Source organism: Mesorhizobium sp. M1334 (assembly GCF_040317995.1).
Taxonomy (GTDB): Bacteria; Pseudomonadota; Alphaproteobacteria; order Rhizobiales; family Rhizobiaceae; genus Mesorhizobium.
Window position 1 is genome coordinate 280,016 of record NZ_JAMYLM010000001.1, and the last position, 229,038, is coordinate 509,053.

Consider the following 229,038-nt stretch of genomic DNA (forward strand, 5'->3'; position numbering starts at 1 on the left):
GGCTGACAATCAACACACGGTTGGCGAAACGCCGACCCAGCATGACCATTGGTACTTCAATGCCGGCGACGACGCGCAGGTCCCGCCCGGGGCGGCTGCGTCCGGTAAAGCCGAGACCAGCCCGGACGCTTCGCAGGCCGGCGCGGATACTTCGCCGGAAAGCGCCGCAAAAGCCACCAAAGCCGCCTCCCCGGCCGAACGCCGCGCTTCCGCGATCGATCGCACCGCCGCACCCATGCGTTTCGTCTGGCGTACCGACGCGGAGGGCCGGTTCAGCGCCCTGTCGCCGGAATTTGCCGAGCTCGTCGGCAAGCCTGCCGCCGACGTGATCGGGCGCCGCTTCGAGGATGTTTCGGCCGCCTATCGCCTCGATGCTTCTGGCGAGATTGCCGGCCTGCTCGAACGGCGCGACACCTGGTCCGGCCGCTCCGTGCTGTGGCCGGTCGCCGGCACCGATCTGAAGATACCCGTCGATCTGGCGGCGCTCCCGGTTTACAGCCGCAGCCGGGTTTTCGAAGGTTTTCGCGGTTTTGGCGTCGCCAGGAGCGGCGATGCGGTGGTCGATCCGGATGCCGTCGGCATGGCCCTTGTCGCCGAGGAGAAGCCCGCCGCGAGCGTTGGGCCGGAAGCCGTCGAACCTGCCCCGGCGACACCGAAACCCGCCGATCCGTTCAGGGGCGAAGTGCCGGCGTTGACCATCGTGCCAAAGCCGGAGCGGCGCTTTGCCGACAAGGTGATCCGGCTGGCCGAGCACCGGCAGCCGGCCAACGACAAGGGCCTGTCGACGCTGGAACGCAGCGCGTTTCGCGAGATTGGCGAGCGTCTCAAGAAGGACAGCACCCCGGCCGAAGAACAGCCCAGCGCCGGAAAGCAGAAGCCGGTTGAGAAAGTCGAGGCAGCCGGCAATGCCGACGAGCCAAAGCTGAAAGGAGCCGGCCCGACGGACAAGGGTGAGATGCCGGAACCAGGTCCGGAAAGCGAGGCGGCTGCCGCCGAACCACCCGAGGCCGATGCCGAGGACCAGAAGGACCTCGCCCGGCTCGACAGCGAGCAGCCGGATGAGGCGGTAGCAGAGGCGCAAGCCGGCGAACCCGTCACTCGCCCTGTTTCCGGATCGCTGCTCGACTATGCCGACCGCGAACCCGGCGATGAAGCGCAGGAAGGCGACGAGCCCAGCACGGACCGTCGAACGATCGTCGCCGAAGCGCCGCGGGATGGCGACAACGATAGCATGACGGCCGAAGATTTCCGTGACGCCGAGGACAGCGAGGATTGGTCCGAGGACAGCGCAGCCGACGCTGCCGGCCAGGTGCCGCCCGTCGAGCGGCCGCAGGCACCACCGCTCAAACTCGACGGCTTCGTGCCGTCGGCGTTTGCCGGAGCGGACAACAAGGGGCCGGATACATCGATCCTCGGCAAGCTGCCAGTGCCGGTGCTTATCCATTCCGGCGATCAACTGCACTACGCGAACGACGAATTCCTCGGCTTGACAGGCTATGCGACGCTCAACGCCCTGGACGAGGCGGGCGGGCTCGGCGCGCTGTTTGCCGACCCTTATGCCGACGACGGCAGTTCGGAGGGCGGCGACCGCGCATTACGGCTGAAGACGCGCGACGGTCAGGAGTTTCCGATCGACGCAATTTTGCGTTCCGTCCCGTGGGGGAACGGCAAGGCACTGATGCTGGTCGTACGCCGTTCCGGCGACGACGAAGCAGCAGCCATTCCGCATGGCGCTGCCGACGACCAAACGCAGCCGGATGTTTCCGAGCTCAAGGCGCGCATTGCCGAAATGCGCACCATCATCGACACCGCCACCGACGGCGTCGTGCTGATCGGCCGTAACGGAACGATCCGTTCAATTAGCCGTCCGGCGGAAGCGCTGTTCGGCTTCGACAGCGACGAGGTGACCGGCAAGCCGTTCGTCTCGCTGTTTGCGATCGAAAGCCAGCGCGCGGCGCGTGACTATCTCGAGGGGTTGTCGGAGCCCGGCGTTGCAAGCGTGATGAACGATGGCCGCGAGGTGATCGGGCGCGAGGCGCAGGGGCGTTTCATTCCGCTGTTCATGACCATCGGCAGGCTGCCCAACGACAGCGGCTTCTGCGCGGTGGTGCGCGATATCACCCAGTGGAAGCGGGCCGAAGAGGACTTGACCGAGGCGCGCGCGGTCGCCGAACGCGCCTCGTCGCAGAAGACCGATTTTCTGGCCCGCATCAGCCACGAGATCCGCACGCCGCTCAACGCCATCATCGGCTTTTCCGAGCTGATGGTCGACGAGAAATTCGGACCGGTGGCCAATGACCGCTATCGCGACTATCTGCGCGACATCAACCGTTCGGGCAACCACGTGCTCGATCTGGTCAACGACCTGCTCGATATTTCGAAAATCGAGGCCGGCCAGCAGGAGATGGCCTATGAGGCGGTGTCGCTTAACGACACGCTGGCGGAAACCGTGGCGATGATGCAGCCGCAAGCCAACCGGGAACGCGTCATCATCCGCTCCAGCTTCGCCTCGCGGCTGCCGGAAGTGGTGGCCGATCTGCGCAGCGTTCGGCAGATCGCGCTCAACATCCTGTCGAACGCCGTCCGCTACACGCAGGCCGGCGGCCAGGTGATCGTGTCGACGGCCTACGAGCTCTCCGGCGATGTCGTCATGCGCGTGCGCGATACCGGCATCGGCATGAGCCCGTCCGAGATCGAGCAGGCGCTGAAGCCGTTCAAGCAGATCAATGCGCTGAAGCGCGGCCGCGGCGACGGCACCGGTCTTGGGCTGCCGCTGACCAAGGCGATGGTCGAAGCGAACCGGGCCCGGTTCACCATCAACTCGACGCCCGGCGAGGGAACCCTGGTCGAAGTAGCCTTTCCGTCGACCCGTGTGCTCGCCGGTTAGCTATAGTTGCGCAAAGAAAAAAGGCGTCCAACAGGACGCCTTGAATGATAGGATTGCTGTCACAACGGGGCTTGAGCGAATCAGATCCTCTCGGGGCTAAGAGGAACGGGATTTCTCCCTCAAGTTACGCACGACTATCGATGCCGGGCCTTAACAAATCCTTACCGGCACGCCGGAAAATTTACCAATGTGTACCACTCATGAAATCTAGGTAAATTCCGAAGAAATATTTCGTTAACGATACCGGAGACCTCAAAACAGCTCCCACCTTGGGCCCGGCTCAGTCGGCAAGCTGCGGCAGGTTGCGGAACAGCTCGAGCGCTTCGGGATTGGCGAGCGCTTCCTTGTTCTTGATGGCGCGGCCATGCACCATGTCGCGTACCGCGAGCTCGGTGATCTTGCCCGATTTGGTGCGCGGAATATCGCTGACGGCGACGATCTTGGCCGGCACGTGGCGCGGGCTCGCCCCGATGCGGATTTTCGCGCGGATGCGTTTTTCCAGCTCGGCATCGAGCTCGACGCCTGCCGCCAGCCGCACGAACAGCACGACGCGAACATCATTGTCGAAATCCTGGCCGATGCATAGTGCTTCGAGGATTTCCGGCATTTGCTCGACCTGATTGTAGATCTCCGCCGTGCCGATCCTGACACCGCCCGGATTGAGCGTGGCGTCGGAACGGCCATGGATGATCAGGCCGCCATGGGCGGTCCATTCGGCGAAATCGCCGTGGCACCAGACATTGTCGAAACGTTCGAAATAGGCGGCTCGGTATTTCCTTCCGTCAGGGTCGTTCCAGAAGCCGAGCGGCATCGCGGGAAAGGCCTTGGTGCAGACGAGCTCGCCCTTCTCCTGGCGGAGCGGCCGGCCGTCATCGTCCCAGACATCGACGGCAAGACCGAGCCCAGGCCCCTGGATCTCGCCGGTCCATACCGGTTCGATCGGCACGCCGAGCACGAAGCAGGAGACGATATCGGTGCCGCCGGAAATCGAAGCCAGATGCACGTCCTTCTTGATGCCTTCGTAGACGAAGCGGAAATCTTCCGGCGATAGCGGCGAGCCGGTCGAGGAGATGGTGCGCACGCTGGAAAGATCATGCGTGCGGATCGGCTTGAGGCCGGCCTTGCGCACGGAATCTATGAATTTGGCCGAGGTGCCGAAATACGTCATCTTCTCGGCATCGGCGAAGTCGAACAGCGTATTGCCGTCCGGGTAGAAGGGTGAGCCGTCGTAGAGCAGCAAGGTGGCGCCCGACGCCAGGCCCGACACCAGCCAGTTCCACATCATCCAGCCGCAGGTGGTGAAGTAGAAGAAGCGGTCGCCGTCGAGCAGGCCGGCATGCAGCCGTTCTTCCTTGACGTGTTGGATCAGCGTTCCGCCGGCCGAATGGACAATGCATTTGGGGATGCCGGTCGTGCCGGACGAAAACAGGATGTACAGTGGATGCGAAAACGGCAGCCTCTCGTAGCTGACAGACCTGGCGGCAAAGGGTGACAGCGCCTCTTCCAGCGCGGCCGCCTTGCCGATGGTCGCGGCGACGTCGAGCGAGGTGCCGAGATAGTCGACAATGAGGATCTTGCGGACGGTGGCGAGCTTGCCCGCCACGGCCGCGACCTTGTCGGCGACTTCGATCGCCTTGCCATTGTACCAGTAGCCGTCCGGCGCGATGAATATGACCGGCTCGATCTGGCCGAACCGGTCGAGAACGCCCTGCTCACCAAAATCTGGGGAGCAGGACGACCAGACGGCGCCGATCGAGGCGGCTGCCAGCATCGCAGCAACGGTCTCCGGCATGTTGGGCATCATCGCGGCGATGCGGTCGCCCTTCTTCACCTTGAGCGACAGGAAAAGCTGCTGCAGGCGCGAGGTCAGCGCATGCAGCTCGTTCCAGGACAGCCGCCGTTCGACCTTGTCCTCGCCGCGAAAAACGATTGCGTCGCCAAGCCCGGTTTTCTTGAGGAGATTCTCGGCGAAGTTCAGCTTCGCATCAAGGAAGAAGGTCGCGCCGGGCATCTTGTCGCCATCGATCAGCACGCGTTCGCCCTTGTCGCCGACGATGCCACAAAAGTCCCAGACCAAGCTCCAGAAGGTCTCGCGGTCATCGATCGACCAGCGATGCAGGTCGGCATAGGAGGAGAAAGACTCGCCGGCCATGCTCGCCGCGGCGTTCATGAAGGCGGTCATCGGCGCCGCGTCGATCTGCTCTTGCGTCGGGATCCAGAGCGGTGCGTCGTCAGCCATCATTGTTCCTCCGCAGGCTGCATCGCTTATGCAATATCGCGATGCAGCAGAGCAAGATTTTGTTGGACCGCGCCGGTCAGGGTGTGCGCAAATGCCATCGCCGGGCCATAAAGACTTGAAATGCGTCAGCCGTCGGTTACACCCGTCGGCGGTTTTGTCGGAATGGAAGCATACAGGGCGATATGCCATCACCTTTGATCCGACGCGGAATATGGGCGATCGGCGCAGCCGTCATCGTCATCGCGCTGGTCGTCGCAGCCTTGCCGTTGATCGCCTCGACCCGCATCGTGCGCGACCGCATCGCATGGGAAATGAGCGCCTGGAGCGGTTTCCGGGTCACCATCGACGGCGCGCCGCGCATCGAGGTCTGGCCGAATTTCCGGGCGATCCTGAGCGACGTGACGCTGTCGCAATGGACAGAGACGGATGCGCCGCCCGTGGTCGAAGCCGAACGGGTCGAGGTCGACCTTTCGGCGATGGCGGCGCTGCGTGGCGACGTGGTGTTTTCGACGGCGCGGCTGGTACGACCGACGATCCGGGTTCAGCGTACCGCGACCGGGTTTTTCCTGCCTGCGATTCCCAGCGGCGGGCGCATTACGCGTTCGATCGATGCTGCCCGCGCGGTGATCAACACAAATCCCGCCAAGCCGGATCTCGGCAAGCTGCCAACAGATCCGTTCGGCACAGTCGAGTTCAGGGACGGCCGCGTGGTGGCTGCCATCGGCGGCAAGGACCAGGAGATATTGAGCAGCCTGAGCGGCCAGGCGAACTGGGCCGCGATGAACAGCAATGCGACGCTATCGGCGACCGGGATATGGCGCGGCGAAAGTGTTGCCATCGACGCCGCATCGCCGAACCCGCTTGTGTTGTTTGGTGGCGGCACAGCACCGGTCACGTTTTCCTTCAAGGCGGCGCCGGCCAGTTTTTCGTTCGACGGCCGCGCCAGCATGTCGGAAAACGGCTATTTCGACGGCCAGGCAAAATTCGCCGCACCTTCGCTCCGACGCGTGCTCGAATGGTCGCAGGCCGGCATCGCGCCCGGTGCGGCAATCGGCTCGCTCTCGGTTTCAAGCAAGATCACGGCGACGGCCGGGCGCGTCAAATTCGAAAACACCGCCCTGACCCTCGACAACAACCCCGGAATGGGCGCGCTGGACTTCACCTACGGCGAGGCATTGCCGGTGATCTCCGGCACACTTGCCTTCGATACGCTCGACCTCAGATCATTTCTTTCCGCCTTTGCCCCGGTGCCATCGGCCGGCGGCACCGATCCGGGCGAAATCGATACGAGCTTCGCCGACCGGATCAATCTCGATCTCAGGCTGTCGGCGGCGCATGCCACGGCCGGCGCCATCCAGCTTGCCGACGTTGCCGCCACCGCCCAGGTCAAGAACGGCCTTGCCGTCTTCGACATCTCGGATGCATCCGCCTTTGGCGGCAACGTCCAGAGCAGCGTCCGTTTCGACCGCAAGCCCGCCGGCACCGAAGTCGAGATCCGGCTGCTTGCTTCCGATATCGACGGCGGCGCTTTCGGCACCGCGGCCGGGATGACACGGCTGGTGCCGATCGGCACTGGAACCGTTTCGGTCATCCTCAAGGGGCCTGGCAGAACCTGGGACTCCATTTTCGAAAACGCCAATGGCTCGCTGTCCGCGACGTTCGGCGCGGGCGCGCTGAGCCGGCTTAATCTGCCGGCGTTCCTCAAGCACACCGAACAGGGCGGATTCTTCGCGCTGGACGACGTCTCGGACGGAACGCTGCCGATCGACGGGGCCGAGCTCAAGGCGAGCATTTCGAACGGCGTGGCGCGCATCGACAAGGCCGAGGTGAATTCCGCGCAATACAAGATCTGGCTTTCCGGCATTGCATCCTATGCCGGACGCGGGCTAGCACTGTCCGGCGGCATCGTCCGGCCGAGCCAGGCTGCCACGCAGACGAACGGCCAGGGACCCAATCAGTCGTCGTTCTTCGTCGGCGGCACGTGGAGCACGCCGTTCATCTCGCCGGTAAGCCGCGGCGTTTCAGGAGAGTAAGCAGCAGCAGCTTTAACCGCGCTGCGCGGCCTGCTCGTCGCGCTGGCGCTGCACTTCGCGGCTCTTGTTGACAAGCGAAGCGATGATCACACCGACGGCGACAACGGCGATCAGGATGGTACAGGCGGCGTTGATTTCCGGCGTCACGCCGAGGCGAACTTGGCTGTAGATCTTCATTGGCAGTGTCGTGGCGCCGGGACCTGAGGTGAAGCTGGCAATAACCAGGTCGTCGAGCGAGAGCGTGAAGGCCAGCATCCAGCCGGAGACGATCGCCGGCATGATGACCGGCAGCGTGATCTGAAAGAAGGTCCTTACCGGCGGTGCACCGAGGTCCATCGCGGCTTCTTCCAGTGAACGATCGAAGGTGATCAGGCGCGACTGCACCACCACCGCGACGAAGCACATGGTCAGCGTGGTGTGGGCAAGCGTCACCGTCAGAAAGCCGCGGTCGAGGCCGACGGCGACGAAGAGCAGCAGCAGCGACAGGCCGGTGATGACTTCGGGCATGACCAGCGGCGCAAACACCATGCCCGAAAACAGAAGCCGGCCGCGAAAGCGCGTGTAGCGTGTCAAGGTGAGCGCCGCCAGCGTGCCGAGCACGGTCGCCACGGTTGCCGAGATAACGCCGACCCGGGCCGTCACCCAGGTGGCGTCCATCAGGCCCCGGTTGTGGAACAGCGAGACGTACCATTTCGTCGAGAAGCCGCCCCAGACGGTGACCAGCTTCGACTCGTTGAAAGAGAACACGACGAGCAGGACGATCGGCAGGTAAAGAAAGGCAAAGCCGAGCAGGATCGAAATGACGTTGAAGCGGCTCCAGGTGGCGTTCATTGGTCCTGCTCCTGAGCACGCGCCTGGGCCCGCTGGAAAATCATGATCGGCACGATCAGCAGCAGCAGCAGGATGACGGCAACGGCGGACGACACGGGCCAGTCACGGTTGGCGAAGAACTCGTTCCACAGCGTCCTGCCGATCATCAGCGTCTGCGAGCCGCCGAGCAGGTCGGGAATGACGAACTCACCGACGGCGGGAATGAACACCAGGAGGCAGCCGGCGATGACGCCGGGCAGCGACAACGGAAAGGTGATCTTCCAGAAGGCGCTGGTCGGCGGGCACCCGAGATCCTTCGCCGCCTCGATCAGCGTATGGTCCATCTTCTCCAACGACGAATAGAGCGGCAGCACCATGAACGGCAGATAGGAGTAGACGATACCGATGAAGATAGCCGTATAGGTGTTGAGGATGATCAGCGGCTGGCTGATGATGCCGCTGGCGAGCAGCAGCTGGTTGAGCAGGCCCTCGGGCTTGAGGATGCCGATCCAGGCATAGACACGGATCAGGAACGAGGTCCAGAACGGCAGGATCACCAGCATCAGCAAGGTCGGGCGGATCGTCGCCGGAGCGCGCGCCATGCCATAGGCAATGGGATAGCCGACAAGCAATGTCAGGACTGTCGAGATGGCGGCGACGACGACGCTCGTCACATAGGCGTTGAAGTAAAGCGCATCCTGCGTCAGCCACGTGTAGTTGTCGAAATTGAGCGCGCCAACCCCCGAGATGAACCCCGAAATGCCGCCGCGGAAATCGAGCACCGGAGTATAGGGCGGCATGGCGATCGCCGTCTGCGACAGCGAAATCTTGAAGACGATGATGAAGGGGACGAGAAAGAAGAACAGCAGCCAGAGATAGGGGACGATAATGACGAGACGGTTGACGAAAGCCGCGCTCAGCCTGGCCGGGGCGGATTTGCCGGCAGCATTTGCCGGAGAGCTTGTTGCGGCAGTGACAGCGGACATGATCAATCCCTACCGTGTCAGCACGACGCCGGCGTCAGGGCGGAAGGAAATCCAGGCGCGGTCGTTCCAGCTCAGCGGATCCTCGGTGAGGCGTGCCGCGTTCATGGTGCTTGCCCGCACCACCTGACCATCATCCAGCCTGACGTGATAGACGGTCATGTCACCGAGATAGGCGATATCGTAGACCTCGCCCTGGATGGCATTGACGGCACCGGCGGGTTTCGTCGAGGACACCTTGATCTTCTCCGGCCTGATGGCGAAGGTGACGGATGTCCCGGCGGCGGCACTGCCGGCGTTTTCGGTTCGGATGGTGATGCCGTTGCCGGCATCGATGCTTGCGCTGCCGGCCTCGCCAGCCGCGATCCTCCCGTCGAACATATTCACGTTGCCGACGAAGCCGGCGACGAAGCGCGAGCCCGGCGCTTCGTAGACCTCGGCCGGTGTCGCCACCTGCATCACTTCGCCCTTGTCGATGATGGCGATGCGGTCGGCCATCGTCATCGCCTCTTCCTGGTCATGGGTGACGACGACGAAGGTGAGGCCGAGATTCTGCTGCAGGTCCATCAGCTCAAACTGGGTTTCCTCGCGCAGCTTCTTGTCCAGCGCGCCAAGCGGCTCGTCGAGCAGCAAGACTTTCGGGCGCTTTGCCACCGAGCGCGCGAGCGCGACGCGCTGGCGCTGGCCGCCCGACAATTGGTGCGGTTTGCGCTTGGCGAACTGCTCGAGCTTGACCAGCTTCAGCATCTCGGCGACGCGCTTTTCGATATCGGCCTTGACCATACCTTCCTGCTTGAGGCCGAACGCGATGTTGTTCTCGACCGTCATATGCGGAAACAAGGCGTAGGACTGGAACATCATGTTGACCGGCCGCCGGTAGGGCGGAATGCCGCGCAGATCCTGGCCATCGAGCAGGATGCGGCCGGCGGTCGGCTCCTCGAAGCCGGCAAGCATCCTGAGCAGCGTCGATTTCCCGCAGCCTGAGGCGCCGAGCAAGGCAAAGAATTCGCGTTCGAAGATGGTCAGCGACAGGTTGTTGACCGCCGTGAACTCACCGAATTTCTTGGTGACGTTGTCGAACTGGATGTATGGCTTGGCGTTCGGATCGTTCCATGGCGCGAAATCCCTGCGGATACTGCCAAGCGATTTCATGTCCCACTCCGTCCTGCTGCTTGCCCCATGAGAAAGCGGCCCCGGCAGCCGGCTGCCGGGGCCTGGCTCAGATTGTTATTGGCCAGTGACGATCTTGGTCCAGGTGCGGGTGATGATGCGCTGGGTCTTGGGATCGTAAGGCGAGACGGTGTAGAGCTTCTGCAAGGTGGCGGCGTCTGGATAGATCGCCGGATCTTCCAGGATCGCCTTGTCGATGAACTGCTGCGAAGCCTTGTTGCCGTTGGCGTAGAGCACATAGTTCGACGATTTGGCGATCACTTCGGGCTTCATCATGTAGTTCAGGAACTCATGCGCTTCGGCGACATGCTGCGCGTCGGCCGGGATCGCCATCTGGTCGAACCACATCTGCGCACCTTCCTTCGGCACGGAGTAGCCGATCTCGACGCCCTGCTTGGCTTCGTCGGCGCGGTTGCGGGCCTGGAAGACGTCACCCGACCAGCCAACCGCCAGGCAGATGTCACCATTGGCAAGAGCGTTGATGTATTCGGACGAGTGGAACTTGCGGATATAGGGCCGGACCTTCAGCAATGTTTCTTCGGCCTTGGCGATCTCATCGGGCGATGTGCTGTTCGGGTCGAGGCCCAGATATTTCAATGCCGCCGGTATGATGTCGGCCGGCGAATCCAGCACATAGACGCCGCAGTCCTTCAATTTGGCCAGGCTTTCGGGATTGAAGAACACGTCCCAGCTGTCGATCTTGTCGGTGCCGAGCGCTGCCTGCACCTTCTTGATGTTGTAGCCGATGCCGACAGTACCCCACATGTAGTTGATCGAATATTCGTTGCCGGGATCATATTTGGCGGTCCGTTCCATGACCGTGTCCCACATATTGGAAATGTTCGGCAGTTTCGACTTGTCGAGCTTCTGGAACACACCCGCCTGGATCTGACGTGCAAGGAAATTGCCGCTCGGCACGACGACATCGTAGCCGCTGCCGCCGGCGAGCAGCTTCGTTTCCAGGATCTCGTTGGAATCGAAAGTGTCGTAGACGACCTTGATGCCGGTTTCCTTGGTGAAGTCGTCGATGATCGAACTGTCGATATAGTCCGACCAGTTGAACACGTTGACGACGCGATCCTCGGCATGCGCGCCCAAGGTGAAAACTGCCAGAAACGCCGAAGTCGCCGAAAGCCAGAGCGCTTTGCGGGTCATGCTATTCTCCTTTGCTGAGTGTTCCGTCGCCAGCTCGTCGCGGCGTCCGCGCGGCTGGGCATTTGCTTCAGGGTATTGGGCTTGCAGGCAGGCGACAAGCGCGAATTGCCGGCGCCATTATGGTTCGGCGACGAGGCGACAGCGAAGACTTGGCGTGGCGTTGCTGGTGTTCCGGCGCCGTCGGAAGCTTTCGCTACGGCGCGGGCAGGAAGACGACGATGTTGTCCGGCCTCGATGCGGCCGGCATGGAGACTTGGCAAGATACGCCTGTCTTGTTGTTGCCGTGATCGCAGCCTGCCCGCGCGGCCGCGACATTGTCAATGGTTCATCTCGCTTTGACGCGTGCGCTGCATCAATTAGGCGACGGCACACCGGTGACGCCCGCTCGCGCGGGCCGCGTCTGACGCTTGAATTCGAGCCCGATATGGACGAGCAGCGCGGTGACGACGACCGCACCGCCGACGATGGTGCGCGCCGACGGCACCTCGGAATGGATGAGCCAGACCCAGATCGGGCCAAGGATCGGTTCGAACGTGCCGAGCAGCGCCGCGACGGCGGCCGGAACAAGCCGGGCGCCGGTGGCGAAGAAGGCGAGGCCGAGTCCCAGATTGATCACACCAAAGGCAAAGAGAAAGCCCATGTCGTGGCTCGAGACGCCGAGGGCCGACGCTTGCGATGCCGCAAAGGCGGCCGCCAGCATCGTGCCGAGGCAAGTCGCCGGGGTCATGCGCACATGGGCAAAGCGGCGCGTGATGACGGTGGCGACCGAAAACATGACGGCGATGAGCAGCGCCAGCCCGTCGCCGATCGGCGATACCGCGCCATCGAGCGATTCCGACACCATGATGGCGACGCCGGCAATGACGGCGGCAATCGCCAACCAGGTCGCCACCGCCACCCGTTCGCGAAACAGCGCCCAGGCAAACAGCGCCGCCAGAAGCGGCACGCCGGCCTGCATCAACAGGATGTTGGCGACGGTGGTATAGGCAAGCGCGACGACGAAAGAGGTCGAGGCCGTGGCGAAGCAGAACGCCACCGCAAGGCCAGCCAGGCCCATGCCACGAAACAGCTTCAGCGTGCCACGCCAGCCGTCGCGCCAGACCATGAAGCAGAGCAGGAAGGCGGCGGCCCAGACCGAGCGCCAGAACACCACCGTCCAGCTGTCAGTGTTGTCGATGAAGCGCGCAATTGTGCCGCCAAAACTCCACATCAGCGCCGACAGGAATACCAGCAGGAAACCGACGCGTTCCCCTTGCGGCGACACGATCGGCGAGGCGGCAACCGGAGATGATGCGGTATCGGTCATGGGTGCGACTGTCGGCGAATTCGGAGCAGCACGACGTGCAATGGACGACAGAGACGTGCCTCATCCGCGTAATGCAAAGCAGAAGGCCGGGCGTGATCCAGTTCAATGTTCCGTTTGGCGCACCGATGAGGGCCCTCGCCCTCGCCCGGCGATGATCCGAGACGACCTGTCGACGATGGCTTTAGGAGGTGCCCCTGTTGCCGCGGATAAAGCGCCAGAGACCGGCCAGCGGAACCAGCAGGAGCAGGCCAAACTTTTTCAGCGCGATCAGCGCCACGACCAGAAAACCTGCTTTCGCCGCCAGCTTTCCGGCAATCAGGCCACCGACGCCAATCGCCGCAACGGTATCGACGCCCGGCACGAAATCGGCGTATGTCTTGCCGGTATTGAAGTCCGCGAGGCCAAGCACTTCATCCAGGCTTTGCCTTATCTCCGGCAATTGTTCCCCCGTCGCGATATAGCTCATCACGAAGACGCCCTCCCTGCCAAGGAAACGGACGTCGTAGTTGAGCGTATGGGCGGCATCGTTCCCAAATTGCAGCTCCTTGGCCCAGTGCAAGCGCTTGTGGGCCGCGTCATAAACCGGCGGCGACGCCCAGCCGATCAGCGTAATGGGCGCGTAGCCGTCCTTTACCCCTCTGATCGTTGCCGGACAGAGTGTCTGATTGCATATTGCGCAGCAGTTCATTGTAATCGATGGACGCGGCGTCACTGTCGTCGACGTAACCAATCTTTTCCCAGCGCAGCTCTATCCCCCAATGGCCGGCAGCTGCGAACCAGCTTACTGGTTGCCGCCGCAGGAACAGATGAGGTTCTCCGGTCGAAGATTCAGCCGCAATATTGCTGGAGCCGAATCACTGAAAATCGAATGCCGACAGCCCCGTCACCATCTCATCGAGGCCGAGCGGGCGTGTAACGGGTGGCTCGGCGCGGGCGAGGCAGCCGATGCGCTCGCACAGCCGGCAGGCAGGGCCGACCGGCGTCGCCGTCGCCGTGGCGCTCTGTCCGGTCTTGCCGATGGCGGCGGGCCTCGGCAACGCCGCTCCATAGACGACCTCGTCGCTAAAACCGATGTCGCAGCCGAGCAGCAGCGCGGTGCGGCGCGGCCGCTCGGCAAACGAGCCCTGCGGCCCCTCGAGCGTGCGGGCAATGCAGAGAAACGCTGCGCCGTCGGGCATTTCCACCGCCTCGACCAGGATCTGGCCGGGCTGGGCGAAGGCGGCATGGACCGGCAGCCTCGGACAGCCGCCGCCGAAGCGGCTTTGCGGAAAGCCGTGGCTGCCCGCCTTGCGGAAGCGATTGCCGGCACTGTCGACCTCGAGCATGAAGAACGGCACACCTGACGCACCCGGCCGCTGCAGCGTGGCCAGCCGGTTCGCCGCCTGCTCGAAGGAAACGCCGAAGCGCGACCGCAACATGTCTATGTCGTAGCGGGTGCGGACCGCAGCGGCGTGAAAAGGCTGATAGGGCATCATCAGCGCGTGCGCGGCATAGCGGCCGAGCTCGAAACGCGCCAGCCGGCGGGCTTCGTCCGTGGTCAGCTTCAGCGCCTGGATCTCGGCGGCGACAGCGACGCTCATGCGGATCAGGCAGGCCTCCATAGCCACCTCGCGCAACTGATCGAATGGCGACAGGCGCTCGGACAGGAACAGGCGTTGCGAGTGCCGGTCGTAGCGACGGCGCCAGTTGGGCATGGTGGCGACCGGCAGTACCTTGACGACGATGCCGAATTCACGCCGCAGCCAAGCCTTCAATGCACTGAACAGATCGTCGCCGGGATCGAGCACCGACGTGAATGCCTCGGCTTCCTCTTCGAGCGCGGCGAAATGATTCGGCCGGCGTTCGAAAATCTCATGCACCTCGTCGATCGGCAGCCGGGCACCGGAGAGTGCGGTGGCCTTGCCCTCACGCGCGAGCAGCTCGTTGATATCCGATAATCGCTTGGCCTGCTCGCGATAGGCGCGAAACAGTTTTATCACAGCGGCGGAAGCGTTGGGCGCCGCCTCGGCAAGCTCGATGAGTTCCTGGTCGCCCGGCAGTTCGCCGGCCAGCAACGGATCTGAAAACACTTCCTTCAAATCGGCCACGGATCCCCGCGCCTCGCCTTGCAGTTCGTGCGGGTCGACCTTGTAGACGGATGCCAGCCTCAGGATCAGCTGCACCGTCAGCGGCCGCTGGTTGCGCTCGATGAGATTGAGATAGGACGGCGAGATGCCGAGCCCTTCGGCCATCGCCGTCTGGGTTAGCCCTTTGGCGTTGCGGATGCGACGAATGCGCGGCCCGGCGAAGATTTTATGGTCGGCCAATCGACTGCCCTTGACAGAAATTTACATCCGCCGATGGCATGGCGGCCTTTACAATCATGACAGATTTACAGCTCTCATTAGTCAAACACAACACAGGTTTTCCCTTATTTTCTGGCTAGCCTGGAAGTTTACCTCGCTTGCGTCGAGCCGGCGTGTAAATGATGTCACACATGGCGCACACATTTTTCCCTCTGCGACGCCATCCGAAAACCGGCATCAAACCCGCCTGGAGTGACCAATGACCGACTTTTACAACCTTGTCCCGTCGGCGCCGCAAGGCCGCTTTGATGGCATCGAACGGCCCTATTCGCCGGAGGAGGTGAAGCGGCTGCGCGGCTCGGTGCAGATCCGGCAGAGCCTCGCCGAAATGGGGGCAAACCGGCTGTGGCAGCTCATCCATGAAGAGGATTTCGTCAACGCGCTGGGTGCCATGTCCGGCAACCAGGCGATGCAGCAGGTGCGGGCCGGGCTGAAGGCGATCTATCTGTCGGGATGGCAGGTCGCCGCAGATGCCAACACCGCTTCCGCCATGTACCCGGACCAGTCGCTCTATCCCGCCAATGCGGCGCCCGAACTGGTCAAGCGCATCAACCGCACCCTGCAGCGCGCCGACCAGATCGAGACGTCCGAAGGCAAGGGGCTGTCGGTCGACACCTGGTTCGCGCCGATCGTCGCCGATGCCGAAGCCGGCTTCGGCGGGCCGCTCAACGCCTTCGAGATCATGAAGGCATTCATCGAGGCGGGTGCGGCCGGCGTCCATTACGAGGACCAGCTGGCTTCGGAGAAGAAATGCGGCCATCTCGGCGGCAAAGTGCTGATCCCAACCGCCGCACACATCCGCAATCTCAACGCGGCGCGCCTTGCCGCCGACGTCATGGGCACGCCGACACTGGTCGTGGCGCGCACCGACGCGGAAGCGGCAAAGCTCCTGACCTCCGACATCGACGAACGCGACCGGCCCTTCGTCGATTATGGCGCTGGCCGTACGGCGGAGGGCTTCTACCATGTCAGCAACGGCATCGAGCCCTGCATCGCCCGTGCCGTCGCCTATGCGCCCTATGCGGACCTGATCTGGTGCGAGACCTCCAGGCCCGATCTAGCGCAGGCCAGGACGTTTGCCGAGGGCGTGCGCAAGCATCATCCAGGCAAGCTGCTTGCCTATAATTGCTCGCCGTCTTTCAACTGGAAGAAGAATCTCGACGACGCGACGATTGCGAAGTTCCAGAAGGAACTCGGCGCCATGGGTTACAAGTTCCAGTTCATTACGCTGGCCGGTTTCCACCAGCTCAATTTCGGCATGTTCGAGCTCGCCCGCGGCTACAAGGAGCGGCAGATGGCAGCCTATTCGGAACTGCAGGAGGCGGAATTCGCCGCGGAAGCCAATGGCTACACCGCCACCAAGCACCAGCGTGAGGTCGGCACCGGCTATTTCGACGCCGTCTCGATGGCGATCACCGGTGGCCAGTCTTCGACCACGGCCATGCATGGATCGACCGAGCACGCCCAATTCAGGCCGGCGGCGGAATAACGGAATAGCAGACAAACAGAGGGAACGCCCAAACGGGCATGGCAACACAACAGGCATGGCAACACAGGGAGAAGACCAATGGCATCGATCAGCCGCGTCAAGGAACGGGCCGAAGAGCAGGCCACCAGCATGAATGTCGACCAGCAGGCGACCATCCGAATGCTAGCGAACGATCTGCACAGGCTCAATCAGTCGGTAATGAAGGCGGTCGAGGCCGGCGTCTCGGTCGAACTGGTGCGCTCGGCACGGCACCATGGCGGCGACGGCAACTGGGGCGACCTGCTGATCCCGGTCATCGTCACGCAACGGAGCCACGACTGATGAATTCTACCGCACCGCGCCTTTTTTGAGCGCATGTTATCGCACCCCGCACGCCGCGGCTCTGCCTAGTCCGGCAGAGCCGCTAGTGCAACGATTTCAATGACAAGATCAGGCTGCGCAAGTGCTGCAACGCCGATAACTTCCGAGGGCGGCGGGTTGTTGTAGCTGCAGTGCTTCGGGCAGTGCTCGGCAAAGAATTCGTCCAGGACGTCCAGGCGAAAATTGGGAGAGCTCAGAACGCCGCCATCGGGAAATGGCCCCTTAACAAAGAAGGTCAGTCTGATGAGATGGTCGAGCGCAGTGCCAAGCTCTTCCAGGTCTGATTTGATGTTGGTGAGAATTTCGCGCCACTGCGCCGCCGCACCGCCGACGGCGCCGCCGCCGCTTTTGCCGATCGGATCGTAGTCCTCGACGGTCGCGGTGTTTCCGGAAAGATAGACAAACCCCTTTGCGCCGGTAACGACCGTACCCTTTCCCCACGGCATCAACCGGCCATTTTTGAATTTCTTGTGAGTCACGAGTTCCATTGTCATCTCCCGTCGATCAAAGAGACGTGCTTAGCCACGAGGAAGGGTAGTCCGCCGAGGCGATACGACAAGCTCGCGACAGACCTGCCTCGCCTTCATCCAATCTTTCGTCAACCCGGCTACGGCTGCGAGTTGGTCGTTCGCGCTGCAAAGCTAAAGTTCACTGGAGCCTGCCCGGTTGTGGTGCAACTTCTCCTTCGGGCGGCGACAAAGAAAGCACTTAATTTTAATTTTAATGTTTCTTGCGATATTCTCCTGATATGCCATTTGAGCTTGACATGAGCAGTGATCTCACGCCAATTACCGCTCGAGTTTCAACCCTGCATTGAAATGTTGAACAACGGCCTGCCCCGCCATGTGCCCAGCGAATCGCGATATCGAGCCTGCAAAACAGCCGCCTTTCGTTAGCCGGGACATGGAGACGCGGATGCTGCCGGATTTCTCGCGGGTGCTGGTGGTCGGAAAATCACCGATCAACCGCGTCGTGGTTTCAAAAATCGTGGAGCGGTCCGGCCTCAAACCGATCTCGGAAACTCCCGAAACCGCGGCAAAGGCCTTGCACGCGCTGATACCCGGCACTGTCGTTCTCGACGGCGGCGCGCAGAACGGGGACTGCGACGCCTTGCTGTCGGGTATCGATGCACTGCGAAGGGCGTCAGGCAGATCGCTTCCGTCGGTGATCCTGCTTTCAGTCAAGACCGGCACTCCGGAGAGCCTGGGCCTGTCGAGCGTCGTCGATGCGGTGGTCGTCAAGCCGATCACCACCGAACGGCTGCAGCCGGTGATTGACCGGCTGGTCGGGGTCGGCCGCAACTGACCTCTACAGCGACGCGCCGACCGCAGACCTGATCAATCAATCTCGCCGATACGCTCGATCAGGCCTGGTAGTTCACCGAGATTGGCTATCTGGCGAAAGCGCGGTGCTGAGACCGGCGGCTCGACATGCTCCAGCACCCAGGTCAGTTCATGCGGCACGTGGATGCCCCAACTGCCGGCTTCGATGGCCGGCACGACGTCCGATTTGAGCGAGTTGCCGACCATCATGCCCTTTTCCGGGCCATCGCCGTGGCGGCTGAAGATGCGGCTATAGGTGGCAGCGCTCTTGTCGCTGACGATTTCGACCGCATGGAACAGCGCTCCCAGTCCGGATTGCGCCAGCTTGCGTTCCTGGTCGAACAGGTCGCCCTTGGTGATCAGCACCAGGCGGTAGGCGCCGGCCAGCTTTTCCACGGTCTCGCGCGCATACGGAAGCGGCTCGATCGGATGGCTGAGCATCTCGCGGCCCGCGTCGAGAATTTCGGCTATGGTTGAGGCCGGCACCTGGCCCTCGGTGACCTCGATAGCCGTCTCGATCATCGACAGCGTAAATCCCTTGATGCCGAAGCCGTAGAGCGCGAGGTTGCGCTTCTCGGCCTCCAACAACCTTGCCGAAATCCGGTCCTCCTCGGCGTGATCGGCGAGCAGTGCGGCAAAGCGCTTCTCGGTCATGCGGAAGAACTGTTCATTCTGCCACAGCGTGTCATCGGCGTCGAAGCCGATCGTCGTCAGTTTGCGGCTGTGTTGCATGCGGCCCATTAATTGCAGCGTTGCGGGAGGCCGACCCTAAACCAGGAGGCTTTTATCCGGAAGTCGTTGTGTTTCCCCGATTATCGAGGCGCATGCCAGCCGGCTCCCCTTCCCTTCCGTCGTCGGCAACGGCTATACTCCACAATCTGCAACAAATCTGGTGATTGATGCCGCCTGCAAAAAAGGAAGTCCGTCCGTCGAGCCGCGGAGGACGTGCCCGCACGCCTGCCTTCGTGAAAAACCAACGTGGCGTCAAGAACTGGAAGGAAGTCAGCGCCTGGCTGGAATGGCGCGGCATCGAAGACATCGAATGCATCACGCCCGACCAGGCCGGGGTTGCGCGCGGCAAGATGATGCCATCGAAGAAATTCACCTCCAATACCTCGCTGGCACTGCCTTCGGCGGTGTTCATGACGACGATTTCCGGCGGCTATCCGGAGGACGGCAACGGCTTCCACTATCCGGAGGACGATGGCGACCTCAAGCTGATGCCTGACCTCTCGACGCTGACCGTGGTGCCGTGGGAGGAGGACCCGACGGCGGCGGTTATCTGCGACCTCGTCCACCAGGACGGCCGCTCGGTCGAGTTCACGCCGCGCAACGTGCTGAAGCGCGTGCTCGCCGCTTATGACAGACGCGGGCTGAGACCGGTCGTGGCGCCCGAGATCGAGTTCTACCTGGTGCGCAAGAACCCCGATCCGGACTACCCGCTCACCCCGCCTGTCGGGCGCTCCGGGCGGCCGATCGGCGGCGGCGCCGGCTATTCGATCGCCGGGGTCAACGAATTCGACGAACTGATCGACGACATCTATCATTTCTCCGAAAGCCAGGGCCTGGAGATCGACACGCTGATCCACGAGGAGGGCGCCGGCCAGCTCGAAATCAATCTGCGTCACGGCGACCCGATCGAGCTCGCCGACCAGGTGTTCATGTTCAAGCGCACAATCCGCGAGGCGGCGCTGAAGCACGAAATCTACGCCACCTTCATGGCCAAGCCGATCCAGGGCCAGCCCGGTTCCGCCATGCATATCCATCAGTCGATCATCGACAAGAAGACCGGCAAGAACGTCTTTTCGGCGGAGGACGGCTCGGAGACCGACGCCTTCTTCCACTTCATCGGCGGCATGCAGAAACATGTGCCGAACGCGCTGGTGATGTTTGCGCCCTACGTCAATTCCTACCGGCGGCTGACGCAGTCGGCCTCGGCGCCGGTCAACAACAAATGGGGCTACGATAACCGGACCACGGCCTTCCGCGTGCCCCGCTCCGACCCGACGGCGCGGCGCGTCGAAAACCGCATTCCCTCCTCTGACGCCAACCCCTATCTGGCGCTGGCGGCATCGCTCGCCTGCGGGCTGATCGGCATGACCAACAAGATCCAGGCCGAGCCGCCGGTTCTGACGACCGCCAACGAGGACCAGATCGACCTGCCGCGCAGCCTGCTCGAAGCCGTCGACCTGTTCGAGGCCGACGAGGAACTCTGCGCCCTGCTCGGCAAATCCTTCGCAGCGACCTATGCGGCGATCAAGCGAGCGGAATTCGAGACCTTCATGGAAGTGATCAGCCCGTGGGAGAGGGAGTATTTGCTGCTGAATGTGTGAGTAGTGAGTAGTCATTAGTGAGTAGTGAACGGGGCTGGATCGCACCAAGACCGTTACTGTCCGTTCCTATTCACTAACTACTACTCACCACTGACTATTTCTCTCCGCCTCTGCAAAAATCTCCGAGTCTTGGCTGCATCATGCCCTACCAATCCCCAATCTCCCCCGGCCGCTCCTGGTACGAAGACACCGCCGGGCCAAGGCCCGAATATCCGGCGCTCGACGGCGACCGGACATGCGATGTGGTGATCGTCGGCGGCGGCTTTACCGGCCTGTCGGCGGCGGCTCACCTCGCCAAGACAGGCGCGAATGTCGTGCTTATCGAAACGCATCGTTTCGGTGATGGCGCATCCGGCCGCAATGGTGGCCAGCTCGGCACCGGACAGCGGGCCTGGGCAGAGGAGCTGGAAGCGGAATACGGCTTTTCCCGCGCCAAGGCGCTGTTCGACCTGGCCGAAGAGGCCAAGGCGCATCTGCTCGACTTCGCCGCGGTGAACCAGATCGAGATCGACTATATGCCCGGCCAAATGTCGGTGGCGCACAAGAAGCGCTATGTCGACGACTACAAGGCTCATGCCGAGATCATGGCAAACCGGTTCGGTTATCCGCACATCTCATTCATGGATGCCGCGGAGACTGCCGAGCGGCTCGGCTCGACGCATTATTTCGGCGGCACCCGCGATACCGGCACCGGTCACATCCATCCGCTGAAGCTGGTGATCGGCACCGCGAAAGTCGCGACACAGGCCGGCGCAAAGCTTTTCGAGCAGACGCCGTCGACCGGCATCACCTCCGGCGGCGGCAAGGTCAATGTTGCGACGCCGAAGGGCACGATCACCGCCGCTAAATGCCTGATCGGGGTCAATGCCCATGGCGGCACGCTCGAACCCGTGAGTGCCGCGCATATCATGCCGATCGGCTCCTTCATCGGTGCAACGGTGCCGCTGGGAGCCGATTCCAAAGTGTTGCCGGGTGGCGAGGCGGTCGACGATTCGCGCTTCGTCGTGCGCTATTTCCGCAAATCGAAGGGCGGGCGGCTGCTGTTTGGCGGGCGCGAGATTTACGCGGTCAACGATCCCAAGGACATCCACATCCACATCCGCCGGCAGATCGCCGAGATCTATCCCTCATTGAAGGACGTCGAGATCACCCATGGCTGGGGCGGCTATGTCGGCATCACCGTGCCGAGAAAGCCGTTCGTGCGCGAAGTGATGCCCAATGTGATCTCGATCGGCGGTTATTCCGGCCATGGCGTCATGCTGTCGAACTTTTTCGGCAAGCTTTATGCGGAGACGGTCGCCGGCAACCGCGACCGGCTGAAGCTGATCGAGGACCTGAAAATTCCTCCCTTCCCCGGCGGCCGGCGTTTGCGCGCGCCATTGCTCTTTCTTGCGCTCAACTGGTACGCGTTGCGGGACAGGATTTAACCAGACGTTGCAGAATCCTTAACCTGGGCGCAGAATTCCCGCCAAGGGCGCAGTGATGCCACAATCGCGGGCGAAAGATGATGCTCGTGGGCAGCTGAACGGGGAATTTTGCGGGCTTGCCCGCTTTGGTTTGGGACCGATGCCGATCGAAATGCCGGCTCTCCGGCATGGGGTCGTAAGAACATCGGCCCGCAAATGGAGGTGGCAAGAGTGAGAGAGCCCTTCAGTTTCGGTGCGCCGGAACGACGGCGCCTTGCGATGCAATTCGGTTACGATATGCGGCCGACGTTCTGGCATGGGGTCCGGTCGAACGCGCATCTGGTAATCGCCGCGCTTGGCACGGCCGCACTGCTCGGCGTTGCCGCGGTGGCACTATGGCTGGCATTGCCGGCAAATGAGCGACAAGCGGCCGCAAGCCCGGAGCAGATCGTTCCGACCATCCCGGTCAAGACGACGAAGATCATGCCTGCCAAGGTCACTGCGGCGCCGCGGACGACGGGCAAGGCAGATGCGGTTTCCACAGCGGTTGCCGCTGCGGAAGCCGAGATACCAGCGCTGGCTCCCAATGATCCGCGCTGGACGGGGCCAAAGACGGCATCGGCCGCCGCCACGGCAGCATCCGACCAACTGGCAAGCCAGACCGAGCAGGCGGCCAATAAATCGTCCGCCGCGGTGGCGTTTGCTAACCCGGCAGCGAAGCCCGACGCTGCGGCACTGTTTGCCAAAGTGGCGGCTCCCGGCAGCTCGACGAAAAACACAGGGCCAGACGGTGCTCAGACCGCCGCCATCCCCACACCCAAGCCGCAACTGCCGGCGGCGCAGTCCGCGAGTGAGGACGCCGACGGTACCAAGGCAAAATCCGGAAAAGCCAATACTGCGGGTACCGGACGCATCCTGAGATCCGTCACCATGCGGATCGGCCCGAAGAAGAATGCTGCCGCCATTCTCACCGTGCCTGCCAAGACCTCGGTGCAGGTGATGAGCTGCAAGCAATGGTGCCAGATCGTCTACAACGGCAAGCGCGGCTGGGTGTACAAGAGCTACGTCAAAACCGGGGCGTAAGGCCGGCACAGCGATCGCGGGTGGCTTGCCATCAGCCAGTCCTGCGCCTGAGGACCCGGGCGTTCAAATACAACGTCCGCCGTCGACTTCCAGCGCCACGCCAGTGATGAAAGCCGCTTCGTCCGAAGCAAGCCAAAGCGCGGCATTGGCAATGTCGAGCGGCGTCGAAAGCCGGCCGAGCGGGATCGATGCGCGGAACTTCTCGCGGATCTCGGGTGTGTCGGCGCCCATGAATTTCACAAGCATGCCGGTCTCGCCGGCAACTGGGCAGAGGCAGTTGACGCGGATGTTCTTCGGCGCGAGTTCCACTGCCATCGATTTGGTCGCGGTGATCGCCCAGCCTTTCGATGCGTTGTACCAGGTGAGGCCAGGTCGCGGCCTGATACCGGCCGTGGAGGCCGTCGTCAGGATGACGCCACCGCCTTGCCGGTCCATGACCGGCACTACGGCAAGCGCTGCGTGGTAGATCGCCTTCATGTTGACAGATGTGATCAGGTCGAAGGTCGCTTCGTCGACTTCCAGCATGTCACCGTTGCGATGGGTGTAACCGGCATTGTTGACCATGATGTCGATGCGGCCGAAGGCGCTCATTGCGGCATGGACCATGTCGTCGAATTCGGACCGCAGCGAGACGTCGGTCTGGGTCCAGATCGCCTTTTCGCCGATCTCCCCGGCAACGCGCTCCGCGCCCTTGGCGTTCAGATCGGCGACGACTACCCGCGCGCCCTCCTCGGCAAAGCGCCTGGCCATGCCCTCGCCAAAGCCCGAGGCAGCGCCGGTGATGATGGCAACTTTGTTTTGCAGGCGCATGCTTTTCTCACTCATCGTTGAAGGCGAGCGGCGACGCCTTTGGCCGGGCCATCGAAAAGATGTGCGTCCATCGCCGATTTCTCCTTTGGCTTTCGCTGCCATCCGGCACTATGCTGCACCTGCGAAGGCTCCGGAAGCATCGCTTGCCGACAAGCCTCCGGCTAGCGCCCGTGTCAAGAGCACACGCGGATGTGACGCAATGGCACTGGCAAGTTTAAATCGATTAGATTATATCAGCCGCGTTATCGCGACCGGCGTCACAGCGGACAGACCATGACCAGCCAGATCATTCCCGTCGACCCCTTCGACTTCATCATTTTCGGCGGCACCGGCGACCTGTCAGAACGTAAGCTTCTGCCGTCGCTGTACCACCGGCAGCGCGACCACCAGTTTTCCGAGCCGACGCGCATCATCGGCACATCACGTTCGAAGATGACCGACGAGGAATTCCAGTCGTTCGCCAGGCAGGCGATTGCCGATCATGTGAAGCCGGAGGATATCGACGCCACGGAACTGAAGACGTTCCTCGCGCGGCTCTCCTATATCCCGGCAGATGCAACCACAGGTGCGGGCTTCGACAGGCTGAAGAAGGCGATCGGCGACAGCGAACACATCCGCGCTTTCTATCTGGCGGTGGCGCCGGCGCTGTTCGGCGACATCTCGCACAAGCTGAAGGAGCACGGGCTGATCACGCCGAATTCGCGCATCGTGCTGGAAAAGCCGATCGGCCGCGATCTCGCTTCGGCGCGCGCGCTCAACGACCTGGTCGGCGACGACTTCCATGAAAGCCAGATTTTCCGCATCGACCACTATCTCGGCAAGGAGACGGTTCAGAATTTGATGGCGCTGCGCTTTGCCAACGCGCTCTACGAGCCGCTTTGGAATTCCGCCAATGTCGATCATGTGCAGATCACCGTGGCCGAGACGGTCGGCCTGGAAGACCGCGTCACCTATTACGACAAGGCCGGCGCATTGCGCGACATGGTGCAGAACCACATGCTGCAGCTGCTCTGCCTGGTCGCGATGGAGGCGCCGTCGTCGATGGACGCCGATGCTGTCCGTGACGAAAAGCTGAAGGTGCTGCGGGCGCTGAAGCGCATCAACGGCAACGAAGCGCCGAAGCACACGGTGCGCGGGCAATATCGTGCCGGCGCCTCGGCCGGCGGGCCGGTGAAAGGCTATGTCGAGGAACTCGGCAAGAACAGCAACACCGAGACTTTCGTTGCGCTCAAGGCCGAGATCGGCAACTGGCGCTGGGCGGGCGTGCCGTTCTACCTCCGAACCGGCAAGCGGCTTGCGACCCGCGTTTCGGAGATCGTCATCGAATTCAAGCCGATCCCGCACTCGATCTTCGGCGAGAGCGCCGGGCCGATCTCCGCCAACCAGCTGGTCATCAGGCTGCAGCCCGACGAAGGCGTCAAGCAGTTCATCATGATCAAGGATCCGGGGCCGGGCGGCATGCGGCTGCGCCAGATTCCGCTCGACATGAGTTTTGCGCAATCCTTCGACGGCCGCGCCCCCGATGCCTATGAGCGGCTGATCATGGACGTCATCCGTGGCAACCAGACGCTGTTCATGCGCCGCGACGAGGTCGAGGCGGCGTGGAAATGGATCGACCCGATCCAGGACGCCTGGGAAAGCGGCAGGCAAGAGGCGCAAGGCTACACCGCCGGCACGTGGGGCCCCTCGGCCTCGATTGCGCTGATCGAACGCGACGGGCGGACATGGCACGAGAGCAATTAGGCGGCGCCTACAACTGGCACGAATTTGCCGGACGCCAGGAGCTGGCGACAGCGCTTGCGGGCCACGTCGCCGGCCGTCTGTCAAAGGCGATCGCCGAGCGCGGCACGGCACTGCTCGCGGTCTCGGGCGGCACGACGCCGGCGAAATTCTTCGCGGCGCTTTCGACCGTTCCGATCGCCTGGGAAAAGGTGACGATAACATTGGTCGACGAGCGCTTCGTGCCGCCCTCATCGCCGCGCTCCAATGCCGGCCTGGTTGCCGCCAACCTGCTGCAGAACGCGGCCGCGGCCGCGAATTTCGTGCCGCTCTACCGCGCAGCGGCAAGTATCGAGGGCGCAGCGGTCTCCGACAGTGAGGCGCTGCAAGTGCTGCCCTGGCCACTCGACGTCGTTGTGCTCGGCATGGGAACTGATGGCCACACCGCCTCGTTCTTTCCGGATGCCGACAACCTGGCAAGATTGCTCGATCCGTCGTCGCAAAGGATCGTGCTTCCGGTTCACGCGGCAAGCGCCGGCGAGCCACGGCTGACGCTGTCATTGGCGCGGATCATCGATGCCGCCTTCATCGCGCTGCATATCGAGGGCGCGGAAAAACGCACCGCATTCGAGGCCGCGCTTGGAACTGGAACACGAAAGCCCATTCGCGCCGTGCTCGATGCCACTCAAAAGCCCGTAGAGGTTTTCTGGGCACCCTGATCTCAACTTGGCTGCAGGTCCCGGCAACAGCCGGAAGGTATTTGCGGGACCTCGCCTGAAAGGACCGACCGCCATGACCGCAAGACGCGACATCGAAGCCATCACCCAGCGCATCCGTGAGCGCTCCAAGCCCGGTCGCGAGGCCTATCTCGGCCGCATCGCCGAAGCCTCGAACCGCACGGCCAACCGGGCCGTGCTGTCCTGCGGCAACCTGGCCCACGGCTTTGCCGTCTGCAGCCCTTCCGAAAAGGTGGCGCTTGGCGGCGACCGGGTGCCGAACCTCGGTATCATCACCTCCTATAACGACATGCTGTCGGCGCATCAGCCTTTCGAGACATTTCCGGCGCTGATCAAGGACGCGGCGCGCGAGGCCGGCGGCATCGCCCAGGTGGCCGGCGGCGTGCCGGCGATGTGTGACGGCGTCACCCAGGGCCAACCCGGAATGGAGCTGTCGCTGTTCTCGCGCGACGTGATCGCCATGGCCGCGGCAATCGGCCTGTCGCACAACATGTTCGATGCCGCCGTCTATCTCGGCGTCTGCGACAAGATCGTGCCGGGGCTGGTGATCGCGGCGCTGACCTTCGGCCATCTGCCGGCGGTCTTCATCCCGGCCGGGCCGATGACGACCGGCATTCCGAACGACGAAAAAGCCAAGATCCGCCAGCTCTATGCCGAGGGCAAGGCGGGGCGGGCCGAACTGCTCGAAGCGGAATCAAAATCCTATCACGGGCCGGGAACCTGCACTTTCTACGGTACCGCCAATTCCAACCAGATGCTGATGGAGATCATGGGCCTGCACACGCCTGGCGCTTCCTTCGTCAATCCCGGCACGCCGTTGCGCGACGCGCTAACCAGGGAAGCGACGAAGCGGGCGCTGGCGATCACCGCGCTCGGCAACGCCTACACGCCAGTCGGGCGGATGATCGACGAGCGCTCGATCGTCAATGGCATCGTCGGCCTGCACGCCACCGGCGGTTCGACCAACCACACCATCCACCTGATCGCCATGGCAGCGGCGGCCGGCATCGCCGTTACCTGGCAGGACATCTCCGATATCTCGGAAGCGGTGCCGCTGCTGGCGCGGGTCTATCCGAACGGCCTTGCCGATGTGAACCATTTCCACGCCGCCGGCGGGCTCGGCTTCCTGATCCGCGAACTGCTCGACGCAGGCGTCTTGCATGAGGATGTGCAGACTGTGTGGGGCGAAGGGCTGCGCCCCTACGCGGTCGAGGCCAAGCTCGGTGCAGACGGCGGCGTCGTGCGCGAGGCCTCCCCGCGCCAAAGCGGCGACGAGAAGGTGCTGGCACCGTTCAAGAAGGCGTTCCAGCCGAGCGGCGGGCTGAAAGTGCTTTCAGGCAATCTCGGCCACGCCGTCATCAAGACATCGGCGGTCAAGCCGGAGCGGCGCATCATCGAGGCGCCGGCCAAGGTGTTCGATAGCCAGCAAGGGCTGAACGAGGCGTTCAAGGCGGGGTCGCTGACCGGCGACTTCATCGCCGTCATTCGGTTCCAGGGTCCGAAGGCCAACGGCATGCCGGAATTGCACAGGCTGACCACCGTGCTCGGCATCCTGCAGGACCGCGGCCAGCATGTGGCGCTGGTCACCGACGGCCGCATGTCGGGCGCTTCAGGCAAGGTGCCGGCGGCGATCCACGTGACGCCGGAAGCGGCGGAGGACGGGCCGATCGCCAGGATCCATGACGGCGATATCATCAGGCTCGACGCCGAGGCCGGGACTCTCGAAGTGCTGGTGCCGGCCGGCGACTTTGCCCTGCGCCGGCCCGCCGACAGCGACCTCATAGGCAATGAATTCGGCTTCGGCCGCGAGCTTTTCGCCGGGTTCCGGCAGTTGGTGGGCCGCGCCGACCATGGCGCCAGCGCCTTCGGTACAGCGTGATCTTTTTTCGGCAATAAGGAAGAGCGGCTGACGGCTGCTCTCCCCTGGATCTATTGAACCGTCAGTTCGGCTCGCACGCCGGCCCTGACCGTTACCGTGCCTTCCTTCGAGCTGTTGTCCGATTTCTCCGAAACCACCGCGTAGTCACCGGCCGACAGGGTGGCTTCATACTTCTGGTCATAGGCGTAGCCGACCGACTTGCGGGTTCCGTCGATGTTCTTCCTGGCCTCGAATATCTCGATCTTCGAGGCCCCTGGCGCGGTTATCGTCAGCATGCCGGCGTTCATCGCGATCTTCAGATCCTGATGGTCGCCGACCTTGACGCTGAACGGCTGCTCGGCAACCGCAAGGTCGACCGTCGCGACCAGCACATAATCGTCGGGCGGCAGATCGAACTTGCTGTCCGGACCGTAGGCATAAGTCACCTCCCGCCTGGTTCCGTCGACGCTCTTTTTCGCCTGGAGCACCTTGAAGCCGACGCCCGAACCCTCGGCCTTGTCGCCGCCGGCAGCATAATAGGCGTTGGCGACGATACGCCCGACGCCGACGATGACGTCCTTGTCGATGACCCTGCCGGCGGCAAGCGGGATCGTCTCGGTAACCATGCCCTGGCCGATCGTGACGGTCACCTTCTGGTCGCCGGCCGGCAGCACGACTTTCGTGTCGCCGTAATAGGTCGGCGGGGTGTCGACGCCGGGATAGCCGACTACGACAGCCGCGCCGCCGTCAACGTCCGCTCCTTCGCTTGGCCTGGGGTGGATGACCAGCGTGCCGGCATTCAGGTTGAAGTGCGGCTTGGCGACCTGGCCAGGCTCGATCTTGATCTTCTGTTCGGCCCTGGCCTCGCCGGCGCGTGCGACGACGATATAGTCGCCCGGCTCAAGATTGCCCTTGTAGGCGCCATATTCAGTGGTGACGGGATCGCCGCGCGTGCCGTCGGAATTTGCCTTGTAGATCTCCCAGGCATTGCCGTCGGTGACGGGATCGCCACCCTCGGCAAGCACGACGGTGGGCACGAAATTGGACTCCGCCGGCTGCGCGGGCGCCGGCTGGGGAGCAGGCTGCGGGGCGGGAGCCGGTTCAGGGGCGGGCGGCGGAGGCGCGACGGTCTCGACGAGGGCGTCCTGCAATGCCTTTTCATCCGACGCTTCGATATATTTGCCGCCGGTGTTGTCGGCGAGGCAAGCGACCTGCTTGCCCTCGGCCGCCGTCAGGCCGAAGCCGACGACATTGACGGTGAAGTCGACGCCGGCAGCCTCCAGTTCCTTGCCGAGCGCACAGGGGTCGCCGTTGCATGTCTCGATGCCATCGGTGATGAGAACGACCGTCGCCTTGCCCTCGGTGTATTTCAACGCCTCCGCCGCTTGTTTGACGGCGGCGGTCAGCGGCGTTTTGCCCTGAAATTTCAGGCTGTCGGCCGCGGCTGAGATCGCACTGGCCGAGCCGGCCTGCGGTGGCACGATGAGTTCGATGTCGTCACAACTGGCCTTCTCGCGATGGCCATAGGCCATGAGGCCGATTTCCTCGTCGTCCGGGACCGATTGCAGTACGTTCCGCAGCGATTGACGGGCGATTTCGAGCTTGGGCTTGCCGTCGATCTGCGCCCACATCGAGCCGGAGGCATCGAGAACGATAATGACGCGATCGGCGGCGAAGCCGAACCCCGTCATCCACAGCAGCAGGGTCGCCGCCGCGGCGCTCCGCACAAATCCCACCATCGAATATTTCCCCATCAGTCGCCGCCGCTCGGCGCCGGAAAGCTATTTGACGCCGCGTCGCGACACAAGCCCGGCTCGAGCACGAAGCTGCGCCGCCGCTGTACAAAACCCTCAATAGGTCGTGCGGCGTTCCTCGGAAGGCGGCCGGCCGAACTGCAGCCGATAGCTCTGGGCAAAGTAGGAATGCGAGGTGAAGCCGGTGGCGATCGCCACGTCGAGGATCGGCATGTTGGTCTGGCGCAGCAGTTCGCGCGCCCGCTCGAGCCTAAGCCGCATATAGTAGCGCCCGGGCGTCACGCTGAGATGGCGCAGGAACAGGCGCTCGACCTGGCGCACCGACAGGCCCGCCGACTTGGCAAGCTGCACCGCCGACAGCGGCTCGTCGAGATGGTCGGCCATCAGCTCGACGATGCGGCGCAGCTTCTCCGACTTGCCGGTCAGGTCGCGCTCCGGGCCGACGCGCTGGCGGTCACCGGCCGAGCGGATGCGCTCATGCTGGAACTGGTTGGCGACGCCATTGGCGAGGCTCGAGCCGAAATCACCGCGCACGATCTCCAGCATCAGGTCGATCGAGGTGGTGCCGCCGGCGCAAGTGTAGCGCTTGCGGTCGATCTCGAAGACATTGCCGGTGCAGTTGATATCCGGAAAGCGTTCGAGGAAACCGGCGCGGTTTTCCCAATGGATGGTGCAGCGATAGCCATCGAGCTGGCCTGCCTCGGCAAGCAGATAGGAGCCGACCGAAAGCGCGCCGAGCGCATTACCGCGCCGGCCCCAGCTGCGCAGCGCTGCCAGCACCTTGCTCTTGCCGGGAAATTCCGTCGTCAGCCCGACCGAGACGAACAGGATATCGACCGGCGGCAGATCGGCGACGGCGTAGTCGATCTTGAGCGGCAGGCCGTTGGACGCCATGACGGCATCGCCGTCGGCCGACACCGTCGTCCAGCCATAGAAATCGCGGCCGAGCAGCCGGTTCGCCGACCGGAACGTGTCGATTGCCGCGGCCAGCGAGAACATGGAGAACTTGTCGACCAGCAGAAACCCGAACTGCCGGCCGCCCTGAACGGGATCATTGGTGACCGGCCGTTCTAAGGGAACAGTGAGGTTCGGCAAGGACGCTGCTTTCTGGTCAGAAGGAAGGCCGTTTCAACCCGGCCGCGAGATAGGCGGAAGCTAGCGTGTTGGCCATCAGCATGGCAATGGTCATCGGTCCGACGCCGCCAGGCACCGGCGTGATGGCGCCGGCCGCCGTCGCCGCGTCGGCAAAGGCGACATCGCCGACGAGGCGGGTCTTGCCTTCACCCTTCTCAGGTGCGGCGATGCGGTTGATGCCGACGTCGATGACGGTTGCGCCAGGCTTGACCCAGTCGCCCCGGATCATTTCGGGCCGGCCAACGGCGGCAACCAGGATATCGGCGGTGCGGGCAAGCGCCGGCAGGTCCCTGGTGCGGCTGTGTGCGATGGTGACGGTGCAGTTGGCGGCAAGCAGAAGATTGGCCATCGGTTTGCCGACGATGTTCGAACGCCCGACGACGACCGCATTGAGGCCGGACAGGTCCTTGCCGCGCACCCGTTCGATCAGCAGCATCGAGCCGGCCGGCGTGCAAGGCACGAAGGCGGTCTCGAGCTCGCCGGTGCCGAGCTTGCCGACATTGATGAAGTGGAAGCCGTCGACATCCTTCTCCGGCGCTATGGTCTGGATGATCTTGCCGGCGTCGATATGGCCGGGAAGCGGAAGCTGCACCAGGATGCCGTTGATGGTCGGATCGGCATTGAGCTGGCCGATGATCTTCAAAAGGTCCGGCTCGGAGGTTTCGGCCGGCAGCGTGTGCTGAACCGAATGGAAGCCGCATTCCTTGGCGGTGCGGGATTTCGAGGCGACATAGACCTGGCTCGCCGGATCCTCGCCGACGATGACCACCGCGAGACCGGGCGGCTGCCCGCCGTTTTCCGCTAGTTCGGCGGTCAGTGTCTTGACCCGCCGCACCACGTCTTCGGCGACGCTTTTTCCGTCAATCAACTCAGCCATGAACCACCCTCGACGCCTATTGCTAAGCCTGCCGCATCCATGCGGCGTGCTCCAGATATGTTTTTATGCAGGTCGTTGCCCAGAACCATGCGCGGGCGGGCGGACATGCAGCGCGGCATTTTCACGAAAATCGAGCCGGGCAATCCCGTCAATGCGCCGTCCCATGCCGTTAACTCGAAACCGGCATGTTTTATTCGACGCTCAGAAATAGCGGCGATGCGTGCGGTTTTCGGTGAGCTCGCGAACCGCCTCGCGGAATTCGCGCAGGCTGGCGCGGATTTCCTCGATCTGGCTTTGCAGATCGGCGGCTTCCGAGGCCTGAATTGCGTCCCTCGACCAGGCCTGAGTATGGGCCGAATGCGGCGGCGTGGGTTGCTGTGGATACGGTGCCCGACCGGCATAGAGCGGCTGCGGGTAGAAGGCAGGCGACATGGCTGCGCTTGAATTTGTCGCGGTGGAAGTCTCACCCGACGTCATCTCCTCCGGCGCTCCGCCAGGCATGAGCCGGCTCAGCGCCGACAACACGGCACTGATCGGACCAGGACGTTTGGTGCGCGCGACCTCGACCGGCAGAGCGGGAGGCGGCGCTGCCGGGTATGCGGCGCGATCGGCGGAGCCGGCATCGGAGCCGCCAAGGGAGCCAGCGGGGTCGAAAAACCGATCGGCAGCTGTAGCCTCTTCCATCAGCATGGTGCCGGCCTTTGGCTCATCAGGATGGGGCTGGCTTATGCCGGCAGCTGCCAACAGGATCGGGCTGGCACGCGCTTCGCGGCGCGAGCGGGCCAGACGATGGCGTGTGGCAGCATCCTCGCGCCATGACGGGGCTGTACGGTCCTCCAGGGAAACCAGCGCTGCTTCGTCTTCGTCGCGCGCTGCCTCGACGAACGACAGCAGGGACTGCTCGTTCCTCCAGTGTTCACGATTATTCCTATAAGCCATGGTTTCTGAAGCTTCCCCCTCGGGCTGGGACGTCGCGACCGCCACTGGTTAAGCGATGCTAAACACGCATAGAAAATAAAAGGTTAATGTGATCGCCGCGCGCCTGCGCGACTACATGCGCATCCAACCGCACGGTCCGGGTTTCCGCCTGATCACGGTCCCAACGGGGCTTCCCCGCCCTGCCGCGAACGGCTATGGGAAGCCATCTCTATGGGAGGCTTTCGATGACGATCAGGCTTGTTCTCGCCGGTTGCGGCAATATGGGCTCCGCCATGCTTTCGGGCTGGCTGAAAGCCGGCAAGCTCGCTCCGGCTGCGGTGTTCGTGGTCGAGCCCAATGCCGAGTTGCGCAAGCGTGCCGAAGCACTGGGCTGCTCTGCTGCCGCGGACGCCGGCGCCATCCCGGCGGACGCCGTGCCGGCCCTCGTCGTGATAGCGGTCAAGCCGCAGGTGATCCGCGACGTCACGGCTGGCTACATCCGCTTCAACGATGGCCGAACCACTTTCCTCAGCATCGCCGCCGGGACGCCGGTCGCTACGTTCGAAGGCATTCTCGGCGATCGCGCGCCGATCCTGCGCTGCATGCCCAACACGCCGGCGGCGATCGGCAAGGGCATGATGGTGGTGTTTTCCAACAGGCTGGTTTCCGAGGACACCAAACGCCTTGTCGCCGACCTGCTTTCGGCAAACGGGCAAGTGGCCGATATCGCCGACGAGGGCCTGATGGACGCGGTGACGGCGGTCTCCGGGTCGGGGCCGGCGTATATCTTCCACTTCATCGAGGCGCTGACCGTGGCCGCCGAGAAGGCCGGCCTGCCTGGCAAGATCGCGAAGCTCCTGGCCATGCAAACGGTCTACGGCGCCGCCTCGCTGGCCGCCGAAAGCGGCGAGGAGCCCGGCGTGCTTAGACAGCAGGTGACCAGCCCCAACGGCACCACGGCTGCCGCGCTTGCCGTGCTGATGGGCGAGGACCGTCTGACGCGCCTGCTCACGGAGGCGGTGGAAGCGGCGCGGCTGCGGTCGATCGAGCTGGGGAAGTAACAGCCGATTGCGGATTACGCGAGATCGGTATGCGAAAAGTCGTTGCCCTTGTAGAGCAGTGCGGAGCCATGACTTTTTGCGCAAGCGTAAGAAAGGCAGTCGGCTAAGTTGAGCTGGGCGGGATGTCCGCGCCCCTTTCCGTAATCTGAAAATGCATGGATCGCGAGCTTGGCATCGCTGGCGTCGATAGGCACAATTTCGATTTCAGCCTCGCGAAGAAACGCCTCTATCGCATCTCCGGCGACAACCGGCGGCACGGCAAGCATCGTCGAAAGCCGCATCGCCGCTTCAAGCACTGCCAACGCCGAAGTCATTCTTGCGGGCGCTGCCTCGATGCGGTTGCTCCACTCGCCGGCATCCTCTTCGCCTGAAAGAATCGCGACAACCACGGAGGTGTCGACGAACATCAGGAATGGCCCCACATCTCATCGATCTCATCCTTCGTCATAGCCCGACCGTCTTGGCCTGCCTTGGCCTTGAAGTCGTTGGCAATGGCAGCAAGCCGCTCGGCCAAGGGAATGCGTCCGCTCTCCCGCTTCAACTCGGATTCAAGCGCTTCGATGACCGCTTCCGTCATCGAAATCTTGCGTTTGGCAGCAAGCTCTCGCGCCAGTTCGCGTGCGCGCGGATCCCTGATCTGAAGATTCATGTAATCGCCTCCGCCTTCATCGTCACTACAATATAGAGAATTCGTCATGACAACGCCAGTGCTCGGCCGGAGGCGATTGCGACGGCTCACCGGTCGAGAGCCTTACGCTCCATACAGCATCCCGTCCTGCAGCCGGCGCAAGGCGAACAGCCTGGTCGTCGGGTCGGGCGCGGCATTGTCGGCGGTGAGCAATTCGCCTTTCCGCACCTGTTTCAGCACCTTGCCGCCTTCGAGCAGGCCGACGGGCACGGCGCGATGGGCGCGGGCTTCTTCGACGGTCATGGCCCAGGAGCGGTAGCAGGTCTCGCCGATCGCATCGAACGTCTCGCCCGTCGCCAGATCGCGCTTGGCCACGGCGCAGACCTCGGCCACCGGCCGTGGCAGCGGCACCATGTCGGGCTTGCCATAAAGCGCGATGCGAGCGGCCGTCAGCGGCACTTCCAGCGAGGTCAGATGGTAGGGCCTGAAGAAGCTGTAATAGGGGCCGTGGCCGATATGCAGATCGTCCATGCGCTCGATGATACGCGGATGCGTCGCCTCGACGACTACGAAGACGCCGGGCGCCACGCCCTTGCCGACGGTGTAGTCGACGACGCCCTTCTTCGACAGGATGCCGCCCTGCTCGCGCGGGATCAGCACCTTGACCAGCTCGTCGCGATCGGCCTTGGGGCCGTGCATGCCGGGAACGTCGGGCACCAGCCCGGTGGCGTTGGCAATGGCGCACATCTCGACCATGGTTTTCGAGCCGTCGACGAACTCGACCAGCATGCGCGGATTCATGTTGCGGCGTAGCGCTTCCTCGCGATAGTCGTCGGGAACGGCGTCGTGGTTGAGCGGGTTGTTCTTGCCCTTGCCGGCGGAAACGATGGTGTAGCCGAGCGCCGAAGCGAACTCGATCAGCTCCATGCAGCTCGACGGCTCGTCGCCGGCGCCGACCGAATAGACGACGCCGAGCCGGTCGGCCTGCTGCTTCAGATAGCAGCCGATAGTGACGTCGGCCTCGACATTCATCATCACCAGATGCTTGCCGTGCTGCATCGCCATCAGGTCGAAATCGGCGGCGACGCCGGGCTTGCCGGTAGCATCGATGACGACATCGATAAGCGGATTGGTGACCAGCATTTCGTTCGAGGTGATGGCGATCTTGCCGCTTTCGATCACCTGGCTGAGCTTCGACGGCGTATCGGCCTCCCGTGCCATCGCCTCGTCGCCATAGGCGATGCGGATGGCATCACGCGCCGTATGCGGGCGGCGCGTCGAGATCGCGCAAACCGAAATGCCCGGCATCAGCATGCCTTGCGTCACCAGGTCGGTTCCCATCTCGCCGGAACCGATGACGCCGATGCGCACCGGGCGGCCTTGTGCGGCGCGCTTGGCAAGATCGCGGGCAAGCCCGGTCAAGGCGACATTGGTCATGCGATAGCGTCCATTGCTTTAAGTCTTTGTTTTGTGCATGTCGCTGTCCCAAAACCGCGGCACACTTGGGCAACATGCATCAGGACGCGGGAATAGCAGGGAACGGTAACGGTTTGCCAACGAAACCGGCCGCCGGCGGTGTTTTCTTGCGCTTGGCCCCAAAATCGGATTGCTTTCTGTGAAGACAATGCACCCGGCCAAAGTGTTACCGACGGTCCTGTGGGCCCAACGTCCGCGTTCTCAGATCTTAGAAAATGCCTCTCAGGGTACAACCGGCGAACGGGTGCAGCAGAACCGCTAAGCGCCGTTTGAATGGATCACAGCCAAGAAATGGACGGAAATTCTTAGTCATTCCTTTATGCATCCCGGCTTAAATGAGGAATGGACTGGCGTGCCCGTATCTTCAGGCGTTTTTTCTGCATGCGACGAACCGGCAAGAGTGGCAACGTTGCCACCATTTTTGCCCTGTCGTTGCCGATCGTCGTCGGCGGCGCGGGTCTCGGCGTTGAGACTTCTTACTGGTATTACAGCGGCCTGAAGCTACAAGCGGTGGCGGATGCGGCAGCCTATGCTGGAGCTTTGGAAAAGGTTTCAGGATCCGACAAACCAACGATAGTCTCCGCCGCGACATTGTCTGCGACAACGAATGGCTGGGACCCGTCGACAGGCACAATCGAAATCTTCACGCCCCCGTCCTCCGGCCCGAATGTGGCCCAAAAGGCTGTCGAGGTCATCGTTCATCAGACCCTCGATCGGTTTTTTACATCGATATTCACGCAAAATGCGGTCGGCGCACAGGCAAGGGCGGTGGCTCTTATCACCGACGCCTCAAAGGCCTGCGCTCTAGCTCTCAATCATTCCGCTCCGAAAGCGGCGCTCTTTTCCGGCAGTTCGAATCTCAAACTGAACGGCTGCGTCGTGATGTCGAATTCGATAGCCGCGGACGCCATCAAGCTTCAGGGATCGGCAAGCCTTCAGGTCGATTGCCTGGTATCGGCAGGCGGTGTTTCGTTGAGCAACCCCGTGACGACCGTGTGCGCCAGGCCGATGACCCAGGCGTTGCCCGCTGCCGATCCTTTTGCCGACTTGCCGGCGCCACCGGCCACGAACCCCTGTCGAAACAGCAATCAGTCGGTGTTGCAACCTGGAACATACTGCAGGGGGCTCAGCTTGAGCGGCAATGTAACGCTTTCGCCCGGGATATACGTCATTCAAGGCGGTGATTTCAAAGCGAACTCGAACGCGAATATTTCCGGCGACGGAGTCATCATTTATCTGGCCGGCAGCTCCGGCGTCAGCATGAACGGCACGGCCACCGTCAAGCTCAGCGCACCAACGTCGGGCACCTATTCGGGGGTGCTGTTTTACGGCGACAAAGCCAACCTGACTGGATCGAACACGGTTAATGGCACGGCAGATTCGCTTTTGACCGGCGCTTTGTATTTTCCAACGCAAGACGTTAATTATCTCGGCAATTTCTCGGGCAAAGGCGGTTGCACTCAGGTCGTCGCCAATACCGTGCAGTGGTCCGGCAACGCGAACGTCAATCAGGACTGCACGAGCCTTGGAATGCGAGACATTCCGGCCACGCAATCCATAAAGCTTGTCGAGTAATCTTCGTGACAGGGTCAGCAGTCCGGATGTTCCGCAGCGATTCGGGTGCTGCCGCGGTAGAGTTTGCGCTGATTGTGCCGATCCTTTGCCTGGTACTCCTTGGCATCATTGACGGCTGGTCCTTTGTGTCGAACGCGTTGTCGATGCGTGCAGGCGTCAAAACGGCGGCGAATCTCGTGATGCAAGGAGCAGCCGAGGATGCGACTATCCAAGCTGTCGCTCTTTCAGGCTGGGAAAACCATCCCGGCGACGCGCAGGTGACGCTGAGCCGGAAATATATGTGCGGGACCACCGTGGTCGATCCATCTGTCCTGTGCGACAGTTTGAAAGCTCCCGCGGTTTTCGTCGAAATCCAAGCGACAGCCACTTGGTCACCGCCCTTCAGTTTCGGCGCGTTTTCGCTCTCGCGCGAGCTCACTCACCAACAGGTGATCCGTGTTCGCTAAGGCGAGGGCCTTCATACGGGGAGCATCAGGCGGAGCTGCGTTGGAGTTCGCGCTGATCGCCCCTGTTCTGATAATGGTCTTGATCGGCGTCTTCGCATTCGGCTGGGCCTTGAATGCCATGTCCAGTGTTCGGTATACGCTGGAAACGTCCGCGCGTGCGCTGCAGATGAAGAACTCGCTGACGCAGGCCGAGATAGAAGCCATAGCCACGGCAAAATTGCTGACTTTGGGATTGAAAGACGTAGACGTAACAATAGCAATCGACGCCCCCAACGGCGGCTTTCGAATGGCACATCTCACGGCCAGGTATGCTTTCGTTATCGAGTTCCCGTACTTCGATCGGTATCCGATAAATTATGGGACGACTGTCGCAGTTCCATTGGTTGGGTCATGAGCGCGTCCAATTTCCTTAGGCAATAAGGGGTGAGCGGCCCAACGAAAGTGGCTGCGTCGGTTTCTCACGGGCTACCGCAATTCGGCCAGCAACACCTGCGCCTCCGCGAGGTTTTTTTCAGAGCCGGCGGCCAGGTCGTCCACTACCCCTCGCCCACTTCTATCTCGCCGCTACTTGTTTAATGACAAGTATGCGAGGCCCACATGTGGAACTTGGCGACGGAGGGCTGGGTACTCCTCAGGCAAAGCATCCTCGGCTTCGTCAACGACAATGCGCTGAGCCATGGGGCGGCGATAGCGTTTTATGCCACGACTTCGCTTGCGCCGATCCTGCTCATCGTTGTCGCTATCGCCGGCATGGCCTTCGGGCACGAGGCGGCGCAACTCGCCCTTTCGGCACAGATCGCCGGCCTGATGGGGCCGCAAAGTGCCGAGCTGCTGCAGGCGACGATCGAGAACGCCTCGCAGAAGGAAGCGGGAACCCTTGCCAGCATTCTGGGGCTGGTCACGCTGTTCGTCGCCGCATCCGGCGTGTTCGGCGAAATGCAGCTGGCGCTGAACGAAATCTGGAAAGTCAAACCGAGCGGGGCAACGATCTCGCGGCTGGTTCGGGCACGCATTGCAAGCCTGGGCCTGGTCGCCGCGCTTGGTTTCCTGCTTCTGGTGTCGCTGGTCGTAAGCGCTGCAATTTCGGCGCTCGGAGAGGTCATCAACGCCTATCTGCCGTTCGGCACCATCATCCTCAGCGCCATCAACGGGATCGTCTCGTTTGCCCTGATCACGCTGCTGTTTGCCGCGATCTACAAGGTGCTGCCCGACCGCAGCCTGCAATGGCGCGATGTCGGCCTCGGCGCTGTGGTCACCGGGTTTCTGTTCACCATCGGCAAGTCGCTGATTGGCTGGTATATCGGAACTAGCGCCATCTCATCGTCATACGGCGCGGCCGGCGCCCTGCTCGTCGTGCTGTTATGGGTCTATTATTCGGCGGAGATATTTCTGCTGGGCGCAGAATTCACGCGAGCCTATTCGGTCCGACACGGCAGCCGGACCGATCTGAAGAACAAGGTGGAATTGCATGGCAAATGAGTTCACGCCGAAATTCCATCTCGCCGGCAAGGTGGTGCTGGTCACCGGCGCCTCGCGCGGCAGCGGCCGCGCCAGGACAACCGCACTGGGTGAAACCTGGTTGTCCGGCTTCCTCATTCATCGCCGGCGAGCCAACGGACCATGTTCGCCATCAGTCTTCCGTAGAACGGCCATGCAAGGAAATCCTGCGAGAGCCAATGCGGGCCGATATCGGTTGCCCAGGCAATCGTGCGGCCGCGGCTGTAGCTGCCGACCGCAAGGAGCGGCCAGTCGGTGCCGCGATAGTGGCAGGTCGCCAGAAGCCGAGACGAACCGTCGCGCCTGAATTCCAGCTTGTTCATGCCGAGGATCGGCGGCAAAGGCCCCTCCACCCCGGAAAAAATCGGATGTGACGACTGCAGGATGGAGGCCTGCAGGCCTTGCGGCACCTCCATACCGTCGCAGTAGGGTAGGCAACGGACCGGCAGAACGTCCTCGACCGGGGTGTCGTGGAAACGCGCCGTCCCGAACATGCCCTGAAAGCCCATGTAACCGCCGGCCAGCATCAGCCCGCCGCCAGCTTCGACATAGGCCTTGAGCACATCGAGGCGGTTGACGCCGACACGCCCGGCGCGGGCATCCGGCGTGACCAGCAATGTCAGGGCGCCGACGTCGGAGATCACCACCGCCTGATATTGGGCGAGCCCATCGAGGTCATAAGGAAACTCCGCGCTGCAACGCTCGCCGCCGATCTGCGTGACGGCGATGCCTTCAGTGGCCAGCGCGGCATTGAAGGCCATAGCGCCATTGGTCGAGGCCGCACTTGTAAGCACGTCGCTGCCGATGGCAACCGACGTCGTCGCTGCAAAGGTTTCGCCTGCAAGCAAGATCTTCATTGCCGCCCCGCACTGTTTTCATTCGAGATGTTTTAGGAAGGGCGCCGGATCGACCGGCGCCCCTCTGGAGCTTGAGCTCCATGGAATCAGAATTTGAACTCGGCCAGATTTTCGGGGGTCACGATCTTGGCCGGACCAAGGATCAGTTCGCCGCCGGCGCCAATCGTGTATTCGCCGAGCCTGCCTGCCGTGAACTTCTCACCCTCCTTGCCGGTGATCTTGCACTGCGCAAGCGCCTGGGCTGTCTGATAGGTAAGATAGCCAAGATCGGTGACGTTCCACCAGATATCCTGAGCTGCCTTGTCCTTGATGTATTTCGAGATCAGGGTGGCCGGCGCCAGGCCGGTCAGCTTGACCTTGCCGATCATGCCCGCTTCCTCGAGTGCACGCGCGGCCGCCGGAAGGCCTATGCCTGCCGGGACGATGATCACCTTGAGATCGGGAAACGCCTGGACCAACGCCAATGCCTGCTGCTGGTTGATCTGTTCGCTTTCTTCACCATAGGCCACCTGCACCAGCTTCATCTTGGAGAACTTCGGCTCGGCCGCCATCTTCGCCTTCATGAAGTCGATCCACGCATTCTGGTTGGTCGCCGTCGGCGTCGACGACAGGATCGCGAATTCGCCTTCACCGCCGCTGAGGGCGAATGCACTTTCCAGCATCATTTCTGCCAGACTGTCGCCCTTGACCTGATTGACAAACACCGCGCGGGCATCGGCAGCCACATCGGAGTCGTACGAAATCACCCTGACGCCCTGCTGAACGGCGCGCTTCAGCGCAGGCGCGACCGCATTGGCGTCGTTACCTGCAATTGCGATGACCCCGACCTTCTGCGAGACGAGGCTGTTGATGAATTCGATCTGCGCCTCGGCAGTCGCCTGCGACGGAGCCACCTGGGTGGCGGTGCCGCCAATTTCCTTGGCCGCCTCTTGTGCGCCTCCGAAGGCCACTTTGAAATAGGGATCTGTGTCGAGCTTGGGCAGGAAACCGACCGTTACGGGTTCCTTGGCGCATTCCTGGCTGAAAGCCAGCGACGTTGGCGCAAGCAGAACCGCGGATGCGAGCAGGGCTAATCTAAACGCTTTCATTGTGACTCCTCCGTCAAAATTCGGGCTTGAAGGAAGGGGCCCGAGATCACCCCTTTGTCTCGCGCATCGCGCGGGATCTGCTGAGCATCTCCTGTGTGGAGCGCCAGTAATTGCCGACCAGCAGCGAACCGATCAGAAGCAGGCCGATGATCATGCCCTGGGCGTCGCCACCGATCTGGTTCAGCGCCAGCACGTTGCGGATGATGGCGATGAGGACCAGTGCCAGCATGACGCCGGTCAGGCGGCCCTTGCCGCCAAAGACGCTGACGCCGCCGAGCAGCACGATGGTGATGACGTCGAGTTCCATGCCGAGCGCATTGTTGGCGCGGGCGTTGGAGAGGCGCGCGGTATAGACGATGCCGGCTATGGCGGCGACGACGCCCGAGACGACGAACAGGTTCAGCACCATCCGCCGCGTGTTTATGCCCGAATAGCGCGCCACTTCGGGGCTGCCGCCGAGCGCGTAGATGCGCTTGCCGGTCGGCGTCTTCTGCAGCACGACCGCAAACACCGGCGCTAGCACCAGGAAGGGCACGATGGTCCACGGTATCTCGGTGCCAGGCAGGTTGTTGATGCCGAAATCGACGACCGCGGGCGGCAGGATGTTGACCGAGCCGGTGCCGAGCAGGATGTAGCCAATGCCTCGATAGAGCGCCATGGTGCCGAGCGTCACAACCAACGACTGCAGTCCAAGGCCCGAGACCAGATAGCCGTTGAAGGCGCCGAGCAGGCCGCCGCCGACGAGTGTCAGCGGGATTGCGGCAAGCGTCGGCACACCGGCCTGGACCAGCAAGCCAAAGACGACGGATGTCAGCGCCAGCACCGAGGCGATCGACAGGTCGATCTCGCGGGTGATGATGAGCAGCGTCATCGGCAGGATCAGCAATGCCTTTTCCGAGGCGCTGGCGGCCAGTTGCGAGAGATTGAAGCCGGAAACGAAATTCGGCACGAAGATCGCGGCATAGAGGAAGATGGCTACACAGGAGGTCGCCAGCAGCAGATCCCAGAGGTCGATCGAACGGACGAACTTTTTCACCGCGCCCTCGCCTGTCTTGCCTGCTCGGCGCGCCGTACGATGAAGGTGTCGATGCCGATGGCGACCAGGATCACCAGGCCGTAGACGCCCTGCAGCCACAGCGGATCGACGCGCACCAGCGTCAGCCCGTTCTTGATGACCAGCAGCGTGAGGGCTCCGAGGATGATACCGAGCAGCGTGCCCGAACCACCGCGGATGGCGACGCCGCCGACCACCGCTGACGCGATCACCGTGAGTTCGAAGCCGAGCGCAACGCGGGCGTCGATGGTCGCATAGCGCGATGCCCACAGCGCGCCGCACAGGCCGCCGAGCAGGCCGGCCATGCCAAAGGCCAGCAGAATGCGCCGGTCGACGGGGATGCCGATCAGACGCGCGCCGTCGGGATTGGAGCCGGCGGCGAACAGTTCGCGCCCGAAGGCGGTGCGATAGAGCAGCACGTAGCCCAGGCACAGGATGACGATTGCGATGACGACGATCAGCGGCACGCCGGCGATCTTCAGGCCGGTCATGTCGAGCCAGGCTTGCGTGACTTCGTCGGCGCTGATCTGGTCGCCGGCTGCCCAGATCGAGTTGAAGCCGCGGAAGATAGACATCGAGGCCAGCGTGACGACGATCGCCGGGATCTTTCCCCTGGTGACGACGAGGCCGTTGATCAGGCCGGCGACGCCACCGACGGCGCATGCGGTCATCAGCCCGATGCCGATGTCGAGCCCTGGATAGGCCTGGACCATGCTGGCCGCCATGTAGGCCGACAGGCCAATCACCGCGGCGATCGAAAGGTCGATGTTGCGGGTGATCAGCACCAGCATCTGCGCGAGCGCTGCAACCACGAGCAGCGCGGCATCCATCGACACGGCGGTCAGGTTTGCAGCGCTCACCATGCGCGGGTTGATGATGGTGACCGGGATCGCGACCGCCAGCATCGCGGCGAGCAGGCCGAACTCCCGCCGCTTCAGTATGTCGAGCGGCCCTTTTCTCTTCTCCTCGCCGGCGGCCTGTGCCGCCGCATCGGCGCTTTCGCCGGCTTTCGTCGCTGCTTCCAGCACCTTTTCCTGGGTGGCTTCGCCCCTGGCAAATTCGGCCGTCCGATGGCCTTCGCGCAGGACGATAATGCGGTCGCACATGCCGATGAGTTCGGGCATTTCGGAGGAGATCAGGATGATGGCCATGCCCTGCGCGGCAAGGTCGGCGATCATCGCATGCACTTCCGCCTTGGTGCCGACATCGATGCCTTGCGTCGGCTCGTCGAGGATGAGGACGCGCGGTTCGGTGCGCAGCCATTTGGCCAACACCACCTTCTGCTGGTTGCCGCCGGACAGTTCCTTCACCGGCTGCGCGTAGCCGGAAAAGCGAAGCTTCATGCGGTTCAGCCAGTCCGAAACCAGGTTGATCGCGCGGTTCGTGCCGTAGAAGCCGGAGCGGGCTGCCTTGTCGAGGACGGGCAGCACCGCGTTGTCGAGGATGGAAAAATCCATCACCAGGCTCTGGCCCATGCGGTCTTCCGAGACATAGGCGATGCGCGCATCCATGGCGTCGCGTGCCGAGGCGAAGCGCACAGCTTCGCCGTCGATCAGGATTTCGCCGGCATCGGGCTGGTCGATGCCGAACAGCACGCGCGCGATCTCGGTCCGACCGCTGCCGACCAGGCCGCCGAGCCCGAGCACCTCGCCGGCATGGAGCTTGAGGTCGATATTGGAAAAGCCACCGGCGTGCGAAAGCCCCCTCGCCTCCAGCACCAGTGCGCCGGTGGCGTGGCTTCGTTGCGGATAGAGGTCGGTCACCTCGCGGCCGACCATCATGCCGATGGCGGCGGCGCGGCCAAGCTCGGCCTTCGGCTTGACGCCAATGAGACGTCCGTCGCGCAGCACCGCGATGCGGTCGGCGATGCGGAAGATCTCGTCCATGCGGTGGCCGACGAACATCATCGCCACGCCGTGCAGCCGCAGGTCGGCGACGACAGTGAACAGCCGCTCGACCTCGCGCTGCGACAGGGCGGCCGTCGGCTCGTCCATGATCAGCACCCGCGCGTCGAGCGACAGGGCACGGGCGATCTCGACCAGTTGCTGTTCGGAGGTGCGCAACGTTCCGAGCCGGGTTTCGGCCGGCACGTCGAGGCCGACTGTCGCCAGCACCCTGCGCGCGCCGGTAAGCATGGCGGCGTTGTCGATGCCGCCGAAGCGGTCGCGCGGCATATGGCCGAGATAGATGTTCTCCGCCACCGAAAGATCAGGGAAAAGACCGGGGTGCTGGTGCATGACCGAGATGCCGGCAGCCTGGGCGTCGTGCGGTGAATGGAAGACCACAGGCTTGCCATCGACTTCGACATGGCCGCCGGTCGGGAGATACACGCCGGCCAGCAGCTTTACGCAGGTGCTCTTGCCGGCGCCGTTTTCGCCAAGCAGAGCCAGCACCTCGCCTGAGCGCAAGTCGAAGGACGCGTCCTTGAGGGCAATCGTGCCGCCGAAGGCTTTTGTCGCCTGAACCAGGGCAACGGGGACAGCCGCGTCGTTCTTCACCATGGCGTCGGCTTCGCCTAATGCGCCCAAGTGCAGCACCCTTCCTCCCTGGTCCTGTTTTTTCAATTTGCTATATTAAATGGTCGAATGCCGCAACTGGAAAATTGACTTCCATGGCCGCGAAGGGCACTGTCGCGTCGCGCACGGGTGCGATTGGAGTGCTCGACCCCGCGGCAGCCTCAAAGCTGCAAGCGGCTGGAGTGGCTCTGCGGGAATGATGGGGAGGCGCCGGTTTTGTCCGGAAAAGGCAGCAATTCGGTCAAGGTTCGGCATTATAACGAGCGCTTCGTGCTTGATGCCATTCGCCGCCTGAAGGAGGCATCCAAGTCCGATCTGGCGCGCGCCGCAAATCTGACGCCGGCCGCGGTCGCCACCATTGTCGACGGGCTGGAATCGTCAGGATTTGTAAAGCAAGTGGGAAAAAGGTTCGGACAACGCGGATCGCCGTCCACTCTCTACCGACTTGCGCCGGAGCGCATCTACAGCGTCGGCATCAAGATCGGCCGGCGCGCGCTGGACGCCGTGCTCGTCGACTTCGCCGGCGAGGTCCGCTCGCGCGAGTCGCACGAATATCGCTTTCCGGATCCCGACATGGTGCTCAAGGCCGGCAACATGTCGCTGGCCAATTTCGACAAGTTGATCGAGGGGCTTGGCGATGCCAGCATCGTCGGCGTCGGCATCGCCTCGCCGTATTTCCTCGGCGGCTGGAGCGAGGAGCTCGGCTTTCCCGATGACCTTGGCAGCCGCTGGGAAGCAATCGATCTGACGACGTTCTTCGCCACAAAGCCGAAGACCCCGGTCTTCGTGGAAAACGACGCGTCATCGGCTGCACTCGCAGAGCTCATCCAGGGGACCGGCGCGCGGTTCCGCGACTTCATGCATATCTCGATCGACACCTTTGTCGGCGGCGGACTGGTGCAAGGCGGCAAGGTCCACACCGGGCCGCACGGCAACAGCGCCGCGCTCGGTCCTTTGCCGGTCTCGCCTTCAAGCCTCGATTCGGTGGCGGCCAAGCCGGCGCGCTACCAGAGCCTGCTGCATCGCGCTTCGATCTATGTGCTGGTCAATCATCTCAAATCGCGCGGCATCGAAATCAATCGCGTGCGCGAACTCGACCCCTTGCCGCCGGGGGCGCGCGAACCGCTGTCCGAATGGATCGACGATTGTGCCAATGCGCTGGTCGAGGCGATCATCGCCATCACCTCCGTCATCGACATCGAGGCGATCGTTCTCGACAGCATCCTGCCGCGGCCGATCCATATCGAGCTGCTGGCAAAGGTGCAGACCCAGTTCAACAGGATCAGCGCCATCGGCATCGTGGCGCCGGAAATCGTCTCGGGACAATTCGGCCCCGAGGCCTCGCCGATCGGCGCGGCGATGCTGCCGTTCTCGGCACTGTTGGCGCCCGACAGCGGCGTGCTGATGATCGGCAAGGACAGAACGATGCTGCTGGGCAGCCTGTCGAGACTCGTCAGCCAAAGCCAACCAGGGAGAAGCTCAGCGACTTCAACGGGATAGGGTGGCGCTGCAAGGAGCATCAAGCTCCAGGCATCATCAACATCAGCTCGCAGTCCGGCACGGGCACGGCAGGCTTTTTGCGCCGGCACCGGAACTTTTAGCGGCCGCTAATCTTCATTCGTCACCGACATTGAAATGCCGATCGGTCCGCGCTCCGCTTCAGTGCGGGCCCAGGAAGCAAGGAGGAACATATGAACTGGGATCAAATCAAGGGAAAATGGACGCAGTTCAAAGGCAAGGCGAAAGAGCAGTGGGGTGACTTAACCGACGATGATCTTGATCGGATCGAGGGCAACCGGGACCAGCTCTTGGGGCGTATCCAGGAGCGATATGGCATCGCCAAGGAAGAGGCGGAGCGCCAGGTTGATGACTGGTCCAGAAGCATCAGCTGAGCCTTGGACGCAACGCCGTCTTCTCCGACCGGGGTGAACTCGCGTCGCCCGCCGTGCCGACTGGTGCGGTGGGCTCTTTCGACAGCGAGGCCCCGCGAGGAACCTTTAGCCGTATCTAATGTTCTACTTGCGTGGCGGGCTTCGCCCCGGCGTGCGCCCCGCCCGGAGGCGAAGGAGTGCAATCATGAACAACATTATCTGGCTGGTCGGCGCGATAGTGATCGTAATAGCCATTTTGAGTTTTTTGGGTCTGCGATAGCATCTGAACCCTCTCTTCGAGCTGGCGACCGTCCCCGCGCGGCATGGCCTCAGCACGCCCAAGCTGGTCAGACTTAGGTCCCAAGCAAGACACTCTGGGGTTGGACCGAAGCCTCGGCTGAGGAACGTAGCCGGCTGGCTCACGTTGTGGTGAGCTTTGGCGCGACGAAGATGCGTCCGGGCGGAAGAGCTCAAAGCCAGGGAGGAGAGGCCCGACGCTGCTAACGAGCGTCGGGCGTGGGCGTAAATGCAAACAATCAGCAGACTGTTCAATTCCCATGCCCAGGCAGCACGTGCCGTTGCCGCGCTTCAGGCTGCCGGGATTCGCCGTCGCCAGATCAGCGTGGTCGGATCTTACAACGACAACGATGAACCGATCAGCGTTGCTGGATATTACGACGATGAGATGAGCGCTCTCTGGCGGAGCGCCGTCGCCGGTGCCGCACTTGGCGCCACGGCTGGTCTGTTAGCCGGTTTCAGCGCTTTTGGAGCTCAAGACGTTGATCCTGCGGGGATGACCGGCATGGCTCTGGTCGGTGCGGCGTGGGGCGGCTTTGCCGGCGTGCTTCTCGGAACTTTCGCCAATTTCGCCCAGAAGCCGCGCAAGCCGAAGATCGCAGAAGGTGTCATACTGGTGATGGCCCGGGTCGATGAAAGGCAGGCCGGCGCCGCGCATACGGTGCTCCGGAGTTTCGCGGAGATGCCTTCCGGGCCGATGAAGAGGAGCGCTTTGCCAAATTCAAGCCGGCTCCGCGTCCGATCTGGTGCCCGATGAAGTTTGGTTCGCGAAACAGCAATTCAAACCGGAGGCGCCCGACGAAAGCTTGGCAAACCAACACTTTGGAAGCATGCGGGCTACTTACCGTCGTGTTGTCCTTTATTCTTACCGTTCTGTTGGCTGGTCTCATCCTTGGCTGAACCGAACCCATGCCCTAGCCACCGGCGACACTATGCCCGGCAATTGGCGAAGGTTGTGGCCAGTTCGAAGGATTAAACCATTCGTGCTAAGCGTTAATAGCTTGTAGCCATAGGAGAGGACGCCGACGTGGACAAACGGGCTGAAGGAGACAGGGAGAAGTTGGCCCGAGGCGAGTTCGAGCTCAGAGCCGAACGATATGGTGTGAACGCCTTTCTTCTCGTTGTCGAACTTGTAAATCTGCTGGAAAAGCGCGGATTGATCAGCAGCGACGACGTCGCGAAAATAGCCGAGGCCGCCGCACTTGCCGTCGCCGCATCCAGTCAACCTGACGTGAACAGCATCAATCTGTTGCAGACCATCGCTGCCGCACGCCGGCCCAAATAGGCTTATATCAAATCCGCCGGCAATCAGCGCCAACCAAACGCTATGGATTGACCTGATCTCGGTCGAGCGTACGGAGCCTTTCCATGTGCAATGACTACGAGCAGCACATCGCCTGGGCTGAATACTGCCGGATGATGGAATCGCTGGCGCTAAAAATCCCCAGCCATGAAACCGAACTGGATCTGCCGCAGGCGGATGACATCCACATCAACGACCCCGGGCCTGTAATGCGCGCCGCCGGCGACGCAATCGAACTGGCGTCGATGACGTTCGGCTTTCCCCCGGCCGGGCCAAAAGGCGGACCTGTATTCAACTTTCGCTCGGAGGGCCGACAGTTCGGCAACAGCAAGCGCTGTCTCGTTCCGGCGTCGGCATTCTTCGAATTCACTGGAACGAAATATCCAAAAACCAAGCACAGGTTCACGCTGAATGGCCATTCGTTCATGGCGATTGCCGGGTTGTGGCGCGAGGCTATCGGCAACAAGCCGCCGACGTTCACGATGCTGACGAGCGAGCCGGGGCCGGACGTGGCGCCATATCACAACCGGCAAGTGGTTGTGCTGCGGCCATCGGACTGGGCGGCCTGGATCCACTTGACGAGGTCCGAGGCTGAACTCCTGCGCCCGTTGCCGGAAGGGTCGCTCAGAGTGGAGACAGCTCGGGTGGGTTCGGAGTAGGAACCATGGGAAAATTGCTCGCTGAGCTGCGGCCGCGCCGCATAGCCACGGCGCCGCGCCCCATGCTCAGAACGAATGCCCGCGCGATATAAGCGCTTCAGCCCGGCTTGACGTAGCCGGCGGTGACCTCGTCCTTGTGAGCGGCGAAAGCTTCCAGGACTTCGGTTTTCTCAGGCTTCGGAATTTTGAAATGATCCAAGGTCCGCCCGAGTTCCGCTGCGACCTCATCGAATTCCGCGGGGGAAATCCGCAGGTCGCGATGCGCCTCCTCGAGGCCGAGCGGCGTCGTGCCGGGCTTGGTGGCGACGAACTTGAAGGGCCCGCCAGAAACGTCGCAGACCCACAGCGTCCGCATGAACTTGAGGCCGGGCAACCTTTCAAGGTTCTTGGTGTGCCATTTGCGCAATTGTGGGTTCTTGGACTTCTTGCCGACAATCGGGTTCATCACGACGGCGTCGCTGAAATGATCGATCACCGCTGCGATGGCGAACACACCACCCAGGCGCTCATATAGAGTCTTCCCCGATGTGGCTTTCTTAGCCTGGGCGAGTGCGTTGTCGGCAGGCAATACCGACGTCGATGCGGCGGCCAGCGCCAGCCCGGCGACAACACTTCGTCTTGTCAAAGAGGTCGAAATTTTCATCCCTGGTTCCCTTCGAGGTTAGGCCAGAGCAAGCCGCAGCCTGTCTGGCGGGCTTCATGAAGTGACATTCGGACACGTTGCCGTATTTTTAGCATCGTCTAATGAACTAACGCGCCCTTCGCCCGAATTATTCCGATGGACGGCATTGCCGTGGTCAACATGCGTGAAGGTCGCGCGGATGAGGAAGGCTTAAGCACGCGTCGCCGCGCGCGGCAGCGGTCGCGAAGCCACTTCGGCCGCATCGGCGGCCCGATCGATGTTGTTGCGGGCACCGTAGTGTTCCTGGCCTTGCTGGCGGCGGTCGCCTGCGGCCAATAGCCTGTGCTTTTCGAAGATCGCTAGCTTCTGCGGGTAGGTGATCCGCACCTTTGCGTTGCACCCGTCGCATTTGAAGTGCGCGATTGTTCTTAGTGCAGAGCCCTTTCTTACCGCCGGATGCAAGCAATCCGGACATTCGAATGTGAGCGCGACATCTGATAAGTCTTCGGCTAAGCCCATTTCCATCCCCTTCGCAAGCTCGGTGGCTACACTCTGGCGATTCTCAATGAGCAATTCAGATACCAAATGGCTGTGCCAAAGCGGGACTAGGCCAATTCGCCCCAGAACGTTGCGAAGCTAGTGCGCCTTCTCTGTGCCTTTTGAGCCACGAAGAGACCTAACTTCCTCCAGCAGTTCGCGCTCATTGGTAGTCACGTTTCGGAAGATTGCGACAATCATCACCGCCAAGGCTTCAGCAGCCAGGCTTAGAGGGTCAATGTGCTCATCTGCGCAAACCTGATCGAACACGCGTTCACAAATAGCCAAATCGTGAGGGCTGAGGCGGGTGCGATTGAAACGCCGGCGCGACATTTGCGAGCCTTCGAGGCCGCTGCCCGTGCAAAAGAAGCGGGTCTTCGCAAGAAACGCGAGTCATTGAGCGATTGTTCCCGGCTACAAGCTTTGTTAAGCCGCCTGCGGCGGGGGCAGATCAGAACGCTTCCCCACTGCGCATCATGCCGCGTGCGAGCGCGAGCTGTGGCTCGACCTTGGCATTTTCTATCATGGCGAGATGCTTGGCATTCAGGCATTTTCGGACGTCCGCCCGAACGGCGCTGGCCGCCATGCGCGGGCCGATTTTGGACGGCTGGACCGTTGGGCTCACGTCAGACGCAGTAGCCTGGGGGCAAAGACTGCTTCGAACCCTAAACGGGGCCGTCGGCTATCCATTTGACGACGCTGAGGAGCCACGCCTTCCGCCCCTGACAATCGCCATCGCAGCCAGTGCCACCGCGACGACCGAGTTCCAATATTTGAAAACTATTTGAAAACTCTCCCTAGACGGTTTGGCATCATGAACAGTCTTCTTTGGCGGCAGGCGCTCTAGGGTGACCCGAAACTTGGTCAGTGCTGTAAGGCGGTACATATGCTATAGCTAATATTGGGTCGAGGGGGCGACCATGAAAGGGAGGACCAACCATGAAGCCGCATTCCCTCAGCGCCCGCCGTATTGGCCTGCTTATATTCTCGGTGTGTGCTTTCGGGCTGATAACGTCAGCCGCAATGCCCGCAGACAGCAAATTCGCCGTCGAGCCGGTGGTTGAGAAAAGGGTGAAGGAACTGCCCTCCGGACCGTTGTACTGGCGGCTGGAAAATTTCCCAACGCTGGCGCAGGCCCAAAGCGCTGCGGGCCCGACCTCGCTTGCGGCGGAGGTCGCAGGCAAGGTCTGGCTGTTCACGCTTGGACCGAAGGATGGCTCTACGACCGGCGGAACCAAGGTCGTCGAGATCGGACCGGTCCCTCCGATCAGCGCAAGCGAGTATTTGCTGCGCGTGAACCGCGCCGGTGGAGCGCCCGGCGTCAAGACGAAGATCCATACGCATCCGGGACCGGAGGCCTTCTATGTGCTGACCGGCAAGCTCGGCCAGAGAACGCCCCACGGAGTGACCTATGCTGAAGCTGGTACGGCCATGATCGGACACGGGGCCAACACGCCGATGGAGGTGTTCAGCGCCGGCACAACCGATCTCGATGAGCTGGCGATCTTCGTGGTCGACGCCAATCAGCCGTTCTCGTCGCCGGCCAGCCTCGACTGAGGCGACATTTCCCAGGGTGGTACTTCCGCTCTGTTGCAGACAATCGGTCAACAAGCTGAGAATGTCTGCCCTGGGGTCGAACTCGGGTCCTTCAGGGTGTTGGGTCTTGGCCCCAACGCCATCGGATTGGGTTCGCCTGACCCATAGCCGTCCACTTCCCGCTCGGGGGCGTCGCCACTCCCATGCCAGCGAGCGTTGCCGCGCGATCTGACTGGGGTTCCGACCGGCCCCTTCAGCGGCCCAATGACGGCCGTGAGCTGCTTGACCTCCACAACGGCCTTGGCCTTGGTCGCCTCAGCCCTGGCCATGGTCCCTGGCCTCAGACCCCGCATCGAGATTGCGCTGGGTCGCGGCCACCTAAGCCAATGGCAAAGACAACTCCTCGTCGGCATTCACGGTCGTCTGGTGAAGTACGGCCCAAACACGAGAAGCGCACCAGGGTGCGATTGTCATCGATCGCTTCAGTGTGGTTCGAATGATGCGGGAGTCTGCCCAGGATACTAGCGACCAGTTGACGCTGACAGGTGCATGCTGAATTCGATGGTGCTGCGAGAGAGGATTGAACTCTCGACCTCTCCCTTACCAAGGGAGTGCTCTACCACTGAGCTACCGCAGCCGCCGATGGCGGGGCTTCTGCCATATCGAACCGGCAAGCGCAAGGCCAAGACAAGGGGCACAAACGGGGGCCGGGTTGAAAGGCCGCACCAGGCGATCGTTGCGGACATGGCCGTGCCACAATGTTGGCTATCCCTTGATCCGTACCGGCGGGTCGCCGGGCCGGGGACGGAACGATGAACGACAAGGCAGTTTCTCCGAACAAGCCACCGAAGAAGGATGGTTCCGCGAAAAAGGCAGGAACTGGCCGCAAGGACCGGCTGGCCGAGCAGTTGCGCGCCAATCTGCAGAAGCGCAAGGCGCAATTGCGCTCACGAAGGACCGGCGACGCCGACCAGCGGCCGGACGGGCTGCAGGCGGCGATGAAAAAAGATTAACGCGAATCGGCTATGTTGGTCGCCGGTACTTTGGCCAAATCAGCGTGGGCCAAAGTGGGGAATAGCCTGTTTCTTGAACCAAGCCGGCCAATGGTCTAGATGGCGGCAACAGACTCAACCGATTTAAACCGGCCTTTTAGCCGAGGGGACGCTCTTCATGGATCGCATCAGAATTGTCGGCGGCAACAAGCTTGCCGGAAGCATCCCGATCTCGGGCGCGAAAAACGCCGCGCTGCCGCTGATGATCGCTTCGCTTTTGACCGACGACACGCTGACGCTGGAAAACGTGCCGCATCTGGCCGATGTCGAACAGCTCATCCGCATCCTCGGCAATCACGGCGTCGACTACTCGGTCAATGGCCGCCGCGAAAAGCAGCAGGAAGGCTATTCGCGCACCATCACTTTCTCCGCCCGCAACATTGTCGACACGACGGCGCCTTACGAGCTGGTGTCGAAGATGCGGGCCTCGTTCTGGGTGATCGGGCCGCTGCTGGCCCGCATGGGCGAAGCCAAGGTGTCGCTGCCCGGCGGCTGCGCCATCGGCACGCGCCCAGTCGACCTCTTCCTCGAAGGCCTGCAGGCGCTGGGCGCCGATATCGACGTCGACACCGGCTACGTCATCGCCAAGACCAGGAACGGCCGGCTTGTCGGCAACCGTTATGTGTTCCCGAAAGTCTCGGTCGGCGCCACCCATGTGCTGATGATGGCGGCCTCGCTGGCCAAGGGCGAGACGGTGCTCGAAAACGCCGCCCGCGAGCCGGAGATCGTCAACCTCGCCGAATGCCTCAACGCCATGGGCGCGAAGATCTCGGGCGCCGGCACGGCGACCATCACCATCGACGGCGTCGAGGCGCTGTCGGGCGCCCGCGTCAGGGTGATCCCCGACCGTATCGAGACCGGCACCTATGCTATGGCGGTGGCGATGACCGGCGGCGACGTCGTGCTGGAAGGCGCGCGGCCCGACCTGTTGCAGACGGTGCTGGACATCATTTCGCAGACCGGCGCCGAGATCACGCAGACCAATTCCGGCATCCGCGTCAGGCGCAATGGCGCCGGCATTTCACCGGTTGACGTGACGACGGCGCCCTTCCCGGCTTTCCCGACCGATCTGCAGGCGCAGTTCATGGGGCTGATGACGATGGCCAAGGGCAAGTCGCGCATCACCGAGACGATCTTCGAAAACCGCTTCATGCACGTCCAGGAACTCGCCCGGCTCGGCGCCCACATCACGCTGTCCGGCCAGACCGCGATCGTCGACGGGGTGGCGAAGCTGAAGGGCGCGCCGGTCATGGCGACCGATCTTCGCGCCTCGGTGTCGCTGGTCATCGCCGGCCTCGCGGCCGAAGGCGAAACCACGGTCAACCGTGTCTACCATCTCGACCGCGGCTTCGAGCGGCTGGAGGAAAAGCTGTCCGGCTGCGGCGCGGAGATCGAGCGCATTTCGGGCTAGAGCCTTTCCGCAGGGCTTGTGGCGCGGTTGCACGGACCGGAAAGACCGCCTAACAGAAGGCTGAATAGTCCAACCTTCAGGTGTGAAATCCGCATGGCCCTCAAGCTTGTCGCGCTCGACGATCAGGATCTGAGCATCATCTCGGCGCATGTCCAGGATGCCGTCATGAAGGTCAGCGATCTCGAATACCTGCCTTCGGTAAAGCGCTTCGTGCTGACCATGAATCGCTTCGTCTGGGAGGCCAAATCCGGCTTCTTTCGCCAGCACAACGAGCGGCGGCAGGCTGTGCTGCATTTCGACCGGGTGCTCGGCGCCAAGACCAGCGGCATTGCCCGCGACAAGCCCGACGAAGTGCTGTCGCTGCTGGCGATCAGCTTTCTCGCGCTCGACAAGCCGGCCGGCATCGTCGAGCTGATCTTTTCGGGCGGCGGCGCGATCATGCTCGATGTCGAATGCATCGAGGCGCGGCTTGCCGATGTCGGCGGCGCCTGGGAAGCGACGTCGCGCCCGGCCCACAGGGTTTGAGCCGATGGCCATCACGCTTCGCCAGTCCGACGCCGATTTCGAGCAGCGCTTTGCCGCGTTCCTGCTGACCAAGCGGGAAGTCTCGGCCGATGTCGACGCCGTGGTGCGCGAGATCATCGCCAAGGTGCGCGCCGAGGGCGACGCCGCGCTGGTCGAGTACACGCAGAAATTCGGCGGCGGCGACCTGGCCGAGCTCGGCATCGCCGTCTCCAGGAACGACATTGCCAAGGCTTACGATGCAGCCGACCCGCAAACGGTCGAGGCGCTGAAATTCGCCCGCGAGCGCATCCGCGCCCATCACCAGCGGCAGCTGCCGCAGGACGACCGCTACACCGATGCCGCCGGCGTCGAGCTCGGCTCGCGCTGGACGGCGATCGAGGCCGTGGGGCTCTATGTGCCGGGCGGCACGGCGAGCTATCCGAGCTCGGTGCTGATGAACGCGGTGCCGGCCAAGGTCGCCGGCGTCGAGCGCATCGCCATGGTGGTGCCGGCCTCCGGCGGCGACGTGCCGCCGCTGGTGCTGGTGGCAGCGGACCTTGCCGGCGTCTCAGAAATCTACCGCGTCGGTGGCGCCCAGGCGATCGCCGCCCTTGCCTTTGGCACCGAAACGATAAAGCCTGTCGCCAAGATCGTCGGCCCCGGCAATGCCTATGTCGCGGCGGCCAAGCGCCAGGTGTTCGGAACGGTCGGCATCGACATGATCGCCGGGCCTTCGGAAGTGCTGGTTGTGGCGGACGGCAGCAACGATCCGGACTGGATCGCCGCCGACCTGCTCGCCCAGGCCGAGCACGACGTATCGTCGCAGTCGATCCTGATCACCGACGATTCTGCGTTTGGCGAGGCGGTCGAACAGGCGGTGGAGCGGCAGTTGCAGAACCTGCCGCGCGGAGAAACGGCGGCGGCGAGCTGGCGCGATTTCGGCGCGGTGATCCTGGTGCCGACGATCGAGGCGGCACCGCCGCTGGTCGACCGCATCGCCGCCGAACATGTCGAGCTTGCCATCGACGACCCCGAAGCTTTCCTGGCGCGAATGCGCAATGCCGGTGCGGTGTTTCTCGGCCGCCACACGCCGGAGGCCATCGGCGACTATGTCGCCGGCTCCAACCACGTGCTGCCGACAGCGCGCTCGGCGCGCTTCTCGTCCGGACTTTCGGTGCTCGATTTCGTCAAGCGCACTTCGGTCCTGAAGCTCGGGCCGGAGCAGTTGCGGGCGCTGGCGCCGGCGGCGATTACGCTCGCCAAGGCGGAAGGCCTCGATGCGCATGGACGCTCCGTCGGCATCCGGCTGAACATGTAGACATGTCCGACTACGACCAAACCCGCGCCAGGCTGATCGATGTCGAGCTCGACGAGACGATCGGCCGCTCGACGCCCGATGTCGAGCATGAGCGGGCGGTGGCGATCTTCGACCTGATCGAGGAGAACCGTTTTCAACCGGTCAATGACGATGGCGCCGGGCCGTACCGACTAAAACTGTCGCTGGCCCAATCCCGGCTGGTTTTCGCCGTGACGCGCGAGGACGGCGCAGCCGTGGTCACCCACATTCTGTCGCTGACGCCGCTCAGGCGCATCGTCAAGGATTACTACATGATCTGCGAAAGCTATTATGATGCCATCCGAACCGCGACGCCCAGCCATATCGAGGCGATCGACATGGGCCGGCGCGGCCTGCACAATGAAGGCTCGCAAACGCTGATGGACCGGCTTGCCGGCAAGATCGAGATTGACTTCGACACGGCGCGCCGGCTGTTCACGCTGGTTTGCGTGCTGCACTGGCGAGGCTGAACTGGCCGCCCCGCTGCCCCGCCCGATCCTGCCCCGCTCGATCCTGTTTGTCTGCGGCATGAACGCAGTGCGCTCGCCGATGGCCGAATTGCTGGCACGCAAGGTGCTCCCGCCCACCACCTTCGTCGCCTCGGCCGGGGTGCGCGGCGGGGAACGCGATCCGTTCGTCGATGCCGTGCTGGCCGAAGAGGGCCTTTCACTGGGCGAACGGCACCCGAGAACGATGGACGACCTCGAGGACGATTATTTCGACCTGATCGTGACGCTGGCGCCGGAAGCCCACCACACCGCGCTCGAGCTCACCCGTTCGCTGGCCGTCGAAGTCGAATATTGGCCGATGCCCGACCCGACCGGCGTCAGCGGCACGCGCGAGCAGATCATGGCTGCCTATCGCGACGTGCGCGAGCGGCTGAAGGCGCGGATCGGCCGCCGTTTTCTCGGCAACGGGGCTGAAAACGCCGCGGATTAAGCATGTTCACAAGCGGACGTTTATCATATAGGTTCCGCGCAACTTTCCGGCCGGGGCGCTGGAAGTACCCATCCAAGCAAAGGTATCGAATGCCGAAGGAAGAAGTCCTCGAGTTTCCGGGTGTCGTCACGGAACTGCTGCCCAACGCGATGTTCAGGGTCAAGCTCGAAAACGAACATGAAATCATCGCCCATACGGCCGGCCGCATGCGCAAGAACCGCATCCGCGTTCTGACCGGCGACAAGGTCCTGGTCGAGATGACGCCCTACGACCTGACCAAGGGCCGCATCACCTACCGCTTCAAGTAAGTTCAAGGACCCGGCCGGGATCGCGATGGGCATTTTGCAGAAGCTCGTGCTTGCCTCGGGTTCGCCACGCCGGATCGAGCTGCTGCAGCAGGCCGGCATCGAGCCGGACCGTGTGTTGCCGGCCGATGTCGACGAGACGCCGCTGCGTGCCGAGCATCCGCGCTCGCTGGCCAAGCGGTTGGCGACGCAGAAGGCCGAGAAGGCGCTGGCCTCGCTGAAGACCGAGACCGACTACGTGCCGACATTCGTGCTGGCCGCCGACACGGTGGTCGCCGTCGGGCGGCGCATCCTGCCCAAGGCCGAGACGCTCGACGACGCCGCCAACTGCCTCGGGCTTTTGTCCGGCCGTTCGCACCGCGTCTATTCCGGCATCTGCCTGATCACGCCAGGCGGCAAGCAGCGCTTGCGGCTGGTCGAAACCAGGGTGCGCTTCAAGCGGCTGCCGCGCGAGGAGATCGAGGCCTACATCGCGTCGGGAGAATGGCGCGGCAAGGCAGGCGGCTATGCCGTCCAAGGGCTTGCCGGTGCCTTCGTCGTCAAGCTTGTCGGCTCCTACACCAACGTGGTCGGCCTGCCTCTCTACGAGACGGTGGCGCTGCTCAGCGGCGAAGGCTTCAAGGTGCAGGCCAACTGGCTGTCGGGTACGCGGCTATGAGCCCGGACGACAAGGTCACGCCGTTGCGGCCCAAGCGGCCATGCCCGGAATGCGGCAAGCCATCGGCGCGCGAAACTTACCCGTTCTGCTCGACGCGCTGCAAGGACATCGACCTCAACCGCTGGCTGAAGGGGGTCTACGTCATCCCGGGCCGCGACGAGGATGAGAACGACGACCAGAAATAGCACCGTCCACCTGCGGTTTTGCACAGGCTTGGGACGGTTTCGCAGCCGCGATCGTGACCGGTGATCGGCCTTGCGGACTGCCTGTCGCTTCCCGACTGAAATCAATGTCCAGAACCTATTCCATTCCGGGTAGTATCGGACAGAACAGGTTCCGGCGTTTTGTCTGAGCATGATCTTTTCCGAAAACCGGATTCCACTTTTCGGGATCATGCTTTTTGTCTGAGCATAATCTTTTTTCCGAAAACCGGATTCCACTTTTCGGGATCATGCTTTTTGTCTGAGCATAATCTTTTTTCCGAAAACCGGATTCCACTTTTCGGGATCATGCTCTAAGCGCTGGACAGGCCGAATTCCCGTGCTATAACCCACGCGCTTTCAAGGGGTGCCGACGGCGCTTTCATGAACCCGGTGTGCAGATTGCCGCCCACTGGGGCAGGCCCAGATAGCTCAGTTGGTAGAGCAGCGGACTGAAAATCCGCGTGTCGGTGGTTCGAATCCGCCTCTGGGCACCATCCACCTCGGTCCATTCTGGACACATAGGTTACGGTTTATACCAGAGACATAGGTAACCCTTTGGCCCGAAAGGGTTTTTGGGGTGGTTCGGGCCTACATGTCTCATCATCGAAATAGCCCAGATCGTGTCCACGAAGCTGACCAGCCAGATATGGTCCTCGCCCTGTTTGGTGCCCGACGGTCTGGCCGGCGAAGACCTGGCTGAGGTTGATCTTTTTGTCCAAAAACCTCATCCGACTTTTTCGGCTGGCATCCAGAAGGCCCGCTTCTGCACTCAGCTCGACCGACAGGGAAACCTTTGCCGAAGTTGACTGTTGTAGCTCCAAGACAGAGGAGAAGGTTGAATGGCTTCCGTCCGATACATCGTTGCGGACGTCGATGAGGCGGTCGCATTCTATCGAGACTATCTCGATTTCAAGATCGAAATGCACAATCCGGGCAAGTTCGCCGCGCTGCTGCGTGACGACTTGACGCTGTATCTCAGCGCCCCAGGTGCGGGGAGCGGTGGTCAGGCGGGCGGCGATCCGAAGCCGGGCGGGTGGAACCGGTTTATGATCGTTACGAAGGGACTCGATGTGCTCATTGAGCGGTTGCGCCGGGCTGATGCAAGATTCCGCGGCGACGTCAGCGACGGCGGTGCCGGTCGCGCCATCTTGCTCGAGGATCCATCGGGCAACGTGATCGAGCTATTCGAGTTCAAGAAGGACTGAGCTTGAACAAATAGCCGGTGGTTGAGGGAATACGAATTCCCGCGATAAATGTGGATTGCCGCGCGTTTGCGAGTTGTTACGCCATAGTTCGACTCAGAACCACGCAGAGGAGCGCGAGCCCGAGCACGACCGTTGTCACGACGTTGACCCTTTCGGCTTTGGCGATTGCTGTCGCCACGTCGCTGCCCTGGTCTCCTGTTGCAGAGCCCCGGATGGTCCCGACCAGGTGGACCCACTTCCTCTCGGCGATCCGATTGGCCGATGCACCGAGAAACAGCGCCAGTATTGCCAAGCCTACGCTCAGCGTTGTCCACACGCCGCGGGCACCGGCCACGTACATCCACATGCCGGTCGCAACCGTCAGAAAGGCCAAGACGGCATAGAAGGGGCCGGTGCCGTAGCGTCGCGCGAGCGTCTGCAGGAATCCGACGCCGGACGGCCCCGCTTGAACGACGGCGGGGGCTATAACCACCACATAAAACACGGCTGCGCCGAACCAAGTCCCGAGCAAGGCAACAAGATCGGAATCAGTGGGTTGGTCGGTTCCATGATGATATCTCCTTTGTCTCACCCCAGGCCGTTGAAATGGAGTTGTCACATCGGATGAGCCTCCTCCGTCATCACTGTGACGGACAGCGATGGGAAAATGTGACAGATGGAACCGGATGAATGGCTGGCAGAGCGCTTCGAAGCTGATCGCACGCGTCTGCGGAAGGTTGCATACCGCCTGCTCGGTTCATCGACAGAGGCCGACGATGCAGTGCAAGAAGCGTGGCTGCGCCTCAGCCGCTCAGATGCCCGGAGCGTCGACAATCTTACCGCTTGGCTCACTACAGTCGTTGCGCGCGTCTGCCTCGACATGCTGCGGGCGCGCAAATCACGCGCGGAGACTCTGCAGGCGCTCTCCGAGTGGGGCGCGGATTCGGGAGACGCCGCGGACCTCGACAAGGAATTAGCGATTGCCGATTCGGTCGGCCTTGCGCTGAGTGTCGTACTCGAAAAGCTTGCTCCTGCCGAACGTGTCGCCTTCGTGCTGCACGACGTCTTTGATGTGCCCTTCGAAGAGATTGCCCCTATCGTCGGCCGCACCCCGGTCATGGCGCGGCAACTGGCAAGCCGAGCTCGTCGTCGCATACGGGGTCAGCCCACTGTTTCCGCTGCTGAATTGAACGGGCGGCGGCGGCTCGTGGATGAGTTTCTTAACGCAGTTCGTTCCGGCAACATTGATGCGATCGTGGCCCTCCTCGACCCGGACGTCGTTATCCGTGTTGATTCGTCTGCGGCTCCTGACGGAAGAGCGGTGGAAGCACATGGGTCCACAACAGTTGCGAGGGGGGCTCTTGCCTTCGCGGCACGTACGCAATTCGCGACGCCAATGCTTCTGAACGGGGCGCCAGGGATTGTTGTGGCGCCGACCGGACGTGCGCGATATGCACTGACGATAGACGCGGCAGGGGAGAAAATCCGAGCCATTGAAGTGATCGGCGATCCCGCTCGCCTGAGTCAGATCGATTTTGCCACGCTCAATTCACCAGATTAGCACAAGTCGCGACTTATGATTTGTCGCTACATCCAGCTGCCTGCCGTTGTCGATGGCGTGCGAGAATTATCTGGACCATGGCCAGCGACGCCGGTCAAATGTCGATGAAAAACGGCTTCGGCATCTCGGATCCCGCTCTGGCCACAACCTACAGACCGAGGGCGCAGCCGTCCTTGCGCGGTTCAGAACCGCCCAGCAGGGTCCCGTTTGCCCAATCGATGCGGATAGCCTGCGCACCGCCGATCGGGTCCGTGGCAGGAATGATTTCGAAACCGCGTCGGCTAAGTTCAGCTAGGGTCTCGCCAGCGAGCCCGTGTTCGGCCTGGACCTTCATCGTGCCGCTGACGGGGGCGATCCGCGGCAGATCGATCGCCTCCTGCAGATCCATCCCGAAGTCGAGCACTTTCGTCAGCAGGTGCGCGTGGCCCATTGCCTGGTAGTAGCCACCCATGACGCCGAAAGGCATTTCTGCCCGACCGCCTCTCGCAAGCATCCCGGGTATGATGGTATGCAAAGGTCGCTTGTTCGGCGCCACTGCATTAGGGTGCCTGGGGTCAAGCGAAAAGCTTTGCCCGCGATTGTGCAAGACGACACCGGAGCGTGGCGAGACAAGGCCCGAGCCAAAGCTGTCGAAGACCGAGTTGATGAAACTGACCGCATTGCGATCCTTGTCGACAACCGAAATATAGACCGTGTCGCTGTGCAGCGGCATATCGAACGCCGGCAGATCCGCGCGGGCGCGCTTTAGGTCAATCATACCTGCCAGACGATCGGCCCAGGCATTCGACAACATGTCGGCCACCGGGACCTCGGACATGTCGGGATCGGCGACGAGCAGGTCACGCGCGGCGTAAGCGAGGCGTGTTGCCTCAATTTCCAGGTGGAGCCGGTCCGCGGATTGCGGATCGCCGTGGGCTTCGAAGCGCGAGAGGATGTTTAGAATCAGCAGCGCGATCACACCCTGGCCATTCGGCGGACATTCGAACACATCGTAGCCTCGAAACGCCGCGCTGATCGGGGTCACGTACTCGCCTGTTGCCGCGGCGAAATCTTCGAGTGTGTGCAATCCGCCGAGCCCACGAAGATAGGCGACCATGTCTTCGGCCACAGGGCCAGTGTAGAAGGCCTCTCGTCCCTTCTTGGCGATCAGCCGCAGCGTTGCAGCCAACTCAGGCTGGCGATGCACTTCGCCAACGTCTGGCGCGCGGCCGTTTGGCAGGAAAATCCGTTTCGCCGTAACATCAGAGGCCAGAAGTTCTTCCTCCAACGCCCAGTCACGATGGACCCGCGGTGAAATGGCGTAGCCTTCCTCGGCGAAACGTATAGCGGGGGCCAGGATTTGATCGAAGGGCATATGCCCGTGATCAGCGTGCAATCTGGTCCAGGCATCGATCGCCCCCGGGATGGTGACGGAGCCAGGAGAATTACGGGCCACCTCCGCCATGCCACGTTCAAGGAACCAGTCAATTGTCAGGGCGGCGGGTGTCCTGCCCGATCCGTTGTAGGCGATGACCTCGCCGGATCCGTTTCGCGACAGAAGAGCGAAGCAGTCGCCTCCAATGCCGGTCGAGGCTGGCTCGACGACACATTGCACCGCGCAGGCTGCGATGGCGGCATCCATGGCGTTGCCGCCGGCCGCCATGATCTCCACCGCCGTCAGGGTCGCCGACGGATGAGAGGTGGCGGCCATGGCCTCGCGTGAAACGACAACCGAGCGCGTTGGTTTCTCAAAATTTCGCATGCTATGCCCTTCTGGTCGTGCTCAAGAGGCGGCGTCGCTCATCGTCGAGGGCCGGTGCCGCAGATGCCGCGACATCCAGTATTCGAGTGCCGCCAAGGCACGGATGATCGCGAAGTTCAACGTGAGATAAATGGCGCCCGCGCAGATGAAGACTTCAAAGGCGCGGTAGGTCTGGGAGATCAATCCCTGGGCAATTCCAGTCACCTCCATCAAGGTCACGATGGAAGCCAGAGACGTGCCCTTGATCATGAGGATGATTTCATTGCCGTAACTCGGCAGTGCCTGGCGAAAGGCCAGCGGCAGGATAACGTGCCGATAGGTCAAACAGGTGGACAGGCCGACAGACCGGGCCGCCTCGACAACGCCGCGTGGCACCGATTGAATCGCGCCGCGGAGGATTTCGCTGCCATAGGCGGTGGTGTTGAGTGTCAGCGCGATGATTGCGCACCAGTAGGGTTCGCGGAAAACGGCCCATAATCCAATTGCCGACAGTTGGTGCCGGAACTGACCAAGGCCATAATAGGTCAGAAAAATCTGCACCAGCAGGGGCGTCCCCCTGAACACGGCAACGAAGCCACGGATCGGCAGGACGACGAAGGGCGATTCCGATTGCTGGGCAAGCGCCAATGTGACGGCAAGAACGAAGCCGGCAACGATGGAAGTCAGGGCCAGTTCCATCGTAAGCGGCAGGCCGGCGAGTAGTTTCGGCAGGATTTCGAGGAAAAACCTGAAATCTATCATGCCGACCGGACGCGCCACGGCGCCTTTCGTTCCAGACGGTAAAAGGCATTGCCCGTGACGGAAGCGATAGCCAGATAGAGCAAGGCTGCAGCAATGTAGAAGATGAACGGTTCACGGGTCGAACCTGCGGCGATCTGTGCCTGGCGCATCAGTTCAACGAGGCCGATTACCGATATCAGCGACGAGTCCTTCAGAACCAATTGCCACACATTGCCGAGGCCTGGCAGCGCGTATCTCAGGAGCTGGGGAAAAATAATCTGGCGCAGCCGCTGCAGCCGGTTGAGACCAAGCGCGCAAGCGGCATCGTGCTGTCCCTGGTCGATGGCGACGTAAGCCCCTCGATAGACCTCGGCTTGATAGGCGCCCGAGATGATTGCGATAGCCAAGGTTCCAGTGGCAAAGGCCGGAACGCCAACGAATCCGGACCCGCCCAGGCTATGACCAAGCGAGGTCAGGGCGACACTACCTCCATAGTAAAGCAGATAAATGGTCAGAAGGTCGGGCACGCCCCTGAAAACCGTGCAATAGCCAAGGGCCAAGAACCTTAGCAGTTGGGAGTTGTGGAGACGCCCGGCCGCTGCCAGCCCGCCAAATACAGCGCCAAGCGCAAAGCCCAGCACAGACAGGAGCACTGTGATCGAGGCCGCCATGAGAAGAGCAGCCCCCCAACCTCCGTTCTGGAAACCAAGCAGCCGGAATGCGTCAACCATTAATACCCCCGGCAGGACGAACGGCTCAGCTCCGAAACGGGTCAGGAATGGCTGTTCGCCGGCAAGCGCCTACTTGACTGGAGTGACGTCGCTCTTGAGCCATTTAAGCGACAGGGTTTTGATCGTGCCGTCGGCGGTCGCGGCGTCGATGGCGCCGTTGAGCATGTCTTTCAGCTTGGTGTCCTCTTTGCGGATACCGGCCCCGGAGCCAAGACCGAAGAGACCCCCGACAAATCCTGGTCCTGCAAGCGTATAGTCGCTGAACTCCGGTTTGCTCAGCGTGGCAGCCAGCGCTGTCTGCTGTGCGAAGAGCGCGTCGATGCGACCCGCGGCGAGATCGAGATCGTGTTGCTCGGTGGTCTTGTATTCGCGAATCTCGGCGACGTCCGAGAAGTATTTTTTCACAAATTCGAGGTTTGCCGTCGCAGCCTGAACTCCAATGATCTTTCCCTTCAGCAATGGCTTGAGCCTGTCGATTGCCGCCTGCGCAGAGGCTTCATTGTCCAGCTTGAACCGCTCGTTGGAAATGCCGAGCTTGCCCAGTTCGCTATCCTTGGCGACCGCGAAACCTGAGGGATCCACGGCATATGGCTGGGTAAAATCGATGACCTTCAGACGTTTTTCAGTGATGAACATGCTCGCCATGATCACGTCGAACTTGCCGACGGTCAGCGCGGGGATCATGCCGTCCCAGTCCTGTGCGACGATCTTGCACTCGATCTTCATTCGCCCGCACAGATCATTGGCCAGATCGACCTCGAAGCCGTCCAGTTTGCCGTCGGCCGTTGTGAAGTTCCAAGGCGCGTAGGCTCCTTCGGTGGCAATGGTAATTGCCTTTGGCGTTTCTTGTGCGACAGCGGCCTGGACCAGGCCGAACAGGACCGACGCAATGGCTGCGATGCGGCTAATTTTCATGTCAATCTCCTCTTTTGCCGGTATGGCAGTTCCCTTCCGTCGTGCCGGATTATCTTCCGGCTTCAACGATTTAGATGGTATTCCTAGCGGCGGCCGGGACTTGCAAAGTTAGCCAGAAGCGGCGCTGTCTCGACGATATGATCCCGCATGACGATCTCTGCCTTGCCGGCATCACCTGACCGCAACACCTCGATCAGGATCTCGTGCTCGGCGCGCGCGCTGGCGGGTTTGTCGACATAGTCGAACCAGATGCGCAGGTAGGGCTCGATCACGACGTGCAGGCTGGCAATCTGCCGGACCAGCTTGGGTCTGTTGCTCAATTGGCAAATCTGCAGATGGAAGGCCTGATGGCGCACGACCCAGTCGCTGCTGCCGGTCTGGCTGGCGCGCTCCATCCGGTCGAGCTGGCGTTCCAGTTCTTCAAGCACTTCGACGTCGATGTGCGGCATGGCAAGCCTCACCGCCAACCCTTCGAGCACGGAGCGTATTTCAAAGGTTTCGTAGATCTCATCGAGGGTAAGCCCGGCGACGATGCAGCCACGGTTCGGGCGAATGACCACAAGACCTTCCGCGGCCAGTTGGCGGAATGCTTCGCGAACCGGCATGCGGCTCATGCCGATTTCCGTCGCGATCTCTTCCGGGATCAGCCGGTCCCCGGCCCGGTAACGCCCCATCCTCAGGGCCCGCTGAATGTGGCGATAAGCCTCCTCCTCGGCGGTCGTGATACCCAACGGCTCGATTGCGTCTGCTGCCAAGTCCTTGGTCCGGTCAAAGCGTATCTGTGTATCCACTTATCCAGTTGTCGAGACCTGTGTCAAGCACAGAAGCTTGCGCAGTTAGAATTTCTGTTGTGAGAATAAGCACTTGATCGGGGAAATCGGGCAAGCGCACCGTGGTCAGCTAAGCCGCTGATCGGCCGCTTTTCGCCGCCCACGCGTCGGAAACCTTCGACGCCACCGAACTTTACAAAAAGGCCCGCCGCTCCATTTGCGAAGCGGCGAGGCCCCATATTCGGGGACGATCGCCGGAGTGTTCCCCGGCATTGCTTACAGTGCAATTCAGGTGCCAGAATTGTTGACCCAAAACGGGTCACCGCACCGGAGGCGCGAGCGCGGACATTCCGCGATCACGCTACTGCCGCGCATTGCCATTCCTGCTACGTTATTTTGCGGCGGACCTGATTTTTCCGCCTGGCCGGCGCTCGATCAGGCAACTTACCCCAACGCGCCCCCCAGGGGCGCCGGCCATTTTTCACAACCTTGGAGCGCGGGTGGGCCGGCGCCGTTAGGCTCTCAGCACCTATGACAATCCGCCAGCGAGCCGCTTTGTCCAGCCTGCAACCATCAGTCCGCACGCAATTCCCACGCAGTCGGCGATCCAGTCGAACAGATCCGGGTCGCGCCCTATCAGTTGCACGGCCTGAAGTCCCTCGATCGCTGCGCCCGTGAGAACGAGCAGTACGATCAGCTTCGCCTTGCGTTCCGGCCAGCCGAGACTTCCGAGAGCCGCCAGGACGACGAAGGCGGCGGCGTGATTGAACTTGTCGTGATCAAACGTGAAAGCCAGGCCAAGACCCAGCAGGAGCTGCTCCGGCAAAAGGGCGAACAGCAGAACGCCGGCAAACGCGGCCGGAAAGGCAATCCTTGCCACGATCTGATAGGAATCCAGGCGCAACAAGGATAAAATGGCCTTTCGTCCGAAATCTGCGGGGGTAACACCACTGGCCAGAGCGAGCGCGGCGTCCAATTTCCGCCGTCAGGGCGTCCGGTGCATCGTCAGAATGAATGAATGCCTCGGGTCAGCCGCCGCACAGGCCGGGCTCGTGGCGAGTGCAACAGGCCAGCGGTAGCTTCCGCGATCACGCAATTCCCTGCCGCGCTGACCCGGCTACTATCTGGCTGCGGCGGACCTGATTTCCGCTTGGCCGGCGCTGCGTCGGGGCACCTTACCCATGCCACACGAATTCGGCGCCGGCCAGAATTCCACCGATTGCGCAAAGGGGTTAAAAGCCCGCCGCCCTGTCGGACGACGGGCTCCGTTGCCTGGGCGCCAGGGCGCCGCGGTAGCGACCGATGGTACGAATGCTCCCGCAGGTCTCCAATATGCTGCTGCCGAACGGCGTTGCGCATCGGCTAAACAAACGAAGCCCGCGCCTCTGGCGGAGGGCGCGGGCCGACCGGGTTTGCACCCGATCTGCAGCAGAAACCCGGGAGGTTCCCGCTGCTTAGGATAACAATTAGAGACTACTAATGTTCCGGTCTAGGGAAGATGCGGCTGCGCCAGAAACCTCATGGTCGGCGCGATGACGATCGAGGCGTCAGTTCGTGCGCAAGTCGATCTGGAAAATACGCTCGTCGAAATGCCGCGTTTCGACGGCAAAGGTCAAAGCCACTTCAAGGATCAGGCCGCCACGGTCGTCCCGGACCTTGACTGCAATCCTGCGGTGAGGAAGGCCATCCCTGGCCATCTCGGCCAATGTGCGAAGGGCTTCTTTCCTGACCAGCGGGAAATCGTCATATAACGTTCCCTGATCGTCGGAATAGACGATTCCGTCTTCATCGGAATCAAAGAAGCAGTGGGGCATTGCGCTTGGCCGAAGCTCGGCATCCGGGAACGTTGTCGGCAGATCGCCGCGATCTCGGCCAATCGCGATCAGTGCCTCTCCACCGTTGGCTTCGCCACCATCTCACTTGCGCTCGCGCAATGCCTTCACCGCCTGCGAGAGGATCATCCGGTCGCCGCCGGTCCTTTTGATCAGCTTGCTCACCTGGCTGGGCGAAACACCATTTTCCCGCGCGAAATATTCGACCTCGTAATACTCATCCACCGAAACACGCTTGCGGTCGCTGAAGTCTCGCTTGCTCTTGTCGTCGGCCATTTCTGTTCTCCTCGCCCCTTCTCTTCGCTTCAGGGGGTCAGCTTTGATGCACGCAGCAATTTGAGGGTTCGCTCGCCACAAGGTGACGGGCGAACCTATCGGCGCAGGAAGGGACAGGCTGCGCAGCTGCCGGGTTGGATCGGAATGGAAACAGCCAAGATCCGTGCGAGCAACCGTCGACTTTTCCATGGAATCCTCCCGGAACGTGCAGCCAGCAACGGCTACGCGCCGCCACGGTTCCGGGTCACGCGGCAAACCCACCCTTTGCGCGCAAGGATCAGACTTAGGTCCTGCGGCAACACGTCGGTTGGTCCCTGCCGGGCGGGACCGAAGCCCCGTCGACGGAACGTTTTCAGCTGCCTTACGTTCGAGTGAGCCTTGGCGCGAAGAGCGGACCGAGTTCGCAAAGGAGACGACCATGAGAATGCATTTATCCACCGCAGTGGCGGGATTTCTGCTACTGGCAGGCGTCGGAGCCGTTGCGGCGCAAGACGTCGTCATCGAGCCGGAGCAGGAAACGGTCATCAAGGAGTATGTGAAGAAGCAGCCGCTGGCCTCGGTGAAAATCCCTGGGGTGGAGCTCAATATCGGCTCAACGCTTCCCGATACCGTCGAGCTTCATGAGGTCCCCAACGTCAAATACCGCTATGTCGTCATCGACAACCGCACCGTCGTCGTCGACCCCGGCACGCGCAAGATCGTCAAGATCGTCGAGTGACGTGAAAACTCGGGCAGCCGTCACCCGCCGCTCAGAATGAGCGGCGGGTGACGTTTGCGTTAGGCGGCTCCGCGGCGTCGTCGCTCGGCAGGAACCCGCCGTACCGTGGACGGCCGGGGGGCCTCACAGGCAGTTTCAATGCGAACAATCAGCAGACTTTTCGATTCCCATGACCAGGCAGCGCGTGCCGTCGAAACGCTTCAGGCAGCAGGAATTGCGCGCCACCAGATCAGCGTCATCGGACCCTACGATGATGAAATCGGCGTCGTCTTGCGCGGTCCAGGCAGCGGTTCCGCCCTTGGCGCAGCGGCGGGTTTGTTGGCCGGCCTCGGCGCCTTTGATATCCCAGGCATCGATCCCGTCGGCGCGGGATGGCTGGCATCGGCCCTCGTCGGCGCAGCCTTGGGCTGCGTTGCCGGCAGGCTTTTCGACACATCGTCCGCTAGCGGCAAGCAGCCAGGCCGGCGGGATGCCGAACAGGGTGTGATCCTGGTGCTGGCGCATGTCGATGAAAGACAGGCCGACGCCGCACAGGCGGTGCTTGGAGCTTCCGTTCAGGCGATGCAGTCTTTGGCCAGGGCGGCCTGAAGATTCAACTCCTGCAAAGCGCTTGACCAGACCGCACAGCGGGGCGATCAAGGCACGCACCCAAAAATCTCTGGCAAGCCGCCGCGAGAAAGTGTTGAACACCGTGCCAATCACATTCGGCGAGCGGTTGCGCTCGGCGAGGCTTGATGATTTGCTGTCGGTTTGCGGAGAACGAATGATGCATGAGCCTGTCGGTCAAGACGAATATGGGTCGACCAGCCCGTTCGATCCGGACGATCTGTCGAGGTTGAACGCAATCGGCCCGAGCGCCGGCAGCAACGATTTCGAAAAATACGCAGTCGCCGTGATCATCGTGTTCGGCGCCCTGATCATCGGCGGCCTGATGGCTGCCGGCTTGAGCTTCGGGCGCCGCAGCACCTTCTTTTTCGCGCTTGGCGGCGCCACCGCGGCATGGATCTCCGGCAATGCGCTTCTGCTCGACCGGCCGCGCCTCTACGCGCTGTTCGTCGGCATCGCGGCGCTGATGCTGATTGCGTCGACGATCGCGTTGGTCACCTGAAGCAAGGCGCAATCTTCTTGTTGACCATGATCTTATCCGAAACCGGTTCCCACTTTTTGCCGCGCTGACCTTCGGTTCGGGATCATCGTCTAATACCCGATGGCCTCGCCGGCTGCGGCGCGGCTGTCGATGGCGCCGTTGTAGCGGGCGCCGCCACCCTTCTCGATTTCCGCCAGGCTCTTGCCGCCGACAAGGATGCCGGCCGCCTGGCCCCAGGTCGTGTCGGCAAGATCGAGGCGGTAGCCCATGCCGGTAAGCAGCTTTTCAGTATCCGGCGACAGGCCGAAGGGTTCGATATAGACCGTGTCGGGCAGCCATTGGTGGTGGATGCGCGGCGCGTCGATCGCCTCCTGGATATTCATGCCGTGATCGATGACGTTAACGATCGCCTCCAGCGTGATGGTGATGATGCGTGAACCGCCGGGGCTGCCGATGACCATGAACGGCTTGCCGTCTTTGGCGAGGATGGTCGGGCTCATCGACGACAGCGGCGTCTTTTTCGGCGCGATCGCATTCGCCTCGCCCTGGACCAGGCCATAGAGATTGGGGACGCCGGGTTTCTGGGTGAAGTCGTCCATCTCGTTGTTGAGCAGGAAGCCGGTGCCAGCGGCGACAACGCCGGCGCCGAAAGAGCCGTTCAGCGTGTAGGTCACCGCGACGGCGTTGCCGTCATTGTCGATGATCGAATAGTGCGTCGTCTCGCTGCTTTCGCCAAAGCCCTTCGGCATCAGTTCCTGCGACACCCCGGCCCGGAACGGATCGATCTTTTCGCGGATTTCCCTGGCGTAATTCTTGTCGAGCAGTTTTGCGACCGGATTGTCCACGAAGCCGGGATCGCCGAGCGCCGAATTGCGGTCGACATAGGCGTGGCGCATCGCCTCGACCATGACGTGAACCGTCTCGGCCGAACCGGCACCTAGATAGGACAGCGGGTAGAACTCAAGCACGTTGAGGATCTCGCAGATGATGACGCCGCCGGAGCTTGGCGGCGGCGAGGAAATGATCTCGTAGCCGCGATAATTGCAGGTCACCGGCTGGAGCTCGCGCACGGCATAATTTTCGAAATCCGCCTTGGCCAGAATGCCGCCCTTCTCGCCGCTCGCCTTGACGATGGCGTCGGCGATCGCACCTTTGTAGAAGGCATCCACGCCGCGTTCCGAAATCGCGGCAAGCGAGGCCGCGAGATCGGCCTGGATGAGGCGCTCGCCGACGGCATAGGGCTTGCCGTCCGGCTTGAGGAAAATGGCGGCCGCCGCTGGGTCCCTGGCCAGCCGCTCGGCGCCGCCCAGGAGCGAGGCCACATCGCCCTGCTCCAGCACGAAACCGTCCTTGGCATAGCGGATAGCCGGCGCCAGCAAATCCTGCCGCGTCAGCGTGCCGTATTTCTCCCGCGCCATCTCGAAGCCGGCCACCGAACCGGGCACGCCGACCGCCAGATAGCCGTCGAGACTGGCGCCCTTTACCGGCTTGCCGTCCTTGTCGAGATACATGGTTTTGGTCGCGGCGAGCGGCGCGCGCTCGCGGAAATCGAGGAAGGTCGAACGGCCGTCCTTGAAGCGGATGGTCATGAAGCCGCCGCCGCCGATGTTGCCGGCGGTCGGGTAGACGACAGCCAGAGCGTAGCCGACAGCGACCGCTGCATCGACCGCGTTGCCGCCCTTCTTCAGCACCTCGACGCCGACTTGCGACGCCAGATGCTGGGCGGTCACCACCATGCCGTGCTCGCCCTTCGCCGGCTGCGGCGAGGCGGCAAAGGCGAGGAACGGCACGAAGGTCAGGGTGAGGGAAAGGGTGACGGCGATTAGGGTTCGGCGGGTGTTGTGCATGGCCGTTCTCCGAGGCGTGGGTAGGCCTAGGAAACGCGCTTGGAGAGGTTGAGTCTACTGACATTAATGGGAAGATATGGCGAGGCTTGCGCCTTTATCGACACCTGGGGTTCCTCGCCCCCATTCATGGCGGAAAGGAACCCAAGCTGAAATGAAGCCACGATCCAACGCTGACAAGCAATTTTGTTCTTGCTTTGTGCCGGCAGCTATGCTACTAATCCAACTATGGTGCTGAATCGCACCGCGACCCGCCTCAGGCGGGTTTTTCTTTTTCGACCCGTTCCTTCAAACAATCCCGCCGCCGACGCTCGCCACCGCCGGCCGTTCCGCTGCAACCTTCGCCCGGTAGCCGGCGGCGCGGTAGGCGGCGACCGGATCGATGGCGCCGCCTGTCTTCAGCCGTGCCGTGGCAAGTATCGGCTCGACATCGGTGCGATAGGCTATCTTCAGCGTCTGCGTCGCCATCAGCGCGTCGTTGGTATCCTGGAAGCCTTCGAGCGCCCTGCGGTCGACCAGCAGCGCCTGCGCATAGGCGCGCTGCACTTCTATCGCCGACAGCATCAGGCTTTCGATCGGATCGGTGACGTTGTGGCTCTGGTCGAGCATGTGGGCCGGATCGAAGCCTTCGGCGCCTGAAAGCTCGGCATCGACCAGTTCGTTGAAGACCAGAAAGAGGCGGTAGGGATCGATCGAGCCGGCGTCGAGGTCGTCGTCGCCATATTTCGAATCGTTGAAGTGGAAGCCTCCGAGTTTTTTGAACTGGATCAGCCGCGACACGATCATCTCGATATTGACGTTGGGGGCGTGATGGCCGAGGTCGACCAGGCAGAACGCCTTGTCGCCAAGCTCTTTGGCGATGATGTAGTTGGTGCCCCAATCCTGCACGACGGTCGAATAGAAGGCCGGCTCGTACATCTTGTGCTCGGTGAACAGCTTCCAGTCGTCCGGCAGCCCGGCATAGATCTCCTTCATCGCGTCGAGATAGCGCTCGAATGCCTTGGCGAAGTTGACCTGGCCGGGGAAGTTCGAGCCGTCGCCGATCCACACCGTCAGCGCTTTCGAGCCCAGCGTCCTGCCGATCTCGATGCATTCGAGGTTGTGCTCGACCGCCTGCCGGCGTGTTGCTGCATCGGCATGCGACAGCGAGCCGAATTTATAGGAAAGCCTCTGGTCGCTGGCGTCGGAGAAGGTGTTGGAGTTGATGGCGTCGAAGCCGAGACCGAAGCGGGATGCCGCCTGCTTCAGCCGGTTCGGATCGGCCTTGTCCCAGGGAATATGCAGCGAGACGGTCGGCGTCGCCTGCGTCAGTTGCCGGATGACGGCGCAGTCCTCGATCTTATCGAAAATGTCGCGCGGCTCGCCGGCGCCGGGAAAACGGGCAAAGCGGGTGCCGCCGGTGCCGACGCCCCAGGACGGGATCGCCACGGCGAATTTCTCGACCTTGTCTCTGACAGCGTCGATGGCGATGCCGCGGCGGTCGAGACGCTCGCCGAGAGAGTCGTAATCGCGCTTGAGGTCGGCGTTGCGCGCGGCATTATGCTTGTCGACGAGGTCGACGGAGATGATGGTTTCGGACATGGTTCCTCCCAAATGCGTTCGGTTGGCGCTGCCCCTTACCCGCCTGCCGGCACCTTCTCCCCGGGGAGAAGGGTAACGCTCCGGCCTCGGCGCCAACCCCTCAAAGACGGTCGCTTATCGCGTAAAACTCTGCGCGTTGCCGGCGTCGACGTTGATGATGTTGCCGGTCGATTTTGCCGACATGTCGGAGGCGAAGAAATAGATCGCCTCGGCGATGTCCTCTGGGAATACCGAGCGCTTCAGCATCGAACGCGAGCGGTAATGCTCCTCGAGATCGTCGGTCGACATCTTGTAGGCGGCGGCGCGCTGTTCCTTCCACTCGCCACTCCAGATCTTCGAGCCGCGCAGCACGGCGTCGGGATTGACGACATTGACCCTGATCTGTGCTTCCGCGCCTTCCAGCGCCAGACAGCGTGCCAGATGGATCTCGGCGGCCTTGGCCGTGCAATAGGCGGCGGCGTTGGGCGATGCGGCAAGCCCGTTCTTGGAAGCGACGAAGACGACGTTACCGCCGATCTTCTGCGCCCGGAACAGCCGGAACGCTTCGCGCGAAACGAGGAAGTAGCCGGTCGACAAGATGTCCATGTTCTTATTCCACAGCGCCAGCGTGGTGTCCTCGATCGGCGCCGAGGAAGCCAGGCCGGCATTCGACACGAGGATATCGATGCCGCCGAATTCGACCGCCGTCTCGGCAAAACCGGCGATCACCTGATCCTCGGACGTGACGTTGATGGCGACGGGCCGCACGAAATCCTTGCCATAGGCATTGGCAAGCTCGTCATTGGCGCTGGCAAGGGCTGCTTCGTCGATGTCGGCCAGCACGACGCAGGCGCCTTCGCGCAGCAGCCGGTTGGCGGTGGCCCGGCCGATGCCGCCGGCGCCGCCGGTGACGAGCGCGATCTGGCCGGCAAGAGCCTTTGGTTTCGGCAGGCGCTGCAGCTTTGCCTCTTCGAGCAGCCAGTATTCGATGTCGAAGGCTTCCTGGTCGGGCAGGCCGACATAGGCCGACACCGTCGAAGCGCCGCGCATGACGTTGATGGCGTTGACGTAGAATTCGCCTGAAATGCGCGCCGTCGCCTTGTCGCCGGCGAAGGTGAACATGCCGACGCCGGGCACCAGATAGACGACGGCGTTGGGATCGCGCGCCGGCGGCGAATCCGGGTGCTTGCAGCGGTCATAATAAGCCTGATAGCCGACGCGATACTCCGCCACGTCATCGGCAAGACGGGCAATGACGGCATCGACGTCGGGATTTTGAGGGTCGAACTCGATGACCATCGGCCGGATCTTGGTGCGCAGGAAATGGTCCGGGCAGGACGTGCCGAGTGCCGCCAGCGGCCGCAAATCCCTGGAATTGACGAATTCGAGCACGGCAGGGGAATCATCGAAATGGCCGAGCTTGTGGCTGTTCTGGGAGATCAGGCCGCGGATCCTCGGCATCAGTTTTGCGGCCACGGCGCGACGCGCCGGCGCATCGAGGGATTTGACGACTTCGCCGCCGAAGATCGGCTTGCCCTGGCTCTTGCGCTCGAACCAGTCGATTGCCTGATTGATCACCGAGATCGTCGTCTCGTAGCATTCCTTCGGCGTGTCGCCCCAGCTGAACAGACCATGGCTGGCCAGCACGACGCCCTTGGCGTCGGGGTTCTCGAGGCAGAATTTCTCCAGCCACAGGCCGAGTTCGAAGCCCGGACGTTTCCATGGCAGCCAGCCGATCGTGTCGCCGAAGATCTCCTTGGTCAGCGCCTGCGAATCCTTGGCAGCGGCAATGGCGATGATGGCGTCGGGATGCATATGATCGACATAAGGCTTCGGCACGAAGGCATGCAGCGGCGTGTCGATCGAGGCCGCGCGTGGATTGAGATTGAAGGTGCAGTGAGGCAGATAGCCGACCATCTCGTCTTCATGTTCGAGGCCGCGATAAAGACCTTTCAGCGCACGCAGTTTGTCCATGTAGAGCGTGGCGAAGCCGTCTGTCTTAATCGAGGCGCTGTCGCCGCCCGAGCCCTTGACCCACAGCACTTCCACGCTCTCGCCGGTGAGCGGATCGTTTTGCCAGATCTTGGAGGAGGTGTTGCCGCCGCCATAATTGGTGACGCGCTTGTCGGAGCCAAGGACGTTCGAGCGATAGACCAGACGTTCCGGTTCGCTCATTGCTTGCGCTTTTGCGTTATCCCAAAGATTGGCGAGGCGCGTGCCGGAGCGCTTGTCGAGCATAGGTATCCTCCCTTTGGGACACGCAAACGGCGCCGGTCCCTTTTGTACGAATTTCTACGCAAGCGGCTGTCTTGTCAATCACAAACGATCAATATCAGTCATATTGCATTGCACAATGAAATTATCTGATCGGAAATGATTGACACTGCGCGCTTTGGGTGCCTAGATGCTCAAGCAGGGAGGAACCATGCACGAGAAAGAGCGCCACAGGATCATTTTGTCCGCCGTCCAGGAAAAACCTGTGGTGACGGTGCAGGAGATGGTCGACCTGACGGAGTCGTCCGAGGCGACGATTCGGCGCGACATCGCGGCATTGCACGTGCAAAAACGCCTGCGCCGGGTGCGCGGCGGTGCAGAGGCGCTTTCGCCGCCGCAGTTCATCGGCCTTGCCGGCCGGCCCTTTTCCGTCAACGAGACCATCAACGCTGCGCAGAAACGGGCAATCGCGCGGGAAGCCGTGGAACTCTGCAAGGATGGCGAGCCGATCATCATCAATGGCGGCACCACCACCTTCCAGATGGTGCATTTCCTGACCGGCCGGCGCATGCCGATCTTCACCAATTCCTTTCCGATCGCCGAGCACCTGCTCAGACATTCCAAGAACACGGTAATGCTGTCGGGCGGCACGATCTACCGCGAGCAGAACATCATCCTGTCGCCCTTTGACAATGACGTGACACGCAATTTTTACGCGCGCCGCATGTTCATGGGCGCGCAGGGACTGGGACCACTCGGTCTGATGGAAGGCGACCCGCTGCTGATCCAGGCCGAGCAGAAGCTGATCGACCAGGCAGACGAGTTGGTGGTGCTGGTCGATTCCTCGAAGTTCCGCAAACGCTCGAGCCTGATCCTGTGCGGCCTGTCGCGCATCGCCACGGTGATCACCGACGACGGCATCGAGGATCGCGAAGCCAAGATGCTGGAGACCGCCGGCGTGACGCTGATCATCGCCCGCACAACGGTAGGCAATAAGGAAGAATCTTCGCTGCAGGCCTGAGACAACTCACGCCCGCAGCGGCGATGGAATGCAACGCTCAAGGGAGGATATTCGATGAGCTTCTTTAGGAAATTGATGGTTACGGCGGCGTTCTCCGCCGCCATGTTCGTGAATGCCGCCTATGCCGAGAACGTCAAGATCGCGCTGGTGGTGAAGTCGCTCGGCAACGGCTTCTTCGACGCCGCCAACAAAGGCGCCGAAGAGGCGGCCAAGGAACTAGGCGATGTCGACATCATCTACACCGGCCCGACCAAGGCGACCGCCGAAGCGCAGATCGAAGTGGTCAATTCGCTGATCGCACAGAAGGTCAACGCCATCGCCATTTCGGCGAACGACGCCGACGCGCTGGTGCCGGTGCTCAAGAAGGCGATGGAGCGCGGCATCACCGTCATCTCGTGGGATTCGGGCGTCGCGCCGGAAGGACGCCAGCTTCACCTCAACCCCTCCGACACCAACCTGATCGGCGAGACCATCATCAAGCTTGCCGCCGACTACCTGCCTGAAGGCGGCGACGTCGCCCTCCTGTCGGCTTCGTCGACGGCGACCAACCAGAATGCCTGGATCGACGCGGCCAAGAAGGTGCTGCCGGAGAAGTTCCCCAAGATCAAGCTCGTCGCCACCGTCTATGGCGACGACGACTCGGCCAAGAGCACGGATGAAGCCAAGGGTCTTTTGAAGTCCTATCCGAACCTCAAGGCGATCATCGCACCGACCACGGTCGGCGTCGTTGCCGCCGCGCAGGTGGTTACCGACGAAGGCCTGATCGGCAAAGTCAACGTCACCGGCCTGGCGCTGCCGTCGGAGTTCAAGAAGTTCATCGACAATGGCGCCAGCCAAGCGGTTGCGCTGTGGAACCCGATCGATCTCGGCTACTCCGCCGTCTACCTCGCCCACGACCTGGCGGTGAAGAAGGAAGAAGCCAAGCCCGGTGCTACGCTCTCGATCGGCCGCGTCGGCAAGGTCACGCTCGACGATACCAACTCGGCTGCTATGGCTCCGCCCTTCCAGTTCGACAAGTCGAACATCGAAAAGTTCTCCAAGATCTATTGATCCTGGAGCCTTCGAAACCGTGCGGCGGGGCTCAGGGCCCGCCGCGCTTTCAAACGAACCTTGTTTCAGGGCTTGATACGATTATGGACACGACAGCCCAACACGAAATGGCGAAGGAAGCGCCTTTGTCTTCCGGACCGCGCCTGACGCTGTCCGGCATCTCGAAAAGCTTTCCCGGCGTACGCGCGCTGCACGACGTCGGCCTGTCGCTATATCCCGGCCAGGTAACCGCGCTGATCGGCGAAAACGGCGCCGGCAAGTCGACGCTGGTCAAAATAATGACCGGCATCTACCAGCCGGATGCTGGCACCATCAGCATCGACGGCCAGCCGGTCACACTGCCCAGCGCGCACGCCGCGTTCGGGCACGGCATCACCGCCATCCACCAGGAAACAGTGCTGTTCGACGATCTGACGGTGGCCGAAAACATCTTCCTCGGCCATGCGCCGCGCACGCGTTTCAAAACCATCGACTGGCGCACCATGCGCAAGAATGCCCGCGAGGTGCTCGACACGATGGGCGCCGGCCATATCGAAGCCGACGCCAGGCTGAAGGATCTCGGTATCGCCAACAAGCACCTTGTGGCGGTTGCCCGCGCCATGTCGATCGACGCCCGGATCGTCATCATGGACGAGCCGACGGCAGCGCTTTCGATGAAGGAGATCGAAGAGCTTTTCCTGCTGATCGAATTCCTCAAGAACGACGGCAAGGCGATCCTGTTCATCAGCCACAAATTCGATGAGATCTACCGCATCGCCGACCGCTATACCGTGTTCCGTGACGGCGAGATGGTCGGCGAAGGCCTGATCAAGGACGCCGGCCAGAGCCAGATCGTGCGTATGATGGTCGGCCGCTCGGTCGATCACATCTTTCCGCAGCGCAAGGCCGAGATCGGCGCGCCGGTGCTGGCCGTCTCCGGCCTGTCGCACCCGACCGAGTTCGACGACATAGGCTTCGAGCTGCACAGGGGCGAAATCCTTGGCTTCTACGGCCTTGTCGGCGCCGGGCGCAGCGAGGTGATGCAGGCGATATCGGGCATCACCCGCACCAGCCGCGGCACGATCACGCTGGAAGGCAAGGCGATCGCGCCGAAATCGGCGGCGGATTCGATCGATGCCGGCATCGTCTATGTGCCGGAGGAACGCGGCAAGCAAGGTGTGGTGATCGGCCTGCCGATCTTCCAGAACGTTTCGCTGCCTTCGCTCAAACGGACATCCAAATCCGGCATATTGCGGCTGGCCGAAGAGTTCGCGCTGGCCCGCTCCTACACCGAGCGGCTCGATCTGCGCGCCTCTTCGCTCAGCCAGGACGTCGGCACGCTGTCGGGCGGCAACCAGCAGAAGATCGTCATCGCCAAATGGCTGGCGACCGCGCCCAGGGTGATCATCCTGGACGAGCCGACGAAGGGCATCGACATCGGCTCCAAGGCGGCCGTGCACGGCTTCATGGCCGAGCTCGTCGCGCAAGGCCTGTCGGTGATCATGGTGTCGTCCGAACTGCCGGAAATCCTCGGCATGTCCGACCGCGTCGTCGTCATGCGCGAGGGCCGTATTGCCGCGGTCTACGAAAATAAGGGGCTCGACGCCGAAACCTTGGTCAGGACGGCAGCGGGGATCGCGTCATGAAGGCTTTTCTCAGATATCGCGAGGTCTGGCTGCTGGCGGCAATCGTCGTGCTGATCGGGCTGATCTCAACGCGGTTTCCAGGTTTTGCCGATCCGGCCAATCTGCGCCAGGTGTTCAACGACACGTCGATCCTGATGATCCTGGCGCTCGGCCAGATGGTCGTCATCCTGACCCGCTCGATCGACCTGTCGATGGCTTCCAACCTCTGCTTCACCGGCATGGTGGTGGCGATGCTGAACGCCGCGCATCCGGCGATCCCGATCCCGCTGCTGATCGTCATCGCACTTCTGGTCGGCCTCGTGCTCGGCGCCATCAACGGCTTGCTGGTATGGCGGCTGAACATTCCCTCGATCGTGGTTACGCTCGGCACCCTCACCATCTACCGCGGCGCCACCTTTGTCATATCAGGCGGCGCCTGGGTCAATGCCGACCAGATGAGCGCTGATTTCATCGGCCTGCAGCGCGCGGCTTTCCTCGGCATTCCGGTGCTGTCCTGGATTGCGATACTGGTTATCGCCCTGTTCTTCCTCGTGATGACGCGCACCGCGCTCGGCCGCTCGATCTATGCCATCGGCGTCAACCCGACCGCATCGGTCTATGCCGGCATCGATGTCGGCCGGACGAAATTCATCGTCTTCTGCATCTCGGGGATGATCGGCGGCCTCTGCGGCTATCTCTGGATTTCGCGCTACGTCATCGCCTCGGTCGAGGTCGCCAATGGCTATGAGCTCAACATCATCGCCGCCTGCGTCATCGGCGGCATTTCGATTGCCGGTGGCATCGGCTCGGTCGGCGGCGCGGTGCTCGGTGCGCTGTTCCTCGGCATCATCTCCAACGCGCTGCCGGTGATCAACATCTCGCCCTTCTGGCAAATGGCGATTTCGGGCAGCGCCATCATCCTGGCCGTGGTGCTCAACGCACGCGGCGAACGCCGGCAAGGCCGCATCATTCTCAAAAAGGCGGAAGCAGCATGATGGACGCCTCGCTTCATTTCTCTGGGACGATTGGAATGTTGCCGTCAGCAACAGTCCTGTTGTCAAAGTGGACGCTGCCCCTCACCCTTGCCCTCTCCCCGTGCAGATACAAGGGGCAGCGCCAAGTTTCGGATGGTGTTGCCACATGACCGATATCGCCAACGCCCCTGCCCCACGCCATATTCCTGACCGGCTCGACAAGCCTTTCACTGCGGCGATTTTTTCATGGGAAGCGCTGCTCGTCGCCGTCGCGGTGGCCATCTTCGCCGTCAACAGCTTTGCCTCGCCCTACTTCCTCGACGCGTGGTCGCTCTCGGACCTGACCTTCAACTTCACGGAAAAGGCGCTGATCGCGCTGGCCATGGCGCTGCTGATCATCTCCGGCGAAATCGACCTGTCGGTCGCCGCCATCATTGCGCTGGCGTCAACGATGATGGGCATGGCGGTGCAGGCCGGCGCCGGCACACCTGCGCTGGTGGCAATCGGCCTCGTCGTTGGGCTCGGCTGCGGCGCCTTCAACGGGCTGCTCGTCACCAGGCTCGGCCTACCGTCGATCGTCGTCACCATCGGCACGATGAGCCTGTTTCGCGGCATTGCCTTCATCATCCTGGGCGACCAGGCCTACAAGGGCTATCCCGCGAGCTTCGCCTTCTTCGGCCAGGGCTATGTCTGGTGGGTGGTGTCGTTCGAACTGACGCTGTTCCTGATCGCGGCAGTCGTCTACTGGTTCCTTCTGCACCGGACGAGCTTCGGCCGCCGGGTCTTTGCCATCGGCAACAACCCGGTCGCGGCGCAGTTTTCCGGCGTACGTGTCGGCCGCATCAAATTCATCCTGTTTTGCCTGACCGGCCTGATGGCGGGCATCGCCTCGGTGCTGATCACATCGCGGCTCGGCTCGACCCGGCCGTCCATCGCGCAGGGCTACGAGCTGGAAGTCATCACCATGGTGGTGCTCGGCGGCGTCAGCATCCTTGGTGGCGCCGGCAGCATTCTGGGTGTGGTGCTGGCGGCGTTCATCATGGGACTGGTGACCTTCGGCCTCGGCCTGCTCAACGTGCCGGGGATCGTCATGTCGATCTTCATCGGCCTGCTGCTGATCATCGTCATCGCACTGCCGATCCTGTGGCGGCGCGTACGGCGGGAGCGCTTTGCCTGATGCCCGAAAAATATGCGTTCAAGATGAAGCTCAATCCGGGCATGAAGGCCGAATACAAGAGGCGCCACGACGACATCTGGCCGTCACTCGTAGCGTTGCTGAAACAGGCCGGTATCTCCGATTATTCGATCCATCTCGACGAGGAGACCAACATACTGTTCGGCGTGCTGTGGCGACGCGATGGCCACGGCATGGACGAATTGCCGAAGCATCCGGTGATGCAGCGCTGGTGGGCCGAAATGACCGACATCATGGAGACGAAGACAAACAACGAGCCGGTGGCGGTGCCGCTGGAAACAATGTTCCATATGGAATGACCCGCAACGTCGCCATCATCGATATCGGCAAGACCAACGCCAAGGTGGCGCTGGTCGATCTTGCCGCAGCAAGCGAAGTCGCGCTGCGCAGGATGGTGAACGAGCCAGTTCGGCAAGGCCCGTACCCGCACGATGACGTCGAGCGGTTATGGGCGTTTATCCTCGGCAGCCTGGCCGAAATCGATCGCGAGCAGCGCATCCATGCGATATCGATCACCACCCATGGCGCAACGGCGGTGCTGGTCGACGCATCTGGCGAACTGGCGCTGCCGGTGCTCGATTACGAATTCGACGGGCCGGATGCCCTTGCCGGGGACTATGACACGATCCGTCCGGCGTTCTCCGAAACCGGCACGCCGCGCCTGCCGGCCGGCCTCAATCTCGGCGCGCAGCTGTTCTGGCAGCAGAAGCGCTTTCCGGCGGATTTCGCCAGAACCGCCGCGATGCTGATGTATCCGCAATACTGGGCCTTGCGCCTGACCGGCATCGCCGCCAGCGAAGTGACGTCACTCGGCTGCCACACTGATCTATGGAACCCGTGGAAAGCGGATTTTTCCTCGCTGGTCGACCGGCTGCAATGGCGCCGGCTAATGGCGCCGGTGCGGCAGGCCAAGGACCGCCTGGGCCCGATCCTGCCCGCCCTCGCGCGGCAAACCGGCCTCGACCCGCAAACGCCGGTATTTTGCGGCCTGCACGATTCCAACGCCTCGCTGCTGCCGCATCTCCTATCCAGCAAGCCGCCTTTCTCCGTCGTCTCGACCGGCACCTGGGTGGTGTCGATGGCGGTCGGCGGCAGCAAGGTCACGCTCGATCCGGCACGCGACACGCTGGTCAATGTCAACGCACTCGGCGATCCCGTGCCGTCGGCGCGCTTCATGGGCGGCCGTGAGTTCTCCCTGCTGACCGAGGGCCAATCGGAGAACTGGACGGAAGACGATGTTGCTACGGTGCTGGCGCGCAAGACGTCCCTATTGCCTTCCACGCAACAGGGTTCGGGGCCGTTTCCGCATCGTACCGCATCATGGTTTAACGCGGACGGTATGAGCGCCGGCCAGCGCTTTGTCGCCATCTCGTTCTACCTGGCGCTGATGACCGCGACCTGCCTCGACCTGATCGGCGCCGAGGGGTCAACCATCGTCGAAGGACCCTTCGCCCGCAACCGGCTGTTCACCCGCATGCTGGCTGCGGCGACAGCACGCGCCGCCATTGCCTCCGAGGCTGCGACAGGCACCAGCATCGGCGCCGCCTTGCTGGCGTCGGACCAGGGGACACCGCAAGGCAGAGGCGAAAGGACCGAACCGTCGGCCGATCCGGTCTGGACAAGTTACGTGCGCTCCTGGCGTTCGGCGGTCGACGAACGAGCCTGACCGCCGAGCTCATGGCGTCCTGATGTTCGGAGATGCCTAAAGCGCATCGCGTTCGATCGGCCTCATGCGATGCGCTTTAGGTTCTTGTTTTTAATGCATGTCGTTATCGCAAAACCGCTGCACACTTTTGCGCGACATGCATTAGCCCGCGTAGAGCAATCCCTGCGGATCGATCTCCGGCTTGCGGCCGGCAATGAGGTCGGCGAGGAACTTTCCCGAACCGCAGGCCATGGTCCAGCCGAGATGGCCGTGGCCGGTGTCGAGGTAGAGATTGTCGTACCGCGCCCGGCCGATGACCGGCACGGAGTTCGGCATCATCGGGCGAAGTCCAGCCCAGAGCTCGGCCTTGCTCTCGTCGAAAGCGCCGGGGAACAGGTCCTTGCCGGTGTTCAGGATCGAGTTGAAATCGCGCGGCTTGAACGTGCGGTCGAAACCGGTGAACTCGGCCGTCGAGGACATCCGCAGCCGATTTCCCAGCCTGGAATAGCCGATCAGCCGGTCCTCGTCGGCGCCGCCCATGATCGGCCCCTTGCTTTCATCTTCCAGCGGAACAGTCACGGTATAGCCCTTCACGGGATAGACGGGCAGGTCGATGCCGTAGCGGCGGCCGAGCAGGCCGCTCTCCGGCCCCATCGAGATGACCACCGCATCGCCGGCCACCGGGCCGGCCGACGTCATCACCGCGCGCACTCGGCCGCCGTCGATGTCGAGGCCTGCGACAGTGGTGCCGTAGAGGAACTGGACACCGAGTTTCTCGGCGGCATAGGCAGCGAGGCGCTGCGTGAATTGGCTGGAGTCGCCGGTCTGGTCGATCGGCGAATAGACGCCGCCGGCTATCTTGTCCTTGGCGGCGGCAAGGCCGGGCTCGAGCTCAACCAGCCGGTCGCGGCCGACGATCTCGATCGGCAGGCCGTGTTCGCCGAGATAACGATAATTGTCGGTGCCGGTATCAAAGCTTTGCTGCGAGCGGAAGAAATAGAGAATGCCTTTCTTGCGCTCGTCATAGTGGATGCCGGTTTCGGCGGAGACGGCGTTGATGCAGTCGCGCGAATAGAGCGCCAGACGCAGCTTGACGTCGGTGTTGGCGCGCATGCGCTTATGCGTGCACTGGCGCAGGAAGCGCAGGCTCCAGGCGAAAAAATACGGATCAAAGCGCAGCCGCACCTTGATGCCGAGATCGTGGTTGTAGAGGCCGCGCAGGAACGTCTTCAGCGCGGCTGGCGAGGCCCAGGCGGTGGCGTCTCCGGGCGACACCAGGCCGGCATTCGACCGGCTGGTGCCGCGTGCTGCCGCCGGATGGCGCTCGATCACCGTCACCTCATGGCCGTCGCTGGCCAGATAATAGGCCGCCGCCGTACCAACGACGCCGGCCCCAAGCACCAGTATTTTCATTCCGCCCCCAGCGCGCTGAACCAAACTTTGCGGAGAGCCCACTTCACCCCAGAGCCGAATTCTTGCTGGTCAGGATGCGCTCCCAGGCAAGCGCATCGGCAACGATCTGGTCGAGGTTGTCGCGCTGCGGGGTCCAGCCGAGCTCGCCGCGCGCCAGCTCCGAATTGGCGACGACCGCGGCGGCGTCGCCGGCGCGGCGATCGCCCATCCGTACCTCGAAATCATGGCCGAAGACGCGGCGGACGCTGTCGATGACCTCGAGCACCGAATAGCCGTGGCTGTAGCCGCAATTGGCGACCAGGCTCGATCCGCCGGCACGCAGCCGCTGCAGCGCCAGCCGATGCGCCGCCGCCAGGTCGCTGACGTGGATATAGTCGCGCATGCAGGTGCCGTCCGGCGTCGGATAGTCGGTGCCGAACACCTGCATGAAGGAGCGCTTGCCGAGCGCCGTCTCGCAGGCGACCTTGATCAGATGCGTGGCACCGGGCGTCGACTGGCCGGTGCGGCCCTTCGGATCGGCGCCGGCGACGTTGAAATAGCGCAGCGCCGTATAGCGCAACCCATGGGCAATCGCCGCGTCGCGCAGCATCCATTCGCTCATCAGCTTGGACAGGCCGTAGGGCGATTCCGGCGCAAGCCGGGCATCCTCGCGCACCGGCTCCAGGCCGGCGCCGCCATAGACGGCGGCGGTCGAGGAAAAGATGAAATTGGGCACGCCTTCGCGCACCGCGGTCTCGATCAAGGTGCGCGTCTTGCAGGTGTTGTTCTCGTAATAGGCAAGCGGGTCGGCGACCGATTCGGGGACCACGATCGAGCCGGCGAAATGGATGATCGCGTCGACCTTATTGTCGCGGATGATCGAGGCAACCAGTTCCCTGTCGGCGACATCGCCGACAACGAGCTTTGCTTCCGGAGCCACTGCCCATTCAAAGCCGGTGGAAAGCCGGTCGAGGACGACGACGCTGTCACCCCTGTCCAGCAATTCCCAGACCATATGGCTACCGATATAGCCGGCCCCGCCTGTCACCAAAACCTTCATCCGCATCCTCGCTATTCATGATTTATCGGAACTGTCTCAATCGTCGCCTTACTGGAAAACCTGCCGCCGAGCCATTAGAACCTGCGGTAACCGGTCTCATCGGCGCGTGGCATTGTCCTGAAACAAGATTGATCCACATCAAGGGAATAGGCCACGTTCCGTGGTCGTTAGGAACAGGCTCGGGGCGTGGCATTTTGACCAAAAAGGCCAAGTGGACGACGAATGGCCCAATGACTATGATCGCGCGCAAAATTGGGAAGGCGACATGAACTACCAGCGGTTTTTCGAGGAAGCGATCGACCAGCTCCATGCAGAGCGTCGCTACCGCGTCTTCGCCGACCTTGAGCGTATCGTCGGGAAATTCCCGCGCGCCATCTGGCGCGCCAATGGCCGCGCCGAGGAAATCACCGTCTGGTGCTCCAACGATTATCTCGGCATGGGCCAGCATCCCGACGTCATTGCCGCGTTCCAGAAGGCGGCAGGCAAGATGGGGTCGGGCGCCGGCGGCACCCGCAACATCTCCGGCACCAGCAACCCGCTGGTCGAGCTCGAACTGGAGCTTGCCGACCTGCACGACAAGGAAGCGGCACTGGTTTTCACCTCCGGCTTCGTTTCAAACGAGGCGTCGATCTCGACCATTGCAAAGCTGCTTCCCAATTGTCTGATCATCTCGGACGAGCTCAACCACGCTTCGATGATCGAGGGCGTGCGGCGCTCGGGCGCCGAGAAGAAGATCTTCCGCCATAATGATGTCACGCATCTCGAAAGCCTGCTGCAGACGGCCGGCCGCGAGCGCGCTAAGCTGATCGTCTTCGAGAGCGTCTATTCGATGGACGGCGACATCGCGCCGATCAAGCAGATCGTCGAGCTCGCCGAGCGTTACAACGCCATGACCTACATCGACGAGGTCCACGCCGTCGGCATGTACGGGCCGCGCGGCGGCGGCATCACCGAGCGCGAAGGGCTGGCCGACCGCATCGACATCATCGAGGGCACGCTGGCCAAGGCGTTCGGCACGCTTGGCGGCTACATCGCCGGCAACACTGCGGTGATCGACGCGGTGCGTTCCTATGCGCCGGGCTTCATCTTCACCACGGCGTTGCCGCCGGCGATCGCTGCAGCGGCAACCACCTCGATCCGCCACCTCAAGCGTTCGCAGGCCGAGCGCGACGCGCAGCTGCGTCAGGCGACACGGACCAAGCAAGTGCTGGCCGCAGCCGGCCTGCCGGTGATGGAATCGCCTACCCACATCGTGCCGCTTCTGGTGGGCGATCCCGAGCTCTGCAAGATGGCCAGCGACCGCCTGCTCGGTGTGCACGGCATCTATATCCAGCCGATCAACTACCCGACAGTGCCGCGCGGCACCGAGCGGCTGCGCATCACGCCTACGCCGTTCCATTCGGACGCGCTGATTGCTTCCCTGCAGGACGCGCTGGTCGAGACATGGGACGCGTTGGGGATTCCCTACGGTTCGGCCGGCCGGCCTTCAGTAGCCAAGAGCGACCGCGTCATTCCGTTGCTGGTGCCGAAGTCGGGCGGGTGAAGCCCGTTTGAAACTCTACTCGGGCTTCGAGGCAGCTCATACACTCGTCATCCATTTCGCCAGCCGGTGCGCGGCTTCTTCGAGCTGGTCGAGGCGGCGGTGGAAGCATAGCCTGAGGAAGGCTTCGCCGCCGGCGCCGAAGGCGGTGCCGGGGGCCAGGCCGACATTGGCGCGGTCAACCATGTCGAAGGCGGCAGCGCGGGAATCGGTGATGCCGTCGACCGCGAAGAACAGATAGAATGCGCCCTGGGGCACGGTGAAGCGCGCCCGGCCGGTTTCGGCAAGAATACCGCAGACCAGGTCGCGCGCCGCCCTCGCCCGCTCCACCTGCTCGACGATGAAGGCATCGCCCTCATCCAGCGCAACGACAGCGCCGCGCTGCATGAACTGGGCAACGCCGGAAGTCGAATACTGGACCAGGTTTTCGAACACCTGCTGCAAGGCGGGATGGATCTTGATCCAGCCGATGCGCCAGCCGGTCATCGCCCAGTTCTTGGAAAAAGAATTGACGAACAGAATGCGGTCCTCATCGGCCATGATGTCGATGAACGACGGCGCGCGGCCGTGGCCGTAATGAAACAGCGAGTAGATCTCGTCGGCGATGATCCACAGACCCCTTTGGCGGGCAAGATCGAGGATCGCCTGCAACGTTTCCTTGTCGGCGGTCCAGCCGGTCGGGTTGGACGGCGTGTTGACAAACAGCGCCCTGGTCCGTGGCGTGATCGCCGCTGCGATCTTGTCGACATCGCAGGACCAGCCATTGCCCGACTGATCGAGCGTGACCGCGACTGGCACGGCGCCGGCTACCCCGGCGGCGGCGGCGAAGTTCGGCCATGCCGGCGACAGGTAGACGAGTTCGTCGCCCTTGCCGGCCACCGCGTCGATGGCCATCTGGATGGCATGCATGCCGGAGCCGGTGACGATGAATTCTTCGTTGGCGAAAGTCTTGCCGAAATGCCTGGTGTAGTAGCGGGCGAGCGCCTGCCTGAGTTCGGGAATGCCTCTCTGCCAGGTGTAGAAGGTCTCGCCGGCGGCGAGTGCCTTGGCGGCGGCATCGGTGATGAAGGCGGGCGTCGGCAGGTCACCCTCGCCGGCCCAGAGCGGGATCATGCCGTCGCGGCCGCGGCCACGGTTCATGACGGCGACAATGCCGCTTTCAGGCGCCGCCCGAGCCTCGACGCGCAAGGTATCGATCAAGGTCATGGATAGGTCCGTTTTCGTTTGCTCGACTGCTAGCGTGTTTCAGGGCGGACGAAAACAGAAAACCCCGGCCGCAAGCGACCAGGGTTTTGGTCCAGAAAGTTGCCGCAGGCGCTACTTTCTGGCGAGGAGATCGCGAATTTCGGTGAGCAGCGCGACATCGGGCGGCGGCGGGGCAGCCGGGGCGGCCGGTTTCTCGCGCTCCAGCCGCCGGCGCAGATTGTTCACCGCCTTGACCATCAGGAAGATGATGAAGGCAAGGATAAGGAAGTTCAGCGCCACGGTGATGAAGCTGCCATAGGCGAAAACAGCCCCCTGTTTCTTCGCATCCGCCAGCGATGTGGCGTTAACAGCCGAGGACAAGGGCAGAAAGTAGTTGTTGAAGTCCAATCCGCCCAAAATCGCCCCGATGACCGGCATGATGATGTCGTTGACCAGGGAGTCGACGATTCTGCCGAAAGCAGCGCCGATGATGACGCCGACGGCCAGGTCCATCACATTGCCCCTGGAAATGAATTCCTGAAATTCTTTCAGCATTCGACTCCTCCTTGTCCTGACCGACCGTGCTGCCGTCCGCTCCTCCGGCATCGACCGGCAGGCAGAATAGCAAAAACCTGCGGTTGCAACAGGAGCAAAAGCTGGTTTCAGCCGGTCACGATTGCCCGAGGCAGCCGATTTAATACGCCAAAAGCCGCGATGGACTTGATCGCCAAGCTATGATTGCGTCTGATCAAGCCGATCCAAAACCGGCATAGGGAGGAAGTTCGAGGCGTGCAGGGCTGGTTCATCGTCATCATCGCGATTGCCTATGTGACGTTGCTGTTTGCCATCGCCAGCCTGGGCGACCGGCGCTCGACTTCATCCGGCCCCGGCCGCGCCCGGCCCTTCATCTATGCGCTCAGCCTTGCCATCTACTGCACCTCCTGGACCTTCTTCGGCTCGGTCGGGCTGTCCTCCGAGCGCGGCCTCGAGTTCCTCGGCATCTATATCGGACCGGTGCTGGTGTTTGTGTTCGGCTTTCCGCTGCTGCAGCGCATTGTCAGGCTGGCCAAGACCGAGAAGATCACCTCGATCGCCGACTTTCTCGGCGCCCGCTACGGCAAGAGTTTTGCCGTCGCGGCGATCGCCACACTGATCGCGACCATCGGCGCGGTGCCCTATATGGCGCTGCAATTGAAGGCAATCTCCGGCTCGGTCAGCCTGATGGTCGAGCACTATACCGGCGCGCCGCCCTCCTTCGATCCGTTCGTCAGCGACATCTCGCTGGTCGTGGCCATGCTGCTGGCGCTGTTCGCGGTGCTGTTCGGCACGCGCCATGCCGACGCCACCGAGCACCAGGACGGGCTGGTGCTGGCTGTGGCAGTCGAAACGGTGGTCAAGCTCGCCGCCTTTCTGGCGATCGGCCTGATGGTCACGTTCCTGATCTTCGGCGGGCCAGGCGACATGTTCGACCGGCTCGCCGAAAACACGCAGGTGCGCCAGGCGATGGGCTACAACACCTCGCTCGCTACCTGGCTGGTGCTGACATGCCTGAGCGGCTTTGCCATCCTCATGTTGCCGCGCCAGTTCTACGTCACCATCGTCGAAAACCGCAGCGAGGCCGAGCTGCGCACCGCGACATGGGTGTTTCCGCTCTATCTGGTGGCGATCAACCTGTTCGTGCTGCCGATCGCGCTGGCCGGCCTGGAACTGGTCGGCACGAGAACCAGCAGCGATCTCTATGTGCTGTCGCTGCCGCTGTTCAGCGGCCACGACGTGCTGGCCATGGCCGCCTTCATCGGCGGCCTGTCGGCGGCGACCGCAATGGTGATCGTCGAAAGCGTCGCGCTGTCGATCATGATCTCCAACGATCTGGTCATTCCTCTGTTCGTGAGGCGATTGCTGCGGACAACGACCTCCGAGAACGAGGACTGGTCGACGCTCATCTTGAATGTGCGGCGGGCGGCGATCTTCATCATGCTGTTTATCGCCTTCCTCTACTACCGCGAGAGCACCAACAACGCGCGACTGTCCTCGATCGGCCTGATGTCGTTCGCCGCGATCGCGCAGTTCGCGCCGGCCTTGATCGGCGGTCTGGTCTGGCGCGGTGCCAACGGCCGGGGTGCCGCGCTTGGCATGGTCGCCGGCATCGTCGTCTGGAGTTATACGCTGCTGCTTCCCTCGCTCGTCGCGCCCGATACCGGCATCCTCGTCCACGGCCTGTTCGGCTTAGATGCGTTGCGGCCGCAAGCCCTGTTCGGCACCGTCGCCGAACCGCTGAACCATGGCGTGCTGTGGAGCCTGTCTATCAACACGCTGTTTTTTGTGTTCGGCTCGCTGTCGCGGGCGTCGGTGCCGCTGGAGCGCATCCAGGCGTCGATCTTCGTGCCGCGCGAGGCGGGGCCGCTGCCGAGCCTGCGCCGCTTCCGCACCACCATCACCGTCAACGACCTCAAGGACACGATTGCGCGCTATCTCGGTGTCGAACGCACCGAGCGGTCATTCCAGTCATTCGAAAAGAGCAGCGGCACTTCACTGCACGGCAACGAGCAGGCCAGCATGGATGTCATCCGTTTCTCCGAGCAGCTTCTGGCCAGTGCCGTCGGCTCCTCTTCGGCGCGGCTGATCCTGTCGCTGCTGCTGCGCCGCAACGACCGCGAATCCAAGGACGCCTTCCGCCTGCTCGACGACGCCACCGAGGCGCTGCAACACAATCGCGACCTGCTGCAGATCGCGCTCGACCAGATGGAACAGGGCATCACTGTGTTCGACCGGGATTTCCGGTTGATCTGCTGGAACCGCCAGTACCGGGCGCTGTTCGACCTGCCCGACGAGATGGGCCAGGTCGGCGTCTCACTCGATCGTATCCTGCGCCACCTTGCCGAGCGCGGCGATATACCGGCAGATCAACGCGTTACCATGCTGAACCGCCTGACCAGCTTCGTCAGCCCCTGGCAGATGGAGCTGAAGACCAGCGGGCGCATTCTCGAATTGCGCTCCAACCCGATGCCGGACGGCGGCATCGTCGCCACCTACGCCGACATTTCCGGACGCGTCGAGCAGGATCTGGCGCTTAAGCGCGCCAACGAATCCCTGGAACAGCGGGTGAAGAGCCGCACCGCCGAGCTCACCCGCGTCAACGAGGAGCTGGCGCAGGCGCAGATGCTGGCCGAGGAGGCCAATCTCGGCAAGACCCGCTTCCTCGCTGCCGCCGGCCACGACATCTTGCAGCCATTGAACGCCGCCCGCCTCTATTGCTCGTCGCTGATCGAGAAGACCGGCAAGGGGCCTGCCGGCAAGGCGGCGATGAACATCGAATCGTCGCTGGAATCGGTTGAGACCATCCTCGGCGCGGTGCTCGACATTTCGCGCCTCGATACCGGCGCGATGAAGCCGGACGATACGACCTTCGGCCTCGACGGGCTGCTGCGCCAGATCGGCAACGACTTCCGGCCGCTTGCCGCCGAAAAGAAGCTCGAGCTCTCGATCATGCCGTCGTCGCTCAGCGTGATGACGGACCGCAATCTGCTGCGCCGCCTGATCCAGAACCTGGTCTCCAACGCCATCAAGTATACGCGCCGTGGCCGTATCCTGGTCGGCGTGCGGCGGCGCGGCGAACTGGCCGAGATCCAGGTGATCGACACCGGCATCGGCATTGCCGGCGACAAGCTGAACACCGTGTTTCGCGAATTCACCCGGCTGGACGAAGGCGCACGCGAGGCGGAAGGCCTTGGCCTTGGGCTCTCCATTGTCGACCGCATCGCCCGCGTCCTACGCCTCGAAATCCGGATCTTCTCCAACCCCGGCAAGGGCACACGCTTTTCCGTGCTGCTGCCTGTGGCGGCCGTGCAGGCGCCGCGGCGCGAGGCGGAGGCGAAGCCGCCTGCCCGTGCCGCGGCCTCGCTTGCCGGGCTCAATGTGCTCTGCATCGACAACGACGCCCGCATCCTCGACGGCATGCGGCTCCTGCTCGAGGGCTGGGGCTGCAGCGTCGACACGCTTTCCGGCGCGGAGGAGCTCGACAGGTCCGGCATGCATCGGCCGGACATCGTGCTTGCCGACTATCATCTCGACAACAGGACCGGCCTCGAATTGATCGCCCAGCTGCGTGCGATCCATGGCGAGGACCTGCCGGCCGTGCTGGTCACCGCCGACCGGTCCAGCGAGGTTCGCGCCGCCGCCGGCAGGCTCGACGTGCCGGTGATCAGCAAACCGCTGAAACCGGCGATGCTGCGCTCGATGATGGCCAGGGTCAGGCCGCTGGCGCCGGCGGCCGAATAGGGATCAGCCGGCCGTCTGCAGCGGGTCGCTGCCGATTTTGGACAAAAGGATGACCGCCTGGGTGCGGCTGTCGACGCCGAGCTTCTGCAGGATAGCCGAGACATGCGCCTTGATCGTCGCTTCGGAGACCCCGAGCTCATAGGCGATCTGCTTGTTGAGCAGTCCCTCTGCCAGCATGCCGAGCACGCGCGTCTGCTGGGGCGTCAGCGCCTGCAGCCGCTTGATCAGGTCGGAAATCTCGGGATCGCGCTCGACGCCGAGATCGACCCCGGCGGGCGCCGCGATATCGCCTGCGAGCACCGACTGCACCGCATTGCGGATCTCCTCCATGCTGGCCGATTTGGAGATGAAGCCGGAGGCGCCGAGATCGAGCGCGCGCCGGATCGTCACCGGATCGTCATGCGCCGAGACCACCATCATTGGCACCGCCGGATGGATGCCGCGCAACGAAATCAGGCCGGAAAGACCGCTTGCCCCCGGCATCGAGAGATCGAGCAGCACCAGATCGACATCCTCATTGGCCAGGACCAGCGCCTTGGCGCTTTCGAAATCGCCGGCTTCGTGAATGGCGGCAACGTCTCCGATGCCCGCGAGTGCCTCCCTCAATGCCCCGCGAAAAAGCGGATGATCGTCGGCAATGACGAATGTGTAGCCCAACGGTGATATCCCTCCCCCAATCCCGTTGGCGATTTTCCGCCTTGCAGGATCTGAACGATCATAACGCCATGCCTGCTGTTCGGCGTGGCCGGCTTGCTGTTCCCGCCCCAGGTCTTGCTGCGAATTGCCTAGGTCTTTTGCGAATTGGGCTTGGCGCCGTCTTCGTCCTTGTCCATGTCCTTGACGATGTCCATAAAGCTACGCAGGAAGCGCTCCATGTAGCCCATCGTCTTGTTGAAATCCTCCTCGCTGGGCAAAGTCGATTCGAAACGCGCGGCAAGCGAATTTTCGAGCTTGGCGACGCGTTCGTCGAGCGCCTTCACCGAATTTTGCAGGCGGTCGACCTCATCCTGGAAGGCGGCACGTTCGTCGGCCGCCGTCTTGCAGACAAGCTGACCGGAGCGCTCCTCGCAGAGCGACATGGCGCCGGTTTGCGTATCCATGCGGACATAGCCATTGGCCGATTTTTCCAACCGGTAGCGATCGGCTTCCTCGGAAAAGGCCGACGCCGCTATAAGCGAGACCAGTGCTGCGGGGATCAAGACGTGTTTCAGACGCATGTTTTCCTCCATGAGCCATCCAGCGCAATCTATCACAGTTCGCGCCTGAAATGGGGACGAACCTGAAATGGGGAAGAACACGGGCCTGCCCTTCCCCGCGTGGTCGGTTCGGACTATAGCGCAACCATGTCCGAGATCATCTACAAGATAGTTCCCGAGGCGCTTTGGCGCGAGGCCGAAAGGGAAGGCCGCTTCACCGGCGCGCCGATCGACGTCGCCGACGGTTTCATTCATTTTTCCGCCGCCGGGCAGGTTCGGGAAACGGCGGCCAAACATTTCGCCGGCCAGGGCGGGTTGCTGCTGGTCGCCGTCGACGGCGCGCGCCTTGGCGATGCGCTGAAATATGAAGTCTCGCGCGGCGGCGCCTTGTTCCCGCATCTTTACGACGCGCTCGGCCTCGATGCGGTCGTTTCGGTGCAGGCATTGCCGCTCGGCGCCGACGGGCAGCATGAATTCCCGGCGCTGGAGGCCGAATGAGCGCGCTCGGCCGGATCGGCCAGAAACTGCTGTTCACGCTCGATCCGGAAACCGCGCATGGGCTGTCGATCGCCGCGCTGCGATGCGGGCTGCCGGTCGCCGGTCGCCCGCCGCAGGACAACAGGTTAAAGGTCAGCCGTTGCGGGCTCGATTTCCCGAACCCGCTCGGCATGGCCGCGGGTTACGACAAGAATGCCGAAGTGCCGGACGCGCTGCTCGGCCTCGGCTTCGGCTTCGCCGAGGTCGGCACGATCACACCGCTGCCGCAGGGCGGCAATCCGAAGCCGCGCATTTTCCGGCTGCCTTCGGACGGGGCGGTGATCAACCGGCTGGGCTTCAACAATGAGGGCCACGACGCCGCGGAAAAGCGCCTTGCCGCCCGCATGGGCCGTGCCGGCATCGTCGGCGTCAACATCGGCGCCAACAAGGACAGCACCGACCGCGTCGGTGACTATGAACGCGGCGTGGTCCGGTTTGCGCGATATGCCAGTTATCTGGCAATCAACATCTCCTCGCCGAACACGCCGGGCCTGCGCAACATGCAGGCACGCGAACAACTTGGCGAACTTCTGTCGCGTGTCATGGCCGCGCGTGCGGCAGCATCCGCGAAACCACCCGTCTTCCTCAAGATCGCGCCGGACCTGGTCGAGGCCGAGTTGGAGGACATCGCCGCCGAGCTCACCGACAAGCAGATTGACGGCCTCATCGTCTCCAACACCACGATCGCGCGATCCGGCCTGCGCAGCGCCGGCCTTGCCGGCGAGGCTGGCGGGCTTTCGGGGAAACCCTTGTTCGAGCGCTCGACCATCGTGCTGGCAAGGATGCGAAAACTGCTTGGCCCGGATCCCACTATCATCGGCGTCGGCGGCGTTGATTCCGCCGAGACGGCCCTGGAAAAGATCCGCGCCGGCGCCGATCTCGTGCAGCTCTATACCGGCATGATCTATGCTGGGCCCAGGCTGCCGGGGCGCATTCTTTCCGGCATGGCCCGTTTCATGGACAGTCAAGGGCTGAAGTCGCTGCGCGAGCTTCGCGACAGCCGCCTCGATCAATGGGCGGCGAAACCGCTTTAGCGATCAGCCAAAGGCGGTGCGCACCCGCAGCCGCAATATGGCGAGCAGGCTGAAGCCGCGTACCAGCAGGAAGACGTGCAACGCCGCCCACAAGCCGTGATTGCCCAAGGCCGGCACCAGAATCAGCAGGGCGGCGCTGAACGACAGGAACGACACCAGCATCATGTTGCGCATGTCGCGCGACCACGTTGCGCCGATGAAGACACCGTCCATCTCGAAAGCCAGCACGCCGCTGAGCGCGGTGAACGCCGCCCATGGCAAGTAGATGTCGGCAATGGCGCGGACGTCTGTCGAGGTCGTGATCAGGGCGACGAGATCGGTGCCCTCCAGCAGGAAGAAGACCGTCGCCGCGCCCGCCAGACCGAGCCCCCAAAGCAGCGTCAGCCGCACCGCCTGGTTAAAGGCGGTGGCGGCGCGCGCTCCAATGGCGCGGCCGGCGAGCTGCTCGGCGGCAGTGGCGAAACCATCGAGGAAATAGCCGGCAACCAGGAAGAGGTTCATCAGCACGGCGTTGGCGGCCAGCGTCAGCGTGCCGAACTGCGCGCCTTGGCGCGTGAACATCGCAAAGGCGGCGAGCAGCGAAAAGGAGCGGATCATGATATCGCGATTGAGCGACATCATGCGCAGGAATGCCGGCAAGTCGAGGACGCGGTGGCGCGGCAGCGTGGGCGCTGCCCAAAAGCGTCGGCCGACAATGGCGAGACCAAGCAGCATGGCGACGAATTCGCCGGTGACCGTTGCCCAGGCAACGCCGGCAACGCCCCAGCCGAGCTCCAGGCCAAGCAGGAAGCAGAGGGCGATGTTGATGCCGTTCAATATCAATTGCAGCATCAGCCCAAGCCCGCCCTCGCCGCGCCCAAGTACGTAGCCAAGGATGGCGTAATTGATCAGCGAGAACGGTGCTGCGAGCATCCTGATGCGGATATAGACGTCCATCGCCGCGCTGACGCGCGGTTCGGCGCCGATGAACCATTGCCCGGCGGCGGAAACCAGCGGCGCAAGCGCGGCAAGCACGACGCCGGCGACGACCGCGATCAGCACGGCGCGCCAGAACACCGCCTGCTCCTCCAGCGCATCGCCGCGCCCGAAGGCCTGGGCGACGAGGCCGGTGGTGCCGGAGCGCAGGAAGTTGAAGGTGGTGAAAACGACGTCGAAGATCAGGGCGCCGGCCGCCAGGCCGCCGAGAAGGGCGGCGTCGCCGAACTGCCCAACCACCGCCGTGTCGACGATTCCGAGCAACGGCGTCGTCAGATAGGCGAGCGTCATCGGCACGGCGATGGCGAGCACCGAGCGGTTGGTGACGACGAAGGCCCTGGCTTCGGTGGCGTGGGCTTCGGTGGGTAAAGCCTGCTCCAAACGCGTGTTGCTTCCTGTTGCGGCTTGATCGGCTGGCCGATGTGCCCCAATTTGCGGACCTCGCGCAACCATCCACCCCGCTATGGTCAACCGAAACCCGCCTCTGGCGCACCGCCCGTCCCATGCCCTTGCAGATCGTTCATCATCCCGACTACGACGCCGGCTTCGCCGTCAACCACCGCTTCCCGATGAGCAAATATCCGCTGCTGATGGATGCCTTGCGGGCGCGCGGCCTGGCGCAGCCCGAAGCGCTCAACATGCCGGAGGCGGCGCGGCCATCATGGCTGAAGCTTGCCCACGCGGCAGACTATGTCGACCAGGTGCTTGCCTGCGAAGTGCCGGTGAGGATCGAGCGCGAGATCGGTTTCCCCATTGGACAGCGGGTTTCGCTGAGGGCGCAGCTCGCAACGGCCGGCACGGTGCTGGCGGCGCGGCTGGCCTTGCTGACCGGCATCGCCTGCAACACCGCCGGCGGCAGCCATCATGCGCGGCGCGCGCAAGGCGCCGGCTTCTGCACCTTCAATGACGTAGCCGTTGCCGCGCTGGTGCTGCTTGCCGAAGCTGCTGCCCAAAACATCCTGGTCGTCGACCTCGACGTGCATCAGGGCGACGGCACGGCCGACATCCTGGGCGACGAGCCGCGCGTGTTCACCTTCTCCATGCATGGCGACCGCAACTACCCCGCGCGCAAGATCGCCTCCGATCTGGACATCGCCCTGCCCGACGGCGCCGGCGATGCAGCCTATCTGGAGCGGCTGAACGCCATCCTGCCGGAGCTGTCGGCGCGAAGGCGCTGGGATCTCGTCTTCTACAATGCCGGCGTCGATGTCCATGTCGAGGACCGGCTCGGCAGGTTGTCGCTCACGGATGACGGGCTGCGCGCCCGTGACGATATGGTGATCCGCCATTTCCGCACGCTCGATATCCCGGTGTGCGGGGTCATCGGCGGCGGCTATTCGGCGGATGTCGCAGCACTCGCCGCACGCCACGCCATCCTGTTCGAGGTGGCTGCGGAATACGCCTGAAATTCACTTCCTGAAATTGGCGATCCTGAGCAGGATAAAGGCCGGCACGACGATCGCAGCACCGAGCAGGATGTAGCCGAGGAAACGGTCGATGGCGTGGAAGCCCAAATTCCACAGGTCGATGAAGAATTTGCGGATGCCGTAAAGCACGTCCATCGGCGACCAGCCGAAGGCATTCATGACCAGGCCGACGAGGAACGACACCACAAGCAGCTTCAGGATCACCCGGAGCGGCGTATCGCCGAGAAAGCGGTTCAGTGCGGACAAGGCCTGTCTCCACAGTCGGGTGCCGCGATTCGGGCACATGCCCAGAAATACGCAGTTGACAGCCCTGCATCAAGCCGAGCCCTCAAACCGGATTGCGCATCGGCGCCGGGCCATGATATCGGAGGAACCAGCGCGGGTATGATGTAATGGTAGCTTGTCAGCTTCCCAAGCTGAACGCGCGGGTTCGATTCCCGCTACCCGCTCCAGCTTTTGCCCCAGTGCATTGCACTTGGTTTGGCCAAGCTGAAAACCAGCGGACTTACAGCCAGTTTTTTGCAACCCGGCTGGCCGCCTTTCATCTGTTTGGCCGATGTACCGGTTCCTGGAATATTTCACATTGAGGGTCGGCGGGGCCTCGAATGACCCCAACCGGAATGTCTACCCTTTGCCCGCTGGCTTCTGCTGGCGGGCTTTTTTGAGCATCTTCGGTATTGCCAACGTGCACCGGCGCCGCTCGGGGCCACGGAATGCGCCTCGCTACTCGCTCCAAGCCTCAGCCCACCTCTCGCAAAATGAAATCGTGCAGCATCTTGGCTGCCGGCGACAGCGCGCGGTTCTTCACCGTGATCAGGCTGTAGGGTCTGACCTCGATGTCGAACTCGGTCTGGACAACATCGATGGCGCCGGCCAGGCCTTCCGGGTTCTGGATGAACTTCGCGACCTGGATCGAAACCGGTGCGATGGCGTCGGATTGCGCGACCATGACCAGAGTCAATAGCAGCGAGCTGGTATTGAGGATGCGGTCCGGCAGCGCGATGTTTCGGTTCAGAAAGTTACTCTCCATCGCCTGGCGCAGCGGCGAGCCGCCCGACTGGAAAACCCAGTCATAGGCGGCGGTGTCTTCCAGCCGCACCACCTTGCCCTTGGTCAGCGGGTGGCCGCGGCGCACGATCAGGCAGGCCTTCTCGACGCCGATGACGCGGGCTTCGAACAGCCGCGGATTGAGGTCGTCGGGGATGCGGGCGATGATGAAATCGTGGCGCGAGGCGATCAGCTCGCGCGCCAACACGTTCGAGGTCTCGACCTGCATGGTGATTTCGATGCGCGGATAGAGGCGCCGGATCTCGCGGATCGCCGGTACCGCCAGCTCGATCGCCGGTGCTGTTACCGCCCCCAGGAACACCGAGCCGCCCTTGCCCGCCTTGAGCTCGAAAATCTCACGGTCGACCTCGCGCATCTCGAGCAGGATCGATCGCGCGCGCCGTGCCAACGCCTTGCCATAGGGCGTCAGCGTGATGCCGCGCGGCAGCCTTTCGCAGAGCTTGACATCGAGCACGGCCTCCATCTCGGCGATCATGCGCGAGGCCGCCGGCTGCGAGATGTTCATGACCTGGGCCGCGGCACTCACCCTGCCGTGCTCGTCGAGGGCTGCGATCATGCGCATGTGACGCAGGCTCAAGCCGCTGCGCAGCAAGGTTCCGCCAGCACCCGGGATTTCATCGTAACCGGCTGATATTCCGCCAGGATTTCGCAGCGCCGCCATGATTTCTCCCTACTCGCACGCCCGCCGCCCCGGCAAAATCCGGCAGCGTCGTCACTAGCCTAAGCCATATCAGTCTCGATATAGCAACCATCAAAGATCGCATTTGACAGTTATGGCAAAGCGACACACCCTTCGCGCGTCCTGAGACTTGACGATCGGTGACGAGAGAAAACTCGTATCGATTGAACCCAGAGTTTCGGGGCCGATTGGGAGGATACCGGAGATCGATGACGGCAGCGGCGCCTTTGGCGCTCCTGCACGATTGCGCGGCCCACGAAACCCAAGGGTACGCGTCCATCAACCAGGGAGAGTTAATGTGAAGATTATCAAGACACTGGCCGCCGTCGCGGCCCTAGGCATCGCGGCCATGACGCTGCCGGCGCAGGCTGGCGAAGGGTTGATCGGCGTGCTGATGCCCACCAAGACCTCGCAGCGCTGGATCAACGACGGCGACGCCGTCAAGTCCCAGCTCGAGGCTTTGGGCTACACTGTCGACCTGCAATACGCGCAGGACGACATTCCGAACCAGCTCAGCCAGCTGGAAAACGAAATCACCAAGGGACCGAAGGCGCTGATCATCGCTTCGATCGACGGCACCACGATGGGCGACGCGCTGCAGAAGGCCAATGACGCCGGCGTTGTCGTCGTCGCTTACGACCGCCTGATCAAGAAGACGCCAAATGTCGACTACTACACCACCTTCGACAATTTCGGCGTCGGCGTCATCCAGGCCAAATCGCTGCTCAAGGGCCTCGGTTATCCCGAGAAGAAGGGCCCGTTCAACATCGAGCTGTTCGGCGGTTCGCCGGACGACAACAACGCGTTCTTCTTCTATAACGGCGCCATGTCGGTTCTTCAGCCGCTGATCGACGACAAGACCCTCGTCGTGAAGTCCGGCCAGATGGGCATGGACAAGGTCGGCACGCTGCGCTGGCTGGCGGCAACCGCCCAGGCCCGCATGGACAATCTGCTCTCCGCCAACTACTCGGACGGCAGCCGCGTCGATGGCGTGCTTTCGCCCTATGACGGCCTGTCGCGCGGCATCATCGCTTCGCTGCGCGCCGTAGGCTACGGCACCGCCGATCAGCCATGGCCGATCGTCACCGGACAGGACGCCGAGACCGCTTCGGTCAAGGCGATCATCGCCGGCGAACAGTATTCGACCGTGTTCAAGGACACCCGCGAACTCGCCAAGGCGACGGTCGAACTCGTCGACAAGGTGCTCTCTGGCGGCAAGCCGGAAGGCCTCGACACCACGACCTACAACAACGACGTCAAGGTCGTTCCCTCGATCCTGTTGACGCCGCATGACGTCGACAAGTCGAACTACCAGGCGCTGGTGGTCGACTCCGGCTACATCAAGGCTGAAGAACTGAAGTAATCGCGGTTATAAAGCCTGGGGTCCTGCGCAGGCAGGGCCCCTTTTCGTTGGCGAGCCAGCCCGGTATTGTTTGCGGACCTCGCAGGAGTGGTATTCTCAATGGCATCGACGATTTTGGAGATGCGCGACATCACCAAGACGTTTCCCGGCGTCAAGGCGCTGTCGAACGTCAAGCTCATGGTCGAGGAAGGCGAGATCCATGCCGTGGTCGGCGAGAACGGCGCCGGTAAGTCGACGCTGATGAAGGTGCTGTCGGGCGTGTATCCGTCCGGCACTTACGACGGCCAGATCATCTATCGCGGCGACGAGTGCCATTTCAAAGGTATCCACGACAGCGAGCGCAAGGGCATCGTCATCATCCATCAGGAGCTTGCGCTGGTGCCGATGCTGTCGATCGCCGAAAACATCTTTCTCGGCAACGAGCACGCCAGATACGGCGTCATCGACTGGAACGCCAACGAGGCGCGCACCAGCGCCCTGCTCAAGAAGGTCGGCCTCAAGGAAGACCCCAACACGCTGATCACCAATATCGGCGTCGGCAAGCAGCAGCTGGTCGAGATCGCCAAGGCGCTCAGCAAGGAAGTGAAGCTGCTCATTCTCGACGAGCCGACGGCGAGCCTGTCCGAAAAGGACAGCCAGGCGCTGCTCGATCTGCTGCTCGAATTCAAGCGGCAGGGCATCACTTCTATCCTGATCTCGCACAAGCTCAACGAGGTGAACCGGGTCGCCGACAAAGTCACCATCATCCGTGACGGCCGGACCATCGAGACGCTGGCCAAGAAGGACATCTCGGAGGACCGCATCATCACCTCGATGGTCGGCCGTTCGCTTGACGACCGCTATCCGCCGCGCGAGCCGAACATCGGCGAGATCGTTCTCGAAGTGAAAAACTGGTCGGTCTACCACCCCATCCATGCCGAGCGGCAGGTCATCAAGGGCATCAACCTCAACGCCCGCAAGGGCGAAGTGGTCGGGATTGCCGGGCTCATGGGCGCCGGCCGGACCGAGTTTGCCATGAGCCTGTTCGGCCGGTCCTACGGCCGCCGCATAACCGGCGAGGTGTTCCTCAACGGCAAGCCGATCGACGTCTCTTCGGTGAGCAAGGCGGTGGAACACGGCATCGCCTACGTTACCGAGGACCGCAAGACCTACGGTCTCAACCTGATCGACCACATCAAGCACAACATCACGCTGGCCAACCTGCCCGGCGTGTCGCGCCACGGCGTGATCGACGATTTGCGCGAGCTTTCGGTCGCCAACGATTATCGCGGCAGGACCAACATCCGCGCCTCGAGCGTCTACCAGATGACCGGCAACCTTTCTGGCGGCAATCAGCAGAAGGTGGTGCTGTCGAAATGGCTGTTCGCCAATCCGGAAGTGCTGATCCTCGACGAGCCGACACGTGGTATCGACGTCGGCGCCAAATATGAAATCTATACGATCATCGCGCGTCTCGCCTCCGAGGGTAAGGCAATCATCGTCATCTCGTCGGAAATGCCCGAACTGCTCGGCATCACCGACCGCATCTACGTCATGAACGAAGGACGCATCGTCGGCGAAATGGCGGCAAGCGACGCCAGCCAGGAAAAGATAATGCGCGCCATCGTCCGCGGAGAAGGAAAAGCATCATGAGCACCGAAAGCGCTCCCGGGCCGCAGACCGGCGTTGCCCAGGATCTACAACAGGGACCTCGCATTGCCGTCTCGGCGCTGGTCACCAATCTGCGCGAATACGGGTTGGTCCTGGCGTTGATCGCAATCATGGTGTTCTTCCAGTTCACCACGTCCGGAACGCTGTTCAAGCCGGTGAACCTCAGCAATCTCGTGCAGCAGAACAGCTTCATCATCGTGATGGCGCTGGGCATGCTTCTGGTGATCGTTTCGGGTCACATCGATCTCAGCGTCGGCTCCGTCGCCGGCTTCATCGGCGCACTGGCGGCGATGATGATGGTCATCTGGCCGCTTGGCCCATTGAGCAATCCGCTGGTGGTGTCGATCATCTGCCTGATCGTCGGTGGTGCGATCGGCGCGGCACAAGGCTACTGGATTGCCTATCACCGAATACCGAGCTTTATCGTCACGCTGGCGGGCATGCTGATCTTCCGCGGCATCTGCCAGGCGCTGCTCGGTGGCGGGTCTTCCGTGGGGCCGCTTCCAGTCGGCTTCAAGGCGCTCAGTTCCGGCTTCATTCCGGACCTGATCGGCCCATTGACACTGATACCGCCAACCGTGAACGCCGCCGGCAAAACCATTGTCGGCAGCGGCCTCACGCTGCACCTGACGACGATCGTGATCGGCCTCGTCGCCGTGCTCGCCTATGCCTATTTCGGGCTCAGGGCACGGCGCACCCGCGAGAAGCATGGCTACGAAGCCGAGCCCTTCTCGCTGTTCGTCGTCAAGACCCTGGTGATCAGCGCGCTGGCGCTGTTTCTCGTTTACCAATTCGCCACCTATAGGGGCCTCCCCATCGTTCTCATGGTGATGGGTGTGCTGATCGCGTTGTTCGTCTTCGTTACCAAACGCATGACGATCGGCCGCCGCATCTATGCGATGGGCGGCAATGCCAAGGCAGCCCAGCTATCGGGCATCAAGACCGAACGGCTGACGTTGATGGTGTTCATCAATATGGGCGTGCTGTCGGCACTCGGCGGCCTGATTATCGCAGCGCGCCTGGGGCAGGCTGTGCCGGCGGCCGGCCTCGGCAGCGAGCTCGACGTCATCGCCGCGGTGTTCATCGGTGGCGCTTCGGCGATGGGCGGCGTCGGCCAGGTCATCGGCGCGGTGGTCGGCGGCTTCATCATGGGCGTCATGAACAACGGCATGTCGATCATGGGCGTCAATGTCGACTGGCAGCAGGTGGTCAAAGGCCTGGTGCTGCTCGGCGCCGTCGTCTTCGACGTCTACAACAAGAACAAGGCTTGAGAGGCAACCAGGAGGCATACGGGTCACATCGCGGCGCTGCCGGGCGGCGCAAAGAAGTCCCTCGAGGGACCTGATCCGCGAGCGCAATCCGGACGAAGAATTTCAATCGAGGCGCGGACAACGGTCCGAGCCGCGCCGGGCAGGGTTTGCCAAGAAAGGCACGCCAAGCCCGCAATTCAGAGAGGGTTACCATGCTGATCTCACAGATCCTCGACGACGCCGAGACGATCCGCGTCGTTGCCCGCAACGGCGGCAAGACCCGCGTCATCAACGGCGCGCGCAGCGTCTATTCGCTGGCGATGGAAGCCGCGCGCACCGGCAGCGGGCTTGTCGCCTTGATCGAGCGCAAGGGCTTCGGCGAAACCATCGATCTGGACGCAGCCTACAAGAAGGGACGACTGCTGTCGCCGATCAACCATCCCGATCCGGCGCATCTCCATCTCACCGGCACCGGGCTGACGCATCTCGGCTCCGCCGCGACCCGCGATTCCATGCACAAGAAGCTCAGCACGGACGGCGAGGAACAGCTGACCGATTCCATGAAGATGTTCCGCATGGGGCTTGAGGGCGGCAAGCCGGCGAAGGGCCAGATCGGCGTGCAGCCGGAATGGTTCTACAAGGGCAACGGCACCATGGCGGTCGCGCCCGGTGCGGCGCTTATGTCGCCGGCCTTCGCCCAGGATGCCGGCGAGGAGCCGGAGATCGCCGGGATCTATGTGATCGGCGACGACGGCGCCCCGTTCCGCGTCGGCTTCACCCTGTCGAACGAGTTTTCCGACCACGTCACCGAGCGTGTAAACTATCTCTTCCTCGCCCATTCCAAGCTGCGCAACGCTTCGTTCGGCCCGGAGATCCTGATCGGCGACCTGCCGTCCGATATCCGCGGCGCTTCACGCATCCTGCGCGACGGCAAGCTGCTTTGGGAAAAGCCGTTCCTGTCGGGCGAGGCGAACATGTCGCACACCATTGGCAATCTCGAGCATCACCACTTCAAATACTCGGCCTTCCGCCAGCCGGGTGATGTGCATGTACACATGTTCGGCACGGCGACGCTGTCCTTCGCCGACGGCATCAGGACCGAGGCCGGTGACGTATTTGAAATCGAGGCGCAGGATTTCGGCCTGCCGCTGCGCAACCCGCTTGAAATCGAGCAGCCGGTGAAGGTGGCGGTGAAGGCGTTGTAAACTGGTGACAGAATTGAGGAACGAAAATGAACGGCCTGCGGATTGGCACTGTGTCCCTAAGTTTAGTCCTGTTCCTCGCCTTTTTCTCCCCGTCGGCTTACAGCGCCGGACAACGCAGCGCAAAATCCTATCGCGAAGCCCGGATGTCGATGACTAACCGGCTTCTGGCCACCGGCTATTCGAAATCGCAAGTGAGCTTTCTGATGCGCAACGCGGATCGCATGACGTCCGCACTCCGCGCTGACAGACTGAACGACAATGGCAGAGCCTGCGGTATCGACTCCGCCAGAGCCCATGTGCTGGGATGTCTCGGCAAGCAGTTGTTCCCCTTGCAGTCCAGCTCAAGCGCCTCACTTGACGACGAGAAGCAAACCAGAGGATTTTGGGGGAAGAAGCGATTGGCAGTGCGAGAACTGCTCTTTGTCGGTCAGTTTCATGGCTGCCTTGGCGCCGCGAAAGAATATCTGTTTCGCGGCTGACGGCTTGCGAACAAGATCATCGCGCGGCGCGGAAATGCTTGGACAGTTTCAGACCCTGCGCCTGATAGTTCGAGCCGAGATCTGTGCCGTAGAGCGCCTGCGGCCGTTTCAGCATGTGCTCGTAGACCAACCGTCCGACGATCTGGCCGTGGTCGAGGATGAACGGCACTTCGTGGCTACGCACCTCGAGCACCGCCCGGCTGCCGGTGCCGCCCGACGCCGAATGGCCGAAACCCGGGTCGAAGAAACCGGCATAATGGACGCGGAACTCGCCGACCAGCGGGTCGAAAGGCGTCATTTCGGCGGCGTAGAGTGGCGGCACATGCACCGCCTCGCGCGACACCAGAATATAGAATTCGTCCGGATCGAGCACCAGCTCGCCGGCACCGCTCTTGTAGAGCGGCTCCCAGAAATCGACGACATCCTGCGCGGCGCGCTTGTCGACGTCGACCAGGCCGGTGTGGTGCTTGCCGCGATAGCCGACCAGCCCGTCCTTGTCGCCGTCGAGATCGATCGACAGCGCGATTCCCCCGCCTGAGATGTTGGGTGGTTCGGTGGCGACCAACATTTCGGCGCGGTGCAACTCGTGCAGCTCGCTTTCCGACAAGAGCGCATTGCCGGTGCGGAACCTGATCTGCGACAGCCGCGAGCCGGTCCGCACGACGATCGGGAAAGTGCGCGGGCTGACCTCCAGATAGAGCGGGCCTTCATAGCCGGCAGCGATCTTGTCGAACTCGTGGCCACGGTCGGTCATTACCCGGGTGAAGATATCGAGCCGTCCGGTCGAGCTTTTCGGGTTGGCGGAGGCGGAAATATGGGCGGGCAGCGCCAGGCTTTCGAGCAGCGGCACGATGTAGACGCAGCCGGTTTCCAGCACGGCACCTTCGGCGAGGTTGATCTCGTGCAGCTTCAGCCGGTCGAGCTTGTCGACAACCCTGTGGTCCGGGCCGGGCAAGAAGGAAGCACGCACTCGCCATGCCTTGTCGCCGAGCCTGAGGTCAAGGCTGGCCGGCTGGATCTGATCGGCATCGAGCATGCGCGGCGACTTCAGCGCGCCCGTCTGGAACAGCGCGGAAATATCCTGATCGGGAAGAATGCCTGTCTGCCGCAAGGGTCTGGCTCCGTTCGAACGCCGGGCGAGGTCTTGTTCTGTCGCAGGTCCGACCGTGGACGCCTTTGGCACCTGCTTGGTACAACCCTCTTAATCATGCCGGCAATTGACGCAAGCGTGGCGCGGGTCTAAAGCTCGTTATCCCGTGGTGATTTGGCCGGTCGGCTTGCAGCCACGTTAAACAAGTCGCTAAAGGACCGTCGGGCCGCAAGGCCATATGGACCGGTTGCGACTTTCGCGGCCGGTTTTTTGTTGTTTGGACCAATTTTGGTGTTTGGATGGAATGATGACCAAGAAGCGCGACTGGAAGCCTCAGACCGCACTCGTGCATGCCGGGACGCTGCGTTCCGGCTTTGGCGAGACCTCCGAGGCGATGTATCTCACCCAAGGCTATGTCTACGAGACGGCGCAAGCGGCGGAGGCCCGCTTCAAGGGCGAGGAGCCGGGCTTCATCTATTCGCGCTATGCCAATCCGACGGTCGACATGTTTGAGAAACGCATGTGCGCGCTGGAAGGAGCCGAGGACGCGCGCGCCACGGCATCCGGCATGGCGGCGGTGACGGCAGCACTGCTGTGTAGCGCCAAGGCGGGCGACCATATCGTGGCGGCGCGCGCGCTGTTCGGCTCCTGCCGCTGGGTGATCGAGACGCTGGCGCCGAAATACGGCATTGAGGCAACGCTGGTCGACGGCACCGACATCGCCAATTGGGAAAAGGCGGTCAAGCCAAACACCAAACTGTTTTTCCTGGAAAGCCCTACCAATCCAACGCTGGAGGTAGTCGACATTGCCGCCGTCGCGGCACTTGCCAATTCGATCGGCGCCAGGCTGATCGTCGATAATGTCTTCGCTACGCCCTTGCAGCAGAAACCTCTGCAGCTCGGCGCCCACATCGTCGTCTATTCGGCCACGAAGCATATTGACGGCCAGGGGCGCTGTCTTGGCGGCATCGTTCTGTCGGACAAGAAATGGATCGACGAGAACCTGCATGACTATTTCCGCCACACCGGCCCAAGCCTCTCGCCCTTCAATGCCTGGACGCTGCTGAAAGGCCTGGAGACGCTGCCGCTACGCGTACGCCAGCAGACGGAAAGTGCCGGCCGCATCGCGGATTTCCTGGCCGAGCGCCCGCAAATCGCCCGCGTCATCTATCCCGGCCGCGCCGACCACCCGCAAGCGGCCGTGGTCAAGAAGCAGATGTCGGGCGGCTCGACGCTGATTTGCTTCGATGTGAAGGGCGGCAAGCAGGCGGCCTTTGCCTTCCAGAACACACTCGACGTCGTGCTGATTTCCAACAATCTCGGCGACGCCAAGAGCCTGATCACCCATCCGGCGACGACCACACACAAGAACTTGACTGATGAAGCCCGCGCCGAGCTCGGCATCGGACCGGGAACGCTCAGGCTGTCAGTCGGCCTTGAGGACGCCGACGACCTGCTCGAAGACATCGAGCAGGCACTGAGAGTTGCCGGATAAGGGCTGGCCGAACAGAGGCAGCGGGGACGTGCCGATCAGGCGCCGGACGGGGTCTCTTCCAGCTCCGCGACAGTCTTCGTCTGGATAGTCATCACGTTGCCGCGCCAGTCGATGGCGCCGCTCAGCCATCCGCGCGCCCAAATGACGGGAAGCATCAGGTCTCGTGCCATCATCGCCGGGATCGTGCGCGGCGACAGGTGCCATCCCTTGGTCGAGGCCAAGGCGCATTCCGGCAGGTAGGCCGCGACCAGCACGGCGATGGCGGTTGCCGGCAGGCTGCCGCCGGCGTCAGCCGCGGCGATCAGTGCAAGCACTAGCGGCGGTGCCGCGCCGATCAGGATTTCGGGGGCAAAGAACAGTGCAAAGGTGACGCGGCGCAGCCGCGCCCAGCGCGCCTGCCGCGACCAGATCTCGCCAAGCGTGCGCCGGCCGAGCGGCTGTTCGAAGGGAGAGGCGACAAGATTGACTCGCAGTCCGAGCCCGTTGACCAGCTTGGTCGCGGCGGCGTCCTCGGCGATCTCGGCGGCAAGCGCGCGGATGCCGCCATTGGCATCGAGCATCGGCTTGTTCCACAACATGCTCTTGCCCTGGGCGAAGCCGAGGCCGAGCGCCTCTCCAGCGTACTGCCAGCGTGCCTGCAGCGTGTTGAGAAAGGCGCATTCGACCTCCCCCCAGAAGCCGTCCGGCCGCGAGCCGATCGGCGTCGAACAGACGAGGCCGGTGTCGTGCCGCCACGCCGCCATCAGGTGCTGGACGTAATCGCTTGGCATAAGCACGTTGGAATCGGCAAGGATGACCCAGCGATAATGCGCCGCCTCCCAACCCTTCACGCAATTGTTGAGTTTTGGATTGCCGCTGATGCGGTCGTCACCGATTAGAAGGCGGGCGCGAATAGCTGGAAAGCGCGCCATTGCGGCGGCGATCGGCTTGACCACCGGGTCGTCGGCATGGGCGACGCAGAAGATGAGTTCATAGCGCGGCCAGTCGAGGGAGAAGGCGCGCTCCAGCGTCTCTTCGGCAAACGGCTCGACGCCGCGCGCCGGGATGACGATCGATACCGGCGGCGCGTTGGCCGCGGGCGGTGCAATACTGGCTGGTCGCTTCAGCTTCTGCGAAGCTAACAAGATGCTGGCGAGATTTGAAAGAAGGAGGGCTATGGAAAGGAGGGCGGCTGCGAATGTCGGTTCCATCGAGATCTGGTCACTCCAGAAATGCCGGCCGCATGACAGCCGTTTTCAACAATTCGACAGAACGCTGAGTCGTCCGGCACAAGCCTGCACACCATCATTGTCATGTGTCACTCAAATGACATTGTTTTTCGGCACCTGCGCTTGAGATCGGGCAAGAAGATGCTGCGCATCGTTGACCAAACTGCGCTGAGCATCGAAAGTTCCATCTACATTGCTTTGGAGCAGTTTATGTACAGCGCCGTCACCCGCAACATCGAAGTGCAGGTCAGGCCGTTCTATCTGGAGGATCACTCCGACCCGCCGCAAAACCGCTATGTCTGGGGCTACCAGGTGACCATCGACAATCAGTCGGATGAGTTCGTGCAGCTTCTGTCACGCTACTGGCACATTACCGACGGTACCGGCAAAGTCGAGGAAGTGCGCGGCCCGGGGGTCGTCGGCGAGCAACCCGGACTCAACCCCGGCGACAGCTATCAGTATACGTCTGGATGCCCGCTCTCGACCCCGTCCGGCATCATGGTCGGGCACTACACAATGCGCAACAAGCGGGGCGAGACGTTCGACGTCGCCATCCCCGCCTTCTCGCTCGATTTGCCGGGCACGCGGCGCACCGTCAATTGAGGGCCGTCATCCAGCCGCTGCAAACTCCGCCGGGTCGAAGTCATATTGCTTCGAGCAGAATTCGCAGGCGACGTGAATGCTGCCATCCTCGGTGCTGTCCCTGATCTCCTCGGCGGAAAAGCCTTCGAGAATGCCGCGGATCTTCTCCCTCGAGCATGAGCACTGGTCGGCGACCGGCACGCCGCCGAACACGCGGACGCCATGCTCGTGGAAAAGCCGGTAAAGCAGCCGTTCGGCGCCGATCGTCGGATCGATCAGCTCGGTCGGTTCAATAGTACCAAGCAGCGCCAGCAGCTCCTGCCAGGAATTGTCGGTCGGGTCATGGATTTCCTCACGCGGATCGCCGTCGCCACCGGGAAGGTCGGGTACGCGCATACGCTCCGCCGACTGCGGCAGGAATTGTGCCAGCAGGCCACCGGCCCGCCATTGCTCGCGGGCACCGCCGACGCCGGGTGTCAGAAGCTTGGCAACCGAAAGGCGGAGGTCGGTCGGAATCTGCTCCGACTGGCGGAAATAGGTGCGTGCGGCATCTTCAAGTGTGACACCGTCGAGCTGGACGATGCCCTGGTAGCGTTGCGTGTGAGCGCCCTGGTCGATGGTCAGCGCCAGGACGCCGCTGCCGATCAGCGTCTGCGGTGACGTCTCGCCGGCAGAAGTCAAAGCCTGCAGCCGGTCGGCATCGAAGCGGGCATAAGCGCGCAGCGCGTGCGGCGTGGAGAAATCGGCGACCAGCATGTCGACGGGCCCGTCGGTGCGGGTCTGCAGAATGAACTTGCCCTCGAATTTCAGCGAAGTTCCGAGCAGTACCGTCAGCACACAGGCTTCGGCCAGGAGCCGGGCGACCGGCTCGGGATAGTCGTGGCGGCTGAGAATGGCGTCGAGCATCGGCCCGAGCTGGACGGTGCGGCCGCGCACGTCGAGCGGGCCGACCTCGAACGGCACGACATGATCGTCGCCGGCGTAGCCGAATTCGCCGAGCTTGGGTTTATGTTCAGCCAATTGATGAGTTTCCAACATGACAAAGCTCCGGGGCGCGGCGATGCCGCCCTCCGGGGCGCATGCGACGAGACGCGCTCGATTTGCGTGATGCGCCTGAGATAGGCACCACCCACTCCCGGATCAAGGCGGCCCAGATCAAGGCGGCGCAGATCAGGCCGGCCCGGATCAAGCGCCCAGGCACCAGGCCAGGACCGCCTTCTGGGCATGGAGCCGGTTCTCGGCCTCATCGAACACCACAGAATGCGGTCCGTCGATGACCTCGTCGGTAACCTCCTCACCGCGATGCGCCGGCAGACAGTGCATGAACAGCGCGTCCGGCTTGGCTTTCGCCATCAGTCCCGCATTGACCTGATAGGGCAGGAAGACATTGTGGCCGCGGGCACGGTGCTCCTGGCCCATCGACACCCAGCAGTCGGTGACGATGCAGTCGGCCTCGTGAACGGCCTCCTCGGGCGAGCGGGTGAATTTCAGCTTGCCGCCATTGGCTTTCGACCAGTCGACATGCTTCTGAGCCGGTTCGCTGCCCTCGGGCACGGCGACGTTCAGCTTGAAATGGAACCGCGCAGATGCCTCCAGGAGCGAATGCAGCACGTTGTTGCCGTCGCCGGTCCAGGCGATCGTCTTGCCGGCCACCGGACCGCGGTGCTCTTCGAAGGTCATGATGTCGGCCATCAGCTGGCAGGGATGGGTCTCGTCGGTCAGCCCGTTGATGACGGGGACCGTAGCGTTTTCCGTCAGTTCCAACAGCCGGTCATGCGAGGTGGTGCGGATCATGATGGCATCGACATAGCGCGACAGCACCTTGGCCGTGTCGGCAATGGTCTCCGAGCGGCCAAGCTGCATCTCGGTGCCGGTCAGCATGATCGTCTCGCCACCCAACTGCCGCATGCCGACGTCGAACGATACGCGCGTGCGCGTCGACGGCTTGTCGAAGATCATCGCCAGCACCTTGCCCTCGAGCGGCTTGCTGCGTTCTCCGGCCTTGAGCCTTGCCTTTCGCACAGCTGCGTCGTCGAGCATGAAGCGCAGATCGCCTTCGGAAACGGCAGAAAGATCAGTAAAATGGCGAAGGGACATCAGGAATTCCGGGATTACTTCGCAGCGGCAGCGACGATGGCATCCGCCAGGCTCTTGGCGCCGGCACGAATGCGCTCGAGCGCCTCGTGGATCTCGGCGTCGGTCACGGTGAGAGGCGGCAGCAGGCGGATAACGTTGTCGCCGGCCGGAACCGTCAAGAGATGCTGGTCACGCAGTGCCACCGTGACCTTGGTGTTGGGCATCGCGCATTTAAGCCCAAGCATCAGGCCGGTGCCCCTGATGCTTTCGATAACATCCGGAAATTCGTCGGCGACACCGGCAAGCCCCTGCTTCAACAGCAGCGCCTTGCGCCGGACGTCCTCGAGAAAGCCGTCTTCCAGCACCACGTCGAGCACGGCGTTGCCGACCGCCATCGCCAGCGGATTGCCGCCGAAGGTGGTGCCGTGCACGCCGGCGGTCATGCCGACCGCCGCCTCGTCGGTGGCGAGGCAGGCACCCATCGGGAAGCCGCCGCCGATGCCCTTGGCCACCGCCATCAGGTCGGGGGTGACGCCCGCCCATTCATTCGCGAACAGCTTTCCGGTGCGGCCGACGCCGCATTGGACCTCGTCGAAAATCAGAAGCAGTCCGTGCTGATCGCAGAGCTGCCTGAGCCGCTTCAGCGATTGCGTCGGCACTTGCCTGATGCCGCCCTCGCCTTGCACCGGCTCGATCAGGATCGCCGCGGTTTCAGGCGTGATCGCCTTTTCGGCTGCATCCACATCGTCGAAGCCGACCTGATCGAAGCCGTCGACCTTGGGGCCGAAACCTTCCAGGTATTTGTACTGGCCCCCGGCGGCGATGGTCGCCAGGGTACGGCCGTGGAAGGCGCCTTCGAAGGTGATTGTGCGGTATCGCTCGGGATGGCCTTTGACGAAGTGGTAGCGCCGCGCCGTCTTGATGGCGCATTCGAGCGCCTCTGCGCCGGAATTGGTGAAGAACACCTTGTCGGCGAAGCTGGCGTCGGCCAGCCGCTCGCCGAGCCGGCTCTGTCCCGGAATCTCGTACAGATTGGAGACGTGCCAGAGCTTGGCGGCCTGCTCGGTGAGGGCCGCGACCAAATGCGGATGGCTGTAGCCCAATGAATTGACGGCGATCCCGCCGGCGAAATCGAGATATCGCTCGCCCTTATCGGTGACCAGCCAGGTGCCTTCACCGTGGTCGAAAGCCAGGGGTGCGCGAACAAAGGTCTCGAAAAGCGCCGAACCGCTCATTATATGCGTCTCCGGAACCGGAAAAATCAAAAAGCCGCCAAAGCGGCGGCCCTTGTGGCTTATCGTGTTTTTCGGCCGTGAAGTCAACGAAAAGGTCGCGCAAGGACGTGCGGCAAGCCCTCCAGCATAACGCCGGCTCATAAGCGACCGGGCAAGTTGGGGAAAACCGAAAAAACCGATTCGTGTTGGCCTTGGGACTCTTGTCACCGAGTCAGCGCATAAGGTAATTGTAGTAGAGAAATAACTAGATTTCGTGCGGCGGACCTAATCACCCGATATATGTGGTGTCTGCCCGGCAGAAGCCGGGTCGGGAATGGATTCCGATTGCCGCACGTTTCAGCAGGAGCGCGGTCTCATGAACTGGACTGACGAGCGAGTCGAACTTCTCAGAAAATTGTGGTCGGAGGGCCTCAGCGCCAGCCAGATCGCCGCACAGCTTGGCGGGGTCAGCCGCAATGCCGTCATCGGCAAAGTGCACCGGCTGAAACTGTCCGGTCGCGGACGCACGACCGCCTCACCGGCACGCCAGAAGAAGACGGTACAGGGATCGACGATCCAGAAATCGGTGTCCCGGGCAGCAAGCGCCACGCGCCATGCCACCACGTCGATGTCGATCGGTGCGACCGCGCTCAAGGCGCAGTTCGATGCCGAACCGGTAGCGCGCCACTATATCCGCCCGGTCGAGAACGTCGTCGTGCCGATCTCGCGGCATCTGCAACTCGTCGAGCTGAACGAGCGCACCTGCAAATGGCCGAATGGCGATCCGCTTTCGGAAGATTTCCATTTCTGCGGCAACGACGCCGCCGAAACCGGCCCCTACTGCAAGTACCACGCCCGCGTGGCGTTTCAGCCAGCATCGGAGCGGCGGCGGCATAGATAGGCAGTGGGCAGTAGGGGAGATAGCGCTTCACAAGGGTCGTTTCGCCAACAACTCACTTCCGTATTGCCTATTCCCTACTGGCTACTGCCTATTCCCTTACCCTTACAGCCACCCATTCTTGCGAAACCGCCAGTAAAGAAACGTGCAGATCAGGGCAATTGCGGCCAGGACGGCCGGGTAGCCATATTCCATCCTCAGTTCCGGCATGTCGCTGAAATTCATGCCGTAAATGCCGGCGAGTGCCGTGGGCACGGCCAAGATGGCGGCCCATGAGGCAAGCTTCTTGGAAATCGCCGTCTCCTGGCTTTGACCGACCAGAAGGCTCGCCTCGAAGGCGAAAGCGAGAACCTCACGCAGGCTGTCGATCTTTTCCTGGACAGTGCGGATGTGGTCGGTGACGTCGCGAAACAGCGGATGCATGGCCGTGTGGATTTGCGGCAGATCGGCGCTGGTCAGCCGCCGGCAGACCTCCACCAGCGGCAGAGCAGCGTTGCGCAGGCGCAAGAGATCGCGGCGCAGCATGTAAAGCCGCTCGATATCGGAGCCGGTCATCGGTTTCAGCAGAACCTTGTCCTCGATCGCCTCGACCTCGTTTTCGATCTGCTCGAGCACGGGCATGTAGTTGTCGACGATGAAATCGAGAATGGCGTAGAGGACGAAATCCTCGCCCTTGGCGAGGGAATGCGGACAGCTTTCCCAGTGCTGGCGAACGGCGGCGTAGGAGGTCGACGGGCCATGCCTGACGCTGACGATATAGCCGGCGCCGACGAACAGATGCGTCTCGCCGAAGGTGACACGGCTGTCGATCAACTGCGCCGTGCGGGCAACGATGAACAGGGCATCGCCATATTGCTCGATCTTCGGCCGTTGGTGCGGATGCTCGGCGTCCTCGATCGCCAGCTCATGCAGATGAAATTGCGCCTGGACGCGCAGTAACAAATTGCGGTCGGGCTCCAGCAGTCCGATCCAGACCACGTGGCCCGGCTTCCCGGCCCATTCGCCGGCTTCCTCGATCGGAATGTCGGCGATGCGCCGCCCAGCCGTATAGACGCCGCAAGCGATTATACCCGACATCGGCGGCGCAGGAGCAAACTCGCGGACATATTCCATCGCAGCCTCCTGGAGGCGGGGCCTTCATCGCGGAACTGAGAAGTCAGCGCGTCGAAAGCTTAGCGCAATTTTCTGTCAGGTGGCGAATCCGAAATTCGCATTAGTATCGAGAGACGCTCATTTCGCTGGTTGCGTTGCGGGAAGAATAATCTTGTCCGTCTTGTCGCCCTTCGGACGATCGGCCGGCATCTGGTCGCCGGTGACGATATAGTAGATCGTCTCGGCGATGTTGGTGGCGTGGTCGCCGATGCGCTCGATGTTCTTGGCGCAAAACAGGAGATGCGTGCAGGGCGTGATGTTGCGTGGGTCTTCCATCATGTAAGTCAGCAACTCGCGAAACAGCGAGGTGTACATGGCATCGATCTGGTCGTCGCGGTCGCGCACGAAACCGATTTTTTCCACTGACCGCGATGCGTAGACGTCGAGTACTTCCTTGAGCTGTGTCAGCGCCAGATTAGCCAAAGCCTCGAGGCCGCGGAACAGGCTGCTCGGCTGGCGCCCATCAGCGACAGCAACCACTCGCTTGGCGACGTTCTTGCCGAGGTCGCCTACCCGTTCGAGGTCCGCCGAGATGCGGATCGCACCGACGATCTCGCGCAGATCCGTCGCCATCGGCTGGCGCTTGGCGATGATGATGATCGCCTTATCGTCGATCTCGCGCTGCCCCTCATCCAGAACCAGGTCGTCTCGAATGACTTTCTGGGCAAGTCCCGGATCCGCATTGACCAGTGCCGCGACTGCCTGCTCGACCATGCGCTCGGCATGCCCGCCCATCGCCGCGATGCGCTTCGACAGATATTTCAGCTCCTCGTCATAGGCGCTGACGATGTGCACGGACTGCATGGACCGAATGCCTTCCCGGGATCTTGTGGTTGAGTCGCTCCCTCGAATCCCCGCTGATACGCTAGCCGGATGACAGAAAAAAGAAACGGCCCATCATGGGCTAGAGATAGTACTGCGTCAGCGAACCGACAAATGGACGGTGAACGCCGCACCCTTGCCGACTTCCGACCAGATGGAGAGCCTGGCGTTGTGCCGGGTCAGGATATGCTTGACGATGGACAGGCCAAGGCCGGTGCCCTTCTGGGTCCGGCTGTTCTCGACGTCGACGCGGTAGAAGCGCTCGGTGATGCGCGGGATGTGTTCTTCGGGAATGCCGGGGCCGAAATCCCTTATAGTGACGTCGATCCCCGGTTCGGTATCGCTGTCGCTGCGTGTGATCGACACCACGACGCGTCCGCCCGACTGACCATATTTGCAGGCGTTTTCCAGGAGGTTTTCGAAGACCTGGAAAAGCTCGTCCCGATCGCCGGGCACGTCGAGCGGCCCTTCCGCGAAATCACGCTCGATGACGACGCCGTTTTCCTTTGCGAGCGGCCCAAGCGAATCGATGACGCTGTCGATGGCCTGGCGCAGATCGACCTCGGTTCCCAGCTTGAGATAGGGCTTCATCTCCAGCCGTGACAGCGACAGAAGGTCGTCGATGAGGCGCGCCATGCGGCTGGTCTGGTTCTGCATGATCTGCAGGAACTGCTCGCGTGCCGCAGGGTCGTTGCGGGCCGGCCCGCGCAGCGTCTCGATGAAGCCGGCAATCGAGGCGAGAGGCGTGCGCAGCTCGTGGCTGGCATTGGCAATGAAGTCGGCGCGCATTCTGTCGATCCGGCGCGCTTCGCTCTGGTCCTTGAACACCAGCACGTAGAGATCCGTGGCGTGACCGACAGAAGACGCGCTCACCCGATAGGCTCGTTCGACCGGCAGCCTTTCTATGTAGTCGACGCTGTCCGAGGCGACGTTGCCTGCCAAGATATTATCCAGCAAGGACTGCATTTCCGGCGCGCGGAATTTCAGCGACAGCGACATGCCGGGGGCAATCCCGCCAAAGGCTGCAAAGGCGGCGGCGTTGGCATGGACGATGGCGGCGGAACGATCGAAAATGATCAGCGGATCGGCAACCGCTGCCGCGAGATATTCGCCGGAAAGTTGTTGCAAGCCGCTCGCCTCGACGGCCGCGGCATTTTCGGTCGATTGACGGGCGACGCCGGCCGGCAGTATCGCCGCGGCAACCAGCACGGCGCCTGCCAGCAGCACCACATAGCCAGACATGCCGGCAAAACCATAAACGATCAGAACCGCAACGAAGCCGGCCGCGAGCAGCCAGCGGCTGTTCCACAGCCGCATCGCGACGGCTTGCGCTCTGCCTTTCCGCTCTGTGCCGATATCGGCCATTTGCGCTCCGTCGCCTGCGCTCCGTGTGCGGCCAACGCTCAATAACTTCCTGCTGAACCGACGCTAGAGCGCCCTGCGTCCAATTGGGCGCAGAAAGGACGCTCTACCGCTTTATCTGCTGCATCGTTCTTTCCGAAAATCGATTCCGATATTCGGGCCGATGCAGTAAGGCTTCCAATAGCATGAGTCCGGAGGCTGGAAAGGTTCGTCTCGATGAAAAACGCCAAGGAAAGCCCCGCTGCAGCTTCATCGGGGCCGCTGAAGATCATGATCGACGGCAAGGAGCGGGAGTTCGACATCGAGGCCCCGACGCTTCCCGACTGGATCGAGGACCGCAAGCTCACCGCCGGCGGCTACCCTTACGACAAGAAAATGAAGGGCGAGGAGTATGACGAGAGGTTAGAGAAGCTGCAGATCGAGCTGGTCAAGGCGCAGGCGTGGCTGCAGTCGACAGGCAAGCGGGTAATGTCGCTGTTTGAGGGGCGCGACGCTGCCGGCAAGGGCGGCACGATCTTCGTTTTGCGCCAGTATCTGAACCCTCGCACGGCGCGCAACGTGGCGCTGACCAAGCCAACACCCACCGAGCTTGGACAATGGTACTTCCAGCGTTACGTCGACCACTTCCCGACGTCGGGCGAATTCGTCACCTTCGACCGCTCCTGGTACAACCGCGCCGGTGTTGAACCGGTGATGGGATTCTGCACGCCCGAGCAGCACGAGCGATTTCTGGACGAGGTTCCGCATTTCGAGCGGATGATCCGCAACGAAGGCATCCATTTCTTCAAATTCTGGCTGAACATCAGTCGGGAAACACAGCTCGAGCGGTTCCACGACCGTCGCTGGAGCCCGCTGAAGAGCTGGAAGTTTTCGCCGATCGACATCGCCGGCATCACCAAATGGGACGACTACACCAAGGCGCGCGATCTGATGGTCGAACGCACGCACAAGGAGTTCGCGCCCTGGATCATTGTGCGGGCGAACGACAAACGGCGCGCGCGGCTGGCCGTTATGCAGCGCATTCTCCTGTCGCTTCCCTATGACGGCCGCGATCTCGACGCCATCGGCAAGGTGGACAAGAAGATCATCGGCGAAGGAACGACTTTCCTCGAAAAATAAGCTCACCTCATCGATACGCGGCTGTCATGCCGCCAGCCGCGCAATCCGCTGCAGTCGCTTCAGCGTAGTGTCGTCCTGCAGCGCCTGCTGGAAAAGCGAGATCTCCTGGTCGATGCGGTCGCAGAGCGCGCCGGTGTCGCCCCTAAGCAGGTCGCGCGTCTGCTGCAGCGCCGCGACAGGCTTCTTGGCGAGTTGCCTGGCTCTTGCCAACGTGGCTTCCTCGACGCTGGCGTCCGTCACGATCTCGCCGACAAGGCCCAGTGCCCTGGCATCTTCGGCGGCGAGCGTGTCGCCCAGGCAGAAGAAACGGAACGCCCCGGCATAGCCGAGCTTCTGCGGCGCCAGGATGCTGGTCGCCGCGTCCGGCACCAGGCCGAAATCGACGAACGGCACCCGAAACGTGCTCTTGCTCGAGGCGATCACCATGTCGCAGTGGAACAGGATGGTGCAGCCGACGCCGACGGCGTCGCCGTCGACACAGGCAAGGACCGGTTTCGGGAACGTCGCCAGCGTGCGGAACATATCGGTGACGGCGTCGATCAGTCGCCGATGTTTGGTGGCGTCGAGAAATTCGGAGAAATCGGCGCCGAGGCAGAAGCACCCGGCCAGGCCGCGCAGGACCACGACGCGGACGTCGTCGTCGGCAGCGGCTTCATGGAATGTCCTGGCCAGGCTTTCATAGGCCCGCCTGTCCAGCACCGGGCGGCCGTCACCCGACGACACCGTGACGATCAGCGTGTGATTGCGGAATTCTGCTTTTGAGTGAACGTTCATGGCCTCTCTCCAATCTCACGAGGCGCGTCTCTGTCCGAGCATGTCCGGGTACCCTCTGGCCAGCACCGGCGCAAAGTGGTTGCGGCGCGAACGCACCACGTCGAGCGTGTGCTCGTTGAAGGTGAGCAGTGTGGCAACCACCTGCTGGTTGCCATAGGTACGCTGGTAACCGAGCGGCGTTGCCAGGAAATGCAGCTGCAGCGCGCGAAGCACCCACATCGGCTCGAATTCGATGATCACCTGGTTGACGTTGCGCTTCAGACCCCACTCGACGAAGCCAGCGATCAGCTCCGTGCCCACCGTCGACACGCCGCGCCGGCCGTCGCGGAACCCCGGTGCAACCGCATAGCGGGTCAGTTCGTAGACATTCGGGCCCGACGGTGGGGTTCCCTCATAAAGGTCCGCCAGCACATCGGTTAGAAGATGTGCCCGAGTCGTCGGCAACATCCGCTGGTAACCGGCGAGCTCGCCATTGCGGATGACGATCTGGTGCACTGCCTCGTCGTGGTCGAATTGATCGATCTCGAGGCCGTCAGGGCGCTGCAGATCGGTCCATCCCATCTCTTCGACGAAAACTCTGTAACGCAAACGATGAACTGCCTCCCAGAGGTCGGGCCGTTCCATCAATTCCTGGGTCGTGAGGGAAAAAAGCATTTGCCGTCTCCTAGTTTCAATAGGAAGATACGGCCGTGCTCCCCCGAAAAAATTACGCGATCGCGTAGGCAAGAATTTCTAGGCCGGCGCGGCCGACCTAGTTAATATAGCCGCGCCTTATCGCTTCCGCGACGGCCTGGACCCGGTTGACGGCACCGAGTTTGCTTTTGGCGTTAAGAAGGTGTTTCTCTGATGTGTGTTCCGAAATGCCGAGAATTTGTGAAATCTCCCATTCGGACTTGCCAACGGCGGCCCATTGCAGGCATTCGCGCTCACGCGGCGTCAATTCGACATGGTCGATGGTTTTGCCAGCCATAGTGTGGAGCTGCATGGCGCGGCCAATCGCATAAGTCGAGACAAGCGACACCAGCCCAAACTCGGCGCCCGACAATTCGACAGCCTCGCCGCCCAGCGACACCATGACGATCTGGCCATCGAGCGTGATCAGCGGGAAGGCCAACCCGTCGCGCAGCTTGAATTCGCCGGCATCGCCCATCACCTCGCCGCCGCTCTTGCCGATGCGGATGCCCTGAGACGCTTCCCGCCACTGGAATGGCGCTTGAAGCTGCTTCATGTGACTGACGACGGGGTCGTGATCGACGTAGTTGCGCGCGACGTAGCGCTCAAGCCATTCAGCCGGCCAGTCGCAAAGCAGCACATGGTCCTTTTGCTGGTTTCTCGGCGTGCCAGGTTGCGGAACCGTCCCGGCCATCAGCGCCGTCAGCCCGAACCCGCTTGTTACCCCCAGCAGCTTTTCGCAGACGGCGGCCGCTGTGCCGGCGTGCTGCAACTGATCTATCAGTTCCAGGGTACGATCGAAATGACCCATCGCAACATCTACCCCATGTTGCCTTCCGCTCTTGAGGCCAATGGCAGTGATCAACCCGCACCACGCCATCAACCCCGGACTGCAAAGCTGCTTCCCCTGTGCGTCCTACTGCTCCTCTTCAGCCGGCATCACGCAGTCATTTGCAAACTCACTAAACAATATCCCTAAATCGTCACGATGAAACCAAAAACCGTTGTACCTGTGTTATTTTCGTACAAAAACCTGTGTTATTTCGTACTAAAGCCGGGGCAAGACCGGACGGAGTCGTCGCGTGGCGTTTCGGCGCATATCCATTTCATTGATTTCGATATTGATCGGGGCGCAATCGCTTGCGGCTGATGCGCTCGCCGCGGAGCCGCAGGTGCCGGTGTTTTGGGACGCCAAGGAGCGGCTGCCAAAGCCGGACCTTTCGATGCTGCCGCGGCTGCGATTCCTGACCACCACGGATTTCCCGCCATTCAATTTCCTCGATGGGGCAGGCCGGCTGTCGGGCTTCCATGTCGACCTGGCGCGCGCCATCTGCGCCGAGCTCGGCATTGCCGAAAAATGCCAGATCCAGGCGCTGCCCTGGGCCGAGCTCGAAGGTGCGCTCGGGAAAGACGAAGGCGAAGCGATCATTGCCGGCATCGCCGCGACGCCGGAGTCGCGGTCGAAATACGCATTCTCACGCCCCTACCTGCAATTTCCGGCACGCTTCATCATGCTGAAGACACAGGCGTTGACCGAACCAATGTTCGACAGGCTGCGCAGCAAACGTGTCGGCGTGATCGCCGGTTCCGCGCATGAGCGGATGCTGCGCACTTATTTCGGCGACGTCCAAATCGTCCCCGTCGCAAAGCCGGAGGAGCTTTATGGCAGGCTTAAAGCCGGCAAGATCGACGCCGCCTTCGGCGACGGCATGCGTTTCGCGTTCTGGCTCGGCGGCTCCGATGCGGCTGGCTGTTGCCGCTTTGCCGGCGGCCCCTATCTGGCGCCCGAATACCTTGGCTCAGGCATGGTAATCGCCACCAGGGCCGACGATCCGGCACTGGCGGCCGCATTCGACTACGCGCTGCAGGAAATTTCGGTGAAAGGTACGTTCGCCGAGTTTTATCTTCGCTATTTTCCGGTCAGCTTTTTCTGACTGCCGGCTCAGGTCAGCGTGCGAAGGCGCGCCTTGGCGGCTCGCGCGATGGCGGCGACCGTCAGCGCATCGAGATCGAGTTCCCGGCGGACGAGCTGCAGCACGCGCACCTCCTCCAGGCGCATTTCGAGATCGACGGCCGCAACCTCGAAGGCGGCGGCATAGGCGGTATCACGCAAGCGTTCCGGAAGCGCCTCGGCGACACGCGCCAGGACGCCCTCCAGCCCGTCCTTTTCCTGCAGCATTTCCTGGCAGGCCTGAGCGACATCGACCAGCCGCTCCTGGTTGAAATCCTCAAACACCGGCCAGGATCGAACGACGTCGCCGATCCGCGCCAGTTCGATGTCGGTCATGTCGCGGTCCGACGCCGAAGTGATGACCATCAGGTAGATCATGGCTTCGTGTGGCGACAATGGCATTTACAACTCCTTGAGATGGGTCCCGAAGTTAGGAACGAGAGACCGGCGCCGCAAGGAAAAACAGCCGCCATCGTTGGCGCTCCGGTCACGCCTTGGAACTTGATCCATCCCGACTAATTGGGACGGGAGCTCTTAATCTTCTTGCCTGATCGCGGTCCTGCCCTGAAACCGGGTTCCACTTTTCGGGATCATGGTCTAGAGCATGCGGCTGCCGGCATGGATGCCGGCAAGTTGCAGGAATAGCATCATGGCCGAACAACAGCCGATCGATCTCAGTCCGGAAGTCCTCACCGCCGCCGCCGAAAGCAAGGCGTGGCCGTTCGAGGAAGCGAAAAAGATCGTCGCTCGCTACGCGATCGGCGGCTACCCGGAAACGGTGCTGTTTGAGACCGGCTACGGCCCGTCCGGCCTGCCGCATATCGGCACGTTCGGCGAGGTGGCGCGCACATCTATGGTGCGCCACGCCTTCCGCGTGCTGACCGAAGACAAGGTCAAGACGCGACTGCTGTGCTTCTCCGACGACATGGACGGATTGCGCAAGGTGCCGGACAATGTGCCTAACAAGGACATGCTGCGCGCCTATCTCGGCAAGCCGCTGACCAGGATACCGGACCCTTTCTCCAATGAGTATCCGTCGTTCGGCGCCGCCAATAACGCACGGCTGCGCGCTTTCCTCGACCGTTTCGGCTTCGATTACGAATTCGCTTCCTCGACCGACTATTATACTTCCGGCCGCTTCGACGCGACGCTGCTCAAGATGCTCGAGCGCTTTGATAACGTGATGGCAATTATGCTGCCGTCGCTGCGCGAGGAACGGGCGCTGAGTTATTCGCCCTTCCTGCCGATCCATCCCAAGACCGGGATCGTCATGCAAGTCGCGATCGACGAGCGCAAGCTCGGCGCCGGCACCATCGTGTGGCGCGATCCGGACACCGGCGAGCGCTTCGAGACGCCGGTGACCGGCGGTCATGCCAAGCTGCAATGGAAGCCCGATTGGGCGATGCGCTGGGCAGCACTCGGCGTCGATTACGAGATGTCCGGCAAGGATCTGATCGATTCCGTCAAGCTCGCCGGGCAGATTTGCCGCGCGCTCGATGCTCCGGCGCCGGAGGGCTTCAATTATGAGCTGTTCCTCGATGAGCACGGCCAGAAGATCTCGAAGTCGAAGGGCAATGGGCTAACCATCGACGAGTGGCTAACTTACGCGCCGACCGAGAGTCTTAGCCTTTATATGTTCCAGCGCCCGCGAACCGCGAAGAAGCTTTATTTCGACGTTATCCCGAAGGCAGTGGACGAGTATTATACGTTCCTCTCTGCCTATCAGAGGCAGGACTGGAAGGAGCGGCTGGGCAATCCGGTCTGGCACATGCATGACGGCAATCCCCCGGCAGTCGACCTGCCGGTTCCGTTCTCGCTGCTGCTCAACCTGGTCAGCGCCTCGAATGCCCAAAACAGGAGCGTGCTGTGGGGTTTCATTTCGCGCCACGCGCCGGGTGTGACGCCGACGAGCCATCCCGAGCTCGACCGGCTGGCAGAATATGCCATCCGCTATTTCGACGATTTCGTGAGGCCGGCGAAAGTGTACCGTGCTGCCGACACGGTCGAGCGCGAGGCGCTGACCAAGCTTTCGGAAGCGCTCGCCGCGCTGCCGGCTGATGCCGACAGCGAGGCAATCCAGAACGCCGCCCTCAATGTTGCGCGCAAGATCGAGCGCTACCAGGATCATTCCAAGCAGAGCCCGGAGGGCGGACCCGGTGTCTCCGTCGCCTTCTTCCAGATGATCTATCAGGTGCTGATAGGTCAGGAACGCGGGCCGCGCTTCGGCTCCTTCGCCGCGCTCTACGGCATCGCCGAAACGCGCGAGCTCATTCAGCGGGCGCTGGCTGGTCAGCTGGCGGCGTGAGGGCGCCGTCCTGCTCCTCCAGGATCGAGCTAGGCGCTACAGGCGCGGATCGCGACGCAGCAGCCGGGAGCGGCGGCAGGCGTGAAACGCTCGGCGCCGGCCCGAAGACGCCTTTTTTTGCTGCACGCGCCTTCTCGCCGGCTTCTACGTAAGGGCCGCCCGTAGCGGCGCGCGCCCAGCCATTTTCGACCAGCCATTGGCCGATATCCTGATTGCCGATCCGGCACTCGGCGGCGATCAGATCACGACCGCCTTCGGGCGGCACGGCACAGACCACCGCACGACTGCGGAGAAAGGCGCGGAAGGCCGTTCGCGCCCGAATGCCGCAATTCCAGGACTCGCCGCCGTCGGTGCAAGTCTCCTCCTGCTTGACGATGTCGATACCGGAAACCGCAATCGAATAGCCCTTTGCTTCGATGACCCCGGCGGCCGGCGCGATGGGCTGGAATAGTTTCGTGCCTTTCCAGTCGTCGGGCATTTTCGTTTTTGGCGGCTTGGGCGGTCCGGCCAATGCCAGATCGCTCAACGGGGCGCGCGGCTCTATCCGTTCAAGCTCGTTGGAACCGAGCTGCGGCGGCACCACGATTTCTGGATCGATTGCCCTCGAATGCGCCGCCTGCTTGGCCGGCACTGGTTTCGGGATGGCCGACGTAGCCGGCGCGGCGGGCTGCGGTTCAGCGCCGACCTGGATTTGCTCCCAGGCGCCGCCGCCTTCGCTCTGGACGGCGCGGCCGCCGGCGACAATTGCCGTGGCCATCGCCGGGATCGCCAGAACAGCCAAGGCAAGGTGAGGCAGACGCACCGGCCCCGCGCCTACTGGCTTGCCCAGACAATCCGCGCCACCCATTCGACATCGCCCATGGGGATGTCGCGGTCCGGGTGATCGGGATTGAGGGAGACCAGCGCGATCGACTTCGGTGTCTGGCGGTCGAGCACCTTAGCCATCACCTCGCCGGCATTTGTCTTGACGACGACGCGATCGCCCTTTCGTATGGTAGCTCCCGGCTCGACGATCAGGACATCGCCATTGCGGTAGAGCGGCAGCATGGAATCGCCCTGGACCTTCAACGCATAGGAGGTTTCGGTTGCCCGTGCCGGCAGTTCGATCAGGTCCCATCCCTGCCCCGCCGGAAAACCGGCGTCGTCGAAGAAGCCACCGGCGCCGGCCTGGGCGAAGCCAAGCAGCGGCACCGACGATTTCTGCACGGGCAGTGCGCCGGAATTACCCCGGCCTTCGACCAGCCCTGCAAATTCATCCAGCGAGGCGCCGGTCGCCTCGATGATCTTGGCCAGCGATTCGGTCGACGGCCAGCGCGGCCGCCCATCTGAGGACAGCCGCTTCGATTTGTTGAAGGCGGTCGAGTCGAGCCCAGCGCGCCTGGCAAGGCCGGAGGCCGAAAGCGAATAACGCTCGGCAAGAGCGTCGATGGCGGCCCAAACGCGGTCGTGCGAGAGCACCTTGCTCTCCTTCGAAACAGGAAAAAATACCTTCGCTGTTCTACCCCTTGGCCGCCATCTTGTCCACCGCCGGAGACGGCGTCAGGCCGCCTCCTTGGCCTCGTTCCTGGTATAGGGATCGAAGCGCTCGTAGAAGGTCTCGCCCTTCTCGGCCATGTCGAGCAGCAGCTTCGGCGCCTTGAACTCGGCGCCGTATTTCTTCTGCAGGCGCTTGGCGAGTTTGACGAATTTCTTCGCGCCGATGCCGTCGATGTAGGACAGTGCACCGCCTGTATAAGGTGCGAAGCCGAAGGCCAGGATCGAGCCGACATCGGCCTCGCGTGGGTCGGTAACGATGCCCTCTTCCATCACCCGTACCGCCTCAAGCGCGATGGTGACCAGCAGCCGCTGCTTCAGTTCCTCATAGTCGACCTGCTCCGGCGACAGCTGCGGGTAGAGGTCCCTGAGGCCTGGCCACAGCTTCTTCTTTGCCGGTTTTGCCGGATAGTCATAGAAGCCCTTGCTGTTCTTACGGCCCAAGCGGCCATGCGTGTCGACCATCGTGTTGATCAGCGCCATCTGCTTCGGATCGACCGCCTTGTCGCCGAGGTCGCGCATGGTCTGCTTCATGATCTTCTGGGCAAGGTCGATCGCCGTCTCGTCGGTCAACGCCAGAGGACCGACCGGCATGCCAGCGGCTTTCGCCGCATTCTCGATCATCGGCGCCGGAACACCTTCGATCAGCATCTTGTAGGCTTCCGACATGTAGCGCAGTACGCAGCGATTGACGTAAAAACCGCGCGTATCGTTGACGACGATCGGCGTCTTCTTGATGGCGCCGACAAAGTCGATCGCGGTGGCCAGCGCCTTGTCGCCGGTTTTCTTGCCGAGGATGATCTCGACCAGCATCATCTTGTCGACCGGCGAGAAGAAGTGGATGCCGATGAAATTCTTCGGCCGCGCCGAATTCCTGGCCAGCGATGTAATCGGTATGGTCGACGTATTCGAGGCGAAGATCGCCGACGGCTTGAGTACAGCCTCGGCCTGTTCGGTGGCATCCTTCTTGACGGCCGAGTCCTCGAACACCGCCTCGACCACAAGATCGCAGCCGGCAAGATCCGCGTAATCGGCTGTTGGCGTGATCAGCGACAGCAACCGATCCTTATCCTGCGGCTTGGCACGGCCCTTCTTCACCTGATCCGAGATCAGGGTCTCGGAATGCGCCTTGCCCTTGGTGGCGGACTCCATGTCGCGGTCGAGCAGCACCACCGGAATGCCGGCCTTGGCCGTTACATAGGCGATCCCGGCGCCCATGAAGCCGGCGCCGAGCACGCCGATCTTCTTGAACGTCGTTTCCGGCACACCAGCTGGGCGGCGAGCGCCCTTGTTCAGTTCCTGCAGCGACACGAACAATGAGCGGATCATCGCCGCCGCTTCCCTGGTCTGCATGATCTCGGTGAAGTAGCGTTGCTCGATCCGCAAGGCGGTATCGAACGGCACCAGCAGGCCCTCGTAGACGCATTTCAGGATGGCGGCGGCAGCGGGATAATTGCCATAGGTCTCGCGGCGCAGAATGGCGATAGCCGGCGGCCACAGATTGGCACCTGCCACCGAATAGATCGGAGCGCCGGGCAGCTTGAAGCCCTTTTCATCCCATGGCGCCACCGGTTTCAAGCCGTTCTTGATCATCGCCTTGGCAGTTTCGACCAGCTTGTCCGCCTCGGCGATCTCATGGATCAAGCCCATTGACTTGGCCTTCTGCGGCGACAGCGTCTGGCCGGACGTCAGCATTTGCAGCGCCTGCTGCTGGTCGGTCAGCCGCGGCACGCGCTGGGTGCCGCCGGCGCCTGGAAAAATGCCGATCTTCACTTCCGGAAGCGCCATCCTCACCTGGTCGGAATCGGCCGCGACACGGCCATGGCAGGCGAGCGACAATTCGAACGCGCCGCCCATGCAGGTGCCGTTGATCGCCGAAACCCACGGCTTGCCCGACGTTTCCAGTTTACGGAACAGGCCATTCATAGCGCCCGCCTTGTCGAACAGCGCCTTGGTCGCCTTCTCCGGGTCCTTCGCCTTATCGGCGGCGAAGCTCGCCAGCATCTTCTGCAGCATGGTGATATCGGCGCCGCCCGAGAACGTATCCTTGCCGGAGGTGATCACCGCGCCCTTTATCACTGCATCGCTTGCCACTTTGTCGACGATGGCGTTCAGTTCGCGCATCACCTCCTCGGTGAAGACGTTCATCGAACGGTCCGGCATGTTCCAGGTGACCAGCGCAATGCCGTCGGCGTCGATGTCGAGGGTGAAATTGGCGTAGCTCATCATCTCTCTCCGTCAGACGCGTTCGATGATCGTTGCAGTGCCCATGCCGGCTCCGATGCAAAGCGTCACCAGCGCGGTGTTGAGGTCACGGCGTTCCAATTCGTCCAGCACCGTACCGAAGATCATCGCACCGGTGGCGCCGAGCGGATGGCCCATGGCGATGGCCCCACCATTGACGTTGATCCGGTCATGCGGAATGTCGAAAGCCTGCATGTAGCGCAGCACCACCGAAGCGAAGGCCTCGTTGAGCTCGAACAAGTCGATGTCCTGCAGCTTCATCTTCGCCCGCTTCAACAGCTTCTCGGTGACGTCGACCGGGCCGGTCAGCATCAGCACCGGTTCGGAGCCGATATTGGCGAACGCACGGATGCGCGCGCGCGGCTTGAGGCCGAGCGTCTTTCCCGCCTTTTTCGAGCCGAGCAGCACGGCCGCCGCGCCGTCGACAATGCCGGAGGAATTTCCGGCATGGTGGACGTGGTTGACCTCTTCCACCTCGGGATGCTTCTGCACGGCGACGGCGTCGAAGCCGCCCATTTCGCCCGGCATGACGAAGGACGGATTGAGTGCGGCCAGCGACTGCATGTCGGTCGAGGGCCGCATGTGCTCGTCATGGTCGAGGATGGTCAGGCCGTTCTGGTCCTTGACCGAGATCACCGAATTCTTGAAGCGGCCCTCTCCCCACGCCTTGGCGGCGCGCTTCTGGCTCTCGACCGCATAGGCGTCGACGTCATCGCGCGAAAAGCCGTATTTGGTGGCGATCAGGTCGGCCGATATGCCTTGCGGCACGAACCAGCCGGGCAGGCCGACCGAGGGATCCATGAACCAGGCGCCGCCGGAGGCGCCCATGCCGACGCGCGACATCGATTCGACGCCACCGGCAATGACGATCTCGTCGGCGCCTTGCGCGATCTTGGCGGCCCCGAAATTGATGGCGTCGAGGCCCGAGGCGCAGAAGCGCGATATCTGCATGCCGGGCGCCCTGGTGTCGTAGCCGGCTTCGAAAGCGGCGGCACGTGGCATGACCGCACCCGCCTCGCCAACCGGATCGACGCAGCCGAAGATAATGTCGTCGACGGTGCTAGTGTCCAGCCCGTTGCGGTCGCGGATGGCCTCGAGCACCTTGGCGCCGAGCCGCACCGCCGGCACTTCGTGCAGGGAGCCATCTTTCTTGCCCCTGCCGCGCGGCGTGCGCACGGCATCATAGACATAAGCTTCGGCCATTGGTGATCTCCTGTGATCTAAAATCGGGGCTCGACCACCACTTCGGTCCGCACCGAATTGGCCGATGAAACAGGCGTCGTGCGCCTTGTGATGAATACTCTCGATCATAGCCGCATCTGCGTCGCATTCGACGAGCGGCCGAAGGGTGACATGTGTGATGGCTGTGCGCCCCTCAGCATTCTTGGCCATCAGGCCTTCGGCTTCGTCGTGATAAGATCGGACATTGAGCTTAGCGCGTTTTGCCAGATCCAAGAACCAGAGCATGTGGCAAGAAGAAAGCGAAGCGACGAACAGTTCTTCCGGATCGACGATCGTTGCATCGCTAAAAGGTGCCGGCACAATCGACGGCGATGCGGAAGCGGAGATGACCGCGCCACCATCAAAATGAAGTTCATGGACCCGGGAACAGCGGCCGGAAAGGAAATCCTCCCGTGCCCCCGACTTCCAGCGAAGCCCAGCAAAATGCTTCGACATGCGACCTCCTAAAGGCTCCGCCCGATCAGCAATTTCATGATCTCGTTGGTGCCGCCGTAGATGCGCTGGACGCGGGCATCGCGGAACATGCGGGCGATCGGATATTCATTCATGTAGCCATAGCCGCCATGCAATTGAAGGCATTCGTCGACGACTTTTCCTTGCAGGTCTGACAGCCAGTATTTGGCCATCGAAGCCGTCACCGGGTCGAGGCCACCGTTAATATGGCGGGCAACGCAGTCATTATAGAAGACGCGGCCGATGGTCGCCTCGGTCTTCAATTCGGCAAGCTTGAACTGGGTGTTCTGGAATTCGATGATGGCCTTGCCGAACGCCTTGCGCTCCTTGACGTAGTCGATGGTAAGCGCCAGAGCCCGCTCGACCATGGCAATAGCAGTGGTGCCGATCTGCAGCCGCTCCTGCGGCAATTGTTGCATCAACTGGACGAAGCCCTGGCCTTCGTCATTGCCGAGCAGGTTCGAGGTCGGCACACGCACGTCGTTGAAGAACAGTTCCGACGTGTCGTTGGCCTTGAGGCCGATCTTGTCGAGGTTACGGCCGCGCGCGAAACCCTCCACCTCGTCAGTCTCGACGACGATCAGCGAGATGCCCTTGGCGCCCTTCTCAGGATCGGTCTTGGTAACGACGATGATGAAATTGGCGAGCTGGCCGTTGGTGATAAAAGTCTTCGAGCCGCTGAGCTTGTACCGGTTGCCGTCCTTTTCGGCACGCATCTTGATGCCCTGCAGGTCGGAGCCCGCACCCGGCTCAGTCATGGCGATGGCGCCGATCAGCTCGCCGGTCGCCAGCCTCGGCAGCCATTTCTTCTTCTGCTCCTCCGAGCCGTAGTGGAGGATATAGGGGGCAACGATCGAATTGTGCAGGCCAATGCCGAACCCGTCGACGCCGACATGGCCGATCGCCTCGATGATGGCGCTCTCATGCGCGAAGGTGCCGCCCGATCCGCCATATTCCTCCGGCATCGAGGCGCACAGCAGTCCGGCAGCACCCGCCTTCTGCCAGCTTTCGCGGTCGACCATCTCGTTCTTCTCGAACTCGTCGTAACGCGGCGCGATCTCTTCCGACATGAAGCGGTGCGCCATGTCGTAAAGCATGCCGACCTCGTCCGCCGCCCAGGCGGGCTTGGGAAGGCCCAGGATTTCGGCGGGGTTGGTCATGGTTTCTCCCTCGCGCCGACGTCCCCCTCGAGACGAGGGTGGCCGCGAAGCGGCCGGGTGGAGTCGCCGATGACTTGCTCGACCTTATCTTTTACAACCTGCGCCATGTGCCACGGCATTGCGATCATTTTCCTCCAAGGCATGCACCAGAATGGAGGTCGGCGCACTGCACGCAGAACCCCTCCCGGCTCTTCGGGCCACCCTCCCTCGAGGGGCAGGGGAACGCCGAAGCTAGAACGCTTCCGCCGGCAGTGCCATCAATGTGTCGGCACCGCTGGAGATGCGGGCAAGATGCGCCGACGTCTCCGGCATGATCCGCTCTACGAAGAAGCGCGCCGTCACCAGCTTGTTGTCGTAGAAAGACGAAGCGCCGTCGGGACCATCAGCCAATTTCGCTGCGGCCACCTTGGCCATCCGGGCCCACATATAGCCCAGCGCCACCAGGCCGAAGAGATGCATGTAGTCGGTCGAGGCGGCACCCGCATTGTCGGGCCTGGCTATGCCGTTCTGCACCAGCCACATCGTCGCCGCCTGCAGATCGTCGAGGCCCTTTTTAAGCGCCTTGGTGAAGGGCGCCATCTTCTCGTCGGTGCGGTTCTCCTCGCAGAACTCTCCGACTTCCCTAAAGAAGACCTGGACCGCGCGGCCGCCATTCAAGGCCAGCTTGCGGCCGACGAGGTCGAGCGCCTGGATGCCGTTGGCACCCTCATAGATCATGGCGATGCGGGCATCGCGGACGAACTGGCTCATGCCGTGTTCTTCTATATAGCCGTGGCCGCCGAACACCTGCTGCGCCATTACCGCATGATCGAAACCCTTGTCGGTGAGCACGCCCTTGACCACCGGCGTCATCAGGCCGGTATAGTCGTCTGCGACCTGGCGATCTTTGTCGTCACCGGAGCGGTGAGCGATGTCGGACTTGATCGCCGTCCACAGCGCCAGCGCGCGGCCGGCCTCGTTGAACGCCTTCATGGTCATCAGGCTGCGGCGGATGTCCGGATGAACGATGATCGGATCGGCCTTCCTGTCCGGCGCCTTCGGTCCTGACAGCGAGCGGCCCTGCAGACGGTCCTTGGCGTAGGAAACCGCATTCTGGTAGGCGACCTCCGATAGCGAGAGCCCCTGCAGGCCGACGCCAAGCCGCGCCTCATTCATCATGGTGAACATTGCTTTCAGCCCGCCATTGGCCTCGCCGAGCAGCGTGCCTTCAGCGTCGTCGTAATTCATGACGCAGGTCGAGTTGCCATGGATACCCATCTTCTCCTCGATCGAGCCACAGGAAACGGTGTTCTTCTCGCCCGGATTGCCTGAGGCATCGAGCTTGAACTTCGGCACGATGAACAGGGAGATGCCCTTCACGCCATCCGGCGCGCCCTCGATACGGGCCAGCACCAGGTGGACGATATTGTCCGACATGTCATGCTCGCCGGCCGAGATGAAGATCTTCTGGCCGGATATCCTGTAGGTGCCGTCGCCATTTGGGACGGCCTTGGTGCGCAGCAGGCCAAGATCGGTTCCGCAGTGCGGCTCGGTCAGATTCATGGTGCCGGTCCAGGCGCCCTCGACCAGCTTCGGCAACCATGTTGCCTTCTGCTCTTTGGTGCCATGGGTGATGATCGCAGCGATCGCGCCTTGCGTCAGGCCCGCATACATCATCAGCGACATATTGGCCGACACCATGTATTCGGCAACCGCGGTGTGCACCGCGTAGGGCAAGCCTTGCCCGCCAAACTCGACAGGTGCGGCGAGCCCCATCCAGCCGCCTTCGCGATACTGGTCGAAGGCCTCATTGAAGCCTTTCGGCGTCGTTACCGAACCGTCGTCATGGCGCACGCAACCTTCCGTGTCGCCGACACGGTTCAGCGGCTGCATCACGTTTTCAGCGAGTTTCGCCCCTTCGGCAAGGATGGCCTCGAGCACATCCGGCGTGGCGTCGGAAAATCCGGGAAGATTGGAATAGCGCTGATACCCCAGCACTTCGTTCAGCACGAACAGCGTGTCGCGGATCGGCGCCTTGTAGTTCGGCATGCGTTTTCCTCCACCATGCGGTCTTGGCCCCGAAATCAGCCCCAGTGTACCAGTGTATGAGGATAGCAGGCGGGCCAGTATGACGGGTCGGAGATAGCAAATGTTGACGTTTGCGTAAACGTCAATTCTGCGGTGCGACGAATTTTCTCCCGCGCGCCAAGACCGCAAACGGCGAAGGACGGCAAACGACGAAGAACCCCGCAGCGAAAGCCGCGCGGCTCTTATCCGTCGGAAATCGAAAGCTTAGTTTAGCTCGCCACGCTGGCCTGCGGCGTCGAGCGCTCGATCAGCATTTGCCGGACGGTCAACATCGAAGCACTCAGTTCGCTGATGGCATCGTCGATCAGCGCCCGCTGCTTCTGCAGACGGGCAAGCTGCTTCTCCGACTTGTCGAGCGCCAGCCGCAATTGCTTTGTGTTGGAGCCGTTCGGATCGTAGAGGTCCATCATCTGCTTGACGTCACGCAGCGAGAATCCGACCTTGCGGCCAAGCAGGATCAGCTTCAGCCGGGCCCTGTCGCGGCGCGTATAGAGGCGGGTCGAGCCGTCGCGCTGCGGGTTGAGTAGACCCTTGTCCTCATAGAAACGCAGCGTACGCAGCGTCACGCCGTATTTCTTGGCCATTTCGCCGATGCGGACAAGCTCTTCACCGGCTTCGCTCGACATATCGTTGGTGTTGGCCGCGGCTTGGCCGGGCGAAATAAGTTTCATGGTCACTGGCTTTCCCCGTCTGATGGCGTCGCGGTCGCGGACCTAGCGTCGCCTGAGTGAAAGCGGGGGCGTGCTTCCACTCGTGGTTTCAACAAACAAATCGCAAACGGCGTAATCCGCTCATTTACGTTTACGTCAATTCTATATCGATAGCCGCCCTACCACGCAAGAGCGTTCTAGGCTTGGAACTTTATGCCGCAGCGCCGGCGGATAACCTAAAAAGTCGTTGCCGATTTCGGGAGCGATCATGCGGCTGATCAAACGTCCACGGCGTCCTTTGTGCGTCCAATAGAAGACACCCGGCGCCGTCCGCAGCCAGCCGACAAAGTTGCAACTTCTTAAGCTTGGTTAACGCGTTGTTTACCACGTTGGGGCGAAATGTGCGCATGTCGGTTACCCGTGTCTATCCTGTATTGAAATTTTTCACGGTTTTCGGAGCGCGGATGAGACCCGGGAAGCTCGTCTTCCACTGCAACAAGCCAAGCAGTCGCCTTCGTCCCGGCAGGACTTTGGGAACCTGGTGAAAGCCAGCAATTCTGAAACGGGCGCATTGATGAACAGCAAGCGGTCCTACCTCGATACACTCAACGCCGGCAGGCAACGCCGGCCGCACACGACGCTTGAAGAGCTCAACCGCTCCCTGGAAACTCTGGAGCAGCGGCTGGAGCGGACGCGCGAGGAGACGACAAACCACCCCGATCCGCGCCGACCAGCGGCAGAACCGCGCTATCCCAGCGCTCAACCCTATGGCCAGCAGCGCCGGTATGAAGACCCACGCGAGGCGCAGCAGCCGAAAGGTCCAGCAGCGGCCTTCGACCAGAACTACCAGGCGATCGCCCGCGATATCGACCGGGTGCGCGGTCAGGAGGACAGCGTCGCCTTAGCCGGCAAGATCGCCGGAGAATTGCGCGGCCTGCGCGAAGAGCTGCGCCAGCAGATGACCTCCGGCCTGCAACGCGAGTTCGACGTACTGCGCAAGAATATTGAGCGAGCCTTCCAGTCAAATGGCGGCGGCAAAGGCAGCGCCGAACTCGGCGTCGAGTTCGAGCGGCTTTCCGGCGCCATCCAGACACTGGCCGAAAAAAGCGACGACAGAAGCGTCAATATGCTGCGGCTCGAGCTTGAGCAGGTCAAGGCCGCGCTCGATACGCTAGCGCGCGAGGAGAGCGTGCAGGCGGTCGGCCGCCGCTGGGACGAATTCGACCGCCGCTGGAACGCCTTCGAGGACCGCGTCGACGCCGATCAGCGCAAGCGCTCCGACGCGCCCGGCCTGTCGGCGCTGACGGAGCGGCTCGAACAGATCAGCAATGCCGTCAGCAATCTGCCGGAATCGCTGTCGCTGCGCTCGCTCGAAGAAAAGGTCCGCACGCTTGCCGGAGCGGTCGATCATTTCGCCCGCCAGCAGGACAATCGCGGCAGCGACACATTCAGCCAGATCGACGAGCGGCTCGACGAGATTTCCCGCGCGATCGTCGCCTCGACGGTTGCCGCGCAAGCCAATTCGTTCGACCCCGAGCCCTTCGAACGCATCGAGAAGCGGATCGATTCACTGGCCCAGCAAATCGAAGAAGTGTCGCAGGATCGTCCGGGCCGGGAGGTCATCGACCGGCTCAACACATTGTCGAGCCGCGTGGACGAACTGGCCGGCCGAGCCAATCTGCCGGAACAGGCGATGGAGCGCCTTGCCAGGCAAATCGCGCTTATCTCCGACAAGATCGACCACGCACCGGCCATGCCCGACGCCGATTACATCTTCCAGGGGCTCGAGCAGCGCTTCGACGTGCTATCCAGCATGATGGAACGCCGCCAGGGCGACGCCATCGAACAAGGCAACATGCTGTTTCGCGACCTCGAGCGCCGGTTGGACGAGGTCGCCGACAGGCTGGACCAGCGCATGCCGCAGGTCGACAACGCCGACATCATGGATGCCATCGACGCCCGCTTCACCGCGCTGGCCAAGCGGATGGAGACACGCGTTCCAGATCCCGCCAACGAGGCGGCGATCCGCGGCCTGGAGAGCCGGCTCGAAGACATCTCAAGCCGGCTGGATTCGTCCGCCGCACAAGTCGCCAGCATCGACCCGGCTTTGATCCGCAGCCTCGAAGCGCAGGTCGCCGGCCTGACGGCGCACCTTTCCAAGCCCGGCACGCCGCTGCCGGAATTCGACGACATCAGCCCGCGTCTCAACGAAATCGAGAAATCGCTGGCCGGAACCCGCGATTCCATCCTCGGCGCGGCGCGCGAGGCGGCCGAGAGTGCCGTCCGCTCGCTGGCCGGATCAAGCGCCAACACGGCGGCCGTTACCGGCCTCGCCCAGGACCTGAAGACGCTCGAGGCGCTGACGCGCCGTTCGGACGAGCGCAATTCGAGGACGTTCGAGGCTATCCACGATACGCTGCTCAAGATCGTTGACAGGCTTGGTTCACTGGAGACCGGCGAACCGGCAAGCGCGGAGTTGAGTAAGCGCTCCGGGCGGGCATCCAAGATCTCGGTGCAGGATGCACCGTCGATGGACCTCGACCAGCCGCTGCCGTTGACGGGCAACATGGCCGATCTCGACGGCCGCGCCGCGGCGCTCGTGCGCGGAGAGCCAGGTCCGCGAACGCCGGCCGAGGCCGCCGCGGCAGCCGCCCTGGCGGCTCTCGGTTCAGACACGACACGTGAAAAGAACGAACAAGGCGGCGGCAGGAAATCGATGTTAGGCGGGCTGGCGCGCGCCTTGAAGGGCAAGAAGGAGACCGAGACGCCGCCGCTTGCAGGCTCGGCGCCGAGCGCCGAGATACCGAGCGTCGATCTCGACGAGCCCCTCGACCCCAAGCTCGCCAACCGGCCACTGGAACCCGGCTCCGGCGCACCCGACCTCAGCGCCATCATGAAGCGCGTGCGCGACGAGCGCGGGCAGCCGGCCCGGGAAGGCAGCGCCGAGGCGGCGAAATCGGACTTCATCGCGGCAGCCAGAAGGGCTGCGCAAGCGGCGGCCGCCGAGGCGGACGCCCTCAAGCGCCAGTCGACGATGAAAGGCCCGGTCAAGGCACTCAGGATCGGCGACCTGCTCAAGGCGCGGCGCAAGCCGATCCTGATGGGGGCAATCGCCATCATGCTGGCGCTTGCCGGCCTGCAACTGGGCAAAGCCTTCTTCTCCGACCCGGTCGAAGTCGCCGACAATGAGGCGGCACCAGCCGTGGCCGTACAGCCGGTGGAAACCGCATTAGCCAGCGTTGCCAGCGAGCCGAAGGCGGACACGCAGACAACAACACAGGAGAGCGAGCCGTCGCCCACCGTCAGGCAGGCCGAGCCATCCGCATCGATGACCAAGGACGACACGGCGGCGCAAACCGGCCCCGCCACACAGGCAGCCGAAGCATCGACGGCGCCCTCGCCTTCCGGAGCGTCCGCTGACCTGGCGGCGCCAGACACCACGGCCGCAGTGCCCGCGCCGGCAGCGGCGACGGCCAGCGACGCCGAGCCAAAGCCTATCGCGCCTGCTATGGCCCCCGCTGCGACGCAGGACACGACCGGCACTGTGCCGCCGGCGGATGCTGCCCCGGCAGGCGTTGCCAAGATCGACGTTCCGGCCGATGCCGGTCCGGCCGCCCTGCGCGATGCAGCGGCCGGCGGCGACGCCAAGGCGCTGTTCGAGATCGGCTCGCGCTACGCCGAGTCACGCAGTGTCAAGGAAGACATGACGGCGGCGGCCAAATGGTATGAGAGAGCTGCCGAACTCGGTTTCGCACCGGCAGAATACCGCATCGGCAATTTCTACGAGAAGGGCATCGGCGTCGCACGCGACATCAAGAAAGCGAAGACCTGGTACCAGCTTGCCGCAGAGCAGGGCAATGCCAGCGCAATGCACAATCTTGCCGTGCTGTTTGCGATGGCGGCGGACGGCGTGACCGACAACGAATCGGCAGCACGCTGGTTCCAGGCGGCGGCGGATCTCGGCGTCAAGGACAGCCAGTTCAATCTCGGCATCCTCGCGGCGAAGGGTGTCGGCATGAAGCAGAATCTCGAGGAGAGCTATAAATGGTTCGCGCTCGTCGCCAAGACCGGCGACAAGGATGCAGCGGCCAAGCGCGACGAGATCGCCAAGGCGCTGAGGCCCGAGCAGTTGGAGCGTGCGCGGGCCGCGGCTGAACTGTGGACAGCCAAGCCGCTCGATCCAGCCGCCAATTCGGCCGACATTCCTGAATCGTGGCAGGACGGCACACCGCAGACGACCGCCGGCATCGATATGAAGAAAGCGGTCCAGAACATCCAGCGCATTCTCAACAAGAACGGCTACGAGGCCGGCAATCCCGACGGCATGATGGGCCTGAAAACCAAGAACGCAATCATGGCCTTCCAGGCCGACAACGATATGAGGGCAACCGGCGCGATCGACGAAAAGCTGGTCAAGGCGCTGCTCGCGCGTAAATAACGGCAGATGCGTCGTTTCCGCGACGCCCTTGCCACAGATTTGCCTGTTAACTGATTGAGTTGTTTTTTGTTTCGGCGGCGCGGCGAAGTTTGACTTCACCGCCCGGCCGGCGCAAGAACGAAATAGCCTTTTGGCGCAAAATGCCCGCAACGGTTGCATTCGCCAGGAGGCAAACTGATCGAGACTGACGGGTGGGCATCTATCTCCCGATCGCGGAAATTTCCGTCAACATCTTCGTGCTGCTGGCCATGGGTGCGGCGGTGGGTTTCCTGTCGGGCATGTTCGGCGTGGGCGGCGGCTTTCTCATTACGCCGCTGCTGATCTTCTACAACATACCGCCGGCAATCGCGGTCGCCACCGGCGCCAACCAGGTCATCGCTTCCTCCTTCTCCGGCGCCCTGTCGCACATGAAGCGCGGCACGCTCGACTTCAAGCTTGGCGGCGTGCTTTTAGGCGGCGGCATCGTCGGCTCGACCGGTGGTATCTATGTCTTTGCGCTCCTGCGCCGGCTCGGCCAGCTCGACCTGTTTATCTCGCTGCTCTACGTCGTGCTGCTCGGCACTGTCGGCGGACTGATGCTCGTCGAGAGTGTCAACGCATTGCGCGCCACTCGCAGCGGCGCCGCACCGGTCTTGAAGAAATCCGGCCAGCACAATTGGATCCACCGCCTGCCCCTGAAGATGCGGTTCAGGGCCTCGAAGCTCTTCGTCAGCGTCATTCCGGTGCTTGGGCTGGGCGCGGCGATTGGCTTCCTGTCGTCGATCATGGGCGTCGGCGGCGGCTTCATCATGGTGCCGGCCCTGATCTACCTTTTGAAAGTGCCGACCAACGTCGTCATCGGCACCTCGCTGTTCCAGATCATCTTCACCTCGGCCTACACCACGCTGGTCCACGCCACCACCAACCAGACGGTCGACGTCATGCTCGCTTTCCTGTTGATGGCAGGCGGCGTCGCCGGCGCGCAATATGGCGCCAAGGCCGGTCAGCGGCTGCGGGGCGAGCAACTCAGGGCGCTGCTGGCGCTGCTGGTGCTGGCGGTCGCCATCCGGCTTGCCATCGATCTCTTCGTCACGCCACCCAATCTCTATTCGCTGTCCGGCGTGGGCCTGAGCTGATGGCTGGCTTCAGGACGCTCGCGGCCGCCGCCTTGCTGTCGCTGCTGGCGGCTGCGCCGCCGGCGAAGGCGCAGGCGCTTCTGACCGAAAATATCCAGATCGGCCTTTCGACCGACAATGTCTCGATTACCGCCGGCTTTTCCGGCGCCGACCTGACCATCTTCGGCTCGCTGGAAAATGCGGATCCGCTTGTCGCGCGGCAAGGGCGCTACGACGTGATCGTCGTGCTGGAAGGCCCGGCCCGACCGGTCGTCGTGCGCCGCAAGGACCGGGTGCTCGGCGTCTGGGTCAATCTGGAGTCGGAGACCTTCAAAAACGTACCTGTCTCCTATTCGGTGGCGACGACGCGGCCGCTGCAGGACGTCACCGATCCCAACAGCTACAAGCAGCTGTCGCTTGGCGCCTCGAACCTCTATTTGCAGCCGGCCGACGCCGGCGACAGCCCGGCCACAATCGAGGAGTTCACCGCCGCGCTGCGCGAACGCAAGGCGGCGACCGGCCTCTACAGCGAGAATGTCGGGGGTGTGCAGTTCCTGTCGCAGAACCTGTTCCGCGCCACAGTCAGGCTCGCCCCAAACGTTCCGGTCGGCACCCATAAGGCCCGCGCCTTCCTATTCAAGAGCGGCCTGTTCATCAAGGAAAGCTCCGCCCAGCTCGAAATCCGCAAGTCCGGTTTCGAACAGTCGATCTTCCGCGTCGCCCACGACTACTCGTTCCTCTACGGTGTCTTTGCCGTATCGCTGGCCATGCTGACAGGCTGGCTCGGAAGACTGGTCTTCAGGAAAGACTGAACTCTCGTAAAAGTGGTTTCCCTTTCCGAGGGTATGGGTTAGACCGCGACCCCCGGGCCCGACCGGACACGAGCTGCTGCTCCCCAAATCAGAAATACAGGAACGCACGATGCGACCAGCATTCGCCGGGATCGACTTCGGCACTTCGAATTCCACCGTAAGTGTGGTCAGGAACGGGCAGCCGAGGCTGGTGGCGTTGGAAGACGGCCAGGTCACGCTGCCCAGTGCGGTATTTTTCAATTTCGAGGACAACCGCACCTATTTCGGGCGACGCGCCCTTGCCAACTATACGGACAGTATCGAAGGCCGCCTGATGCGCTCGTTGAAGAGTGTGCTCGGCAGCTCGCTCGCCCACGAAAAGACACGCATCAAGGCGCGCTCGATCGGCTTCATGGAGATTGTCGGCCTGTTCGTCGGCCATCTGAAAAAGAAGCTGGAAGAAGAAGCCCATGACGCGGTCGATAGCGTCGTGCTGGGACGGCCCGTGCAGTTCGTCGACGACGATGCCCAGGCTGACGCGAAGGCGGAGCACGAACTCGAAAATGCCGCTCGTGCCCACGGCTTCAAGCACATCGCCTTCCAGTTCGAACCGATTGCCGCGGCACTCGACTACGAACAAAAGGTGACGCGCGAGGAACTGGCGCTGATCGTCGACATGGGCGGCGGCACGTCCGACTTCTCCATCGTGCGCGTCTCGCCCGAGCGCGCCCGCTCGCTTGACCGCAAGGACGACATCCTGGCCAGCCGCGGCATCCACATCGGCGGCACCGACTTCGACCGGCTGTTGAGCATCGCGCATGTGATGCCGCAGCTCGGCTATCTCTCACTGACCAAGGATGGCAAACGTAATCTGCCGGCGAGCTACTTCATCGATCTGGCGACGTGGCAGCGCATCAACCTGGTCTATATCGCGAGGGCGATGACGCACCTGCGCCAGATCCGCTATGAGGCGGAGCGCGCAGACCTGGTCGACCGCTTCATCCACATCGTCGAGCATCGTTACGGCCACGCGCTGGCGGCGCTGGTCGAAAAGGCCAAGATCGAGCTGACGGACCGTTCGTCGGCCGATGTCGAGGTCGCGCTGCCAGAGGTGAGGTTCACGGCAGAAATCACGCGCAAGGGTCTCGAAGCCACCATAGCCAGGGACATTGAGCGTGTTGCGGCTACAGTCGAGCAGACCATCCGCGACGCACAGGTGAAGGCCTCGGACATCACCGCGGTGTTCTTGACCGGCGGATCGACCGCGATCCCGCTGGCCAGGCAGCGGATCCTGGCGCTGGTGCCGCAGGCGTCGGTAATCCAAGGTGATGTGTTCGGCTCGGTCGGGCTTGGGCTGGCGCTCGACGCGCAGCGGAAGTTCGGCTGATCGGCTTAAAGCGGCGCGAGTCTCTCAGCTTTGCCGCCAAGATGCGCCTTGAGCGCCATCTGGGCTAGGCTCGGCTGCCGGTCGCGATGCGTGATCATGGCAAATTCGCGCTTCGGCAGATCGACCGGCACAGAACGTAGGCTACCTTCGGCGACCGCGCGGGCGACGACGAGTTCCGAGATGATGCTGGCGCCGGCGCCGGCCTCGACCGCCTGGCGAATAGCCTCATTGCTCGGCAATACCAGGAATATCTGCAGGTCCGCGAACGAAATCCCGTCGCGTCGGGCAAGGTCCTCCAGCGCCTCGCGCGTGCCCGACCCGCCTTCGCGAATGATCCAGCGAAGCCCGCCAAGGTCGGGATGTCCAGGCGAAACTTCCGCGATCTCAGGGTGCGAGCGCGCCACGACCAGCATCATGCGATCGATATCGACCTTGGCACGCCGCAAAATGTCGGATTCGGTGCGCCCCTCGACCAGGCCAAAATCGGCTGCGCCATCAAGTACATCGGTCTCGACCTGCCTGGTGTTGCCAATGCTCACGCTCAGCCTGACGGCAGGATAGGCTTCGTGGAAAGAGGCGAGCCGGCGCGGCAGCCAATAGCTGGCAATGGTCTGGCTGGCAGCGATCGAGAGACTGCCGGTGATCGTTTGCGAGACATGCTCCAGCACGTTGTGGGCGGCCGCAGCCCGCTCGAGGACCGCCTTGGCCTCGGGCAAGAATCGGCGTCCGGTTTCGGCGAGCTCGATGTTGCGGCCGACGCGGTTGAACAACTGGACGCCATGCTGCTGTTCGAGCGAGCGGATCGCGGCGGATGCGGCCGACTGTGAGATGCCCAGCAACTCGGCCGCTTTGGTCATGTGCGCCCGTTCGGCGACGGCGACGAAGATCCGCAACTGGTCCAGGGTCATTCCGACACTAAGAAGCAAATCCGATTGGAATTACAAGAGCAAGTTGTTAGACGGATCGGTCGCTTTGTTCTAAATTTTGGCTCGAAATTGGAAGAAAGTCGCGCCAGAGCAGTCGAGGGTAGAATTGGTGGGGCGGTTCAAATCCGTGTTTGCGCACTGGACCCGCAGCCTGCGGCGGCGGCTCTTGGGTGAACGCTATCGGCCGGAAGAGCATTACATGCGCGGCCCAGGCCCGAAGACGAGAGCCAAGTTCGCGGAGCGCAAGAGCATCACCGGATCATGACCAACAACCTGCTGCGCGGAGCCAATTCGGCACCATCACAACGGCCGCTTGCCGATACGCGAGCGCCCGCTGAACGCGACGGCGTCGATACTTCGCCTGATGTCTCCGACAGCATCGCCAAGACCACCTGCTATATGTGCGCCTGCCGCTGCGGCATCGACGTCCATATCAAAGACGGCAAGGTCCGCTACATCAACGGCAACAAGGATCATCCGGTCAATCGCGGCGTGCTGTGCGGCAAAGGCAGCGCCGGCATCATGCAGCATTACAGCCCGGCCCGGCTGACGAAACCATTGCTGCGCACCGGACTGCGCGGCTCGGGCGAGTTCCGCGAGATCGAGTGGGAGGAAGCTTTGTCGCTCGCGACAGAACGGCTTTCGAACATCCGCCAGACCGATCCGAAGAAACTCGCCTTCTTCACCGGCCGCGACCAGTCGCAATCGCTGACCGGTTGGTGGGCGAGCCAGTTCGGCACGCCGAACTTCGCAGCCCATGGCGGTTTCTGCTCGGTGAACATGGCAGCCGGCGGCCTCTACACGATTGGCGGCTCGTTCTGGGAGTTCGGCGAGCCCGACTGGGACAACACCAAGTATTTCATGCTGTTCGGGGTTGCCGAAGACCATGATTCCAATCCGATCAAGATCGGCCTCGGCAAGCTCAAGGCGCGCGGCGCCAAGGTGGTTTCAATCAATCCCTGCCGCACCGGCTACAACGCGATTGCCGACGACTGGATCGGCATCCGGCCCGGCACCGACGGCCTGTTTGTGTTCGCCCTCATCCACGAATTGCTGAAGGCAGGGCGCGTCGATCTCGACTACCTCTTGCGCTACACCAACGCCCACATCCTGGTCATTCAGGAGCCTGGAGCCGCCGATGACGGGCTGTTCATGCGCGACTGCGACGGCAATCCGCTGGCTTGGGACAGGGTGGCGAAGACGCCTGTCGACGCCGGCGATACCGACGCAAAGCCCGCACTGACCGGCAGCGTTCTCGTCGACGGCCGCCGCTGCGTGCCGGTCTTCCAACTCGTCGCCGACCGCTATCTGGACGAGTGCTATTCACCCGACGCCGTCGCTGATCGGTGCGGCATCTCCGCCGACACGATCCGACGCATTGCTGCAGAACTCGCTCATGTCGCCTTCGAACAGCAAATCGAACTGCCGGTGGCCTGGACGGACTGGGCCGGCCGCCGGCACAAGACCATCAAGGGTCGGCCGGTGTCGATGCATGCGATGCGCGGCATCTCGGCCCATTCGAACGGGTTTCACACTTGCCGCGCCATTCATCTGCTTCAGGTGCTTCTCGGCACGGTGGACGTGCCGGGCGGCTTCCGCTTCAAACCGCCTTATCCGCGGTCCGCGCCGCCGGGTCCAAAGCCCGCCGGCAAGAATGTGAAGCCGATGACACCGCTCGAAGGCATGCCGCTCGGCTTCGTCTGCGGACCTGAGGACCTGCTGATCGATGAAGGCAGCAGGCCTGTTCGTATCGACAAGGCATACTCCTGGGACGCGCCGCTGGCCGCCCATGGGCTCATGCACACGGTCATCCGTAACGCCTGGGCAGGCGATCCCTACAAGATCGACACTCTGTTCATGTACATGTCCAACATGGCCTGGAACTCGTCGATGAATACGGTCGAGACGATGGCGATGCTGACCGATATCGATGCGGCGGGCGAGTACAAGATCCCGTTCATCATCTATTCCGACGCTTATTATTCCGAGACCGTGCCTTTTGCGGATCTGGTGCTGCCGGACACGACCTATCTCGAGCGTCATGACTGTATCAGTCTGCTCGACCGGCCGATCAGCCACGCCGACGGTCCGAGCGACGCCATCCGCCACCCCGTCGTCGAGCCGGACCGCGACGTCAGGCCGTTCCAGACGGTGCTGATCGAACTCGGCGCGCGGCTCGGTCTGCCCGGTTTCGTCGATGACGACGGCTCCGCCAAATACCGCGACTATGCCGACTACATCGTCAATCACGAGCGTACGCCAGGTGTCGGTCCACTCGCCGGCTGGCGCGGCAAGGACGGGACCTTGGTCGGCAAGGGCGACGTCAATCCAGACCAGTTGCAGCGCTACATCGACAATGGCGGCTTCTGGCACCAGGATTTCGCGGCCGATCAGCGCTACTACAAGATGGCCAACCGCTCCTATCTCGACTTCGCGGAGAGCATGGGCTTCACCCCGAAAGCCGAGCCGATCGTGTTCCAACTCTATTCCGAGCCGATGCAGCGCTTCCGCCTGGCGGCACGCGGCCATGGCCGGGTGCTGCCGCCGGAAGCCGAGCGTAGCCGCATCGAGACCTATATGGATCCGCTGCCGTTCTGGTATGCGCCCTTCGAAGAGACTGCGGTTGACAGCCAAGCCTATCCGCTGCACGCGCTGACGCAGCGGCCAATGCACATGTATCATTCCTGGGGCTCGCAGAATGCCTGGCTAAGGCAGATCACCAGCCAGAACCGGCTGTTCGTGCATCACCGGACCGCCGCCAGCCTCGGGCTTGTCGATGACGACTGGGTATGGATCGAGAGCATCAACGGCAAGGTCAAAGGACAGGTCAAGCTGGTCGACGGCGTCAACGCCGATACGGTGTGGACGTGGAATGCGATCGGCAAGCGTCGCGGCAGCTGGGGGCTCAAGGACGACGCGGCCGAATCCAATCGCGGCTTCCTGCTCAACCACATCATCGGCGACCAGACCTCCGCCGATGCCAGCGGCAAACGCTATTCGAATTCCGATCCGGTGACCGGCCAGGCGGCGTGGTTCGACCTGCGCGTGCGCATCGTCAAATGCGCGGCCGAGGAAGCCGGCTTCACCGAGCCGCAGTTCGAGCGGTTCCGGCAGCCACCGCATTTCGAACCCTCGCCCGACAAGCTCACTTTCGGCGCAGAGTTCCGCCGGGAAAGAGAAGCTGCCAGACCATGACCTGCCTTCCCGCCCAAACCGACAAGAAGCTCGGCCTCGTCATCGATCTCGACACCTGCGTCGGCTGTCAGGCCTGCGTCACCGCCTGCAAGGAATGGAACACCGGCGGCCACATGGCGCCGCTGACCGACATCGATCCTTATGGCGGCGACGCCGACGGGGTCTGGTTCAACCGCGTGCACAGCTATGAGCACATGACTGAGATGGGTGGGCGCACAGTCAATTTCCCGCGCTCCTGTCTGCATTGCGAGACACCGGCCTGTGTCACCGTATGCCCGACCGGCGCCTCCTACAAACGGGCCTCGGACGGCATTGTGCTGGTCGACGAGGACAAGTGCATCGGCTGCAAATTGTGCAGCTGGGCCTGCCCTTATGGCGCGCGCGAGTTCGACACCGATGTCGGCGTGATGAAGAAATGCACGCTGTGCGTCGACCGTATCTACAACGACAATCTGGCGGAAGAAGATCGCGTGCCGGCCTGCGTCGCTGCTTGCCCGACCAGCGCGCGGCATTTCGGCGATCTGGGCGATCCGGCATCGGCTATCTCGCAACTGGTGGCCGAGCGCGGCGGTGTCGATCTGATGCCGGAAATGGGCTATAAGCCGACCAACAAATATCTGCCGCCACGTGCCCACACCACCCGCGCCGCATCGGTGCCGGCGCCGGCGCTTGAAGCGGTGCGGGCCGAAGGCGGCTTCCTCGGCTGGGTCGACCGCATGCTTTCGAACTAACCCGCGTCTCATGCATCCAGCATTTTCCGTCGTCTTTTTCACCACCGCCACGGGCGCCGGTTACAGCCTGCTCGCACTCCTTGGCGTGCTCGCCGGACAGGGCTTTATCCCGCCCGATTTCTGGCTTGGCCTCACCGGCATGGGGCTGGCGCTTGGCCTGATCTCGGCAGGCCTGCTGTCGTCGGCCGGCCATCTCGGCCGTCCCGAACGCGCCTGGCGTGCCTTCTCGCAATGGCGAAGCTCCTGGCTGTCACGCGAAGGCGTTGCGTCGGTTGCGACCTTCATCCCGGCGGGACTGTTCGGTACTGGCTGGGTGGTCCTCGGCCGTACGAGCGGCTGGGTGGCTGTCGCCGGGCTGCTCGCTGCCATCGGCGCGGTCGCAACCGTCTGCACCACCGGCATGATCTACGCGTCGTTGAAGCCTATCGCCCAATGGCACAGCCGCTTCACCCTGCCCGGCTATCTGATCTTTTCGGCAATGACCGGCTGCGTGCTGCTCAATGCGCTGCTGCAGGGTTTTGCCGTCGGCTCGAATACGCTTCTCGCGGCTGCCCTATTGCTGACCGTGCTCGGCTGGGGCTGGAAGCTGGCGACCTGGCGGCATAACGACCGGCTGGAAATCCCGACCACCGCCAACTCGGCGACGGGTCTGGCCGGCGGCACGGTGCGGTCGATGGAATGGCCGCATACCGAGGAAAACTACTTGCTCAAGGAGATGGGTTTCCGCATCGCGCGCAAGCACAGCGTGCGGCTACGCCAGATCACGCAGGTGCTCGCCTTTGCTTTGCCTGCGTTGCTGTTGGTCGCGGCGTTCGCCTTGCCGTGGCCCTATGCGGCGGTTTCGTCGATGCTCGCCGCAATCGCCCAGCTCGCCGGCATGCTGGTCGAGCGCTGGCTGTTCTTCGCCGAGGCCAAGCACACCGTCACCTTGTACTACGGAAGGTAGGTTCAGCCCGGCCTGAGCATCGCGTGGGAAATCGCGAAGATGCGTTCGGTGCCAAGCATGTAGGCCATCAGCGTTTCGCGGCGGAACAGCCCGGCATAGGCGCGATCAAGCAGATTGAGCGAGCCGGTATAGGCGCCGAAGGCCGGCATGATCATGCGGCCACCATCGCCGGCAAAGCAGCGCCGCCGCACCGAGCGGCCTTGCTGCACGATGCGGGCGCAAGGATGCAGATGGCCTGATATCTCGCCCACCACCCTTACCGCCGAAGGCTCGTGCCGGAAGAGCAGAGAGCCGATGGCCAATTCGCGCACGGTCTCGCCGGGCAGGTCGGCCGGTGCTTCAGGATCATGATTGCCGGTGACCCAGAACCAGTCGCGCCCTACCATCACCCCTTCCAGCCTTTCGCGAAAGCTTGCGTGCATGCGCGCGGCGCCGCCGCCATCGTGAAAACTGTCCCCCAGGCTGATGACGATCGAAGGCTGGTAGTCGGCGATTACCGCTTGCAAGCGGAGTAACGTGGCTCCGGTGTCGTAAGGGGGAACCAGCGTGCCGCGCCTGGCCAGCGAGGAGCCTTTTTCCAGATGCAGATCGGACACGGCCAGAAGCCGAAATTCGGGAAAGTAGAGCACGCCGCGGCGGTCGCAGACCGCGCGTTCGCCGGCGATATCGACAGAGCCTACCTCCGCCAGAGGTGCAGCCATGGCCAGCGCGACAGTCATTTCGTCCCCATGGCCTCCTCGACCAGCGTGGCTGCATCCATCAGCAGCGTGTCATCGGCCTCGCCGTGCACCGGCATTTTGCCGATCTCGAGCATGATCGGCACGGCGAGCGGCGATATTTGCTCGAGGTTCTTATGCATGATTCGACCCTGGACGCGCGAGAGCATCTCGGCAAGTCTGCTGACATCCAGCAGACCGGTCGCGGCGTCGGCACGCGTCGCCTGCAGCAGGATATGGTCAGGCTCATGGCTGCGCAGCACGTCGTAGATGAGATCCGTCGACACGGTCACCTGGCGGCCGCTCTTCTCTTGGCCCGGGTGGCGTTTCTCGATCAATCCCGAGATCAGCGCGCAATTGCGAAAGGTGCGCTTCAACAACCAACTGCCAGCGAGCCAGGCTTCGAGGTCGTCGCCCAGCATGTCCTCATCGAAGAGCGCTGCCAGCGACGGTTTCTTCGCCCTGAACATCCGGCCCATATCGGCAAGCGACCATATGGCAAGCGCATAGTCGGTGGCGACGAAGCCGAGCGGCTTGGCCCCCGCTCTGTCGAGGCGGCGGGTGAGCAGCATGCCGAGCGTCTGGTGCGCCAGCCTGCCCTCGAACGGATAGGCCACCAGATAGTAGCGGTTGCCGCGCGGAAAAGTCTCGATCAGCAGATCGTCGCGTTTCGGCAGCACCGACTTGTCGGCCTGGAAACGTAGCCAGTCGGCGACCTGCTCCGGCAGTTTCTTCCAGCGCTGCGGATCGTCCAGCATGGCGCGGACCTGTTCGGCCAGGTACGTCGAAAGCGGGAATTTGCCACCACCGTAATACGGGACCTTGGCGTCGCTGCCGGGTGCATTCGAAACGAAGCACTCATTATCGCGGATACCTTCGAAGCGCAGCACCTTGCCGGCGAACATGAAGGTGTCGCCATGCGTCAGCGTTTCGAGGAACGCCTCCTCGATCTTGCCCAGAACCCGGCCGCCACGCGAAGCCGCGCCTCTGCTGCCGGGCTGGACGTAGCGGACGTTGAGCGCCGGCACTTCGATGATGGTGCCGACATTGAGCCGGTATTGCTGGGCGACGCGAGGATTTGAGACCCGCCACAGCCCGTCCTTGTTGAGACGAATACGGGCGTAGCGTTCGTAGTTCTTCAGCGCATAGCCGCCGGTGGCGACGAAATCGATGACGCGATCGAATGTCGGCCGATCGAGATCGGCGTAGGGTGCTGCCATCCGCACTTCCTCAAACAGCGCATCGGCATGGAACGGAGCGCCGCAGGCACAGCCCAGCACATGCTGCGCCAGCACGTCGAGCCCGCCATTGACCAGCGGTGGCGTATCCTGGGCACCGAGATAATTGGCATCGAGCGCCGCCCTGCATTCCAGCACCTCGAAGCGGTTGGCCGGAATCAGGATCGCCTTGGACGGTTCGTCCATACGGTGGTTGGCGCGGCCGATGCGCTGCGCCAGCCGGCTGGCACCTTTCGGCGCGCCGACATGGACGACCAGGTCGACATCGCCCCAGTCGATGCCGAGGTCGAGCGTCGAGGTGGCGACGATCGCACGCAAGGCATTCTCGCCCATCGCCTTTTCGACGCGCCGGCGCTGGGCGACATCGAGCGAACCGTGATGCAGCGCGATCGGCAATGTGTCCTCGTTGACCCGCCACAACTCCTGGAACAGCAGCTCCGCCTGGCTGCGTGTGTTGACGAACAGCAGGGTTGTCTTGTGGCGCTTGATCTCGTTGTAGATCTCCGGCGTTGCATAACGGGCCGAATGTCCCGCCCACGGCACGCGCTCCTCCGAATCGAGAATGGAGATGTCTGGCTTGGCCCCGCCGGTGACGACGATCAGTTCGGCCATCGGCCCTGGTGGATTCTGGCTGACCAGCCACCGCCGCAATTCGTCGGGCTCGGCGACCGTCGCCGACAGGCCTATCGTCTGCAGGGCGGGCACAAACGAGCGCAGCCGGGCCAGCCCGAGCGACAGGAGATGCCCGCGCTTCGAGGTCACCAGCGAATGTAATTCGTCGAGCACGACATAGCGCAGGTCCTCGAAGAAGCGCCTGGCATCGGGCGCGGCAATCAGCAGCGCCAATTGCTCGGGCGTGGTCAGGAGGATGTCGGGCGGCGCCAGCTTCTGCCGCTGGCGCTTGTGTGCGGGCGTGTCGCCGGTGCGCGTCTCGACGGTGACCGGCAGCCCGATTTCTGCGACGGGTTTGCCGAGATTGCGCTCGATGTCGACGGCCAGCGCCTTCAGCGGCGAGATGTAGAGTGTATGGATGCCTCGATGCGCCTGCCCCGGCCTTCTTCTCGGTCGGCCGGCCAGTTCGGTCAGCGATGGCAAGAACCCGGCCAGCGTCTTGCCGGCGCCGGTCGGGGCGATCAGCAATACCGACTGCCCGTCCTGGGCTTTGGCCAGCAAATCGATCTGGTGGGCGCGCGGCGACCAGCCCTTTTCCGCAAACCATTTGACGAATGGCTCGGGCAGGACGACGGCGGCATTCTGCTGGGCAAGGCGCGGCTGCTCTGTCACGTGCCAGAGGTAGCGCGGCGACGCGCAATCGCCAAGCAGAATCAGAACAAAAGGTGATCGATTCGCGTTATGGCCGGCGAAACCCGGTCGGGCCGCCATAGAGATAACCGATACGGGCGACCGCCTCCCTCAGTCCTTCGCGCGACACCAGCATGGTGTGGCCGTTGGCGTGGATCATGGTCTCCGGATCCGTCATGATCGCGACGTGGCCTTTCCAGAAGACCAGGTCGTCGCGCCGCAACCCGGCAAAATCCGGCCCGGGATCGAGCGGTTCGCCGACGGTCGCCGCCTGCATATCGGTGTCGCGCAGCACTTGCCTGCCAGCCATGTGCATTGCAAGTTGCACGAGACCGGAACAATCGATGCCGAATCCGGAGACGCCACCCCACAGGTAGGGCGTGCCGAGAAACGACTCGGCGACCGCGACGTAGTCGGGGGCAAACTCGGCGACAGGCCTGAGATGACCCGAGATGACCGCCTGGCCGGACGGCAGCAGAGCATAATGCGTGCCGCGCGTTTCCGCTGAGCCCGTCACCGCCACCAATGACCCCATCGAGAGCTCCCCGCTCACCGGGAACCGCAAATCCGGTCCCGGATACAGGAAAGTGCGCGGCACCGAGACAACATGCGTGGCCGCATGATCCCGACCGCCCAGCACAGTGTCGGCGACATAGCCGACGTAGCCGTCGCGCTCGGCCTGTATCCAGGCCCAGCCCCCAACGTCCTCGAAGACGAGGACGTCTTCGCCGAACAGAAGCTGGGTATCGACGCCGGCGTCCGGCCGCGGCGCCCTGCGGATGTCAGCGACGGAGGCTGATATGCGAGCCGGCCGGCCGGCGACGAAACGGTCGGCGGAAACCTCGCCTTTCAGCCTGGCGTCGGCGAGATCGGAGCGGAAGGCATGGAGGCGGGCATCCCTGGCGGTCAAATCGGCAACTCGTTCAAATGGGCAACTCTTGGGCTCTGGCAATGATAACATCGCCAAAGCGCTCGACAAAGAGCGCGCCTTCTACTGTGCGCCTGACCAGCACGTTGCGCTTGTCGAGCTCGTCGCGGTGGCGCGACACCAGTTTCAGCGCCCCCATCGTATCGAGCGCACGGGTGATCACCGGCTTGGTGACGTTGAGGCGGGCGGCTAACCCCCGCACCGTGTGTGGCGGTGGATCGAGATAGATGGTGAACAGGATCGCCGTCTGGCGCATGGTGAGATCGGGCGCGTCGTCACGCACCTCGGATAACACCACCTGTTGCCATAGTCGCAAGGCCTGGCTTGGACGCATGATAATCGACATCCGTCCAGCATGACTGAAAATTGTTTCGGTTCCGTTTCAGTCAATACCTTCGTCGGCTATGCCCGAGAATCAAGCGTAGCGGTTCGAAATGACCTGCTCCAGCGCCCGGATGCCTTGCGCTTCGCCACCGGCAAGACCGTGCGGGCGGTCGGACGGGTTCCAGGCGAAGATGTCGACATGCGCCCAGCCGGCGGTCTTTTCCACGAAGCGCTTCAGGAAAAGCGCCGCGGTGATCGAGCCGGCGAAACCGTCTGACGTGACGTTGTTGATGTCGGCCACCTTCGACGCCAGCTTGGCGTCATAGGGCTTCCACAACGGCATGCGCCATAGCGGATCCTCGACCGCAACGGAGGCGTCCGCCAGCTCGGATGCAAGCGCCTCGTCACCGGTGTAGAACGGCGGCAGGTCGGGACCGAGCGCAACACGGGCAGCGCCTGTCAGCGTCGCCATATCGACCAGCATCTGCGGCTCTTCGTCATCGGCCAAGGCCAAGGCATCGGCGAGTACCAGCCGTCCTTCGGCGTCGGTGTTGCCGATTTCGACGGTGATGCCCTTGCGGCTCACCAGCACGTCGCCTGGCCGGAAGGCGTTGCCGGCTATCGAATTCTCGACAGCCGGGATGAGCACGCGTAGCCGGACCTTCAGCCCGGTGGCCATAATCATGGAAGCGAGGCCCAGCACGTTGGCAGCGCCGCCCATGTCCTTCTTCATCAAAAGCATGCCCGAGGACGGCTTGATGTCGAGACCGCCTGTATCGAAGCAGACGCCCTTGCCGACCAGCGTTATCCTGGGGGCATTGTTCGGCCCCCAAATCATGTCGATCAGGCGCGGCGCGTCGGCAGATGCCCGACCGACGGCGTGGATCATCGGAAAGTTGGCGGTAAGAAGATCGTCGCCTTTGGTCACCGATATTTCGGCCTTGTGCGTCGCGGCCAAGGTCCGGGCGGCTTTTTCCAGCTGGCCGGGGCCCATATCGCTGGTCGGCGTGTTGACCAGATCGCGCGCCAGGAAAACGCCATTGGCGATGCGGCGGATGCGGGCAGCGTCTGTGCCTGCCGGCAGCGCGAGGCGAAGGCTCTTGCCTGGCTTCTTGCCGTAGCGGGTGAAGACATAGCCGCCGAGCGCCACGGCGAGTGCCGTAAGCTCCGGCTTGGCGGGTGCCGACGCAAAATGCCAGTCGCCTGCGGGTAAGGCTCTCGCCAGTGCGCCGATGGCCAGTGCGCCCTCGTCATCACCGGTGCCGAACAGGGCTCCGGCAATCGCGCCGTTGTCGCCAGGCACGATCAGCGTCCTGCCAGCTTCGCCGGAGAAGCTGTTGGCCTTGGCCCAGGCGACCGAGGATGGCGCAAGGCCCGCTGCCGCCAGAGCATCCTTCGCCACCAGATGGACCGGCAGCGCATTGCTCAATTCTTTCTCGACGAGTTCGACAGGCATTCGCTGGTCTCCGGGTTTCCGAGTCGGCGTTTCTTAACTCTCCGTTAGGGTTAACAGAATATTTCTGCGGGAGGGAAGATGACCACGCAAATGGTCACGCGATGAACGGAGCCTTGGTGCCGATGCTGACCAACCGCAGGATGAACGCCAGCGCAAACAGGCTGATCAGCACGGCGTTGATGATGGCGCTTGCCGCAGGCGTCGCTGGCTGCGGAACCAGCAAATTGACGACTGGTTCGATTTCTCGTCCAAGCGGCAGGCCGCTGGAAACAATGTCGGCGGGCGAACTGCACAACGCTACGATGGCGCTCGGCCAGTCCTATGCGAAAAACCCCAGCGACAAGCGCATCGCGACAAATTATGCCGCGGCGCTGCAGATGGACGGCGACGCAGACCAATCGCTTGCGGTGATGCGCAAGCTGGCGATCGCCTTGCCGAAGGACCGCGACGTGCTCGCCGCCTATGGCAAGGCGCTTGCCGCCAACGGACAGTTCGAACCGGCTCTCGATGCCGTGCGCCGCGCGCAGACCCCTGAATATCCTGATTGGAAACTGGTGTCGGCGGAAGCTGCCATTCTCGACCAGCTGGGCCAAAAGGACGAGGCGCGCCAAGGCTATCGCAAGGCGCTTGACCTCAGGCCGAACGAACCGTCGATCCTTTCCAATCTCGGCATGTCGTACGTGCTGGAAGGCGATTTGCGCACGGCCGAAACCTATATGCGCTCGGCCGCCCAGCAGCCGAATGCAGATAGCCGCGTTCGCCAGAACCTGGCGCTGGTCGTCGGTCTGCAAGGCCGTTTCGACGAGGCCGAGAAGATCGCCTCGCAAGAGCTGTCGCCGGATCAGGCGCAGGCTAACGTCGCTTACCTTCGCCAGATGCTGGCGCAGCAGAATGCCTGGAGCCAGCTCAAGGACCAGGACAACCCAAGGCCTGCCACCAACTGACCGCTTCGACCGCCGAACCGGCGCGCGAATTCCGCAACATGTCTAACGCAAAGAGCCGCGCTGCACCGGCAGCGTGGCTGAATCGTATCAGCGTTTCTGGCAACGCCGCTGGTGCTACTCGCTGCTGGATTTCGGCTGGTCGCCGAAGATGCCGCGCTGGCTCACCTGGATGCCGGCGGGACCAAGAATGATGGCGAACAGTACCGGCAGGAAGAACAGGATCATCGGCACGGTGAGCTTCGGCGGCAGCGCGGCCGCCTTCTTCTCGGCGGCATTCATGCGCATGTCGCGGCTCTCACTGGCAAGCACCCGCAATGCATGCGCCACGGGCGTGCCATAGCGCTCGGCCTGAACCAGCGCCTGGGACACCGACCTGACGGATTCCAGCCCAGTTCGGCTTGCAAGGTTCTCGTAGGCCTGCTTGCGCTCCTGCAGATAGGAAAGCTCGGCGTTGGTCAGGATGAATTCTTCCGCCAATGCCACCGATTGCGCGCCGATCTCATCGGCGACCTTGCGAAGCGCCGCTTCCACCGACATGCCCGACTCGACGCATATCAGCATCAGGTCGAGCGCGTCCGGCCACGCCATCTGAATCGACTGCTTGCGCTTGGTAGCGCGGTTGTTGACGTAGAGCACCGGCGCGTAGAACCCCGCATAGGCAACCACGATGCACACGAACAGCTTCACGAAAAACGGCTGCTCGGGCAATCCGCCGAGCACGAACAGATACATCGCCGCCAATGCAAAGCCGATGAAGGGCAGGACGAGACGGAAGAAAAGGAAGCGCGTCAGCGGATTTTGCCCGCGAAAACCCGCCACTTTCAATTTCTGCAAGGTACCTTCATCCGCCAGCGCACGCCTGAGATCCAGGCGATCGACAATATTGCGCATGCCGACCGACTGTTCTTCGCGCAGGCCCTTGCGGCGGCGGTCGGCTTCGATTGCCAGCCGCGCCCGCTGCTTGGCGCGCAGCTCATCGCGCTCCAGCGCCACGGATTTCATGCGCGCCTTGAGCTGGTTCCCGCCAAAGGCGGGCAGCAGCGTGAAGACGGTCGCAAACACCGCTATGCCGACCAGCAGTGCGATCAGCAGGGACGGATCGGTGAGAGTTCTGACGACGTGATCGGTCATACGCGAGTCCTAAACTTCGAAATTCATCATCTTGCGCATTACCAGGATGCCCATCGACATCCAGATGCCGGAACAACCGAGGATCAGATGGCCGGTGCTGGTGGTGAAGAGGGGCATGATGTAGTTCGGGCTCGTCAAATAGACGAGACAGGCGACGACGAAAGGCAACGCGCCGATGATCACGGCGGATGCCTTGGCTTCCATGGACAACGCCTGGACCTTGGCTTTCATTTTCTTGCGATCGCGAAGCACGCGCGAAAGATTGCCCAGCGCTTCGGAAAGATTGCCGCCGGCCTGAGACTGAATCTGGATGACGATGCCGAAGAAGCTCGCCTCGGTGCACGGCATCGTTTCTGGCATGCGCATGGCCGCGTCGGGGATCGACAAACCCATTTGCTGCGAATCGACGATGCGGCGGAACTCGGTCTTGACCGGCTCGGGGGATTCGTTGGCGATCAGGCGCACGGCATCGTTCAGCGGCAGGCCGGATTTTACCGCACGCACAATGATATCGAGCGCGTTCGGAAATTCGTTGAGGAACGCCTTGACGCGGCGTCCGCGGCGAAACGAGACGAACCAGCGTGGCAGACCCAAGACGCCGACCAGCAGCGCAGCCGGCAAGACCAGCAGCGGTGCGCCGATGAAATAGATAAGAGCCGTCAAGACGACGCCGCAGACCGCCGAGTAGACATAAAAGCGCTCGAGCGAGATCTTCATGCCGGCCTGACGGATTTGGATCTTCAGCGGTGGTTTTTTGACCAGGCTCTGATTGGACTTTTGCTTTTGATCGAGATCCTTCAGCGAATCCTGGACGGACTTGCGACGCTTGGCCGCTTCCGCGACGCGATCGCGCGAAGCCTTGACGACGGAACGATCCGTCTCGGCGGTCTTGATCGATTCAAGCCGCTTGCCGACCTGCTTCTCGGTGCTGATCCGGTTGAACAGGAAAGCATAGGCCACAGCGCCGGCGCTGAAGCCGGCGAGCACGACGAATGCCAATACGGTGCCGTCAATTCCGAACATCGATCCTGGCCCCCACGTTTCCGGACGGATCAGTCAGCGCGCTTCTCCATTGCCTCGAGCGCAACGGCGAGGCGCTGCTCCTCACCGTAGTAGCGGGCGCGCTCCCAGAAATGCGGACGGCCGATGCCGGTCGACACGTGCTCGCCCAGCAGCCTGCCGTTCGCGTCCTCGCCCTTGATGTTATAAAGAACGATGTCCTGGGTGATGATGACGTCGCCCTCCATGCCGATCACCTCGGTGATGTGGGTGATGCGCCGCGATCCGTCGCGCAGGCGTGCAGCCTGTATGATCACGTCGACGGAGCCGACGATGATTTCGCGCACGGTTTTTTGCGGCAGCGTGTAGCCGCCCATGGCGATCATCGACTCTATACGGTTGAGGCATTCGCGCGGGCTGTTCGAGTGGATCGTTCCCATCGAGCCGTCATGGCCAGTGTTCATCGCCTGCAGCAGGTCGAACACTTCGGGTCCGCGCACTTCGCCGACGATAATGCGTTCGGGCCGCATGCGCAGACAGTTCTTGACCAGGTCGCGCATGGTCACTTCGCCCTCGCCTTCGAGGTTGGGCGGGCGGGTTTCGAGACGCACCACATGCGGCTGCTGCAATTGCAGCTCAGCCGAGTCCTCGCAGGTGATGACGCGTTCCTCGCGGTCGATATAGTTGGTCAGGCAATTGAGCAGCGTCGTCTTGCCCGAGCCGGTACCGCCCGAGATGACGATGTTGCAACGGACACGGCCGATGATCTTGAGAATCTCGGCCCCTTGCGGCGAAATCGAGCCGAACTTGACCAGCTGGTCGAGCGTCAGCTTGTCCTTCTTGAACTTGCGGATGGTAAGTGCGGTGCCGTCAATAGCCAGGGGCGGTGCGATGACGTTGACACGCGAGCCATCTGGAAGACGCGCATCGCAGATCGGGCTTGATTCATCGACGCGGCGGCCGACCTGGCTGACGATACGCTGGCAGATGTTGAGGAGCTGCTGGTTGTCGCGGAACCGGATGCCGGTCTGCTCGACCTTGCCGTTGACTTCGATGTAAACGTTCTTGGAGCCATTGACCATGATGTCGGCAATATCGTCGCGCGCAAGCAGTGGCTCCAGCGGCCCGTAGCCCAAAACGTCGTTGCAGATGTCCTCGAGAAGCTCTTCCTGCTCGGCGATGGACATCGCGAAATTCTTGATCGCGATGATGTCGTTGACGATGTCGCGGATTTCCTCGCGCGCGCTTTCGGGATCGAGCTTGGCCAGCTGCGACAGGTCGATCGTGTCGATCAATGCGGCGAAGACCTGGCTTTTGGTGTCGTAGTAGGTTTCGCTCTTTTGGCGCTGGATAGTTTTCGGCTCCGGCGCCAATGGCGGCGGCTCGACTGCACGGCGAACCTGCGCAGCAGGCGCGCCGGATGGCGGCAGCGTCGCGGGTCTGGCACCTATAGCCGCTTCCATAGGGTTCGCGGCAGCCGGCGCAGCAGCTGCGGGTGCGGGCTGACGGAATTCCGGGATGGTCCGGTTGCCGTCGTCGCTGCCTCTTTTACCAAACATGATCGCTTACCAATTCCACCGCTGCGGCATCACTTCTTGTTGCGCGAAAGCTTGCCTATCAGGTTGCCGAGGCCAGCCTTTTTCTTCACCTTGATTTCGCTGCGCCCTGTCAGCACATGGGCGATCTCGTTGATCGTGGCGACGACCGGACTCTTGGCATCCATTTCACCGAGCATACGTCCGTTATTGGCAGCATTTCCGAACAAAAGCGGCTCGAAGGGGATGACCGACATCGGCGAAAGGCCGAGGGATTCGGAGAAGTCGGACGGCGTAATCTCGGGACGTTTCGGCACACCGGCCTGGTTGATCACAAGCTTTGGCGCAGGATCGTTCGGACGAAGCCGCTTCAGCATGTCGACCAGGTTCTTCGTGTTGCGCAGATTGGCCAGTTCGGGCGTCGCCGTGATGACGATCTCATCGGCCTTGACCAGCGTGTTCTTGGTCCAGCCGGCCCACAAGTGGGGAACATCGAGCACGAGGAGCGGCGCGCTACGCTGGGCTATGTCGATAAGCTGGGTGAAAGCGTCGGGATCGAAATCGTAGACCCGCTCCAGGGTCGAAGGGGCCGCAAGCAGCGACAGGTGCTCGGCGCATTGGGCGAGCAGTCGGTCGAGATAGACCTCGTCGACGCGTTCCGGCGAGAAGACCGCCTCGGCAATGCCTTGGGCCGGGTCCTGGTCGAAGTTGATATTGGCCGTTCCGAAGGCGAGGTCGAGATCGGCGACAACCACTTCGGATTTGAAAAGGGACGACATGGCCCAGGCCACATTATGGGCTATGGTCGAGGAGCCGACGCCGCCCTTGGCACCGATGAAGGCAATCGAGCGGCCGATCGGCTCAGCTTCCGGATCAACGAAGATCGAAGACACCACGCTGACGATGTCGGCCATCGATACGGGCGCGATGACATATTCGGAGATGCCCGAACGGATGAGTTCGCGGTACAGGCCGACATCGTTGTAGTGGCCGACAACCACCACCTTGGAGGTCGGGTCACAATGCTCGGAGAGCTGGGCGAGTTGTTCCAGCAACAGCTTCGGCTCGCTGCGGGATTCAAGCAGGATCAGGTTCGGTGTCGGCGCCGACTGATAGAATTCGATAGCGGTGGGGATGCCCCCCATATGCACCTTCAGATGGGCCTTGGCCATGCGGCGATCCTCGCCGGCGCGCTCGACCGGATTGGCTACGCCTTCGGTCTCGCAAAATGCCTGGATCGAAATGCGCGGGATCGGCCGCAACGCCTGCATTGCGGCAATATCCTGCTCCGAGGTTTCGCCGCCCGGTACCTCAGTGTCATAGGCAAGATTGCTCATTGTCATCACTTTCCGTGACTTGCGCGGCTTAGAGTTTTGTTGAGCCTCAACACTCGTTAATAATCGACTTCCGAATTGCCGAGGAATTCGTCCGAAATACCCCTGTCACGATAGACGTCGATCACCGCGCCGCGATTTTCCGCGTCGATCGGCGTCGGTTTGCGTGGCCCGATCAGATCGGACGGATTGGCCATCTGGGCAGCCAGATTGTTCTGATACGAACAGCCGAAATCGGCATAGTGCTTGTTTTCCGAAGTCTGCAGCAGGTCTTCGGGCCAGCGCCCGCATTTATCCGTCTGAGCCTTCACCGAGACGTAGGCAACGCGGACCGGTGCGGACGCTTCGGCTGAAACAGACTGATAGGACCGCATGGCGATCCGCTTCCGGCTGATGCCGCTGGCTATGGCGAGCCTGGCGAAATCGCGGCCGGCCGCGGCCGCTGCGATTTCGTTAGCTGAGCCGCTCGGAATCTCGATCGTCAGCACCGGAGCCGCGCTCCTGTCGTATCCGTTGAGAAAGCCCAGGAGCGTGTCACGCTGGGATCTGGTCATGCCACGGTCGCCGGCGCCGACCGGAAGGTCGATCTTCTGGACCTTCTCGGCGATGACGATAGGATGCGTGGTGCGATAGTCGTCCGGTATGGCACCGACCGTGACGCTGTCGCGATTGGCGCAGCCGGCCAGTGATGCCGCTACCGCGATCGCTATGATCGGAACGGCCGGCCGCCAGATCCGCGAATGAACGGACTGTATCGCGGTGACCGCCCTTGCCTTCGATACTGCCTGAGACATGTCGACTTCCCCGCTTACTTGTAGATAAAGCCGACAACGCCGTGATAGCGGCCGTTGGGCTTGTCGGTCTGCATGGTGCCGTAGACGCGGTTGACGCGGCCAAGGAACATGCCGGCGCCATCGCTGGCTGCGTTGAAATTGTCATCCGGCTTGGCAAGATCGTTGCGCGCCACCGGCTTCACCAGATAGGGCGTGATGATGATGACGAGTTCGGTCTCGTTGCGGACGAAATCCCTGCTGCGGAACAGCGTGCCTAGCACCGGTATTTTGGTCAGGCCGGGCAGCCCGGCAACCGCCTGCCTGATGTCGTCGCGGACAAGGCCCGCGATCATCATGGAACCGCCGGAGGGCAATTCCACCGTGGTGTCGGCCAGGCGTTTGCGGATCGACAGCAAAGTGGTGCCGGGTAAGTCGCCGGCTCCTTCCAGGACTGCGGCGCCTTCGGTCGTAGGTTCCGAAACCGACGTCCTCACTTTCAGGCTGATGCGGCCCGCCGAGAGCACGACCGGCTGGAATTCGAGCCCAATTCCATATTCAAGGCGTTCGTGCTCGTAGGTAATCTGGCCAGTTTGATTGTCGTTTGAAACGTTGCTTGTTCGGCCGGTGATGATATTGAATTCGCCGCCGACCTTGAAGGTCGCCTTCTCGCCGGAAACGGCGGTGAGAGTCGGCTCGGCCAGCGTCTTCATGACACCGCTTTGCTCCATGGCGTTTATGTACGCTTGAAGAGTTGAGCTGCCGATCGCCGCCCCCGAATATTGCGACAGTGGCTTTCCCAATCCGTATGCAGGCGTGGTGAGAGCGCTCCAACTGATGCCGTTGCTGCTGCCGTTGCCGACCATGTTGACGCCGAGCTGCTTCATCACCGTGCGGCTGACCTCGGCAACCGTCACCTTCAGCGTCACCTGGTCGTCGCCGATAATCTGCAGCAGGTTGACGATCTGGCTGACGCGGCGCTCGGCATCCGGGTTGTCGATGGCGACGCCGGCTTCGGCCGAACCGCCGGCAGCGGTCTGCGAATATTGACCCGTGGTAGCCTCGCCGCCGGACACGAAGATGTTTGCCAGATCAGCCGCGCGCTTGGCGTCAAGAGGAGTGTCGACGGTTCCGGTCAGAACGACGTTGTCGTTCAGCAACTCGACCTTGACCTCCGATGACGGGATGAAGCGCTTGATATAGTCCTCCAGCCCGGCAACATCGCGTTCGACCGCCAGGTCAAGGCTGACGATCTGCTCGCCATTCGGGCCAAAGACGAAGATGTTGGTCTCGCCGACCGCCTTTCCGAACAGATAGATGCGGCGGGCGGTGCGGGTCACTGCGTCGGCTACAGCGGGGTTGGCGACGAGAATATCATAGGCATCGCTCGGCAGGTCGATGACCACCGATTTATTGAGTCCGAGTTTGACCCGCTGGGTGGCGGTCGAAGCCGTGACCCTGGCATTGCCCGCCGCACTGGCATCGAGGATGCCATATGCATTCGTTCCAAGGAGAAACAGGCCGATCGCCACAGCCAGGGTGAGCGGCAGTTTGGTTTTTAGCCTCATTTCCTTGCCCCCACCTCGGAAACTTCGCCCGACTTGATCAACCGCACGGTGCCGCGCCGACCATTGCCGGAAACCAGGTAGTCGGCCTCGCCCACATTCTTGTCCTGGCTGTCCTTGATCGAGCGCAGCGCCAGTGTCAGGCGATCCGCCATCTGCTGTGCGACGGTGATGATCTCGGACTGCTGCGGCGTCAGCTCCAGGGTGGCGGTCTGGCCGACTCTGGTCTTCTTGCCTTCCTCATCCTCCTGAATGGTCTGGTCGATCGCCAGGACACGAATGTTCTTGAGGATAGTTTCGGTCGTGAAGCCCGGACCACCGCCATTGGCGGCATCGGTTCTGCGGGTCATGATGACGTCGACGAAATCGTTCGGAAGAATGAAGCCACCGGCCGAGGTGTCGGCCGAAATGCTTGTGGCGACAGCCCGCATGCCGGAGGGCAGGATCGACGACATGAAGCTTTGCCCTTCACCGATCAGCTTCGAGCGGCGCAGCGGCTCGCCGGCATAGAGCGCCACGCGGGCGACGGCGCCCTTCAGCTTGTCCAGCGCTTCAGGCTCGGCAGCGCGGGTGATGAAATTTGCGTTGATGCCGGCGGACGGCCATGACTCCCAGGAAATGTTGTTTTCAAGCGGACTGCCCATCGGAACGTCGCCGGAAAGAACAAGCACATCCTGCAGCGCGATCGCCGGCGCCTGAGGACCGGAATCGACAACCGGAGGCGGCGGAGCCACAACCATGTTCTTCGCGACATAGCCTGCACCGCCGGCCGCGGCTATCGCCACGCCTAGAATAATTAATCGGGATGCTGGCATCTGTCCGAACCTCGCCTTGGCAAACCACTAGCCAAGCCGGACTTTGCAGCGGCAATCGTCAAAACAAGGTTAATGTTATACTTACGATCGTGATTAATTTAAGGTTTACATAAATTAGAGCGACAACTCTGGCCCGAAGGAAAACGTGGCCAATTCGCCTGCTCGGCGCCAATGGCGAAAAGCGAAATTCAGCCCGCCAGCCTGGTAAGCGCCCAGGCCATCAACGGTGAGTCGGAATAGGTGAGCAGACCGCCAATGCCAAGCGCAATGCCGTACGGAACGCCGGTCGCCTCATCGGCGAAATGGCGCAGGAACCGATTGTGGCTTGTGACGGCGGCAAGCAGCGATTTTCGATAGGCGAGGATGGCAAGGGTCAGCAGACCGCCGATGAATGTCGAGGTGACAAGATACTCGACGAGATGGATGTTCAGTCCCATCCATACGGCAGTGGCGGCCAGGAGCTTGGCGTCGCCGCCGCCCATGCCGCCAAGCGCGAACAGGCCGAATGTCACTACAAGAACCAGGCCGCCGGCGGCGAAGTGCCCGCCATAGGTGGCCCAGTCCATGCCGGTCAAGGGCGCAACCAAGGCAAAGACAACGACGAGCAGCACAGGCACGCGATTGGCGATCGTCATCGACAGCATGTCGGAGATCGCGGCAAAAAGCATGCAGAATGGAAAGACGACGAAGATCACGGCTTCAAGCATGGGCGTGGCGCCTGTGGTCAAACTGTACCCGGTCCCAGCCTAGGTATGTTCGATTAACGATTGATGAGGTCTAAAGTTCAAAATCATGCGTAGGACTAAATAAGGGCCGCCAGTGCGGCGGCCCTTATTGGGAAGCAACGGAATGTTGTTGCTTACGAAGCGTTGACCTTGGTGGCAATCTTGTCAAACTTGGCGTTCAGCGCGGTGCCGAGCGAGGTGGCGCCGACCATGATGGCGAGCGCGATGAGAGCGGCGATCAGACCGTATTCGATAGCGGTCGCGCCGGATTCGTCCTTCACAAAACGTGCGATGAGGCTAGACATTTGAGCTCCTACTCCAATTGTTACAGCACTTCCGTCAACTTCTCTTGGTGGCTGATCGGATACTGCGAATCTAAGGAGAAGCTGTTTCAATCGGCTTAATAAACAGGCTTACCGATTCCTTTCCCGCTTCGATGGCATTGCGTGGTTAACCCAGAACTAAAATACCCGCCGCTAGGACCCCGGGCCGACAAAAGGCGCAAAAGGCGCAATTCGGCAAAGACGTTCCAGCCGTGCCGGCTAGGCCCAATGCCGGTTCCGGCTTGATCCTGGACTCCAGCCGCTTAACGGTTGGTTCACCAATCTCGTTCATGTTCCGTTGAACAGTTTGCCAGGGGGCGCCTCAATGGCCGGGCCGAGATCATCATTTCCAGTTGCCGTGCTTTGTGCCGCAGCGACTTTCGCCTTTCCAGCCAAGGCCGGCGCGGGCATCGAGGTAACGATGAACCAGGCAAAGATCATCAAATTGTCGCGCGCCGCCGATACGATTGTCGTCGGCAATCCGGCGATCGCCGACGCCTCCGTGCAGGACGCATCGACGATCGTACTGACCGGCAAGGGATTTGGCGTCACCAATCTTGTCGTCCTCGATCAGGAGGGCAACCCGATCGTCGATGAGCAGATAACCGTCGTGCGCCAGGCGGCGGCGTCGGTGCGCATCTATCGACGCGCCGAAGTGCAGACGATGTCCTGCGCGCCGTATTGCGAAAGCTCGTATAAGAGCGATGCCGAGAAGGCCTCTGAAGCCGAGATGAGCGCCGGGCATTAGACGTTATGACCGTGGTCTGAGCGGCGGCCCGCCCTTAGTCTTTGCAGCTGTTAAGCAAACGGGGGTTGCTCGGGAGTGCCGAGCCGAGCCCCAAGCGAAGAAAGGACGGGCCATGGAGCAAGATAACGTTTTTTACGTCGGTGTCGATGTGTCGAAAGCCAAGCACGCAATTGCGGTTGCCGAGGGCGGACGGCATGGGGAGGTCCGGTATTTCGGCGAGATCGAGGCGAGGCCGGCGGCGGTCGAGCGCTTCGTGCGCAAGCTGGAGAAAAAGCATCCCCGCCTGCATTTCTGCTACGAAGCCGGCCCGACCGGCTACGGGCTTTACCGGCAGATCGTCGAGCTCGGTCAGCGCTGCGATGTCGTTGCGCCGTCGCTGATCCCCAAGCGCCCGGGCGAGCGCGTCAAGACGAACCGGCGCGATGCGGTCAGTCTGGCGCGGCTGCTGCGGGCGGGCGAACTGAAGGGAATCTGGGTTCCAGATGCGGTGCATGAAGCGGTGCGCGACATGGTGCGGGTGCGGTCCGCGGCGAGCGAGGATCTGCGCAAGAAGCGCCAGATGCTGCTTTCGTTCCTGCTGCGCCATGGCCGGGTCTTTACCGGTTGCAAGAACTGGACCCGGGCCCATGCCCGCTGGCTGGCGGCGCAAAAGTTCGACCATCCGGCCCAGCAGATCGTGTTCCAGGACCAGGTCGACGTGATCACCGATGCGCAGGACCGGCTGGAGCGGCTGGATGCGCAGTTGGCTGAGCTGGTGCCGAGCTGGTCGATGGCGCCGGTGGTGGCGGCCTATCAGGCGCTGCGTGGTGTGTCCTTCATCGTCGCCGTCACCTTTGTCAGCGAAGTCGGCGATGTCCGCCGCTTCGACACTCCGCGGCAGTTGATGGCCTTTCTCGGCCTGGTGCCCTCGGAGCGCTCGACCGGCGACACAGTAAAGCGTGGCGGCCTGACGCTGGCCGGCAACCGGCGGGCGCGTCGCGTCCTGGTGGAGGGCGCCTGGAGCTATCGCTATCCGGCCAGGGTGACGGAGACCATTCGGGTCCGGCTCGAGGGCCTGCCGAAGGCCGTGCGCGAGATCGCCTGGAGGGCGCAGACCCGGCTTTGCGCCCGCTACCGGCGCATGACGGCTGCCGGCAAGAAGGCACCCATCGTGGTTGCGGCGGTCGCGCGCGAGATGGCGGCGTTCCTGTGGGCCATCGGCCACCAGATCGAACCGGTCAACTGAAATGCAGCGCGCTTCTTCACCGAAGATCAGGATCCCGGCAAGCGTCCCCTTGGCGCGGGCGCCGCCGGATTGAGGGGCTCTGCCCGCGCCCGGATCTTCCGGCAAAAAACCGGGCAGCACGGCGACGGGATGTAGCCACGGTGGGGAACTCCCGTGCTAACTATGTGGCTGGGCATCAGCCCAACGCCCGATATTAGACAGGGATAGCCCAGGACGAATTACGGAAGTGCGGTAACCAACCCGCGGATAAGAGCTGGATCAACCGTCGTCTCAAGGCCCATCCCGTCTCCGTGCTGCCCCATCAACGAAGGGCAAACCTGTGGCAAAAGGCATAGGGCGAAAAAGTTCATCCATCATTCTTGACCACGGTCATAAGACGTTATGACCGTGGTCTGAGCGGCGGCCCGCCCTTAGTCTTTGCAGCTGTTAAGCAAACGGGGGTTGCTCGGGAGTGCCGAGCCGAGCCCCAAGCGAAGAAAGGACGGGCCATGGAGCAAGATAACGTTTTTTACGTCGGTGTCGATGTGTCGAAAGCCAAGCACGCAATTGCGGTTGCCGAGGGCGGACGGCATGGGGAGGTCCGGTATTTCGGCGAGATCGAGGCGAGGCCGGCGGCGGTCGAGCGCTTCGTGCGCAAGCTGGAGAAAAAGCATCCCCGCCTGCATTTCTGCTACGAAGCCGGCCCGACCGGCTACGGGCTTTACCGGCAGATCGTCGAGCTCGGTCAGCGCTGCGATGTCGTTGCGCCGTCGCTGATCCCCAAGCGCCCGGGCGAGCGCGTCAAGACGAACCGGCGCGATGCGGTCAGTCTGGCGCGGCTGCTGCGGGCGGGCGAACTGAAGGGAATCTGGGTTCCAGATGCGGTGCATGAAGCGGTGCGCGACATGGTGCGGGTGCGGTCCGCGGCGAGCGAGGATCTGCGCAAGAAGCGCCAGATGCTGCTTTCGTTCCTGCTGCGCCATGGCCGGGTCTTTACCGGTTGCAAGAACTGGACCCGGGCCCATGCCCGCTGGCTGGCGGCGCAAAAGTTCGACCATCCGGCCCAGCAGATCGTGTTCCAGGACCAGGTCGACGTGATCACCGATGCGCAGGACCGGCTGGAGCGGCTGGATGCGCAGTTGGCTGAGCTGGTGCCGAGCTGGTCGATGGCGCCGGTGGTGGCGGCCTATCAGGCGCTGCGTGGTGTGTCCTTCATCGTCGCCGTCACCTTTGTCAGCGAAGTCGGCGATGTCCGCCGCTTCGACACTCCGCGGCAGTTGATGGCCTTTCTCGGCCTGGTGCCCTCGGAGCGCTCGACCGGCGACACAGTAAAGCGTGGCGGCCTGACGCTGGCCGGCAACCGGCGGGCGCGTCGCGTCCTGGTGGAGGGCGCCTGGAGCTATCGCTATCCGGCCAGGGTGACGGAGACCATTCGGGTCCGGCTCGAGGGCCTGCCGAAGGCCGTGCGCGAGATCGCCTGGAGGGCGCAGACCCGGCTTTGCGCCCGCTACCGGCGCATGACGGCTGCCGGCAAGAAGGCACCCATCGTGGTTGCGGCGGTCGCGCGCGAGATGGCGGCGTTCCTGTGGGCCATCGGCCACCAGATCGAACCGGTCAACTGAAATGCAGCGCGCTTCTTCACCGAAGATCAGGATCCCGGCAAGCGTCCCCTTGGCGCGGGCGCCGCCGGATTGAGGGGCTCTGCCCGCGCCCGGATCTTCCGGCAAAAAACCGGGCAGCACGGCGACGGGATGTAGCCACGGTGGGGAACTCCCGTGCTAACTATGTGGCTGGGCATCAGCCCAACGCCCGATATTAGACAGGGATAGCCCAGGACGAATTACGGAAGTGCGGTAACCAACCCGCGGATAAGAGCTGGATCAACCGTCGTCTCAAGGCCCATCCCGTCTCCGTGCTGCCCCATCAACGAAGGGCAAACCTGTGGCAAAAGGCATAGGGCGAAAAAGTTCATCCATCATTCTTGACCACGGTCATAAGAGCTAGCCGACGTCTCCGTCTTTGGCGAGAACGTGCTTCGGTTATGGCCGGGTTAAGGCCTTCCCGTTGAATTTAACGGTCATTCCAACCGGACTTCAATCGGTTCCGACTAAGGGTGGGACCGATACAGAAGCGGCATCGGCGGGCAGAGGACATGAGCAAGGCTGGACGAGTAGGTTCTCCAAGACGGTTTTTGGGCGACCGCCGCGGAAGCACGGCGATCGAATTCGCAATGCTTGCAATTCCTTTCGCGCTTCTCGTATTCGCCATACTGGAGAGCTGCATTTCTTTTGCCGCACAGGAAGTGATGGCAAACGCCACAGACGACATCGCGCGCCAGTTGCGTACCGGCCAGCTAAGACCGGCCGATGTGTCCGGCACCAAGCTGCGGGATATGATCTGCACCAAATTGGAGATCATGGTCGCCAAGACCTGTCCCGGATTGCTGGTGGACTTGCGCGAATATCCGACCTTCGCCGATGCGGCGCTGGCCGGTTTCAAGATCCAGGATGGCGACGTCGTGCTGACCAAGGGCACGAGCACACAGACCTTCACGGTCGCACCGGGCCTGGCGGAGTCGAGAAACATGCTGCGGGTTTTTTACAAATGGCCGGTGATGACCGACTTCATGGCCAAGTCGATGGCCAATCTGAAGGACGGCAAAACGCTGCATTTCGCCTCGATCACTTGGCAAAACGAGCCGTTCGACAACTGAACCACCTAGTCGCTTGAAAAGGGCAAAGCCATGATTCGTGCGGGGGCACAGCTGGGCATCGCAGGGATTTGTACAAGAGCGATCCGGCTTTGCTCGGACCGCCGCGGTATTGCGGCCGTCGAGTTTGCCCTCATCGTGCCTGTCCTGTTGATCATGTACTTTATGACAATGGAGGCCTCGCAAGCCATCGAGACCAGCAAGAAGGTCAGCCGCATCGGCAGCATGGTAGCGGACCTCGTCACACAGCAGCAGACCATCAAGGCGGCCGATGTCGATGCCATCATGGCGATCGGCAGTTCCACGCTCCAGCCCTACAACCGCTCGAAACCGAAGATCATTATCACGGCGATACAGGTGACGAACGAGACGACGCCGAAAGTCCTGGTCGTGTGGTCGCGCAAACTGGTGGATGGCGTCTCTAGCCTCGACGCGGTCAAGGATTCCACCACAACGGTCCCGAGCGCGCTCAAGATCAAAGGCACTTTCCTCATTCGGGTCGAGAGCGATCTCGCCTACAAGCCAATTATCACCTGGTCGGCGGACGGCCAAAGCCGGTTCGGGTTGAGCTCGGTCTTCAATTCGATATCGATGGCGGAAACTTATTATCTGCGGCCGCGCAGGAGCCCGACCATTCCGTGCAGCGATTGCTGACGCCTGAAGCCCGCTAACCGGTCTGTTGCTATTGCTTGCAACCGCGGGCCGAGACTACACGCACGATGGCTGCAGCCGGCACATCGTCCCTCGGACCGGCAACGGTTCGGCGACGATACCGATACGGAACGTTCCGATAACATAGCGCCAATCGGCGCGCGCCAGGTTTGCGCAAGACCCCTCCAGCAGCAAAGCCAGTACGGCGGCGAATGCTGTCAGGGCAAGCCTCATGCGAGCTCCGCGCCGCGCATTTCCATCCGCAGATCGACCATGCCGCGATTCGTCTCTCCGGGACCAGCATGCCAACCGTGCTGTTTGGGTTTCCGAATTGCCAATGGCGACGCGGAACCCTATGTCTGAGCCAACACACAGGCAATGATGAACCTTTCGATGGCACGCGCCTTCCTTTTTGTCCTGGACTCCTTCGGCATCGGCGGCGCGGCCGATGCCGAACGCTATGGCGACACCGGCTCCAATACGTTCGCACACATCGCGCGGGCCTGCGCGGAAGGCCGCGCCGATCGCGAAGGCCTGCGTGACGGGCCCCTTCTTGTACCAAACATGCTTTCGCTCGGCCTCGGCCAGGCCGCGGCAACGGCGACGGGTTTCAGGTTCGAGAATGTCGGCAGTGCGCCGCTTGCCGCCGCCTTTCACGGCGCGGCCCAAGAGGTTTCGAGCGGCAAGGACACGCCATCGGGTCATTGGGAAATAGCCGGCCTGCCGGTCCGTTTCGACTGGGGTTACTTCCCGGACACGATTCCGGCCTTTCCGGCCGAGTTGACCGAAGCAATGGTGCGTGAAGGGAAGGTGCCCGGCATCCTCGGCAATTGCCATGCTCCGGGCACCGCGATTATCGAACGGTTCGGCGAAGACCATATCCGTACCGGCAAGCCGATCTGCTACACCTCGATCGACTCCGTCCTGCAGATCGCCGCGCACGAGGTTCATTTCGGCCTGGAACGGCTTTACGAGTTCTGCAAGGTGGTGCGCAGGCTCGTCGATCCGCTGAATATCGGCCGAGTTATCGCGCGGCCGTTTATCGGTGAAACCGCCGCCACGTTCGAGCGAACGCATAATCGTCGCGACTATGCCGTACCGCCGCCGGAACCGACGCTGCTCGACCGGCTGACGGCGCGCGGCAGCCGAGTTATCGCAGTCGGCAAGATCGGCGACATTTTCGCCCATCGGGGCATCTCGGAAGTCCGCAAGGCTGCCGGCAACATGGCGATGTTCGACAAAGCGCTCGGCGCCATGGAAGACGCGCGCGACGGCGACCTCGTCTTCGCGAACTTTGTCGACTTCGACACCGAGTTCGGGCATCGGCGCGACGTTGTGGGGTATGCCGCCGCGCTCGAGGCTTTCGACCGGCGCCTCCCCGAGGCGTTCGCACGGCTGAGGTCAGGCGATCTGCTCATTTTGACCGCCGATCACGGCAACGATCCGACGTGGCGCGGCACCGACCACACGCGCGAGCGGATTCCGGTTATCGGGACACGGCCGGGTTTCAAAGGCGCAGACATCGGACTGAGGATGACATTTGCCGACATCGGCGAAACCGTGGCCGAACATCTCGGGCTAGCGCGCGGCCCTTACGGCACCTCCTTCCATGCGATGATAGGCGCCCATGCCTGAGCTGCCGGAGGTAGAGACGGTCAGGCGCGGTCTGCAGCCGGCCCTTGAACGTGCCCGCATTGTCGGTGTCGAGGCACGCCGGCCGGATTTGCGGTTTCCGTTCCCCGCGAGATTTTCGGAGCGGCTGACCGGCAAGACGATTGCTGCGCTCGGCCGCCGTGCCAAATATCTGACAATGCACATGGACAACGGCCCGGTTCTGATCTGCCATCTCGGCATGTCGGGTTCGTTTCGCATCGAAACGGCCGACGAGAGCGCAACGCCCGGCGCGTTCCACCACGAACGTTCGAAAAACACTGCTCACGATCACGTCGTCTTCGACATCGCATCCCCTGCCGGCGTCCGCTCTCGCGTGATCTTCAACGACCCGCGCCGCTTCGGGTTCATGCTGTTTTCGGAAGGCGAGCCCGACATGCATCCGATGCTGGCGGGATTAGGCGTCGAGCCTACAGGCAACGCACTGGACGGCACGCTGCTCGCTTCGTTGCTGAAAGGTCGCAAGTCACCGCTGAAAGCGGCACTTCTGGACCAGAGGCTAATTGCCGGGCTAGGCAATATCTACGTCTCGGAAGCGCTTTGGCGGGCCGGCCTGTCGCCGCTGCGCGAAGCGGGCACCCTCGCGAGAGCCGGCAAGAAAGCCAAAGAGCAGAGCGAACGCCTGGCCGAAGCTATCCGCTCGGTCGTCGCCGATGCGATCGCCGCCGGCGGCTCGTCGTTGCGCGACTATATGCAGACCGATGGATCGCTGGGCTACTTCCAGCATTCCTTCGCGGTTTACGATCGCGAGGGCGAAGCCTGCTCCAAGCCTGGTTGTGGCGGCCACATCGAGCGTATCGTGCAAAGCGGTCGTTCGACTTTCCACTGCCGGGCCTGTCAGGCTTAAACCAGAAGCGAGGAGGAGCAAAGCATGGGCTATGAAACCATCATCGTCGAAACCCGCGGCAAGGTCGGGCTGATTACGCTGAACCGGCCGCAGGCGCTCAACGCGCTGAATTCACAAGTGCTGGCGGAACTGGTCGCCTCGGTGAACAGCATGGGCGCCAATGCCGACATTGGCGCCATGGTCATCACTGGTTCGGAGAAGGCTTTCGCGGCAGGTGCCGATATCAAGGAAATGCAGTCGATCTCCTACGTGGATGCTTATGTGCAGGATTTCTTCGTCGGCTGGGAAGAATTTACGCGGGCACGAAAGCCGATCATCGCGGCGGTGGCGGGCTATGCGCTGGGGGGCGGCTGCGAACTGGCGATGATGTGCGACTTCATCATCGCCGCCGACACCGCCAAGTTTGGCCAACCCGAGATCACGCTGGGCGTCATTCCCGGCATGGGCGGATCGCAGCGCCTGACCCGTTTCGTCGGCAAGTCCAAGGCGATGGATATGTGCCTGACGGGGCGAATGATGGACGCAGCCGAGGCCGAGCGTTCCGGCCTTGTCTCGCGCGTCGTGCCAGCCGGCGAGTTGATCGAGGAAGCGCTTAAGGCAGCGGCGAAGATCGCCGATTTTTCCTTGCCGTCGGTGATGATGGCGAAGGAGGCCGTCAACCGCGCCTATGAGACGACGCTCACCGAGGGTCTGCGGTTCGAGCGCCGGCTGTTTCATTCGCTGTTTGCGCTGGATGACCAGAAGGAAGGCATGGCGGCCTTCACCGGCAAGCGGAAGCCGAATTTCACGAACCGATGAGATGACGAGGCACCGGTCAAAAAGAAAACACTGCAGCGTTGACGTGCCGGAAAAGCTGAACTATAAGCCGCAACAACCGAGGCGGCCCTGTGGCTGCCCGTTTGTTTTTTGCGCCCCGCGGTATCCCGCAAGCGCCCACCAGATCAGAAGAGAGGCACCATGGCCAATACCTCCTCGGCCAAAAAGGCAACGCGCAAGATCGCCCGTCGCGCAGCGATCAACAAGAACCGCCGCTCCCGCGTCCGAACCTACATCCGCCAGGTCGAAGAGGCGCTCGCGGCTGGCGACAAGGCGGCCGCACAGGCTGCCTTCAAGGTGGCCGAGCCGGAACTGATGCGCGCCGCGACCAAGGGCGTGGTGCACAAGAACACGGCATCGCGCAAGGTGTCGCGGTTGGCCCAACGGGTCAAGGTGCTGTCAGCCTGATATATCCATTCCTGAACTGCGCTACTTCAAACCCGGCCAATCGCGCCGGGTTTTTTCGTTTGCCGGCAAGTACTTAAAAGAAAGCCCGCAAAATGGCGCTCCGCGAGCATTTCAAAGTTCGAAATGCTTTGCCGGCATATACATGCCCGCTCATATTCGGAGCCTCCGAAACCGCCAATACGAAAATTTCCGAGCGTCACGGATTACCGTTTCCTTTCAGAAGCTTACCGATGGTGATCCACAGCTTGTTCACATCAGCTGCGGCCGATAGGCGACAATTGGCTGTCAAGTGAATTATTTCAGAAAATTTCGCGTTGTGTGGCCTTTTTCATATTCGCCGGAAAAGGGTTTGAATCACAATGGCTTTGTCAAAATCAACTATTGCAGCATGGCGTTCGAAACGTCCCTTGCTAGTCAGATTCCTTAAAAATCCGTTAGGGGTGGCCTTGCCCTATCCACAGCGATTTCGGTAATGTCTGTCCATCGAAGGGATGGGCCCTTGGCCCTTGACCAGCCTGAAACCGGCCAGCTCAAATTGGCAGAGTTTACAGCGCGGATTCAACTCCGCGGACGGGGTTGGTTTGTCTTTTCGATACGGTAGGGGACTGGCGTAATTGTACATGGCAGGTCGACGGTGCGCCGGCGGTTTTTCGCCGGACGGCATTTTGTTGCCCTGACATGACCAAAGCGGATCGGCGCTTCGGCGCCGGACCGACAACGAGGCGATTCATCAGCCGGCGGCGGCGATGGTGTCGCAGCGAAGACACGGTCGCCGGAAACATGGATGCAGGAGGCGCATCCCCGGCGGAAAACAGGTACAAGAGACAAGGAACTCGATCATGCAGAGCGGCGGCATCGAAAGGGAGCTTACAGGCGACCTCCCATTTCCTGGAACGTTAGTCGGAAGGAACGACATGGCGGCTTCCAATGAAGCTGAACAGAAGTTCGATCGGGTCAAGGCCCAGTTGAAGGCGCGTCTGGGAACCGAGGTCTATTCGAGCTGGTTCGGGCGCATGAAGGTCGCTGAATCCTCTAAGGGCATTGTCCGCATCTCAGTGCCAACCGCATTCCTGCGTTCATGGATCAACGGCCACTATCTCGATCTCATCACCGAGTTGTGGAAGCACGAGGATCCGGAGATCCTCAAGATCGAGATCGTGGTTCGCACCGCCACACGGCAGGGCCGCAACAGCGTCGAGCCAGAAGTGGCGCCGGCGCGCAAGATGACCAGGCAGACGCAAACCGCGCTCTCTGCGGGCACGGCGAGCCCCAGCAGGGTCGAACGGGTCCCGGCAACCCGCCCGGGGATGCCGGCAGAAACCGAGTTCCGGCACAATGTTCTCGGTTCGCCGCTCGATCCACGCTACACTTTCACCTCCTTCATCGAAGGACCATCGAACCGAGTGGCTTTTGCCGCCGCCAAGGCGGTCGCGGAATCGCAGTCGAGCGCGGTGCGTTTCAATCCGCTCTTTCTTCACGCGACGGTCGGGCTGGGCAAAACGCATCTGTTGCAGGCGATCGCCGCAGAATCGCTGAAGCAGAATCCGAAATCGCGGGTCGTCTATCTTACGGCTGAGTATTTCATGTGGCGGTTCGCCACCGCGATCCGCGACAACAACGCACTGACGCTGAAAGAACAGCTGCGCGACATCGACCTCCTCATCATCGACGACATGCAGTTCCTGCAGGGCAAGTCGATCCAGCACGAATTCTGCCATTTGATCAACATGCTGCTCGACAGCGCCAAGCAGGTGGTGGTCGCTGCCGACCGGCCGCCGTCCGAATTGGAGTCGCTGGAGCCACGCGTCCGCTCGCGCCTCAACGGCGGCGTCGCGCTGGAAATGTCGGCCCCGGATTTCGCAATGCGTATCGGTATGCTCAAGCTCAGGCTTGCCACCGCCAAGCTCGACGATGCGTCGCTGGATATTTCCGAAGAGATACTCAACCACGTCGCCCGCACGGTGACCGGCAGCGGGCGCGAGCTCGAAGGTGCCTTCAACCAGCTTTTGTTTCGCCAATCCTTCGAACCGCAGATCACCATTGACCGCATCGACGAGATCCTCGGCCACATCTATCGTTCGGGTGAACCGAAGCGGGTGCGTATCGAGGACATCCAGCGCATCGTCGCGCGCCACTACAACGTGTCGAAGACCGAACTGCTGTCCAACCGGCGCACACGCACCATCGTCAAGCCGCGGCAGGTCGCTATGTATCTGTCGAAGGTGTTGACGCCGCGCTCGCTCCCGGAGATCGGGCGGCGGTTCGGCGGCCGCGACCATACGACCGTGCTGCATGCGGTGCGCAAAATCGAGGATCTTTCCGGTGCCGACAACACACTGGCGCAGGAACTCGAATTGCTGAGAAGGCTGATCAACGACCAGGCCTGATGGCCCGAAAAACGCCGGCTCGCGAACTTCGGCCTTTTTATCCCCAGAAAGCCCGCGCAGCCGGTCCGAACCGGTGGCGCGGGCTTGCGTTTGCCGGGTTTTTCCTGTCAGTTTACGCAGATTCTGAGCCTGTTCAGACCTTTCGCGGGGCGCCGCTTGCCGGAGACCCGTTCATTCATTCAAGCGAGCCTGTTTCGTCATGCGTGTTATCCTGGAACGGTCAAATCTCCTGAAGTCTCTCAACCATGTTCACCGCGTGGTCGAGCGGCGCAACACCATTCCGATCCTGTCGAACGTGCTGCTCAGCGCCGAGGGGGCCAGCCTTGAAATGAAGGCGACCGACCTCGACCTGGAGGTGACCGAAGCGACGCCGGCAAAGGTCGAACGCGGCGGGGCGACAACGGTCCCGGCGCATCTGCTCTACGACATCGTGCGCAAGCTTGCCGACGGCGCGGAGGTGGCGCTGAAGACCGACGAAGACGGCAACGCCATGACGGTGACGTCGGGGCGCTCGAGCTTCCGCCTGCAGTGTCTGCCGCAGTCCGACTTTCCCGAACTTTCAGCCGGGTCGTTCTCGCATATTTTCCGGCTCGATTCCGTCGGACTAAAGGGCCTCATCGAAAAGACCCAGTTTGCCATCTCGACCGAGGAGACGCGCTATTATCTGAACGGCATTTATCTGCACACGCACGAGACCGGCGGCAAGCTGAAGCTGCGCTCTGTCGCGACCGACGGCCACCGGCTGGCGCGCGCCGAGATCGATGCGCCGGCAGGCTCTGAGGGTATGCCTGGCGTCATCATCCCGCGAAAGACGGTCAGCGAACTGCAAAAGCTGGTCGACGATCCCGATGTTGCAGTCACCACCGAGTTGTCCGACACCAAGATCCGTTTCACCATCGGCAGCGTTATCTTGACCTCCAAGCTGATCGACGGCACTTTCCCGGACTACCAGCGCGTCATTCCGACCGGCAACGACAAGAAGCTGATTATGGATCGCCAGAGTTTCGCCGCTGCCGTCGATCGCGTTTCGACCATTTCGTCCGAACGCGGCCGGGCGGTGAAGCTTTCGATCGCCGAAGGACAGGTCACGCTTGCGGTCAACAACCCGGATTCGGGCAGTGCCACCGAGGAACTGGCGGCCGACTATTCGTCTGATCCGATCGAGATCGGCTTCAACGCCAAATACCTGCTCGACGTTGCCGCGCAACTGACCGGCACGGAGGCGAAGTTCATGCTGGCGGATGCCGGCTCCCCGACGCTGATCCACGATATGGCCGACGAGACCGCGCTCTACGTGCTGATGCCGATGCGGGTGTAGGGCCCGAACGGGGCCATCTTGCTGCCGTGACCAAATCTGCAAAACCGCAGCAGACCTACATAAGTAAGCTCACACTTACGAATTTCCGCAACTATGCGGCGTTGGCAATCGACCTTGATCCCGGCGCCGTGGTTTTTTCCGGCGACAATGGCGCCGGAAAAACCAATCTGCTTGAAGCGATCTCGCTGCTCACGCCTGGCCGCGGCTTGCGCCGCGCACCCTATGTCGAGGTGGCGCGCGAAGGCGGCGACGGTGGCTTTGCTCTGCATGCCCGGCTTGACGGGCCGGAAGGCCAGGTCGAGATCGGTACCGGAATAGCGGGCAGCGACGGCGAAGGCGGCCGGCGAGTGCGGATCAACGGCGCGGCGGCACGCTCAGCCGAAGACATGCTGGAATGGCTGCGCGTGGTCTGGTTGACACCGGCTATGGACGGCCTGTTCCCCGGGCCGGCGGCCGATCGTCGGCGCTTCCTCGACCGGCTGGTGCTTGCGATCGATCCCGGCCACGGCCAGCGCGCGCTTGACTACGAAAAGGCAATGCGCGGCCGCAACAGGCTGCTCGCCGACGGTTCGCGCGACAGTGCGTGGTTCGATGCGATCGAGATGCAAATGGCCGAGACCGGCGTGGCAATTGCCGCGGCGCGTGCCGAACTGGTGCGCCTGCTCGCCGCCATGATCGACCGGCTGCCCGGCGACGGACCGTTTCCGCAAGCCGACATCGGCATCTCGGGCGAACTGGAAGGCGAAATCGGTATTTTACCGGCCGTCGACGTAGAGGAACGGTTCCGTCGCGCCCTTGCCCAGGGGCGCGACCGCGACCGCACCGCCGGGCGCACGCTCGACGGCCCGCACCGTACCGACCTTGTGGTGCGCCACCGGCCCAAAGCGATGCCAGCCGAGCTCTGTTCGACCGGCGAGCAGAAGGCGCTGCTGGTCGGCATCGTCTTATCGCACGCGCGGCTAACCGGCGAAATATCGGGCATGACGCCGATCCTGCTGCTCGACGAGATTGCCGCCCATCTCGACGGCGGTCGACGGGCGGCCTTGTTCTCGATCCTGGAGGAACTGAACTGCCAGGCCTTCATGACCGGGACCGATGCCGCGTTGTTTGACAGCCTCAAGGGACGAGCACAGTTCCTGACCGTAGATCACGGTAAGGTCAGGCCGACCATTTGAACTTCGGCCATGGCGCATTTCTGAGCGGCACGTATTGATGCCTGACAAGTTTTTTCCTCCGTTATAAGGTCCGGGGATGATCGCAGCCGCCCTTACCGACGAAGAGCTCGAACGCTACGCCCGCCACATAGTGCTGCCCGAAATCGGCGGCGCCGGCCAGCAGCGGCTAAAGCGGGCGCGGGTGCTGGTCATCGGGGCCGGCGGATTGGGTGCGCCGGTGCTCGAATATCTCGCCGCTGCGGGCGTTGGCACGCTCGGTATCGTCGATGACGACAGTGTCTCGCTTTCCAACTTGCAACGACAAGTGATCCACGGCACGGACATGGTCGGCATGGCAAAGACCGACAGTGCCAAGGCTGCGATCACCCGCATCAATCCAAACGTCGTCGTGGAAGAGCATAATTTCAGGCTGACCGCAGACACCGCCCCTGCCCTCATCGCCCGTTATGACATCGTCGTTGACGGCTCCGACAATTTCGAGACACGCTACGCAGTGGCCGATGCCTGCGCCGCCGAAAGCCGGCCGCTCGTGCATGCCGCCGTTGGCCGCTTCGACGGCTCGGTCACCGTATTGAAGCCTTTCGAGACCGGCCCGGACGGCAAGTCGAACCCAAGCTACCGCGATCTTTTTCCCGAAGCACCGCCGCCGGGACTGGTGCCGTCCTGCGCGGTGGCCGGCATTGTCGGCGCGCTGACCGGGGTCATCGGCACGCTGCAAGCAATGGAAGCGATCAAGCTGATCACCGGGATTGGCGAGCCGCTGGTCGGGCGACTGCTGCTCTACGATGCGCTGGCGGCACGCTTCGACACGATCCGCTACAAGCGAACCAGCCCGTGAGCCTGCCTGCCGAGGTCTCCATTGTGCAGCTTGCGGCCGATATTGACCGTTGGGACGAGGTCCTGGCTCTGATCATGCGCGCCTTCGCCTTCATGGACGGCGTCATTGACCCGCCGTCCTCGGCGCATCGACTTACCGTTGAAAATCTCAGGGCTAGAGCGCTGGAGGAGACAGCATTCCTGGCCCTGAAGGAAAACGAGATCGTCGGTTGCGTCTTTGTCCTTAAGCGCGCAGACGACCTCTATATTGGAAAGCTCGCGGTCGAGCCGACGCTTCAGGGACAAGGCGTCGGAAAACAGCTGATGCAGGCCGTCGAAGATCTTGCCCGCAGCCACAACAGGACCGCCATCGAGCTCCAGACCCGGATCGAGCTGACCGGAAATCACGCAGCCTTTGCCCGCCTCGGTTTTCGTGAAACCGAACGGACGGCGCACAAGGGCTACGACCGGCCAACCTCGATCACCATGCGCAAGATGCTTCCCGTAAGCAAACGCTATCCAAAGACGAACGCGCGGTTGCCGCGGCAAGACCATGCCGGCGCGATGGCAGGTCACGCCCTCAGCGGCAGCACGCGGTCGGGCGGGCGATGACCGTCGAAGAAGGCGCGGATGTTAATGATTACCTTCTCGCCCATGTCGATACGCCCTTCGAGGGTCGCCGAGCCCATATGCGGCAACAGCACGACCTTGCCTTTGTGGGCAAGTTTCAGCAGCTTGCTGTTCAGCGCCGGCTCGTGCTCGTAGACGTCAAGGCCGGCGCCGGCGATCTTGCCGTCATGGATGAGCTTGACCAGCGATTCCTCATCGATGATATCGCCGCGCGCGGTGTTGACTATGTAAGCTGACGGTTGCAGAAGCGCCAGCCGCCGCGCCGAAAGCAGGTGGAAGGTTGCCGGTGTCGATGGGCAATTGACCGAGATAATGTCCATGCGGGCGAGCATCTGGTCGAGGCTTTCCCAATATGTCGCTTCCAACTCGTCCTCGATTGCCGGAAGCACGCGGTGGCGGTTGTGGTAGTGGATCGAGAGGCCAAAGGCCTTGGCGCGCCTGGCGACGGCGGTGCCGATGCGACCCATGCCGACAATGCCGAGCCGTTTGCCCCAGATGCGCCGGCCGAGCATCCAAGTCGGCGACCAGCCCGCCCATTTCTTGTCGCCGGTCAGCACGTTGGCGCCTTCGGCCAGCCGCCGCGGCACGGCCAGCATTAGCGCCATCGTCATGTCGGCCGTATCTTCGGTCAACACGTTCGGCGTGTTGGTGACGGTGATGCCTTTCTTGGCCGCTGCCGCAACATCGATCTTGTCAACGCCATTGCCAAAATTGGCGATCAGCTTGAGGTTGTCGCCAGCCTGGGCAATCAGCGCCGCATCGATATTGTCGGTCACGGTCGGCACCAGCACGTCGGCCTCCTTGACCGCCGCCACCAATTCCGGCTGCGTCATCGGCCTGTCCTCGACATTCAAGCGGGCGTCGAACAACTCGCGCATGCGGGTCTCGACCGGGTCGGGCAATTTGCGCGTGATGATGACGAGGGGCTTCTTTTTGCCTGCCATTGTTTCCTCGAACCCGATCTCGTTGAGACCTCTTTAACCAAGAACGGCGAAACTGAGAGCCGATCGCGGTACCGGTCATTCATGTAACAAGCGGTTCCGCCGAAGACAAAGAAAAAGGGGCGAAGGCCGATGGGCCGGCGCCGAAAGGAACGAAAGTGTCTGGTTTCGCGTCGCTCCGCCTGACCCTCAGTGCAGCATTCCTCGGCGCTCTCATCCATAGCCCACTGGTGATGGCGCAAAGTGCCGCGGCACCCGTCCAGAGCGTCACGCTCGGACCAAGCGGCTTGCCGCTGCCGCGCTTCGTCAGCCTGAAATCCGGCCGCGTCAACTCGCGCGTTGGGCCGGGCGTCAATTATTCCGTCGACTGGATGTATATGAAGCCAGGCCTGCCGATGGAGATCATCCAGGAGTTCGATACGTGGCGCCGTGTGCGCGATGCCGACGGCTCGGAAGGCTGGATCAATCAGTCGCTGCTTTCGGGCCGCCGCACGGCGATCGTCGCCCCCTGGCAGCGCGGCAAGGACGCTCGCGTCAACCTCCTAGACGATCCGGCAAAAGATGCTGGCGTCATCGCGATCCTCGAACCGGGGGTGATGGGCACGATCAAGTCCTGCGATGGCCAGTGGTGCGAAATGACCTTCGACGGTCATACCGGCTGGCTCGCGCAGTCGCTCGTCTGGGGTGCCTATCCCGGCGAAAAGGTCAAGAACTGACGTTTCTGGACCGCAGGTCGGGCCAGCACGGCAAGCACCGGATCCGGCACTTGTTTCGCTGATCTTCGGTTCGGGGATAGTTTAGCGGCCGATGCGGCCGAGATGGGTATCCTGGAAGCTGCTCGACAGCTTCAAGCCATATCCCAGAGCGCGATCAACGGCGATGTGGGCGATCCAGATCAGCGCAACAGCCATCGCCATTGCATTGTCAAAGACGTTGCCGACAAGCGCCAGCAGAACGGGCAAGATCATTATGTGCAAGGCGTTGTAGGCGACGGCCCCGACGCGCGGCCCGGCCATGTAGCCCAGCATCGACAGGTCGGGCGCCAGAATGAGCACGGCAAATAACCACCAGGAAACACCAGCGATCGCATAGAAAACAAGAGCCGCCACCGCGACTGCGACCCATTCGAGCCGAAGCGTCAAATCCAGGAATTTCATAAGGCGCCGGTCAGTCGCAGCGTTTCGGACGCAGTCTCACCACGATATCGACATTGGCGATCTCCATGCCTTCCGGCGGTTCCGGCAGGTTGGAAACCGTCACCGGGCCGCTGTCGATATCGAAGATCCTGTTTTCGCCCTCGATATAGAAATGATGGTGATCGGAGGTGTTGGTGTCGAAATAAGTCTTCGATCCCTCGACGGCAAGGATGCGCAGAAGACCGGCCTGGGTGAACTGGTGCAGAGCATTGTAGACGGTGGCCAGAGACACCGGCACGCCCGCAGCAAGCGCCTCCTCGTGCAGTTCCTCGGCCGAAAGATGGCGGTCGCCTTTGGCGAAAAGCAGATCGGCCAGCGCGATGCGCTGGCGTGTCGGCCTCAGACCGGCCTCGCGAACCCGCTTGTCCACAGCGACATTATCCTTCCGGCAACCCAGATCCATCTATCCGTCGCGCTCACAGTTCCGCCTCAGACACGTCCAAAATGGCAGAAATTGAGCATCTGCCGAAACTGGACGTGTCCTGACATATATTCTGTCGACCGAATGCGATCAATAGCGCGCATTGACCCGGGCAGACGGGCAGGTTAAGCGCAAACGCCGGTTTCCGGCCTGAAACAGATTGTGTTAGGAAACCACCGACAAGGGCGCCTTTCGCCCGGGACGATCACGGGGACGAGATTGATGGCGGGTTCGAAATCCAGCTACGGTTACGAGGAATTGCTTGCCTGCGCCCGCGGCGAGCTGTTCGGACCGGGAAATGCGCAGCTGCCCTATCCGCCGATGCTGATGTTCGACCGCATCACCGAGATCAGCGAAACTGGCGGTGCGTTCGACAAGGGTTTCATCCGCGCGGAGTTCGACATCAAGCCGGATTTGTGGTTTTTCGCCTGCCATTTCATCGGCAATCCGATCATGCCGGGATGCCTGGGCCTGGACGCCATGTGGCAGTTGACGGGGTTCTATCTCGGATGGCTCGGTGAACCCGGCAAGGGGATGGCACTGTCGACCGGTGAGGTGAGGTTCAAAGGCATGGTCACGCCAACGGTCAAGAAGGTGGAGTATGGCGTCGACTTCAAGCGGGTGATGCGCGGTCGGCTTGTGCTTGGTATCGCCGATGGCTGGCTGAAGGCAGATGGCGAGCCCATATATGCGGCAACGGATCTGAAGGTCGGTCTTTCCAAGCAATCGGCCGCCGTCTGAACGAAGACCCTACAGTGCCACGTCTTGGACGTCCAAAGGACGCTGTAGCACTTTAATTTTGCGCATGGTTCCGTTCCGGAAATCGATTTCAGGTTTCGGTCCGCGCTGGAAGGAGTTGCGAATGAGACGGGTCGTAGTCACAGGTCTCGGCATCGTGTCGTCGATAGGCAATAATGCCAACGAGGTGCAGACCTCGCTGCACGATGCCAGATCCGGCATCAGCTTCTCCGACTCTTTCGCCGAGCATGGCTTCCGTTGCCGGGTGTGGGGTGCGCCGACGCTGGATCCATCGGGCATGATCGACCGTCGCGCCATGCGCTTCCTGTCGCAGGGTGCTGCCTGGAACCATGTCGCGATGGACCAGGCGATCGCAGATGCCGGCCTCGACGAGACCGACATCACCAACGAGCGCACCGGCATCGTGATGGGCTCCGGCGGACCGTCGACCCGTGCAATCGTCGAGGCGGCCGAGACCACGATCAAAAACGGCAGCCCCAAGCGGATCGGCCCGTTCGCGGTGCCAAAAGCGATGTCGTCGACCGCGTCCGCGACGCTTGCCACCTGGTTCAAGATCCACGGCGTCAACTATTCCATCTCATCGGCCTGCTCGACGTCTGCGCATTGCATCGGCAATGGCTACGAGCTGATCCAGTGGGGCAAGCAGGACATCGTCTTCGCCGGCGGCCATGAGGACCTCGACTGGACGATGTCGGATCTCTTCGATGCCATGGGCGCCATGTCGTCCAAGTTCAACGACAGGGCATCGGTCGCCTCCCGCGCCTACGACGTCGATCGTGATGGATTCGTCATTGCCGGCGGCGCCGGCGTGCTGATTCTTGAAGAGCTCGAGCACGCAAAAGCGCGCGGCGCCAAGATTTATGCCGAGATCGTCGGCTATGGCGCCACATCGGACGGCTACGACATGGTGGCGCCGTCGGGCGAAGGCGCGGCACGCTGCATGCGACAGGCAATGGCGACCGTCACTTCACCAGTCGACTACATCAATACGCACGGCACCTCGACGCCGGTCGGCGACTCCAAGGAAATGGGCGCCATCCGCGAGGTGTTCGGAGAGGAGATGCCTTTCATCACATCGACGAAATCGCTGACCGGCCATTCGCTAGGTGCGGCCGGCGTGCAGGAATCGATCTACTCGATCCTGATGATGCAAGGCGGCTTCATCGGCGAGAGCGCCCATATCGAGAACCTCGATCCGGAATTCGAAGGCATGCCGATCGTGCGCAAGCGCATCGACGACGCAAGGATCGACACTGTTTTGTCCAATTCGTTCGGTTTCGGTGGCACCAACGCTACGCTGATTTTCCAGCGCTATTCCGCATAAGGATTTGCCGACCATGGACGGATTGATGAAGGGCAAGCGCGGGCTTGTCATGGGTGTCGCCAACGATCATTCCATTGCCTGGGGTATCGCCCGCAAACTGTCCGAACATGGCGCGGAACTCGCCTTCACCTATCAGGGCGACGCCTTCGGACGCCGGGTCAAGCCGCTCGCCGAGAAGCTGGGCGCATCGCTGGTCGTGCCTTGCGACGTCGAGGACAGCGCATCGGTCGCCGCAACTTTCGAGACCTTGGGCAAGGCATGGGGTGGGCTGGACTTCATCGTCCACGCCATCGGCTTTTCCGACAAGAACGAGCTGAAAGGCCTCTACGCCGATACCAGCCGCGACAATTTCATCCGCACCATGGTGATCTCCTGCTATTCCTTCACCGAGGTTGCCCGCCACGCCGCCACGTTGATGAAGGACGGCGGTTCGATGATCACGCTGACTTATGCGGGTTCGGTTCGCGTCATGCCGAACTACAACGTCATGGGTGTTGCCAAGGCCGGGCTGGAGGCCAGCGTCCGCTATCTAGCCAACGACTACGGCCCGCGCGGCATCAGGGTGAACGGCATATCGGCGGGACCGGTACGGACGCTTGCGGGCGCCGGGATTTCCGACGCACGCCACATGTTCTCCTACCAGCAGCGCAACTCGCCGCTACGCCGTACGGTGACGATCGACGAAGTCGGCGGCTCCGCGCTCTATTTGCTGTCCGACCTGTCGTCCGGCGTCACCGGCGAAATCCACTATGTCGATTCCGGCTATCACATCGTGTCCATGCCGACGCTTGACGAGTTGAAGCAGACCGACGCCGGACGGGAATAGCGCGAGCGACGCGTCGCCGGCTTGCCCGCAGCGTGTCAGCGTCGCGCCGAGAAGACCTTAAACATGCCGTCGCGGGCGAGCTCCGCATGGCTGGAGAAGGCGGCCGCCAGCACCGGTTCGTAGGGAAGCTGACGGTTTGCCACCATGAACAACCGGCCGCCCAGCTTCAGCGCTTTGCCTGCCGCGCGGATCATACCGGCACCGATTTCCGGCTCAGTCGCCCGGCTGCGGTGAAAGGGCGGGTTCATGACGACCACATCGTAGCGGCGCTCGACCGGTTCGCTCAAAAGATCTGTCCAGAAGAAACGCGGCTCCACGCCTGTGTTGCCGACATTGGTTTTGGCCGCCTCCAGCGCCTCGAAATCCGCTTCGTAAAGGTCAAGCGCCGATATGCCGGGTGAGCGGGCGGCGACCTCGGCAGCGACATAGCCCCAACCGGCACAGAAATCCGCAACACTGCCACGCAGATCGTTGGCCAGATTTTCGACCAGCAGCTTCGATCCCCCATCGATCTTGTCGAAGGAAAACATGCCTGGGGCCGTGCGGAAGTGGTCCTCGACCACCAAGTCCGGATTGGCGGCGCGAAGCGTTGCCGCGGCAACGGTATCGGTCGGCCGGCGAAACCAGAAGGCAATGCCGTGATGCTTCGGCAGGTGGCCTTCGAGCGGCACAAGGGCGCCGACATGCTTGCGCAGGCTGGCGATGCCATCGTCCTTGCCGCCGGCGACGACGATCAACCCGCCTGGTGCCACGCGTTCGACCGCTTCGGCGACGCGCAACTCGTTTTGGCCGCGATGGCGGCCGGCGAGCACAAATGCCGCGTCGAAAGCCTCGCCTTCGACCTGCGGCGTGACAGTGAAGCCGGATGCCTGCAAGGCACGAAAATGCGGTCTGAAGCCTTGGACGAGATGAAGCTTGGCATCAAAGCCTGCGGGTAAGCGAAAGCCGGGCTCGGCACCGAGAAAGAGAATGCATTCATCCTTTCGTGGCAGGGACACAGCCCCTGCCACGAAAGGATGGAAAAGCGTCTTCAGCGGCTCGGCGGACATTCACCACTCTTGAACTGCAAGGCTGTTGTTGAATGCAAACGGGCGCGACCTTCCGGCGCGCCCGCTTCGATTGCATAGTTAGATCAGCTTAGGCGGCGTTTTCTTCGCCTTCGCTCTTTTTGTCGCGAGCGATTTCCTTGCCGGTGGCCTGGTCGACGACCTTCATCGACAGGCGGACCTTGCCGCGCTCGTCGAAGCCCATCAGCTTGACCCAGACCTTGTCGCCTTCCTTGACGACATCGGAGGTCTTGGCGACACGATCATTGGCGAGCTGCGAGATGTGGACGAGACCGTCGCGCGGGCCGAAGAAGTTGACGAAAGCGCCGAAGTCGGCGGTCTTGACGACCGTGCCTTCGTAGATCTCCCCGACTTCCGGCTCAGCGACGATGGTGTGGATCCACTTCTTCGCCGCCTCGATCTCCTTGGCGTTGGCCGAAGCGATCTTGACCGTGCCGTCATCCTCAATGTTGATCTTGGCACCGGTCTTTTCGACGATTTCGCGGATGACCTTGCCGCCCGAGCCGATCACATCGCGGATCTTGTCGGTCGGAATGTGCATGACCTCGATGCGCGGTGCGAACTCGCCGAGCTCGGCACGCGCGCCGGACAGCGCATGGGCCATTTCGCCAAGAATGTGCTGACGGCCTTCCTTGGCCTGGTCGAGGGCGATCTTCATGATCTCCTCGGTGATGCCCTCGATCTTGATGTCCATCTGCAGCGAGGTGATGCCGTAGGCGGTGCCGGCAACCTTGAAGTCCATGTCGCCGAGGTGGTCCTCGTCGCCAAGAATGTCGGAGAGCACGGCGAAGCGCTCGCCTTCCTTGATCAGGCCCATTGCAATACCGGCGACCGGCTTGGCCAGTGGCACGCCGGCATCCATCAGCGCCAGCGAGGTGCCGCAGACGGTAGCCATCGATGACGAACCGTTGGACTCGGTGATCTCCGAAACGACGCGCAACGTATAGGGGAACTGGTCGGCGGTCGGCAGCATCGGCCGGATGGCGCGCCAGGCGAGCTTGCCGTGACCGATTTCGCGGCGGCCCGGCGAACCCATGCGGCCGGTTTCACCGACCGAATAGGGAGGGAAGTTGTAGTGCAGGAGGAACTTCTCCTTGTACATGCCGGTCAGCGAATCGACATACTGCTCGTCCTCGCCGGTGCCGAGCGTGGCGACGACCAGTGCCTGGGTCTCGCCACGGGTGAACAACGCCGAGCCGTGCGTGCGCGGCAGGACGCCGACTTCCGAGACGATCTTGCGGACCGTCTTCAGGTCGCGGCCGTCGATGCGCGAGCCGGTGTCGAGGATGTTCCAGCGCACGACCTTGGCCTGGAGCTCCTTGAACACGGTGCCGATCTGTTCGGACGTGTATTTGGCCTCTTCGCCTTCTGCCGGCGCGAACGCGGCCTTGACCTTCGCCTTGACGGCGTCGACGGCGGCATAGCGCTTCTGCTTGTCGGTGATCTTGTAGGCGTCGCGAAGCTCGCCTTCGACGATCTTGAGCATCTCGGCTTCAAGTGCGGAATAGTCCGGCGCGGTGAAGTCGCGCGGGTCCTTGGCCGCGACTTCAGCCAGCTTGATGATCGCGTCGATCACCGGCTGGAAGCCCCTGTGGCCGAACATGACGGCGCCGAGCATAAGGTCCTCGCCGAGTTCCTTGGCTTCGGACTCGACCATCAGCACGGCGTCGGCGGTGCCGGCGACGACCAGGTCGAGCTTCGATTCCTGCATCTCGTCGACGTGCGGGTTGAGCACGTATTCGCCGTTGATGTAGCCGACGCGGGCGCCGCCGACCGGGCCCATGAACGGCACGCCGGACAAGGTCAGAGCGGCGGAGGTGGCGACGATCGACAGGATGTCCGGATCATTTTCGAGATCGTGCTGGACGACAGTGACGACGATCTGGGTGTCGTTCTTGTAGCCTTCGGCGAAGAGCGGGCGGATCGGGCGGTCGATCAGGCGGGAAACCAGCGTTTCCTTCTCGCTCGGACGGCCTTCCCGCTTGAAATAGCCACCCGGGATCTTGCCTGCGGCGTAGGTCTTTTCCTGGTAGTTGACCGTCAGCGGGAAGAAATCGAGGCCGGGTTTCGGCTCCTTCATCGAGACGACGGTGGCGAGAACCTTGGTTTCGCCGTAGGTGGCCAGCACCGCGCCATCAGCCTGACGCGCGATCTTGCCGGTTTCGAGAATGAGCGGGCGGCCGCCCCATTCGATTTCCACTTTGTGGTAATTGAACATGTCTTGTCCTTCGTATGCGGAAAGGGCCGCGCCGTTTCAGCGTGCGCGGATGCCCCTTTCCCTTGGCTTCCTTTCTCGGGCAGCCACGGGCAAGACAACGGGAAGCTCGGCTATTCGGCGCGGTGCCGCACGAGCGTCCTGCAATCCTGCCCCATGACCGTCCATGGGCGGTTTCGAGTGGCCCTCTGCTGTTCGAAACCGGGTTGGCCAATCGATCCGACTGGCCTTGCGCGTGGACCCGAAAACCAGGTTTTCGGAAAGTATCCTGCGCAAATCTAAAACTTCAGAGCGTCCTTTGCGCAGCCAAACCGGTGCGCGGCGCTCTGCTTTCTTCATTGGAGCCTTGGATGATCCGGTGCTCCAATGCGCGACCGGCGGGCTCTCGAAAGAACCCGCCGGTCAATTCGTCAACGGCGCAGACCGAGCTTCTCGATCAGCGTCTGATAGCGCGCGTCGTCCTTGCGCTTGAGATAATCAAGCAGGCTGCGGCGCTGGGAAACGAGAGCGAGCAGACCACGGCGGGAATGGTTATCCTTCTTGTGGTCCTTGAAATGATCGGTCAGGTTCTTGATGCGCTCGGAAAGGATGGCCACCTGAACTTCCGGAGACCCGGTATCGCCCTTGGCGGTTGCGAATTCGCCCATCAATTCCTTCTTGCGTTCGGCAGTAATCGACATCGTGTTTTTCCTTGTCTGTTTGAGGAAACGGGACGCCCTCAGCCGGGATGTCGTCCAGCAGGGGCCGGTGCAAGCAACGCGTCAAAGCGCGAAGCTGCGGCGCATATAGTGCAATTCCGACAAAAAGGCCAGCCTAATTCACAAGCCGGCTTTTTGCTGCATAAACGGGCACTTCCGCCTAGTCAGAGCCATTTCTTCCATTTGAAGTACGCAAAGAGCCCGACCGCAACAAGCGCCATGAAGGCGAGCGACAGGGGATAGCCGTAATAGGCCTTCAGCTCCGGCATGTTCCAGGGCGAGGTGTCGGGGTCGAAATTCATGCCCCATACGCCGACGAGAAAGGTAAGCGGCATGAAGATCACCGAGACGATCGTCAGATAGCTGATGACGTCGTTGGTGCGCGCCTGGCTGAGCGACAAGTGCATCTCGATCAGGCCGGTCAGCATGTCGCGCTGGGTTTCGACCAGTTCGATCAATCGCAGCGAATGATCGAGCGTGTCGTTCAGGAATATCTTGGTTTCGGCCTTCACATAGGGCACGTCGTTGCGGATCATGGTCGCCAGCGCATCGCGCATCGGCCAAAGCACGCCCTTCAGCACATTGGCATCGCGCCGCAATTCGTGAAGCTGCCGCATCTGGTGCTTGTGCGCCTGGTGCAGCATCTGGTCCTCGATGCTGTCGACCAATTCGCCAGCAGCCTCGATCGGCGGGAAATAGCTGTCGACGATGGCGTCGATCAAAGCATAGGCGAGATAGTCGGCGCCGCGCGAGCGCAAGCGGTTGGGCACCGAGCTTGCGATCCGCTTGCGCACGGGATCGAACGGGTCGCCTTCGCGCTCCTGGAAGGTGACGACGAAGGTCTTGCCGAAGAAGACGGCGATCTGTTCGTAACGGTGCGCGGTGACGTCGTCGATCATCCTGACGACGACAAAGGCGTGGTCCTCGAAGAAATCCACCTTCGGCCGCTGACCGGTGTTGACGACGTCTTCCAGCGCCAGCGGATGCAGGTTGAAAATCCGGCCGATCTCCTCGATCAGCTGGATATTGGCGAGGCCTGTGCAGTCGAGCCAGATGACCGGCCAATTGTGGCAATGGGTGTTGACGTCGTCGATGCTGGCATTGTCGATCGTCTTGAACTTCTCGGGCGAGATCAACGTCAGCCTGAGCTCGGAGCGGCGCGCCGCCGGGTCGGCGATCAGCGTGCCCGGCGAAGCCCCGACCGGCGGCCTCCGTGTTTTGAGCGCCGCTCGTTTGTTGACCGTGTCAGCCTTTGCCATGTGCCCCCTCGAGTGCAGCGTCGAACGGCACTACAGCGCAGCGCATCCTTTCGGACGGCAAACGGCACCGTAGCCCCGTTGATTTAACGCATGATCGTTTCCCAAAATAGAATCCGGTTTGGAGATCATGCGCCGGGCGACAGCTGTTACCCGATAAAGACCCGCTTTGGCTTGAACATGCCTTGCTCGATAACGCCGATGGCGACCAACTTGCCGCGCGCGGTGGCGCAAGCCTCCTCCGCTTCTACCGGCGCATCACGGCCGCGAATGATGACCGGATTGCCGAGGCGGATTTTGGTTGCCGCATCATCGCTGATCGCGACCTGCGGCAGGCATTCGAGCGCGGCGGCGGTGTCGACCAGAAGTGCATCGATGGCACCGAAGTCGATCGTGGCGTCTGCTGCTTGCAGCTCGCCCTGCTCGCCGAAGCGGGCGGCTTCCAACTCGGCCAGGGTAACGAAATCTTCCTGCGTGAACGGCTCGACCTCGACCCGCCGCAGCTCAGCGATGTGGCCGAAACAGCCGAGGTCGCGGCCCATGTCGCGCGCCAGCGAGCGGACATAGGTGCCCTTGCCGCATTCGACCTCGAAGATGGTGCGATCGACCATATGCTCGACCAGGTCGAGCCGGCCGATCTCGACCTCGCGTGCCGGAATGTCGACCGTCTCGCCATCGCGGGCAAGGTCATAAGCGCGCTCGCCGGCGATCTTGATCGCCGAAAATTGCGGCGGCGTCTGCATGATGACGCCGGTATATTTCGAAAGCAGCGCCAGCACGTCGGCTTCCGCCGGACGGCGGTCCGAGCTTTTGGTCGCCGGGCCTTCGAGGTCGTCGGTCGAACGCTCCTCGCCCCAGGCAACCGTGAAGCGGTAGACCTTGGCGCCGTCCTGGACGTAAGGCACGGTCTTGGTCGCTTCGCCGAGCGCGATCGGCAGCATGCCGGACGCGAGCGGGTCGAGCGTGCCGGCGTGGCCGGCCTTTTCCGCCTGGAACAGCCATTTGATCTTGGACACGGCTTCGGTCGAGCCCATGCCGACCGGCTTGTCCAGTACCAGCCAGCCCGAGATCGGCCGGCCCTTCTTCTTGCCGCGACGCACCACTATTCGCTATCCTTCCGGTCGTCTTTGTCTTTGTCGCCGGCGCTGATATCGCGCGCCACTTCGGGCGAGTGCAGCAATTCGTTGATCTTCTGGAAATTGTCGTAGCTGGTGTCGAGCCGGAAGCGGAATTCCGGCATGTACTTCATCTGCCGCAGCGCGCCGGAGACACGGCCGCGGACGAACTTCGCATGCTTGTTGAGCGCTTCGACCACCACGCCGGCATCCTTGGCGCCAAGCGGCGAGACGAAGGCGGTGGCGATCTTCAGATCGGGCGACATACGCACTTCGGAAACCGAGACCACGGCATTCTCGATCAGCGGATCGAGAATTTCGCCGCGCTGCAAGGTCTCGGACAGCGCATGGCGCACCTGCTCGCCGACGCGCAGCATGCGCTGGGATGGGCCAGCTGTTGATGGTCTTGGCATGAAAATCTCTTCTCTCAGTGCGGGTTCGAACCGCCTCAAACGGTTGACTTAGCGCCGTTGATCCGGCTTGGCTACCCCAAGGAACCCGCACCTCAGCTAATGTAAGGCGCGCGGCAGTGAATGCTCTGTCTCCGGGCCGGCCTGTAATGAGACCATAAACGAAACGATCCTGTCGTATTCGGCTTTCAAATCGCTCTCGGACCCAAATGCACTCATCGGAATAAACCAGCCACCCTCTTGCGTCACAAAACCGATGCCGAATTCGGTCAGAGTAACTCGGCTTACGGATTTCCATCCGATGTGGATCTCTGTATCTGCGGCACGCTTTGAGATGCCGGCGACATCCACTCGGATCATGGTGGGTTCAGGCTCGAAATGAGCAACCTCGACTCGCCTCGCCAGAATGGGGCCGAGATTGATCATGATACCCGTGACAATGGTCATCATGCCCACGACTCCCGCGACTCCGGCCAAAGCACCGGAGCCGTCGAGATAGTTTGTGGCAAGCACAAGCGGAATGCCAACGAGAAAGCAGTAAAACAACCGTCTCAGGGCGCCGAGACGACTTTCGCTCCGCGCCCTTGAGTAGACCCCTGAAAAATCGGCAGGAGACAGAACAAAGCGGTACTCAAGGCTTCGTTCTTGCTCCATATGCCGACACTACAGCGTCCTGGTCACCATCTCGACGCGGAAGCACTCGATGACGTCGCCGGCGCGCATGTCCTCGTAGTTCTGGAAGGCCATGCCGCATTCCTGGCCGGCCGGAACTTCCGAAACCTCGTCCTTGAAGCGCTTCAGGGTCTTCAGCGTGCCTTCGTGGATGACGACATTGTCGCGGATCAGGCGCACGCCCGCACCACGCTCGACCTTGCCTTCGGTGACACGGCAGCCGGCGATCTTGCCGACCTTGGTGATGTCGAAGATCTCGAGGATCTCGGCATTGCCGATGAAGGTCTCACGACGCTCCGGCGAGAGCAGGCCGGAGAGCGCCGCTTTCACATCATCGACCAGATTGTAGATGATCGAATAGTAGCGGATCTCGATGCCTGCCGCAGCCGCGGCTGCGCGGGCCTGCGCGTTGGCGCGAACGTTGAAGCCGATGATCGCAGCCCCGGAAGTTTCCGCCAGCGACACGTCGCTTTCGGTGATGCCGCCGGCCCCGGCATGGACGATGCGGGCGCGCACCTCGTCGGTGCCGAGATTGTCGAGCGCCGCATTGATCGCCTCGATCGAGCCCTGCACGTCGCCCTTGATGACCAGCGGGAATTCCTTCAATCCGCTTGTCTGCAATTGCGACATCATCTGTTCAAGCGAGCCGCGCTGGCCGGCATGCCTGGCCACCGCCTTCTCACGCGCCAGACGCTGGCGATATTCGGTGATCTCGCGGGCGCGGGCTTCGTTGTTGACAACGGCGAAACGGTCGCCGGCCAGCGGCGTACCTTGCAGACCGAGGACTTCCACCGGCATTGCCGGCGGCGCTTCCTTGACCTGCTCGCCGCGATCGTTGACGAGCGCGCGTACCCGGCCCCATTCGTTGCCGGCGACGAGAATGTCGCCCGGCATCAATGTGCCGGTCTGCACCAGCACGGTAGCAACTGGGCCGCGGCCCTTGTCGAGCTGGGCTTCGATGACCACGCCTTCGGCGGTGCGGTCCGGATTGGCCTTCAGGTCGAGGATTTCGGCCTGCAGCAGGATCGCTTCGAGCAACTTGTCGAGATTGATACCCTTGGTCGCCGACACCTCGACATCCAGTACCTCGCCGCCCATCGATTCGACGAACACCTCGTGGCGCAGCAGTTCCGAGCGCACCTTCTGCGGATCGGCGTCATGCTTGTCGATCTTGTTGATCGCCACGATTATCGGAACGCCGGCCGCCTTGGCGTGATTGATCGATTCGATCGTCTGCGGCATGACGCTGTCGTCGGCTGCCACCACGAGGATGGCGATATCGGTCGCCTGGGCGCCGCGGGCACGCATCGCCGTGAAGGCGGCGTGGCCGGGCGTGTCTATGAACGTGATCTTGTGACCGTTCTTCTCGACCTGATAAGCGCCGATATGCTGGGTAATGCCGCCGGCTTCGCCGGACACGACGTTGGCATTGCGGATGGCATCGAGCAACGAGGTCTTGCCGTGATCGACATGGCCCATGATCGTTACCACCGGCGGACGCGGCTGCAGGTCCTCCGGACGATCGGCGATGTTGAACAAGCCCTCTTCGATGTCGGACTCGGCGACGCGGCGGACCGTGTGGCCAAATTCGGTGGCGACCAGTTCGGCCGTGTCGGCGTCGATGACGTCTCCAGGCTTCAGGATCTGGCCCTGCTTCATGAAGAACTTGACCACGTCGACAGCGCGCTCGGACATGCGCTGCGCCAGCTCCTGGATGGTGATGGTTTCGGGCAGGATCACTTCACGCATGACTTTCTCGCGTGGCTCGTTATGCAACGCGCGCTTGAATTTCTCCTGACGACGGCGCATCGACGAGAGCGAGCGGGCGCGCGCATCCTCGTCGGAAAGAGCCGAATTTAGCGTCAGCTTGCCGCGGCGGCGGTCTTCCTCGCCCTTGGTCGGCTTGGCAGGACGCGCCACTTCGGGCGTGACCAGACGGCGCACTGGTGCACCGGCACCGGTCCGCTTCGGCTTGACCTCTTCCTCGTCATCGACTGTCGCCAGTTCGGCGGCGAGCGGCGCGCGGCGGCGCGCCTCTTCCTCGGCACGGCGGCGGGATTCGGCCTCGGCTTGCAGCCGTGCCTCTTCCTCGGCCTGACGGCGAGCCGATTCCTCGCGCTCGCGGCGGCGGCGCTCTTCGTCCTCGCTGCGGCGCTTGGCCTCCTCGATGGCGCGCTGGCGATCCTCGACGTCGCGGACCTTCGAGCCCTCGAGAGCCCGGCGGCGTGCTTCCATTTCCTGGCGCGACAACTCGTTCAGCACCATGCCGCCGCGTTCGAGCGGCGGAGGAGGCGGCGGCGCCTTGGGAGCTTCCTGCACGGCAGGCGCTGCCGCGACCGGCTTCGGCGTGAAAACGGACACAGGCGCTGCCGCCGGCTCCGGCTTGTCGCCAGGCAGCGAGAACTTGCGCTTCTTGGTCTCGACGACCACCGACTTGGTGCGGCCATGCGAGAAGTTCTGGCGCACCGTGCCCTGTTCCATACCGGGGCGCTTCAGCGTCAAGGTCTTCTTCGGCGTAACACTCAGCGTCTTGTCGTCGCCCGATTTCGTATCGCTCATTCCATATCCTCTGCGGCATCATCTTCGTCAGCAACGGCCGCAAGCATTGCCAGATCGTCCGGGGAACCGCCCCGATATCGGTCGAGCGCAACCATGCGCTTCTGGACCGCCCTGCCCGCGTCTCCCGCGAGAACGGCAGCATGTATCACATTTGTACCCCCCAATGCCAAGCTCAACTCGGCCTCGGAGAAAAGTTTGTAAGCGCGGATCGCAGGCCCGCCGAGGTGGACCGTTGCCCGTCGCGCCTGGCTTATCTTGCGGACGCCATCGTCGGAAGCCTCGGTCGCGTGGAGCACGAAAAGTGCAAGTCCGCCGCGCACGGCGCTCTCGACCTTGGTCGCTCCGAGCGCTATGGCGCCCGCCTTGCGGGCCAAGCCAAGCATGCCCAGAGCGGACCTGGAAAGCAGCGCGTCGACCATACCGCCAAGATCGGCTGGCACACTCACCTGCGCCTTGAAAGCACGGGCAAACAGGTTTTTCGCCGCTGCCTTGTCTATATGTAGGCGGTCGGCCGTCACCCAGCAACCGCGGCCGGGCAGGTTTCTCTTGATGTCCGGAACGACGGCCGAATCCGGGCCGACGACGAAACGGATCAGTTCATCCGGTTCGGCTTGCCTGCGGGTGACGATGCAGGTGCGATCGTTCATCTCGTCCAAGGGCGGGTTCGGTGCGATGCGGTTTCACCTCACGCACCGACGGTTTCGTCAGCCGGCACGCCCTCGGCGGCAAGCTCGTCTTCGGTGATCCAGCCAGCCTTCAGGCGAGCCGCCAGGACCATCTGCTCGGCATCGGCGCGTGATACGCCATGGTTGGCGAGCACACCCGGGAATACCTTCGTCTCGCCGTCCTTGCGTTCTTTCCAACCGGTCAGGTCGTCGGCGGCGTAGCCGGCGAAATCCTCGATCGTCTTCACGCCGTCCTCGCCGAGCGTCACCATCATGGCGGTGGTGATGCCGGGAATCTCGCGCAATTCGTCCTTGACGCCGAGGGCCTTGCGCTTCTCGTCGTGCTCGGCTTCGATCTTCTCCAGATATTCGCGGGCGCGGGTCTGGATTTCCGAAGCAGTGTCCTCGTCGAAGCCGTCGATCGACGCGATTTCGCCGGAATCGACATACGCGACTTCCTCGACGCTGGTGAAGCCTTCGGAGGCGAGCACCTGGCCGACCATCTCGTCGACGTCGAGGGCTTCCATGAACAGCGACGACCGTTCGACGAATTCCTTCTGGCGGCGTTCGCTCTCTTCCTGCTCGGTCAGGATGTCGATATCCCAGCCGGTGAGCTGCGAGGCAAGACGGACGTTCTGGCCGCGGCGGCCAATGGCCAGCGACAACTGATCGTCGGGAACGACGACCTCGATGCGCTCGGCATCCTCGTCGAGCACGACCTTGGCGACTTCCGCCGGCTGCAATGCATTGACAATGAAGGACGCCGCCGAAGGCGACCACGGAATGATGTCGATCTTCTCGCCCTGCAATTCACCGACGACCGCCTGGACGCGGCTGCCGCGCATACCGACGCAGGCACCGACCGGATCGATGGAGCTGTCGCGCGAGATGACAGCGATCTTGGCGCGCGAACCCGGATCGCGGGCGACCGACTTGATCTCGATGATGCCGTCGTAGATTTCCGGCACTTCCATGGTGAACAGCTTCGCCATGAACTGCGGATGGGTGCGCGACAGGAAGATCTGCGGGCCGCGCTGTTCGCGGCGCACGTCATAGACATAGGCACGGACGCGATCGCCATACTTGTAGTTTTCGCGCGGAATCAGCTCGTCGCGGCGGATGATCGCCTCGCCGCGGCCGAGATCGACGATGACATTGCCGTATTCGACGCGCTTGACGGTGCCGTTGACGATCTCGCCGATACGGTCCTTGTATTCGTCATATTGCCGGTCGCGCTCGGCCTCGCGCACCTTCTGCACGATGACCTGCTTGGCCGACTGGGCGGCGATACGGCCGAAATCCATCGGCGGCAGCTGTTCGGCGATGAAATCGCCGAGCTGGGCGTCCGGATTTCGCTCGCGCGCCGAGGAAATGGCAATCTGGGTCGCGTAGTCGTCGACCTTCTCGACCACTTCCATCAGCCGCTGCAGCTTCATCTCGCCGGTATTCGGATTGATATCCGCCCGGATATTGGTTTCCTGGCCGTAGCGCGAGCGCGCGGCCTTCTGGATCGCATCGGCCATGGCGGCGATGACGATCGACTTGTCGATCGACTTTTCACGCGCGACCGCATCGGCGATCTGCAGCAGTTCAAGCCTGTTGGCGCTTACAACCATCTTCTTTCTCCCGAGCTTGTCGCCGACCTTACCGCCGGCAGCCCAATCACATTTCCTGTTCGGTTTCGTCTTCCGCACCCGCTGGTGCGTCTTCGGGTTCGCCGCGGCGTTTCCTGGCTTCCTTGCGCGCCCGGTTGTCCTTCGACAGTGCATCGCGGATAAGATCGTCGGTCAGAACCAGCCGCGCTTCGGCAATCGCATCGTAGGGAACACGCACCGTCGGCTCCTCGCCGTAAGCGGCCTTGTCGCGCTCGATCACCACACCGTCCGCGTCGCTTTCGGCGATCTTGCCCTTGAAGCGCTTGCGGTCGGCGACGAGAACAGACGTCTCCATCTTCACCAGATGGCCGGCCCAGGCTGCAAAGTCCGATTTGCGGACCAGCGGCCGGTCGATGCCCGGCGACGACACTTCGAGATGATAAGCCTTCTCGATCGGATCATCGACATCGAGCGCCGGCGACACCGCCCGGCTGACCTCTTCACAATCCTCGACCGTCATGGTGCCGTCCTCGCGCTCGGCCATGATCTGCAGCGTCAGCCCGTTCTGGCCCGACAGGTGCACACGTACCAAGCGGAAGCCAATGGCGCGCAGTACCGGCTGAACGATCAGCGCGATGCGCGCATCGATGCCGCTTTCGCGGATGATGCGATCGTCGCCTTCGCTTGCCATCACTGTCATTCGGTCCTGTCGCTCGATCCCTGTTGGTCGGCAGGTAATAAAAAAGAGCGGGACCGGGTGGACCCACTCTTCGTCATACCGACCAAGAATTTGAAGCTGATATAGACGATCGTGGTCCTCGTTTCAAGCCCGTCGTGCATGACGGCAAGGCTCCGAGTCCGCAGCGCTGCGCCAAATGCATGGCGCCCATGCAGTGATCCCCCTTTGAGCACCGGCCACGCACGACTATCTATGTTGCATTGCACAATTGGAGCGCTCACTGCGCTCGAAAGGGTACCATCGTGAACAATCGTGGATTTTTTTCAGCCATAGGCGATGTCTTTAGCATGTTCGGCAGCGCCGTAGCCGCATCGAGAGCTGTGGAAAGCGGTCGCAAGCCGCGTGCGCATGATCTGCGCAATCTCGGCATGGAGCCGGCAGCCTTCGACAAGATCCGTCGCTTCTGAGCCAAGTGAGCGCCGAGAGCCTTCGGCCCGCTCGCCTTGTGCTTAGCTCTAATTTCCCGCTTATTTCCGCACGAAGGTCAGATAGGCGGGCCGTCGGCCTTCGCGAATGGCCTTGGCCTCATAGCGCGTCCCCGGCCAGCCATCATAGGGCCGATGCCAGTCGGCGGCTTCGCTTGCCTGCCACGTGAAGGCGCTGTGCGCCCGGCAATGCAGAAGCGTCCAGTTCACATAGCTGTCGATGTCGGACGCAAAGTGGAACTTTCCGCCTTGCTTCAGGACGCGCGCGAAGCGGTCGAGATTGACCGGGCTAACGAAGCGCCGCTTCCAGTGCTTCTTCTTCGGCCACGGATCCGGATAGAGAAGGTCAATGCCGTCAAGCGAAGCCTGCGGCAGCCAGTCCAGCAGGCGTGTGGCGTCGTCATCATAGACGCGCAGATTGGCTAGCGGCCGCTCCCGGACCGCCATCATCATCTTGGCCATGCCGTTGACGAAAGGCTCGACGCCGATAAAGCCGGTCGCCTGGCTGGCCGTAGCACGGTGCAGAAGATGTTCGCCGCCGCCAAAACCGATTTCGAGCTGGACAGCGGAAACTCCGGCTTCGAAAAGGCTGCGCAGATCGGCCGGCGGTTCAACCGTCAGGTCGAGCTTGTAGGCGGCGAAGCCGCTCTCCAGCGCCGCTGCCTGCTGTGGTCGAATGGTCTTGCCGCGCCGGCGACCGAAAAAGGCCTCGGTCGCACGGCTTGGCCGCTCCTTCGGGTCCATAGGCGCCGCGGTTAGGCGGCGACTGCTTCGGCGACCGGTTCGGCGAGAGCGTCCTTGAGCGCCTTGGCGAGATCGGTCTTCTCCCAGGAGAAGGATCCGTCGCGGCCGGCCTTGCGGCCAAAATGGCCGTAGGACGACGTCTTGGCATAGATCGGCTTGTTGAGATCGAGGTGGCGGCGGATGCCGGACGGCGACAGGTCCATCACGGTGCGCAGTGCACGCTCGAGCTTTGCCTCGTCGACCTTGCCGGTGCCGTGGAGGTCGACGTAGATCGACAGCGGCTGGGCGACACCGATCGCATAGGAAAGCTGGATAGTGCAGCGATCGGCGAGCTTCGCGGCAACCACGTTCTTGGCGAGATAGCGCGCCGCATAGGCGGCGGAGCGGTCGACTTTGGTGGTGTCCTTGCCGGAGAAAGCGCCGCCGCCATGGGGCGCAGCCCCACCGTAGGTGTCGACGATGATCTTGCGGCCGGTCAGGCCGGCGTCGCCGTCAGGCCCGCCGATGACGAACTTGCCGGTCGGGTTGATGTACCAGTTGCAATTGTCGGCGATCTTCAGGTCGCCCAGTGCTTCGCGAATATAGGGCTCGACGACGTTGCGCACCTTCTTCGAATCCCATGTCTCATCGAGATGCTGGGTCGACAGCACGATCTGCGTCACTTCCGCCGCTTTGCCGTCGACATAGCGGACGGTGACCTGGCTCTTGGCATCCGGCCCGAGCCTGCCTGCATCACCGCTGCCTTCATGGCGCGCAGCGGCCAGCAGTTCGAGGATCTTGTGGCTGTAATAGATCGGCGCAGGCATCAGGTCCGGGGTTTCGCGGCAGGCATAGCCAAACATGATGCCCTGGTCGCCGGCTCCCTCCTCACCTTGCCGGTCGGAGGCGTTGTCCACGCCTTGGCCGATATCCGGCGACTGGCCGTGCAGCAGGACCTCGATCTTGGCCGTCTTCCAGTGGAAGCCGGCCTGCTCGTAGCCGATTTCGCGGATTGCCTTGCGGGCGACCGACTTGAACTTGGCCGGGTTGACAATCGGATGGCCGGCCGCATCCTTCAGGACATTGCCCTCCTTGTCCTTCTTGAGCAGCGTCTCGGGGACGCGCACCTCGCCGGCGATGACAACGCGATTGGTTGTCGCAAGCGTCTCGCAGGCAACGCGGACCTTCCACGGGTCCATGCCGGTCTTTCTGGCTTCGCGATAGACGAGATCGACAATCTCGTCGGAGATGCGGTCGCAGACCTTGTCGGGATGGCCCTCGGCAACGGATTCCGAGGTGAAGAAGTAATTGTGCCGCGTCACGGGTGTCCCCTCTTGAAAAAATATCGGCAGGCCGCCGATTTTGGCGCGCCAGTTGTTAACGGTGCCGGGCGGCGCTCGTCAAGCCATGCAGCCGTTCTGGCATGAATTTTGACGTTATTTATCTCTGCATCCCGAGACGGCGGCAGGGCGCACTGCGATCAGCCCTTGCGCCACAGACTGAGGGAAAACGGCGTCGAGGAAGCGTGTCGAGCAAGATCGATCCGCGCTTTAGCGCATCGGCGGAATGCACATCCCTCGATGCGGGCAACCGCGAGAAATTGCGTGCCCAGCGACGACGAACTCTACCTCTTTGAACTCTTCGCGAGCCAGTCAATCGACCTCGTCGGTGGAGAGCGACTTCACAAGCTCAATGATCTTACGGCGCACTTTCACGTCGGCGATCTTGACGAAGGCGCGATTCAGTTGGAGCCCTTCCGGGCTGCCGCAGAATTCGACGGCGGAGGTCATCGACGCATCCTCGGCAAATCCACGGTTGCCCACGGGCTCCTGACCGGGCGCATCCTCGAAAAAGAAGGCGACGGGCACGCCGAGTATGGAGGCGATTGCCTGCAAACGGCTGGCGCCGACGCGATTGGTGCCCTTTTCGTACTTTTGGATCTGCTGGAACGTTATGCCGAGGTTTTCGCCCAGTTTTTCCTGGCTCATTCCCAGCATATTGCGGCGAAGCCGGATGCGGCTTCCGACGTGGATGTCGATCGGATTCGGCTTTTTCTTGTTTTCTTCTGTCATTTTGTCCTCGCCGAATTTTTCCGGCTTTTTCTACTTTGCTGCCCAAACGACGCCGCGGCCCGTGCCCCAACAGAACGACCTTATCGACTTCGAAAATTTTCAGGCGCTTACAGTATGAGTTTCTAATGTGTCGGCTGTCAATTCGCCCGTAGCCTTTGCCTTACGTTCAAAATGCATGCCGCTACGGCGAGCAAAAACATGATCAGCATTCCGTTAATGCGTCGTTGGCTGGAGGAAACGATGGCTTGGTTGGAGATCGGCACACGCACATCGATGGCGCCGCGTGCATCGATTGCCAGCGCGTCGACGATGCGACCGCGCGGGTCGACAACGGCCGAAATGCCGTTATTAGCCGCGCGCAACAGGGGCACTCCATTCTCCACCGCCCGGATCTGCGCCTGCCTGAAGTGCTGGTACGGCCCCGGCGTATCGCCGAACCAAGCGTCATTGGTGACGTTCACAATAAGCGCGGCTGCCGCGGCGTCAACGGAGACGAGATCGGGAAAGATGACCTCATAGCAAATAAACGGCAGCGCCCGGATACCGCCGGGCAGCGCGATCGGGTGCCGCTCATTGCCGGCCGCGAAGGTCATCGGACCGGCAACAAGCTGCTCAAGCCCGAGGCGGCCGAGCAGATCGGCGAAAGGCAGATATTCGCCGAAGGGCACCAGGTGGACCTTGTCCACGGCATCGACGATTTCGCCCCTGTCGTCGATCGCCACGACCGAGTTGTAGTAACGGCTGCCGGCCGCCGAGCCGCCTTCCTCGCGAACGACGCCGGCAACCAGCATCTGGCCATCGCCAAGCATCTCTCCGATGGCAGGCAAGGCATCCGGACGTTCGGTGAACAGAAACGGCACCGAGGTCTCCGGCCACAGGATCAATTGCGGCCTGTCATGGCCGGGTTCCGGTGCCTTGGCCGAAAGCCCCATCATGGTGGCGAAGATGCGGTCACGCACCGAGGCATCCCATTTTTCCGTGAGATCGACGGCAGGTTGCACGATACGGACGTCGAGGCTATGGGCCGCCGGTTTTTCGGGGGCGGCGAGCCGGATATAGCCGAAGCCGGCATGGGCGGCGACGAGAACGACAAGCAACGCCGCGCCGAGGCGAAGATGCTGGCGCGCCGCAAGCAGCGCCGGCAGCGCGAAGACGAAGACCGCAAGCGCGTTCATGCCGACCATGCCGGTCACCGAGACGCTCTGCATCAGCAAAGGCACCGGCATCGCCGCATAGCCGACGGCATTCCACGGAAAGCCGGTGAACAGGAAGCCGCGCAGCCATTCCGCCAGCGCAAAGCCGAAGGCGAGCGCGGCGATGCGGCCGATGTCGTTGCTCCACAACAGCCGGGCAACCACGGCAGCGAAACCGTAAAAGAAGGCCAGCGCGAGGGGGATGCCGACCACCGCGAACGGCAAGGCCCAGGCAAAGCTGTCGGCCTCGACCAGAAGCGCCGAGCCGACCCACCAGAGACCGGCAAGAAAGTAGCCGAAACCGAACCACCAGCCGACGGCGAAAGCCGGCCGCAAACGCCGCAGAAAACCGTCCGAGGCTTCGCCGGTCGCGCCATCGAGAAGCCACACCAGCAGTGGGAACGAAACGAAGCAGACGGCGAAGAAATCGTAAGGCGCCTGGGCAAGAACCGCCAGCGCCCCGGCAAGAAACGCCACCAGCGCGCGCCGCCAGCCCCAAAGCAGAATTATCCGGCCGGCCTGGCGCTCCATCAATGCTTCCGAGTCGTGCGAATCAGGAAGCAAGATTTATCAGGCCGCGGGCTTGGCTCCAAACAAACCCTAAGCCTGCTCGGTGCGGACGGCGCGGCGCCGCCGCTCGCCCTTCAGGGTCTCGACGATGCGTACGCGCTTGACGCGGCGCGGATCGGCGTCGAGCACATGGAACTCGAAGCCGGGTATGGCCTGCACCACTTCGCCGCGCGCCGGCACCCGGCCAAGCGTATTGAAGATCATGCCGCCGATCGTGTCGACATATTCGCCGTGCTCGCCGGCGGCGAAATCCTCGCCGATCATCTTGGCGACGTCGTCGATCTCGGCCTTGCCGTCGACGATGAAGACGCCTTCGCCGGCCTGGGTGATCATCGGCTCGTCCTCGTCATGCTCGTCCTCGATGTCGCCGACTACCATCTCGACGATGTCCTCGAGCGAGACGAGGCCGTCGGTGCCGCCATATTCGTCGATGACCAGCGCCATCTGGGTGCGCGTCGTCTGCATTCGCCCCATCAGGTCGGAGGCGAGCATCGACGGCGGCACGAACAGCACCGGTCGGATCAGGTTGAGATCGCCGATGGTGCGCGCCAGATCGACCTGGGCGAGATCGAGAACCGTCGCGACCGGGGTTTTCCTGGTCGTCCTGCCCTTTCTGACGCGGGCGACCTTGGTGATATGCGCCAGCACGTCGCGGATATGAACCATGCCGCGCGAGTCGTCGAGCGTCTCCGAATAAACTGGCATGCGGGAGTGGCCGGACTGTTCGAACAGCCCCAGAAGATCGCCGAGCTTCGTCGTGATCTCGACCGCCTCGATGTCGGCGCGCGGCACCATGACGTCCTCGACCCGCACTTCGCGCAGGCGCAGGATGTTGTTGAGCATGGCGCGTTCGCCGGGCGAGAAGGATTCTGCATCGCTCGCCGTTTCGGCAAGCGCACCGGCAATCTCCTCGCGCAGGCTGGTGCCGTTGCGGTGCCTGAAAAGCCCGAGCACGCGATCGAACAGGGAAGGACCGGCAGGCGATGCCTCGCTGGCGAAGCTGCCGGTCGTGGTACTCGGACTCGAGCCCTCTTCCGTCGTTTCGGAAGGCTTGATCGCACTGCCGGCGTCGGAGCGGGCGGCAGTCTCTGGTTTGTCGTTCATCATCGTCCGGTCAATTGGTCTTTTGTAATTACGTGTAGGGATCGGGAATGGCAAGCCTCGCAAGTGCTGCGCGCTCTGTCGCTTCCATCAGGTCCGCTTCGGCATCCGTTTCGTGATCATAGCCCAGCAAATGCAGCAGGCCATGGATGACGAGATGGGAGATATGGTCCTCGACGGGCTTGTCTTCCAGTGCCGCCTCGCGCGCGACAGTCTCGGCGGCCAGCACGATGTCGCCGAGCATCGGCGGCAGAGGCCCGCCCCTGGCAAAGGGAAAAGCCGGAAAAGACAGCACGTTGGTCGGCTTGTCCTTGCCGCGCCAGCCGGCATTGAGCGTACGGATATGGGCATCGTCGGAAAAGACGATGCTGAGCTCGGAACGACCGTCCGCACCGGTTTCGGCAAAGGCGGCCGATACGGCGTGGTCGACCAGCCGCGTCAGCGTCGTCTCGCCGGGCCAGTCGCCCGCCTCTATGGCGATATCGATCTCGACGGGAAGCGGCCCTCCCGCCTTTTGCTCCTCAGCCATGCGGCCGCATAATCATATCAGCTTTCGACACCCAAGCCCCTGGCCAGCTTGCCGTCACGGTCGTAGGCCTTGACGATCTCGGCGACCAGCGGATGTCTGACGACGTCGCCTTCATTGAAGCGGACCGTCACCATGCCGGTAACGCCGTCGAGAATTCTCAGCGCCTCGACCAGGCCGGACTTGGTGTTCGGCGGCAGATCGATCTGGGTCGGATCACCGGTGACGATCATGCGCGAGTTCTCGCCGAGCCGGGTCAGGAACATCTTCATCTGCATCGGCGTGGTGTTCTGCGCCTCGTCGAGGATGACGGCGGCATGCGCCAGCGTACGGCCGCGCATGAACGCCAGCGGCGCGATCTCGATGACCTCGGCGGCAATCGCCCGTTCGACCTTGTCGGCCGGCATCATGTCGTAGAGTGCATCATAGAGCGGCCGCAGATAGGGATCGACCTTCTCCTTCATGTCGCCCGGCAGAAAGCCAAGCCGTTCGCCGGCCTCGACCGCAGGGCGCGACAGCACAATGCGTTCGACCATGCCGCGTTCGAGCAGCATTGCCGCGTGCGCCACCGCCAGGTAGGTCTTTCCGGTGCCGGCCGGGCCGATGCCGAAGACGAGTTCCGACCGCTCCAGCGCGCGCATATAGGCGTCCTGGTTCAGCGAGCGGGCATAGATGGTCTTCTTGCGTGTCGATATCTGGGCGGCGGACACCTTGCCCTTGCGCTCCAGCGTCGGCAGCGTCAGCTGGTCGTCGGTGGCGATCGCCATGCGCACCGCGCCGTCGACATCGGACTGGCCGATATCAGTGCCTTTCTGCAGAATGCCGTAAAGATTGTCCAAGGCGCGGCGTGCCTGCTCGGCGGCTGAGGAAGAGCCCTTGATGGTCAATTGGTTGCCACGCGAGCGGATGTCGACGCCGAGCTTCTGCTCGAGCCTGGCCAGATTCTCGTCGAACTGGCCGTAAAGGGCGCTGGCAAGCTTGTTATTGTCGAAAGTCAGTACGATGTGCGCCATATCCGAGGCCCCAGAGGGTAGATTCTGGGGCAGGTTCTTGACTTCAGCAGCGCTCAACCGTCTCTCCTCATCTGCCGAGGCCATCAGGCCAATTCGGCGAACAGGCTGTTGTAGCCCGTCTTCGTGATTCGTACCGGGATAATGTCACCGATTTCGCCGGCCTTTTCATCAACAATAACCGGCTGCAGCCACGGCGAGCGGCCAACCTTCTGGCCGGCCTGGCGGCCCGGCTTTTCGACCAGCGTGTCGATGGTCCTGCCGACCAGGCTTGCGCCGAAATGCTGCTGCTGTTTCAGAAGCAGTGCTTGCAATCGCTGCAGGCGCTCGTCCTTGACGGCCTCCGGCACCTGATCGTTCATTTCGGCGCCCGGCGTGCCGGGCCGCGGAGAGTATTTGAACGAGAAGGCCGAGGCATAGTTGACGTCTTCCACCAACTGCATCGTCGCCTCGAAATCCGCTTCTGTCTCACCGGGAAAGCCGACGATAAAATCGCCGGACAGTGCGATGTCGTTCCGCGCGGCACGGATGCGGTCGATCAACGTCAGGTAGTCCTTGGCCATATGTCTGCGGTTCATCGCCTTGAGTATGCGGTCGGAGCCGGATTGCACCGGTAAATGTAGATAGGGCATCAGCGCAGGCAAATCACGATGGGCGGCGATCAATTCATCGTCCATGTCGCGCGGATGGCTGGTCGTGTAGCGCAGCCGCGCCAGACCTCGAATCTCTGCGAGCCTGAACAGCAGCCGGCCAAGGCCCCATTCCTCGCTGTCTTCGCCTCTTCCATGCCAGGCGTTGACGTTCTGGCCGAGCAGTGTCACCTCGCGCACGCCGGCATCCGCCAGGCGCTCGGCCTCGGCGACGATCTGTGCCACCGGCCGCGAGACTTCCGAGCCGCGCGTATAGGGTACGACACAGAAGGTGCAGAATTTGTCGCAGCCTTCCTGAACGGTCAAGAACGCCGTCACGCCGCGCCTGATCAGTTCGGCGCGCTTGGGCTGCGGCAGATGCTCGAACTTGTCCTCGACGGCATAGTCGGTCTCGACGATCTTTTCTCCGGTCCGCGCCTTCGCCAGCACAGCGGGCAGCCGGTGGTAGGTCTGCGGGCCGATGACCAGATCGACCGCCGGCGAGCGACGGATGATCTCGGCACCCTCGGCCTGCGCCACGCAGCCGGCGACGCCGACCAGCATTTCGCGCCCGGCCTTGGCACGTTCCGCCTTCAACTCCCGGATGCGCCCAAGTTCGGAATAGACCTTTTCGGCCGCTTTCTCGCGGATGTGGCAGGTGTTGAGCAGCACCAGATCGGCCTCGCCAATGGCGTCTGTCGCGGCATAGCCGTCGATGGCCAGAGCATCGGTCATGCGCTGCGAATCGTAGACGTTCATCTGGCAGCCATAGGTCTTGACGAAGACCTTCCTGGTCGCGGCAGGCGGCACGACCAGGTCTTCGGCCGCAGCGCCGATGTCGTCGCGTTCTATCGTGTTCAATTCCATTTCGCGGCTTCTAGCGCCTTTCCCTGACAAAAAACAGACGAATCTGGCCGGTACCGCGCAGACTACCGGCTCGGGCGCGGTTCGGCGAGCGCCGCCTGCACCATCTCGCGCACCTGGCGTTCCATCTGCTTTGCCGTCTCCTTGCGGCTGGAGCCCTTGGAGAAAGCAATCGCCTCGCCAAAATGCACCTCGACGTCGAGAGCGCCCTCGGCCATCAGCACCTTGAGGTGCGGCATCAGTTCCTCATCGCCGATCCAGGCGGCAACCGGCCGATGCCGGCGGCCGAGTGGCACGCCATGCAGGCGCGTATAAACGATCGCCACCGGCTGGATGAAGACCTGTTCGGCCGCCCCTTCAGCAATCGCCATCGTAGCGGCGCCGAACAGTGTGCTCTTGAACGGCAGGATCATGTTGCCGTCGCCGGTCGAGCCTTCGGCGAACAGCACCATGGCGTCCCCCTTGGCCATCCGGCGGGCGATCTCGCTCGCCTGGTCGCCCGACGAACGTTTGCGCTCACGTTCGATGAAGACGGTGCGTTGCAGCTTCGAGAGCATGCCGATCAGCGGCCAGCCTGCCATGTCGGCTCTGGCGATGAACGTCACGTCGACCATCGATCCCAGCACCATGATGTCGGTCCAGGAGATGTGGTTGGCGGCGACCAGCAATGGGCGTTGGCCGGATAGCGCCCCTTTGACATGGATGCGCAGCCCCAGCGCCCTGACGATCATCCTGTGCCAGATCTTCAGGATGAAGGTCTCGCGCCAGAGCCCGGTCTTCATCGACAAGACCTGCAGCGGCACAAGCACCAATGAGCCGACGACAACCAGCCCCAGCGCCAGGAAAATCCTGATTTTTCCTATCATCCGCACCACCCCGGCGTTTGGCTAGCGAAGATCGCGGCGCATGACAAGCGCGCCGGTCGGGCCGTGCTCCGGCGACTTGTAATAGTTGGCGCGCTTGCCGACCTCGCGGAAGCCGAGCCGCCGGTAGAGCGCGATCGCGGCGACGTTGGTCTCGTCGACCTCAAGGAAAAGCGCCTCGGCGCGCTGTGCGTGCAGTTCACGCAGCACCGCATCCATCAATTGCCAGCCGAGCCCCCGGCGCCGGTGCGAGCGTGCCACCGCGACCGTCAGGATCTCCCCCTCGCTGGCGGCCAGCCGCGCCAGGACGAAGCCCACCGGCGGCTTGGCGCCCTGTCCGGTCTCGCGCGCGGCATAACCGAACACCGTGTCCTGCTCGAGCAGCGCGGCGAATTCGTCGTCGGTCCACGGCCGCGCGAAATCCTCGCGATGCAGCACCGACATGGCCGCGCTGTCGGCAACCGTCAGCGGCTCGATCGCATAGTCCCTGCGACGCGGCTGGAGGAATGGAATGCGCATCAGTTTTTTTGCCTGGGTAGAACAAAGCCGGCCTGCGGCTTGGCGTCGGCGCCCCGCAGATAGAGCGGTTTCGGCTTTTCGCCCTCGCCGTGTTTACCGGCACCTTGGGCCGCGGCCAGCCGCGCATAGACAGCGATGTCGGCGGTGGCCGCCGTCTCGCCGAGATCGAAGCTGCGTCCGGCCGCCGCGGCAATTTGGGTTGCCGCCGTGCCCGCCAGAACCGGAGAGATGTCGATCGCCATGGCTGCGGCGTGCGAGAGCGTGGTCACAGCCGGACCATAGATCAGAACCGACCTCTCATCGTAAAGTGCCGCATGGATCTCCTCGCGGCCTGCATCGAGCGCTGCGAGCACGGCGCGGCGGGGAAATATCGCTGCGGTCTCTGCCGCCAGTGCCTCCAGAGTCGTCACGCCGATCGCTGGGATTTTCAGCGCCAGCGCCAGGCCGCGCGCCGCCGAGACGCCGACACGCAGTCCGGTGAAGGAGCCCGGACCGGTTGAAACGGCAATGGCGCCGAGGCTGGCATAATCGCTTCCGGCCGCCTTCAACGCGCCTTCGATGACACCCATCAGATGCTCGGCATGACCCTTGCCGAGATCGAGCACCGAACGGCCGAGTTCTTTCCCGGCCGCCGCGTCGTAGACGCAGGCGGCGCAGAGATTGGCGGCACAGTCGATGGCAAGCAACTTCATGAAGCGGCCGGTTGAGACAGTTTCGAAGACAGCTTCCCTCTGCCCGCCAGGGCTGATCCCCGCAAGGGAATAATGGATAATCGTCAGGCGACTTGGCTTCGGCGCGGGTCCAAGAATGTAAGTTCCAACGCACGCAATCGCCACAATAGGTATCGGAACTAGCCGACCTGCTCGATACGCAGCAGGTGATTGTCCCAGACATAGTCCGGCTCGGAACGTATCGAGCCACCGGCCTCGACGATTTCGCCGGCGCCGGTCGTCGCCATGAAGCTTTCCCCATCGGGTGCAACGCCGCAGACCTCGACCAGCGCCTTGCTGGCGACGATGCGGCCGCTGGCCGTGTCGATCACGGCAAGCGAATTCCCCTCAGGCGAAGACACGGCGATGGTGCCGGCGGCAGGGTTGGCCGCGACCGAGCCGATATAATTTCTGAAGGCCGAGAGCACGTCCTGCGGCATGTCGAGCAATTTCAAGTCCATGCCGCGCGGCGCGCGGCCGAGCAGTGGGGGACGATCGGTACCCGGCCCCCTGTATTGACAGCCGAACCAGACGGTGCCGGAGCGGTCGGCATCCATATGGCGGATCGACAGTTGGTGCAGCGCCGGCGGCAATCCGTGCTTTTCGGTGAGGTCGCCGGTAAGGCGGTCGACCAGAACATAGGAAGGCTTCATCGTTGCGATATTGAGCTCGGCGCGGCCATAATCCGGATGCGTCTCGATGCCGCCATTGGCGACAGCGATTGTCCTGCCGTCGGAGAGAAGCAGAAGTTCGTGCGGCCCCATGCCGTATGTCGGGAACTCGCCGATACGCTTGAATTTCGCATGCGCGTCATAGACGCCGACGACGCCGGCGGCATTGTCGAAATCGTTCTCGGTTGCGTAGAGCAGCGTGCCATCGGCCGAAAACACGCCATGGCCGAAGAAATGCCGGCCGGCAACGCTGGCAATGGTGTGCGGTTCATCGCGGCCGGTATGGTCGAAGACGACAGCAAAGGTGCCCGGCTGCCTGGCAAACACCACCGAACGCTTAGACACCGGGTCGAAGGTAACATCGTGGCCCCGATCGGGCAGATCGATCGTGTGCAACAACTTGCCGGCCTCGGACAGGACGGCCGCGCCATAGCTGCCGTCGCGCTTGACGAAAGCGGTGGCGAAGACCGCGTCGGCGTCGAGTGTATTTGCCCAGGCCGAAGGCGCCATCGCCGCCACGAAACCAGCGCCCGCGGCCCTCAGGAAATCGCGCCGATCGATCAGCGGCGGCCTCATGATCAGTCGCCATCCAGTGACGAGAACCCGGCGGTCAGGCCGAATTCGGCGGTCAGCCTGGCGCCGATCAGGGTCGTCAGGCTGGATGTCACCAGTGCGAAGTAGTCGAGCTTCTGGCGCAACGTCGGATCGGCTAGTGCCTTGTCGACCGGACCCCTGATCGCCTTGGCGGCCTCGATCCCGTTGGTGAATTGGATGTGGACCGATTCCGCAATCCAGCGTGCATCAGGCGGCAGCGCATCGCCAAGCTGGGAGGCCTGGAATAGCGCATCCATGCCCGCCAGATTGCCGGTCAGCGAGCGTGCGGTATTCTGCGAGCGCCAATAAATCGCCTGTTTCGGTTTGTCGGGCTCCGGCTTGGCGCCCAGGAAGCCTTTCAGGCGCACGTCGCGAACCATTTCCAACTCGTTGATGAAGACGCCGACCAGTTCGGTCACCGCTTCAGTGCCGTCGTGATAGAGCGCGTTCTGCGGACCGGGATTGGCCCAGAGCGCGGCAAAGCCGTTAGGCTTGTTCCAAGCCTCGCCGACCTCGCCGGCAATCGTCTCGACATTGCCGGCAATGGCTGCACCATAGGCGCAGCGATAGGCGTCGCCCTTGCCGGCCAATTGACCGGCGCCATCGCCGTAGAGCACGAACTCCAATGCGCCGAGCCCTTGCATGGCGACACTCTTTGTCGCCAGTTGGGCCGGATCGGCGGCCGCCGGATCCTTGCCGGCCAGTGCTGCCTGCACCTGCTTCAGGCCGATGCTCTTGCGGTCCGGCCAAAAAAGCATGCGCTCAAGCCGGTTGTTTTCGGCGATCGGCCCGAAACGGATGATTTCCACCACCGACCAGGCATCCACGACGCCTGAGAATTCGGCGCGTGCCGCATCGAGCGTATCTTGCGAAGAGGCCTGGCAAAGCGCGTGCATGGTCTTGGCCAAGCTGTCCGCATGGTCATGCAGCCTGGCATAGGCCGGGCGGACGAAGCCGTCGATCGCCCGCTGGATCACATCCGAAGCCTTCACCGCGGCGGATGCCGGCAGCGCATCGGCGAGGACCAGCATCAGCGCGAGTGCAAGACGCTTCCGCATCAGAGCGACTCCAGAAACTTGATCAGCGCGGCGCGTTCGGCCGCATTGGCAGCGGCAAAGCGGCCACGCGCCTTCTGGCCCTCGCCGCCATGCCACAGGATTGCCTCGGCCAGGCTGCGTGCGCGCCCGTCATGCAGGAAGAAGGTGTTGCCGCTGACGGTCTGGGTGAGCCCGATGCCCCACAGCGGCGGCGTGCGCCATTCGCTTCCCGTGGCCTCGCCCACCGCCTGTCCGTCGGCAAGGCCGGGTCCCATGTCATGCAGCAGGAAATCGGAATAAGGCCAGATCAGCTGAAAGGCCTGCGCCTTGTTCGGGGTGTCGCGACGGGTGACGAATTTCGGCGTATGGCAGGAGATGCAGCCCATCTCGTAGAACAGTTTTTTGCCGGCGAGCACGTCCGGTCTGTCGAGATCGCGCCGAGCCGGCACAGCAAGGTTTTGCGAATAGAAGGTCACGAGGTCCATGACCGGCGGCGGCGCTTCGACCGGACCGAGGCGCTCCTGAACACCGTTGGGTAGGGCAAGGCAGGTCTTTTCTGCGGCGCTGCAATCGCCCCAGTGCCTCGGCACCTCAGGCGTCGAAATGCCGATATCGCCGGCAAAAGCGTCCGCCGATTGCTGACGGATCGAAGCCGCCTGCGCCTTCCAGCCGAAACGGCCGAGCGTCAGTTCACCGCTGCTGCTGTCGCGTATTATGTTGGGCCTGCCGGAAATCCCGTCACCATCGCGGTCGGTCGCATCGGCACGCGCAAGGATGTCGGCGGGAGCGATCTGCTCCACCAGGCCAAGGCCGATCATAGGCGGTGTCATGCGCGGCGACAGCGTGGTGTGCGGATCGAGCCGCCCGTAGGAGAGACCCTCAACCGAGTAGCTCGGCTTGCGCAGCGACACGACGCTGCCGTCCGTCAGTTTTACTTTTTGCTCCTGATAATCGACATGCATCCTGCCTTCGCCCTGCAGGCCAGGAACGGCTAGCTCCTGAAGTTGTGTGCCATAGACCGGGTCAGGAAAGTTGAGCACCTTGTGATCGGCGAGCGCGGCTTTCTCCTCCTCGGTACTGGCTTCCCTTGCCAGGCGCAGGAACATCGAGGTGGTGCCGCTGTCGCCTTCGGGCGGATGGCCGCGGCCGTCCTTCAGATGACAGTTTTGGCAGGCGCGCTCGTTGAACAGCGGACCGAGCCCATCCGAGGCTTGTGTCGAGGATGGCGACGACACCCAGTTCTTGCGGAAAATGGCATTGCCGAGCTTGAAGGTACCCTCTTCCTCGAAGCTGATGTTGGCGGAGGATTGCGAGAAGGCGTCCTTGTTGACGTCCTTCTTCGAGGTGCCGGCGCCGCCCTGCATCAATTCGAATTGCTCGGGCTTGGAGAAATCGCTGGTCGGCCTGGTGATGGCGATGACGCGCGCCAGATCCTTCGGCGTCAGATCGGTGCGGCTGGTGGCAAGCCCCGCCGGTTGCGGCGCTCCGGTCAGCGCCGAGGCTGTGAGCGTCGCCACCACGGCAAGAAGAGGGCCGCGAAGGATACCGTATCGCGGCTTCTTCTGAGCCGGCAGGCCGCAACCTTCGGCCGGCAAGCGGCGCAAGCAATCTAGAGGGCGCCGCATTCCGGCATGTCCTTATTCCGCCTCGTCGGCCGACGCTGCGTTGAGTTGGCCGTACTTTTCCTCGCCGATGGAGGCGAGCAGGTCGAGTTGTGTCTCGAGGAAGTCGATGTGACCTTCCTCGTCAGCCAGCAATTCCTCGAACAGCTTCATCGTCACGTAGTCGCCTGCTTCGTTGCAAACCTCGCGCGAACGCTTGTAGGCGGTGCGCGCGTCATATTCGCCGGCAAGATCGGATTCGAGCACTTCCTTGACATTCTGCCCGATACGCAGCGGCGCCACGGACTGCAGGTTCGGATGGCCCTCAAGGAAGATAATGCGCGCCACGAGCCGGTCGGCATGGTGCATTTCTTCGATCGATTCAGCGCGTTCCTTCTTCGCCAGCTTGGCGTATCCCCAGTCCTCCAGCAGCCGGAAATGCACCCAATATTGATTGACCGCTCCAAGTTCCAGAAACAGAGCCTCGTTAAGCCGCTCTATGATCTGCTGTTCGCCTTTCATGGGTTCTGCTCCCGTATTGGACGCGCAGGCCTCTGACGCGATCCAGGTGTGAAACGATGTCCACGCCGCTCGCCGCCGAGCGGGCGTGATAATTTTCGGTGACCCGAATGATCGTTTCGACCACATTTGGGAAGCAGCCGCAACAGCGACCGCGCTTGTGCATGGCATGATAGACCTTCGCCGGCACGATCAGCTGCCAGGGGTCCTCATCCAGCAGTCCGACGATCGTCTGCTCTATCTCCTTTTCGGTGATGATGTTGCAATGGCAAATCAGCATTTGTCGCTCTGGCTAACGGCGCTCATTGCGCCGCGTGGCTGTTGGTTTCGAAGTTTACTGGAACACCTTGTCCGGTGAATCGAGGCTGTCCGAGCCCTCGAAGGCGATGGCATTGAGCTTCAGGGTGCCGACGGCGCGTTCGATCGACTTGGTCTGATCGACCAGCGCGTCGATCGCCGCCTGCACGGTGGCGTTGCCGTCAGCGTTACCCTCGGCAATCTGCTGGTCATAGGCCTCGCCGGCAAGCGCCCGCGCCTTGATGGCCTCCATCTTGGCGATGGTGACATCCAGTTTAGCCGACAATTCCTTGTCGATCGCCGGATCGGCCGCCTTGACCATGTCGGCCACCGACGGCCCCTCCACGACAGTGCCGTCAAGCCGCGTGTAGCTGCCGTGATAGGCGGCGCGGATGCCGATCGCATCGTAGAGATGAGAGTTGTAGGTGTTGTCGGAGAAGCAATCGTGCTCCTCTTCCGAATCGTGCAGCAAAAGGCCGAGCTTCATCCGCTCGCCGGCGAGTTCGCCATAGGACAGCGAGCCCATGCCGGTGAAGATGGTCGAAATGGCGGCGTTCGGCTCGCCATCGACAAGGTTCCTGCGGGCGGCGCCGCCTTCCTTCCAGTCGTCGACCATATCCTTTAGATCGGAAACCAGAAGGTCGCTCGCCGATTTCAGGTACTGCGCCCGACGGTCGCAATTGCCGCCGGTGCAATTGGCGAGGTCGTAATCGGTGTAGGGCCGCTCGCCGGCGCCCGGACCGGTTCCGTGCAGGTCCTGACCCCAAAGCAGGAATTCGATGGCGTGATAGCCGGTCGCCACATTGGCCTCGATACCGCCGGCCTCCTGCAGGGTGCCGGAGAGGAACTCCGGCGTCAGATTGGTGGCGTCGACCTTCTTGCCGTTGATCTCGATCGACTTGTTGGCGATCACATTGGCGGTGTAGAGCGCGTTGGCGTCCGACTCGGTGCCGTAGCTCTTGGCGACATAGTCGATCAAGCCCTCGTCGAGCGGCCAGGAGTTCACTTTGCCTTCCCAGTCGTCGACGATGGCATTGCCGAAGCGATAGACCTCGGTCTGCTGATAGGGAACGCGCGATGCCTTCCAGGCCTCGCGGGCGGCGTTCAGCGTCTCGGCCGATGGCTTGGCGAGCAGCGCATCGACAGCCTTGTCGAGCGCCTCGGCCGTGATCAGCGAATCCTCGTATTTGGCGAGCGCGATGTCGGAATAGGTCTTGACGACCGCCTTGACATCGGTTTGTGCCTTGGCCGGCAGCACGAACACAGCCGCCGTGAGCATCGCGGTGGCGCCGATCGCCGCAAGCCTGCCGCCATACCGTGCCGTGATCATCGTTCTCATGACTGTCTCTCCTCGGGAATCAATGAAATGCCGGCGCCGCGGCGGCAGCTGCCAGCGGGCAAAGAAGGGTCACGCCATCGCGCGGTTCGCGGAAGAAAGACACCGAAATGCCTCCAATCGAAAGGGTTCAAGGCCCAGACATCAAAGGGATGCGCTGACGCGCGAGCTTCCATAAAACGGCGAAGACACCGGATGTCAACTGGTGGCGTAGAAAAAATTCAATTGAAACAATCGTTTAGAATTATTCTAAACTAGAACTGTCAACTTTAACACCGATGTATAGGAATGCCGGCGCATGACGCGGTTGACAGGCGGCCGTTCCGGGTGCGACCCGGATCGGCGCTCTTGCGGCGGGACCAGACAATCGCCACCTGGCGGGACGTCCTAGATTTGGGTGAGGAATCGGGCTGTTATGAAGATCGGGGTCGTCATTGTCGGTGCGGGTCATGCGGGCGTGCAAGCGGCCGCCAGTCTGCGCGAAGAAGGCTATGACGGGCCGGTAATCCTGATCGGCGACGAAAACGAATTGCCCTACCACAAGCCGCCGCTGTCGAAGACCTTCATCAAGGATCAGCAAGCAAAGCCGCAGCCGTTGCGCGGCGAGGCTTTTTATACCGGCAGCGCCATCGACTACCGGCCAGGCCTCCGGGTCGAGCGGATCGACGTCGCCGGCCGCCGGCTGGAGATATCAGGCGGCGTGCTGCCGTTCGACCGGCTGATCCTCGCCACCGGCGCGCGTCCGCGCCTGCTGCCGCTGCCGGGTTCGGAGCTTTCTGACGTTGTGCCGCTGCGCTCGCTCAGTGATGCCCGCCTGATCCGCGAATTGAGCGCGCAAAGCGAGGAGGTCGTCATCCTCGGCGGCGGCTTCATCGGCCTTGAGATTGCCGCAACGCTCACCGCGGCCGGCCGCAAGGTCACGGTGGTCGAGGCGGTTGACCGGCTGCTCGGCCGCGCCGTGGCGCCGGTCGTCGCCGGCCATGTGCGCCAGCGGCTGGAGGCGACCGGTGTGCGCATCCTTACCGGCACCACCATCGAACGGCTGGAGGGCGAGAACGGCCGTGTTTCGGCTGCAATCACCTCATCTGGCGAAAGATTGCCGGCGCAGATGGTCGTCATCGGCATTGGCGTCGTGCCGAATGTCGAATTGGCCGAAGCCGCCGGCATTGCCATCGCCAACGGCATCCGCGTCGACCAGCAGATGCGCACGTCGGTGCCGGAAATCCTCGCCATCGGCGACGCGGCGTCCTACCGGCACTGGCTCACAGGCGGCGACGTGCGGCTGGAATCGGTGCAGAACGCCACCGACCAGGCGCGGCTCGCCGCACGCACCATCGCCGGCCACACCGACAATTACTCGGCGGTGCCGTGGTTCTGGTCCGATATCGGCGACATGAAGCTGCAGATGGTCGGCCTGATTGCGGGCGGCGACAGCCATCTCGTGCTGGGCGACGTGGCCGAGAACAAATTCTCCATCTACCACTATGCCGGAAGCCGGCTGCTCGGCATCGAGTCGGTCAACCGGCCCAGCGACCACATGCTTGGCCGCAAGATGCTCGGCGCCGGCTTGTCGCCGTCGCCGCAGATTGTCGCGACCGGGCCCGACGGGCTGAAGGCGGCGCTCGCCGCCTTCCAGGAAGAAGAGCCTGTCCGCGCTGCGGGATAAGATCAAACCCAATCACCCTGAATGACCTAGTCTAGTTCGACCGGGAGCTGACCTTCAAACATATAGCGAAGTAAAGGAAACAGCGGTATTTTGACCAATTGAAATCGTCGGGGGGTGCTCATGGCTCTATATGTCATTGGCGCAGGCATGGGTCGCACTGGCACATATTCGCTGAAGCTCGCGTTGGAGCATCTTGGGTTCGGGCCGTGTCATCACATGGCAGATGTCCACGCCAATCCCGAGCAGAAGACGCTGTGGCGCGCAGCCGGCCAGGGACAACTCCCGACCTGGGATGCGGCATATGCCGGCTATCTTTCCGCGGTCGATTGGCCAACGGCGCATTTTTGGCGCGAAGTGAGTGACCACTACCCTGATGCGAAGGTTATCCTGACAGTTCGTGACCCCGAAGCCTGGTATGACAGCATGGCGCAAACAATAGGGCTCACGATGGATGCTGCTACCAATGATCCACAGTCCTTTGGTGTGGCGGTGATTGGAAACACTGTCTTTGGCGGTCGATTTGATAACCGTGATCACGCAATCGCTGTCTATGAAGCACATAACGCTTCCGTGAAATCAACACTGCCACCTGAACGCCTTCTTACTTATCAGGCCTCCGAAGGGTGGGAGCCGCTTTGTGCCTTTCTCGGTGTACAGTTGCCTTCCGAAACGTTTCCACGCACCAATTCGACTGCCGAATTTCGTGCTCGCATAGGGCGTTGAACGGCGGCTTGCCGCCTATCTCGGCCTTCGCCGCAGTTGAATCCCAGGCGATATCCTCGCCGCTCAGGCAGCGCGGACGTCGCGGATCGAACTTTCCAGGATGTCGAGCGCCTCGTTCATGACGCCGTCCTGGATGGTGATCGGCGCGAGGAAGCGGATGACGTTGCCGTAGACGCCGCAGGTCAGCAGGATCAGACCCTTGTCGAGCGCCTTCAGCCGCACCGCATTGGCGAGTTCCGGCGACGGCAGGCCCTTCGTCACATCGTTGAACTCGACCGCGTTCATAAAGCCGGGGCCTCTGATATCGACGATCTCCGGCGCTTCGTCACGGATCGATTGCAGGCGCTGCTTCAGCCGGTTGCCCAGCGTGTTGGCGCGGTCGCAGAGCTTCTCTTCGTCGATGACGTCGAGCACGGCATGCGCCGCGGCGACGCCGATCGGGCTGCCGCCATAGGTGCCGCCGAGCCCGCCGGGGTTCGGCGCATCCATGATCTCGGCACGGCCGGTGACCGCCGCCAGCGGAAAGCCGCCGGCCAGGCTCTTGGCCATGGTGGTGATGTCGGCCGCCACCTCGTGGTGGTCCATGGCGAACATCTTGCCGGTGCGGGCAAAGCCGGTCTGCACCTCGTCGGCGATCAGCAGCATGCCATGCTGGTCGCAGATCTTGCGCAATGCGGTCATGAAGTCGCGCGGCGCCTCGTAGAAGCCGCCCTCGCCCTGCACCGGCTCGACGATGATGGCGGCGACGCGGGCCGGATCGACATCGGCCTTGAGCAGCCGGTCGAGCGCGGCCATCGAATCGGCGACCGAGACGCCGTGCAGCGCCACCGGGAACGGCGCATGGAATACATCCGCCGGCATGGCGCCGAAGCCGACCTTGTAGGGCACGACCTTGCCGGTCAGTGCCATGCCCATGAAGGTGCGGCCGTGAAAGCCGCCGGAAAAAGCGATGACCGCCGGCCGGCCGGTGGCGTTACGGGCAATCTTGATAGCGTTCTCGACCGCCTCGGCGCCGGTAGTGACAAAAATCGTCTTCTTGTCGAACTTGCCGGGCAGCATGCCGTTCAGCCGTTCGGCCAGCCGGATATAGCTCTCGTACGGCACGACTTGGTAGCAGGTATGGGTGAAGCGGTCGAGCTGCGCCTTGACCGCTTCGATCACCTTGGGGTGACGGTGGCCGGTGTTGACAACAGCGATACCGGACGAAAAATCGATATAGCGGCGGCCTTCGACGTCCCAGATTTCCGAGTTTTCGGCGCGATCGGCATAGATCTGAGTGGTCATGCCGACGCCGCGCGAAATCGACTGGTTCTTGCGTTCGGAAATGGCTGAATTTGTCATCGTATCCCTCACCGGACCGGCGCCCGCTCTCGTTTGACGGCTGTTGAGACTCTTTTGGGCTTATTTCAGGTTTTCCTCAAGTTGGCACCGTCGCCCGGCGATTGGGCCTGTCGATGCCGATGTCGGCAACCGAACGCCCGTCGCTCATGCCGTTCTGACAAATCCCTCGCTCGCCCTCAGCAGATTGCGCGTGTAGTCCTTGGTGACGCGGCGCTCGACGAGGTCGCCGGCGGTGAGGTGCTCGACCGCCTCGCCGTTCTGCATGACCATCAGCCGCTCGCACATATGGGTGATGATGGCGAGGTCGTGGCTGACCATCAGGAAGGTCAGCTTGCGCCGCCGCCGGATCTCCTCCAGCAGGTTCAGCACCTCCGCCTGCACCGAAGCGTCGAGCGCCGAGGTCGGCTCATCGAGCAGCAGGATCGACGGTTCGAGGATCAGGGCACGGGCGATTGCCACGCGCTGGCGCTGGCCGCCGGACAATTGATGCGAATAGCGAAAACGGAAGCCGGTGCCCAGGCCGACCTCGTCCAACGCCCGCTGGATGCGCTTTTCGCCGTCAGCAAAGCCGTGAATGGCGAGCGGCTCCTGCAGCAAGCGGTCGACGGTCTGGCGCGGGTGCAGCGAGCCGTACGGGTCCTGGAAGACCATCTGCACCTCGCGGTAGAACGCCTTGTCGCGGCGCGCGCCGAGCTGTTTGCCGTTGACGGCGATGGTGCCCGAAGCGGCCGGCGCCAGGCCGGCGATTGCCCTGAGTAATGTCGACTTGCCGGAGCCGGACTCGCCGACCAGGCCGAAGGATTCACCGGACTCGACTTCAAGGCTGACGCCCTTCAGCGCGCGAAAACGGTCGAAGACCACCTCCAGCCGGTCGACGGAAAGGGCTGCCGTCATGCCGCCCACTCCGGCTTGCGGTCGAGCACCGGCAGCGGGTGACGGTCGGCGCCGATCTTGGGCATGCAGTTGAGCAGGCCGCGCGTATAGGGATGCTGGGCACGGCCGAGCTCCGAGGCTTTGAGCTGTTCGACCACCTTGCCGGCATACATGACGATGACACGATCGCAGAAAGATGAGACCAAGCGCAGGTCGTGCGAGATGAAGATCAGCCCCATGCCGCGCTCGCTGACCAGCCGGTCGAGGATGCCGAGCACGTCGAGCTGCACAGTGACGTCGAGTGCCGAGGTCGGCTCATCGGCGATCATCATCTCCGGCCCGGCGATCAGCATCATGGCGATCATGGCGCGCTGGCCCATGCCGCCGGAAACCTCGTGCGGATGCAGGTCGAAGACACGGGCCGGATCGCGGATCTGCACAGCCTCCAGCATGGCAAGCGCGCGGTCGCGGGCTTCGGCCTTGGAGACTTTCTCATGCGTGCGCAGTGTCTCGACGATCTGGCGGCCGATGCTCATCACCGGGTCGAGCGAATATTTCGGATCCTGCAGGATCATGGCGATACGCTTGCCGCGCAGTGCGCGGCGCTCGCGCGGCGAGGCGGCCAGCAGGTCGATGCCGTCGAAAGCAAGCGTCTTTGCGGTCACCTCGGCCTGCGGCGGGGTGACGCCCATGATGGCGCGGCCGGTCTGCGACTTGCCCGAACCGCTCTCGCCGACGATGCCGAGCCGTTCGCGGCCGAGCGAGAAGGAAACGCCGCGCACTGCCTCGATCAGGCCGGTACGCGTCGGGAAGGTGACGCGCAGGTCGTCGACTTCGAGAAGCGTGCTCATTGGTCACCGCTTCGCGGATCGAGCGCGTCGCGCAGGCCGTCGCCGAGCAGGTTGAAGCCGAGGCTGACGATGAGGATGGCAAAGCCCGGCGCGCCCGCCACCCACCACTGGTCGAGCACGAAGCGTCGGCCCGACGCGATCATCGCGCCCCATTCCGGCAGCGGCGGCTGCGCGCCGAGGCCGAGGAAGCCGAGGCCGGCGGCGGTCAGGATGATGCCGGCCATGTCGAGCGTCACCCTGATGATCAGCGAGGAGATGCAGAGCGGCATGATGTGGCGAAGCACGATGCGGAACGGCGAAGCGCCCATCAACTGCACCGCCTTGATATAGTCGGAATTGCGCACCGTCAGCGTTTCGGCGCGGGCAATGCGGGCATAGGGCGGCCACGAGGTGATGGCGATGGCAAGCACGGCATTTTCGATGCCGGGGCCGAGCGCGGCGACAAAGGCCAGCGCCAGGATCAGCTTCGGAAAGGCGAGAAAGATGTCGGTGATGCGCATCAGGATCGCATCGGTCCAGCCGCCGGCATAGCCGGCAACGGTGCCGACCAGCAAGCCGATGGGCGCGGCGATGATGGCGACCAGAATGACGACATAGAGCGTCCAACGCGAGCCGAAGATGATGCGCGAATAGATATCGCGGCCGAGATCGTCGGTGCCGAACCAGTGCGCGGCACTTGGCGCCAGCAGCCGCGAGCCCTTGAGGTCGCCGAATGTCGGCGAATAGGGCGCCAGCACATCGGCGAAGGCCGCGACCACCAGCAGGGCGATGATGATGAGCAGGCCGACAAAGGCCAGCCGGTTGGCGGAAAAGCGCCGCCAGGCCACATAGGCGCGGCCGAGCCTTGCCTGCACGCGCGACGCCGGCCGCTCGCTGAGCAGCCAATCACGGCGGGTTTGAATCGCTTCTGCGCTCATCCTGCCTTGGTCCTTGGGTCGAGCAGCCGGTAGAGCAGGTCGGACAAAAGATTGATGCCGATGAAGACCGAGCCGATGATGATCGTGCCGCCAAGCACGGCATTCATGTCGGCGTTCTGCAGCGAGTTGGTGATGTAGAGACCGATGCCCGGCCACGAAAACACCGTCTCGGTCAGCACCGAGCCTTCGAGCAGCCCGGCATAGGACAGAGCGATCACCGTAACCATCGGCACCGCGGCGTTGCGCAGCGCGTGACCCCAGATGATGCGCGTTTCCGACAGGCCCTTGGCGCGCGCCGCGACGATGTATTCCTGGGTGAGTTCGTTCAGCATGAAGGAGCGCGTCATGCGGCTGATGTAGGCGAGCGAGAAATAGCCGAGCAGCGAGGCAGGCAGGATGATGTGGCGGAAGGCATCGGCAAATACGTCCCACTGCCGCTGCCAGAGTGCATCCAGCAGGTAAAAGCCGGTAATCGGCGTGAAGGTGTATTCGTAGACGATATCGAGGCGGCCGGGAAAGGCGACCCATTGCAGCTTGGCGTAGAACAACACCAGCGCCAGCAGCCCCAGCCAGAAGATCGGCACGGAATAGCCGACAAGACCGATGATGCGCACGATCTGGTCGATGATGCTGCCGCGCCGCACGGCGGCCAGCACACCAAGCGGCACGCCGATCACCGAACCGATCAGCGTCCCCAGTGTTGCCAGTTCGAGCGTCGCCGGGAAGGCGCGGCGGATGTCCGTCATCACCGGATTGGTGGTCAGCACCGAGGTGCCGAAATCACCATTCAAGGCATGTTTGACATAAATGTAGAACTGCTCGACCAGCGGCAGGTCGAGACCCATCTCGCGGCGCGTTCGTTCGACGACATTGGTCGGCGCCCGGTCGCCGAGCACCGCCAGCACCGGGTCGATCGGGATCACCCGGCCGATGAAGAAGGTCACCGCGAGCAGACCGAGATAAGTGGTTATCGCGATGACTAGGAACCGGGCGATCGATGAGGCAACGGCAACGGCGCGAGCGCTGCCGCGCCCCGCCGTCGTTTCCCTTTCAGCCAAGCTCATGCGGCGCGTCCGCCGACATCACTCCTTCGAAACCGGGCCGACGAAGTTGGTGTCGAAGCTCGGACCGAGCGCAAAGCCCTTGAGGTTCTTGCGCAGGCCAGCCACCTCCAGCTGCTGGTGGATGATGACGAAAGGACTGGTATCGAGGATCTTCCTCTGAAGATCCTGGTACATTGCGGCGCGCTTGGCCGAATCCTTCTCGAGCAGGGCCGCTTCCGTCTGCTTGGTCAAGTCCGGAATGTCCCAAGCGTTGCGCCAGGCCAGGGTCTTGGTCTTGGCTTCATCCGAATTGTCCGGGTTGCTGGCAAAGGTCTGGGCATTGGAGTTCGGGTCGAAATAATCCTGGCCCCACTGGCCGATATAGATGTCGTGGTTGCGGGCGCGGTATTTGGTCAGCGTCTGCTTGCCGTCGCCGGGGATGATCTCCAGCTTGATGCCGGCCTGTCCCAGCGTCTGCTGGATCGATTCCGCCATGCCGGTGGTCGGCTGGCCGGTGCGTACGTCCATGGTGACGTTGAAGCCGTCGGCGAGACCCGCCTTGGCAAGCAGGTCCTTGGCCTTGGCGACATCGAGCTTGAACGGGTTTTCGTCGAGAGCACCAAGGTCGCCCTTGGGCAGGAAGGTCTGGTGGATCTCGCCGATGCCCTTGAGGATGGTTGAGCTCAACGCGTCGTAGTCGACCAGATATTTGAAAGCCTGGCGGACCTCGGGCTTGGCGAGGTTGGGGTTCTTCTGGTTGAGGCTGATGTAATAAACCGTGCCTTTCGGCGCGCTGGTGGTGGTGAGATCGGCGTTCTTGGCGATGGCGTCGAGATCGTTTGGCTCGAGATTGCGGGCGACGTCGATATCGCCGGTTTCCAGCGCCAGGCGCTGGCCCGAGCTTTCCTTCATGTTGCGGTAGATGACGCGGGCAAGCTTGGCCTTCTCGCCGTAGTAATTGTCGTTGCGCTCAAGGACGACAACTTCGTTGGCGCGCCATTCGCGCAGCTTGAAGGCACCGGAGCCGGCATAGCCGGTCTTCAGCCAGGCATTGCCGAAATCATTGTCCCATTTGTAGTCGGCGCTCGGCGTGACCGCCGCGACATGCTCCTTGACCAGCTTGGCGTCGACGACCGAGGCGACCGTCGCCGACAGGCAGTTCAGCACGAAGCTCGGCGCATAGGCCTTGTCGACGGTGAACTGGAACGTCGTATCATCAACGGCCTTGGCCTTCTCGGTGACGTTGCCGCCGTCGATGCCGAACTGGCCGATGATGAAGGCCGGGCTCTTGTCGAGCTTGATGGCGCGCTCGAACGAATAGGCGACGTCCGCCGCTGTGATCGGATTGCCGGAGGCGAATTTGAGGCCGGGCTTGAGCTTGAACGTGTAGGTCAGGCCGTCGTCGGAGACGCTCCAGCTTTCGGCGAGATCGCCTTTGACCTTCGAGGTGTCGCTGAGGTCGAGGCGCACCAGGAGATCGTAGGTGTTGCCGGTGACTTCGGCGGTAGACAGTTCGAATGCCTCGCCCGGATCCATGGAGATGATGTCGTCGATGGCGAAACCCTCGACCAGCGTGTCGGCGGGCGTGACCGCGAAGGCAGGCGCACCGGCCAGAAGCAGCGCGGACATGGCGGCGCCCGCGAGCAAGAAGCGGGTGCGTAGAGCAAACTTTTCCATCATCATTTCAACTGTTCCCTGTTTTTGTTGACCTGAGTTCCCGGCTCAGGGTTGTGGCATTTCTTGCCGCGTCGAACGGTGATCCCCGGACCGTCGTATTGGCAATTTTTGTGCGGTTCCCGCTCACCATATCCGGCGGTTTCGAGCGCGGCAACGAGCATTTGCAGAACGGTCGATTGGGCCAGACCGGCGGTGCGAAAATCCGGCTATTTCAGCGCGGTAACCAGGTCGGGGTCGGGAAAGCAGGTAGCGGAACGGCCGTTGCTGGCCTGCCACTTGCCGATCGAGCGGCGCGTCTTGAAGCCAGGCAGGCCGTCGGCGCTGCCGACATCGTAGCCCTTGGCTTCCAGCGCCCGCTGCAGGGCGGCGATGTCGGAGCGGTAGAGCCCGCCGACCGCGCCCCAATTGCCCGAGAAATTGCTGTCGCCATGGGCGATGCGATCGGCGCCATGGCCGATGAACAGGGCATAGAGATCGCTGGTGTTATACTGCTTCAGCACGTAGAAATTGGGGGTCACGATGAAGGCCGGGCCGCTACGCCCGGCCGGCATCAAAAGAAAGCCCTCGGCTTTCAGTTCGCTCGCCGGGAACGGTTTACCCGACACACGCCTGATGCCCATATCAGCCCATTGGGAAATCTTCCTGCCCTGGTCGGGACCTTCGAGCGAGCACGAGACGCTGTCCGGCACCATCACCTCGAAGCCCCAGCCGCGGCCCCTGACCCAGCCATAATGCACGAGATAATTGGCGATCGAAGCCAGTATGTCGGGCGTCGAATTCCAGATGTCGGTGCGGCCGTCGCCGTCGAAATCGACGGCATGCTTGAGGAACGACGTCGGCATGAACTGCGGCTGGCCGAGCGCGCCGGCCCAGGACGATTTCATCGCACCGACCGGGGCAAGCCCGCGCTCGACGATCTCCAGCGCCGCCAAGAGCTCGGTGCGGAAGAATTCCTTCTTGGTCGACATGAACGCCTTGGTGCCCAGCACCTCGAAGGCGTCATAAGGCAGCTTCGCTGCGCCGAAGCCGCTCTCGCGACCCCAGATCGCCAGCAGCACTTCGCCAGGCACGCCGTAACGCTTCTCGATCGCCGCAAGGGTCCTAGCGTTGGCTGCCTCACGGGTGCGGCCGCCGGCGGTCACCGCACGGACTATCTTTTCGGCGAAATAGGCGCCGGGCGAACCGAACTCGGCCTGATGCTGTTTCCGCGGCGTCGTCGCCCTCTCGCCCGGCTTCACCAGGTCGGGCAGCTTGAGATTCGGCTTGACGCCGTCGAAGGCGGCATCGAAGGTTTTCCTGGAGATGCCTTTGGCGCTGGCTTCGGGCCAGAGGTCGTTGCCAAGCCAGGCGCGGAACTGGTCGTCGATCTTTGCCGCGGAGGCGGGGGTGGCGAGGATGAGGGCAAAGAGGACTGCAAGAAGAAACGCGACGGCTATTTTGCGAAAACAGCGATCCGTCCCACCCCCCTCTGTCCTGCAGAGGGGGGTGGGACGGAGTGCCAGCCTTAAAGAATGCTTAGCAACCATCATCCTCCCCGCAACTCGCCTCAAAACACCGTCCGCGAGCGCAGTGCCGCGGCGAGCGTGCCTTCGTCGAGATAGTCGAGTTCGCCGCCGACCGGAACACCGTGCGCCAGGCGCGTCACCTTGACGTTGAAGCCGGAAAGCTGGTCGGTGAGGTAGTGCGCGGTAGTCTGCCCCTCGACCGTAGCGTTGACGGCGAGGATCACTTCCTTGACCTCGCCGCCGGCGACGCGATCGACCAGCGAACGGATGTTGAGCTCATCGGGACCAATGCCGTCGAGCGGCGACAGCGTACCGCCGAGCACATGGTAACGCACGTTCATGGCGGTCGCCCGCTCCAGCGCCCAAAGGTCGGCCACGTCCTCGACAACGATGAGCGTGGTGGGGTCGCGGCGCGGGTCGGTGCAGATCATGCATGGATCGGAGGTGTCGACATTGCCGCAGGTCGAGCAGATGCGCACCTTGTCGACGGCCTCGCCCATGGCAGCGGCAAGCGGCGCCAGCAGCTGCTCCTTCTTTTTGATGAGGTGGAGCGCGGCGCGGCGCGCTGAACGCGGGCCAAGCCCCGGCACCTTGGCCAGCAGCTGGATCAGGCGTTCGATCTCGGGACCGGCGATTCGCTTCGACATCGCTCCGGTTTAGGATTTTTCAACGGGTTTTGGAACAGCGCTGAGGCGCGCTGTTCAGCCCGCAAAGAGGCAATCGCCCGGCGTTGCGCCGCCCCTCATTGCCCTGCCGGGCAATTTCTCCCCGTACAACGCGCCGACGCCGGCCGCCTCAGTTTTCCTCCAGCGGCCGGGTCTGGCCGGCGATCATCGCGCCGATGGCGTCGGTGTTCTCGGGCGTCGTCTCGAACGACATTGTCGGCTCTGCCGGCGCCGCCTGGAATGTTGTGACCGGCCGGGGGTTCACGGTTCCACCGAAACGGGCCGCGTCCGGTTCCTGCATTGGCTCCTGCAGCGCTACAAGGATTGGCTTCTCCGGTGCCGCCCTCGCCGCGGTCGCCATTCCTGCAGTCACCCTTGTCTGCCTTGCTGGCTGTGATGCGGCGGCGGTAACATAGGTTGCCTTGGCGAATGTCGGCTTGACCTCGCGAGCCGGCTCCGCCGAAGCGACAAGTATGGCCTGAGCGGCAGGCGCTTGCGGCTTGGCCTGGGCTATGGCGACCACCGGTTCGTCCGGCAGCGGCTGCCAGTTGCGGCCGCGCTTTTCATAAAAGGCATTGCCGCCGGCGACCATGGTGTAGTGCATGTTCTTGTAGGGGAAGCGCAGGCCGGCGGTGTGGAAATACATGGTGTTCTTCAGCTTGGCTTTGCGCTCGCCCTTGAGCACCGCCTCGGCGGCCTCCTCGACGTCGGGCATCGCCTTCGAATTCATCGGCCGTGTCATGACGCCCGGCGCGAACTGGCCGCGCTCGCCAACCACTTCGCAGATGGTGCTGCCGTGCTTGCCGGACCGCAGCCGGTTCATCACCACCGTGCCGACCGCAATCATGCCGTCACGGCTCGACCGGTTGGACTCGAAGAACATCGCCCGCTCCAGGCATTCCTTCTCCTTCGGCGTGGAATTGTAGGAGCGCGAGCTCAGGAAACCCGGCGTAATGGCATCGGTCAGGCTGGACATGCCGTGCGAGGCGGTCTGACTGCAAGCGGCCAAAAACAGCGGCGAGATAACGACGCCGAGCCGCAACGGCGTCTTCCATCGGGTAGAGATCAACAGGTGTCCCCTCATTCTGCTGCCAGCCCGCCCCTGGTTGCGGCAAGAATGAGACACTTTCAGGCAAAAAGATGGCTAAAGCGTTATTAAGCTTGGGGCGTTGCCCAATAGACACAGCTGGCGGGCGAAGAGCGTTGGATCGCTGCCCTCTTCGGTCAGGTGCCGGCATGGTTCCAAAGATTCATGCCGTGACCTTGGAGCGCCGCAATCTCCGCAAGAGGGCTTGCCCAAGCCTGGAGAGATTGGTTCAGTCGACGCGGTAACTGTAAACACAGCTCGAGGTGTGCTGAGATTCAGGTCAGGCCGAGCCGAAAATGGCGGCTTCCGAGAACCGGAGCGGAGCGTACGTTTCGTACGTGAGCACCGGAAGCGCAGGAAGCCGCCGTTTGCAGGCCGGCATCACCTGAATATCAACACACCTTAGAACGGCAGCTTCATTCCCGGCGGGATCGGCAGTCCCGCGGTCAGCGCCTTGGTCTTCTCCTGCATGATCTGCTCGACCTTGGTCCTGGCGTCGTTGTGGGCAGCGAGGAGCAGGTCCTCGAGAATCTCGACCTCGTCCTCCTTGAACAGCGCCGGGTCGATCTTCAGCGACTTCATCTCGAATTTGCCGGTCAGCGTCACGCTGACCAGGCCGCCGCCGGCCTGTCCGGTGGCTTCCAGCGTGGCAATCTCATCCTGCATGGCCTGGAACTTGGCCTGCATTTCCTTTGCCTTGCCCATCAGGCCGAGAAGATCTTTCATCGCACGGTCCTTTGCAGTTGGTGCTGGTTGTTCAGGTTTCGTCGTCGTCGGCTGGCGGCTCGACCGGCACTTCGGCCTCTGCCGCATCGGCTTCCGGCGCGTCGGGAATGCGCACGTCGATGATCTTGGCGCCGGGAAAGCGCGCCAGGATGGCGGCGACCGTCGGGTCGCTCTTGGCATCGAGGAAGGCGTTTTCGCGCCTTGTCGATTCCATCTCGGCCAGCGTCTGGCCGCCCTCCTCCTTCGACAGCGACACCAGCCAGCTGCGGCCCGTCCAGGCGCGCAGCTTGGCGGTCAAATCGTTGAGCAGCATCTTCGGCGCATCGTCGGTCAGGCTGACGTCGATACGGCCGGGCTCGATGCGCACCAGGCGCACGCAACGCTTCACCAGCACCTTGAAGGCCATGTCGCGCTGGGCGTCGGCAAGGGCGACAATATCGGCCAGCGATTTCACCGGCACCGGCGGCGCCTCGACCACCGGCTCCGGCGGAGCAACGAAGTTCGTCGGCACGGGCTCGGCCTCGACCAGGCGCATCGTCTGCGCGCCGCCATTGGCCGTCGGCATCCGCGTCTGCGCCACGGTACCGGCACCACCGCTTGCAGGCGCATGGTTTGCGGGGCCGGGGCTTGCCGGCGCGCCATTCACGCGCGGCGCGGCGCCCGGCGGCGAAACGCCGTTCTCCAGCGATTTCAGCGCCTCGTCCAGCGTCGGCAGGTCGGCGGCATGCGCCAGCCGGATCAGCACCATCTCGGCGGCGCTGACCGGGCGGTTGGAGGTCTGCACCTCGGGAATGCCTTTCAAGAGCATCTGCCATGTCCGCGACAGCACCTTGACCGACAGCGTGCCGGCGAAATCGGCGCCGCGCCGGCGCTCGTCCTCGGACAGCGAGGCGTCGTCGATGGCAGCCGGCACGAAACGCAGACGGGTGACCAGATGGTTGAACTCGGCAAGGTCGGTCAGCACAGCGGCAGGATCGGCGCCGGTGTCGTACTGGGCACGGAATTCGGCAAGCGCGGCGGCGACGTCGCCCTTCATGACATGCTCGAACAGGTCGACGATGCGGGCACGGTCGGCAAGGCCGAGCATAGCACGCACCGCTTCGGCGCTGACCGCGCCGCCGCCATGGGCGATCGCCTGGTCGAGGATGGACTGCGCATCGCGCATCGAGCCTTCGGCTGCGCGGGCGATCATCGCCAGCGCATCGTCTTCAACTTCGATGCCCTCCAGACCGGCTATCCTGGCAAGGTCGGCCTTGATCATTGCCGCATCGATGCGCCTGAGGTCGAAACGCTGGCAGCGCGACAGGACGGTGATCGGCACCTTGCGGATTTCGGTGGTGGCGAAGATGAACTTGACGTGCGGCGGCGGCTCTTCCAGCGTCTTCAGCAGGCCGTTAAAGGCCTGGTTGGAAAGCATGTGCACTTCGTCGATGATGTAGACCTTGTAGCGCGCCGACACCGGGGCGTAGCGCACACGCTCGATGATGTCCCTGATGTCGTCGATGCCGGTATGCGAGGCGGCGTCCATCTCGATGACGTCGACATGCCGGCCTTCCATGATCGCCTGGCAATGCTCGCCGAGCACGGCAAGGTCGACTGAAGGCTGGTCGACCGTCGGTGTTTTGTAGTTCAGGGCCCGCGCGAGTATGCGCGCGGTCGTGGTCTTGCCGACGCCGCGCACGCCGGTCAGCATCCAGGCCTGGGCGATGCGGCCGGTGGCAAAGGCATTGGTCAAGGTGCGGACCATCGGCTCCTGGCCGATCAGCTCGGAGAAATTCGACGGTCGGTATTTGCGCGCCAGCACGCGGTAGGCGGCAGGCTTGTCCAATTTTCCGGCCTCGTTTCCGGCTTCGCTCATTCGCCCGTCAAGCTCCAAGGGCTGCCACTTGAGGCGGCCGATTCCTGCGCATAGTTTCGCCCGCACGGCTTGGCGCCGTCAATCTCGGGGCAAAAGGCGAAGAGGCGGGAGGCTGGAACAATGACCCGTTCCGGGCTCGTTAGGGCTGCTTCCTTCCGGACCTGACCCGGTTGGCGAGTGGACCGTCCACCACCAACCTCCCAGCC

General features: G+C 62.5%; 210 protein-coding genes, 3 tRNA genes, 1 other RNA gene, 2 pseudogenes and 1 riboswitch (1 of these 217 running past the window's edge). Of the genes and pseudogenes, 91 read left to right on the forward strand and 125 right to left on the reverse strand.

The features are described from left to right. Positions 1-2,887: the 3' portion of a PAS domain S-box protein gene (locus NKH17_RS01385; RefSeq protein WP_352898042.1), read on the forward strand. Its footprint begins 860 nt before the window's first position; 2,887 of the gene's 3,747 nt are visible here — the last part of the coding sequence; the start codon falls outside the window, past its left edge; it ends in the stop codon at positions 2,885-2,887. A gap of 280 nt (positions 2,888-3,167) precedes the next feature. Here the strand turns inward: NKH17_RS01385 and NKH17_RS01390 are convergent, their stop codons facing one another. Next, complete coding sequence (locus NKH17_RS01390) at positions 3,168-5,126, reverse strand: acetoacetate--CoA ligase (RefSeq protein WP_352898044.1); 1,959 nt, start codon at positions 5,124-5,126, stop codon at positions 3,168-3,170. A 182-nt stretch (positions 5,127-5,308) separates the two neighbouring features. Between NKH17_RS01390 and NKH17_RS01395 the strand changes: the two genes are divergently transcribed. After that, on the forward strand, positions 5,309-7,159 hold the full coding sequence (locus NKH17_RS01395) for an AsmA family protein (RefSeq protein WP_352898046.1): 1,851 nt from the start codon (positions 5,309-5,311) through the stop codon (positions 7,157-7,159). 12 nt (positions 7,160-7,171) lie between these two features. Here the strand turns inward: NKH17_RS01395 and NKH17_RS01400 are convergent, their stop codons facing one another. The 8 genes from NKH17_RS01400 to NKH17_RS01435 form a co-directional block, all read right to left on the reverse strand. Then, positions 7,172-7,990, reverse strand: coding sequence for an ABC transporter permease (locus NKH17_RS01400; protein ID WP_352644199.1), 819 nt, complete (start codon positions 7,988-7,990; stop codon positions 7,172-7,174). After that, positions 7,987-8,955 (reverse strand): ABC transporter permease subunit, encoded by a 969-nt coding sequence (locus tag NKH17_RS01405; protein WP_352644201.1) that lies wholly within the window; start codon positions 8,953-8,955, stop codon positions 7,987-7,989. The genes NKH17_RS01400 and NKH17_RS01405 overlap by 4 nt, the downstream gene beginning before the upstream one ends. 9 nt (positions 8,956-8,964) lie before the next feature. Beyond that, positions 8,965-10,104, reverse strand: a complete 1,140-nt coding sequence (locus NKH17_RS01410) for an ABC transporter ATP-binding protein (RefSeq protein WP_352644202.1) — start codon at positions 10,102-10,104, stop codon at positions 8,965-8,967. A gap of 75 nt (positions 10,105-10,179) precedes the next feature. Next, positions 10,180-11,277: a polyamine ABC transporter substrate-binding protein gene (locus NKH17_RS01415; protein ID WP_254819291.1), complete on the reverse strand. Its 1,098-nt coding sequence runs from the start codon at positions 11,275-11,277 to the stop codon at positions 10,180-10,182. A 352-nt stretch (positions 11,278-11,629) separates the two neighbouring features. Then, entirely contained in the window at positions 11,630-12,583 is a 954-nt protein-coding gene (locus NKH17_RS01420) for a DMT family transporter (protein WP_352898049.1), read from the reverse strand. 181 nt (positions 12,584-12,764) lie between these two features. Further along, complete coding sequence (locus NKH17_RS01425) at positions 12,765-13,271, reverse strand: DUF2167 domain-containing protein (protein WP_352806238.1); 507 nt, start codon at positions 13,269-13,271, stop codon at positions 12,765-12,767. Continuing rightward, positions 13,159-13,422 carry a DUF2167 domain-containing protein gene (locus NKH17_RS01430; protein ID WP_352806241.1) on the reverse strand — a complete coding sequence of 88 codons (264 nt, stop codon included), beginning with the start codon at positions 13,420-13,422 and terminating at the stop codon, positions 13,159-13,161. The genes NKH17_RS01425 and NKH17_RS01430 overlap by 113 nt, the downstream gene beginning before the upstream one ends. 15 nt (positions 13,423-13,437) lie before the next feature. Continuing rightward, positions 13,438-14,889: a helix-turn-helix domain-containing protein gene (locus tag NKH17_RS01435; RefSeq protein WP_352898051.1), complete on the reverse strand. Its 1,452-nt coding sequence runs from the start codon at positions 14,887-14,889 to the stop codon at positions 13,438-13,440. Positions 14,890-15,127: 238 nt separating this feature from the next. Here NKH17_RS01435 and aceA point away from each other — a divergent pair, with 238 nt between their 5' ends. Both aceA and NKH17_RS01445 read left to right on the forward strand, forming a co-directional pair. Next, positions 15,128-16,417 (forward strand): isocitrate lyase, encoded by a 1,290-nt coding sequence (aceA, locus tag NKH17_RS01440; RefSeq protein WP_352898053.1) that lies wholly within the window; start codon positions 15,128-15,130, stop codon positions 16,415-16,417. A 78-nt stretch (positions 16,418-16,495) separates the two neighbouring features. After that, positions 16,496-16,738 (forward strand): SMc00767 family acetate metabolism repressor, encoded by a 243-nt coding sequence (locus NKH17_RS01445; RefSeq protein ID WP_023719402.1) that lies wholly within the window; start codon positions 16,496-16,498, stop codon positions 16,736-16,738. Between the two features lie 65 nt (positions 16,739-16,803). Here the strand turns inward: NKH17_RS01445 and NKH17_RS01450 are convergent, their stop codons facing one another. Then, entirely contained in the window at positions 16,804-17,265 is a 462-nt protein-coding gene (locus tag NKH17_RS01450) for a RidA family protein (protein ID WP_254819286.1), read from the reverse strand. Positions 17,266-17,692: 427 nt separating this feature from the next. Between NKH17_RS01450 and NKH17_RS01455 the strand changes: the two genes are divergently transcribed. Next, positions 17,693-18,082: an ANTAR domain-containing protein gene (locus tag NKH17_RS01455; protein ID WP_352475853.1), complete on the forward strand. Its 390-nt coding sequence runs from the start codon at positions 17,693-17,695 to the stop codon at positions 18,080-18,082. Between the two features lie 32 nt (positions 18,083-18,114). Here the strand turns inward: NKH17_RS01455 and NKH17_RS01460 are convergent, their stop codons facing one another. Further along, positions 18,115-18,831 carry an HAD family hydrolase gene (locus tag NKH17_RS01460; protein ID WP_352898055.1) on the reverse strand — a complete coding sequence of 239 codons (717 nt, stop codon included), beginning with the start codon at positions 18,829-18,831 and terminating at the stop codon, positions 18,115-18,117. Positions 18,832-18,998: 167 nt separating this feature from the next. On the opposite strand from NKH17_RS01460, the gene NKH17_RS01465 reads away from it, so the two are divergent. The 3 genes from NKH17_RS01465 to NKH17_RS01475 all read left to right on the forward strand — a co-directional run bounded on the left by NKH17_RS01465 (position 18,999) and on the right by NKH17_RS01475 (position 22,921). Continuing rightward, the gene (locus tag NKH17_RS01465; RefSeq protein ID WP_352898057.1) at positions 18,999-20,432 is read left to right on the forward strand and encodes a glutamine synthetase family protein; all 1,434 of its coding nucleotides are present in this window, start codon (positions 18,999-19,001) and stop codon (positions 20,430-20,432) included. Positions 20,433-20,572: 140 nt separating this feature from the next. Then, the gene (locus tag NKH17_RS01470) at positions 20,573-21,859 is read left to right on the forward strand and encodes an NAD(P)/FAD-dependent oxidoreductase (protein WP_352804056.1); all 1,287 of its coding nucleotides are present in this window, start codon (positions 20,573-20,575) and stop codon (positions 21,857-21,859) included. A gap of 258 nt (positions 21,860-22,117) precedes the next feature. Further along, a complete protein-coding gene (locus NKH17_RS01475) occupies positions 22,118-22,921 on the forward strand; it encodes an SH3 domain-containing protein (RefSeq protein WP_352804053.1) in 804 nt (267 codons plus the stop codon). A 63-nt stretch (positions 22,922-22,984) separates the two neighbouring features. Here the strand turns inward: NKH17_RS01475 and NKH17_RS01480 are convergent, their stop codons facing one another. Next, positions 22,985-23,731, reverse strand: coding sequence for an SDR family oxidoreductase (locus NKH17_RS01480; protein WP_352804050.1), 747 nt, complete (start codon positions 23,729-23,731; stop codon positions 22,985-22,987). Positions 23,732-24,004: 273 nt separating this feature from the next. Between NKH17_RS01480 and zwf the strand changes: the two genes are divergently transcribed. The 3 genes from zwf (at position 24,005) to edd (ending at position 28,066) form a co-directional block, all read left to right on the forward strand. After that, positions 24,005-25,474 carry a glucose-6-phosphate dehydrogenase gene (gene zwf, locus NKH17_RS01485; protein WP_352472717.1) on the forward strand — a complete coding sequence of 490 codons (1,470 nt, stop codon included), beginning with the start codon at positions 24,005-24,007 and terminating at the stop codon, positions 25,472-25,474. Beyond that, on the forward strand, positions 25,456-26,169 hold the full coding sequence (gene pgl / locus NKH17_RS01490) for a 6-phosphogluconolactonase (protein WP_352804046.1): 714 nt from the start codon (positions 25,456-25,458) through the stop codon (positions 26,167-26,169). Before zwf ends, pgl begins: the two co-directional genes overlap by 19 nt. Positions 26,170-26,242: 73 nt before the next feature. Next, the gene (edd, locus tag NKH17_RS01495) at positions 26,243-28,066 is read left to right on the forward strand and encodes a phosphogluconate dehydratase (RefSeq protein WP_352804043.1); all 1,824 of its coding nucleotides are present in this window, start codon (positions 26,243-26,245) and stop codon (positions 28,064-28,066) included. 50 nt (positions 28,067-28,116) lie between these two features. Here the strand turns inward: edd and NKH17_RS01500 are convergent, their stop codons facing one another. The 4 genes from NKH17_RS01500 to NKH17_RS01515 all read right to left on the reverse strand — a co-directional run bounded on the left by NKH17_RS01500 (position 28,117) and on the right by NKH17_RS01515 (position 32,749). Next, positions 28,117-29,784, reverse strand: a complete 1,668-nt coding sequence (locus tag NKH17_RS01500; protein WP_352898061.1) for a vWA domain-containing protein — start codon at positions 29,782-29,784, stop codon at positions 28,117-28,119. Positions 29,785-29,895: 111 nt separating this feature from the next. Continuing rightward, the gene (locus tag NKH17_RS01505; protein ID WP_254820541.1) at positions 29,896-30,894 is read right to left on the reverse strand and encodes a GlxA family transcriptional regulator; all 999 of its coding nucleotides are present in this window, start codon (positions 30,892-30,894) and stop codon (positions 29,896-29,898) included. Between the two features lie 16 nt (positions 30,895-30,910). Next, on the reverse strand, positions 30,911-31,810 hold the full coding sequence (gene folD, locus NKH17_RS01510) for a bifunctional methylenetetrahydrofolate dehydrogenase/methenyltetrahydrofolate cyclohydrolase FolD (protein WP_352806214.1): 900 nt from the start codon (positions 31,808-31,810) through the stop codon (positions 30,911-30,913). Positions 31,811-32,011: 201 nt separating this feature from the next. Continuing rightward, entirely contained in the window at positions 32,012-32,749 is a 738-nt protein-coding gene (locus NKH17_RS01515; RefSeq protein WP_352806217.1) for a hypothetical protein, read from the reverse strand. Positions 32,750-32,973: 224 nt separating this feature from the next. Here NKH17_RS01515 and proC point away from each other — a divergent pair, with 224 nt between their 5' ends. After that, the gene (proC, locus tag NKH17_RS01520) at positions 32,974-33,789 is read left to right on the forward strand and encodes a pyrroline-5-carboxylate reductase (protein WP_352806220.1); all 816 of its coding nucleotides are present in this window, start codon (positions 32,974-32,976) and stop codon (positions 33,787-33,789) included. A 14-nt stretch (positions 33,790-33,803) separates the two neighbouring features. Here the strand turns inward: proC and NKH17_RS01525 are convergent, their stop codons facing one another. The 3 genes from NKH17_RS01525 to NKH17_RS01535 all read right to left on the reverse strand — a co-directional run bounded on the left by NKH17_RS01525 (position 33,804) and on the right by NKH17_RS01535 (position 35,854). Then, positions 33,804-34,196: a type II toxin-antitoxin system VapC family toxin gene (locus NKH17_RS01525; protein WP_352898064.1), complete on the reverse strand. Its 393-nt coding sequence runs from the start codon at positions 34,194-34,196 to the stop codon at positions 33,804-33,806. Further along, a complete protein-coding gene (locus NKH17_RS01530) occupies positions 34,196-34,438 on the reverse strand; it encodes a type II toxin-antitoxin system VapB family antitoxin (protein WP_254820546.1) in 243 nt (80 codons plus the stop codon). Before NKH17_RS01530 ends, NKH17_RS01525 begins: the two co-directional genes overlap by 1 nt. 102 nt (positions 34,439-34,540) lie before the next feature. Next, positions 34,541-35,854 (reverse strand): NAD(P)H-dependent oxidoreductase, encoded by a 1,314-nt coding sequence (locus NKH17_RS01535; RefSeq protein ID WP_352806226.1) that lies wholly within the window; start codon positions 35,852-35,854, stop codon positions 34,541-34,543. A 381-nt stretch (positions 35,855-36,235) separates the two neighbouring features. Here NKH17_RS01535 and NKH17_RS01540 point away from each other — a divergent pair, with 381 nt between their 5' ends. The 4 genes from NKH17_RS01540 (at position 36,236) to NKH17_RS01555 (ending at position 39,393) form a co-directional block, all read left to right on the forward strand. Next, positions 36,236-37,468 carry a pilus assembly protein TadG-related protein gene (locus NKH17_RS01540; protein ID WP_352898066.1) on the forward strand — a complete coding sequence of 411 codons (1,233 nt, stop codon included), beginning with the start codon at positions 36,236-36,238 and terminating at the stop codon, positions 37,466-37,468. A 26-nt stretch (positions 37,469-37,494) separates the two neighbouring features. Then, positions 37,495-37,914 (forward strand): TadE/TadG family type IV pilus assembly protein, encoded by a 420-nt coding sequence (locus NKH17_RS01545; RefSeq protein WP_352702162.1) that lies wholly within the window; start codon positions 37,495-37,497, stop codon positions 37,912-37,914. Positions 37,915-37,954: 40 nt separating this feature from the next. Next, positions 37,955-38,308: a TadE/TadG family type IV pilus assembly protein gene (locus tag NKH17_RS01550; RefSeq protein ID WP_254820550.1), complete on the forward strand. Its 354-nt coding sequence runs from the start codon at positions 37,955-37,957 to the stop codon at positions 38,306-38,308. Positions 38,309-38,511: 203 nt separating this feature from the next. Then, positions 38,512-39,393 carry a YihY/virulence factor BrkB family protein gene (locus NKH17_RS01555; RefSeq protein ID WP_352800592.1) on the forward strand — a complete coding sequence of 294 codons (882 nt, stop codon included), beginning with the start codon at positions 38,512-38,514 and terminating at the stop codon, positions 39,391-39,393. Positions 39,394-39,506: 113 nt separating this feature from the next. Here the strand turns inward: NKH17_RS01555 and NKH17_RS01560 are convergent, their stop codons facing one another. The 4 genes from NKH17_RS01560 to NKH17_RS01575 form a co-directional block, all read right to left on the reverse strand. Beyond that, the gene (locus tag NKH17_RS01560; protein ID WP_352898068.1) at positions 39,507-40,268 is read right to left on the reverse strand and encodes a glutamine amidotransferase; all 762 of its coding nucleotides are present in this window, start codon (positions 40,266-40,268) and stop codon (positions 39,507-39,509) included. 86 nt (positions 40,269-40,354) lie between these two features. Beyond that, positions 40,355-41,356: a rhamnose ABC transporter substrate-binding protein gene (locus tag NKH17_RS01565; protein WP_352896039.1), complete on the reverse strand. Its 1,002-nt coding sequence runs from the start codon at positions 41,354-41,356 to the stop codon at positions 40,355-40,357. Positions 41,357-41,402: 46 nt separating this feature from the next. Continuing rightward, positions 41,403-42,392 carry an ABC transporter permease gene (locus tag NKH17_RS01570; protein WP_352898071.1) on the reverse strand — a complete coding sequence of 330 codons (990 nt, stop codon included), beginning with the start codon at positions 42,390-42,392 and terminating at the stop codon, positions 41,403-41,405. Beyond that, positions 42,389-44,947, reverse strand: a complete 2,559-nt coding sequence (locus NKH17_RS01575) for an ATP-binding cassette domain-containing protein (RefSeq protein WP_352898073.1) — start codon at positions 44,945-44,947, stop codon at positions 42,389-42,391. Before NKH17_RS01575 ends, NKH17_RS01570 begins: the two co-directional genes overlap by 4 nt. Before the next feature lie 195 nt (positions 44,948-45,142). Here NKH17_RS01575 and NKH17_RS01580 point away from each other — a divergent pair, with 195 nt between their 5' ends. The 5 genes from NKH17_RS01580 to NKH17_RS01600 all read left to right on the forward strand — a co-directional run bounded on the left by NKH17_RS01580 (position 45,143) and on the right by NKH17_RS01600 (position 49,056). Continuing rightward, positions 45,143-46,426: an ROK family transcriptional regulator gene (locus tag NKH17_RS01580; protein ID WP_352644244.1), complete on the forward strand. Its 1,284-nt coding sequence runs from the start codon at positions 45,143-45,145 to the stop codon at positions 46,424-46,426. A 191-nt stretch (positions 46,427-46,617) separates the two neighbouring features. Continuing rightward, on the forward strand, positions 46,618-46,818 hold the full coding sequence (locus tag NKH17_RS01585) for a CsbD family protein (RefSeq protein WP_023677416.1): 201 nt from the start codon (positions 46,618-46,620) through the stop codon (positions 46,816-46,818). Positions 46,819-47,323: 505 nt separating this feature from the next. Further along, positions 47,324-47,851 carry a hypothetical protein gene (locus NKH17_RS01590; RefSeq protein WP_352803999.1) on the forward strand — a complete coding sequence of 176 codons (528 nt, stop codon included), beginning with the start codon at positions 47,324-47,326 and terminating at the stop codon, positions 47,849-47,851. 270 nt (positions 47,852-48,121) lie between these two features. Beyond that, entirely contained in the window at positions 48,122-48,379 is a 258-nt protein-coding gene (locus NKH17_RS01595; protein ID WP_352803997.1) for a hypothetical protein, read from the forward strand. Positions 48,380-48,462: 83 nt separating this feature from the next. Continuing rightward, positions 48,463-49,056 carry an SOS response-associated peptidase gene (locus tag NKH17_RS01600; protein WP_352898077.1) on the forward strand — a complete coding sequence of 198 codons (594 nt, stop codon included), beginning with the start codon at positions 48,463-48,465 and terminating at the stop codon, positions 49,054-49,056. A 97-nt stretch (positions 49,057-49,153) separates the two neighbouring features. On the opposite strand, the gene NKH17_RS01605 is transcribed toward NKH17_RS01600, so the two are convergent. Next, complete coding sequence (locus NKH17_RS01605) at positions 49,154-49,699, reverse strand: group I truncated hemoglobin (protein ID WP_352475878.1); 546 nt, start codon at positions 49,697-49,699, stop codon at positions 49,154-49,156. Positions 49,700-49,834: 135 nt separating this feature from the next. On the opposite strand from NKH17_RS01605, the gene NKH17_RS01610 reads away from it, so the two are divergent. Continuing rightward, the gene (locus NKH17_RS01610) at positions 49,835-50,017 is read left to right on the forward strand and encodes a hypothetical protein (RefSeq protein WP_352475879.1); all 183 of its coding nucleotides are present in this window, start codon (positions 49,835-49,837) and stop codon (positions 50,015-50,017) included. A gap of 649 nt (positions 50,018-50,666) precedes the next feature. Here NKH17_RS01610 and NKH17_RS01615 read toward each other — a convergent pair. Next, positions 50,667-50,801, reverse strand: a complete 135-nt coding sequence (locus tag NKH17_RS01615) for a hypothetical protein (protein ID WP_352898080.1) — start codon at positions 50,799-50,801, stop codon at positions 50,667-50,669. Positions 50,802-51,154: 353 nt separating this feature from the next. Here NKH17_RS01615 and NKH17_RS01620 point away from each other — a divergent pair, with 353 nt between their 5' ends. Continuing rightward, complete coding sequence (locus NKH17_RS01620) at positions 51,155-51,772, forward strand: cupin domain-containing protein (RefSeq protein ID WP_352896025.1); 618 nt, start codon at positions 51,155-51,157, stop codon at positions 51,770-51,772. 541 nt (positions 51,773-52,313) lie between these two features. Here NKH17_RS01620 and NKH17_RS01625 read toward each other — a convergent pair. Further along, positions 52,314-52,388 (reverse strand) — tRNA-Thr (locus NKH17_RS01625). Between the two features lie 175 nt (positions 52,389-52,563). On the opposite strand from NKH17_RS01625, the gene NKH17_RS01630 reads away from it, so the two are divergent. The 11 genes from NKH17_RS01630 (at position 52,564) to NKH17_RS01680 (ending at position 59,364) form a co-directional block, all read left to right on the forward strand. Then, positions 52,564-52,764 carry a hypothetical protein gene (locus NKH17_RS01630; protein WP_352475882.1) on the forward strand — a complete coding sequence of 67 codons (201 nt, stop codon included), beginning with the start codon at positions 52,564-52,566 and terminating at the stop codon, positions 52,762-52,764. Between the two features lie 157 nt (positions 52,765-52,921). Further along, entirely contained in the window at positions 52,922-54,214 is a 1,293-nt protein-coding gene (gene murA / locus NKH17_RS01635) for a UDP-N-acetylglucosamine 1-carboxyvinyltransferase (RefSeq protein WP_352475883.1), read from the forward strand. Between the two features lie 93 nt (positions 54,215-54,307). Beyond that, a complete protein-coding gene (locus NKH17_RS01640) occupies positions 54,308-54,739 on the forward strand; it encodes a DUF2948 family protein (protein ID WP_254820565.1) in 432 nt (143 codons plus the stop codon). A gap of 4 nt (positions 54,740-54,743) precedes the next feature. Beyond that, complete coding sequence (hisD, locus tag NKH17_RS01645; RefSeq protein WP_352898084.1) at positions 54,744-56,036, forward strand: histidinol dehydrogenase; 1,293 nt, start codon at positions 54,744-54,746, stop codon at positions 56,034-56,036. Between the two features lie 2 nt (positions 56,037-56,038). Beyond that, positions 56,039-56,524 carry a UPF0262 family protein gene (locus NKH17_RS01650; protein WP_352475885.1) on the forward strand — a complete coding sequence of 162 codons (486 nt, stop codon included), beginning with the start codon at positions 56,039-56,041 and terminating at the stop codon, positions 56,522-56,524. Position 56,525: 1 nt separating this feature from the next. Beyond that, a complete protein-coding gene (locus NKH17_RS01655; protein WP_292663983.1) occupies positions 56,526-56,993 on the forward strand; it encodes an arsenate-mycothiol transferase ArsC in 468 nt (155 codons plus the stop codon). A gap of 89 nt (positions 56,994-57,082) precedes the next feature. Beyond that, on the forward strand, positions 57,083-57,301 hold the full coding sequence (infA, locus tag NKH17_RS01660; RefSeq protein ID WP_006200926.1) for a translation initiation factor IF-1: 219 nt from the start codon (positions 57,083-57,085) through the stop codon (positions 57,299-57,301). Between the two features lie 25 nt (positions 57,302-57,326). After that, on the forward strand, positions 57,327-57,956 hold the full coding sequence (locus NKH17_RS01665; protein ID WP_352475886.1) for a Maf-like protein: 630 nt from the start codon (positions 57,327-57,329) through the stop codon (positions 57,954-57,956). Continuing rightward, positions 57,953-58,141, forward strand: coding sequence for a DNA gyrase inhibitor YacG (gene yacG, locus NKH17_RS01670; RefSeq protein WP_352475887.1), 189 nt, complete (start codon positions 57,953-57,955; stop codon positions 58,139-58,141). The genes NKH17_RS01665 and yacG overlap by 4 nt, the downstream gene beginning before the upstream one ends. A gap of 436 nt (positions 58,142-58,577) precedes the next feature. Next, positions 58,578-58,653 (forward strand) — tRNA-Phe (locus NKH17_RS01675). Between the two features lie 345 nt (positions 58,654-58,998). Then, positions 58,999-59,364 carry a VOC family protein gene (locus NKH17_RS01680; RefSeq protein WP_352475888.1) on the forward strand — a complete coding sequence of 122 codons (366 nt, stop codon included), beginning with the start codon at positions 58,999-59,001 and terminating at the stop codon, positions 59,362-59,364. A 76-nt stretch (positions 59,365-59,440) separates the two neighbouring features. On the opposite strand, the gene NKH17_RS01685 is transcribed toward NKH17_RS01680, so the two are convergent. After that, positions 59,441-59,848 (reverse strand): hypothetical protein, encoded by a 408-nt coding sequence (locus tag NKH17_RS01685; RefSeq protein ID WP_352902577.1) that lies wholly within the window; start codon positions 59,846-59,848, stop codon positions 59,441-59,443. Between the two features lie 171 nt (positions 59,849-60,019). Between NKH17_RS01685 and NKH17_RS01690 the strand changes: the two genes are divergently transcribed. After that, positions 60,020-60,904: a sigma-70 family RNA polymerase sigma factor gene (locus NKH17_RS01690; RefSeq protein WP_352902581.1), complete on the forward strand. Its 885-nt coding sequence runs from the start codon at positions 60,020-60,022 to the stop codon at positions 60,902-60,904. Between the two features lie 148 nt (positions 60,905-61,052). On the opposite strand, the gene ggt (NKH17_RS01695) is transcribed toward NKH17_RS01690, so the two are convergent. The 8 genes from ggt (NKH17_RS01695) to NKH17_RS01730 form a co-directional block, all read right to left on the reverse strand. Further along, on the reverse strand, positions 61,053-62,645 hold the full coding sequence (gene ggt, locus NKH17_RS01695; protein ID WP_352902584.1) for a gamma-glutamyltransferase: 1,593 nt from the start codon (positions 62,643-62,645) through the stop codon (positions 61,053-61,055). A gap of 21 nt (positions 62,646-62,666) precedes the next feature. Then, positions 62,667-63,386: an ABC transporter permease gene (locus NKH17_RS01700; protein WP_352902591.1), complete on the reverse strand. Its 720-nt coding sequence runs from the start codon at positions 63,384-63,386 to the stop codon at positions 62,667-62,669. Next, complete coding sequence (locus NKH17_RS01705) at positions 63,383-64,096, reverse strand: ABC transporter permease (protein WP_352506218.1); 714 nt, start codon at positions 64,094-64,096, stop codon at positions 63,383-63,385. The genes NKH17_RS01700 and NKH17_RS01705 overlap by 4 nt, the downstream gene beginning before the upstream one ends. A 69-nt stretch (positions 64,097-64,165) precedes the next feature. After that, positions 64,166-65,011 carry a transporter substrate-binding domain-containing protein gene (locus tag NKH17_RS01710; protein ID WP_254820023.1) on the reverse strand — a complete coding sequence of 282 codons (846 nt, stop codon included), beginning with the start codon at positions 65,009-65,011 and terminating at the stop codon, positions 64,166-64,168. Between the two features lie 83 nt (positions 65,012-65,094). Continuing rightward, complete coding sequence (locus NKH17_RS01715) at positions 65,095-65,766, reverse strand: GntR family transcriptional regulator (RefSeq protein WP_292663966.1); 672 nt, start codon at positions 65,764-65,766, stop codon at positions 65,095-65,097. A 544-nt stretch (positions 65,767-66,310) separates the two neighbouring features. Next, on the reverse strand, positions 66,311-66,757 hold the full coding sequence (locus NKH17_RS01720; protein WP_352902587.1) for a VanZ family protein: 447 nt from the start codon (positions 66,755-66,757) through the stop codon (positions 66,311-66,313). Between the two features lie 571 nt (positions 66,758-67,328). Beyond that, positions 67,329-67,595: a DUF6894 family protein gene (locus NKH17_RS33390; RefSeq protein ID WP_502894180.1), complete on the reverse strand. Its 267-nt coding sequence runs from the start codon at positions 67,593-67,595 to the stop codon at positions 67,329-67,331. Positions 67,596-67,697: 102 nt separating this feature from the next. Beyond that, complete coding sequence (locus tag NKH17_RS01730; RefSeq protein ID WP_254820019.1) at positions 67,698-67,889, reverse strand: DUF3606 domain-containing protein; 192 nt, start codon at positions 67,887-67,889, stop codon at positions 67,698-67,700. A gap of 418 nt (positions 67,890-68,307) precedes the next feature. Here NKH17_RS01730 and NKH17_RS01735 point away from each other — a divergent pair, with 418 nt between their 5' ends. The 3 genes from NKH17_RS01735 to NKH17_RS01745 all read left to right on the forward strand — a co-directional run bounded on the left by NKH17_RS01735 (position 68,308) and on the right by NKH17_RS01745 (position 69,715). Then, the gene (locus NKH17_RS01735; RefSeq protein ID WP_352475896.1) at positions 68,308-68,607 is read left to right on the forward strand and encodes a DUF1236 domain-containing protein; all 300 of its coding nucleotides are present in this window, start codon (positions 68,308-68,310) and stop codon (positions 68,605-68,607) included. Between the two features lie 138 nt (positions 68,608-68,745). Further along, positions 68,746-69,195 (forward strand): hypothetical protein, encoded by a 450-nt coding sequence (locus NKH17_RS01740; protein WP_352475897.1) that lies wholly within the window; start codon positions 68,746-68,748, stop codon positions 69,193-69,195. Positions 69,196-69,370: 175 nt separating this feature from the next. After that, complete coding sequence (locus tag NKH17_RS01745) at positions 69,371-69,715, forward strand: hypothetical protein (protein WP_352475898.1); 345 nt, start codon at positions 69,371-69,373, stop codon at positions 69,713-69,715. A gap of 89 nt (positions 69,716-69,804) precedes the next feature. On the opposite strand, the gene ggt (NKH17_RS01750) is transcribed toward NKH17_RS01745, so the two are convergent. From ggt (NKH17_RS01750) to NKH17_RS01760, 3 genes are all read right to left on the reverse strand, one after another. After that, positions 69,805-71,541 (reverse strand): gamma-glutamyltransferase, encoded by a 1,737-nt coding sequence (gene ggt / locus NKH17_RS01750; protein ID WP_352475899.1) that lies wholly within the window; start codon positions 71,539-71,541, stop codon positions 69,805-69,807. Positions 71,542-71,826: 285 nt separating this feature from the next. After that, entirely contained in the window at positions 71,827-73,119 is a 1,293-nt protein-coding gene (rhaI, locus tag NKH17_RS01755) for an L-rhamnose catabolism isomerase (protein ID WP_352475900.1), read from the reverse strand. A 114-nt stretch (positions 73,120-73,233) separates the two neighbouring features. Next, positions 73,234-75,336 (reverse strand): bifunctional rhamnulose-1-phosphate aldolase/short-chain dehydrogenase, encoded by a 2,103-nt coding sequence (locus NKH17_RS01760; protein ID WP_352898458.1) that lies wholly within the window; start codon positions 75,334-75,336, stop codon positions 73,234-73,236. Between the two features lie 187 nt (positions 75,337-75,523). Between NKH17_RS01760 and NKH17_RS01765 the strand changes: the two genes are divergently transcribed. The 7 genes from NKH17_RS01765 to NKH17_RS01795 all read left to right on the forward strand — a co-directional run bounded on the left by NKH17_RS01765 (position 75,524) and on the right by NKH17_RS01795 (position 82,822). Beyond that, entirely contained in the window at positions 75,524-76,333 is an 810-nt protein-coding gene (locus NKH17_RS01765; RefSeq protein ID WP_352898460.1) for a DeoR/GlpR family DNA-binding transcription regulator, read from the forward strand. 54 nt (positions 76,334-76,387) lie between these two features. After that, a complete protein-coding gene (gene rhaS, locus NKH17_RS01770; protein ID WP_352898462.1) occupies positions 76,388-77,383 on the forward strand; it encodes a rhamnose ABC transporter substrate-binding protein in 996 nt (331 codons plus the stop codon). Between the two features lie 83 nt (positions 77,384-77,466). Next, positions 77,467-79,008, forward strand: a complete 1,542-nt coding sequence (locus NKH17_RS01775; protein WP_352898465.1) for a sugar ABC transporter ATP-binding protein — start codon at positions 77,467-77,469, stop codon at positions 79,006-79,008. After that, complete coding sequence (locus NKH17_RS01780; protein WP_352644294.1) at positions 79,005-79,982, forward strand: ABC transporter permease; 978 nt, start codon at positions 79,005-79,007, stop codon at positions 79,980-79,982. Before NKH17_RS01775 ends, NKH17_RS01780 begins: the two co-directional genes overlap by 4 nt. 154 nt (positions 79,983-80,136) lie before the next feature. Continuing rightward, positions 80,137-81,138: an ABC transporter permease gene (locus NKH17_RS01785; RefSeq protein ID WP_502910575.1), complete on the forward strand. Its 1,002-nt coding sequence runs from the start codon at positions 80,137-80,139 to the stop codon at positions 81,136-81,138. Next, positions 81,138-81,455: an L-rhamnose mutarotase gene (rhaM, locus tag NKH17_RS01790; protein ID WP_352898469.1), complete on the forward strand. Its 318-nt coding sequence runs from the start codon at positions 81,138-81,140 to the stop codon at positions 81,453-81,455. The genes NKH17_RS01785 and rhaM overlap by 1 nt, the downstream gene beginning before the upstream one ends. Then, positions 81,452-82,822, forward strand: coding sequence for an FGGY-family carbohydrate kinase (locus NKH17_RS01795; RefSeq protein WP_352898471.1), 1,371 nt, complete (start codon positions 81,452-81,454; stop codon positions 82,820-82,822). The genes rhaM and NKH17_RS01795 overlap by 4 nt, the downstream gene beginning before the upstream one ends. 141 nt (positions 82,823-82,963) lie before the next feature. Here NKH17_RS01795 and NKH17_RS01800 read toward each other — a convergent pair whose 3' ends face one another. Further along, positions 82,964-84,214, reverse strand: a complete 1,251-nt coding sequence (locus NKH17_RS01800; protein WP_352898473.1) for a D-amino acid dehydrogenase — start codon at positions 84,212-84,214, stop codon at positions 82,964-82,966. 43 nt (positions 84,215-84,257) lie between these two features. Beyond that, a complete protein-coding gene (gene galE / locus NKH17_RS01805; RefSeq protein ID WP_352969967.1) occupies positions 84,258-85,253 on the reverse strand; it encodes a UDP-glucose 4-epimerase GalE in 996 nt (331 codons plus the stop codon). A 265-nt stretch (positions 85,254-85,518) separates the two neighbouring features. Here galE and hemA point away from each other — a divergent pair, with 265 nt between their 5' ends. Next, positions 85,519-86,796: a 5-aminolevulinate synthase gene (hemA, locus tag NKH17_RS01810; RefSeq protein WP_352898477.1), complete on the forward strand. Its 1,278-nt coding sequence runs from the start codon at positions 85,519-85,521 to the stop codon at positions 86,794-86,796. 36 nt (positions 86,797-86,832) lie between these two features. On the opposite strand, the gene NKH17_RS01815 is transcribed toward hemA, so the two are convergent. Together NKH17_RS01815 and mscL are read right to left on the reverse strand one after the other, a co-directional pair. Further along, complete coding sequence (locus NKH17_RS01815) at positions 86,833-87,999, reverse strand: pyridoxal phosphate-dependent aminotransferase (RefSeq protein WP_352898479.1); 1,167 nt, start codon at positions 87,997-87,999, stop codon at positions 86,833-86,835. A 111-nt stretch (positions 88,000-88,110) separates the two neighbouring features. Next, the gene (gene mscL / locus NKH17_RS01820; protein ID WP_352898481.1) at positions 88,111-88,533 is read right to left on the reverse strand and encodes a large conductance mechanosensitive channel protein MscL; all 423 of its coding nucleotides are present in this window, start codon (positions 88,531-88,533) and stop codon (positions 88,111-88,113) included. A 234-nt stretch (positions 88,534-88,767) separates the two neighbouring features. Here mscL and NKH17_RS01825 point away from each other — a divergent pair, with 234 nt between their 5' ends. Then, positions 88,768-92,256: a PAS domain-containing hybrid sensor histidine kinase/response regulator gene (locus NKH17_RS01825; RefSeq protein ID WP_352898484.1), complete on the forward strand. Its 3,489-nt coding sequence runs from the start codon at positions 88,768-88,770 to the stop codon at positions 92,254-92,256. Positions 92,257-92,259: 3 nt separating this feature from the next. On the opposite strand, the gene NKH17_RS01830 is transcribed toward NKH17_RS01825, so the two are convergent. Both NKH17_RS01830 and NKH17_RS01835 read right to left on the reverse strand, forming a co-directional pair. Beyond that, positions 92,260-92,922 carry a response regulator gene (locus tag NKH17_RS01830; protein ID WP_473556440.1) on the reverse strand — a complete coding sequence of 221 codons (663 nt, stop codon included), beginning with the start codon at positions 92,920-92,922 and terminating at the stop codon, positions 92,260-92,262. Positions 92,923-93,041: 119 nt separating this feature from the next. Then, a complete protein-coding gene (locus NKH17_RS01835) occupies positions 93,042-93,473 on the reverse strand; it encodes a hypothetical protein (RefSeq protein WP_352898486.1) in 432 nt (143 codons plus the stop codon). Between the two features lie 126 nt (positions 93,474-93,599). Here NKH17_RS01835 and NKH17_RS01840 point away from each other — a divergent pair, with 126 nt between their 5' ends. Both NKH17_RS01840 and NKH17_RS01845 read left to right on the forward strand, forming a co-directional pair. After that, positions 93,600-93,950, forward strand: coding sequence for a DUF952 domain-containing protein (locus NKH17_RS01840; protein WP_254816344.1), 351 nt, complete (start codon positions 93,600-93,602; stop codon positions 93,948-93,950). Beyond that, positions 93,947-95,023 carry a quinone-dependent dihydroorotate dehydrogenase gene (locus tag NKH17_RS01845; protein ID WP_352898488.1) on the forward strand — a complete coding sequence of 359 codons (1,077 nt, stop codon included), beginning with the start codon at positions 93,947-93,949 and terminating at the stop codon, positions 95,021-95,023. The genes NKH17_RS01840 and NKH17_RS01845 overlap by 4 nt, the downstream gene beginning before the upstream one ends. A gap of 3 nt (positions 95,024-95,026) precedes the next feature. Here NKH17_RS01845 and NKH17_RS01850 read toward each other — a convergent pair whose 3' ends face one another. Further along, positions 95,027-96,451 (reverse strand): MATE family efflux transporter, encoded by a 1,425-nt coding sequence (locus NKH17_RS01850; protein ID WP_352898614.1) that lies wholly within the window; start codon positions 96,449-96,451, stop codon positions 95,027-95,029. Positions 96,452-96,501: 50 nt separating this feature from the next. Here NKH17_RS01850 and NKH17_RS01855 point away from each other — a divergent pair, with 50 nt between their 5' ends. Then, the gene (locus NKH17_RS01855; protein ID WP_352898490.1) at positions 96,502-97,404 is read left to right on the forward strand and encodes a histone deacetylase family protein; all 903 of its coding nucleotides are present in this window, start codon (positions 96,502-96,504) and stop codon (positions 97,402-97,404) included. Positions 97,405-97,407: 3 nt separating this feature from the next. Here the strand turns inward: NKH17_RS01855 and NKH17_RS01860 are convergent, their stop codons facing one another. Beyond that, positions 97,408-97,671 (reverse strand): DUF6460 domain-containing protein, encoded by a 264-nt coding sequence (locus NKH17_RS01860; RefSeq protein WP_352475918.1) that lies wholly within the window; start codon positions 97,669-97,671, stop codon positions 97,408-97,410. Between the two features lie 132 nt (positions 97,672-97,803). Here NKH17_RS01860 and NKH17_RS01865 point away from each other — a divergent pair. After that, positions 97,804-97,877: transfer RNA gene (locus NKH17_RS01865), tRNA-Gly, on the forward strand. A gap of 287 nt (positions 97,878-98,164) precedes the next feature. On the opposite strand, the gene NKH17_RS01870 is transcribed toward NKH17_RS01865, so the two are convergent. After that, on the reverse strand, positions 98,165-99,154 hold the full coding sequence (locus NKH17_RS01870) for a LysR family transcriptional regulator (protein WP_352898492.1): 990 nt from the start codon (positions 99,152-99,154) through the stop codon (positions 98,165-98,167). 316 nt (positions 99,155-99,470) lie between these two features. On the opposite strand from NKH17_RS01870, the gene chvE reads away from it, so the two are divergent. The 5 genes from chvE (at position 99,471) to NKH17_RS01895 (ending at position 105,119) form a co-directional block, all read left to right on the forward strand. Next, entirely contained in the window at positions 99,471-100,535 is a 1,065-nt protein-coding gene (gene chvE, locus NKH17_RS01875; protein ID WP_254816339.1) for a multiple monosaccharide ABC transporter substrate-binding protein, read from the forward strand. 99 nt (positions 100,536-100,634) lie between these two features. Beyond that, positions 100,635-102,167 (forward strand): multiple monosaccharide ABC transporter ATP-binding protein, encoded by a 1,533-nt coding sequence (gene mmsA, locus NKH17_RS01880; protein WP_352898494.1) that lies wholly within the window; start codon positions 100,635-100,637, stop codon positions 102,165-102,167. Beyond that, a complete protein-coding gene (gene mmsB / locus NKH17_RS01885) occupies positions 102,164-103,456 on the forward strand; it encodes a multiple monosaccharide ABC transporter permease (RefSeq protein ID WP_292659525.1) in 1,293 nt (430 codons plus the stop codon). Before mmsA ends, mmsB begins: the two co-directional genes overlap by 4 nt. Positions 103,457-103,647: 191 nt before the next feature. Further along, entirely contained in the window at positions 103,648-104,640 is a 993-nt protein-coding gene (gene araD1 / locus NKH17_RS01890) for an AraD1 family protein (RefSeq protein ID WP_254816336.1), read from the forward strand. 26 nt (positions 104,641-104,666) lie between these two features. Continuing rightward, the gene (locus NKH17_RS01895) at positions 104,667-105,119 is read left to right on the forward strand and encodes a hypothetical protein (protein WP_352898497.1); all 453 of its coding nucleotides are present in this window, start codon (positions 104,667-104,669) and stop codon (positions 105,117-105,119) included. A gap of 16 nt (positions 105,120-105,135) precedes the next feature. Here NKH17_RS01895 and NKH17_RS01900 read toward each other — a convergent pair whose 3' ends face one another. After that, on the reverse strand, positions 105,136-106,230 hold the full coding sequence (locus NKH17_RS01900) for a 2'-deoxycytidine 5'-triphosphate deaminase (RefSeq protein WP_352644314.1): 1,095 nt from the start codon (positions 106,228-106,230) through the stop codon (positions 105,136-105,138). A 135-nt stretch (positions 106,231-106,365) separates the two neighbouring features. Beyond that, positions 106,366-106,443: riboswitch (SAM riboswitch) on the forward strand. A 70-nt stretch (positions 106,444-106,513) separates the two neighbouring features. Here NKH17_RS01900 and NKH17_RS01905 point away from each other — a divergent pair. Next, positions 106,514-107,704 (forward strand): O-succinylhomoserine sulfhydrylase, encoded by a 1,191-nt coding sequence (locus NKH17_RS01905; RefSeq protein ID WP_254816333.1) that lies wholly within the window; start codon positions 106,514-106,516, stop codon positions 107,702-107,704. Positions 107,705-107,739: 35 nt separating this feature from the next. On the opposite strand, the gene NKH17_RS01910 is transcribed toward NKH17_RS01905, so the two are convergent. Then, entirely contained in the window at positions 107,740-108,894 is a 1,155-nt protein-coding gene (locus NKH17_RS01910) for a glycosyltransferase (protein ID WP_352898500.1), read from the reverse strand. Positions 108,895-109,122: 228 nt separating this feature from the next. Here NKH17_RS01910 and apaG point away from each other — a divergent pair, with 228 nt between their 5' ends. Beyond that, on the forward strand, positions 109,123-109,515 hold the full coding sequence (apaG, locus tag NKH17_RS01915; protein ID WP_254816331.1) for a Co2+/Mg2+ efflux facilitator ApaG/CorD: 393 nt from the start codon (positions 109,123-109,125) through the stop codon (positions 109,513-109,515). A gap of 6 nt (positions 109,516-109,521) precedes the next feature. On the opposite strand, the gene NKH17_RS01920 is transcribed toward apaG, so the two are convergent. The 3 genes from NKH17_RS01920 to NKH17_RS01930 form a co-directional block, all read right to left on the reverse strand. Beyond that, positions 109,522-110,532, reverse strand: a complete 1,011-nt coding sequence (locus NKH17_RS01920) for an Hsp33 family molecular chaperone (RefSeq protein ID WP_352898501.1) — start codon at positions 110,530-110,532, stop codon at positions 109,522-109,524. A 147-nt stretch (positions 110,533-110,679) separates the two neighbouring features. After that, positions 110,680-111,591 carry an ornithine carbamoyltransferase gene (argF, locus tag NKH17_RS01925; protein ID WP_352898504.1) on the reverse strand — a complete coding sequence of 304 codons (912 nt, stop codon included), beginning with the start codon at positions 111,589-111,591 and terminating at the stop codon, positions 110,680-110,682. Between the two features lie 14 nt (positions 111,592-111,605). Further along, entirely contained in the window at positions 111,606-112,805 is a 1,200-nt protein-coding gene (locus tag NKH17_RS01930; protein ID WP_352898506.1) for an aspartate aminotransferase family protein, read from the reverse strand. A gap of 355 nt (positions 112,806-113,160) precedes the next feature. Here NKH17_RS01930 and NKH17_RS01935 point away from each other — a divergent pair, with 355 nt between their 5' ends. Continuing rightward, the gene (locus NKH17_RS01935; protein WP_352475925.1) at positions 113,161-113,685 is read left to right on the forward strand and encodes a GcrA family cell cycle regulator; all 525 of its coding nucleotides are present in this window, start codon (positions 113,161-113,163) and stop codon (positions 113,683-113,685) included. Positions 113,686-113,787: 102 nt separating this feature from the next. On the opposite strand, the gene NKH17_RS01940 is transcribed toward NKH17_RS01935, so the two are convergent. The 3 genes from NKH17_RS01940 to NKH17_RS01950 form a co-directional block, all read right to left on the reverse strand. Continuing rightward, positions 113,788-114,795, reverse strand: coding sequence for a magnesium and cobalt transport protein CorA (locus NKH17_RS01940; protein WP_352898509.1), 1,008 nt, complete (start codon positions 114,793-114,795; stop codon positions 113,788-113,790). 117 nt (positions 114,796-114,912) lie between these two features. Beyond that, on the reverse strand, positions 114,913-115,638 hold the full coding sequence (phoU, locus tag NKH17_RS01945) for a phosphate signaling complex protein PhoU (RefSeq protein ID WP_254816325.1): 726 nt from the start codon (positions 115,636-115,638) through the stop codon (positions 114,913-114,915). A gap of 117 nt (positions 115,639-115,755) precedes the next feature. Then, positions 115,756-117,021, reverse strand: coding sequence for an ATP-binding protein (locus NKH17_RS01950; RefSeq protein WP_352898512.1), 1,266 nt, complete (start codon positions 117,019-117,021; stop codon positions 115,756-115,758). Between the two features lie 213 nt (positions 117,022-117,234). On the opposite strand from NKH17_RS01950, the gene ppk2 reads away from it, so the two are divergent. Then, positions 117,235-118,137, forward strand: a complete 903-nt coding sequence (gene ppk2, locus NKH17_RS01955) for a polyphosphate kinase 2 (RefSeq protein ID WP_352898514.1) — start codon at positions 117,235-117,237, stop codon at positions 118,135-118,137. Between the two features lie 24 nt (positions 118,138-118,161). On the opposite strand, the gene NKH17_RS01960 is transcribed toward ppk2, so the two are convergent. The 3 genes from NKH17_RS01960 to NKH17_RS01970 form a co-directional block, all read right to left on the reverse strand. Beyond that, the gene (locus NKH17_RS01960) at positions 118,162-118,911 is read right to left on the reverse strand and encodes an enoyl-CoA hydratase-related protein (RefSeq protein WP_352898516.1); all 750 of its coding nucleotides are present in this window, start codon (positions 118,909-118,911) and stop codon (positions 118,162-118,164) included. Between the two features lie 15 nt (positions 118,912-118,926). Then, complete coding sequence (locus tag NKH17_RS01965) at positions 118,927-119,565, reverse strand: acyl-homoserine-lactone synthase (RefSeq protein ID WP_023677342.1); 639 nt, start codon at positions 119,563-119,565, stop codon at positions 118,927-118,929. Between the two features lie 97 nt (positions 119,566-119,662). Next, the gene (locus tag NKH17_RS01970; protein ID WP_352898518.1) at positions 119,663-120,394 is read right to left on the reverse strand and encodes a helix-turn-helix transcriptional regulator; all 732 of its coding nucleotides are present in this window, start codon (positions 120,392-120,394) and stop codon (positions 119,663-119,665) included. Positions 120,395-120,665: 271 nt separating this feature from the next. On the opposite strand from NKH17_RS01970, the gene NKH17_RS01975 reads away from it, so the two are divergent. Next, positions 120,666-121,517, forward strand: a complete 852-nt coding sequence (locus NKH17_RS01975) for an ABC transporter substrate-binding protein (protein WP_352475931.1) — start codon at positions 120,666-120,668, stop codon at positions 121,515-121,517. Positions 121,518-121,525: 8 nt separating this feature from the next. Here NKH17_RS01975 and NKH17_RS01980 read toward each other — a convergent pair whose 3' ends face one another. Further along, positions 121,526-121,936: a tellurite resistance TerB family protein gene (locus NKH17_RS01980; protein WP_352506179.1), complete on the reverse strand. Its 411-nt coding sequence runs from the start codon at positions 121,934-121,936 to the stop codon at positions 121,526-121,528. Positions 121,937-122,183: 247 nt separating this feature from the next. On the opposite strand from NKH17_RS01980, the gene NKH17_RS01985 reads away from it, so the two are divergent. Beyond that, a complete protein-coding gene (locus tag NKH17_RS01985; RefSeq protein ID WP_352898521.1) occupies positions 122,184-123,839 on the forward strand; it encodes a lysine--tRNA ligase in 1,656 nt (551 codons plus the stop codon). Here the strand turns inward: NKH17_RS01985 and NKH17_RS01990 are convergent. The 5 genes and pseudogenes from NKH17_RS01990 to NKH17_RS02010 form a co-directional block, all read right to left on the reverse strand. Beyond that, the gene (locus tag NKH17_RS01990; protein ID WP_352475934.1) at positions 123,802-124,641 is read right to left on the reverse strand and encodes a thermonuclease family protein; all 840 of its coding nucleotides are present in this window, start codon (positions 124,639-124,641) and stop codon (positions 123,802-123,804) included. The two genes, NKH17_RS01985 and NKH17_RS01990, sit on opposite strands and share 38 nt — an antisense overlap. A gap of 11 nt (positions 124,642-124,652) precedes the next feature. Next, positions 124,653-125,297, reverse strand: a complete 645-nt coding sequence (locus tag NKH17_RS01995; RefSeq protein WP_352475935.1) for a S24 family peptidase — start codon at positions 125,295-125,297, stop codon at positions 124,653-124,655. A gap of 81 nt (positions 125,298-125,378) precedes the next feature. Further along, positions 125,379-127,598, reverse strand: coding sequence for a 3-hydroxyacyl-CoA dehydrogenase NAD-binding domain-containing protein (locus NKH17_RS02000; RefSeq protein ID WP_352898524.1), 2,220 nt, complete (start codon positions 127,596-127,598; stop codon positions 125,379-125,381). 12 nt (positions 127,599-127,610) lie between these two features. After that, the gene (locus NKH17_RS02005) at positions 127,611-128,819 is read right to left on the reverse strand and encodes an acetyl-CoA C-acetyltransferase (RefSeq protein WP_352805392.1); all 1,209 of its coding nucleotides are present in this window, start codon (positions 128,817-128,819) and stop codon (positions 127,611-127,613) included. Positions 128,820-128,939: 120 nt separating this feature from the next. Continuing rightward, positions 128,940-129,083: pseudogene (locus NKH17_RS02010) on the reverse strand (OsmC family protein); the annotation flags it as partial. Here NKH17_RS02010 and NKH17_RS02015 point away from each other — a divergent pair. Then, positions 129,082-129,207 (forward strand): hypothetical protein, encoded by a 126-nt coding sequence (locus NKH17_RS02015; RefSeq protein WP_352970127.1) that lies wholly within the window; start codon positions 129,082-129,084, stop codon positions 129,205-129,207. The pseudogene NKH17_RS02010 and the gene NKH17_RS02015 overlap by 2 nt on opposite strands. 94 nt (positions 129,208-129,301) lie before the next feature. Here the strand turns inward: NKH17_RS02015 and NKH17_RS02020 are convergent, their stop codons facing one another. From NKH17_RS02020 to NKH17_RS02030, 3 genes are all read right to left on the reverse strand, one after another. Next, on the reverse strand, positions 129,302-130,471 hold the full coding sequence (locus tag NKH17_RS02020) for an acyl-CoA dehydrogenase family protein (RefSeq protein WP_352805395.1): 1,170 nt from the start codon (positions 130,469-130,471) through the stop codon (positions 129,302-129,304). A 231-nt stretch (positions 130,472-130,702) separates the two neighbouring features. Further along, positions 130,703-132,499, reverse strand: coding sequence for an acyl-CoA dehydrogenase (locus tag NKH17_RS02025; protein ID WP_352898527.1), 1,797 nt, complete (start codon positions 132,497-132,499; stop codon positions 130,703-130,705). A gap of 248 nt (positions 132,500-132,747) precedes the next feature. After that, positions 132,748-133,209, reverse strand: a complete 462-nt coding sequence (locus NKH17_RS02030) for a MerR family transcriptional regulator (protein ID WP_254816399.1) — start codon at positions 133,207-133,209, stop codon at positions 132,748-132,750. 553 nt (positions 133,210-133,762) lie between these two features. On the opposite strand from NKH17_RS02030, the gene NKH17_RS02035 reads away from it, so the two are divergent. From NKH17_RS02035 to NKH17_RS02050, 4 genes are all read left to right on the forward strand, one after another. After that, positions 133,763-137,626 (forward strand): peptidoglycan-binding protein, encoded by a 3,864-nt coding sequence (locus NKH17_RS02035; RefSeq protein WP_352475941.1) that lies wholly within the window; start codon positions 133,763-133,765, stop codon positions 137,624-137,626. A gap of 191 nt (positions 137,627-137,817) precedes the next feature. After that, the gene (locus tag NKH17_RS02040) at positions 137,818-138,741 is read left to right on the forward strand and encodes a sulfite exporter TauE/SafE family protein (protein WP_254816309.1); all 924 of its coding nucleotides are present in this window, start codon (positions 137,818-137,820) and stop codon (positions 138,739-138,741) included. Continuing rightward, on the forward strand, positions 138,741-139,532 hold the full coding sequence (locus tag NKH17_RS02045) for a TIGR02186 family protein (protein WP_352475942.1): 792 nt from the start codon (positions 138,741-138,743) through the stop codon (positions 139,530-139,532). Before NKH17_RS02040 ends, NKH17_RS02045 begins: the two co-directional genes overlap by 1 nt. Positions 139,533-139,641: 109 nt before the next feature. Then, on the forward strand, positions 139,642-140,898 hold the full coding sequence (locus tag NKH17_RS02050) for an Hsp70 family protein (protein ID WP_352475943.1): 1,257 nt from the start codon (positions 139,642-139,644) through the stop codon (positions 140,896-140,898). 5 nt (positions 140,899-140,903) lie between these two features. On the opposite strand, the gene NKH17_RS02055 is transcribed toward NKH17_RS02050, so the two are convergent. Beyond that, entirely contained in the window at positions 140,904-141,806 is a 903-nt protein-coding gene (locus NKH17_RS02055) for a LysR substrate-binding domain-containing protein (RefSeq protein WP_352475944.1), read from the reverse strand. Between the two features lie 279 nt (positions 141,807-142,085). On the opposite strand from NKH17_RS02055, the gene NKH17_RS02060 reads away from it, so the two are divergent. From NKH17_RS02060 to NKH17_RS02070, 3 genes are read left to right on the forward strand one after another with little or no spacing between them, the layout of a single operon-like run. Continuing rightward, the gene (locus tag NKH17_RS02060; protein WP_352898532.1) at positions 142,086-145,019 is read left to right on the forward strand and encodes a molybdopterin oxidoreductase family protein; all 2,934 of its coding nucleotides are present in this window, start codon (positions 142,086-142,088) and stop codon (positions 145,017-145,019) included. Then, positions 145,016-145,750: a 4Fe-4S dicluster domain-containing protein gene (locus NKH17_RS02065; protein ID WP_254816304.1), complete on the forward strand. Its 735-nt coding sequence runs from the start codon at positions 145,016-145,018 to the stop codon at positions 145,748-145,750. The genes NKH17_RS02060 and NKH17_RS02065 overlap by 4 nt, the downstream gene beginning before the upstream one ends. Positions 145,751-145,760: 10 nt before the next feature. Next, positions 145,761-146,696, forward strand: a complete 936-nt coding sequence (locus NKH17_RS02070) for a dimethyl sulfoxide reductase anchor subunit family protein (RefSeq protein WP_352475947.1) — start codon at positions 145,761-145,763, stop codon at positions 146,694-146,696. A 2-nt stretch (positions 146,697-146,698) separates the two neighbouring features. Here NKH17_RS02070 and pdeM read toward each other — a convergent pair whose 3' ends face one another. The 5 genes from pdeM to NKH17_RS02095 all read right to left on the reverse strand — a co-directional run bounded on the left by pdeM (position 146,699) and on the right by NKH17_RS02095 (position 152,660). Beyond that, the gene (gene pdeM, locus NKH17_RS02075; protein WP_352898535.1) at positions 146,699-147,415 is read right to left on the reverse strand and encodes a ligase-associated DNA damage response endonuclease PdeM; all 717 of its coding nucleotides are present in this window, start codon (positions 147,413-147,415) and stop codon (positions 146,699-146,701) included. After that, positions 147,412-149,934, reverse strand: a complete 2,523-nt coding sequence (locus NKH17_RS02080; RefSeq protein WP_352475949.1) for a ligase-associated DNA damage response DEXH box helicase — start codon at positions 149,932-149,934, stop codon at positions 147,412-147,414. The genes pdeM and NKH17_RS02080 overlap by 4 nt, the downstream gene beginning before the upstream one ends. 67 nt (positions 149,935-150,001) lie before the next feature. Then, positions 150,002-150,913, reverse strand: a complete 912-nt coding sequence (locus NKH17_RS02085) for a C40 family peptidase (RefSeq protein ID WP_502910572.1) — start codon at positions 150,911-150,913, stop codon at positions 150,002-150,004. After that, positions 150,876-151,226 carry a MarR family winged helix-turn-helix transcriptional regulator gene (locus NKH17_RS02090; protein ID WP_023676939.1) on the reverse strand — a complete coding sequence of 117 codons (351 nt, stop codon included), beginning with the start codon at positions 151,224-151,226 and terminating at the stop codon, positions 150,876-150,878. Before NKH17_RS02090 ends, NKH17_RS02085 begins: the two co-directional genes overlap by 38 nt. 69 nt (positions 151,227-151,295) lie before the next feature. Next, positions 151,296-152,660 (reverse strand): leucyl aminopeptidase family protein, encoded by a 1,365-nt coding sequence (locus NKH17_RS02095; RefSeq protein ID WP_352644366.1) that lies wholly within the window; start codon positions 152,658-152,660, stop codon positions 151,296-151,298. A gap of 122 nt (positions 152,661-152,782) precedes the next feature. On the opposite strand from NKH17_RS02095, the gene NKH17_RS02100 reads away from it, so the two are divergent. Further along, positions 152,783-153,604 carry a tetratricopeptide repeat protein gene (locus tag NKH17_RS02100; RefSeq protein ID WP_352898617.1) on the forward strand — a complete coding sequence of 274 codons (822 nt, stop codon included), beginning with the start codon at positions 152,783-152,785 and terminating at the stop codon, positions 153,602-153,604. Positions 153,605-153,718: 114 nt separating this feature from the next. Here NKH17_RS02100 and NKH17_RS02105 read toward each other — a convergent pair whose 3' ends face one another. From NKH17_RS02105 to NKH17_RS02145, 9 genes are all read right to left on the reverse strand, one after another. Next, entirely contained in the window at positions 153,719-154,735 is a 1,017-nt protein-coding gene (locus tag NKH17_RS02105; protein WP_254816298.1) for a type II secretion system F family protein, read from the reverse strand. Positions 154,736-154,744: 9 nt separating this feature from the next. Next, a complete protein-coding gene (locus NKH17_RS02110) occupies positions 154,745-155,758 on the reverse strand; it encodes a type II secretion system F family protein (protein WP_352644368.1) in 1,014 nt (337 codons plus the stop codon). A gap of 29 nt (positions 155,759-155,787) precedes the next feature. Beyond that, positions 155,788-157,293, reverse strand: coding sequence for a TadA family conjugal transfer-associated ATPase (locus NKH17_RS02115; RefSeq protein ID WP_352751498.1), 1,506 nt, complete (start codon positions 157,291-157,293; stop codon positions 155,788-155,790). 29 nt (positions 157,294-157,322) lie between these two features. Beyond that, positions 157,323-158,606, reverse strand: coding sequence for a CpaE/TadZ family protein (locus NKH17_RS02120; RefSeq protein WP_254816295.1), 1,284 nt, complete (start codon positions 158,604-158,606; stop codon positions 157,323-157,325). 56 nt (positions 158,607-158,662) lie between these two features. Beyond that, positions 158,663-159,397 (reverse strand): CpaD family pilus assembly protein, encoded by a 735-nt coding sequence (locus NKH17_RS02125; protein WP_352475955.1) that lies wholly within the window; start codon positions 159,395-159,397, stop codon positions 158,663-158,665. Between the two features lie 14 nt (positions 159,398-159,411). After that, entirely contained in the window at positions 159,412-160,941 is a 1,530-nt protein-coding gene (locus tag NKH17_RS02130; RefSeq protein WP_352475956.1) for a type II and III secretion system protein family protein, read from the reverse strand. Next, the gene (cpaB, locus tag NKH17_RS02135; protein WP_254816292.1) at positions 160,938-161,753 is read right to left on the reverse strand and encodes a Flp pilus assembly protein CpaB; all 816 of its coding nucleotides are present in this window, start codon (positions 161,751-161,753) and stop codon (positions 160,938-160,940) included. Before cpaB ends, NKH17_RS02130 begins: the two co-directional genes overlap by 4 nt. A gap of 188 nt (positions 161,754-161,941) precedes the next feature. Next, the gene (locus tag NKH17_RS02140; protein ID WP_352475958.1) at positions 161,942-162,460 is read right to left on the reverse strand and encodes an A24 family peptidase; all 519 of its coding nucleotides are present in this window, start codon (positions 162,458-162,460) and stop codon (positions 161,942-161,944) included. A 152-nt stretch (positions 162,461-162,612) separates the two neighbouring features. Further along, complete coding sequence (locus tag NKH17_RS02145) at positions 162,613-162,783, reverse strand: Flp family type IVb pilin (RefSeq protein ID WP_352898544.1); 171 nt, start codon at positions 162,781-162,783, stop codon at positions 162,613-162,615. Between the two features lie 343 nt (positions 162,784-163,126). Between NKH17_RS02145 and NKH17_RS02150 the strand changes: the two genes are divergently transcribed. The 14 genes and pseudogenes from NKH17_RS02150 to NKH17_RS02215 all read left to right on the forward strand — a co-directional run. After that, positions 163,127-163,549: a pilus assembly protein N-terminal domain-containing protein gene (locus NKH17_RS02150; RefSeq protein ID WP_352898546.1), complete on the forward strand. Its 423-nt coding sequence runs from the start codon at positions 163,127-163,129 to the stop codon at positions 163,547-163,549. 112 nt (positions 163,550-163,661) lie between these two features. Beyond that, the gene (locus tag NKH17_RS02155; protein ID WP_352969993.1) at positions 163,662-164,774 is read left to right on the forward strand and encodes an IS110 family RNA-guided transposase; all 1,113 of its coding nucleotides are present in this window, start codon (positions 163,662-163,664) and stop codon (positions 164,772-164,774) included. Between the two features lie 488 nt (positions 164,775-165,262). Continuing rightward, positions 165,263-166,375 (forward strand): IS110 family RNA-guided transposase, encoded by a 1,113-nt coding sequence (locus NKH17_RS02160; RefSeq protein ID WP_352969993.1) that lies wholly within the window; start codon positions 165,263-165,265, stop codon positions 166,373-166,375. Positions 166,376-166,905: 530 nt separating this feature from the next. Next, on the forward strand, positions 166,906-167,466 hold the full coding sequence (locus NKH17_RS02165; RefSeq protein ID WP_352898548.1) for a TadE/TadG family type IV pilus assembly protein: 561 nt from the start codon (positions 166,906-166,908) through the stop codon (positions 167,464-167,466). 30 nt (positions 167,467-167,496) lie between these two features. Continuing rightward, on the forward strand, positions 167,497-168,117 hold the full coding sequence (locus tag NKH17_RS02170) for a TadE/TadG family type IV pilus assembly protein (RefSeq protein WP_352898550.1): 621 nt from the start codon (positions 167,497-167,499) through the stop codon (positions 168,115-168,117). A 390-nt stretch (positions 168,118-168,507) separates the two neighbouring features. After that, positions 168,508-169,749 carry a phosphopentomutase gene (locus tag NKH17_RS02175; protein WP_352898552.1) on the forward strand — a complete coding sequence of 414 codons (1,242 nt, stop codon included), beginning with the start codon at positions 168,508-168,510 and terminating at the stop codon, positions 169,747-169,749. Beyond that, a complete protein-coding gene (gene mutM / locus NKH17_RS02180) occupies positions 169,742-170,632 on the forward strand; it encodes a bifunctional DNA-formamidopyrimidine glycosylase/DNA-(apurinic or apyrimidinic site) lyase (RefSeq protein WP_352898554.1) in 891 nt (296 codons plus the stop codon). Before NKH17_RS02175 ends, mutM begins: the two co-directional genes overlap by 8 nt. Before the next feature lie 24 nt (positions 170,633-170,656). Beyond that, entirely contained in the window at positions 170,657-171,430 is a 774-nt protein-coding gene (locus tag NKH17_RS02185) for an enoyl-CoA hydratase (protein WP_352898557.1), read from the forward strand. A gap of 159 nt (positions 171,431-171,589) precedes the next feature. Continuing rightward, entirely contained in the window at positions 171,590-171,856 is a 267-nt protein-coding gene (rpsT, locus tag NKH17_RS02190; protein ID WP_023676922.1) for a 30S ribosomal protein S20, read from the forward strand. Between the two features lie 914 nt (positions 171,857-172,770). Then, positions 172,771-174,243: a chromosomal replication initiator protein DnaA gene (gene dnaA / locus NKH17_RS02195; protein WP_352702317.1), complete on the forward strand. Its 1,473-nt coding sequence runs from the start codon at positions 172,771-172,773 to the stop codon at positions 174,241-174,243. Between the two features lie 199 nt (positions 174,244-174,442). Continuing rightward, complete coding sequence (gene dnaN, locus NKH17_RS02200; protein ID WP_352898560.1) at positions 174,443-175,561, forward strand: DNA polymerase III subunit beta; 1,119 nt, start codon at positions 174,443-174,445, stop codon at positions 175,559-175,561. A gap of 26 nt (positions 175,562-175,587) precedes the next feature. After that, the gene (gene recF, locus NKH17_RS02205; protein WP_352970000.1) at positions 175,588-176,736 is read left to right on the forward strand and encodes a DNA replication/repair protein RecF; all 1,149 of its coding nucleotides are present in this window, start codon (positions 175,588-175,590) and stop codon (positions 176,734-176,736) included. 76 nt (positions 176,737-176,812) lie between these two features. Beyond that, on the forward strand, positions 176,813-177,574 hold the full coding sequence (locus tag NKH17_RS02210) for a molybdopterin-synthase adenylyltransferase MoeB (RefSeq protein WP_352898562.1): 762 nt from the start codon (positions 176,813-176,815) through the stop codon (positions 177,572-177,574). After that, positions 177,571-178,053, forward strand: a pseudogene (locus NKH17_RS02215) (GNAT family N-acetyltransferase); the annotation flags it as partial. The gene NKH17_RS02210 and the pseudogene NKH17_RS02215, both read left to right, overlap by 4 nt. Positions 178,054-178,124: 71 nt before the next feature. Here NKH17_RS02215 and NKH17_RS02220 read toward each other — a convergent pair. Continuing rightward, on the reverse strand, positions 178,125-179,126 hold the full coding sequence (locus NKH17_RS02220; protein ID WP_254816279.1) for a 2-hydroxyacid dehydrogenase: 1,002 nt from the start codon (positions 179,124-179,126) through the stop codon (positions 178,125-178,127). Between the two features lie 155 nt (positions 179,127-179,281). Between NKH17_RS02220 and NKH17_RS02225 the strand changes: the two genes are divergently transcribed. Then, the gene (locus NKH17_RS02225; protein ID WP_352898564.1) at positions 179,282-179,839 is read left to right on the forward strand and encodes an SH3 domain-containing protein; all 558 of its coding nucleotides are present in this window, start codon (positions 179,282-179,284) and stop codon (positions 179,837-179,839) included. Positions 179,840-179,920: 81 nt separating this feature from the next. On the opposite strand, the gene NKH17_RS02230 is transcribed toward NKH17_RS02225, so the two are convergent. Continuing rightward, positions 179,921-180,280: a DUF4260 domain-containing protein gene (locus tag NKH17_RS02230; RefSeq protein WP_352898566.1), complete on the reverse strand. Its 360-nt coding sequence runs from the start codon at positions 180,278-180,280 to the stop codon at positions 179,921-179,923. A gap of 10 nt (positions 180,281-180,290) precedes the next feature. Then, positions 180,291-180,722: an iron response transcriptional regulator IrrA gene (gene irrA / locus NKH17_RS02235; protein WP_023676913.1), complete on the reverse strand. Its 432-nt coding sequence runs from the start codon at positions 180,720-180,722 to the stop codon at positions 180,291-180,293. A 240-nt stretch (positions 180,723-180,962) separates the two neighbouring features. Between irrA and fabA the strand changes: the two genes are divergently transcribed. The 3 genes from fabA to fabI all read left to right on the forward strand — a co-directional run bounded on the left by fabA (position 180,963) and on the right by fabI (position 183,649). Next, positions 180,963-181,481: a 3-hydroxyacyl-[acyl-carrier-protein] dehydratase FabA gene (gene fabA / locus NKH17_RS02240; RefSeq protein ID WP_352506149.1), complete on the forward strand. Its 519-nt coding sequence runs from the start codon at positions 180,963-180,965 to the stop codon at positions 181,479-181,481. 121 nt (positions 181,482-181,602) lie between these two features. Continuing rightward, the gene (fabB, locus tag NKH17_RS02245) at positions 181,603-182,823 is read left to right on the forward strand and encodes a beta-ketoacyl-ACP synthase I (RefSeq protein WP_352475968.1); all 1,221 of its coding nucleotides are present in this window, start codon (positions 181,603-181,605) and stop codon (positions 182,821-182,823) included. Positions 182,824-182,836: 13 nt separating this feature from the next. Further along, positions 182,837-183,649: an enoyl-ACP reductase FabI gene (gene fabI, locus NKH17_RS02250; RefSeq protein ID WP_254816275.1), complete on the forward strand. Its 813-nt coding sequence runs from the start codon at positions 182,837-182,839 to the stop codon at positions 183,647-183,649. A gap of 35 nt (positions 183,650-183,684) precedes the next feature. On the opposite strand, the gene NKH17_RS02255 is transcribed toward fabI, so the two are convergent. The 28 genes from NKH17_RS02255 to NKH17_RS02390 all read right to left on the reverse strand — a co-directional run bounded on the left by NKH17_RS02255 (position 183,685) and on the right by NKH17_RS02390 (position 213,894). Further along, the gene (locus tag NKH17_RS02255) at positions 183,685-184,698 is read right to left on the reverse strand and encodes a class I SAM-dependent methyltransferase (RefSeq protein WP_352898570.1); all 1,014 of its coding nucleotides are present in this window, start codon (positions 184,696-184,698) and stop codon (positions 183,685-183,687) included. Positions 184,699-184,786: 88 nt separating this feature from the next. Further along, positions 184,787-186,934 (reverse strand): polyribonucleotide nucleotidyltransferase, encoded by a 2,148-nt coding sequence (gene pnp / locus NKH17_RS02260; RefSeq protein ID WP_254816273.1) that lies wholly within the window; start codon positions 186,932-186,934, stop codon positions 184,787-184,789. A 407-nt stretch (positions 186,935-187,341) separates the two neighbouring features. Then, positions 187,342-187,653, reverse strand: coding sequence for a 30S ribosomal protein S15 (gene rpsO, locus NKH17_RS02265; protein ID WP_280940423.1), 312 nt, complete (start codon positions 187,651-187,653; stop codon positions 187,342-187,344). Between the two features lie 140 nt (positions 187,654-187,793). Beyond that, complete coding sequence (corA, locus tag NKH17_RS02270) at positions 187,794-188,888, reverse strand: magnesium/cobalt transporter CorA (protein ID WP_254816272.1); 1,095 nt, start codon at positions 188,886-188,888, stop codon at positions 187,794-187,796. A 146-nt stretch (positions 188,889-189,034) separates the two neighbouring features. Next, positions 189,035-189,988, reverse strand: a complete 954-nt coding sequence (truB, locus tag NKH17_RS02275) for a tRNA pseudouridine(55) synthase TruB (protein WP_352898573.1) — start codon at positions 189,986-189,988, stop codon at positions 189,035-189,037. Then, positions 189,988-190,413, reverse strand: a complete 426-nt coding sequence (gene rbfA, locus NKH17_RS02280; RefSeq protein ID WP_352898574.1) for a 30S ribosome-binding factor RbfA — start codon at positions 190,411-190,413, stop codon at positions 189,988-189,990. Before rbfA ends, truB begins: the two co-directional genes overlap by 1 nt. Before the next feature lie 96 nt (positions 190,414-190,509). Further along, positions 190,510-190,860: a hypothetical protein gene (locus NKH17_RS02285; protein ID WP_352898576.1), complete on the reverse strand. Its 351-nt coding sequence runs from the start codon at positions 190,858-190,860 to the stop codon at positions 190,510-190,512. A 213-nt stretch (positions 190,861-191,073) separates the two neighbouring features. Further along, positions 191,074-193,641 carry a translation initiation factor IF-2 gene (infB, locus tag NKH17_RS02290; RefSeq protein ID WP_352970006.1) on the reverse strand — a complete coding sequence of 856 codons (2,568 nt, stop codon included), beginning with the start codon at positions 193,639-193,641 and terminating at the stop codon, positions 191,074-191,076. Beyond that, positions 193,638-194,288 carry an RNA-binding protein gene (locus tag NKH17_RS02295; RefSeq protein WP_352644408.1) on the reverse strand — a complete coding sequence of 217 codons (651 nt, stop codon included), beginning with the start codon at positions 194,286-194,288 and terminating at the stop codon, positions 193,638-193,640. The genes infB and NKH17_RS02295 overlap by 4 nt, the downstream gene beginning before the upstream one ends. A gap of 38 nt (positions 194,289-194,326) precedes the next feature. Beyond that, complete coding sequence (gene nusA / locus NKH17_RS02300) at positions 194,327-195,922, reverse strand: transcription termination factor NusA (protein ID WP_023719563.1); 1,596 nt, start codon at positions 195,920-195,922, stop codon at positions 194,327-194,329. Between the two features lie 46 nt (positions 195,923-195,968). Continuing rightward, complete coding sequence (gene rimP, locus NKH17_RS02305; RefSeq protein ID WP_352898581.1) at positions 195,969-196,601, reverse strand: ribosome maturation factor RimP; 633 nt, start codon at positions 196,599-196,601, stop codon at positions 195,969-195,971. Between the two features lie 506 nt (positions 196,602-197,107). Next, positions 197,108-197,809, reverse strand: coding sequence for a tRNA (guanine(46)-N(7))-methyltransferase TrmB (gene trmB, locus NKH17_RS02310; protein ID WP_352898583.1), 702 nt, complete (start codon positions 197,807-197,809; stop codon positions 197,108-197,110). Positions 197,810-197,820: 11 nt separating this feature from the next. After that, positions 197,821-199,110, reverse strand: coding sequence for a methionine adenosyltransferase (metK, locus tag NKH17_RS02315; RefSeq protein ID WP_023719567.1), 1,290 nt, complete (start codon positions 199,108-199,110; stop codon positions 197,821-197,823). Between the two features lie 330 nt (positions 199,111-199,440). Then, positions 199,441-199,860 (reverse strand): helix-turn-helix domain-containing protein, encoded by a 420-nt coding sequence (locus NKH17_RS02320; protein ID WP_023676895.1) that lies wholly within the window; start codon positions 199,858-199,860, stop codon positions 199,441-199,443. A gap of 137 nt (positions 199,861-199,997) precedes the next feature. Further along, entirely contained in the window at positions 199,998-201,584 is a 1,587-nt protein-coding gene (gene lnt, locus NKH17_RS02325; protein WP_352898586.1) for an apolipoprotein N-acyltransferase, read from the reverse strand. Positions 201,585-201,653: 69 nt separating this feature from the next. Next, positions 201,654-202,727, reverse strand: a complete 1,074-nt coding sequence (locus NKH17_RS02330) for a hemolysin family protein (RefSeq protein ID WP_352898588.1) — start codon at positions 202,725-202,727, stop codon at positions 201,654-201,656. Positions 202,728-202,755: 28 nt separating this feature from the next. Continuing rightward, on the reverse strand, positions 202,756-203,253 hold the full coding sequence (gene ybeY / locus NKH17_RS02335; protein WP_352475979.1) for an rRNA maturation RNase YbeY: 498 nt from the start codon (positions 203,251-203,253) through the stop codon (positions 202,756-202,758). Between the two features lie 17 nt (positions 203,254-203,270). Beyond that, positions 203,271-204,263 (reverse strand): PhoH family protein, encoded by a 993-nt coding sequence (locus tag NKH17_RS02340; RefSeq protein ID WP_352464821.1) that lies wholly within the window; start codon positions 204,261-204,263, stop codon positions 203,271-203,273. 83 nt (positions 204,264-204,346) lie between these two features. Next, positions 204,347-205,756 (reverse strand): tRNA (N6-isopentenyl adenosine(37)-C2)-methylthiotransferase MiaB, encoded by a 1,410-nt coding sequence (gene miaB / locus NKH17_RS02345; RefSeq protein ID WP_352898591.1) that lies wholly within the window; start codon positions 205,754-205,756, stop codon positions 204,347-204,349. Positions 205,757-205,818: 62 nt separating this feature from the next. After that, entirely contained in the window at positions 205,819-206,619 is an 801-nt protein-coding gene (gene olsA / locus NKH17_RS02350) for a lyso-ornithine lipid O-acyltransferase (protein WP_352898593.1), read from the reverse strand. Between the two features lie 21 nt (positions 206,620-206,640). Continuing rightward, positions 206,641-207,135 carry a ribosomal protein S18-alanine N-acetyltransferase gene (gene rimI / locus NKH17_RS02355; RefSeq protein WP_352475983.1) on the reverse strand — a complete coding sequence of 165 codons (495 nt, stop codon included), beginning with the start codon at positions 207,133-207,135 and terminating at the stop codon, positions 206,641-206,643. Continuing rightward, positions 207,135-207,827, reverse strand: a complete 693-nt coding sequence (tsaB, locus tag NKH17_RS02360; RefSeq protein WP_352898596.1) for a tRNA (adenosine(37)-N6)-threonylcarbamoyltransferase complex dimerization subunit type 1 TsaB — start codon at positions 207,825-207,827, stop codon at positions 207,135-207,137. The genes rimI and tsaB overlap by 1 nt, the downstream gene beginning before the upstream one ends. 158 nt (positions 207,828-207,985) lie before the next feature. Further along, the gene (locus NKH17_RS02365; protein WP_352898598.1) at positions 207,986-209,092 is read right to left on the reverse strand and encodes a DUF1513 domain-containing protein; all 1,107 of its coding nucleotides are present in this window, start codon (positions 209,090-209,092) and stop codon (positions 207,986-207,988) included. A 2-nt stretch (positions 209,093-209,094) separates the two neighbouring features. Beyond that, a complete protein-coding gene (locus NKH17_RS02370) occupies positions 209,095-210,168 on the reverse strand; it encodes an imelysin family protein (RefSeq protein ID WP_352475986.1) in 1,074 nt (357 codons plus the stop codon). Next, on the reverse strand, positions 210,168-211,772 hold the full coding sequence (locus NKH17_RS02375) for a di-heme oxidoreductase family protein (protein WP_352898600.1): 1,605 nt from the start codon (positions 211,770-211,772) through the stop codon (positions 210,168-210,170). Before NKH17_RS02375 ends, NKH17_RS02370 begins: the two co-directional genes overlap by 1 nt. Positions 211,773-211,784: 12 nt before the next feature. Further along, positions 211,785-212,270, reverse strand: coding sequence for a bacterioferritin (gene bfr / locus NKH17_RS02380; RefSeq protein ID WP_023676883.1), 486 nt, complete (start codon positions 212,268-212,270; stop codon positions 211,785-211,787). After that, positions 212,236-212,547, reverse strand: a complete 312-nt coding sequence (locus tag NKH17_RS02385; protein WP_023676882.1) for a (2Fe-2S)-binding protein — start codon at positions 212,545-212,547, stop codon at positions 212,236-212,238. The genes bfr and NKH17_RS02385 overlap by 35 nt, the downstream gene beginning before the upstream one ends. 54 nt (positions 212,548-212,601) lie before the next feature. Beyond that, the gene (locus NKH17_RS02390; RefSeq protein ID WP_502910576.1) at positions 212,602-213,894 is read right to left on the reverse strand and encodes an imelysin family protein; all 1,293 of its coding nucleotides are present in this window, start codon (positions 213,892-213,894) and stop codon (positions 212,602-212,604) included. Between the two features lie 421 nt (positions 213,895-214,315). Between NKH17_RS02390 and NKH17_RS02395 the strand changes: the two genes are divergently transcribed. Next, the gene (locus NKH17_RS02395; RefSeq protein WP_352805452.1) at positions 214,316-215,566 is read left to right on the forward strand and encodes an NAD(P)/FAD-dependent oxidoreductase; all 1,251 of its coding nucleotides are present in this window, start codon (positions 214,316-214,318) and stop codon (positions 215,564-215,566) included. Positions 215,567-215,686: 120 nt separating this feature from the next. Further along, the gene (locus NKH17_RS02400) at positions 215,687-216,289 is read left to right on the forward strand and encodes a sulfotransferase family protein (protein WP_352898604.1); all 603 of its coding nucleotides are present in this window, start codon (positions 215,687-215,689) and stop codon (positions 216,287-216,289) included. 63 nt (positions 216,290-216,352) lie between these two features. On the opposite strand, the gene NKH17_RS02405 is transcribed toward NKH17_RS02400, so the two are convergent. From NKH17_RS02405 to ffs, 12 genes are all read right to left on the reverse strand, one after another. After that, positions 216,353-217,630, reverse strand: coding sequence for a 4-aminobutyrate--2-oxoglutarate transaminase (locus tag NKH17_RS02405; RefSeq protein WP_352898606.1), 1,278 nt, complete (start codon positions 217,628-217,630; stop codon positions 216,353-216,355). A 144-nt stretch (positions 217,631-217,774) separates the two neighbouring features. Beyond that, on the reverse strand, positions 217,775-218,524 hold the full coding sequence (locus tag NKH17_RS02410) for an ABC transporter ATP-binding protein (RefSeq protein ID WP_254816189.1): 750 nt from the start codon (positions 218,522-218,524) through the stop codon (positions 217,775-217,777). After that, positions 218,521-219,354: an ABC transporter ATP-binding protein gene (locus NKH17_RS02415; protein ID WP_254816190.1), complete on the reverse strand. Its 834-nt coding sequence runs from the start codon at positions 219,352-219,354 to the stop codon at positions 218,521-218,523. The genes NKH17_RS02410 and NKH17_RS02415 overlap by 4 nt, the downstream gene beginning before the upstream one ends. Beyond that, complete coding sequence (gene nikC, locus NKH17_RS02420) at positions 219,351-220,271, reverse strand: nickel transporter permease (RefSeq protein WP_254816191.1); 921 nt, start codon at positions 220,269-220,271, stop codon at positions 219,351-219,353. The genes NKH17_RS02415 and nikC overlap by 4 nt, the downstream gene beginning before the upstream one ends. After that, complete coding sequence (locus NKH17_RS02425) at positions 220,268-221,335, reverse strand: ABC transporter permease (RefSeq protein WP_352686841.1); 1,068 nt, start codon at positions 221,333-221,335, stop codon at positions 220,268-220,270. Before NKH17_RS02425 ends, nikC begins: the two co-directional genes overlap by 4 nt. A gap of 18 nt (positions 221,336-221,353) precedes the next feature. Continuing rightward, positions 221,354-222,997 carry an ABC transporter substrate-binding protein gene (locus tag NKH17_RS02430; protein ID WP_352898610.1) on the reverse strand — a complete coding sequence of 548 codons (1,644 nt, stop codon included), beginning with the start codon at positions 222,995-222,997 and terminating at the stop codon, positions 221,354-221,356. Positions 222,998-223,197: 200 nt separating this feature from the next. Further along, a complete protein-coding gene (locus tag NKH17_RS02435; RefSeq protein WP_502910573.1) occupies positions 223,198-224,520 on the reverse strand; it encodes a lytic murein transglycosylase in 1,323 nt (440 codons plus the stop codon). Positions 224,521-224,537: 17 nt separating this feature from the next. Continuing rightward, positions 224,538-225,143: a recombination mediator RecR gene (gene recR, locus NKH17_RS02440; protein ID WP_352686846.1), complete on the reverse strand. Its 606-nt coding sequence runs from the start codon at positions 225,141-225,143 to the stop codon at positions 224,538-224,540. A gap of 148 nt (positions 225,144-225,291) precedes the next feature. Then, positions 225,292-226,230 (reverse strand): cell wall hydrolase, encoded by a 939-nt coding sequence (locus tag NKH17_RS02445; RefSeq protein ID WP_352899551.1) that lies wholly within the window; start codon positions 226,228-226,230, stop codon positions 225,292-225,294. Positions 226,231-226,650: 420 nt separating this feature from the next. Next, positions 226,651-226,974: a YbaB/EbfC family nucleoid-associated protein gene (locus NKH17_RS02450; RefSeq protein WP_254816197.1), complete on the reverse strand. Its 324-nt coding sequence runs from the start codon at positions 226,972-226,974 to the stop codon at positions 226,651-226,653. Between the two features lie 31 nt (positions 226,975-227,005). Beyond that, positions 227,006-228,832 carry a DNA polymerase III subunit gamma/tau gene (locus tag NKH17_RS02455; RefSeq protein ID WP_352899554.1) on the reverse strand — a complete coding sequence of 609 codons (1,827 nt, stop codon included), beginning with the start codon at positions 228,830-228,832 and terminating at the stop codon, positions 227,006-227,008. 104 nt (positions 228,833-228,936) lie between these two features. After that, positions 228,937-229,033, reverse strand: an RNA gene (gene ffs / locus NKH17_RS02460) — signal recognition particle sRNA small type. Positions 229,034-229,038: the final 5 nt, after the last annotated feature.

Coding starts and splice junctions, on each gene's coding strand:
- argF (WP_352898504.1), bottom strand. CDS start 111,591: ATGTCCCTTCGCCATTTTACTGATCTTTCTGCCGTTTCCGAAGGCGAT.
- NKH17_RS01460 (WP_352898055.1), bottom strand. CDS start 18,831: ATGCAACACAGCCGCAAACTGACGACGATCGGCTTCGACGCCGATGAC.
- NKH17_RS02055 (WP_352475944.1), bottom strand. CDS start 141,806: ATGACCCTGGACCAGTTGCGGATCTTCGTCGCCGTCGCCGAACGGGCG.
- rhaM (WP_352898469.1), top strand. CDS start 81,138: ATGCCCGAAAAATATGCGTTCAAGATGAAGCTCAATCCGGGCATGAAG.
- ggt (WP_352475899.1), bottom strand. CDS start 71,541: ATGCACAACACCCGCCGAACCCTAATCGCCGTCACCCTTTCCCTCACC.
- hemA (WP_352898477.1), top strand. CDS start 85,519: ATGAACTACCAGCGGTTTTTCGAGGAAGCGATCGACCAGCTCCATGCA.
- pdeM (WP_352898535.1), bottom strand. CDS start 147,415: ATGACTGTCGCGCTGGCCATGGCTGCACCTCTGGCGGAGGTAGGCTCT.
- NKH17_RS02115 (WP_352751498.1), bottom strand. CDS start 157,293: ATGTTTGGTAAAAGAGGCAGCGACGACGGCAACCGGACCATCCCGGAA.
- NKH17_RS02015 (WP_352970127.1), top strand. CDS start 129,082: ATGTGGCAAGAAGAAAGCGAAGCGACGAACAGTTCTTCCGGATCGACG.
- rimP (WP_352898581.1), bottom strand. CDS start 196,601: ATGACAGTGATGGCAAGCGAAGGCGACGATCGCATCATCCGCGAAAGC.
- dnaN (WP_352898560.1), top strand. CDS start 174,443: ATGCGTGTTATCCTGGAACGGTCAAATCTCCTGAAGTCTCTCAACCAT.
- NKH17_RS02130 (WP_352475956.1), bottom strand. CDS start 160,941: ATGAGGCTAAAAACCAAACTGCCGCTCACCCTGGCTGTGGCGATCGGC.
- NKH17_RS01415 (WP_254819291.1), bottom strand. CDS start 11,277: ATGACCCGCAAAGCGCTCTGGCTTTCGGCGACTTCGGCGTTTCTGGCA.
- NKH17_RS01765 (WP_352898460.1), top strand. CDS start 75,524: ATGCACGAGAAAGAGCGCCACAGGATCATTTTGTCCGCCGTCCAGGAA.
- NKH17_RS01730 (WP_254820019.1), bottom strand. CDS start 67,889: ATGGCCGACGACAAGAGCAAGCGAGACTTCAGCGACCGCAAGCGTGTT.
- NKH17_RS01455 (WP_352475853.1), top strand. CDS start 17,693: ATGCTGCCGGATTTCTCGCGGGTGCTGGTGGTCGGAAAATCACCGATC.
- NKH17_RS02340 (WP_352464821.1), bottom strand. CDS start 204,263: ATGGCGCACATCGTACTGACTTTCGACAATAACAAGCTTGCCAGCGCC.
- galE (WP_352969967.1), bottom strand. CDS start 85,253: ATGAAGGTTTTGGTGACAGGCGGGGCCGGCTATATCGGTAGCCATATG.
- NKH17_RS02050 (WP_352475943.1), top strand. CDS start 139,642: ATGCGACCAGCATTCGCCGGGATCGACTTCGGCACTTCGAATTCCACC.
- NKH17_RS01780 (WP_352644294.1), top strand. CDS start 79,005: ATGAAGGCTTTTCTCAGATATCGCGAGGTCTGGCTGCTGGCGGCAATC.
- irrA (WP_023676913.1), bottom strand. CDS start 180,722: ATGGATCTGGGTTGCCGGAAGGATAATGTCGCTGTGGACAAGCGGGTT.
- NKH17_RS01665 (WP_352475886.1), top strand. CDS start 57,327: ATGGGCATTTTGCAGAAGCTCGTGCTTGCCTCGGGTTCGCCACGCCGG.
- phoU (WP_254816325.1), bottom strand. CDS start 115,638: ATGCAGTCCGTGCACATCGTCAGCGCCTATGACGAGGAGCTGAAATAT.
- NKH17_RS02230 (WP_352898566.1), bottom strand. CDS start 180,280: ATGAAATTCCTGGATTTGACGCTTCGGCTCGAATGGGTCGCAGTCGCG.
- ggt (WP_352902584.1), bottom strand. CDS start 62,645: ATGCGAAATTTTGAGAAACCAACGCGCTCGGTTGTCGTTTCACGCGAG.
- NKH17_RS02295 (WP_352644408.1), bottom strand. CDS start 194,288: ATGAACGATCGCACCTGCATCGTCACCCGCAGGCAAGCCGAACCGGAT.
- corA (WP_254816272.1), bottom strand. CDS start 188,888: ATGGCAAAGGCTGACACGGTCAACAAACGAGCGGCGCTCAAAACACGG.
- NKH17_RS01850 (WP_352898614.1), bottom strand. CDS start 96,451: ATGGTTGCGCGAGGTCCGCAAATTGGGGCACATCGGCCAGCCGATCAA.
- NKH17_RS02285 (WP_352898576.1), bottom strand. CDS start 190,860: ATGATGACCATTGTCACGGGTATCATGATCAATCTCGGCCCCATTCTG.
- rhaI (WP_352475900.1), bottom strand. CDS start 73,119: ATGTCCGAAACCATCATCTCCGTCGACCTCGTCGACAAGCATAATGCC.
- NKH17_RS02185 (WP_352898557.1), top strand. CDS start 170,657: ATGGGCTATGAAACCATCATCGTCGAAACCCGCGGCAAGGTCGGGCTG.
- NKH17_RS02025 (WP_352898527.1), bottom strand. CDS start 132,499: ATGCCGAACTACAAGGCGCCGATCCGCGACACGCTGTTCGTGCTGAAC.
- trmB (WP_352898583.1), bottom strand. CDS start 197,809: ATGGACCCGAAGGAGCGGCCAAGCCGTGCGACCGAGGCCTTTTTCGGT.
- hisD (WP_352898084.1), top strand. CDS start 54,744: ATGGCCATCACGCTTCGCCAGTCCGACGCCGATTTCGAGCAGCGCTTT.
- NKH17_RS01740 (WP_352475897.1), top strand. CDS start 68,746: ATGCGAACAATCAGCAGACTTTTCGATTCCCATGACCAGGCAGCGCGT.
- NKH17_RS02390 (WP_502910576.1), bottom strand. CDS start 213,894: ATGATCACGGCACGGTATGGCGGCAGGCTTGCGGCGATCGGCGCCACC.
- NKH17_RS02105 (WP_254816298.1), bottom strand. CDS start 154,735: ATGACCGATCACGTCGTCAGAACTCTCACCGATCCGTCCCTGCTGATC.
- lnt (WP_352898586.1), bottom strand. CDS start 201,584: ATGGAGCGCCAGGCCGGCCGGATAATTCTGCTTTGGGGCTGGCGGCGC.
- infB (WP_352970006.1), bottom strand. CDS start 193,641: ATGAGCGATACGAAATCGGGCGACGACAAGACGCTGAGTGTTACGCCG.
- NKH17_RS02065 (WP_254816304.1), top strand. CDS start 145,016: ATGACCTGCCTTCCCGCCCAAACCGACAAGAAGCTCGGCCTCGTCATC.
- NKH17_RS02165 (WP_352898548.1), top strand. CDS start 166,906: ATGAGCAAGGCTGGACGAGTAGGTTCTCCAAGACGGTTTTTGGGCGAC.
- NKH17_RS01905 (WP_254816333.1), top strand. CDS start 106,514: ATGATGACCAAGAAGCGCGACTGGAAGCCTCAGACCGCACTCGTGCAT.
- nikC (WP_254816191.1), bottom strand. CDS start 220,271: ATGAGCGCAGAAGCGATTCAAACCCGCCGTGATTGGCTGCTCAGCGAG.
- NKH17_RS01775 (WP_352898465.1), top strand. CDS start 77,467: ATGGACACGACAGCCCAACACGAAATGGCGAAGGAAGCGCCTTTGTCT.
- NKH17_RS02145 (WP_352898544.1), bottom strand. CDS start 162,783: ATGTCTAGCCTCATCGCACGTTTTGTGAAGGACGAATCCGGCGCGACC.
- NKH17_RS02175 (WP_352898552.1), top strand. CDS start 168,508: ATGGCACGCGCCTTCCTTTTTGTCCTGGACTCCTTCGGCATCGGCGGC.
- NKH17_RS02365 (WP_352898598.1), bottom strand. CDS start 209,092: ATGAGGCCGCCGCTGATCGATCGGCGCGATTTCCTGAGGGCCGCGGGC.
- NKH17_RS02095 (WP_352644366.1), bottom strand. CDS start 152,660: ATGCCTGTCGAACTCGTCGAGAAAGAATTGAGCAATGCGCTGCCGGTC.
- folD (WP_352806214.1), bottom strand. CDS start 31,810: ATGGCTGAGTTGATTGACGGAAAAAGCGTCGCCGAAGACGTGGTGCGG.
- NKH17_RS01610 (WP_352475879.1), top strand. CDS start 49,835: ATGGACGGCATTGCCGTGGTCAACATGCGTGAAGGTCGCGCGGATGAG.
- NKH17_RS01940 (WP_352898509.1), bottom strand. CDS start 114,795: ATGGAATATGTCCGCGAGTTTGCTCCTGCGCCGCCGATGTCGGGTATA.
- NKH17_RS01690 (WP_352902581.1), top strand. CDS start 60,020: ATGGAACCGGATGAATGGCTGGCAGAGCGCTTCGAAGCTGATCGCACG.
- zwf (WP_352472717.1), top strand. CDS start 24,005: ATGACCAGCCAGATCATTCCCGTCGACCCCTTCGACTTCATCATTTTC.
- NKH17_RS02430 (WP_352898610.1), bottom strand. CDS start 222,997: ATGATGATGGAAAAGTTTGCTCTACGCACCCGCTTCTTGCTCGCGGGC.
- NKH17_RS02405 (WP_352898606.1), bottom strand. CDS start 217,630: ATGACAAATTCAGCCATTTCCGAACGCAAGAACCAGTCGATTTCGCGC.
- NKH17_RS02140 (WP_352475958.1), bottom strand. CDS start 162,460: ATGCTTGAAGCCGTGATCTTCGTCGTCTTTCCATTCTGCATGCTTTTT.
- NKH17_RS01450 (WP_254819286.1), bottom strand. CDS start 17,265: ATGGAACTCGTGACTCACAAGAAATTCAAAAATGGCCGGTTGATGCCG.
- NKH17_RS01590 (WP_352803999.1), top strand. CDS start 47,324: ATGCAAACAATCAGCAGACTGTTCAATTCCCATGCCCAGGCAGCACGT.
- NKH17_RS02060 (WP_352898532.1), top strand. CDS start 142,086: ATGACCAACAACCTGCTGCGCGGAGCCAATTCGGCACCATCACAACGG.
- NKH17_RS33390 (WP_502894180.1), bottom strand. CDS start 67,595: ATGCCCCACTGCTTCTTTGATTCCGATGAAGACGGAATCGTCTATTCC.
- NKH17_RS01705 (WP_352506218.1), bottom strand. CDS start 64,096: ATGGTTGACGCATTCCGGCTGCTTGGTTTCCAGAACGGAGGTTGGGGG.
- NKH17_RS01620 (WP_352896025.1), top strand. CDS start 51,155: ATGAAGCCGCATTCCCTCAGCGCCCGCCGTATTGGCCTGCTTATATTC.
- NKH17_RS01545 (WP_352702162.1), top strand. CDS start 37,495: ATGTTCCGCAGCGATTCGGGTGCTGCCGCGGTAGAGTTTGCGCTGATT.
- NKH17_RS01470 (WP_352804056.1), top strand. CDS start 20,573: ATGCCCTACCAATCCCCAATCTCCCCCGGCCGCTCCTGGTACGAAGAC.
- NKH17_RS02005 (WP_352805392.1), bottom strand. CDS start 128,819: ATGGCCGAAGCTTATGTCTATGATGCCGTGCGCACGCCGCGCGGCAGG.
- NKH17_RS01475 (WP_352804053.1), top strand. CDS start 22,118: ATGCAATTCGGTTACGATATGCGGCCGACGTTCTGGCATGGGGTCCGG.
- NKH17_RS01970 (WP_352898518.1), bottom strand. CDS start 120,394: ATGGGTCATTTCGATCGTACCCTGGAACTGATAGATCAGTTGCAGCAC.
- NKH17_RS02425 (WP_352686841.1), bottom strand. CDS start 221,335: ATGAGCTTGGCTGAAAGGGAAACGACGGCGGGGCGCGGCAGCGCTCGC.
- rbfA (WP_352898574.1), bottom strand. CDS start 190,413: ATGCCAAGACCATCAACAGCTGGCCCATCCCAGCGCATGCTGCGCGTC.
- NKH17_RS01835 (WP_352898486.1), bottom strand. CDS start 93,473: ATGCGTCTGAAACACGTCTTGATCCCCGCAGCACTGGTCTCGCTTATA.
- NKH17_RS01465 (WP_352898057.1), top strand. CDS start 18,999: ATGCCGCCTGCAAAAAAGGAAGTCCGTCCGTCGAGCCGCGGAGGACGT.
- NKH17_RS01895 (WP_352898497.1), top strand. CDS start 104,667: ATGAACGGCCTGCGGATTGGCACTGTGTCCCTAAGTTTAGTCCTGTTC.
- NKH17_RS01700 (WP_352902591.1), bottom strand. CDS start 63,386: ATGATAGATTTCAGGTTTTTCCTCGAAATCCTGCCGAAACTACTCGCC.
- NKH17_RS02085 (WP_502910572.1), bottom strand. CDS start 150,913: ATGTTATCATTGCCAGAGCCCAAGAGTTGCCCATTTGAACGAGTTGCC.
- cpaB (WP_254816292.1), bottom strand. CDS start 161,753: ATGCCAGCATCCCGATTAATTATTCTAGGCGTGGCGATAGCCGCGGCC.
- NKH17_RS02455 (WP_352899554.1), bottom strand. CDS start 228,832: ATGAGCGAAGCCGGAAACGAGGCCGGAAAATTGGACAAGCCTGCCGCC.
- NKH17_RS01640 (WP_254820565.1), top strand. CDS start 54,308: ATGGCCCTCAAGCTTGTCGCGCTCGACGATCAGGATCTGAGCATCATC.
- NKH17_RS02155 (WP_352969993.1), top strand. CDS start 163,662: ATGGAGCAAGATAACGTTTTTTACGTCGGTGTCGATGTGTCGAAAGCC.
- fabB (WP_352475968.1), top strand. CDS start 181,603: ATGAGACGGGTCGTAGTCACAGGTCTCGGCATCGTGTCGTCGATAGGC.
- NKH17_RS01515 (WP_352806217.1), bottom strand. CDS start 32,749: ATGGCTTATAGGAATAATCGTGAACACTGGAGGAACGAGCAGTCCCTG.
- pnp (WP_254816273.1), bottom strand. CDS start 186,934: ATGTTCAATTACCACAAAGTGGAAATCGAATGGGGCGGCCGCCCGCTC.
- yacG (WP_352475887.1), top strand. CDS start 57,953: ATGAGCCCGGACGACAAGGTCACGCCGTTGCGGCCCAAGCGGCCATGC.
- proC (WP_352806220.1), top strand. CDS start 32,974: ATGACGATCAGGCTTGTTCTCGCCGGTTGCGGCAATATGGGCTCCGCC.
- NKH17_RS01960 (WP_352898516.1), bottom strand. CDS start 118,911: ATGAACGTTCACTCAAAAGCAGAATTCCGCAATCACACGCTGATCGTC.
- NKH17_RS01800 (WP_352898473.1), bottom strand. CDS start 84,214: ATGAAAATACTGGTGCTTGGGGCCGGCGTCGTTGGTACGGCGGCGGCC.
- NKH17_RS01745 (WP_352475898.1), top strand. CDS start 69,371: ATGATGCATGAGCCTGTCGGTCAAGACGAATATGGGTCGACCAGCCCG.
- NKH17_RS01920 (WP_352898501.1), bottom strand. CDS start 110,532: ATGTTGGAAACTCATCAATTGGCTGAACATAAACCCAAGCTCGGCGAA.
- NKH17_RS01965 (WP_023677342.1), bottom strand. CDS start 119,565: ATGCTTTTTTCCCTCACGACCCAGGAATTGATGGAACGGCCCGACCTC.
- miaB (WP_352898591.1), bottom strand. CDS start 205,756: ATGGAATTGAACACGATAGAACGCGACGACATCGGCGCTGCGGCCGAA.
- NKH17_RS01560 (WP_352898068.1), bottom strand. CDS start 40,268: ATGAAGATCTTGCTTGCAGGCGAAACCTTTGCAGCGACGACGTCGGTT.
- mmsB (WP_292659525.1), top strand. CDS start 102,164: ATGAGCACCGAAAGCGCTCCCGGGCCGCAGACCGGCGTTGCCCAGGAT.
- NKH17_RS02385 (WP_023676882.1), bottom strand. CDS start 212,547: ATGCTGATTTGCCATTGCAACATCATCACCGAAAAGGAGATAGAGCAG.
- NKH17_RS01395 (WP_352898046.1), top strand. CDS start 5,309: ATGCCATCACCTTTGATCCGACGCGGAATATGGGCGATCGGCGCAGCC.
- nusA (WP_023719563.1), bottom strand. CDS start 195,922: ATGGTTGTAAGCGCCAACAGGCTTGAACTGCTGCAGATCGCCGATGCG.
- fabA (WP_352506149.1), top strand. CDS start 180,963: ATGGCGGGTTCGAAATCCAGCTACGGTTACGAGGAATTGCTTGCCTGC.
- NKH17_RS01935 (WP_352475925.1), top strand. CDS start 113,161: ATGAACTGGACTGACGAGCGAGTCGAACTTCTCAGAAAATTGTGGTCG.
- NKH17_RS01930 (WP_352898506.1), bottom strand. CDS start 112,805: ATGAGCGGTTCGGCGCTTTTCGAGACCTTTGTTCGCGCACCCCTGGCT.
- NKH17_RS02255 (WP_352898570.1), bottom strand. CDS start 184,698: ATGTCCGCCGAGCCGCTGAAGACGCTTTTCCATCCTTTCGTGGCAGGG.
- NKH17_RS01795 (WP_352898471.1), top strand. CDS start 81,452: ATGACCCGCAACGTCGCCATCATCGATATCGGCAAGACCAACGCCAAG.
- NKH17_RS02395 (WP_352805452.1), top strand. CDS start 214,316: ATGAAGATCGGGGTCGTCATTGTCGGTGCGGGTCATGCGGGCGTGCAA.
- NKH17_RS02070 (WP_352475947.1), top strand. CDS start 145,761: ATGCATCCAGCATTTTCCGTCGTCTTTTTCACCACCGCCACGGGCGCC.
- NKH17_RS01445 (WP_023719402.1), top strand. CDS start 16,496: ATGGCATCGATCAGCCGCGTCAAGGAACGGGCCGAAGAGCAGGCCACC.
- NKH17_RS02320 (WP_023676895.1), bottom strand. CDS start 199,860: ATGACAGAAGAAAACAAGAAAAAGCCGAATCCGATCGACATCCACGTC.
- NKH17_RS02415 (WP_254816190.1), bottom strand. CDS start 219,354: ATGAGCACGCTTCTCGAAGTCGACGACCTGCGCGTCACCTTCCCGACG.
- NKH17_RS02035 (WP_352475941.1), top strand. CDS start 133,763: ATGAACAGCAAGCGGTCCTACCTCGATACACTCAACGCCGGCAGGCAA.
- NKH17_RS02120 (WP_254816295.1), bottom strand. CDS start 158,606: ATGAGCAATCTTGCCTATGACACTGAGGTACCGGGCGGCGAAACCTCG.
- NKH17_RS02030 (WP_254816399.1), bottom strand. CDS start 133,209: ATGAAACTTATTTCGCCCGGCCAAGCCGCGGCCAACACCAACGATATG.
- NKH17_RS01815 (WP_352898479.1), bottom strand. CDS start 87,999: ATGACCTTGATCGATACCTTGCGCGTCGAGGCTCGGGCGGCGCCTGAA.
- NKH17_RS01710 (WP_254820023.1), bottom strand. CDS start 65,011: ATGAAAATTAGCCGCATCGCAGCCATTGCGTCGGTCCTGTTCGGCCTG.
- rimI (WP_352475983.1), bottom strand. CDS start 207,135: ATGCGCATTCCATTCCTCCAGCCGCGTCGCAGGGACTATGCGATCGAG.
- NKH17_RS01855 (WP_352898490.1), top strand. CDS start 96,502: ATGCCCTTGCAGATCGTTCATCATCCCGACTACGACGCCGGCTTCGCC.
- NKH17_RS01870 (WP_352898492.1), bottom strand. CDS start 99,154: ATGGCGGCGCTGCGAAATCCTGGCGGAATATCAGCCGGTTACGATGAA.
- NKH17_RS01555 (WP_352800592.1), top strand. CDS start 38,512: ATGTGGAACTTGGCGACGGAGGGCTGGGTACTCCTCAGGCAAAGCATC.
- NKH17_RS01420 (WP_352898049.1), bottom strand. CDS start 12,583: ATGACCGATACCGCATCATCTCCGGTTGCCGCCTCGCCGATCGTGTCG.
- NKH17_RS02450 (WP_254816197.1), bottom strand. CDS start 226,974: ATGAAAGATCTTCTCGGCCTGATGGGCAAGGCAAAGGAAATGCAGGCC.
- NKH17_RS01390 (WP_352898044.1), bottom strand. CDS start 5,126: ATGGCTGACGACGCACCGCTCTGGATCCCGACGCAAGAGCAGATCGAC.
- NKH17_RS01565 (WP_352896039.1), bottom strand. CDS start 41,356: ATGAAAGCGTTTAGATTAGCCCTGCTCGCATCCGCGGTTCTGCTTGCG.
- NKH17_RS02370 (WP_352475986.1), bottom strand. CDS start 210,168: ATGCGGAAGCGTCTTGCACTCGCGCTGATGCTGGTCCTCGCCGATGCG.
- NKH17_RS01530 (WP_254820546.1), bottom strand. CDS start 34,438: ATGAATCTTCAGATCAGGGATCCGCGCGCACGCGAACTGGCGCGAGAG.
- NKH17_RS02100 (WP_352898617.1), top strand. CDS start 152,783: ATGCTGACCAACCGCAGGATGAACGCCAGCGCAAACAGGCTGATCAGC.
- rpsT (WP_023676922.1), top strand. CDS start 171,590: ATGGCCAATACCTCCTCGGCCAAAAAGGCAACGCGCAAGATCGCCCGT.
- NKH17_RS01410 (WP_352644202.1), bottom strand. CDS start 10,104: ATGAAATCGCTTGGCAGTATCCGCAGGGATTTCGCGCCATGGAACGAT.
- NKH17_RS02330 (WP_352898588.1), bottom strand. CDS start 202,727: ATGAACGACAAACCAGAGACTGCCGCCCGCTCCGACGCCGGCAGTGCG.
- recR (WP_352686846.1), bottom strand. CDS start 225,143: ATGTCGAAGCGAATCGCCGGTCCCGAGATCGAACGCCTGATCCAGCTG.
- tsaB (WP_352898596.1), bottom strand. CDS start 207,827: ATGAAGTTGCTTGCCATCGACTGTGCCGCCAATCTCTGCGCCGCCTGC.
- pgl (WP_352804046.1), top strand. CDS start 25,456: ATGGCACGAGAGCAATTAGGCGGCGCCTACAACTGGCACGAATTTGCC.
- NKH17_RS01605 (WP_352475878.1), bottom strand. CDS start 49,699: ATGAAAATTTCGACCTCTTTGACAAGACGAAGTGTTGTCGCCGGGCTG.
- NKH17_RS01405 (WP_352644201.1), bottom strand. CDS start 8,955: ATGTCCGCTGTCACTGCCGCAACAAGCTCTCCGGCAAATGCTGCCGGC.
- edd (WP_352804043.1), top strand. CDS start 26,243: ATGACCGCAAGACGCGACATCGAAGCCATCACCCAGCGCATCCGTGAG.
- NKH17_RS01760 (WP_352898458.1), bottom strand. CDS start 75,336: ATGCTCGACAAGCGCTCCGGCACGCGCCTCGCCAATCTTTGGGATAAC.
- fabI (WP_254816275.1), top strand. CDS start 182,837: ATGGACGGATTGATGAAGGGCAAGCGCGGGCTTGTCATGGGTGTCGCC.
- aceA (WP_352898053.1), top strand. CDS start 15,128: ATGACCGACTTTTACAACCTTGTCCCGTCGGCGCCGCAAGGCCGCTTT.
- apaG (WP_254816331.1), top strand. CDS start 109,123: ATGTACAGCGCCGTCACCCGCAACATCGAAGTGCAGGTCAGGCCGTTC.
- NKH17_RS01950 (WP_352898512.1), bottom strand. CDS start 117,021: ATGGCCGATATCGGCACAGAGCGGAAAGGCAGAGCGCAAGCCGTCGCG.
- mscL (WP_352898481.1), bottom strand. CDS start 88,533: ATGCTGAAAGAATTTCAGGAATTCATTTCCAGGGGCAATGTGATGGAC.
- mutM (WP_352898554.1), top strand. CDS start 169,742: ATGCCTGAGCTGCCGGAGGTAGAGACGGTCAGGCGCGGTCTGCAGCCG.
- NKH17_RS01600 (WP_352898077.1), top strand. CDS start 48,463: ATGTGCAATGACTACGAGCAGCACATCGCCTGGGCTGAATACTGCCGG.
- NKH17_RS01650 (WP_352475885.1), top strand. CDS start 56,039: ATGTCCGACTACGACCAAACCCGCGCCAGGCTGATCGATGTCGAGCTC.
- NKH17_RS01400 (WP_352644199.1), bottom strand. CDS start 7,990: ATGAACGCCACCTGGAGCCGCTTCAACGTCATTTCGATCCTGCTCGGC.
- NKH17_RS02435 (WP_502910573.1), bottom strand. CDS start 224,520: ATGATGGTTGCTAAGCATTCTTTAAGGCTGGCACTCCGTCCCACCCCC.
- NKH17_RS02045 (WP_352475942.1), top strand. CDS start 138,741: ATGGCTGGCTTCAGGACGCTCGCGGCCGCCGCCTTGCTGTCGCTGCTG.
- NKH17_RS01425 (WP_352806238.1), bottom strand. CDS start 13,271: ATGAACTGCTGCGCAATATGCAATCAGACACTCTGTCCGGCAACGATC.
- NKH17_RS01525 (WP_352898064.1), bottom strand. CDS start 34,196: ATGTTCGTCGACACCTCCGTGGTTGTCGCGATTCTTTCAGGCGAAGAG.
- NKH17_RS01585 (WP_023677416.1), top strand. CDS start 46,618: ATGAACTGGGATCAAATCAAGGGAAAATGGACGCAGTTCAAAGGCAAG.
- murA (WP_352475883.1), top strand. CDS start 52,922: ATGGATCGCATCAGAATTGTCGGCGGCAACAAGCTTGCCGGAAGCATC.
- rhaS (WP_352898462.1), top strand. CDS start 76,388: ATGAGCTTCTTTAGGAAATTGATGGTTACGGCGGCGTTCTCCGCCGCC.
- NKH17_RS02220 (WP_254816279.1), bottom strand. CDS start 179,126: ATGGCAGGCAAAAAGAAGCCCCTCGTCATCATCACGCGCAAATTGCCC.
- NKH17_RS01910 (WP_352898500.1), bottom strand. CDS start 108,894: ATGGAACCGACATTCGCAGCCGCCCTCCTTTCCATAGCCCTCCTTCTT.
- NKH17_RS02375 (WP_352898600.1), bottom strand. CDS start 211,772: ATGCGGCGCCCTCTAGATTGCTTGCGCCGCTTGCCGGCCGAAGGTTGC.
- NKH17_RS02000 (WP_352898524.1), bottom strand. CDS start 127,598: ATGAGCTACGCCAATTTCACCCTCGACATCGACGCCGACGGCATTGCG.
- NKH17_RS02210 (WP_352898562.1), top strand. CDS start 176,813: ATGATCGCAGCCGCCCTTACCGACGAAGAGCTCGAACGCTACGCCCGC.
- NKH17_RS01985 (WP_352898521.1), top strand. CDS start 122,184: ATGGCCGAACAACAGCCGATCGATCTCAGTCCGGAAGTCCTCACCGCC.
- NKH17_RS01540 (WP_352898066.1), top strand. CDS start 36,236: ATGGACTGGCGTGCCCGTATCTTCAGGCGTTTTTTCTGCATGCGACGA.
- NKH17_RS02400 (WP_352898604.1), top strand. CDS start 215,687: ATGGCTCTATATGTCATTGGCGCAGGCATGGGTCGCACTGGCACATAT.
- NKH17_RS01480 (WP_352804050.1), bottom strand. CDS start 23,731: ATGCGCCTGCAAAACAAAGTTGCCATCATCACCGGCGCTGCCTCGGGC.
- NKH17_RS02410 (WP_254816189.1), bottom strand. CDS start 218,524: ATGACGGCAGCCCTTTCCGTCGACCGGCTGGAGGTGGTCTTCGACCGT.
- NKH17_RS02110 (WP_352644368.1), bottom strand. CDS start 155,758: ATGTTCGGAATTGACGGCACCGTATTGGCATTCGTCGTGCTCGCCGGC.
- bfr (WP_023676883.1), bottom strand. CDS start 212,270: ATGAAAGGCGAACAGCAGATCATAGAGCGGCTTAACGAGGCTCTGTTT.
- NKH17_RS01615 (WP_352898080.1), bottom strand. CDS start 50,801: ATGGCGGCCAGCGCCGTTCGGGCGGACGTCCGAAAATGCCTGAATGCC.
- NKH17_RS01535 (WP_352806226.1), bottom strand. CDS start 35,854: ATGACCAATGTCGCCTTGACCGGGCTTGCCCGCGATCTTGCCAAGCGC.
- NKH17_RS01735 (WP_352475896.1), top strand. CDS start 68,308: ATGAGAATGCATTTATCCACCGCAGTGGCGGGATTTCTGCTACTGGCA.
- ppk2 (WP_352898514.1), top strand. CDS start 117,235: ATGAAAAACGCCAAGGAAAGCCCCGCTGCAGCTTCATCGGGGCCGCTG.
- NKH17_RS01630 (WP_352475882.1), top strand. CDS start 52,564: ATGAACGACAAGGCAGTTTCTCCGAACAAGCCACCGAAGAAGGATGGT.
- NKH17_RS01840 (WP_254816344.1), top strand. CDS start 93,600: ATGTCCGAGATCATCTACAAGATAGTTCCCGAGGCGCTTTGGCGCGAG.
- olsA (WP_352898593.1), bottom strand. CDS start 206,619: ATGATAGGAAAAATCAGGATTTTCCTGGCGCTGGGGCTGGTTGTCGTC.
- NKH17_RS01500 (WP_352898061.1), bottom strand. CDS start 29,784: ATGGTGGGATTTGTGCGGAGCGCCGCGGCGGCGACCCTGCTGCTGTGG.
- NKH17_RS02020 (WP_352805395.1), bottom strand. CDS start 130,471: ATGACCAACCCCGCCGAAATCCTGGGCCTTCCCAAGCCCGCCTGGGCG.
- dnaA (WP_352702317.1), top strand. CDS start 172,771: ATGGCGGCTTCCAATGAAGCTGAACAGAAGTTCGATCGGGTCAAGGCC.
- NKH17_RS01680 (WP_352475888.1), top strand. CDS start 58,999: ATGGCTTCCGTCCGATACATCGTTGCGGACGTCGATGAGGCGGTCGCA.
- NKH17_RS01845 (WP_352898488.1), top strand. CDS start 93,947: ATGAGCGCGCTCGGCCGGATCGGCCAGAAACTGCTGTTCACGCTCGAT.
- araD1 (WP_254816336.1), top strand. CDS start 103,648: ATGCTGATCTCACAGATCCTCGACGACGCCGAGACGATCCGCGTCGTT.
- NKH17_RS02160 (WP_352969993.1), top strand. CDS start 165,263: ATGGAGCAAGATAACGTTTTTTACGTCGGTGTCGATGTGTCGAAAGCC.
- NKH17_RS02125 (WP_352475955.1), bottom strand. CDS start 159,397: ATGTCTCAGGCAGTATCGAAGGCAAGGGCGGTCACCGCGATACAGTCC.
- NKH17_RS02090 (WP_023676939.1), bottom strand. CDS start 151,226: ATGTCGATTATCATGCGTCCAAGCCAGGCCTTGCGACTATGGCAACAG.
- NKH17_RS02150 (WP_352898546.1), top strand. CDS start 163,127: ATGGCCGGGCCGAGATCATCATTTCCAGTTGCCGTGCTTTGTGCCGCA.
- mmsA (WP_352898494.1), top strand. CDS start 100,635: ATGGCATCGACGATTTTGGAGATGCGCGACATCACCAAGACGTTTCCC.
- NKH17_RS02170 (WP_352898550.1), top strand. CDS start 167,497: ATGATTCGTGCGGGGGCACAGCTGGGCATCGCAGGGATTTGTACAAGA.
- NKH17_RS01980 (WP_352506179.1), bottom strand. CDS start 121,936: ATGCCATTGTCGCCACACGAAGCCATGATCTACCTGATGGTCATCACT.
- infA (WP_006200926.1), top strand. CDS start 57,083: ATGCCGAAGGAAGAAGTCCTCGAGTTTCCGGGTGTCGTCACGGAACTG.
- ybeY (WP_352475979.1), bottom strand. CDS start 203,253: ATGGCTGAGGAGCAAAAGGCGGGAGGGCCGCTTCCCGTCGAGATCGAT.